We start from the raw sequence: 230,686 nt of genomic DNA, 5'->3' as shown, positions 1-230,686 counted from the left end.
GTTTCTGCTTCTAGGCCAAGCTCATCAAAATTACGCGTCAGCACAGTAGGATCAAAAATCCGCCCGACAAATTTTTCGCCAAACGCAGTTGGTAAGGTCGATAAGCGTAACTCAATTTCTGAACCATCAGGGCTTTTGGTTTTTACGCGGCCATCCAGAGGCTTGCGACGCTCGGCAAGATCCATGCGCCCCAGAATTTTTAGCCGTGAAATTACAGCATGAGTTATCGATATAGGTAGTTCATAAACCTTATGTAGAACACCATCAATACGGAAACGTATTCTACCTACTTCTCGTCTCGGCTCTATATGAATATCGCTGGCCCGCTCCTTAAATGCATACTGCAATAACCAATCAACAATCTGGACAATGTGCTGGTCATTAGCATCAGCCTCTTCAGCCCCTTTTAATTCGATCAACTGCTCAAGGTTAGTTACCGTATTATCCTTCTGCAGCTTTATATCGTTGGCTCCTTTTACGGAAGCTGAAAGTAAATAGAACTCTTTCTGATAGCGCTTAATAAGCGCAGGATTACCCATCACAGGCATAATCTTCATGCGCAAAACCTGCTCAAGGCTTTCACGCCAAGACAAGTCTTCAGGATACATCACTGCGACTTTGACAACCTCGGCATCCTTATCAACATGAATAACCAGAATGTTATGTCGCTGCGCATACGCCAGAGACATCACTCTGGTTACACCATCCACATCGATCTTTAGGGGATCAATTTTTTCATAGGGTAATTTGTAGAGCTTGGCTACAAACTGGGTGAGCAGCTCCTCATCAATGATGCTTCGGTGATCGTCATGACGGGTTAAGGAAAGATCGGCAACTTGCTCGATAGGATGCAGTTTAGGATTCACTTGTCGTAAGTGAATTCTGGACGCCTGAAATTGCTCCTCGGAAATCCAGTTTGCTTTTTTTAGTAAGTCCAATAATTGAAACGAGGATAAAGTTGAGGACATGATGCCATTAGTAATTGCTGTAGAATGACCTCAGATTAAACCAAACCGCCTAATATTCCAATGTTCAACTTCATCAAGACAAAAAAATGGGGCCGAAGCCCCATTCCCTACGGTCTTATTAACTAGACCATTGCGAGCCTAATTAAAATTTCATCTTCACAGATAAATAACTGAAGCTTCCTTCAGGGTCATATACAGATGGATCATAACCATTCAGAGAACAGCTATAACATGCTGGTGGATTAGCATTGAAAGCATTATTAATACCGAATGTTAACTCCATATCTACTCCATCCACTTCTGGGAAGTAGCTTACTTGGATATCACTGTAAGTGGTTGCATCCAACTTATTAGTCGATAATGACTCATCAGCAGTGTTTGGATTCGAACACAAACCTAAAGCCGTTAAGCTATCAGGTGTACCATCAAGGAAGTCACTGCAAGACTCGGTCAAGCTGTCAACGTGGCGAACGGTCCAGTTTACTGCCCAGTCTTCTAGAGCCCAACCTATATTCATGGACGACTTCCACTCTGGGATACCGGTATTATTTTGCTCCTTACCAACTAACTCTCGCCCATCCTCTACATATTCATTTACGAAGGTATTGCTCCAGTTAACTGATAGTCTACCCCAGTCATATTGAGGACTAGCATAACTAAAAGTGATATCGTAACCTGATGTATCAATTGTTCCAATATTAACCAGTCTGTTATCAATCGAACTAATTGTGCCTCCAGCGGTACGAGTAATATCATCACAATAAGATGAAGTCGGATTGGCTACACATTGGTCAATTTTAAATTGAGCATCTTCAGGTTCAATAGCATCTCTGACTTCATGCGAGTAATAGGTGCCCTTGATGTCAAAGCTGTTCATCCAGTCAATATTATTTACCCAAGCTGGGCTGTATACAAAGCCAAACATACTACTATCAGATTTTTCAGCGTCTAAATCAGGATTACCACCCGTAATAACTGAGACCTGTTGATTGATCTGCTGGTAGGTATCTGGAACCCCGAGAGTCTGACAGTTAAATTCATATTGAGTACCTAGATAATTACTACAGCGATCCGTAAGTGGTTCATCAAAACGTGAATCGCTAACAAATAGCTCACCTATACTAGGTGCTCGGAAACCCTCTGATTGAGACGCACGAAGCACTAGCTCATCAGTGACACGCCATAGCAAACCAAATTTAGTTGTAGTCTCGGAACCGAAAGTACTGTAATCAGAGTTTCGTGCAGCCATAGTAAGCGTTAACTCTTCTGCTGCAGCCATATCCTTCAATAATGGAACCTTAAACTCGGCGTAATATTCGTCTACATCATAAGAACCACTCGTAGGTGTCGATGGAACGCCGTTACTATTACCCGCTACAACGATCGCGTCAGGCTGATAAAAACCGCTATACTCACGTGTCTCTACACCTGCCGCAAAAGCAAAGTAACCCGCAGGCATCTCAAATAAGTCACCAGAAATATTCGCAGAAAGAGTATCAATAACGTTTTCGCTCTGATCAGTCATTACCGGCTGAATATAATCCAACATTTCTTGTGTGATCGTGCCAGAACCATCACCTTGTCCGCCAAAGATATTCAGCGGTACACAGCCCTCTAGCGCCTGGCAGTCAGCCAATGGTCCTAATGCATTTTTAATATGTCTGATATTATAGCTACCATAAGTGGTCTGTTTAGCTTCATTCTTACCGTGGGTGTAGTTAATGTCCCAGAAATAACTGTTATTTCCCGCAGCAAAATCACCGTTCAAGCCAAAACCTACATAGACCGTATCTACATTTTGTTTGAAAACACGAGGACCACCTTCCAACGGACGACGACCGATAAAAATCAAATTGTTCTCATCCAGAGTAAAACCAAATGGATTGTATGGATTAGTCTCATGAATACTAACGGTATCCGCCAATCCACCAGTACCCGCATCAGGTCCTAGGAACAATGGCTCTGGCGCAGCTCGATTTACAGATTCCCGATTGTTGAACAATGCCTTAGTATAAAAATTAACATTGTCTGATAATTGGTAATCAGCCTGTCCAAAAATCGATGTGCGCTTACTTGGAGTTACATAGAGGTTGTATGCGGCAAAGTTAAATCGATCATTGTTGGTAAATACGTGAAAATCATCATTAGGCCCACCAGGATTGCTTAAATCATAGGTAGGAATGCCAGTAACACCATTATTAATCGTTAGGTCATTAACTTGGTCATTAGGATCTATAAATACAAAACGACCTTGTGGTGTACCTGAACTACCACGTGTCAATCCAGTATTTGGCACAGGAACAGCAGAAAGCTCTCGCTCTAAAGAGTCAACAGCTTCTTGATCGAAGTGACTTAGACTAAAGAATACCCGATGTTTGTCACCACTTGCGCCAAACGCTAAATCAAATTGAGAAGTCTCTCCATCACCTTCATCAAACATACCGTGGTATGCATTAAACTCCATACCTTCGAAGTCTTTACGTGTGATGATATTTACAACGCCAGCAATTGCGTCAGAACCATAAATCGATGAAGCACCATCTTCCAAAATTTCAATACGATCAATGATGCTGATAGGAATAGTATTCAAGTCCACTGAATTTGAAACACCTGAACCAGAGGAGCCATTGACCCAACGAATACCATCTACCAGAACAAGCGTGCGCTTGGCTTTTAGATGTCTCAGTGAAACTTGTGCTGCGCCAGCTCCAACACCACCGCCGTCTGGTGGAAATCCGAAGTTACCGCTACTATTAAATCTGGTATTTAGTGCTGAACCTGCAGTTGGTAAGCGCGCTAGAATATCGCCTACGGATTTAGCGCCTGTATTTTCTAGGTAATCACGCCCCAGAACCGTTACTGGATTAGCACCTTCAGCTTGTGCCTGACGAATACGAGAACCTGTAACAACAATGCTCTCCGCTTCTTCCTCTTCTGCCGCCAAAACAGCATTATTAAAGCTCACCGCAGAAAGTACTGCAGTGGCTATCATCAGCTTTTTGACAGGCGGGAAAATAGATTTTTTATCCATTTTAAACCCCGTTATTGTTAGTTTATGTTTAGTTATATTTCAGCTATAGGACGGTTAGCCTTCTAAAGGCAAACCGCGAATTGTTATAGCTTAAAACTTAACCAATAACAACAGGGGTTTTAGATAAATGTGAAATAATGAGATTTTATTAGTGGATACCCAATATCTGCTTACTGTTTCGAGTCGTTGCTGTGGCGATTTCATGCGCTGGCTCTTCCCGCAATTCAACTAAGGTATTGAAATTCTGGAATATATTCAGAGGTGTATTATGATCTTTAGTGTAATTATAAGGCTTCATATCTGGCGCGTCGGTTTCCAGAACTATATCAGATAAAGGTAATTCAGCTGCCAATGCACGCAGTTTTACGGCTCTTGGATAGGTCATGGCCCCACCAAAACCGAGTTTAAAGCCAAAGTCGCGATAACGCTTTGCCTGCTCCATGCTGCCATTGTAAGCATGCACAATGCCACCATTTTCAAAGTGTAAAGTCTTTAAATACAGCAGAATATCTTCATGGGATTTGCGGACATGCAAGATTACGGGAAGTCCGGCTGATTTAGCAATTTCTATTTGTGCCTTAAATAATGCTATCTGAGTTTTTCGATCGGCTTCCTTTTCGTAGTAATCAAGACCGATTTCACCGATTGCAGAAAGGTTGTTCACTGTTATCGCTAATTCTAAATCGTGCAGATGTTGCTTTTTATGCTCTTTGAGAAACATAGGATGCAAACCAAGTGCAACATGGACATCAGGTCTCAATGCTGCAAGCTGTCGCAGGTAACGCCATTTATCCTGCGTCACGCCAGGAATCAGGATCCCCTCGATTCCTACTTTATGCATGGTGCTTAGAATGGCATCCCGGTCCTTATCAAAAACCGGGAAGTCTAGATGACAATGGCTGTCGAAAAGTTTAATTTCAGGTTCTTTGTGCTTTGGTTTGAACATCCTATATTCTCTACCCTTTCCATCGCAGCACAGGATTAAATACGACCAGCCTAGTGCTCGCGCGTTTCAAAGAATCGAACATCTGGCCAGCGCTCAATGGCTAAATTCAAATTAACCATAGTAGGTGCTAGATAAGTCCAGTTGTCCCCTCCGTCCAGAGCCAGGTTATCGGCATTCTTACGTTTGAACTCTTCAAACTTCTTCTCATCGTCACACTCTACCCAGCGTGCCGTTGAGACATTTACCTGCTCATAGATACATTCCACTTTATATTCGTTTTTGAGTCGATGCGCAACCACATCAAACTGCAGCACCCCTACTGCACCCAATACCAAGTCATTGGAGGTTTGTGGGCGGAACACCTGAGTTGCACCTTCCTCGGATAGTTGAACCAAGCCTTTAATAAGCGCTTTATTCTTCAAAGGGTCGCGTAGACGAACTCGACGGAACAATTCAGGAGCGAAGTTTGGAATGCCCTTAAACTTGATAACCTCGCCTTCGGTAAAGGTATCACCAATCTGAATGGTGCCATGATTATGCAAACCGATGATATCACCAGCATAGGCTTCTTCGAGATGCTCTCGATCACCCGCCAGGAAGGTCAACGCATTACTGATCGTCATATCACGGTTTAATCGCACATGACGCATTTTCATGCCTTTGGTGTACTTACCGCTACAGATTCTGGCGAAAGCAATACGGTCACGATGCTGCGGGTCCATGTTAGCCTGAATCTTGAAGACAAATGCAGAAAAGGTTGGTTCAGTCGCTTCAACCATACGCTCATCGGCTTCACGGGCCAATGGCGATGGTGCCCACTTAACCAGACCATCCAACATGTGGTTAACACCAAAGTTACCAAGTGCCGTACCGAAAAAGACCGGAGTCAGCTTACCTTCCAGGAACTCCTGCAAATCAAATTCGTGACTGGCACCCTGCACCAGCTCCAGCTCTTCACGTAAATCGTTAGCAAGATAGCCAACCGCTTCATCAAGTTCCGGGTTATCTAACCCCTCAATGATGCGCACTTCTTGAATCTTATGGCCCTGTCCGGATTGATAGAGATATGTTTTATCTTCAAGGATATGGTAAACGCCTTTGAACTGCTTACCCATGCCGATAGGCCAAGTTACTGGCGAACAGTTAATTTTCAGGACATCTTCAACTTCATCCAGCAACTCGATTGGATCGCGAATATCGCGGTCCATCTTGTTCATAAAGGTGATGATAGGAGTGTCACGTAAACGGCAGACTTCCATCAACTTAATGGTTCTGGCTTCCACACCTTTAGCCGCATCAATGACCATCAAAGCGGAATCAACCGCAGTTAGAGTTCGATAGGTATCTTCTGAGAAGTCTTCGTGTCCGGGAGTATCCAACAGGTTGACCGTGCGGCCACCGTAAGGAAACTGCATCACCGAAGTAGTCACTGAGATACCACGCTGTTTTTCCAGCTCCATCCAGTCCGACGTTGCATGCTTACCGCCACGCCCTTTAACCACCCCCGCTTCCTGGATCTGGTTGCCGAACAACAGAACCTTTTCGGTAATGGTAGTTTTACCGGCATCCGGGTGTGAAATAATGGCAAAGGTACGGCGATTCTCAATTTGAGACACTAGCTTTGAATCAGTTTTCGACATGCGACTCTCTTACGTAAAACATGGGCGGAAGCAATAAGGCGGCAATTATAAGCGTTTGCCGCCCATTGTCATAGGCTGTAGGGCAATTAGCAGGATTTATTTTGCTCAGCTTCGGCTCTGATTGCAGGTTGACTATATGCGCCCTCCTCTCGTCCAAAGGCCAGCGACCTGACATCATATCCTGTCGGCGACTGATGCACTCTTAAGCCAAACTCGGGCAGTACAGCAAAAATATGATCAAATATATCTGACTGAATTCCCTCATATTTAGCCCAATCAGTCGTTTTGGTAAAAGCATAAATTTCTAATGGAATACCACTAGCAGCAGCTTCCATCTGTCGAACCATTAAGGTCAATTCTTGGTGGATCTGTGGGTGATTTTTTAAGTAATTCAATAAATAGGCTCTGAAAGTCCCTAAATTGGTCAAGCGACGACCATTAATTCTCAAGGACATATCAAGGCCATTCTCTTCATTATACTTTTTGACTTCATCCAGTTTCTGCTGAAGATAAGGAGCTAGTAACTTTGACTTACTTAATTTCTCAATGGCCTCATCAGTTAAGAACTCAACAGTACTGGAATCAATCAAAACAGAACGCTTGATCCGTCGACCACCCGACTCCATCATTCCGCGCCAGTTCTTGAATGAGTTTGAAATTAAGGCATAAGTTGGAATGGTGGTTATGGTCTTGTCCCAATTCTGAACTTTGACCGTTGTCAGGCCAATTTCAATCACATCACCATCTGCACCATATTGCGGCATTTCCAGCCAGTCACCAACTTCCAGCATATCATTGGCAGATAACTGAATGCCCGCAACCAGACCAAGAATAGGATCCTTGAACACTAACATGACTACTGCAGTCATGGCCCCTAAGCCACTCAGAATCAGTATTGGAGATTTTCCGGCTAAAATTGAAATAGCCAAAATAGCTACTACCAACACCGCCAAAATTTTAATGCTCTGGAATATGCCTTTAAGCGGTAATGCCTTGGCTTCAGTTTTCTTTTGCCCCATTAAATAAAGCGCATCTAAAAACGAGAAGATGGTTAGCAAAGCAAAGAGCTGGATCCACAATAGGGTAATGGTCTGAATCCAGTTCAAGACAATAGATTCTGGCATTAACCAGAGCCCCGCCTGAATATAGATAATGATACCCTGAATCATCAGAGCGAACCGGTTAAACAGTTTATTTTCGAATAGGGAGCGCTTCCAAAGCTTCTTCGATTGGCGAGCCCGATTCTCCACAAAACGCAACACCACACGGTGGAGAATCAAGTGCACCACGACAGATATCAGGACAATAAGACCCAATACTGAAGCAAGCGCTGTCATATCCGAAAACTCAACGCCGTGATTTTGAAGCCATTCTGTAATCTTTTGCTGCATAATTTGGTTTTAAAAGTACCGAGTAGTTGCCACTAGGCTAGTTATTTAGGAGTCTGTGTCAAGTTTATCACCTGCAAGAGATTTATATTTATTAAGTCCTGAGAACGCTTAGGGTGATTACCTACACTGTATCAAATTCAACATTAGTTGAGCATTTCCTAATAAACTGCTATAAACGATGTAGCGTAGAGGCCTATTTAAGCATAACTAGATTCCGCTTCTACTTTGCCCAGGGGGGATGACCCGATAAGTATGCTAACAAAGCTCAGAAGTCTTCAAAGCTCTGACCGTTCCGTGTCAGCCTGGGTTATTACATTAGTCATCTCAATGGGCATTGTTCTGGTTTTACCCGAACCAGAGCTAAGTAGAGGCCTTGCCTCATACCTGCCACTCCACACCACTCTCGAAATAATCGCAATAGCAGTTGCCTGCATGGTGTTCGGAATTGCCTGGGTTACCCAAAAATTTCAACCCAGCTCCAAGGTTATAATATTGGGCACAGGAGCGCTTTCAGTTCTCCTTTTAGATATTACCCACACAATTTCTTATCAGGGCATGCCCTCCTTTATAACACCAAGCGGTCCCGAAAAAGCTATCAACTTCTGGTTGGCTGCCAGATTTATGATGGCTATGACATTACTATTTGTGGCCTGCATCAACTACAGAGTCGAACAAAAACTGACTAAAATTTCACGCTACTTCTGGCTGTCACTGGCGCTGGTTATAGTTGCACTATTTCATATTTGGTTTCTCTATTTCCCCCAGTCAGTGCCGGCCACCTTTAACCAGGGAGAAGGGCTAACTAGTTTTAAGGTGATTGCGGAATATGTACTGATTGGCATTTACTTGCTTTCCGGCTTTTTGCTCATTACACAGCTAAGCCATGTAAGAGAGTTTGGCGTGAATTGGCTGGTGGCTGCCGCAGTAACTATGGCCATGAGTGAATTCTTTTTCACTATGTATGCTAACGTATCGGATATGTACAACCTGATTGGACACGTCTATAAAGTTATTGCTTTTAGCTTTCTATATAGGGCTTTATTTGTGGAAACAGTTCAAAGTCCTTTCCTCAACATGCTCCAACTTCAGGCTAAACTCACTGCTACCATTGATACACTACCCGACATTTTGGTAGAAGTTGATTCCAAAGGAAATCATGTGGAGATTCACTCCAGCGACCCTAAACTCCTCATCGATAAACCTGAAAACCTGGTGGGTAAAAACATCAAACAGGTGATGAGTAAAGAAGCGGCCAGGACTTGCTTTGAAGCTATGGAAGTTGCAGACAAAATCGGTATATCGAGGGGAGCAAGAATTAAATTAAATACCCAAAGTGGTGAGCATACTTTTGAATTGTCAATTGCTCGAAAAGTATCTCAAGCGAGTAAACACCCAACATTTTTAATACTTTCTCGTGATATTAGTAGTACGATTGAATTCGAGCAGCAAATAGCTCATGAAGCAAAGCTTAATAAACATCTTCTCGAGCTTCAAAATCACCTCCATGTGGGGGGTGAAAAACACTTTATGCAACATAGCGTAGATACAGCAGAAAATCTTACCGATAGTTCCATCGCATTTATTCACTTTATTGATGAGACCCAAAAAATAATCAAGATAGTTACTTGGTCGACCAATACTTTGACTCACCACTGCACAGCAAATTTTGAAAGTCACTATCCAATTGATCAGGCAGGGGTATGGGCAGATGCAATACGCACGAAACGTCCAGTGGTCATTAATGATTATCAGGATAGCAGCGCTAAAAAAGATTTACCCGAAGGGCATGCTTATTTAAAACGATTTATTAGCCTACCAGTGATAGAAAATAACAAAGTAACAATGATGGTTGGGGTTGGTAATAAAGAAAGTGACTATAATCATCAGGATGTTGAAACACTACAAATCTTAGCGAATACCATCTGGAACCTGATAAAACAACGTTGGCAGGATACAACCATACGACGCCTGTCCACTGGAATCGATCAAAATCCTTACCCAGTTCTCATTACTGACACAGATGGAAAAATTCAATATGTCAATCGAGCCTTTACGGAAACGACGGGGTTCAGTGAGCAAGATGCAATTGGAAAAAGTCCCATAGACTTCAGTGCCGAGAACGACCCTGACAAAACCTTTAAAGCTATCTGGCGACAACTGGCAAGAGGAGAAGCATGGCGTGGAGAACTTATCAGTCAACGTCAGGATGGTTCTCAGTACACAGAATTTGCCATGATTTACCCTGTGCGTAATGAACAAGGTAAAATCATTAATTATGTTGCTCACAAGGAAGATATAACCCTCAAGAAAATTGCTGAAGAAAAAATACATCAGCTATCAAATTACGACCAGCTAACAGGTTTATTAAAACGAGAAATGCTCGAAGAGCGTCTACAACAACTGCTAGACGATAGCTTCAAACAGAAGCAGGCTATGACGGTGATATGGCTTGATCTGGATAACTTTAAAACCATTAACGACTCTCTTGGCCATCAGGTTGGTGATTTGATTTTAATAGAAATTGCTAACCGATTGCGCTTTGAGCTTGGTAAACAATCAATTATATCTAGAATTGCCGGAGATACATTTGCTGCAGTTCTTCCGGCAACTAACGAACATTCAGCTGCTATTATCGCTAAAAAGCTTCTTGAAAATATTCAGCGTAAAATTAAATTCAGTTCACACGCACTCTCCGTCAGCACCTCAATCGGACTCGCATTATCACCAAATGATGGCAACAGCTCAGCTAAGTTGATGATGAGAGCAGAAGCGGCAATGTACCGGGCAAAGCAGGATGGTCGAAATTCCTTCAGGTTCTTTGCTCAGGAAATGCAGGAACATTCACTTCGGTCATTACAATTATCAGCGGCCCTGAAAGATGCTCTTATTAATGATCAATTTCACTTGGTCTATCAACCACAACTCAACCTGACTGATAACACTATAGTCGGCGCAGAAGCCCTGCTACGCTGGGATCATCCAGAATGGGGAGCCATCTCTCCAGCAGAATTTATTCCACTTGCAGAGCAAAATGGTTTAATCGTAAAAATTGGCGAGTGGGTATTGCAGCAAGTAGCCAGACAGCAGAAACAATGGCTAAGCAAAGACCTTCCAGAAATTATCGTTGCAATCAATATTTCTGCTTTGCAGTTCCATCAACAAAATCTGGTAGAACGTATTTCCAAGATTGTCGAGGAAGCAGGCGTTTCACCAGACAATATTGAGATCGAATTAACTGAAGCGGTAGCCTTAAAAGATCCCGAAGTGGCTGGTAAAACCATTGATGCACTGAGCCAACAAGGTTTCAAAGTTTCAATCGATGACTTCGGAACGGGTTACTCATCCATGAGTTATCTGAAACGCTTTGCTGTACATAAACTAAAAATAGATCAATCTTTCATCAAAGATATTGTGACTGATATAGATGACCAGGCAATTGTTACAGCAATTATTCAAATGGCTCATAGTCTACACAAAACAACTATTGCGGAAGGTGTAGAAACTCAGGAGCAGATAGAATTCTTAAAGTTGAAAGGTTGTGAAGAAATTCAAGGCTACTGGTACAGCAGGCCCTTAGTTACAGAGCAATTCGAAGCTTTTCTATTAGCCAGTAACTCGAAAACCACAAAGATAAATTAATATCCTATAGCACTCGCTCCATCACCAGTGCATCCTCTCTACCATCAGCTGTCTTGTAATAATCTTTACGTAAACCAATCTCTACGAATTCCTGTTTATGATAAAAGTCTATCGCGATCTGATTGGAAGCACGCACTTCTAGAATGACTTTCACCATCCCTGACTCCTTTGCTCTCTCATACATGGCTGAAATTAACAGGCTTGCCACTCCCAGGCCTTGAAAGCCAGGGTCAGTCACAATATTCATGAGGTGGCACTCATCATACAGATAGTTAAATATGGCATACCCAATAATCGCCCCGCCTTGCTCTAGAACCAGACTGGGATAGCCCGACTCTATACACTGTGCGTGAATCTTATCCGACCAAGGTAGTTTGTAGGCTCTGTTTTCAATGGCGCAAACCTGCTCTAAATCAGCACCAGTCAGCGGGCGCACATGATAGTCATTATCAGGATAAAACATCTATTTGTTGGCCGGTATGATAGATTGATTGGGTGGAGGGTTTAAATAACAAATCGACTAGACAAGACTCTGTAACAATTGCCACCAGCCTTTCTTATCACCGGCTGATTGCCAGTTAAGGCTTGGAACATGTTCAGTAGTGAGGTTGGCTAATTCGGCTGGTTGGTCTGTAGAAAGCAATAGGCGCTTATTTTTAAGACTCTGAACTGGTTTAAAATCAGCCTCCGCATCACGCTGTTCTACCAATTGCACTAAACTCAATGGTAGTTCTGTGCCCTGCCACTGTAGCCAGACCTGCTCCAGCACCTTGAAATTTTTCTCTATTAGGTTTAAATCCTGCTCGGCTGTGACAAGTACGCAGGTTTTGGACTGAGAGTTACCCGAAATTGTCACAAAACCAATGCCTGTATCAGACTTAGCTTCCGACTGAGTTGCACTTTTTGAGTCGGCATGACTCTCGTTAACTGATGAGTCAGCCTCTGCAACAGCTGCCTGTCTGGAAACCCAGACAGGCAAGCCAATAGCTTCAAGATATGAACGATTCCAGACGGTCATTACAAATTAATACCGAGCTTAGCGCTTTACTAGAGTTAGCAAATCTTCATCCAAAATGTCGTGCTTCTGATCAGCAAGCTTTTTGAAAGCCACGAAAGCATCATGCAAGTCGTCATTGTTATCGAACTGCACACCTAACTGTGCCAAGTGGCTCTTAAACGCATTACGTCCAGAGTGCTTACCAAGAACCATACGATTATTGGCCCAACCCACATCCTCTGCGCGCATAATTTCGTAGGTCTCACGATGCTTTAATACGCCATCCTGGTGGATACCAGACTCATGAGCGAAAGCATTATCGCCAACAATCGCTTTATTAGGCTGTACGGCAAAGCCAGTGATCTTAGAGACAAGTTGCGAAGTAGGAACAATATGGCGAGTATCAATATCCACTTCCACATCAAAATAATCAGGGCGAGTTTTTATAGCCATAACCACTTCCTCCAAAGAAGCATTACCAGCACGCTCACCCAAACCGTTGATAGTACATTCCACCTGGCGAGCACCTTTTTGCACTGCCGCCAAAGAGTTTGCAACTGCAAGACCTAAATCGTTATGACAGTGAACTGAGAAAATCGCTTTGTCTGAATTAGGAATACGCTGAATCAATTGCTCAATGGTATTTGCATACTGATCTGGCAGGTTATAGCCGACAGTATCAGGGATATTAATGGTACGAGCACCTGCATCAATCACCTGCTCGATGATTTTGCACATGAAATCTAACTCAGAGCGACCGGCATCCTCACAAGAAAACTCAACGTCTTCACAAAGACTGCGTGCAAATTTAACTGACTTCACCGCATGTTCGATAACCTGCTCAGGCTCCATTTGCAGTTTATATTTCATATGTAATGGCGAAGTTGCAATGAAGGTATGAATACGGCCAGAATTAGCACCTTTAAGCGCATCACCGGCAGCCTGAATGTCTTTCTCCATTGCGCGAGATAGCGAACAAATGGTGCTATCTTTAATGTTATCCGCCACCAATTTGACCGCTTCAAAATCACCTGGGCTGGCAATGGCAAAACCGGCTTCAATCACGTCAACCTTCATTAACTCCAATTGTTTAGCGATTTCCAGTTTTTCTTCTTTATCCATAGACGCGCCCGGGCTTTGCTCGCCATCGCGCAAGGTGGTATCGAAAATCACTAATTTATCTTTTTGACTCATATAATATCTACTCCAATAAGGCCTAAATCAGCATCACAGGCTGGCGGGCCAACTTCATTCATCCCTTAAGGATACCAAATATTCAGGACCTAAGATAAGGTTTGATGACAGGTTAGACCAACATTTTCTCTATTTGTTAATAGATTCTTGATAATCATCAAGCATAAAAAAAGCAGGGACAAAGCCCTGCTTCTTTAGGTAAAACCAGCAATTAGCTGGATTTACTCTTTTTCTTCTTCGGCTTATCTTCCACTACGCCTGAGATTTCTTCATGCGAATAGTCATCCACCTGAATCACATCCATACGAGCTTCTTCGGCATCAACCAGAATTTGCTGCTCTTCTGCATTGATAATACCTTTTTCGATAGCCTGTTCAATACGCTCCATATTGGTAGCATGCTTGTCCAGCTCACCAGCCTTCATGGCTTTGCGTAACTTGCGACGCACTTCATCTGCTGCCAACACTTTCAAGAACGCTAGCTCAACTCGGCCCGTAACATCATCAGCAGTTTTACCCACATAAGCATATTCAGTAATACGGTCACGGATTTCACAGTTTTGCATCATCGGCTTAACAATTTCCTGCTCCAGCCTATCGGATGGGTAGGAATAGCTTTTACCGTATGGGAACGCGATGAAACGTAAGACTTTACCTACCGCCTTAATCGGGAAGTTTTCGTAGAAATCATAGAAAGCTTCCTGGATCTTATGCAGACCGTACTCCATATTCCACTTCACATAAGGCAGGTCAGCTAAAGGACGGTCATTATCCTGATAGTATTTTAATACTGCAGAACACATATATAGATGACTCAACACATCTGCCAAACGGGCTGACAAACGTTCTTTACGTTTTAAGTCACCGCCCAGAATACCCATGGCAATGTCAGAGGTTAACGCTAGTGCAGAACTCATACGAGTCAGGTGCTGGTAATATTTACCGGTTTGTCCGCCAACAGGCTTTTTGGCAAATTTTGAAGCACTTAAGCCCAAGGCAAAAGTACGTGCGAAGTTACTGACACCATAACCGATATGACGGAACAGCAGACTATCAAAACGCTTAACACCTTCTTCCGTATCTTCCATCTGTGCTGCCAACATTTCGCGGAAAACATAAGGATGGCAACGGATAGCTCCCTGACCGAAGATCATCAGGTTACGGGTCAGGATATTGGCACCCTCAACCGTAATACCAATTGGCTGACTCATATAGCCATTGGCAAGATAATTACGCTCACCCATGATAATGGCGCGGCCACCATGAATATCCATTGAATGATTCATGATTTCACGACCCATTTCTGTCATGTGATATTTCGCTATCGCTGACACTACTGATGGTTTTATGCCTAGGTCAACCGCGCCAGCAGTCATCACGCGACTCGCTTCGGTTCGATAAGCCAGACCAGCAATACGAGCCATGGCTTCTTCAACACCTTCAAAACGACCAATCGGTGTTTTGAACTGTTCACGAACTAATGAATAGGCACCTGTCATGCGATAAGACAATTTTGCTACCGCAGTACCCATCGCTGGCAATGAAATCGAACGCCCTGCTGCCAAGCTTTCCATCAACATTCTCCAGCCTTGACCGGCGAACTCTTGACCACCAATCAACATGTCCATCGGAATGAAAACGTCTTTACCAGTAGTCGTTCCGTTCATGAACGCCTGATTCATTGGCAAGTGGCGCTGACCAATTTCAACTCCAGGGTGATCTGCAGGAATTAAAGCACAGGTAATACCATAGTCTTCTTTATCACCGATTAGATTGTCAGGGTCATAAAGCTTGAATGCCAGACCGACAATAGTAGCTACAGGAGCCAGAGTGATATAACGCTTGTTCCAGGTCAGCTTGATACCAAGAACTTCTTTACCCTGATATTCGCCTTTACAGACAATACCTTTATCCGGAATCGCACCCGCATCAGAGCCAGCTACCGGAGAGGTCAAAGCAAAACATGGAATCTCTTCGCCTTTAGCAAGACGAGGAAGGTAATGATCTTTTTGTTCCTGCGTGCCGTAATGCAATAACAGCTCACCAGGCCCTAACGAGTTAGGTACCATCACAGTTACCGCAGCGCTACCGCTACGTGTGGCAATCTTGGTGACAACCGTTGAGTGCGCCAGTGCTGAGAAACCTTTACCACCGTACTCTTTAGGAATAATCATTCCCAGGAAGCCTTTATCTTTAATGAACTGCCATACTTCTGCTGGTAAATCCTTACGCTTATGAACAATGTCCCAATCATCAAGCATAGAACATAGCTCTTCAGTTTCATTATCAACAAACGACTGCTCTTCTTCAGTTAAAGCAGGTTTCGCGATAGTCAGCATTTTGTTCCAGTCAGGATTACCGCGGAACAAATCGCCTTCCCACCAGACATCACCAGCTTCTAATGCGGTTTTTTCTGTCTCGTTCATTGGCGGTAATACTTTTTGCATGAACAAGTAAGCCTTTCTAGAAATCCAGTCAATTCGTAAGTCTGGCAGTAAATAGAAAGTTGCAACTACTGCAAAGATTAGTAGTGAAATGAATAATCCCCAGGTAAACCCACCATGAATCCATAAAACAACTAAAGCTACTGCATTAATGATCATTGCTTTTTTCATTGCCATACGCTGATAGGCACAAAAGCCCACCACCAGCAACATCACAACAATCTGTAATAAACCCATCATTTCAAATTACCTCAAAAATTATTCAATGTTACGCTTTCATACCGGCTGCAAGGAATGGCACCATTTCTTTGATCACATCCTCAACACCCAAATCTCGATTAAAGTCAGCTTGTGAAATCTGACGTAATGCTTCACTGCCACCTAATGTAAAAATCATACTGCCCAGCATGTAGTGCAATCGCCAGAAAATCTGATCGATTGTCAGACTGGGATAGCCTTTTTGGAAAAGATGAGTAAAGCGAACCAGTACATGACCATATTTGTCGGTTACATAACGACGAAGGTGGCCTTGTGTTTCTGCATAAGCTCGACCCAATAGACGCATAAAGATAGAAATTGCATTATCGCGACGTGAATTCAGACTCAGCAAAGGCTTAATCAGAGCATTTAGCAGCTTTTCTGCTTCAAGTTGAACTGGCTCAAGTTGCTCCAAAGTCATCAACTCAAGGCTCAGCTCTTTAGTGAAATCCTGCAAAAAACGGTCAAACACAGCCTGAATGAGGGACTTCTTTGAGCCGAAATGATAATTCACGCTAGCCAGATTCACTCTCGCCCGCGTGGTAATCGTTCTAAGGCTGGTCTCCGCAAAGCCCCGCTCTGCAAAGAGTTGCTCCGCAGCATCCAGTATTCGACTCTTGGTCGACTCAGTTTTAGTCATGCTTAAACTATCCTGCTCAATCAATTCCAAACAACTGTTTGAAACATACGTTCAAACCCAACCTTTGTCAAGCATCTGAGTCAAGGAGGGGGAATTAGGATTAGTCAGGATTGGAGCTGGCTAGTAATAACCTAGAAGTAAAAAGTAGTCACAGTAAGAATGAAAATTCCCTAGGGTATGAACAGTGCAACTAGCTTTTCTTCTAATAAGAATTAAGAGGTCTACTCAAGAGAAACGAAATGGTTAATGGAAAGTAAGATTTACATCGGACACTATTTTAAATTCAGCCAAAGACGAAGTTGTTCGTAATCGAATGGCCAGTTTAATTCATCACCTTCTTTCTCTTTTTTTAAAACTGGAATTGAATAACGATATTGTTCGAAAATTTTATCATCATCGATAATGTCGAAAGGAATAATTTGATAGTGAAATTGATCCTTATATTGATGTGATATTTCAGTCAGCATTGCTTCAACTTTTTCACACAAATGACAACCAAAAGTTGTATAAAAAAATATTTTTTGCGTTTTATCATTCATTTTTGTTAAAAAACATTAAAAAAGATTCGTTATTTGCAACTTTAGCATAATTAATTATTAACTTTCTAAAATTCTTTCCGTATAATTTGATTGAATTTTAATCAAAACATCTCGCAACACAGGGGAAATGACCATGGCTAAAAAACCAGTAAAAAAATCTGCTTCTAAAGGTACAACTATGAAGCAACTTGAAGCGGCAGAAAAGAAAGCTGCAGCCGCAGTAAAGAAAGCTCGTGACGCTGCCAAGAAAGCAGGTGACAAAGCGAAAGCTGCTGCTGACAAAGCTAAGGGTAAGTCTACCAAAGCTGCGAAAGCCGCTGCCAAGAAAGCCAAAGAAGCTGTTCGTAAGGCTAAGACTGCCGTTAACCAGGCCGTTAAAGCTCACGACACTACTAAGTCTGCATTAGCTGATGCAAAAGCCGCTGCAACTAAACAAGCTGCTTTAGAAAAAGCAATTGCCAAGTTTGAGAAAGACTGGGCTGCTAAAGAAGCAAAGAAAAAAGCTGCTGCAGATAAGAAAGCTGCTGCTAAAGCTAAAAAGAAAGCTGCTGCTGACAAGAAGAAAGCTGCTGCTAAAGCCAAAGCCGCTGCTGCTAAAGCGAGAAAGAAAGCTGCTGCTGATAAGAAGAAAGCTGCTGCTAAAGCTAGAGCCGCTGCTGCTAAAGCAAAAGCTAAAGCTAAAAAGAAACCAGCCAAGAAAAAAGCTCCTGCAAAGAAAAAAGCACCAGCCAAGAAAAAGGCTCCTGCTAAAAAGAAAGCTCCCGCTAAGAAAAAAGCACCAGCCAAGAAAAAGGCTCCTGCTAAAAAGCGCGTAGCTAAGAAGAAAAAGTAAGTCTTAGGACTTATTAATAAAAAACCCAGCTTAGGCTGGGTTTTTTTGTACCAAGTAGTTGGCAAAGCTTGGATTAATTTCCAGTTAGTTCTAAAAGTTTAACTTTTATGCTGAATTAACCAACACCTGTGATGATTTCGACTCTTTTGAAAGTCAATTGGCAAGGTTCTTGCTGTGATTTCCTGCACTTCGAACATTTCCAATAACTCTTTTTCCATTTCAAACTTTTTGAAGTTGTTTGAAAAGTAGAGTTTTCCCTTGCTGTCCAGCAAATTCATAGTCTTTTCGATTAAATCAACCTGATCCCTTTGCACATCAAAGGTTGTATCCATCCGCTTCGAGTTAGAAAAGGTTGGTGGATCCAAGAATATAAGATCATATGTCCTTTGACCTTGCGCCTCATCTAACCACTGCAAACAATCAGATTGGATAAATTCATGACCATATATTGGAATATTATTTAGCCCAAAATTCTTGATAGCCCAATTCAAATAAGTCTTCGACATATCAACTGTGGTAGTTTTTGCCCCACCTTTTGCTGCATAGACACTGACAGAGCCGGTATAGGCGAATAGGTTGAGGAATCGCTTCTCTTTGGCCTCAGCCATGATCATTTTGCGTGTTTTTCGGTGATCAAGGAACAGGCCTGTATCGAGGTAACGGTTGAGATTTACATAAAACTGTAGTCCTTGCTCGTTTACTACCTGGAACTGCTCTTCTTCACTTTGCTTTTGATACTGCCAATCACCTTTTTGGCGCTGTCTTTGCTTAAGTGCAATTTCAGCCTCAGGAATCTGTAGCAAGCCCGATGTAACACGAACAATTTCATTGAGACGTCGTTGTGCAACTTTAGCAGGAATGTCTTTTGGGGGTGCGTACTCCTGAATATGAACCATGTCATCATAAACATCGATAACGGCTGAATACTCAGGCAGATCGGCATCGTATAGACGATAACAGGTTACATCGTTTTGCTTGAGATAGGATTTGAGACGTTGCTGATTTTTGATAATGCGATTCTTCAGCATTACAGCGCCATCCGATAAATTCTTATCCCAGTCTGGATTAACGACAGTTGGGTCGAAAGGCTTATAAAAGTTCTCGTCCTTAACATCAAACAGGTATAGCTGGCAGTCAATGGCACCATTCTTAAATTTATACTGTTTATGTGAGCGCATACCCATGGCTTTGGCGAATACAGGTTCATTGGTAATGATGGCAGCCTGCCAGCCAATACAATGGCTTTTTATATATTCACCAAAGTCTCGATATAATTGCATGACCTCATCTTCTTCACCAAGGCGTTCCGCGTATGGCGGATTAGAGACCAACAGTCCCGGCTCATTAAACACCTCAAGTTTAGGACGTCTAATATCCTGCTCTTTGAGTTCTATGAGGTCGCCAAAGTCTGCATTACGAATGACTTCTTTAGCTAACTCAAGGCTCTTTCGGTGGCTGTCTGAGCCAATAAATCGATTATTTATTGCCAGTTTATTTTTATTAAATTGCCGACGAGCTGTGGCGACAGTCGTTTGCCATAATTCTGCATCATGCTGCTTCCAGTTCTCGAACGAGAAAGATGGATTGAATAGGCCTGGTGCCATATCGCAGGCAATCATAACCGCTTCAACCAACAATGTTCCCGTACCACACATAGGGTCATGGAAACTGTATCCCTGTTTCGATAACTCGGGCCAGCCAGCTCGAATCAACAGCGCAGCAGCCAGATTTTCTTTAATCGGAGCACGGCCAGATGTGGGTCGATAACCACGTTGATGAAGACTGCGTCCCGCCAGGTCAATACCTACTTTAAGCTGGCGACCATTAACAATTGCATGAATTCGATAATCGGGGTTGTCTTTATCTACAGAAGGACGTTGCTCATAGCGATCTTTATAATAATCAACTAATGCATCTTTTACCTTCTGTGCGGCAAAGCCTGAATGTCGAATATCAGAATTTTTACGCGCGATAGCATCCACGACAAAAGTCTGCTGCATATCAAAATGCCAGCTCCATTCGATACTATTCACCTTCTGGTACATATCTTCGACAGAATTAATTTCTTCATCCAACAGACAAAGATAAATACGATTGGCTAAACGTGAATAAAGACAGGCCTTATAAGCGAGCTCGAGGTCGCCTTCAAAAACGATATGTGAAGGATGTTCTTTAAGATTGGTAGCGCCAAGAGAGGTCAGCTCTTCAATTAATAGAGCTTCTACACCTTTAGGACAACTGGCATAAAATTGCATGATCACGAACAATAAATGAAATAGCCGTCATTATAACGGCTATTAGTTGAGTTTGCTTTGAAAGTTTATGTTATTGGCTTTGTTGGTGCTCTTTGAGTGCCTTCGCCACCTCATAGACCAGTTGCGGACCATGGTAAATAAATCCTGAATAGATTTGAACCAGCTTGGCGCCAGCCTCAATTTTATCGATAGCACTCTGTTCATCAGTTATACCACCGACACCAATAACAGGAATTGAGTCGTCCAGAGCTTCGACCAGACGTTTAATCACCTTGGTTGACTGGCTGGCAAGCGGCTTGCCACTCAAGCCACCCTGTTCTTCGGCGTATTTCAAGCCTTCGACCTTACTGCGATCAAAGGTGGTATTGGTCGCAATAATGCCGTCCAGTTCAAATTGCCTGAAAGTATCAGCCAGCTGATCAATATCAGTTGCAGACAGATCAGGGGCAATTTTAATGGCTAACGGCTTATAAACTTTATGTTCCTGTTGCAGTTCCTGTTGTTTCTTTTTCAGGTTCTCAAGCAGACTCTTCAAGGTTTCGCCAAACTGCAAGTCACGCAACCCTGGTGTATTCGGCGAAGAGATATTGACGACCATATAATCGGCACGACGATATATCTTTTCCATGCCAATCAGATAATCATCAACCGCTTTTTCCACTGGTGTATCAAAGTTTTTACCGATATTAATTCCAAGCACACCAGTGAATTGGGCTTTTTCTACATTATTCAGCAGAGCATCAACACCATCATTATTGAAACCCATGCGATTAATAATAGCTTCGGCATCTTTAATTCGAAACAGACGAGGCTTTGGGTTGCCTGGCTGTGGGCGAGGTGTGACGGTACCTACTTCAATGAAACCAAATCCAAAATGGCTCAAGGCATCAATATATTCACCATTTTTGTCCAGTCCAGCAGCAAGTCCAACACGATTTGGAAACTTGATACCCATCACTTCAACCGGATCATCAATCTGAGTTTGAGACAACAGGCCCGACAGTTTTAGTCGATTGAGCAGATTAAGACTGTTCAGCGACAAGTGATGCGAACGCTCGCCATCCAGCATAAACAAAAGTGATCGTAGTAATGAATACATGCAGTTGCCCCAACTGATTTCAATTAAACGTGGTACAAAAAAGCCTGTCACCAACTTGATGACAGGCCGATTTTAACAAACAACGTGCGAATATACGCTTTATTTTTTGCAGCCGCTATTTTTGCGGTACCCACTTCCCATTTTCATAGAAAGCCGTCCAACCGCTGGCTTTGCCGTCATCTTTAACACCAGCCACGTACTGCTGACCGGTTTTACGACTGAACTTAACAAAAGTACGGTTGCCGTCTGGATCTTTGAGTGGCGCATCAGCCAGGAACTTATACTTTGGATCCAGTTTGTCTTTTACTGTGATCAACTCATCCACCGCCGGTGCACGAGTTTCACGATTACGCGGGAACTTGCTTGCTGCCAGGAAGATACCGGCAGCGCCATCGCGCAAGACATAATGGTCATCAACTTTCTCGCACTGTAGTTCAGGCATAGGTATCGGATCGGCTTTAGGTGGAGCAGGTTGACCATTTTTAAGCAATTTACGCGTGTTTTTGCAGTCTTCGTTGGTGCAATCAAAGTATTTACCGAAACGACCGGTTTTTAACTGCATGTCACTTCCACACTTATCGCACTCTAAAACTGGGCCATCATAACCTTTGATTTTGAATTCGCCTTTTTCAATCTCATAGCCATCACAATCAGGATTATTACCACAGATATACAGTTTAGTATTTTCATCAACCAAATAGTCATCCATGGTCGAATTACATTTCTTACAGCGCTTCTTATCGTGTAAATAACGCGCTTCCTCTTCCTCATCGGCGGCAATAAACTCCTCACCGGGAATCAGGTTAACGGTATTTTTACAGCGTTCTTTAGGCGGTAGTGAGTAGCCCATGCAGCCTAGGAACACGCCTGTACTGGCATTTCGGATCGCCATGTGGTTCGTTTTACATTTTTCACAGAGGATATCGGTTTCAACAGCTTCATTACGACGCATGCCACCGTCGGCTTCTTCTTCATCCGCTTTTTTCAGCTGCTTGGAAAATTCATCATAGAACTCATCCAGAGTAACCTTCCAGTTCTGACGGCCGGAAGCAATATCATCCAGATGTTTTTCCATGGTAGCGGTAAATGAATAATCGAGCAGATCGTTAAAACTTTCTACCAATCGCTCTGTGACAATCTCTCCAATCTTCTGCGCATAGAAACGACGATTTTCAAGACGGACATAACCACGATCCTGGATGGTTGAGATAATCGATGCATAGGTAGAAGGACGACCAATACCACGCTTTTCAAGTTCTTTTACCAAAGCTGCCTCTGAATAACGAGCGGGCGGTTTAGTGAAATGCTGCTTAGGCTCAAGCTTCTTAAGTTCAAGCATTTCGCCTTCCTTAACATTCGGCAACTCTTCGTCTTCAGCATTTTTCTTTTGCATTGGAAGAACTTTAGTCCAACCGTCAAAACGCATGACGCGACCGCGTGCTTTAAGCTCATAATCACCAGCCTGTACTTTCAAACTTGTCACATCAAATTCTGCTGGTAGCATCTGACAGGCGACAAACTGACGCCAGATAAGGTCATACAAACGCTCAGCATCTTTTTCCATGCCATTGAGATGACCTACTTTCTTGGCAACATCGGATGGACGAATCGCTTCGTGAGCTTCCTGTGCGCCTTCTTTGCTACTGTAACTGTTGGCTTCTTTTGGTAGATATTCTCCACCAATATTGGTTTTGATGTAATCACGACAAGACTCTACCGCATCCGCACTTAAGTTAGTGGAATCAGTACGCATGTAGGTGATGTAGCCAGCTTCATAGAGACGCTGAGCCATCATCATGGTTTTCTTAACCCCAAAACCCAATCGGGTACTGGCGGCCTGCTGAAGAGTTGATGTGATAAAGGGTTTAGGAGCTTTACTCTTCTGTGGTTTATCTTCGCGGGTAACCACTTTGTAGTCTGAGGACTTGAGAACTTCGAGCGCCTTGTTAGTCTCTTCTTCACTGTTAGGACGGAAATTTTTGCCCTGGTATTTATTAACCTGCAGTCGTAAATCATCTTTCGACTGGGTTAGAGTATTTGCATGAATATCCCAGTACTCTTCGGGGATAAATGCACGAATTTCACGCTCACGCTCAACCAATAGTCTTACTGCAACTGACTGAACGCGGCCCGCGGAAAGACCACGAGAAATTTTACGCCATAGCAATGGCGATACCATGAAACCCACAACCCGATCCAGAAAACGTCTCGCCTGTTGTGCATTTACATAATTCATATCCAACTCACCAGGCTTGGAGAATGCCTGCTGAATGGCTTTTTTAGTAATCTCGTTAAACACCACACGCTTAAAGCGACTCTCATCGCCATCTAATAATTCACGCAAGTGCCAGGCAATTGCCTCCCCTTCTCTATCCAAATCCGTTGCGAGATAGATAGTGTCGGCATCTTTAGCAAGCTTCTTTAATTCATTGAGAACTTTTTCTTTACCGGGCAAGACTTCATATTGTGCCTCCCAACTCTTTTCAGGGTTAATACCCATACGTGCAAAAAGCGCTGTTTTTTCTTTCAGCGCTTTTTGTTTAGCTTTTTCTTTTGGAGAGAGCTTGCGCGTCGCGGCTGCCTTTCGGGCTCTTTCTTTGGCGTCCACCGGTTTTTTATTCTGAGATCCGGTAGGCAAATCACGAATGTGACCGATACTCGATTTGACGATAAAGTCTTTTCCCAGGTATTTATTAATGGTTTTCGCTTTTGCAGGCGACTCCACTATAACCAAAGATTTTCCCATAAAAGTTCCAAAACTCGTTTGTTATCAATGAGTTGATTATATAAATTGGTCAAAGGGCAGAGATTAACCCTGCCCATTCCTTTTTTATTATTAACAATCTTTAATGGTCACTGTCTAGACTTTTTTTAAAAGCCTTGTCGAAAAGACAGTTTTGTCTCGTTATTTTACAATTGCCTTAGAACCTGATGTGCGGGTTGCTTGAGCAGGCTTTTGAGGCCCCACCAACCTGCCAGACAGATAAATGCAACGGCAATTAATGGCACCCATAACCAGAACCAGGGATGTAGAACTGGCTCTATATCCAGAGCTTCCTGATACAGCACGAAGACTAACACTTCCCCACCAATCACGCCAAGAATTCCGGAAAAGATTCCGAGTAATGCCAGCTCTGAAAGCAAGGTCATGCGAATAAACTTGGTTTGTGCGCCCAATGTTTTAAGCAAGGTGGAAGATAACACTCGCTCTTCTTTACTCGCCTGCAGCACTGCATATAGCACTGCAATACCAGCCAGCAGTACAAACAACATAATAAACTCAACCGCTGCTGTAACCTGATCCAGAATGGTTTGAACCTGCTCCATAATGGCATCGAGTTCGATAATAGTTACCGTTGGCATTTCGCGCAAAATAGTGTTCAAAGTAGGCTTCTTTTCCGCTGGTAAATAAAAACTGGTGATATAAGTCGCCATATTTTCATTCAACGCGCCAGGCTCAAAAATCATAAAGAAGTTCGGCTGAAAAGAGTCCCACTGAATTTCGCGGAAACTGGTGATTTTACCTTCTACATCCACCCCACCGATAGAAAACTCAAACACATCACCGATATCAACACCCAGTCGCCCTGCAAGGTTCTGATCAATCGAAAGTTGATAAACACCATCTTCATCAGGCTGGCCAGCATCATTCCACCATTCACCTTTAACGACGGTGTTGGCATTAGGAACATTTTCCACCCAGGTAAGATTCAGCTCACGACGCAATGATCCATCATTCTGCGCTTCTTCAGATACTGCTTCTTCAATAGGCTTGCCATTAAGGCCAGTAACCCGGCCGCGCACCATCGGATAAATACCTGCCGTCTCAACATTTTGTTCAGCAAGAATAGATTCAAGATTGGGCACTTCGCTGGGCTGAACGTTAATTAAAAAATGATTCGGAGCATCTTCTGGTAACTGACTTTGCCATTCATTCAGCAATTCGCTTCGTATGAGTACGGTTGAAAGCATGATGATAAACGCAAGGCCGAAAGCCGTTACCTGACTGATGGTAAATGCAGGGTAACGCTTAAGTTGACCGAGGCCATAACGAACGGCCGTTGATCCGCGTTTACCAATCCAGAGACCGACTTTGAATATCAGCCAGGCCATTAAGCGAATGATAACAAAGGCCACCAAAGCAACCGCTAATAATATTCCGACCAACTTCAATGAGCCACTTTGCCACCACATCAGAAGTGCCATAGTGAATATGGCTAGAAGATAAATCAGCCAGCTTGAAACGGGTTGCGGCACCATTTCTTTACGCAACACACGCAATGGTGACACCCGAGCAATCTGGAAAAAGGCAGGCAAAGCAAAACCTATCAGAACCACCAGACCACTCAAACCACCAGCAATCACTGGCGCCCAATTAATTGGTACCATGGGCTTCGGCAAGAAGTCTGCAAACTGAACAATAATCACTTGCTGGATCAACAAGCCTAACGCAACGCCAAGTGCCGAGCCAATTAACCCCATGATAATCAATTGAGATAAATACAGGCGATGGACCTGGGCAATCTGCATGCCCAGACAACGGTATATCGCGGCATAATCATAATGACGACGGCTAAAGCGACCGGCTGCCACAGCGATGGCAACACCGGCTAATACTACTGAAATCAAGCTAGCCAGACGCAGAAAAGTTTCAGCACGTTCAATGGAGGCCTGCAACGCAGGAGTGCCTTCTTTACCACCAGTTAATCGCTGAGTTTTATTCATTTGGGGTTTAACCCAGTCGATGAAATTTTCACGCGACTGAATGTCACCAGCAATAAATAAAGTATAGGAGACTCGGCTACCGGGTTGAATAATATTAGCTCGTTCGACATCGGCCTGATTGATGTAAACTTTAGGCGCCACGTTGAACATTTCGCTGGCCTGCCCCGGGCCACCGACAATCACACCGGCAATAGTTAATTGTATCGAACCAAAATCAACTGTATCGCCTTTTTCCGCACCCAAAACAGCCAGCACACGCGGCTCAACCCAGGCGGTTCCTTGTTCAGGTTGCGCCTGCATAGTTTGACCGCGAGTAAAAGGCTTATCTGCAATTTCAAACTCGCCTTTTAAAGGAAATTTACCTCCAAGAGCGGTCACACTGACCAGCTGAAACTCATCGCCTTTTGCCAGCACTGTTGAAAAGCCCGTTGACTCGGTCAACTCTAATCCATCGGAGCGCCCTTTTTCCAACCAATCGTGCTCAATAGGACGTGGCGATCTCAGAGTATAATCAGCTCCCAGAAACTCACTGCTCTGCTCGCCCATGGCACGATGCGTGCGATCCGTGATGGTGCCAATCGCAACCATCGCCATAACCGCTATCATGAGTGCAAAAAATAAAACCTTTACCTCGCCCGACTGCCAGTCTCGCTTAAATAAACGCCAAGCCATACCTCGCATTATGCCGTCTCCGCCGTTTTTGCCTGCTCGAATGACTCATTAACGCTATCTTCAATCACTTTGCCAGCCTCAAGACGCACCAAGCGCTGACAACGTTCAGCCAAACGGTCATCATGAGTCACCAGCACCAATGTCGTACCAAGCTGCTGGTTCAGGTCAAAAATCAGATCAATAATTTTTTCACCATTGGCAGTATCAAGATTACCGGTGGGCTCATCAGCAAATAAAATTTTGGGTTCCGACGCAAACGCCCGCGCAATGGCGACACGCTGCTGCTCACCACCTGACAATTGGTGAGGATAGTGATTCAAACGTTCAGCCAGCCCCACTTTCTCAAGCAATTCTTTAGCCTTAGTTTGAGCATTTTTATCTTCCTTCAACTCAATCGGCAGCATCACATTCTCAAGCGCAGTCAGGCCCGGTAATAAGTGAAAAGATTGGAAGACGAACCCAACATACTGCGCACGAACAGCTGCACGCTCATCTTCTGAAAGCTTGTGAATGGGGTGACCTGCAAGCTCCACCTCGCCTTCAGATGGCGTGTCCAAACCTGCCAGTAACGACAACAAAGTAGACTTACCTGAGCCTGATGCGCCAACAATGGCTACACTATCGTGTTCATTTACGGTTAAACTTACCTCCGATAGAATGGTCAGAGATTGTTCAGGCAGTTTGACGGTTTTCGTTAAATTATTGGTTGTTAACATTTTATTCATTGCTCATTGATACCATTGAGTTATCAAAAAATTAACCTAAGCATATCACTATGAAGATGAAATTGGCGTGGATTTTGTTTCTAGTTGTTGCGGTCTTTAACCTCCCAACAACTGCGAAAGCGCAAGAAAAACCCACTATTTTGGTGCTCGGCGATAGCCTGAGTGCTGGTTACAACATTGACGTTGAACAAGGCTGGGTCGAATTGCTGAATCAAAAACTACAGCAAGAAGGCTACCCGCACACTGTCATCAACGGCAGTATCAGCGGTGATACCACAACACAGGGCTTGTTACGCTTACCCACCCTGCTCGAACAGCATGACCCGGAGATCGTCATCATCGAGCTCGGCGGTAATGATGCATTACGTGGTACGCCGCCTAATGCCATAAAACGCAATCTCAGCAAACTGATTGATACCAGCAAACGCTCAGGTGCAGAGGTCTTGTTGCTCGGAATCCAGATTCCACCAAACTATGGCCAACGCTATGCACAGGCTTTCTTCGATAATTATGCCCAGCTGGCCAATGAAAAAAAGGTGAAGCTGGTTCCATTCTTTTTAGAAAACGTAGGTGGCAATGACGAACTGATGCAAGATGATGGCATTCATCCTAACGTAAAAGCACAACCAATACTTTTAGAAAACATCTGGCCGCAACTGGAGGCGCAAATAAAAAATGCCGGCTAACATCACGTCAAACCGGCATTTCACTCTTAACTAAATTAACTGCCTAGAATCGCCAGGCAAATCCCACCATTGCGACCCAAGGATCAATTTGTACATCCACAGTTGTTGCAGTAGCTCCATTCACTATAACATCTGCTTCAGTATCAATATCGACATACCAGACCGCTGTATTAAAGTAGAAATTGTTGCTGATTTTCCAATCTGCACCCATTTGTGCCGCTAGACCAAATGAATCATCCAATTCAAGCTGAACATCATTGGTGCTTAACGCCGCTTTAAGTTCAGGCGATGCTTTTTCTTCGAAGAATTTGGTGTAGTTAACACCTAGACCAAAATAAGGACTAAAGTCATCTGTGCCAAACTCTGGGTAGTACTGGAACGAAACCGTTGGTGGTAAGTGTTTAGTCTCACCGATGGGTAACCCAGCCAAATCACCAGAACCATTAATGTCATGTGTAAATGGTAATGCCGCCAACACTTCCAAACCCCAGTTATCGCTTAGCATCCAGGTGCCGCTAAAACCAACGCCTGTTGCTGAATCAACGCTAACGCCATCATTAGCCCCTAACACATTCGAGCTGTCATCATTAGGACTGACATGAGCGGCACCGACACGCAAAATAAAGTCGCCTTCTTTATGTGCAAATGCATCAACAGCTGTTAAATATAATACCGCGCCAACCGCTACCGCAGTTGCTGATTTGATAAGTTGTTTCATGGTGAATTTCCTTCTTTGTTTTAGACGCAACAAAGATAATCTACCCAAGATTTGAAAGATTGACCTGGATCAATGGTTATAAACCAGCAACTTAAGAGTTTGCTTTTTATTGATCGGGATCAAGTTATACGAAGGACGCGGATCGTGTTTTTGTTTGGTATTATAGATTAAATCTAAAGCTGACCTGCCATCAAGTTACTGCTAGTATTGTCACTCTATAGTTGATGCCAAACAACTATTAACCGTAATCGAACATGACTGACAAATAATAAATATAGGGACCCAAATGAGAATAGTATTTCTAGTAACCTTGCTATGGGTAATGCCACAAGCATTTTCTTTTAGTCAGCAAGCTTTTATCGAAATGAATGTTGAGCCTATAATCGATAAAGACAACTCAAAAGCAATTTTGAAGTTTTCATTAAAATATACTGGCGACTCCATACTGGTAGTGGATAGTCATAACCTTCCCGGAATGCGTGTGGCACGCTCCATATCTTTTATGGCCGATAGTATTATTGATTATAAAAGAAAACCATTTAAGTCATGTCCTAAGCCCAAAGAAAAGATCTTTTTTGATGAGAGTGCTATTGGAGATTATGAGTTAGCTTCGGGTGAAGTTCTAACTCAGTATATTGATTTATACCAAGTTTATTCTGAGTTTGATGACATTTTAGGTGTCTGTGACTTTGTATTTTACTGGAACCATAAACTAGATATAAAAAATGGTTATGAGGCACCTAGATTGGCAGGAGCTATTGTCATTCCATCAACTTTAAAAGTAACTAAAGATCAATCTCAAAAAGCTAAAGTTATAAGAATAATCGAATAATAAACAAAATCTTGAACACAAAAAAAGCCCCGCACGATGCGGGGCTTTTCTTTAGAGCTTTTAATTAAGCAATCGAGGCGACAGCTTTTTCGAAGCGGCTTAGACCGTCTTCGATTTCTTCCTCGGTAATGTTTAACGCTGGTGCTAAACGAATAACATTCATACCGGCTACTAAAACCATCACGCCATGTTGCCAGCCAGCTTCGATGAATTGACGGGCTTTGCCTTGCCATTTTTCATTAAGCACGGCGCCTAGCAATAAACCACGGCCACGTACGCTTGAGAAAACGTCGTATTTCTTGCCGATTTCTTCAAGACGGGCAACGATTTTGGCTGATTTATCGAGTACTGATTGCAACATTTCAGGTGTATTGATGGTGTCGAATACGGCATTGGATACGGCACAACCTAATGGGTTACCACCGTAAGTGCTACCGTGCGTACCTGGAACAAAGCTTGCTGCAATTTTGTCGGTCGTGAGCATAGCACCAATTGGGAAGCCACCACCCATGGCTTTTGCCGTAGTTAACACATCAGGAGTCACACCCATGCCCATGTAGGCATACAAATGACCAGTACGACCAACACCCGTTTGCACTTCGTCAAACACGAGTAATGCATTGTGCTTGTCACATAAAGCTCGAACACCTTTAACGAACTCTTCGGTCGCTGGAATAATACCGCCCTCACCCTGTACTGGTTCCATTACGACTGCACAGGTTTTGTCTGAGATGATGGCTTCCAGAGATTCCAGGTTGTTATATTCTGCGTGTGAGATACCGCCTGGCAATGGTTCGAAACCTTCGGTGTATTTTGGCTGACCGCCTACACAAACGGTAAACAGAGTACGTCCATGGAAGGATTGTTTAAAAGAAATGATTTCGCTTTTTTCTGGCCCAAAATTATCGTGTGCATATTTACGCACTAACTTAAAAGCTGCTTCGTTGGCTTCACCACCAGAGTTAGCAAAGAAGACTTTATCGGCAAAAGTTGCTTTGGTTAGCTTGTCTGCCAGCTCCAACGCTGGTTTGTTGGTAAAGACGTTACTCAAATGCCAAATCTTATCGGCTTGGTCTTTCAGTGCCTTTACCAGAGCCGGATGATTATGGCCCAGGGCGGTTACTGCAATACCGCCAGCAAAATCAACATAATCGTTGCCATCCTGATCCCAGACACGTGAACCTTCGCCACGCTCAGGAATAATAGACGCTGGATTATAGTTAGGTACCATTACCTCATCGAAAGTCTCGCGAGTATAATTTGAATGTGCAGAATTATCAGACATAAAACACCTTAAGCTTATGACAGGGTATTGCCCTGCGTTTTCCGTTCATTGAAATAGGTCGGTATCATGTCCTTTTTTCTGCTAAAATTCCACCCCTGTACCGACGATTGGCTTAATTTTAAAGGGCTGAGAGGTCGTACAAGTCTCTTATATTACAAACTGGCACTTCCTTTCTGTGGTGAGATTTCCTATTATCATCAACCGCTTAGGCATCAGTGTCGCCAGTTACAGCTACAATTAAAGGAATTCAGGACTTTCAATCATGGTTATCAGACCAGCTCAACATACTGATTTAAAAGATATTTTGGCATTAGCTGCCAGCGCCGGGACCGGCCTGACAACCCTGCCTAACGACCCCGTTCGTATCGAAGATAAGATCAAAAACTCAGTCGACGCCTTTAGTCGAGACATTGTTGAGCCTGGACCTGAATATTACTTTTTTGTGCTAGAAGATGATGCAACTGGCAAGGTCGTCGGTACTTGTGCCCTGGTCGCCGCCGTAGGCATGGACGAAGCATTCTATACCTATAAACTCAGTACCGTAGTCAATACCAGTCATGATCTTGGCATTTATAATAAGCATAAAATTTTGGTGCTTTGTAATGACTACACGGGTACCACTGAAATAGCGACTCTGTATCTATCTCCTGACTATCGTGGTGGTATTAATGGCCGCCTGTTAGCCAAATCACGCTTCCTGTTCATGGCCGACTTCCCGCAACGATTTGCCGATAAGGTCATTGCTGAGATGCGAGGCTTTAGTGATGAGCAGGGGCGCTCGCCTTTCTGGGAGTCGCTGGGACGTCGTTTTTTCAGTATGGACTTTGCCAAGGCAGATGCCATCAGCGGCTTAGGCAGTAACCAGTTTATTGCTGAACTGATGCCGCAACATCCAATTTATGTGGATATGCTTTCCGATGATGCCAGACAGGCTATTGGCCAGGTACATCCTGATACTCGGCCAGCTCTGGCCATGCTTAAACGTGAAGGCTTCCGTTACCAGAATTACGTCGATATCTTTGACGCAGGTCCAACTATCGAAGTCCCAAAAGATCAAATCAAGACCTATCGCGCCAGTCGTCTGCTACCTATTCGTGTTGGCAAGCCTGAAGGCGACACTGAGTCAATCATGATCAGTAATCGTCGTTTACAGGAATTCAAAACAACAGTTTTTGAAACACGAATTGATACTGACGAGCTCATAGTCAGCCCAGAAGTGCTCGACAGACTTCAAGTTAAAGAAGGCGACACGGTTCGTGCAGCCAGTCTGCGCAACAAACGTTAAACGAATTTACAACAGGTGTTTTCTAATATGACTCAAGATGCTCATAAAAACTTAATGATCAACAACCAATGGTTCGCAGGAGAAGGCGATAATTTTAGCTCCATCAATCCTGCCAATGGCGAAGTAATCTGGCAAGGAAATGCAGCGACTGAAGAGCAGGTTGCTCAAGCCATTAAGGCAGCACAGAAAGCTGGCTGGGACTGGAGTCAAAAATCGCTGGAAGAGCGTATTGCGATCATGAAGAACTTTGAGCAGCAGTTAAAAGATAACAAAGAACAGCTTGCTGAACTGATTGCTAAAGAAACGGGCAAGCCTTACTGGGAAACCTTAACCGAAGCCGGAGCCATGGCAGGTAAAATTGATATTTCGATTCGCGCCTATCATGAGCGTACAGGCGTTAAGGAAGCAGAAATGGGCGCTGGCATCGCTGCTACTCGTCACAAACCACACGGCGTGTTGGCCGTCTTTGGTCCTTATAATTTCCCTGGCCATTTGCCTAACGGCCACATTGTGCCAGCACTGATTGCCGGAAACACCATTGTTTTTAAACCAAGTGAATTAACACCAGCGGTGGCAGAATTAACGGTGAAACTCTGGCAGAAAGCAGGTCTCCCTGAAGGTGTTCTTAATTTAGTGCAGGGCGAAGTGAATACCGGCATCGCACTGGCCAGTCACCCTCAGGTAGATGGCCTGTTATTCACCGGCAGCGAAACGGTCGGTAAACTCCTTCATAAGCAAGTCGGCGGTCAGCCGGGTAAAGTGCTTGCCCTTGAGATGGGCGGCAACAACCCGCTTATTCTGGGCGACGTTAAAGATTTGAAAGCTGCCGTTTATCACACTATCCAATCGGCCTACATTTCTGCAGGACAACGCTGCACCTGCGCACGCCGCCTGTTTGTGCCAAAAACCGCACAAGGTGATCAGTTTATTGAGATGTTAACCGATGCTGTCAAAAATATTCGCGTCAGTCATTATAACGATGAAAACAAACCTTTCATGGGCCCTGTAGTTTCTGAAAAAGCCGCCAAAGACTTAGTTCGCGCACAACAGAATCTATTGGATAGAGGTGCTAAAGCTTTAGTTAAAATGGAACACATGAAGGAAGGCACTGGTTTTGTCAGCCCTGCCCTGCTGGATGTGACTGAGGTTGCTCACGACGATGAAGAATTCTTTGGTCCAATCCTTCAGGTTTACCGTTACGACGATTTCGAAAGTGCCATTGCAGAAGCGAACAACACTCGCTTCGGTCTTTCAGCCGGATTATTCAGTGACGACAATGCTCAATATGAAACCTTCTACCGTCGTATTCGTGCCGGTATCGTCAACTGGAATAACCAATTAACGGGCGCCTCAAGTGCAGCGCCATTCGGCGGTATTGGTAACTCAGGTAACCACCGCCCAAGCGCCTACTATGCCGCTGATTACTGTGCCTACCCAGTGGCCTCAATTGAAAATCCAGAGTGTGTTCTACCGGAAGCCCTCACGCCAGGAGTAACGCTATAATGAGCTCGAACAAAAACATGGCTTATGAATTTAATTTTGATGGGTTGGTTGGTCCAACTCACAACTATGCCGGCCTGTCGTTAGGCAACGTTGCCTCAACGTCAAACGCAAACCTGGTCGCTCGTCCTAAAGAAGCCGCCAAGCAGGGTTTGCAAAAAATGAAGGCTCTGCATGACCTTGGTCTTAAGCAAGGCGTTATCGCACCAATGGAGCGCCCTGATGTCGCCACGCTGCGCCGTTTAGGCTTCACGGGTACCGACGCCCAGGTCATCATCAAAGCAGCCAAGCAAGCGCCTAAAGTGCTGGCTGCCTGTAGCTCAGCATCCAGCATGTGGACAGCCAATGCCTGCACCATGGCGCCTTCGAGCGATACTGCGGATGAGAAGGTTCATTTTACGCCTGCCAATCTGGCCAATAAATTCCACCGGTCCATCGAACATGAAACCACAGGCCGCATTTTGCAAGCCATGTTCAAAGATGATAACCACTTTGTACACCACCCTGCTCTACCCATGGGCGATCACTTCGGAGATGAAGGCGCAGCCAACCATACCCGCTTTGTGGATGTAAACAATGAAAAAGGCTATGGCAAGAAAGGGTTACATTTCTTCGTTTATGGCAAGTACGCTTTCGATGCCAGTAAACCAGCGCCACACAAATTCCCTGCACGCCAAACTTTCGAAGCATCGCAAGCGGTTGCTCGCCTGCATATGTTAGACAGTGATAATGTGGTCTTTGCGCAACAAAGTCCGAATGTTATTGATAAGGGCGTATTCCACAATGACGTGATTTCCGTGGGTAATGGCAATGTCTTATTCGCGCACCAAAAAGCCTTCCTTAATCAAATGCAGGTCTATACTGACCTTGAACGCGCGTTCGACGGTGAAGAGTTCCATGTGGTTGAAGTGGGCGCTAACGATGTTTCTGTAGAAGATGCGGTTAAGTCTTACCTCTTTAACAGCCAGCTGGTCACGTTACCAGATGGCAATATGGCAATTATTGCACCAGGTGAGTGTGAGTCAGTTCCTGCTGTCAAAGAATACCTGGACTGGCTGGTTGAACAGGACACACCAATTAAAGAAGTGAAAATCTTCGATGTAAAACAATCCATGCAGAATGGTGGCGGGCCAGCTTGCTTACGTCAGCGTATCGTTTTGAATGAAACTGAAGTCAGTGCAATGAACCAAAATGTCATCATGAACGATGACTTATTTGCCACACTTAATGCCTGGGTTGAAAAGCATTACCGCGAGACATTGACTGAAGATGATTTAGCCGATCCGAGTCTGCTCAATGAATCTCGTATGGCACTGGATGAATTAACCAAAATTTTAAATCTTGGCTCAGTTTATCCTTTCCAACAGATTTAATTAATCGTAATAAAAAAAGCCCGCTGATGCGGGCTTTTTGTTTGCTTGAAAATATCTAAATTATTCAAGCCTAAAATCGATTTTATAGCTTACATCACTTACTTGTTTGTCCTTTGCAAATTCCCATTGCTCAATAGCTTTAGTTGCAGCTTTTTCAAAAACACCTTCCGGCTCTGATTTAGTTACACGAATGTTATACGCTTTACCTTTGCCATCAACATCAAATTTAAAGAGTACGTACCCATCAATTTTATTCTTTGCTGCATAAGCCGGATACTCAGGTGGTGTAGTTGAGGTAGGTGTCACATCTTTAGCTTTCAAAGCACTGGTGGGCTGCTTTGGTTCAACAGGCTGTGGTGGAATTCGAGGCATATCTGGCTTAGGAATCATGCGAACTTTATTTTCGAATAAAGCTTTTTCTTCCTCCGTCATTTCGCGCTTCGTTCCATTTTCAAGAACCATATACTTGCCATTTTCAACCGAATAGACTTTCCCACTATCTTCTTCCCATTTAATCACTCGGGTCTGTTTATTCTCACCATTAATGATTGCTTCATCGTCAACTATGAATACTCTGTGGGGACCACTGGTGCTGTCAGCTGGTTCGCGTCTAATAATAATTTCATGACGCTGTTTCTCAATATCAGCGCGCGCCTTTTCCATATCCGCTCTAGCTCGCTCCATATCTACACGAATACGCTTTTTCATCTTGCCGCTAGACATTTCTTCTTTGGCTTTGAGGATGGCTTCTCTAGCTTGTTCCATTTCTTCTTTAGAAATGTTTCCTTTTTGATAATCTATCTCAATTTCACGCTGAGCTTCTGCAAGTGCTTTGTGAGCATTATCTATATCAATCTCAACTTCCTGTAGCTCATCTTCATGCAACACTAATACTCTATGAGCATTCTCCAGCTCTTCCTCAACAAGCATTAACTCTTGCTCTGTCATATATACGCGCTTTTGAGCTTCTTCATGCTTTTGCTCAAACTCCATACGCTCCTTATCAGTCATTGGTCGTTTATTGTCACCTTCAAGGATGTAGTAATTATCATTTTCCTGTAGATAGGTAATTCCGTCTCCTTCACTAAACTCCAGAACAACTTTCTTGTTTCCTTCATCATCAATGACTATGTTTTCAGTGGTTATAACGCGCTCTTCTTTCGGCTCCTTATTGGCTGCATAAACGGCGCAACAGCTAAGGACAAAGGCAGCGCCTAATGTCATCACTATCTTGCCGGTTTTGTTTAGTGGGTCTGTGATATTCATAATTCTTTCCTCAAGTTGGTTAAAAACCTTCCATGAGCAAAGTAGACTTACAGAGTGAGTGGCAGAAACTGTTGATAATAATGCATGACCATAGTCTTTCGTGCGTGTCTGATTGCCTTTATTAAGCACCAGATAATCACAGAATAACTCCTGGTCATGTCTAAAATTCTTTCGAGCAATATAAATAAGCGGATTAAACCAACCTATGCAGACTAAGACATCCCACAGCAGGTTTAACCATAAATGCTTCTGTTTAATGTGTTGTTCTTCGTGCTCGATAATAAGTTGTATTTGCTGGACCGATAGCTGTTTTGCTACGTGTATTGGGAAATATATTGTAGGCTTGATAAAGCCATAGACCGCTGGTGACATGTCTTTATGGTCAACGGCAATAACCTGATACCGACTTTTTCTTATTAAATTAAAACCAGGTAATTCACTGATTGGTTTTTCTATTTTTCTTAAGTCTTTTCTCAGTTCAATGTGTTGTATGATTAATCTCAATAATAACAAGGTAGTGCCGGTCAGCCAAAGTGCACCCAGCCACCAGTAATTCTGTAAGGTTTCCACTGGCTTAGCTATCATCACAGAAACCGCCTGACCAATATAAGCAGAGTTCGCACTACTAAAATCAATGGAAGCAATAATTTTGGCAACCACAAAGCCAAGTGGAATGGCAAGCCACAGCAGGTATGAGTTATAACTTTTAGTAGTTTTTCTGATAAAGAACCGAACGATAAGCACACTCAGAACAATGACGCTTAAATCGAGATTAAAATGCCAGAAAGCATCCAACCAACCGTTCATTTTAAGATCACTTAACATCCTTGCTCTCCTTGTCGGCCAACAAGCCTTTTAAATAATCCAGTTCATCCTTCGACAACTGCTTATTGTCCACGAAGGTGGCAAGTAATTCTTTAATGTTGCCTTTAAACACTTTATCCAGAAAACTTTCGCTTTCGTCTGCCAGGAACTCATCGCGCTCTATGGCGGGAGAATACAAATAGCGACGACCATCTTTCTGGAAAGTCACCACACCTTTCTTTACCAGACGGTTTAGAAAGGTTTTTACCGTCTTTTCACTCCAGTCCTGAGTTTGGAGGCGTTCCACAACCTCAGTGCTGGTTAATGGAGATTCCTGCCACAGAATATCCATTACATTCTTTTCTGCTTCACTCACTCTGATTGACATACTTTGACTCATATCAGTTTCTGTTATTTATGATTACACATGTAATCTACAGTAAAGATTACACCTGTAATCAATAACCGTCAACCATAAATTTTCAAATGCTTCATATTTGCAGTTTTGTTGCCAATCGCTTAGAGTTCCACTATTCCAAAATGGGGCTAATACTATGAATCTCAGTTTAAAAATTCTGATCTATATGGTCGCAGGCGCTATCGTGGGCGTCCTATTCCTGCAGTTTGGCGACTATCAATGTGCAAAAGGTATCACTAAAGAAGCCTGTTCAGCGATTCAAGAGGATAGCTGGGCCTATACATATTTCGTCAATGGCATCTTCGAAGTTGGTGGAAGCTGGTTCATCAATGCATTGAAAATGCTAATGGTGCCGCTGGTACTGGTATCTCTTGTGTGTGGTGTCAGCTCATTGGCCGATCCTTCTAAACTGGGAAAGCTGAGCTTAAAATCTATAGGTCTTTATCTGCTTACAACCTCAATAGCTCTAATAGGTGCTTTAACACTAGCCTCAATCTTTAAGCCCGGTGTTGGAATGCCCGTTGGTGATGCGACCTTCGATGCTAGCGATAAGCCTCCATTAACCAAAGTCTTAATCGACATTATTCCGACCAATCCTTTTGAAGCGATGGTTGCAGCGAATATGCTACAAATCATTGTTTTTGCCATTCTGATTGGTCTTGCCATCACTATGTCCGGTGAAAAAGGCAAAAGAATTGGCAACTGGTTCAATGACGTTAATAAAGTAGTGATGGAGTTAGTCAATATAATCATGCGCTTCGCGCCTTATGGCGTCTTCTTCCTGATTGCTAAAACCTTTGCAACCTTCCCATTCTCTGATTTGGCTGGTTCCCTTGGTTACTACTTCTTACTAGTTATTGGTGCGCTAATTCTGCATGCCCTGGTAACCTACGGGGCATTAATCGCTTTATTAGCCAGGCTGAATCCAGTTAATTTCTTTAAGGGAATGTGGCCAGCCATGCTCACTGCATTTGGTACTTCCAGCAGTAACGCGACGCTGCCAGTAACTATGCGTTGCGCAGAAAAGAATCTTGGTGTGCATCGCAATACTTACTCATTCACCCTTCCGCTAGGTGCAACCATCAATATGGATGGAACCGCTATCATGCAGGGTATAGCGACACTGTTTATTGCTCAGGCCTACAGTGTTGATTTGAGTATGGCTCAATTGCTTACAGTAGTTCTAACCGCCACTCTTGCTTCAATCGGTACTGCCGGTGTACCAAGCGTCGGTTTAATTCTACTGGCTGGTGTATTAACGCAGGTGAACCTTCCGGTCGAAGCTATTGGTATGATTCTAGGGATTGACCGATTACTGGATATGACACGAACCGCTGTCAATATTACTGGTGATGCAGCAGTAAGTGTGATTGTTGCCAAAAGTGAAAATGAACTGGACAAAGATGTCTATGATCACGAAAAAGTTCATACCGAGTTTGATGATTAATTGGCGGTTCATTGATAATTAATCAACAATATTTATAATTTAGAGGTGGCTTATGCCACCTCTTTTTTTTCAGGATAATTAACCATAAAACTAAAGGGAAAATAATGAAAAAACTAGCTACCACAATTTTCAAATCTCTAATTTTAATAACACTACTTCAGGGCTGCTCTAGCATGCCATTAACAACCATGCTTAAGATGTCCAGTTTTGATGAAACAGACTTTGTCAATCTTAAGCCCGAAGATATTAGAGTTAAGGTACGAAATAGCACCTCTGATAATGTTCTCAGGAACAATGTCTTACGTTATCAATACAAAGGTCCTGAAGGTTCAATTGATGAAAGTTTCTCAATGGAGTTAGTTAAGGAAAATGTAGAAACCATAGAGCATTGGTTTACGGATAACAGTTATCAGCATAGTGGCTGGTATAAATTAGATGCCGAAGGAATTAAACTTTTTAAGGAGTTACAAAAAGATCCCTTGCTAGCAATGAGAAAAAAAGAAGGTGACTTCAAGTTTTCAGTAACATTTAAATTATCTGAGGGTGCACCGAAACGATTTATGATGAGTATCGATCTACTTTTGAACCCTGAAGATGGATACTTTACATTATTCGATCAGCACGAACTTGACCTTACAGAAGCACAAAATGATTAAAGCTCTTGTTGTTACTGTATTTGCTTTTCTTCTACTGCAGGGATGCTCAAACATCCCTGTATCAACAATGATGAAAATGTCTGATTTTGATGAAGAGGATTTCATCAACCTCAATCCCGAAGACATTCGAGTTAAAGTCCGGAGTAATACTCAGGTTAATGTCCTGGCGGCGAACCAATTGAGTTATAGCTATAAAGGTCCCGAGGCATTCATTGATGACTGCCTGTCATTGGAGCTTTTTAAAGAAGAAGTTAGAACTGTTGAGCACTGGTTCAGGGATGACAGTTTTGAACATATTGGCTGGTATCAGCTCGATGCTGAGGGTGTCGATAAGTTTAGAGCCATGCAGCAGCATCCGATATTACAGAACAAGGATCGCGAGGGAACTTTTGAACTCACTATACGAACTGTCTACTCTGATAATTCTCCGACCAAATTTGAACTAAGCGTAGATTTATTGCTTGATCCCAGGGAGGGTTACTTCACCATGTTTGAAGATCTGGAAATTGATCAGAGCCCCACAAGAAGCGCAATTGAAACTTGCGAGGCAGGCAATACAGTTACAGCAAGTGCTTCTGATAAAATTCCAGCTCAGCAGTAAAGGCCTTAATGATGGTTTCCGGTTTCCGGAAGCCATGCCCCTCCCCCTCAAACGTGATGTATTCATAGGGCAGCCCCTTTTCTTTAAGTGCCTTCACCATAGCTTCGGCCTGATTAGGAGGAACCACCTTATCTTCCAAACCTTGCAATATAAGAATTGGGCATGAAAGCAGCTCTGTATGATTCACAGGGGAGCGCTCATGATAAAGATCCGCGCATTCCGGATAAGGGCCCACAACAGAGTCCAGATAACGGATTTCGAACTTGTGGCTATCTTGTGATAGGGAAACTAGCTCAGCAACGCCATAGCGGCTCATACCGGCTTTAAAGGCATCATGGAAGGTTAGCGCACATAAAGTTGTATAACCGCCAGCAGAACCGCCTCTTATGGCCATTCGGCTACCATCTATCAAACCTTGCTCGGCAAGATGCTGACCCATTGCAATACAATCATCCACATCCAGAATACCCCATTGACCTTTCAGACTATCTCGGTAAGCACGGCCATACCCCGTACTGCCACGATAATTCACATCAGCAACCGCAAAGCCACGGCTGGTCCAATATTGGATGGTCAGGTTTAAGCCATTATCGGTCATGCCTGTTGGTCCGCCATGGCTCATGACTATTAATGGTGGTTTTTCATCTGTTGGTGCTTCAAATTCTGGGCTCTTGGGCGGATAAAAGTAGCCATAGGCTTTTTGATTGCCTGAGGTTGGAAATTCAATATGCTGAGGTACAGAAATAAAATCTTCCAGCTGATCTTTATCACCTTCCGTTAACTGATGAGCCTTTTTGTTTTGTAGATTCACCTGGTAAACGGCTTCGCCAGCCTGAGGGTTTGCGGCCATGAAATAAAGCTCATTCACGCCAGTTACCATCTGCCCATTAAATGCTGTCCAGTTATCGCTAAATAGCTCAACTACAGCCGTTTCAAGGCTTATTTGATACAGTGCCTGCTGGCCTTTTCTGGTGCCAATAGCCACTAAAGAGTTGTCATCAAACCATTGAACCGTGCGACAACCAAACACCCACTGCGGCAAACCAAACTCTATTTCAAGCTGCTCATGAACAGGTTTGTCAGGATTATCCAAAGAATAGATATGCCACCACCCTTTTGGATCAGCCACATAAAACAACTGGTTATCCGCTGACCAGAAAGGATGATATACCGAAACATGATCACCACCCGCAACTTTGCGCGAATTGGAAATATCGCCAGTCTCAGAAATATCAGCAAGCCATAGCTCTGTTTCATCCCAAGGCATGTTTGGATGATTCCAACAAATCCAGCAGAGCTGCTTACCATCCGGGCTGATACGCGGATTTGAATAAAAGTCATCTCCTTGCGCAATGACGCGTTTGGTATATGGCGCTGACAATGAGATCACAACTAATTCATTGATCACCTCATCTGTTTCATGCCTTTCATGCACACAAACCGTATAGGCCATATTTGGAGCAACCTCGCCATCGCAATAGCGTAAGCTCCGTTTAACGGGTGGCTCAGGGGTAATGATATCAACATTATTGGTGTTCAGATTTTGCAGACAAAGCTGCTGATTAGTATCATCAGCAAAGAGTAAATACTCACCTCTTCCCCAGAAATCACCGCCAGCATACTCATGAACACGAGTACGCACGTTATAACCCTCAGGAGTCACGTCCTCACGCTGACCATTTCGGGAACGGACAATAACTCCACGCCCCTGCTCATGGGGACGCGATTCTAACCAGTAAATAGCATCATCAATGAATTGCATCTGGCCGTAGCGTGTTGATTTACTGGCCAACATTTCAGGGGAAATTGGCGACTGCCAAAGCCCGTAAGGAGTGGTTTTTTTATGCATAATTAAAACGTAATTTTATATAAAACTTCATCAAGACGACTAAGCTGTAATTCCTTCCATCGTGGATGGCTATCCAACAGACTGCAACGGCATAATTCCTCAGCCTGTCCACCAGGGAATTGCTGCTTGATTTCTTCGAGAGTAATGTGGAATGGAGGGCCTGACATTTCATCAGGGTCGTAATCCATAGTTACTAACAGTATGGTTGCATTATCTTCAAGCAGTGACATCAAATGATTGGCATAATCCTGACGCATCGGTTCAGGAAGGGCTATAAAGGCTGCACGGTCATAGACCTGTTTGAACTTACCAACATGCTTACTGGAGACATCGAAAAAATCTGCTAGCCACACTTGCATTGATTGGTTTTGGTAACAAACGAGTGGCTTACCACTTTCGGACTTCCACTCTTTGTGCTCCAACTCTAGCTTATTCTCATCAATAAATTTGTGAACAGCCTTCGGGTTGAACTCAACCCCTACAGGATAGAAGCCCTGCTCTTCAAGAAAAAGTAAATCGAGTGACTTTCCCGACAAGGGAACAAAGACTTTATGCTCAGCTGAAAATAGTTGCTGAACATATTTCACCAGAAAGGTGTGCGCCTCAGCCAGATGAAATGGCTGAGACTCTCGTTGCCAACAATTATCCCAGAACTCAAAATCCATAAATCTTATAGACTTACTTAAATATATTGGTCTGTGAGGAACGCTGAATCCAACGTAGAACAAACTTGTCCATTGCCTGATACAGGTTGACCGACAAACGCTCAGTCAATGGCTTACGAATTTCGTACTTAATGGAATACACATCCATAGAGTTAAGCGCATCAAGAATAACATCATCACTTGTCTGAATCTTGTCTACCAACCCTAGCTCAAAAGCCTGACGCCCATACCAGTGCTCACCGGTTGCAACCTTATCAAGGTCAAGGTTAGGACGATTCTCATGAATAAACGTTTTAAAGAGCTGATGCGTCTCCTCAAGTTCCTGCTTAAACTTCTCGCGAGCTACCGTTGTGTTCTGACCAAACATAGTCAAAGTTCGCTTATATTGGCCGGCAGTATGTTGCTCATAATCAATATTGGCTTTTTGCAATAAGCGATTAAAGTTTGGAATTTCCGCAACGACACCAATTGAGCCAACAACTGCAAATGGTGCTGCAACTAACTCATCCGCCACACAGGCCATCATGTAACCACCGCTAGCAGCAACCTGGTCAACCGCTATAGTCAATTTTAAACCTGCATCACGTACTCGTTTCAATTGAGAGGCCGCCAGACCATAGCTATGCACTAGGCCACCAGGGCTTTCCAGACGAACCATAACCTCATCACCCTTATTTGCCGTGGCTAATATAGCGGTTACTTCTTCGCGTAATGAGTCCACGCCTGTAGCATGAATATCACCATCAAAGTCAATAACGTACATTCTTCGTGGGCTTTCGGTGCTTTCTTCGGTTGTCGATAGCGCTTCAGTCTCATTATCGTCTTTTTCAGTGATAGAGGGTTCAACGCTAACGCTAGAATCAGCCAGTTGCTTACCTGTTGATTTTTTGGCCTGTTTCAGCTTTTGCTTGGCTTCTTTTTCCTGCTGCTTCTCACGCTCTTTTTCTTCTTTAACCAGCTGCTTGTACTCAGCATTGGTCAGAATTTCATTCTTTATGGACTGACTATTATCTTTAATGGATTCACCAAGGTTTACGACCTTGATGTCGCCTTTGCTGGATGAGCGCTGTCTTTGACCGGCACTGATCAACAAACTGATAATAATGATGATAACGACAGCAATAGTGGCTGTTTTTAGTAAAAATAAACCGTATTCGCTTAAAAATTCCAAGTCATTCTCCGAATGTCAGACTATCAATTTTTGCCATGCCTGAACCTGTCTGGCCTCAAGGCACAAAATAGCTGGCTATTTTAACACCGACGAAGCTAAAGGTATAACAGTAAACGGTTAATGGCTATATGGCATCAACTCCTATTTATCAGACATAAAAAAAGCCCTCTTTCGAGGGCTTCTTAAAAGTCTAAAGACTTACAGTTTATGGTTCAACCAAACTTGGATCATTTACCACAACCTGCGTACCACCTGAAGCAATGAAGTTAGCAATAGCAGTTTGCATAGAAACTGTTACCGCTGCATCGGCTGCAGGACTTAATGGAGAAGCATGGTCACCAGACACATATTTCAAGAAAGCACGATCAGTTGCCGTTGATTCTGTTACGGTTGGTAAGCCAAATAGTGCCGCATGTGGGATGTTACCGGCTAACGGCGCACCTGCCACCTGATTTGGAACAACTTGGTCATTTTGCACTTGCAATGCCAGCGTTGGAATATCCAATGCCTGAGCCAGAGTCGCATAATTTACAGGGTCACCAGAATCTACAACTGTCTGAGCTGCAAACAGGAATGGTGCTAAAACTGCAGATTCAAATGCTGGATCATCAACTGGAACCCCTGAGGCAGCTGCAAGACCAGCACGGATACGTGGGCTAAAGGATGCTGAACCATCTAACATTTGAGCGATACTGCCAGAGGTTGTGGCCTGCACGCTTACTTTAACTTTGTCTGTTAAGCCAATATATTTTGAGCCAGCAATACCACCCAATGAATGCCCCATAAAGCTGATGTTATTAGCATCGAAGTCAGGCTGGGTATCACCATCTACGTCCATTGCTGGGATAGCTTCTTCTAGTACTAAAAGGTCTAGAACTGCCTGACGTAAATTGTCACGCGAAACAAGCAGGTTAGTTAAGTTGATTGTGTGTGCGCCTGAAGCATCTGGAATAGTGTCAGGACCTGGAGCTGATGTATCGTTATCAATATAGTCAACACCAAAAGTACGCTCACGCACATCACCCGGAGTGTAGCCTTCGAAGATACCTATAGCACCACCACTGGCTTGTTGTAAGCCTAAATGCACAGGGTTATCAGCTGCAATACCGTGCAAAGGTAAATCCATCGCAACCACAGCAGTACAGGCACCAGCCATAGTATCAGCAATACCTAACATCGCAGTACGATTACTGGTAATCCCGTGTTGGAAAATCATTACAGGATAAGGTTTGGCACAACCCGGGTCTTTAGGTAAAGACACTAACAAAGGAACCGTTTCATCACCTGTTTTTTGTGCTAATGGGTTTGCATATGTAATTGGAGCACCAGCCAGTGGATTGGCGATTGGGCCACCCGGTGTAGGAATTTGATCAGCACCAACCCATGGGCTATTTAATACAGCTGTTGGGTTCTCCAATGTAGGAGCTGTAAGCAAATAAGGAAGCGTCACTTCACCTTTATACAAGTTTGCTGCGCCAATACCTGTAAATGGTGCTGTATCAGTAAACAAGCTAGAGAAACTAGAGGCTGGCCGTAAACCTTGATCCGCTGCTATCTGAACATAAGCATTATTAGCTGAGACTAATGCATTAGCAACAGATTGAACTGTAAACTGGTAGGTTAAAACAACATCATCACTATCAATTCCGGCACTCGCAGAAGCTGCTAGCATCGCCTGTGTCAACTGACGAACAGGCTCTAGCCCAGCAGTAGCACTTCCTGGATCGATTGGATCTGGTGATTTAACAATTGAGAACTGGGCATCAGAAATAACAGGGTTACCATTAGCATCAGAAATGCCATTGGTCACAACAACCATGTAACTTGCCTGTGGTTCAAATGGCCTTAACGGAACAACTCCGATAGAGGTTTCGCTTGCAGGCACTGCTACGAAATCCACGCCGGCAACCAATTCGGCTTCAACACCTGTTACTGGGCCAGTCGGTGCTGGAATGCCTGTTCCTGCAATCGCTTCAGGCCGATTAACAGATACTTTGAACAAACGAACATTCTGACCTGGGGCAACTGTAGAGCCGTCAATCGCTCCACGGAATTCAATGCTGAATGGCGCATGTGTTGACCAACCATCTAATGCACTAATGGCATTTTGTGGGTTAGACATATCAGTCGGATCAGCTGTTGGTATGTTAAGAGTTAAATCAGCAGTCCCACTAAATAACAAATCATTAGGTACTGGTATTTCGCCATTACCTGGTGCAAATACTGGCGCAACTAGTTTAGTACTACCTTCACCAATACCCGGAATTTTTGGTTCTTCTGGACCGTCAGTACAAGCCGTCAAAATCATGCTGCTTAACAGCGCGACTCCGTATAAAGCTTTTTTCATCTCTTAACTCCCATTCGGTATAAACGGCAAATGAGGCCGTTATTCGTTTTGTTTATATGCAGAATTACCCCAATCCTACTCTTTTACAGTGGTTTTATGCAAGTGGACTTACCAGTATTTTATGCACCTAACTCACTAAAACTTTTTAACTCTGATTTGGCCTTATTCCAGAGCTCACCGCTCTCATGACCATAATCCCAAAGGATTTTGACCACCTGTTCAGCATCACCCTTGCCAATCGCCACTTCAAGGTCTTTATAATATTGATACGCCAGTTTTCTGGTCTGCTCCCAGCCAAAATAAAACCGGCCAAGCTTATAATAAATTGCTTCAAAGCCATTGAGCATCAAGGTGTATATTGGATTCCCTGAAGCTCGGGTAGCGGTATGGTGAAAGTGCCAATCAAAGTCAATGTAGCCATCAGCGTCGTTGTTAACACCATCAAGCTCTTTAAGCACTTCTAATAACTTTTCTGGATTATTCTTTACTGCCTGACGTAAGAAAATGCTGGCAATTGAGGTTCTGGCCTGCAAAAGGTCATCAGCCAACTTCATGGAGCCTTCATCGTCCAAAGTGATTAAGGTGTCAAGCACATTCAATGTGGCCGATTGCCAGATATCATTCACTTTAGTTGGCTTGCCGTGCTGAATGGTTAACCACCCATCCCTCGCCAAGCGTTGTAAAACTTCTCTTAATGTTGTGCGCGTCACCCCAATAATTTCCGCCAACTCGCGCTCAGCGGGCAAAATAGTTCCGGCGGCAAACTTGCCGTTCCATATTGATTCAACGATATATTGTTCTGCGAATGCAGCAGGCGTTAACGCCTTAGCTGTTGAAACCATCAGCTATCCCCGTAATTAATAGTTCTTAGTAACTGGTAAGAGGTCGATTCTCAAAGACTTTTTAGCATATAGAAAGAATCTTTTCCAGCTGTAACGCCAGCAGCCTGATGAAAACCATTAGCACTTGACATCACCTATAGCCCAGCCATTGTAATAATATGCTCTATGCAACGCAGTAAAATACCTTAAAACCCTCTAAAGATAAACCACATAGCCTTGATGACTCCTGCTTAACGGCACCTTCTTACTAGTGCTTAACTTTTCATTAACTAAAGATTAACAACTGCTGCTGGTCAAGCAACCTCCATGGCTTTAAGCTAATTCTCGCCTCACACGAGGCCATAATCCATATAACAATATTAGCTGTAGGAGAAGTTCAATGAAATCAATGTATGTATTACTTATAGTATTTATGTTTGGTTTAGGTTTTGGGGTAGCTCAGGATGAAGCCCGCTTTGCTACGATCAACCCAGTTGAACAAAGGGTGGATGAGCCAGGTACTGGTAATGATGGTGAAGACACATCAGAACGAAGCTTTATGTGTCGCTTATTTAATATTTTTTGTAGCGAAAACTAAGATTGTACTAAGGCCTTGAGTTGTAGGACTCAAGGCTTTAATAAGATCATGGATGATTGTGCTTGCGTATGCCGTTGATAAAGTATTTTGTCCGCATTATGCGAAACAGACAGTAGCCAAGGAGAGCCATAGTAATTCTGAATGAAAAATGCTTTGTTCTGATTCAGGTCATAACGATAAACACTCATCTTGGGGTAGTCATTAGAAAGGTAATAGATATTGTTTTTCCTGAGGTACATACTGTTCCAGCTAAAGACATCAATGTTATCAACTATTCTGATCTCGCCTTTAGTGTCATAAGATTTAAACCATAGCCCCGCTGTATGATACTTCAGGTAAAAAATGCCTAGTCCGTCATCTGATTCAAAAGCAGCGTACCCACCCTTCTCTGTAATTTGCTCAACTTCTAATTGTTTTTCATCAGCAAACAACGAGCGTTTGTATATCTGCCAATCACCGTCCTTATCAGAAGAGAATAAAATTGACTGCCCATCATGACTCCATGACTCTCCCTCGATTGATTCCCCTGGTTGTGCTTTATAAAGGACTTTAAGTTTTAGGCTATCTACGGATAACTGATAGATTAACTGATTATGGATAAATAGAATGTATCGGTCTTCAGGCGACCATCTCAATCGTCTTATATCAAAGTTCGATTCAAAATGAGTAAGTTGCTTCTCACTGCCGTCTATATTTTTTAGCCAGATCTGAGGCTCTCCAGTTCGCCGCGAAACAAATGCAATTCTATCTGAAGTATTGGCATATTCAGCATAATTATCGATAGAGCTTGATGAAATAACCGTTAAGGGTGACTTCCCGCTAGTTAAATTGTCCTCTAATGGTTCTGTTACGATATTCACTACTTTACGACCTGTAACCACGGCTAACTCATTTTTAACTGGAGAGTGTACGGGAAATGAAACGGTCTCAAGACTTTTTGCAATATTTCTTTCCACACCTATGGAAATACTATAAGCATCAATTTCGGTAGAGTTTCGGTTATAGATAAGTGTATTGCTGTCAGTAGACCAGTCAAAATACCGGTTCCAGCCTACTAGGTTTCGAGCCGTTTCAATTTTATTGTTAGCTAAATCTAACAAATCAATTCGACTATTTCGCCAATTGACATCTTTCAACACAGCCAGTTTAGTGTTATCTGGTGATAACCTGATACCCAATGCACCTCTGGTTTTTCCTTGAGTATAATTGGTTAACTGTTCAGTCTTGCCTGTCGATATAGTAAGACGAAACACCTGCAAAGGAGATATTTTTGAAACTGCGCTGGTAAAATAGAGATATCGCCCTGCTTTCCCCCATTCCACGTCGTTATGTTGCAATACTCCTGAACATTGGAGCAATGTGGTTGCTTCATGGTTTTTTGAATTAAAGGTAGTGGATGTCAGCAAAGGTATAGCGACAACATCTATCATGCATCGCTTATTGTCATAACGAAGAATGGCTACCTTACTTCCATCTGGTGCCCACGAAGGTTTTAATTCATCGGTTTCGTCGTCGGTAATCTGATATAACCGACCATCTTTCAATGACTCGACATAAATATCCCAATCATCTTCGATACTTTTGCGGTAGCTGAAGGCTATCAATTGGCCGTCAGGAGAGAAGCTCGGATCCTTAATTGAGCCATCTAATGTAATTAATGGTGTCGAGCTTTTATAGCTATTGATGCTGAGGTAGTAATACAACTTTACTGAAAAAGAACCAAATAAAATGGCAACTAAAAATATGAGCGTCCAATTTATGACTTTGCGCCAAAGCTGTGTTCTTTTCACAGTTTCAGCTTTGCCCACTTTAGCAAAAGCACTACCTTCAACGCTCTGTTCATCATTAATAGTAGAGCCGATTTGTTGCCGAGAAAACTTATCCGCAGATTTATTATCCACAAGGCTCGAAGGTTCACTGTCAAATTCATCAATGGGCCCTACCAGCTCAACATGACATACCAACTGGTAGCCTTTTTTCCTTATGGTTTTGATATATTCCTGCTGAGAGTCTTTAGCCAGTATCTGTCGTAATTTATTAATTATCCGGTAAACAGAGTGGTCACCAACGACCCTACCTTTCCAAACTGACTCAATAAGCTCATTTCGACTCACCACACGCTGTGGGTGTTTAAGGAAATACTCCAACACTTCCATTGCTAAAGGCTCAATGTAGTGCTCTTCATCCTGAAACTTGAGCTTATTGTTATCGGGAAAAACTAACCAACTTCCCATTTGAATGGTTTTTAACATGGCTTTGGGGAGACTCTCTATGCTATATGATAAAATTATAAGTTATTGATTTATTTTAATTATTGCTGTTGTTTTAATTCTATAATCAGGTTGTTATTAAATTATAATCAACTAAATATCACAACAACATCAATCAACTTTTACGTGTTTATGCCAATGTTTTGAAGCCTAATTCACAAACAGAGGAAAGGTAATTTAAACATGAAAAGTTATAAATATCTCACCATGGCGTGCCTGTTGCCCATTTTATGGTCAGCATCAGCCGAACTAGACGCTAAAGAAGCTCAAGTCACAAACCAGAAAGCTTCAGCGCAACTTATCGAACCTTGTCTAGAGCCCGTTAGCGTTCAAAGCCAGGAAATCAACCGTATCGAGCCAATCGATGACTGTGATGGTGGTGGAGGCTCTACCGGACCATATTATCCTCCTGGCACTCCCGGCTCAATCAAGTCACCTGTTTATACCAATGACAGTAACTACCGTGTAAGCTGGACCAGTGGAAATGGCTACGGCTATCCAGTTCGTAATGAGCTCTATCAGCAAACCAACAACGGTAGCTGGTCAAAAGTCTATGATGGCTATGGTACGAGCAAATACTTCACAGCTTCATCTGGGAAGTTCCTCAAGCGCTATCGCGTCCGTTCCTGTAATACTAAAGGCTGCAGTAGCTATCGTTATAGCGACAAAATGATTGTTAATTATCAACCTCGCCCTAACCTTTACTCAGAATACAGTTTTTTATCAAATATTGACCAAAAAGCTGCTTCTTATAAGTCTTCGGTTAATAGTTATGAATCAGCTCTCATAAGAGATGATGCAAACAGTGGCAGTACTTTGAAAATTTCCGGTTCAGGAGAACGCTTTTATCTTGGCGATGGCTATGACCTGATTCGAGGTGGTTTAAAGCAAACCTGTCTTGATGTTGATCACCCTGATTTCCAAATTACTCAAAATACTCCTTACGAGCCAGTAACTTTTGATGTCAGTTATGTATCCAATAATGACCATCTGGCTGAATTGCTCGATGTGTCTGGTTCAGCGAAAGTGGGCTTCACTGGTGATGATCTAAGTCTTGGCCTATCGGGCGAGAAGTCACGCTTTGTACAGTCTATTTCAGATGAAGAGACAGTCAGATTCGTAGTCAAAATTGTTAATCGTGAACAGAACTGGCGCTTAACAACGTCTGCCGATCCTATCGACCCGGACTTCACCAACAATATGCTGTCACCCAATAATGCAGATGCCAAAGCTGACTTTAGAGAGTTCTGTGGTGATGCGTTTATTGATGGCGCCAATGTTGGTTCCGCGTTGTATCTGGTGTTTTCTTTTGACTCAAAAAAATACAGCCATACAGAGCGGGAACAAAAGAAAGGTCAGTTAGGTTTGAAATTAGGTGATGTCTTCAATGCTAACGGTGCAGCTTCTTCTAGTACTGAGCTGGAAATACTGTTGGAGAATTTACAGGTCAGCATAAGCGCTTCTCAAGTTGGTGGCCCTGAGGGATTAGCAGCAAGCGTAACGCCATCCAATGTAATTGATAAATATAACCAGTTCCTGCAAGGTACAAACTCCAATAATTGGGCGGCCGTCGAGTTTTCAACCCGACAATATGTCAGACCTTCTGCGTACAGCAGCTATCCTCACTCAGCTATTTTCGCAGATATCACTGGTAGTCAGGGGCCGTTAGCGCAAATGCGTCGTTGGGCTAACATCAGTGTACAGCATACCGAACGCTGTCTACCTTGGGATGATTATGGCAAAACCGCTCCAGCACAGTGTGGTAGCTCTCAAGCGGAAATTAGTACTGCGATGGACGCTTGTCGAGATACGCGTCAATGGGCTGACTGTAAACATCCATTAGCCTATACAACAGGCAACATCAGCGCCACAATCCCGGGCACAAACCTCTATAACTGGTTGAACGCTAACGTTAAGAAACTTGAGAAAAGTGCTGTTTCTAGCACCTTCGATCATCATGTTCATAAAGGTTCTCTAGCGGTTGATGATTATACCTGCCTGGCTGAATCTGCTTGTTTCGCCAACCCATTCTTAGGTAAAGGCCCCGGAATTGGTAAGGGGTTTGAGGTAATTACTTATGAGTATGACAACCCGAAAGGCAGTGGCCGTAGTTATAGAATTTACCCTCAGAACTGCGTCAACTCGACTGCTTATCTTGAAACTCGGAATTGGTTCCTGGGTGATACAACAGCTGATTGGCATTACAAGATAAAACTTGATGGGATATGTCCAGAAATACAGGACTTTGTTATTGTTCAATAACTCTATCTCACGAAAAAGCCGGCATATGCCGGCTTTTTTTATGGAACCTGGGAAAGGTTACCAGAAACTTAGGATAAGATAGGTTGCCAACAAAATGGTTACCCAGATGACCATACTTCCCGATAACTGAGTTCTGGATAAGACTCCATCCGGTGCATGACGAGAGAGCATCCCAAGTGCACTGTTCAGGCGATCCATGAACCAGCCTCTGAAAGCCGCATCCAGACGCCACATGCCATTAAACAGTGGTTTAAGGGTTGCCGGGAACAGGCGACGATAGAACCAGTCCACATCTAAGTTGACCGATGGCAACTCAGGTGGATACATACCGCGAAGATTTAGCCAGATAAATGCCAATGCGGAGAAGAACAGTAACTGAAGCTGAGTCAGTACATGGGTTGCATCATAAGGGTTATAACCCGTATCGAATGGCAATAATTGATACAGAGCATTCGGATAGACACCAATGGCAATACACAGAACTGCCGAAATAGTCATTGCCATCAGCATATTCTTTGGCGGCTCTGTAGTTCTTATGCCTGAGTCATGGGCGAAGAAGGCAAAGTATGGAATCTTGATACCCGCATGATGGAATACACCAGCCGCTGAGAACAGTAGTAGTAACCATGCCCAGCCATAACCATTTTCAATGGCTGCTGACATCACCATCGACTTACTGACAAAGCCACTAAATAATGGGAAGGCTGAAATCGAGGCAGCACCGACCATACACAGGATTGCGGTCTTGGGCATGCTCTTATAGAGCCCTCCCAGCCTCGAACCGTCGATTTTGCCAGTCATGTGCAAAACAGCACCCATCGACATGAATAACAGGCCTTTAAATAGAATGTCATTAAAGGCGTGGGACACAGCACCATTGACCGCCAACGCCGTACCTATACCAATACCCACAACCATAAAGCCAATCTGGTTGATCATACTGTAGGAAAGTACACGGCGAAGGTCATTCTCGATCACAGCAAAGAAAATGGGGAAACAGGCCATGATGACGCCGATATAAACCAGTAATTCCGTACCGGGATAAGCTCTGGCCAAGGCATAAACGGCAACCTTAGTGGTAAAAGCACTTAAAAATACAGTACCCGTCGGGGTTGCTTCTGGGTAGGCGTCGGTCAGCCAGTTATGTAGCATTGGGAAAGCACACTTAATGCCAAACGCAATAAAGATTAACCAGCCGGCGGTTCCTTCAAGTCCAATCAAGCTGAAACTGATGCTCTGCTGCTGGTAGGCGTAAAAAATAATACCGACCAGTAAAATAACGCCTGAGAGCACCTGAATGATTAAATATCGCATGCCAGCAACATAGGCTCGTTCAGTCCCTCGGGCCCAAATTAAAAAGACTGAGGTAATGGCCAGTAATTCCCAGAAAATAAACAGGGTAATCAGATCACCGGCAAATACTGCACCAATCGCGCTTCCAGCATATAGCAGGCCACTGATTTGCTGCAGAGTGTCTTTAACGTGGATAGAAAATAGGATGGCCAGAAATGCTGCTATATGGAAAATATAACCGAACAACAGGCTCAATTTATCGACCCGATAGACCTCCAGCGAGAAACCAGCAATGTCAAAACCTAAACTGGTGCCAACCGGTACAGTCAATAAGTGAATACCACTGATTACTGGGGTTATCAGTAATATTGCCTGTCTTAATCGACCTTTCGTTAGCAGCGCAATAACCGCACCAATAAAAAACGGTACGAAGGCTGGCACTTCACTAATCCACATGCTTGCCTCCAGCATTGTTATCTAGTTGTTCCTCAGAGGCTTGCTCTGTGGGCTTATGCTGCTTTAACTCCATGCGGTCATAGTAATCTTCATCTCGCATCAGGAAGGTTCGCATCCATTTAGCAATTAACACCAGAACCACACAGCCAATAAAACCATAAATGGCATAGAAGCCAAACAAGGACTCCCACGAATGATAAACGTGACGATGAATCACAAAATCCAATAACACCAAAACAATACAGCACGCATAAACGATGTATAAAAGGCGTTTAATGTTTTTCGGGTTATCAAATAAATACTGCTTTTCAGTATTATTTTGCTTAGCCATTAACACCTCCGGATAAACCTGCTAACGATGCAGCAAGTTCATAAAAAATATCGGGCCAGAAGAAAAGAATCATAGTCATCAGGGCTGTAATTGAAAGTGCAATCAACGAAGGCAACGGAGCCTCTTTAATCGCTGAGCGCTCGACTTTAACCACCTGGCCAGTGCCTGGGAAAAAAGCTCTGAGTGGAATCGGTAGCAGATAGGCAATGTTTAAAAGCGAGCTTAACATCAACACTGACATCACCACCCACTGGTGAGTATCCAAAGTGCCCATCAATAAATACCACTTACTCCAGACACCAGCTGCCGGTGGTAAGCCAATGATACTTAAGCTACCGATAAAGAAAGCAATCATGGTAATCGGCATCGCTTTTCCGAGACCACGCATGTCGCTTATTTCCGTTTTATGGGCAGCAACCATTATCGCGCCAGCGCAGAAGAATAAAGTGATTTTACCGAAAGCATGAGCCACGATATGCAGTGCACCGCCAAGAATACCTGCCTGCGAAGCCAGTAAGGCTCCGATTGTAATGTAACCCAGTTGGCTCACCGTCGAATAAGCCAGTCGCTTCTTGAGGTTATCCTGACGCATGGCAACCAACGAGGCCAACAACACTGATGCTGCAGCCAGATAAAGTAACCACTGTGTAGCAGGAATATCACGCAGCAGGTCGATGCCAAAGATATAGACACAAACCTTTAAGACCGTGAATACACCGGCTTTAACAACCGCTACCGCATGTAACAAAGCACTGACCGGCGTTGGAGCTACCATTGCCGCTGGTAGCCATCGATGGAACGGCATGATGGCCGCTTTACCAATACCGAATATAAACAGCACCAGCAAAACGCTTGCCGCAACAATGGATGTATTCTCATCAAACACACCACCTTCGGTAAAGGTCAGCGTGCCTGCCTGCCACCAGGTTCCGACAACCGCCAGTAACAGGAAGCCAATAGAGGTTGCTAGCAAAATCGACAAATAAGTACGACCGCCCTGCTTTGCCTTATCCGTTCCGGCGTGAGTCACCAGCGGATAAGTGGACAGGGTTAGGACTTCATAAAAAACAAATAAGGTAAATAGATTATCAGCAAATGCCAGCCCCATGACCGCTGAAATGGCCACAGCGAAACAGGCATAAAAACGAGTTTGATTGACTTCACCATGACCACGCATATAACCAATGGCATAAATCGAAGTCACAACCCATAATGAGCCCGCTACGAGTGAGAAAAGCACTCCAAGAGGCTCTGCTCTAAATGAAATATCAAGACCAGGAAGTAGCTCAAGCCATTTCACATACGCAGTCTGACCAGAATCAAAACCCTGATAAAAAATGATAACCGCAACCAGTAACAAACCGCCGGCAATTAAGGTGACTGCTTCGCGCAAGTTAGCCCATTTGCCAAATGCAATAATTCCCGGTATCGCCAGTAGTGGCAAAATGATGATGAGTTGCATTAATACATTCTGATCTATCATTTGGCCACCCCGAATAAGCTAGCGGAAATTTGCTCTGACAGTCCAACCGTGAAGCTGGTATCAATACCAAAGTAAATATTAGCCAACACCAGAATCCAAGTTGGTATCAATATCATTAACGGTGCTTCCTTATAAGGAGCACTGTCCTGCAATGCCGGGCGGAAGTAAGCTGCTTCAACGAGACGCCAAACATAAATCACTGCTAATAAAGAGCCGACAAGAACCAGAATGGCAATTGGCCACCAGTTCGACTCCAAAAGCGCTAGCACCAGATACCACTTACTCACGAAGCCAACCGTCAGCGGTACACCAATCAAACTCAGGCCACCAACTACAATGGCCCCCATAGTCCATGGCATCTGCTTACCAAGGCCAGCAAAAGCTTTAATATTGACGCTACCTACCCGATAAACCACACCGGCCAGAGCAAGGAAAATGGCTCCTTTCATCAAGGCGTGATTAAACAGATGTAGCAATGTTGCAACCAGGCCAGTTTTGGAGCCGATGCCCAGGCCTAAAATCATGTAGCCAATTTGAGCTACGCTGGAGTAGGCAAAAAGTCGTTTAATATTATTCTGATAAATGGCCACGATGGAGGCAGCAAAGATTCCCATCAGTCCCAGTGCAACCAGTATTTCCTTCAGCGGTAAATGCGAGAAAGAAAATTCAAAACCATAGACACTGAATATAAATCTTAGCAATACATATATCGCAACTTTTGTTGCTGTGGCAGCAAGAAAAACTGTAGCGATAGATGGCGCATAGGCATAGGCATTTGGTAACCACAAGTGCAGTGGGAACAACGCCAGCTTTAAACACACACCAACCATGAAGAACGCAAAAGCCGTAAAGACCGTTTTAGTTTGCTGCACTTCTGGCAGGCGTTCGGCCAGATCGTACATATTGAGTGTACCGGTCATCATATACATCATGCCAATACCAATCAGAATAAAGGTCGCGCCAATGGTGCCCATAATCAGATATTGATAGGAAGCCCATAAGGAACGACGATCCCGCCCCATTGCTATTAAGGTATAGGAAGCGAGTGATGAGATCTCCAGGAATACGAAAACGTTAAACGCATCGCCGGTAGTTAGTATACCTAATAGACCTGCCAGGCAGAGTAGGTAGGCAACATAAAAATAGGTTTCCTTCCGCTCAGTTAACTCTTTTTGCAGGCTGGTTCCTGCTGCCAGTAATGCAACCGAACTGATCGAAGTTACCAAAATAAGTAAATAAGCATTAAGTTGATCAATTCGATACTCAATACCAATCGGTGCATCCCAGCCGCCCAATGAATATATCAAGGTGCCGTGAGCCTGGACTTGCTGTAATAAAAGTACGCTGATGACAAAAGCAAATACACTGGCAATTAAAGTAAACCAGCGGACCAGCTGCGCTTCTCTTAAAATCAAACATATTGGAGCTGCAAGTAATGGAACAATCACTTGCAGGATAGGAAGATGATCAATCACTCTTGAGAACCCTCTTGCTGCAAGTCTTTTTCTTGTATGACATCCTCTTCAACTGAGCCGTAAGCTTCTTTAATACGCACCGCCAGCGCCAACCCCAGAGATGTTGTTGCAACACCAACCACGATAGCTGTCAGGATGAGAACATGAGGTAATGGATTACTGTATACCTTGTATGCTTCATTAAGAATTGGTGCTGTCCCGCCAATTACTTTACTCATACTGATATACATAATGAATACAGAAGTCTGGAAAACAGTGAGACCAATTAATTTCTTAATCAGATTGCCATGAGCTATTACGATATAGAAACCACTCATCATAAGGACAATAACAATCCAGTAGTTATATTGTTCTAGAAAATTCATGCGCTTTCTCCGTTGGATTTGCCAACTCGACGAGCAAACGTCAGGAAGATGACCATCATCGCGGTAGCCACAGTTATACCAACCCCGAGCTCAATGACGATAATGCCAACATGTTGACCGGTGATAGCGTTTTCCGCTAACGCGTTATATTCAAGGAAACGGCCACCATTAAGCATTGCCACAATTCCGACGCTTCCGTAAATGAGAACACCGAGCGCAGCCAGCACTTTTACAAAAGGTAATGAAATTGCTTTTGCCGTTGTTTCAACCCCAAACAATATAGCGTGCAAAATAATCGCGGCAGAAAAAATAACACCAGCCTGGAAGCCACCACCAGGTCCATACTCTCCATGGAACTGAACGTAAAGGGCAAACAGCATAATCGGTGGAATCAGGATCTTACCGACAATACGCAAAATCTTATGCTGGTACATTGGTGCCGGAGCCACTGAATTTCGAACCTCTTCAGACTTCATCTCCAATAAAGCTAGCACACCAATCACTGCGGTAAAGACTACCACTACCTCACCAAACGTATCGAACCCACGATAACTGGCAAGCACGGAGGTCACAATATTTGGAATATCAATTTCAGCACCAGATTGCTGTATGTAATGCGGGGCAACGTGTGTTTGAACAGGGGCATTAATATCACCAAAGGCTGGCATATCAAAGGTACCGAATACCAACATAATGCCTGTGCCAATAACTACAAATAATGCAATCCGCGGATGATGCAATGCACGATTTTCAAATCGCCCCGCCATGGCCAAGACAGTCAACATTAGAATGGTTGAAATGCCAGCACCTACTGCTGCTTCTGTAAAGGCAACATCTACAGCATCCATCAGCACAAAGAAGCTTGCTGATAATAGGCTATAAACGCCCATCAGCATGACTGAGGCAAAAAGATCTTTGGTAAAAGCCAAAGATATTGCCGTTAGCGTTAACAGTGCTAACAGGATGACATTAATGGTAATTTCGATGACTGTACTCCTTAATAACTCACGCTTAATTGTTTGTTGATTCAGAAGAAGGCTTACCGAATTTTTCAGGAATGTCATCACTGACTTCCGGCTTGCCAAGTTTTGGTCTTAAACCACCATGTAAGGCCGCCTTTGCCAAAGCATGACTGGCAGTTGGACTGGTTAATAAGATAAACAGGAAAATAAGAAGCAACTTTACTAGCACCGTATCTTGCCATCCTGTTTGCAACATAAGTCCAATCAGTATCAGAGAACTACCCAAAGTATCGGTCACGCCCGCTGCATGCATGCGGCTAAAGAAATCGGGAAATCGGTGGATACCAACAGCACCAGAAAAGCACATAAAGCCACCAAGAACCAATAGCGCCCAGCTTACTGCATCAAGAAAAATAGCCATCAGGCGTCCTCCTCTGGATGACTTACGCCACGCTTGTATTCAAAAAAGCGAAGTACTCCAATCACGGTAATGAAGTTGATCAGAGCGTATACCAGTGCGATATCAAGAAATTCAGGGCGTCCCATCAGATAGCCCAGAACAGCGATGAATAGAACGGTTTTAGTTCCGAACATATTCACTGCCAAGATTCGGTCATAAAGTGTTGGCCCAATAAATGCGCGCACTATAGCGAGCATCATGGCAACCATGAGTGCAATTGCAGCAGCTAAAAACATTAGTCCTCCAGTCGCTTAACTCTTCGATCCATTTCTCCGCCTTGCAGATATTGAATCGAATCATAAGTCAGTGCATAAACCGTCATCACATCATCCTCGATGTCCAGAGTGACGGTGCCCGGGGTTAAGGTAACCGAATTACCGTAAATGGTTTTCCCCATATCTGTCTGCTGGCTCATTTTAAGCTGCATGACAACCGGGCTGATCGACTTTGGACCTGACCAGATCCGCTTAATGACTTGAATATTGGATTGAATAATTTCTTTTAACAGCCACATCCAGTAAGCAAAAATTCTGCGACTGATTTGCAGTGGCTGAGATTCTTCATCAACGATATTCAATCGATGTGCCACAAACACAACGAATAACACAGACACTGCTCCAAACGATAACAGCATGGCATTATAAAAGCCTGAGTTACCTATCCAGATCAGTGACAATACAATGATCAAACTTATGGTGTAGCGAGAACTTTTTATCGTCATTAACAATCCACTTAGTAGAGCTAGAATGAAGTTTCAAACCTAAGCTCTCGCCGATGAAATATCGGCTCAAGTCATAAAATCCAATCGATTGTAGCAACCCCCCAAAACCCGCGCAAGCTAAGCTCATGCGAGGTATTAGGTAAAATTATCGTTCGATAAACTACATAAATAAGTAGTAAGAAAAGTGGATTTTTTTACACTTTTTAACAAATTGGATAAAAAACAATCAGCAGAAAAACAAAAGACGCGTCATTGACGCGCCTTTTGTAATCCAGATTTGAATATCAGGACTTACTCAATACCAAACCCAAAATCACCTTCCATCTGCGCAGCTATGTAAGCCAAAACAACATAGGCAGCAGTATTCTGATCAAGGGATTCTTTCTCAATTTTGTCAAAAGTATCATCAGGTGTATGGTGATAATCGAAGTAGTCAGTGCCATCCTGACGCAATGAGAACACAGAAATTCCATAACCTCGTAATGGGATCAGATCAGGCCCACCACCGGCGCGGTTATTGCCATAAGAGATACCTAAAGGCTCCATGACCTTAACCATTTTCTCAACTACTGGAATGGCTTCTTGCTTAACGCGCGAATCTACACGCCAGATTTTACCGGCACCAAAGTCAGACTCAGCAGCGGTGATAATTCTGCTTAATTCGTCTTTATGAGCTTCTGCATAAGCTTTACCGCCGACAAGGCCCTGCTCCTCATTAGCAAACATGATGACCCGTATTGAACGCTTAGGACGCTCTGGTAAGCGAGCAATCAATTCTGCTGCGGCAACTGTGATGCCAATACCTGCACCATCATCCAGCGCCCCAGTTCCTAAATCCCATGAATCCAGATGCGCCCCAAGAATGATATACTCGTCAGGCTTCTCGGAACCACGAATTTCGCCAATCACATTCTGTGATGTGTAGTCCGGGCCATCTTCAGCCTCAATTTCAAGCTTAACCGTCACAGGCTTACCACGACGTATCATGTTCTCCAACAAATCAGCATCTGGAGCAGATAAAGCCGCCGCAGGGATTCTCTTAACTCCTTCTTCATAGCGCATCATACCGGTATGAGCCATACGGTGACTGTCAGTACCAATCGAGCGGATGATAATTGCTACGGCCCCTTTTTTCGCTGCTTCAACAGCGCCTCTGCCACGAGCCGATACCGCAGGACCATAACCAGAGCCATCACGAGCACGCTTCATACGATTTTTGATGAAAATGATTTTTCCTTCTGCAATGCCTTCAGGGGCATTAACCAAATCTTCAAGTGTGTCAAACTCAATAATTTCTGCAGACAAGCCACCTTCGGGTGTTCCTACGCTGAATCCTAAAGCCGTAATCACCAGCGGTTGTGGATAAGGCGATATAACTTCGGCTTTTTCACTACCACGCTTCCAGGTTGGGAAGGTGACCGGTTCAGTCCAAACTTTGTCAAAACCTAACTCCTGTAGCTTAGCGACACCCCATTTCACGGCAGCTGCATCACCTGGCGTACCTGCCATTCGCGGACCGACCTCAGTGGTCAATGACTCAACCACCTCATAACCAATTGAGCTTTTCAAAGCCTCATCGCGTAATTCAGCCGCAATTTTTAAGTGCTTATCATCAATAGTTGGTACCTGTGCAAAAGCAGAAGCACCCACAAACAAGCAAGCCGATAAACCAATTAATGCCTTCATCTTGTTACCTATGAGTCTTGTTAACGGTTTCGATTGACAGAGCAGACCAGTCATCGCTAGAGTATTTTAAAAGCCAAGTGAGCTATGCCAATCGAGGACAAAAGATGAATACCATATACGAATACTCAGCTGTTTTGAACAATGGCCAGGAGGTTTCTCTGGAACAGTACAAAGGAAAAGTGTTACTGATTGTAAATACCGCTAGCGCCTGTGGCTTTACTCCCCAATACGAAGGACTTCAGAAGCTTTATGACGAGTATAAGGAGCAGGGCTTCGAAATTTTGGCCTTCCCCTGCAATCAGTTTAATAATCAGGAAAAAGGCAGTGATGAAGAGATAAAACAATTCTGCGACCTTAACTTTAATATCAACTTCCCTTTGTTTAAAAAAGTAGACGTCAATGGCGACAACGCCCATCCTCTTTTTACCTTCCTAAAAAATGAGGCCCCTGGCCTGCTTGGCAGTAAGGGGATTAAATGGAATTTTACCAAATTCCTGGTTGGCAAGGACGGAAATGTTATCACACGATTTGCCACGGCCACCAAACCAGAAGCATTAGAAAAACCTATCAAGGAAGCGCTCGATGCCTAGCCTTAAAGACAAAGTTATTATCATTACAGGAGCAAGTCGCGGTATAGGTCGTGCAATGGCTCTTCGCTTTGCCCAGGAAGGCGCCATTATCGTTATTGCGGCAAAATCCGATCAACCTCATCCAAAGCTTCCTGGTACAATCCATACGGTTGCCAAAGAAGTTGAAGCAGCTGGCGGTCAAGCCATTCCAGTACAGTTGGATGTCAGAAAAGAACTTGCGATAAAAAAACTTTGCGATCAAATCGGTGAAAAGTTTGGACGCATTGATGCTGTGATCAACAACGCAGGAGCTATTAGCTTAACTAATGTTGAAAGCACATCCCCAAAACGTTATGACCTGATGCAGCAAATCAATTCGCGCGCCGTTTATTGCTTCGCTCACTATGCGCTACCCTACTTAAAAAAGTCAGACAACCCGCATATTTTGAGCCTGTCGCCACCAGTAAACCTTGATGTTAAGTGGCTCAAAGATTATAGCCCCTATAGCCTCTCAAAATACGGCATGAGCATACTAAGTCGTGGCATTGCAGAGGAGTTTAAACCCTATGGCATTGCGGTGAATACCCTTTGGCCAGAAACCTATATCGCTACAGCGGCCATAGAGTTTGCTGTAGGCAGCAAAGAAACCCTCAACTATGCGCGTAAGCCCGAAATCATGGCTGATGCAGCCTATGTTGTACTCACTCATCCAAGTAAGAATTACACCGGTTTATGGCTGATTGATGAGCAGGTTTTAAAAGCAGCCAAGGTCACTGATTTTAGTCAATATGCCTATAATCCTGAGTATGAAGATAAAATTCAAAAAGATTTGTTTTTAGACTAGTAGAAAATATCAAGAATAAAAAAAGCGAGCGCAATGCTCGCTTTTTAATTGATTCAATCAAAACGAACGAATTAGAACTTAAATTTTATGCCAAGTCCAATTCCGTCGATTTCACCACCATCTTTATCAAGGTAGCGCATATATTCAACACTAAGATCCATATCGTTAGTTAGAGAAAAATCTGCACCAAAACCATATGACATATCAGATTCAGAATCGCTTACAGTTTCTCCAAAGCCAGAAGCTTCAACCTTAGTTTTTGTATAACCTACAATGGCATAAGGATAAAATGCATCAGTAGCAGGTAGACCCGCTCTTAGATATGCACCGTAATAATTTTTGACCTCTAAATCGACACCAAAAAAACTGTCATCGGTGGCAGCAAGGCCTACACGCAATTCACCAGAGAAGTTCTCGTTAAAGTAGGTACCAATTTTGCCATCAATGGTCATAGAGTCGAACTCGAAATCAGGAGCATCCACACTATGCTGGGTAGCACCAAAGCCAAAGTAATTACCTTCTTTTGCAAAAACGCCTGTAGTCATTGTTAAAGCTGCAACTACCGCACCAGCTATCATTGTCTTTTTCATCACAAAAATCCCTCTGTTAATTAGTAAAAAGGTTCTTTCAGGCGCTAGTAAAGCACTTTGAAGCTGAACCCAATCTGAATTGTATGACTAATTAGTAAATAAATGCAATGCTAGGCGGTTAACGCTTTGACTCAGCAATTGCAAAAGCAACCGCATACTTTTTTTCGTCAGAGATTGAAAGATGAATTGTGGTAATACTTTGCTGCTCAGCCCACTCCCTGGCCTTACCCTCGAGGCTAACCTTAGGCTTACCGATTTCGTCATTAATGATAACAAGTTGGACAAAATCGATTCCCTGTCGCATGCCTGTTCCGAGCGCCTTGCTTACCGCTTCTTTAGCAGCAAACCTTTTAGCTAAGTAATTGATTTTATTTTTGGTTTGTTGATAAAACTCCATTTCAACGGACGCTAAAATTCGCTCGGCAAATTTTTCTCCATGACGTTCCATTGAGCGCTCTATGCGTTCAATATCAACAATGTCAGTTCCTACCCCAAAAATCATTAGCTGTCCTTATGAGTTAAAGGGCCACTGTCGCGCTTCGACCATCAGCTTTTTCATGTCGGCGACCGCTTTATCCAAACCGCTAAATACCGCCCGTCCGATAATAGCGTGTCCAATATTCAGCTCCACAACTTCTGGGATGGCGGCTATTGGCTGAACATTATGGTATTGAAGACCATGGCCAGCATTCACCTGCAAGCCCTCCGAAACGGCATGTTCAACGCCATGCTTAACTTTCACTAATTCAATTTCCTGCTGCTCGGGGCTTTTTGCATCAGCATAGGCGCCTGTATGAATTTCAATTAAAGGAGCTCCTGTACGCGCAGCTGCATTAATCTGTTCTTCATCAGCATCGATAAACAACGAAACCTGAATACCGGCCTCAGCCATGCGGTAACACGCCTCTTTCATTTTGCTTTCCTGACCTTTTACATCAAGACCGCCTTCTGTAGTTAACTCTTCGCGCTTTTCTGGTACCAGGCACACATAATGCGGCTTAATACGCTCCGCAATTGACAACATCTCATCAGTTACTGCCATTTCCAGATTCATACGTGTTTGAATAGTACGTGCTAGAACTTCCACATCACGATCGGTTATGTGCCTCCTATCTTCTCGCAGGTGAACAGTAATACCGTCCGCTCCATTCTGCTCTGACACAAATGCCGCCTGCACAGGATCCGGATAATCAGTGCCTCTTGCATTACGAACAGTTGCTATGTGGTCTATGTTGACGCCCAGTAGAATTGGATTTTTCATAAATATGCCGTTGAGTTAATACAATTGGGTAAGCTGTCCCAATTGTAATGCTGGATGAATCTTACAACAATGAATTAAAAGTTATGCTGCCGAACATGCTATGAAACCTCAGTCTGCATAGCAAGGGTTTGCTGCAAAAGCTTGCGACTATTCAGTTCTTTGCCATTGAGTAATTGATCAATGTTCAGGCGACAGACCTTACGTGCCAAAGCCGGCGCACCACTAATATTCCAATGATGGTCGGCCACCGCCAGTATAGTTGCTCCATTTGCTAACCAACTATCCGCTGGCGCCTGCAACTGTGGAATAAATCCCTGTTCAGGCACAAAGGCATAGGTCATGCCATCTTCGATAGCATCGCCATAGATATCATGTTGCCAATCTATGGCATAACCTAATACATCGAGTAACTCTAGTTCAAATTCACGGAGTATCAGGTTGGGCTTATCGCCTGCATGCAAGTGCTGCAAACTGGTTTTATAAAGGTGAAAAATATCGAGGTGCGGATCCCATTGAATGAAAAGCCGGAGTAATAATTCATTTAGGTATAAAGCGGAAAGACTGGCGATTCCCTGTAAGCGATGAGCAAAGCCATCAGGATCAAGCTGTTTAAGTGTTTTTAATTCACCACGCCCCATCCAGCTAACTTTTATCGGTTGAAAAGGCTGCAGCAATGCTCGATTTGAATTCTTTCGATTGCCGCGAACGCCTTTGGCCAATACATTTACACGACCATAATCTTCAGTAAATAACTCAACAATCAGGCTGGTTTCTTTAAAGGGCCTGGCGTGCAGGACAAATGCTGATGTAAGTTCCGAACCGGCCATTAAATATCATCGTAACCCAAAGAGCGCAGTGCTCGTTCATCATCAGCCCAGCCATCTTTAACTTTAACCCAAAGCTGCAGGAATACTTTTGTGCCGAACAGTTCTTCCATGTCTATTCGTGCATCCTGGCCAATCTGTTTTAAACGTTGCCCCTGCTTACCGATAATAATCGCTTTCTGCCCCGAGCGTTCAACTAAAATCAATCCGTTGATATGCAAAGTACCTTTCTCATCAGCTTTAAACTGCTCAATTTCCACCGTCGAAGAATAAGGGATTTCTTCACCCAACGAGCGCATTAATTTTTCGCGTATCAACTCAGCTGCCATAAAGCGCTGACTTCGATCGGTCACATAGTCTTCGGGGAAGAATAGATCACCTTTTGGAAGCCATTCTTTAATCTGGTTAATCAATGGCTCAAGGTTGTCCCCACGTAATGCAGAACCAGGGAAAACTGCATCAAACTCAAAACGTTCGGTGATTTTCGCAAGATGCGGTAACAGTTGCTCTTTATCCTGAATTTTATCGACTTTATTTACAAACAGGATAGTTTTACAGTTGGTTTGCTGTAACTTCTCCAGCACTAATTCGTCATCTTCAGTCCACTGGGTTCCATCAACAACGAAGATAATCACATCCACATCAACCATCGAGCTGCTCGCAGCGCGATTCATATAACGATTGATTGAGCGAGCTTCTTTCTTATGAATACCGGGTGTATCTACAAACAGAATCTGCGCGTCATCATCGGTATAAATACCTAAAATTCGATGGCGGGTGGTTTGTGGTTTTCGTGAAGTGATACTGACCTTTTGCCCAAGAATGTGGTTCATCAAAGTTGATTTACCAACATTGGGGCGGCCAAGTACCGCGACGTAACCACAACGAAAATCTTCATGCATAACTATTTACCATCTAATATTATTGCTAACGCTTTTTCAGCAGCCTGCTGCTCTGCGTTGCGTCGGCTTGAGCCCGAACCATGTGTTTTGACTTTCTTTTCTGCTAATACGCAGGCCACATCGAAAGTCTGTTTATGCGGCTCGCCAGTCACCTTCAGTAATTCGTATTCAGGCAAAGGTAGCTTTCGTGACTGAAGCCACTCTTGAAGCTGTGTTTTTGGATCCTTTTGCACGGACTTGAGGTCTACATTATTCAAACGTGTTTGGTAAAGACCTAAAATGACCTTTTTAGTCGCATCAAATCCGGCATCCTGGTATATGGCACCAATAATAGCTTCCAGTGCATCAGCCAGAATTGATGCGCGACGGAAGCCACCACTTTTAAGTTCGCCCTCACCTAAATAGAGACAGTCACCGAGCTCTAGCTCTTTAGCAATTTCAGCTAAGGTTTTGCCTTTAACCAGACTTGCTCGCAGACGGGTCAGTTGCCCCTCATCTGCTTTCTTTAAATGGGTAAATAAGTACTCGGCAATAACCATTCCTAAAATGGAGTCACCCAGGAATTCAAGACGTTCATTATGTTTATTAGCGCCACTGCGATGGGTTAGCGCCAGCTTAAGTAGAGAGGGGTCGTTGAATTGATAGCCAAGACGATCGCATAATCGTTCAATTAACAGTTTTTTGTGACTCATCTTGGCAATAGAAACCTTACTTTTAAGTGCTATCTAATTAAGAGGAACTTCGTTCTCAAACTCAAGTAGTGCGCTAATATTGCCAAACAAAGGAATACGACGCTCATACTTTATGTAAAGGGCTCGCCCACCAGTTATATCCTTAATCTTTGCATCAGAAGCTTTTACCGATTTAACCTCATTTATATTAAAGCGGCCTTCAAGCAGACGTCGAATTTCGCCAGTTGAGCTATTACCCACATTCTGTTCAGCAACAGAAGCCATAGAGCTCTTAATGCTGAAATATTCCAGATAAGCTGGTGTCAGTTTGATCAACATGAACATAAAAAACAGGACGATGGCCAGTACAATTACCCAACCCGCACCTGTCATACCATCTTGATACTTTTTGTTTAGCATTTCCCCATACTCCTTTGTCCTTTCTGCCAGATACTCATCTCTGGACAGAAAACGCGTTAACGCACTGATTTTGCTTATTCAATAGAACCTACTCTACCAAAAGATACGCCTTTTGGTAACTTTTTACCAAATATAACCGGCTCTTCTGTGAACTCTAAAAACAACCACTTGTAGGCTGCACGACCAATGAGAGCATCCTCATCGACAAATCCCCAAAATCGAGAATCGGCACTGCCATCACGATTATCGCCCATTGCAAAATACTGACCTTCTGGAACAACGGTTGACCATGAGTGATTAAGGCTTTGTGACCTTTGAATGCCCTTATACAAAACCTGATAGTCATTACCACTCAGGTTTTCGCTATACAAATCGAGCACTTCCCCTTGAGGCACTAACTCAGGTACTTCATCAGAAACAAACTGAGGACGGAGCATAATCGGTTGGCAGGTCTCACCAGACTCACATTTAGGAGTAATTGTGAGCACTCCACGGTTCCACTCCAGGCGATCACCGGGTTCACCTATGATACGTTTGATGTAAGCAGTTTGCGGCTCATGAGGTGGGTGAAACACAGCTACATCGCCTCGCTTTGGCGAACCAGTAGGGATAATGACGGTATTAAAGCCCGGCATACGAATACCGTAGGAAAACTTATTGACTAAAATGAAGTCACCGTCATAAAGACCCGGGTTCATGCTGCCAGAAGGGATTCTGTAGGGCTCATACAGGAAAGACCTGAGTAGAAAAACGACGAGAATAATCGGAAAAAACGAGCGGCTGATATCGATGAACATAGGCATTTTTTCATTCCCTTTTTCATCATATTCAATGCCTTTGGCTTCCCTTTCTTTTCGCCATTTCAGCTTATCAATAAGAACAACGGCGCCTGTAACGACAGTTGCCAGCAGCAAATAAAATCCAAAATCGTAATAGATCATCAGGCCCTTCTTTTGTTATTTATTATCTTTTCCAACATGTAATACAGCCAGGAAGGCTTCCTGCGGTATTTCCACTTTACCAACCTGCTTCATACGTTTTTTACCAGCTTTTTGTTTTTCCAGCAGCTTACGCTTCCGTGAAACGTCACCACCATAACACTTTGCCAGTACGTTTTTACGCAAGGCTTTTACGGTTGAGCGTGCAATAATATGATTACCAATTGCCGCCTGGATGGCAACTTCAAACATTTGACGAGGAATAATCTCTTTCATCTTTTCAACCAGTTCACGCCCTTTATATGGCGCCTGATCTTTATGCACAATCAATGCCAGAGCATCAACTGTTTCACCATTAATCAGAATATCAAGACGCACCAGCTTATCAGTCTGGAATCGTTTAAAACTGTAATCCAATGAAGCATAACCACGGCTAACTGACTTTAACCTGTCGAAAAAGTCCAGCACCACTTCATTCATCGGCATTTCATAGGTTAAGGCTACCTGGTTTCCAGCATAATGCATTTTGGTCTGTACACCACGCTTTTCAACACACAAAGTAATTACTGCACCAAGATGCTCCTGTGGCACTAAAATATTAGCCTCACAGATGGGCTCACGAATCTCGTCAATGTTCGATAGTGGCGGCAATTTGGATGGATTATCAACGTAGAGGGTTTCACCATCAGTCGTTGTCACCTCATAAACCACAGTTGGCGCGGTGGTAATAAGATCAAGGTTATATTCGCGCTCTAGTCGTTCTTGAATGATTTCCATGTGCAGCATACCGAGGAAACCACAACGGAAACCAAATCCCAGCGCAGTTGAATTCTCTGGTTCATAAAACAGAGAGGCGTCATTCAGACTTAACTTCGCCAATGCATCACGGAAAGACTCGTAATCATCAGAACTGACTGGGAACAGGCCGGCGTAAACCTGCGGTTTAACCTTTTTAAATCCTGGCAATGGCTTTTCAGCTGGAGACTTTGCCAAGGTAATGGTGTCACCTACTGGTGCACCCTGGATCTCTTTAATGCCCGCAATAATGAAACCTACCTCGCCCGCTCGCAGGATACCGGTATCACTACGCTTTGGAGTAAAAATACCAACATGATCAACAACATGGGCTTTGCCGGTCGACATCACCTGCATCTTTTCACCGCTACGAATGGTGCCCTGCATCACTCGTACCAGAGAGACGACACCAAGGTAGTTATCGAACCATGAGTCAACAATCAATGCCTGTAGAGGCGCATCAGGGTCACCTTTGGCAGGTGGAATATCTCTAACAATACGCTCAAGTAGCTCTTGAATACCAACACCTGTTTTGGCGCTGCACTGCACCGCATCCATCGCCTCAATGCCAACGATATCTTCAATTTCTTGAATCACGCGATCCGGGTCTGCTGCTGGTAAATCAATTTTATTGAGTACTGGCACAACTTCCAGATCCTGCTCAATAGCCGTGTAGCAGTTAGCCAGAGTTTGAGCTTCAACACCTTGCGCAGCATCCACTACCAATAAGGCACCTTCGCATGCAGCCAAAGAACGCGATACTTCATATGAAAAATCAACGTGTCCAGGAGTATCAATAAAGTTCAGTTGATAGGTATGACCGTCTTTTGCCGTGTAGTTCAGAGTCACACTCTGCGCTTTAATGGTAATTCCGCGCTCACGCTCTAAGTCCATGGAATCCAGCACTTGCTCCGCCATTTCCCGGTCGGTAAGGCCCCCGCACGTCTGAATCAGACGATCCGACAAGGTTGATTTACCGTGGTCAATATGGGCAATAATAGAGAAGTTACGAATATAATCGGTGTAGGACATAGATGTTCCGCTGAATTCCTTCGATTGTTGATGAATGTGCCATCAAGAGGGCCATTTGCCGGCTCAACTCAAAATAGCTTGCTACGCATTGGTATACTTGAAATTTAGCGGCCTATTGTAGCTGAAACAACTGAAAAGGCCAGCACTAGAGCGTGTTAAGCCGCTGGCCTCACTGAGTTTTAATCTAATTTAATCACAAAAAAGTCACTACCCCTACCCGGCCTGGCTACAAGTAGTGCAACTTTGCCTTTTTCAGGAAGACTTGCTAACGCCCTTTGATAATCTTCTAGCGTACGAATAGGAGTTTGATGAAGCTTTTGAATAATGTCTCCGTTTTGGATACCAGCCTGCGCCGCAGGGCTTTGTTCGGCTACATCGCTGACTACCACTCCTTGACGGATGCCGTAAGCTTCCTGCAAATCATCACGCAGAGCCTGGACGCGAATACCCAGTTTGTCCTGGCCCCCATTAATGGATGCTGTACGACCTGAACTATCGGTCAATACCGCATCGATCTCAATTTCCTTTCCGTTTCTAATGACATCAAGCTTTACTGTATCACCCGGCATTTTTTGACCCACGTAATAAGGTAGATCCTGTGCTTTGCGGACAGGCTTACCATCAACCGCAATGACAACATCGCCTTCCTGTAAACCTGCCGCTTCTGCAGCAGAACCAGGAAGAATTCGCCGGACCAGAGAGCCGCTAACTTCTTTTAGACCAAAAGCATCAGCCCTGTCTTGATCAATCGAACTGAACATAACTCCAAGGTATCCACGATTAACCACACCACTTTCAAGTAATTGCTCGCGAATATTATTTGCCAAATCGATTGGAATTGAAAAAGATAGACCGGAACTAATCATAGGGTTAAAAACCATTGAATTAATACCAACCACTTCACCCTCAAGGTTGACCAGTGGTCCACCAGAGTTACCACGGTTAATGGCAACATCGGTCTGAATAAATGGTACATACTGGGAGCCCACTTCGCCGCGGCCCTTAGCACTGACGATACCTGCAGTTACGGTTTGTTCCAGATTAAATGGTGCACCAAAAGCTAGTACCCACTCACCAACCTTAAGAACATCGGATGTTCCAAGCTTTAGGGCTTTTAAATCTTGTTTACCCGGCTCAATTTTTAGAAGGGCGACATCGGTGTTTGCATCGCTTCCTATAACCTCTGCTTTGAACTCACGTCCGTTATAGAGTTTTACAGTTACAGTATCTCCATTATCAATAACATGATGATTGGTTAAAATGTAACCTTCGTCGTCAATGATAAAGCCCGAACCTCCAGCACGCCCTGCAACGCGTCCCCAACGGACAACATCAACCTGAATACTGACGATACTGGGCTGCACTTTTTCTACCAGTTCTGTGAAATCAGGATAAGAAGATTTTGCTGGCGGACTAAAAGCACTACCAAGAATGAAGAATAGAACAATAAGGCCTGTTGAATAAAAACGCTTCAGCATCATTTATACTCCCGCAACTTGTTGTAAAACCACAAGCATTTAAATTATTAGCTATTTCAAGGAAAGCCTCATAACCCAGCAGGCTTGCCAAAAAAACAAACAAATTCAAAGGTTGGAAATATATTAGGGAAAACAGTTCCGACGGAGTCGTCAGTGCTTAGTCGACGGTTGTTTCGATTTGTTTCACCGCAATCGGTCTCTTTACAATTCTTAACAATACCGGTTCCGTTTTTCCCTTTTGGGCCGCGGATTTACTGTAGAAATGAGTAAGCACAAAACCAATGGCTAAACCGGCAAAAGCAGCAAGAATCGAGCTCAACTCAGAAGGGTTAGTGAGCCAGAACTGCCAGACCAGCAAAGCCAGGATCATGCTAATCAGCGGCACCAGATACACCATAACAGAAGCTCGAACCACCAGATTGTCCGGAATTCCAACTTCTACTTCATCATCTATGTTGGCATTAACTTTATTTTTCAAGGGGGTAACGAATACTTTATGTGAAAATGCCTTGCTGACAATGCCGCTGCCGCACACCGTATTCACCTGACAGCTGGAGCAGCCAGTTTTACTCTGCGTCTGCACCCAAACAGTGTCATTTTCTTTGGCCACTACACGACCAATTTCAGTCAGCATGTTGCTTTGATTCATAAGATATTCGCCATCAGACTTTGTTAGTCATTTTACTGAAAACCAACCGGAAAAGCAGCGGGCTTTTAGCAATGATTGATTTTAGAAGCAACAAAGCCGAAGTAATACTTCGGCTTTGTTGGAAATAGGCTGGAGACTAAGTTGAAACTTTACTGATTTTCAGCTTGCTCCTGCTCAACTTTAAGAGGGGTTGGTTGCTGTGTTTCAGATTGCTCAGTCATCAAGGGGACACTAACCGGAATTACTTTCTGGTTACTAACCACCTGAACACTTGGCAGCAGGCTCGATTGTGATAATGACTCATGCTTTAAAAACATATCATGGATTGTTTGCAACTCCTGACGCTCTACTCTGCTCAGGCTTGTTGAGCTGCTTGCTGCTGTTGGTGTTGCATCATTGCTGGCAACAGTTGCCATTGGATTGACCTGTGAATCAAGCGTATTCTGATTGCCCACATTGAACAACACAACCAAAGCTACAGAAGCCGCGATTGCATAACCAGCAATCTGCTTAAAAGGATTACTCGGGAAACTGATGACATTAGATTTTGGCTGGTTTACCTCAACTGAATGTTCAGGTTCATTGGCAATTTCTGAATTGACTCGAGCTGCGATATCTAAATCCAGATGCTTAACTTCATCGCGCATAACCTGGCCAATCAAGTGATATCGGCTCCATAACTGCATTTCTTCAGATTCAATAGCGAAACTGTCTTCCGATGCAAAGGCTTCAAGCTCATTACCCGCCTTTTCATTATCCACCCAGGCAGATACATTTTGCTTATCAAAGCGGCCGACTAAGCCTTTGTCCAAATCTTTATTGTCCAACATTAACATCCAACCTCTATTTCCAACCACAAGCCTAAAATACCGCCTCAATTTACCAAGGCCGGCAAAACCCGCGACTTAACTGTCCTTGCGTCAAATTGCCTTACTAACCCGGGTTGGAATGCTTAAACTAAAAAAACAATGCATTTAACCCTATTCTTAAGACATCAAGCACTTACCCTAACCGCTTGATTTTAAATAAACTTTAACCTTAACGACTCATTCAGCAACTATTAAGGGTGCTATTTTGAGTCCAAATCTTATACACATTGACTAGAGCCTGTGTAAAAAGTTCAGCAGAAATGTAAAAAAGTTTGTATTTCTACTGTTAACTTCATCCTGCTAGGAACGCCAACCCTGTTCCAAAAGCGGAGCAATTTTTTGATCAATCGCGTCACGAGCACGAAATATTCGTGAACGGACCGTGCCTACCGGACAATCCATGACTTCTGCGATTTCCTCATAACTCAACCCATCCATTTCCCGTAAAGTAATTGCAGTTTTGAGATCTTCAGGAAGTTCATCAATGGTTTTAAAAATGATATTCCTGATCTCATCACGGAACATGATGCGCTCGGGACTACCAGTATCACGCAAGGCATCACCGCCTTCGTATTGTTCAGCTTCAACTGAGTCGATATCACTACCCGGAGGCCTACGTCCCTGGGATACCAGATAGTTTTTTGCGGTATTTATCGCAATCCGATATAGCCAGGTGTAAAAAGCACTATCACCACGAAAACCCGGCAAAGCCCGGTAAGCTTTAATGAAAGCTTCCTGTGAAATATCCGCTACCTCATGACTATCTCTGACGTAACGGGATATTAAGTTCATGATTTTATGCTGGTACTTTTTGACCAGCATATCGAAAGCACGCTTATCGCCTTCCTGAACACGTTTTACTAACTCTGAGTCTAAATCAGCCCCAGACATATAATCCCCTTTTAATTGTTATCTTCTTTACGAAGTCGCTTGCAGGGCAAACATTAATTGATCCGGGTCATTCAACCCTTCGCTAACCAGCAAAAAAACTAACTGGCCATGGTGCGGTTATGATAAAGTCCGCCAATATTAAACGGTATTCTGCTAGGAAAATACTAAAGTTTCCAGTGACTTTCTAACAGATAGCGACAAACACAGACTCGGTTAACGGTATAAAAGTTCCCAACTTTTATCATGGATATCATGAAAAACACAATTAATCCTTCGCAGCACACCACCGATGTGCTGGTTATTGGTAGTGGTGCAGCTGGTTTGTCAGTAGCTTTGCGACTGGCTCATTTAGGTAAAATTACTGTACTTAGTAAAGCTGAAGTAACTGAAGGTTCAACTTTTTATGCCCAAGGTGGGATTGCTGCGGTGCTTGATGAAAGTGACAGTGTTGACTCTCACGTTGAGGATACCTTAATCGCCGGTGCTGGCCTGTGTGACGAAAAAGCAGTTCGCTACACTGTTGAGCACTCACGAGAAGCTATTGAGTGGCTGATTGAGCGAGGCGTCATGTTCAGCAAGGAAGACGAAAGCTACCATCTAACTCGTGAAGGGGGGCATAGCAAACGTCGTATTATTCACTCTGATGACGCTACAGGTAAAGCGGTTTCCACTACGCTGGTATCAGCCGTTCTCAATGAACCCAACATCAATATTCTCGAGCACTATATTGCGGTAGATTTAATTACTGGCAATAAACTCGGCAATGATGATAATCGCTGTCATGGCGCTTATGTCCTCAATCTGAAAGAGGACCGGGTAGAAACCATCAGCGCACGTTTTGTGGTACTGGCCACAGGCGGCGCCAGCAAGGTATACCTTTATACATCCAATCCCGACGTTGCCAGTGGTGATGGCATTGCCATGGCCTGGCGTGCAGGCTGCAGCGTTGCCAATCTGGAATTTAATCAGTTTCATCCGACCTGTCTCTTTCACCCACAGGCGCGAAGTTTCCTGATCAGCGAAGCACTTCGTGGAGAGGGTGCTGTCCTGTTGCGCCCCAATGGTGAACGTTTCATGCCGGAATATGACGAACGCGCAGAACTGGCACCTCGCGATATTGTCGCGCGCACCATTGACCATGAAATCAAAAAGCATGGTATTGAATGCGTTTATCTGGATATTTCACACAAAGACGAAGACTTTATCAAAAGCCACTTCCCAACTATTTACTCACGGTGCCTGGAGTTCGGCCTGGATATTACTAAAGATGCCATTCCGGTAGTGCCAGCTGCCCACTACACCTGCGGTGGCGTCAAAGTGGATCTTAAAAGCCGAACCGATGTAGAGGGCTTATATGCCGTTGGTGAAGTGGCCTGCACTGGCTTACATGGCGCCAATCGCATGGCCAGCAACTCATTACTTGAATGCCTGGTTTTCGCTCAGGCAGCGGCTAATGACATTGAAGCGCAATGGGATCCGAGCCAGTCACCACCGATGTTACCGCCGTGGGACGAAAGTCAGGTTACCAACTCTGATGAAGAAGTGGTGCTGAGCCACAACTGGCATGAGTTACGACAACTGATGTGGGACTATGTTGGCATAGTTAGAACCGACAAGCGTCTGCAAAGAGCCTTGCGTCGCATAGAATTATTGAAGCAGGAAATCCACGAATACTATAGCAACTTCAAGGTAAGCAACGACCTGATTGAATTGCGTAACCTGGTCGTAGTCGCCGAACTTATTGTCCGCTGCGCTATGCAACGTAAAGAAAGCCGTGGTCTGCATTACACCCTGGATTATCCGGAGTTGGCTAAAGAAGCAATAGACTCCTATTTAGCACCTTTAGATAATCACTCCTGATTAACGGTATCGTCATCCTGACGATAATAGCGTAACACTCGGGACAGGTGCCTGAATTCTGTCTCGCTGACAGCGTCCCGACAAATCAGTAAGCGTTTCTTGTGCTTAACTCGAGAACTTGAGAGCCTGGGCTGTTTGCCATTCAGCACAATTTCCGATTTATAGTTCAACAGAATCCAGCTCGGCCAAAGAACATTATTGTTTTCTATTTCAATCGCAGTTTTTTTCTCTTTCCCAAGGTGTTGCTGAATTAGATACCATTCACCATCGATGAATTGAAGCTGCCTGACTCCTTTATTTAAGTGGTTTAAGGCTTTTATTTGCCATACTACAAGCGGCAATGAAACAATCAGACTTAAAAGAAAAAGTATTAGAGCAGTCTTTAGTTGAAACTGAGAAAAAATAAAAAGAATAAAGCTTGCTAACAGCAGAGTCCAAAATACTATATATATTCGTATTAGACCTTTGGACTTGCCAATATCAATAAATAGATTCATGTCACTCCCTGACAAATTATTATGCTGAATTACTTTATTTTTTTGTTAATAAACTCTTTGATTGCGGTGATGATAGGGGCAAACTCTGGCTTTGGTTTATCATAGCCCATTATCCATGCATACAGGTCGGGGTCATCCTGCTCCAGAAATGTTGCATATTGAGCGGCCTTTTCATCATCAAAATGGCAAGCCTCTTCCTCAAGGTAAGGAATCAATACCACATCTAATTCCAACATGCCGCGGCGACTGGCCCACTGCAATTTTTTCAACTGTTCTTCAGTCATAACTTAAAACTCAAAATTGTTTGCCTGAATTATAACGGTAACGGTGCAAAACCGCTAAGAATCAGAGTAAAATTATCCCCGTTATGAAGCAAAATAAGCATTCAACTATGAATTTTACCAATCAAGACGCAATGCAACACATCATTCAACTTCAGAATATTGCATGTGAGCTGGGCCATTACGGCATTATCAGAGTGCATGGTGAAGACGCCAAGAAGTTTCTTCAGGGACAGCTGACCTGCGACATGGACAAAATCACAGACCAGAAAGCAACACTTGGCGGCTTCTGTAATGTTCAGGGACGCCTGCATGGTATCTTTTTCACCATCAAATATGGTGATGACTACTTAATGCTGGTGCCCAAACAAGTGCTTGAACACCTGCTCAACAAATTGAAAATGTACGCGGTATTTTTCAAGGTTGAGCTAGTTGATGCCAGCCTCGATTTTCAAATCTGGGGACACACGCAAAAAGGTGCTAACAGCAACTTCGCCGAAGATATGAGCCTGGAAGTGACTGAAGCCAATGGTGTCACAGAGGTGCATTTGAACAGTCTGTTCAATGCTTCGTTCATGATTGCAGAAAAAGAGCATGCAAATGCCATCATCAAAGAACTCGAAGGCACGACACTTGCTGACGTAAACGCCTGGGACTATATCGAAATTCAGGCGCATATCCCGCTGATCTACCAGGAAACGATTGAAGAGTTGTTACCGCACTTTGTTGGACTGCCTCAAGTAGGTGGGGTGAGTTTTGACAAAGGTTGTTATACGGGCCAGGAAATTGTTGCTCGTATGCATTATCGCGGCAAACTTAAAACTCACGCTTTACTGGCATATTCAAAGGACACAGCAACTTTAACACCGGGGGACAAGGTCCATAACAAGGATGATAAAGCGGTAGGCGATGTTATTCGTTCAACAGTGTTTGATAATAAAACTTATGCCTTGATCAGTCTTGCTGATAAGGCCATAGAAAGTGAATTGACGATCAATGGCGCCCAGTTTGAAATACTCGACTAAGCTAGAGAAGATTAAAATCACTCCATAAAAAAAGCCCTTACGAATAAGGGCTTTTTTTTCACAGTAGCTTAGAAATTAAGATTGTGACTTTTTCTGTTCTTCAATCCAACGATTGATCTTGTCTTCCAGAATATTCAACGGAATGGCGCCATCTTTAAGTACTTCATGATGGAACTCGCGGATGTCGAACTTATCACCTAACTCATTTTCAGCCAGCGTGCGTAACTCACGTATTTTGAGCTGACCAATCTTGTAGGCAAGGGCCTGACTTGGAATCGCCATAAAACGCTCGGCTTCTGAAACCATGCGTGCTTCAGCAGCTGGTGAATTAGCTTCCATATAAGCTAACACCTTTTCTCTGCTCCAGCCTTTGGCATGTAAACCGGTATCAGTTACCAGACGGATGGCGCGCCACAACTCGGCACTCAATGCGCCAAAGTATTGGTAAGGGTCAGTATAAACACCCATTTCCTTGCCCAGCGATTCAGAGTATAAGCCCCAACCTTCGGTATACGCCGTTGTACCACCAAAGCGTCGGAAGTTTGGCACATCTTTTAACTCAATTTGAGTCGAGCGCTGGAAGTGGTGACCTGGCACGGCTTCATGAAGATATAAAGATTCAACGGTCCATGTAGGCCGTGCTGATAGGTCATAGGTATTAACGTAGAAAATACCTGGGCGAGAACCATCTGGCGATGGGCTCTGGTACGATGCGGCTGAAGAAGACTGCTCGCGATAAGGCTCAACCGCTCGGATTTCAAACTCAGCCTTTGGAATCACCTTGAATAGATCCGGGGCAGTTTTGTCCAGCTTGCCTCTTAAGTTTTCATATGCCTGCAACATGTCTTCTTTTGTATCAAACTGGAACTGAGGATCTGTCTTAGTAAACTCAAAAAACTCTTGTAGCGTTCCCTCAAAGCCTACTTCCTTCATTACACCCTTCATTTCATTTTGCAGACGAGCCACTTCGTCCAATCCAATTTGATGAATTTGTTCTGGTGTTAAATCAGTACTGGTGGTTTCTTTGACCTTAAAAGCGTACCACTCTTTACCGTTTGGAAGCGCCACCATACCCGATGTTTCGCGTGCAGCAGGAATATATTCCTGCTCAATAAAGTCGTGCATCTTTTGGTAGGTTGGAACAACCCAGCCTTTAATGGCTTTAACATACTCCTGAGTTAAACGCTTTCTGTCCTCTTCTGAAAAAGACTCTGGCATATTTTTAATTGGACCGTAAAAAAGGCTGGTCTCAACATCATCAACAATATGTGCTTTGAGCTGTGGCAATACCTTAACCATCAATGCTTTTGGCTGAACAACGTCCTGCTCAATACCTTCACGCATGTTGCCGATGATAACGTCAACGCCACCAGCTGTTTGCTCAAGACGGCTTAGCCAGTTTTCATAATCTTTAACAGTCTTAAACGGTTGTGCACTGTTGCCTGAACCCAACATGGCAATGAAATTGAAAGGGTTATAGAACTGCTGAATTGGTTGTAAGTGATCTGGGAATTTTGCTCCTTCGATTTCTGCTTCACGCTCACCTTTAAAAACCTTGTAACTCAGTAAGTCTTGACCTTGCAGTTTTGAAGAATCAATAGTGTTTATCTTTGCCAAGAACTCTTTGCTAAAAGCTAATTCTTTAGCTCGCCCTTCTTCCGTACCCCAATCGCCAAGTTGATCATTGAAACGGTTATCGCCCATAAAGGTAGCCATTAAAGGATTCATTTCAAGGCTTCTTTCCCAATGCTCGGCATAGATAGCTGCGGCTTTTTCGGCTTCAGTTTGCTGCTGGGCCGCGACAGCATTTTCGCTGCTCAGGAAACTAACTGTGGTCGGGTTGGCAAGGACAGTGGCACTGGAAAAGGCCATTGCAATAGAAAAGGACAAAGCGGTTACTTTGTGGATTTTCGAACTACTCATTGAATACTCCCACTGGTTTTAGTGTTTTTAATGTGTGAATCACTATAACCGTGAGCAAAAAGCAACTCAAAAGTAACTGGTAACAAAGTGTAAATTGTGTGATTTACCCTAGGCTCAAGGCATATCTTTGGTCTTTCTAAGAGCATCGATTTTTTCAATCTTTTCGAAAAAGGCATCTTTATCTATTTGATTTTTATAGTCTAAATCGAATCGGCTGTGAAAATAGATATTGAGGGTTACTTTTTCATCGGTCAATTCTACGTCATAGCCATCAAAGCCAGAGGTAGCATATATCCCCTTAAAATAGTGACGATTACCTCGTTGTTCGCCTTTATCAGCGATAATCTGGAACACTCTTAACGCCTGGCGGATATCTATATCAGTGGACATACATTTATTGTTAAATGAATTTGTTTCATCATAAAGGAATTGATGTGAAATCTAAATAAAAAGGGCGACACAAAAGTCGCCCTATAAGTCGTAATTTTTTGTAGCTTATTCTGGACGCATATGCGGGAAAAGCAACACATCCCTAATTGACGGCGAATCCGTTAACAACATCACCAGACGATCAATACCAATACCCTCACCAGCAGTTGGTGGGAGACCGTACTCAAGTGCGCGGATGTAGTCAGCGTCATAGTGCATGGCTTCGTCGTCACCTGCATCTTTTGCTTCAACCTGCGCTTTGAAACGATCTGCCTGATCTTCTGCGTCATTCAGCTCCGAAAAGCCATTGGCCAACTCACGGCCACCAGCAAAGAATTCAAAGCGGTCTGTGATGAATGGATCTTCATCATTACGACGTGCCAATGGAGAAACCTCTGCAGGATAAGCAGTAATGAAAGTCGGTTGAATCAATTTATGTTCAGCCACTTCTTCGAAGATTTCAATCTGAACACGACCCAAGCCCCAAGAGTCTTCCAGCTTTAGTTTCAAACGCTTAGCAACTTCACGAGCTTTATCCATATCGGTTAGTTGCTCGAGTTTAATTTCTGGCTGATATTTCATGATAGCTTCAAGCACCGTCATACGTGCAAATGGCTTGCCGAAGTCATAAGTTTCACCGCTGCTTTCAAACACGGTTTTACCCAATACCGTTTCAACCGTATAACGCAACATTGCCTCAGTCAGGTCCATCAGGTCGTTATAATCGGCATAAGCCCAGTAGAACTCAAGCATGGTGAACTCTGGGTTATGGCGAGTTGATAAACCTTCGTTACGGAAGTTACGGTTGATCTCAAATACTTTTTCAAGACCACCAACAACCAAGCGCTTCAAATACAGCTCTGGTGCGATGCGCAGGTAAAGTGGCATATCCAATGCATTATGATGCGTCTCAAATGGACGGGCAGAAGCGCCACCTGGAATCACATGCATCATTGGAGTTTCCACTTCAAGGAAATCACGTGACTCCAGGAAGTCACGAATCGCTTTCACTACTTTTGAGCGAACAATGAAAGTTTCGCGAGATTGTTGATTAACAATCAGATCAACATAACGCTGACGATAACGCGTTTCCTGATCCGATAATCCGCTCCATTTATCAGGCAGCGGACGTAATGATTTGGTTAATAGGCGAATGCTGGAAGCTTTAACAGATAACTCGCCTTTGTTGGTTTTAAAAACAGTGCCTTCAATACCAACAATATCGCCTATATCCCAGGTTTTAAAGTCCTCGTAGACTTCGTCACCAACGGCATCTTTACGAACGTAAGACTGAATGCGACCAGACATATCCTGAATGGTAATAAAGCTCGCTTTACCCATGTTACGGAATAACATGATGCGTCCAGCAACCTTTACCTTCTTACCCAATTCCTCAAGCTCAGCTTTTTCCTTATCGCCATACTCGTGGGCAATTTCCTCAGCTAAAGAATCACGACGGAAGTCGTTTGGGAAGGCAATCCCCTGTTTTCGTTTATCTGCCAACTTCTGCTTACGTAAAGTAATCTGCTCGTTGACATCAACTACTGGGGTTTCTTGATTGCTCATTTTCGTTTATTACCTCAATTTACCGTTAAATAACTAGTTACGTTCTTAATATTCAATTTTTCATGTGATAAAAATGTCAAAACATCCTCTCACAATATTGATACATTATCGGCACCTGTGGATACACCCAGGTATCCGTTGTACTTGCAGTACGGGCGATTCATGAATCGCCCCTACAATACCTTATGTGCTTGCTTGCAGACTAATATCTTTCCAAGCCGCATCAGTGTCTTTGTTAAGCTAAGTGCGCTGCAAAGCACAAGCGTGTCTAGACACCTGCCTTTAGAGAAGCCTCGATAAACGAGTCCAAATCGCCGTCCAGCACCGCCTGCGTATTACTCGACTCATGCCCAGTACGTAGATCCTTAATCCGAGACTGATCCAGTACGTAGGAGCGAATCTGGCTACCCCATCCAATATCAGACTTGGTATCTTCGAGTGCCTGCTGCTCTTCTCGCTGCTTTTGCATCTCAAGCTCATACAGCTTGGCTTTCATCATACTCATCGCCTGAGCACGGTTTTTGTGCTGCGAGCGATCATTCTGACATTGCACCACAATTCCGGTCGGTATATGCGTTAAGCGTATCGCAGAATCGGTTTTGTTGACGTGCTGACCACCGGCCCCACTGGCGCGGTATGTATCGACCCGTAAGTCCGCCGGATTGACTTCGATATCAATATCGTCATCAACTTCGGGATAGACGAATACTGATGCAAAGGAGGTATGACGACGGTTTCCCGAGTCAAATGGCGACTTTCGTACGAGACGATGAACGCCAGTTTCTGTTCTGAGCCAGCCGTAGGCGTATTCACCTTCGACTCTAATCGTAGCACTTTTAATGCCTGCCACGTCGCCATCGGATTCTTCTGTAACTTCAGCTTTAAAACCACGGCTTTCACACCAGCGAAGATACATTCTTAACAACATACTGGCCCAATCCTGAGCCTCGGTGCCGCCTGAACCTGCCTGGATATCAAGATAGGCGTTATTTTCATCCATCTCTCCCGAAAACATTCGGCGGAATTCTAGCTTTTCAAGACTGACATTCAGTTGTTTGACTTCATTCTCGATCTCAGTAACGCTGTCTGCATCATCCTCTTCGACGGATAACTCCAGCAACTCCTGATTATCGGCTATGCCTGTCTCAAGTTCTTTTATGGTGTTAACGACGGCTTCCAGTTTGGCTCTTTCCTGGCCAAGAGACTGAGCTCTTTCCTGATCGTTCCAGACATCGGGCTGCTCAAGCTCTCGCTCGACTTCTACCAGCCGTTCTTGCTTTGTATCAAAGTCAAAGATACCCCCTAAGCGTTTCAACACGCTCAGACATATCTTTTAATTGTTCACGGATAGGATTTACTTCCAACATATTCAATGAGTACTTGTAATGAATGAATTTGCGCAGGCGCAAAAGGGCGATATTTTAACCAATCTAATGCTTACTGCATACCCAAAATAGAGTCTCTATGCCCTTTTATTGTATCAATTGGCTAAAACTCCTGCCTTATCAGCGTCTCTTTGGTGTCCAGGCCCAGATCATGGTGCACTCAATGGGTTCCTTATTTTCCTCATCCATAACGCTCACAGCCACATTCACCTCGCCTTTTTCTTCGTTCAAGATCGACTGACGCTGCTGTTCGCTCAGGTGGGCCGTAGCGGTCAGGCTGCCAACTGCCCTTTTCATAAAATCAACTTTCAAAGTCTTTATCACCAGATACTTATCGTCTGGAACATTCATTCCTACTACCATTCCGGTCGCGGTTTCAGCTATGAGCGCCATCGCCGCTGCATGTACTGTTCCGATATGATTCTGGACTTTCTTGCGGTTCTGAATTCGAAAGATTGATTCTTCCTTGGACAGTTTCAGCACTTCAATTTTGGCTGTACCCACAAGTTTTACTGTTTTTCTAATCACAAAGTTGAGCAGAAAGCTGCGAATAAACTTTGGGTAAGACTGGATAGTGTTAACGACTTTAGCCAGACGGTTATCAGCCAGCGCTTTATTGGACGGAAGTGTGTTATTCATTTGAGTACCTTAGTAGCCCTTATGGCCTATTTGTAAACAGATATTACAAATCATATCCTCTTCAATAATTTAGTGCTAATGTTCTTAACTCGAGAGGAAAGATTCAGGAAAATAATATGACCAAAATAACCCTAGTAAGTCTTAGTCTTGCATTAGCGCTTTATGGTTGCAGCAACGAGCAGGAACAGACAACTACAGCAAATACTGTAACGGCTGAAATATCGCAAAGTCAGCCAGAGCAATCAATGACACAAGAAGAAGCATCAAAGAAGCTTAACGAAATTTTTGAACAACAATTTCAGGCAAGCCTTGAACTTAACCCGATTCAGGCAACAGCTATTGGCGTACCCGGATATAACGACAAACTACCCAATTTCTTATCACCAGAATTCCGTAAGAAAAGTCATGACTTCACTGTTGAATGGTTGGACAAAGTTAAGCAGATTGACCGTAACCTGCTAACAGGCCAGGACCGCCTTAGTTACGATATTTATGTGTATCAATCTGAGCATAGTCTTAAGGGTGAGCAATTCCCAGGTCATTTAATTCCGATTAATCAGTCCAGTAATATCGCAAACTTTTTTGCCCAACTGGGTTCTGGCCAAAGCTTCCAACCATTTAAAACCGTTGAAGATTACGAAAATTGGTTGAAACGTGTTGATGGCGGAGTTGCCATAATGGAACAAGCCATTACCAACATGAATCAAGGCATTGAACAAAAAGTGGTTCAGCCCAAAGCTCTCATGCAAAAAGTTATTCCACAACTGGCAGCTCATGTGGTTGACGATCCTACGCAGAGCATTTTCTATACACCCATAACGAATATGCCTAAAGATTTTTCCGAGGAAGACAAGAAGCGTCTGGAAGCAGCTTACAAGCAGGCCATCGTTGAGAAATTAGTTCCTGCCTATAAAAATCTGCATGACTACATTAAAGACGATTACATGCAGCATGCACGGGATAGCTTCGGTTTAAGTGAACAACCTAATGGTGAAGCCTGGTACAACTATCAACTTAAAACCTATACCACGACCGATCTGACAGCCGAAGAAATTCATCAGTTTGGCCTTGACGAAGTTGCTCGTATCCGTGCTGAAATGGAACAGGTAATGGCGCAAGTAGGCTTTGAGGGTACTCTGGAAGACTGGTTCAAGTATGTTCAGACCAACCCCGAGTTTTACTATGACAACGAAGAAGACTTGTTGCAGGGCTATCGTGATTTACAGGACAAAGTTAACAAACTATTACCGAGCATGTTTGATATAGCACCTAAAACAGATTACGAAGTTCGCGCAGTAGAAGCCTTCCGCGCCGAGTCAGCAGCAGGTGCATCTTACATGGCTGGTTCTCCCGATGGTTCGCGCCCAGGTATTTTCTACGTTAATACCTTCAACTTAAAAGGACAACCAAAGTTTGGTATGGAAACACTTTCCATTCATGAAGCAGCACCAGGTCACCACTTCCAAATTTCCCTGCAGCAGGAAATTGAAGGACTTCCAATGTTCCGTCGTTTTGGAGGCTTGAGTGTCTTCAGCGAAGGTTGGGCGCTGTATGCTGAATCCATCGGTAAGGAAATGGGTATGTTCACTGATCCTATGCAATACTATGGTCGTTTGAGTGACGAAATGTTGCGCGCCATGCGCCTGGTAGTTGATACAGGATTACATGCGAAAGGCTGGTCACGCCAGGATGCAATTGATTATATGATGGCTAACTCTTCAATGGCTGATACCGATGTGGTTTCAGAAGTTGAGCGATACATTGCTTGGCCAGGTCAGGCGGTATCCTACAAAGTAGGTCAACGAGTTATCAGCAACTTAAGAGCAGAAGCAGAACGCAAGCTTGGTGATAAGTTTGATATTAAAGCATTCCATCGTGAAGTTTTAGTTGATGGTGCTGTGCCTATGCCGGTATTAGAAACTAAGATTCGTGAGTGGATCGATTCGCAACTCAATGAAGCCTGATAGATTAGGTGCTCAGAAAAAAAGGAGCTTCGGCTCCTTTTTTATTGTTGAATTATTAGAGTTTCAGGTTTCGCTTTAGCACCCCATAAGCCACTTCATTCTGCCAGCGGCCATCAAAATAAAAGTTCTCTCTAAAATAGCCTTCACGCTGCATACCAATTTTTTCCATCAGTTTCCAGGAAGCAATATTCCTCGGTTCACAATAAGCGACGAGTTTATGAAACGGCCAGTCACGAACAATTAACTTCAATAGAGCCTGTAAAGCTTCTGAGCCATAACCATGCCCTTGATAATGACGGTTAAATTTATAGCCAATCTCGATCTGTTGATGCTGTTTACTTTTGTAACGAAATCCAACGTCACCAACCATTTTATTATTATCTTTAAGCACGACCGCAGCGCCCATCCATCGCCCCTCTTCTCCTGTCCAATCACCGGCATGACTCAAAAACATCTCACGCGCAACTTTTGGATCGCCCACCGGACGAATATATTTCATTACTTCCGGGTCCAGCGCATACTCAAGATAATCTTCTACATCGCCTTCTTCAAAAGGACGAATAATTAATCGGTCTGTTTCTTTAGTGTGAGTATCCAATTTATAATTCCTCAAATCGCTTCATCATTGGAAAGTAGAGTGCCAATTTAATCGGTCTATGATCAATCTGAGCCATTAACGTTTTGTATTGTTCTAACTGACCATGATACCGCTCTATTTCGGATTGAATAAACCCAGCAACGTCATCACCAAGATGGCTACCAGTCTTATAATCAACAATCCAACGAGTCCCTTTTTCATCGACAAAAGTTCTATCAATGACAAAAGCTTTGTATTCTCCATCAACAACTCCTGTTAAGGCTAATTCGCAAGCAGACTCCTGATGTTGCGCTGATAAAATCCACTGTGCCTTGGGATCATTTAGCACATTGGTCAATCCTTCTTTAATTCTTTGCTGTGCATAACGTGCATTTTTTCCGGTGTAACCTGTACGCAATAATTGCTCATAAACTGCAGTCGCATAATCAGCAATCGAACCATCATTAAGTTGCCACTGACCTTTACTGATTAACTCTAATTGTCGATGTAACAAGACACCTATCGTTTTAGCAATGTCGGTTGCCCAATCGAACTCAATGGTTGCCTGTTCTGAAATCACTGAATTCTTCTCGAGCAGTCCCTTAATACCTTCGAATGAGTTCTTTAATGCTGGGTAACTCCAGTCGATTTTAAGCCGCTGCCAACTTTGATCCAAAACTTGCTCTAAGTTGTTGGCCTTATTCTGATTTGAATCGAGACGTAATACTTCTGAATCGATAAAAGTTTCGTAAAGTGGCTTAAGTAGGTTCATCAAACTGTCATTTCCAAATGAAGACAGCTTCAATCGCTCTTCCTTTTGATTATAGGAAACCGCTCCACAACAGCTTAAATAGAGTCGATGTTTTGCTCGCGTCGAAGCCACATATAGTAAGCGACCACTTTCCAGACGATCTTTTTGTCGTGAAAAATTATTAACAAACTTATACAGAGAGTTGCTTTCACCAACCTGATCAACAGGAGCCATTAAATACTGACTGGAATCGTCCTGGGCTGGGAACTCCTCCCACACCATCAGTTGTTTATCATTATTGCTACTGCCTTTATTGAGCTGGGGTAAAAAAACGGTGTCAAACTCCAGACCTTTTGATTTATGCATGGTCATGATTGATACTCGACAATCGTCTTCTCGACTCGGTGGCGCATGCAGTTTACTCATAGCCAATAGCAAGGGTTTATAGTCAGTAATAACTTGGTTTTGTTCGTAACTGCTAACAAAGTCGAGGAAAGTATAAACCTGCTCAACCTCATTCGGTTGGCATAGCAAGGCGCCACCCAAGTGCAGCCACAAAGCTTCCAGCTGAATGGCTAAAGGCTGCTGGTATAATTGTCCTCTGTGCGTTTCAAGTATGGCACCCTGTTTTGCCAACGTTGAAATAGCTTGCTGGGACAAACCTTCAACAGAACTGTACTCGGTTAGAATACGATAAATGTCATCACCGAATATAGACTCAATTAAAGTTATGTCGGTTAGGGTCAAACCGAACCAGGGTGATTTCAATAATGCTATCCAGGCTACTTTATCCTGCGGATGAATCAGAACCCGTAGCAGGGTCAATATATCAAGTACACTTTGTTTTTCGGCCAGTTCCTCAAACTCTTCTGCGACATAGGAGATTGAACGTTGCTGTAACGCTTCGATGATGGCTACACCGTGATTGCGCGCCCTGACCAAAACCGCAATGTCCTGTTCAGGGTATTCTGTTAATAAGACTGCAATCTGCTCAGCAATAGCTTTTGCTTCCTGAGTCGCTGCATCATTGATGATTTCTTCAGAGTCATAATCCGAACCGGAATCGTTATCGTCGTCACCAAAGAAAATCTTAAAATCAACCTTATCGTGGTCAGTACTGTTTTTTGTGGCGGTTGCTTCTGCCAGACTTACCGCACCCAACACAGCATCATCATAACCGGGGAAAATAGTGGCAAAACTTTTGTTGACCCAGTCCACTACAGTTTCACTGGAACGGAAGTTACTGGTCAACTGCAGAAACTCAAGTCTGATATCACCAATCCCATGATCACGCGCCTGAATAAATAATCCGACATTTGCTTCACGGAAGCGATAAATCGATTGCATAGGATCACCAACCACAAAGAGAGTGCGCCCATCATCGGCTTGCCATCCTGCGGTAAGTTTCTCGATCAACTGATACTGTCCATACGAAGTATCCTGAAACTCATCCACCAGGATATGGGAAATTCCGTAATCCAATTTAAGCGCCAATTCAGACGGGGCATCAATATTGCCTAAGGCGCGGTCGGCCGCCATTGAAATCTCGGTAAAATCGACAAGGCCCTGTCGTTTAAACTCTATCGTGAGATGAGCGGTCGCTATACGCATGAGTTCAGTCAAAGATTCAATCACTTCCCATTCATCATCCTGGTAATGAATATTTGGGAAGTTGCGAATGATGGCCATGTGTTCAATAAAAGAAGAATATTCAGACAGCTCTGCCATCACCTCTGTAGCCTCATCTTTTTTCAATTTGATGACAGCTTTTTCATCTTTAGTTTCGCCAAGCTTTTGTGGCGGCATGGGCCCTGTTTTTAAAAGCTCAGCTTTGTTTTTGCTCATGCAGAAATTGGCAATACCCTGCCAATAAATTAAGTGGCCTGCTTTCGCTTGTGGCCATTCAACCAAAGTTTTGAGCGCAATCAGTGGATGGCTATCCTCAAAATAATCTGCAGCAAATATAATGCAGGATAGCAATCGTTGTTTTAACTCTGTGGGAATTGATGAATCAAGCTGCTTCAGTTCTGCTTCAAGCACATCAATAAAGCCCTGCTCCAAAATATCGCGTTCTGCAGTACCTTCCTGTTGCAATCGCAACCACTGATCACGCTTCGCTAACTGTTGCGCTAGCAGCTCCTGTAATTGCTCAACCTTATTGTCAGTATGCGCGAGAACGCGATGAACATGCCCTGCCCAGGATTCCTGTGTTTTAACGCCATCCACCACAGCTTTGGCCGCCTCATAATACAACTCGTATGGATTTTCAGTGGGACTTAATTGGCCACCGAACTTTGCTAATACAGGCATCTGGTTGGCGATGGTGGCACACAGAGAGTCAAAAGTTTTAATCCGTAATCGATGCGGACTGTGCATCAACCCCCAGTCAAGTTCCTGGTCTCTTTGCAATACACTTTTAGCCAGTTCCCAGGTTAATACTTTGTGTGGTTCATGAGGCTTTGAACCTTGCGCTGAGTACAGCGATTGCATAATCCGATTCTGCATTTCACGAGCAGCTTTATTTGTAAAGGTGATCGCCACTACTTCTTCTGGGTTCTGTACCACCGCTAACAGTTTTAGTACCCGCTGGGTCAATAGCTCTGTTTTCCCAGATCCTGCCGGTGCCTGCACAATAAAGGAGCGGGTATGATCAATTGCTTCCTGGCGAGCATTCAGATCCGAAATCATAAAGCGCCTCCATTCTTGATACTATTATCATCAGCCTGTTGGACTATGCTTTTACGCTGATTAATTCTGCACGCAGAAGCAAAATCACAATAGTCACAGCTTCTGGGATCAACAATTGCCGTACCTGATTTGATATCACACGCAACTTCTGACATCTGTAATTGCCAGCGCTCAATAATGTCGGACATGGGTTCTTTAATGGCACTTCGCTTATCCAGCGCTAAGTGTTCAATAGTATCTGCAATCCCCTGATAGCGAACTTCCTTGGCATTAATATTAAAGAAACTTACTCCGGCAATTGGCTTGTCACCCTGATTGATTGCATACAGTGCCAGCTGCGGCTCCTCAGGGGCTAAGTCCTTATCTTTTGGGTAGAGCTTTGCGCGGGTCGGTGTTCCAGTTTTATAGTCAATGATCAGCAGGCCATCTTCCACTTCATCAATTCGATCGACTTTAAGGTTAAAAGTTAAACCCTCAATCGTAATTGATTGACTCTGCTCCGGTGGTAATGACGTAAATGGCAAACGTTTAGCATCAACTTGTAGCGCCTGAACTAACTGCTTTAATAGTCGGTGGAACTCATTATCAGCAAAGTCAGCAAGCTGCAGGTAGTAAAACTGTTCTCTGTATTCTTCAAGAACAGTAGCCAGATAAGGCTCTATTAATGATGACAGTTGTGACTCACTTTTATCCATCAATATCTCGTTGCTGTCGTGCTCTTTCCAGAAGGCTTCAAGAACACTGTGCACCAAGCTTCCGCGTTCCATCGCATTCAATCCCTGCTCCACTTCCTCAAACTCTTTCACCTTCAGTCGATAGCTCATATAGGCTTTGAATGGGCAGTTAATCTGATCTCTAAAGAAGCCGGTTCCTCCTTTCACAACACCTTCAGCTAAAGGCAGACCATGAGTGTCCTGATAATTCTCAACGAATTTCTCTTGCTTTGAATATTCTATGATTTCATTAATAAAGCCAGGTGCCAAACGAGCATTAGCAGCAATAGTCTGCTCAGGAAACTCTGTGATAAAGGGGCTGGGAAGCAATTCACTGCTACCATCAAAACGCGGATATGACACAGTGACATTTTGACTGCTGGCAAGCAGGCTTGTAAATAACTGCTGTGCGTACTCATACTCGCGTTGCGCCGAACTACCCGGCATCTGATGCTGTTTGAGAGTTTGCTTATCGATAAACGGATTGGGATTAGGTTGAGCTGGCAGCACCTGATAAGTTGCGCCCGTTAACCAGATCTGGTCAAACTCAAGACCCAAAGTTTCCAACAATCCCATAATTTGAATCGGCGCTTTGGGTAGTTCCTGATGAAATTGTTTTTCAGTTACCACTTGTGACAGCAGCTCTAATAAGTTTGAGAAACTGATCGCCTCAGGATAAAACACCTGATACTGCTTCAGCTGATTAAAGCAATCATATAATGTTTGCTGCACCTGATATTCGCGACTTTGCAGGGTACGCATGCCAGTCCATCCAGCAGTATCTAAAATCAAAGTGAGTCGTTTTACCCAGTCTGCCAAAGTTAACTTTGATTTAACCAGTTGCTGCGCATCACTTAAACTCTCTATCAATGATGTAAATGATGGGCTTATGATTTTGGCCTGTTGCGCCAAGTCACTAAGCTCATTAATGGCGAATCTTTGCTTGTGACTTGTACGTAAAAATTTCTCTAGCCTTGCTCTATCACTGCTCAATTGCTCGTACTCTGCATCTTTTGCTTGTTGCTTGCCAAAGTAGGGACTGAGTAATAACTGTTGCAGTATTTGAGTTTCAACACTGCCATTAAGAAACTTTAAAAGATTCAATGCAGTAACCACTATCGGTTGCTGATTCAAAGACTCCCCTAGAGAAATATCAAAAATACCAGAAGTTGGCTCTTGTTCAGGGCTCAAGCTTGGTGTTAATTCCTGCCACAACAATCGTTCAATTAAGGCTTTATGTTTTTCAAGTTCCGGTACGACAATGGCGCAGCGAATGGGTTTCTCCGGATGGGTATTTAGCGCTTCGATAACTGTATTTTTTGCCTGATGGATTGCAGCTTTAAATTCTTCTCGCGTGGAGTTAAAGCTTAAAACCTTCGGGGTTGTTGGCTGATTAAATGTTGCAAAAACCTGAAGTTCTGAAATCTGACCGAGTTGGTCAAAAAGTTTTTGTTGCTGTGGTGTAACCTGTTCGAAACCTGCGGTGAAGATATTGGCTGCAACAGATAGCTGATAAGTTTGCATTAATTCTAATAAATGATTAATGCTTGATGCGCTGTCTATCCAGTGCTCCGCTTCCATTCGACGGGCAAACTCATGCGCCCAGTCTTTAAATGCCTGAGTATCTTTATCCCAAGCCAAACTTTGAGTGATATCCAATTGCCATTGTTGATATTGCTGCCAGGCCTGCCAGGCTTTGCTGCTGGTAGCGTTAATATTCAACAGAAAGTCATTCCATTCGGATCGCTCAATGATATCCTGCCAGATAAACTGACTCTGCTGATCGGATAACAGGTGTGGGAGTTTATTCGAATTATCAGTTTTCAGCTGTTCTCCAAGCAACTCCCACAGGGTCGAAGTAAAGGCTCCCCATGGCATGACCTGTAACGTTGGCCATACCGTTTTCCCCTGTGAAGCTTGCCAACGATTATATTCATCCCGAAGATGGCGAGCTAAACGCTGACTTGCGGTAACGATAATGGTCTGTTCCGGATCGATGGCTTCGAAGCGATATCCTGTTTGCATAATCTTTCTGTTCAATTTTTGTTATTGGCAATCGACGATAAGTCGCCCATGGTGTTTTTTATCGATCAGCTCATCAAAATAAGGAGAGACATCTTTTAGTGCAATTTCTTTGCTGACAATTGTTTCAAAGTCCGGCAACGGCAACTCTTTACCAAACTGATGCCATAGCTTGGTGCGTAGTGGCATAGGGCAGTTGGTTGAACTGATGCCCAAAAGACTGACGCCTCTCAGAATGAATGGAAACACTTTTGCTTCTAAATCAGGACTCTGTGCCAAGCCTATTGACGCCACATTACCCCATAACTGCGTGTGAGCAATAATTTTACTTAAAGTTTTGCCACCGATATTATCAATGGCACCACCGAACAAGGCTTTGCCCAATGGCTTATCGCTCATGCCAAGCTCATCTTCGCTGACCACTTTCTGTGCGTCCAACTCATATAGATAGTCATGCATACTTTTTCGGCTGGTCAACGCAATTACTTCATAGCCTAATTTGCTCAGCAGGTTAACCGCGATACTTCCGACACCACCGCTTGCCCCTGTAACCACGATCGGCCCCATTTCTGGCTTCTGATCATTAACCTGCATCCGATGAATTGCTAGGGCTGCAGTAAAACCAGCAGTACCAATAATCATGGCCTGGCGTGCATCATAAGTTTCAGGAATTTTGATGACCCAATCAGACTGAACCCGTGCATACTGAGCCAGTCCGCCGTCAAACTGCTCGCCAATACCGCAACCATTTACTAACACTCGGTCGCCTTTTGAAAAGTGCGAGGAGTCGGAGTGCTCTACCACTCCAGCCAGATCAATCCCAGCATTAAGCGGAAATTGCTTCATGATTTTGCCACGGCCTGAAGCTGCCAATGCATCTTTATAATTAATGCTTGAGTACTCAACACGTATTAACACATCACCAGCGGTCAGCTCATCAAGCTCCATCTGCACCAGCTGATGATTGATTTTCAGTTCTTTTTCTTTATTTTCAAAGACGCGACAGGCAAGAAATGACACGATGACTCCTTATTGATTTGAGTTAGTAACAATATTCCGAAAGGTGATATTTATTCTAGGCTCAGTCACCGCAGGTTCTTTCGGAACCTGATGCGACCAGCACTGTTGCATATCGCCACGCATTACCAATAGACTACCAGAAGTCAACGTCAGTTTGTGACGTAAATGAGAGTCCTTTTTGTGTTTTAGCTGGAAGCTTCGCGGTGCTCCCAAACTTAAGGAAGCAATAACAGGTTGCCGGCCAAGTTCGGGCTCGTCATCACTGTGCCAGGCGACGCTATCCTTGCCATTTCTATACAGATTCAATAGTGCGCTGTTGAAGCTTTCTCCACAACACTGCTCTATTTGCCTTTTTAGAGCCAATAACTCCTTATTCCAGGCTGTCGGATGATGCAAAACTCCTGAATAACTGTAGCTAGCTCCTGGATCCCCAAACCAGGCGGTCAACCTCGGAACCAGCCGCTCGACTCCCGCTATGCGTATGGTTTCTGTCTGCCAATTCGTAATTTTCAGCAGCTTACCAAGATATTCTCCTGCATCTTTACCACTAAGGAACTCAGGCCAATACTCAAGTTCAGCATCCTTTAGTCGGATGACTTCATAGGAACTTTCGTTGAATAGACTGGATTGACGCATGCTTTACCACCAAAAACTGTATACTTTTTAACCAAAAATAGGTTAAAAAGCCCATTTTCCTTGCTTTCAAATAACTGCTAGCTAAACTAACGTGATCGTTTTATCACTGATACTCGTGATAAACACTATAAAACTATAAATAGTTCAGTCGACAATTTTAAGTTCAAATCCATTTTTATAGGAGTCCGCCGACAATGACGGCCGAAACAAATACTATTCCAAAAGATGAAAAAACGATATTAGGTCACCCGCGTGGCTTAATCATTCTGTTTTTCACAGAAATGTGGGAACGCTTCTCGTATTACGGGATGCGAGGCCTGCTTATTATTTATCTTACCCAGCATTTTCTTTTCTCCGACGAGAAATCAACCATATTGTATGGAGCCTACACAGCGCTGGTTTATGTAATGACCATCATTGGTGGCTCGCTGGCCGATAGATACCTCGGTACCAGAAAGGCAGTTACCTTCGGTGCCATATTGTTGGTGTTGGGTCACATTGGTATGGCCTTTGAGGGTAGTGGTTCAAAAGAGCTAATGAGCCATTCGGGCAAAGAATATCAAATAACACTTGATGGTCGTGGGGGTGATGCCAGACAGATCCTCAAAACCGAGCAAGGTCAGACCTACATTAACTTTGGTAACCAGACACTCCAGATTAATAACGCTACCGCACTAGGATTACCTTCTGAGCTAGGTGGTTTTGAATATGAAGTTAAAAATGGAGATGAAGAGCTACAACAGGAAAATAAAACTGTTAAAACTCTTACCTACAATGGTCAGGACTACCAGTTAGTCGAAGAGGGTGAAGGCGACAAGAAAGTAGTTACACTAGAAAAAGATGGTATCTCAGGTACTGTTAACTTTAGTGAAAACCGTGCCATGACCTTTGGTGTGAACCCTACATTATACCTAAGCACCTCTTTCAAATTAGGACCAAGCTTCCCGAATAAAATCGATGGCTTTGACTACACGGTTGTTAGCCAACAAGTTGAGGGCGGCACTGAAACTCGCCAAATCCAATATCAGAACAAAAACTATACACTGATAAAAACTGGTACTGGTGAAGATGCAACCTACGTTCTTAAAGGTCAGGAAGGTGAATCAGAAGTTAGTATAGAAGCACCTGCAGACATAAAAATTTCATCTCATGAGAGCCTGAACTTACCAGCTGTCATCGAAGGTGACGAGTATCAAACGAAAATCGTTAAGCAAGACCTTTACGTTAATATTCTTTATCTATCTCTAGCACTCATTATTGCGGGGGTAGGCTTCCTAAAAGCAAATATCTCAACCATCGTTGGTTCCTTGTATGGCTTTGGGGATACACGTCGTGACTCTGGTTTTACTCTGTTCTATATGGGTATTAACCTCGGTTCGCTGCTGTCTTCACTAACCTGCGGCATCATTGGTATTGTTTGGGGCTGGGCATACGGCTTCGGTCTGGCTGGTATCGGCATGATACTTGGCCTTGTAACATTTATCTGGAAGCAAGACTGGCTTGAAGGTAAGGCTGAGCCACCAAACCCAGCGAAACTGAAAGAAAAAGCCTTTGCCTTTATTAACTACGAGTGGATGTGTTACCTGATAGGTGTTGGCATTATCGCCATCTCAATGTTCTTCGTAATGAACGCAGAGATCATGGGCGACATATTTGGCGTACTGGGCATCGTAATGTTGGCCATTCTTATTTCATACGCAGTAATTAAGCTTAAAGGTGACGAGCGCCATCGTATGTTTGCAGCAATTTACTTTATCCTGGCTCAAATTCCTTTCTGGGCACTGTTCGAACAGGCTGGATCATCGTTGAACCTGTTTACAGACAGATTAGTAGATCGCAGTATGATGGGTTGGGTTGTACCGGCGCCTGTATTCCAGTCGCTCAATGCCGCCTATATCATCATTTTTGCTCCAATTCTGGCATGGTTATGGAGTTTCCTGGCCAAGAGAAAACTCAACCCTCCTACCCCTGTAAAGTTTGCCTTAGGTGTTTTCCTATGTGGTTTCGGCTTCCTTGCACTTGTTGGAGGAATTGAGGCATCAACAGAAGTAGGCTTGACTGCTGTTTACTTCATCTTCCTGATTTACCTCCTTCACACACTTGGTGAATTAATGGTGTCTCCGGTTGGTCTTTCAGCTGTTACCAAACTTGCGCCAGCACAAGCAGTGGGAATGACAATGGGTGCCTGGTTCTTATACAGCGGCCTTTCAAACTTCCTGGCTGGTGTTATCGCAAAGACCACAGGTGCAGAGACCATTGGTGGCCAACTAACAGACGTAGCTGCAGCAAAAGCTACCTACGTTGATGTTTATACCAACGTAAGCTATTGGGCAATGGGCATTGCAGTATTTATGTTGTTGATTTCACCATTGATTAAAAAGCTAATGGAAGGGGCGGACTAAACACCCGACTTTCTAATAAAAAAACCCGACTGATTGGTCGGGTTTTTTTATACCTTGAAGTTTACAAAATAAACTTCAGCTCGCTTTCTTTAAATTCTGAGTTGTACTAATTTGAAGATTGTCTTTATTAGATCCAAGTAAATGACTATCACAAAACCAACCAAGCCTATCAGCCAATACTGTGACTTCGCCAATAACAATTAAGGCAGGTGAAACCACTTTATAACCTTCAACAAGCTCGGTCAGTTGCTTCAATTTACCTCTAACAACCCGCTGTTGAGGCAGTGTTCCATTTTCAATAATTGCTATGGGTGTATCACCATCTCGACCATGCTTTATTAAATTATCGACCAGCGTTTTATTACGTAACAGCCCCATATAAATCGCCACTGTTTGCTTTTCTCTGGCCAAACTCTGCCAATTAAGTTTATCGATAGAATTTGCACAATGAGCCGTAACAAACATCACCGTTTGAGCATAGTCACGATGAGTCAAAGGAATACCGGCATAACTCGCACAGCCAGAAGCAGCGGTGATACCCGGTATCACTTCATACTCAATGCCAGCATCAACCAACACTTCAAGTTCCTCCCCACCTCGCCCAAAGATAAAAGGGTCGCCTCCTTTAAGTCGGACAACGGTTAATCCTTTTTCGGCATAATCTACCAGCAACTGATTGGTTTCTTTCTGAGGTACGCAATCCTTACCAGCTCTTTTGCCAACATGAATCAAACTCGCATCACGCCTAACTTGCTCCAGGATCTGCTCAGAAACTAAAGCATCATGTAAGACTACGTCTGCTTTTTGCAAAACTTTTAGCGCCTTGACTGTCAGCAACTCAGCGTCACCTGGCCCAGCACCAACCAAAAAGACCCTACCCTTCTTTTCTGCCTGATTTGTTAAGTTGTATCCGCTGAGGCTCTGTTCAAATCCATAACGGATAAAAGAAGGGTCCCCGATTGCCTGTTCGATATACCACTCAGAAAAGCTTCGTTTAGTCTTCAGATCTGGAAACTTTTTTTTTATCAAACCGCGAAAAGTTTTAAGTCTCGTAAGAAGCTGGCCGAGGTTGCGTGGAAGTAACCACTCAATTTTTTCACGAATTTTCCTCGCCAGTACTGGCGAAACACCACCCGTTGAAACAGCAACCAGTAAAGGTGATCGGTCGATAATTGCAGGCATGATAAAAGTACTTAAATCCAAGTCATCAACAACGTTAACCCATACCTTGCGTTTCTGTGCAGCAAGGCTGACTTGCTGATTCAATTGATGATTATCAGTAGCTGCAATGATCAGATAAGCATCATCCAACAGATCCTCATCGAATGTTCGTTGATGAACAGGTAGCTGATGCTTATGAGCAAGCTCCAATACCTGAGAAGAAAACTCTAATGCGTTGAGGCTAACTTTAGCACCAGCTTTGAGTAGGCTTTTAAGCTTACGATACGCAACTTCGCCACCGCCAACGATAATGCATCGCTGCTCCTTGAGTCTTACTGTTATCGGAAAATATTCCATTGTAATGAACTTAATTAAACGTATAGATGGCCATATCTAATCATTCATCTTAAACAATCAAAAATAATCTTTAGCCAAGGTCGTATAATCAGAAAGAATAAGTTACTAAATCAGACAGTTATAACTACAAACCTGAAAGCGTATCAACATGTAAGCCACACTCTCTTACCAGACCACCAAAGCGAGTATCTTCCTCGTCCATGTCTGAGCCAAGAGGCTTGGTACTATGAGTATCACCAATTGAAACATAACCCTTATTCCAAAGTGGATGATAGGGAAGATCGTATTCCTTAAGATATTCGTGCACATCCTTATTGGACCAATCTATGATTGGATGTACTTTGATTCGGCCCTTGAAAGCCTGAACTATTGGTAGCTTCTGGCGACTTTTGGCCTGCTGGCGACGTAAACCTGAAAACCATGTTCCTACATCAAGATCACGTAACGCACGCTCCATTGGTTCAACTTTATTGAGTTGATTATAGGCCTCGATACCTGATATCCCTTGCTGCCACCGCTTACCATAGCGAGCCTCCTGCCAGGCAGGACTAAGCTCACTTCGGTATACCTTTAAATTAAGCTTAAGCCGGTCGTGAAGCTTATCAATAAACTGATAGGTCTCGGTAAACAAGTACCCGGTATCAATTAATATTACCGGTATACTCGGCATGATTCGCGTTAGCAGGTGTAAGCTCACAGCCGACTGAGCACCAAAGCTTGAAGCCACTACAGCCTTTCCAGGACAGTGCTCCAACGTATACTCTATTCGCTCAGAGGCGGTTCTGGTTTTCAGGGCTTGATTAACCTGCATGAGCCAATCTGCATTTGGTAACCTCATAGCCTTCACCGTCCATTTATACCAGTAGGCTTAAGCATGAAAATCGTTCCCATTATAAACAGCCCCAACCAGGCCCTGACGAATAACAAAGTCGCCAAAACTTTCATCCGCTAATCGTTCTCTGGCAAAACGGGTAAAAATTGGCTCTAGCTCCGCAAGAATTTGAGTCTCATTAATATTCTCACGATACAACTTGTTAACCCGGTCACCGATATGACTAGCTCCGAGATAGAGGTTATATTTACCCGGAGCTTTGCCGACAAAGCCAATCTCTCCAAGATAAGGTCTGGCACAGCCATTAGGACAGCCAGTCATACGAATATTTATTGGTATCTGCTGAATTTCATAACGTTTTAGTAGTACTTCTATTTTATCGATTAAAGTCGGCAGATATCGTTCCGCCTCAGCCATTGCTAAGCCACAGGTGGGAAAAGCAACACAGGCTAAGCTGTTTAACCGGGTAGGAGTTTCACTCTGTCCAGTGCTGATATTGTGTTGCTCAAGAATCTGTTCAATCTTTGCTTTATTGCTCTGACTTACATTACTGATAATCAGGTTTTGATTGGGGGAACAACGAAACTCTCCAGTATGAATGTCTGCAATCTTAAGCAGTCCTGTAAACACTTGTGATCGTTCCGTGTCTTTAATTCTTCCGCTATGGATATAAAGTGTGAGATGCCACTTATCATCATCCGTTTGTATCCAGCCATAACGGTCACCATTGTGTTCAAAAGCGAATGGCTTTACTTCCGATAAACTCCAGCCAAGATAGTCTTTCAGTACTTCCTTAAAAGTTGCAACACCAAGTCGATCAATGGTGTACTTTAAACGGGCAAGTTTACGCACTTCACGGTTGCCATAGTCGCGCTGTACTTTAAGAATGGATTCAACGACTTCTAAAGTTTCATAAGGCTTACAAAAACCAATGGGTGTTGCTACTCGAGGATAGGTTTCTTTATCGTTATGACTAGCCCCCATCCCACCTCCAACTAGAATATTAAAACCTATTAATTTTTTATTATCCGCTATGGCGACTAATCCAATATCATTGGCAAATAAATCCACATCATTGTTGGGTGGAATAGCAATCGCCATTTTGAATTTTCTCGGCAGGTATGATTTACCGTAGATGGGCTCTTCGGTGCTTTCAACTTTCTCACCGTCTAACCAAATTTCATGATAGGCATTAGTGTTAGGCAACAGATGTTCGCTGATCTTTTTTGACCATCCATAAACTTCTCGATGTAACTTCGATTGCTCAAACAATGGATTGGCCATCACATTGCGATTAACGTCACCACAGGCTGCAATCGAATCCACAAGAGCGTTATTAATACCGGCAATGGTTTTCTTTAAATCACGTTTAAATACACCATGCCATTGGAAGGTCTGGCGCGTTGTTAAACGCAGACTGCTATGCCCATAGTCTCGCGCAACTTTTGCCAATACTTTGTATTGCTCTGCCGATGCAATTCCTCCAGGCAATCGCGCACGGATCATAAATGAATACAACGGCTCTAATTTTTGTTTACGCCTTTCAGCTCGTAGGTCACGGTCATCCTGCTGGTAAGAGCCGTGAAACTTAATGATCATCTGATCATCATCGGCAACGGACCCGGTCAATTCTGTTTGCAAACTTTGCTGCAATGTCCCACGCAAATAATCGCTTTTTACTTTAATAGTCTCTACTGCAGTATGTTTGTTGGGGTCATAAATAGTTGGCTTTACTTTGCTCATTAGTATACATCCCGCTGATATCTTTGCTGGACCTTAAGGTCTTTGAAATATTGTTTAGCTTCATCCAGACTGTACTTTCCTTGCTGTTGAATAATGCTCAACAAAACCTTCTCTACATCCTTAGCCATTTTGTGCATATCTCCACAGACATAAAAGTAGGCGCCCTGCTCTAACCATTGCCAAACCTCCGCTGAATTTTCGAGTAACTTATGTTGCACATAAACTTTTTGATCACTGTCACGCGAAAAGGCTAAATGCAGTTTGTTCAACACTCCTGAATTGACATACTTTTGAATTTCAACCTGATACAAAAAGTCTGTATTGAAGTGGGGATTGCCAAACAGCAACCAGTTTTTTCCTGCACTATTTTTTGCGGCACGCTCTTGCAGAAATGCACGAAACGGCGCAATGCCAGTACCGGGACCCACCATAATTATCGGGGAGTCTGTTGATGGCAGCTTAAATTTAGGGTTTCTTTCAACAAATATATTTACGCTTTGCCCTTCCTCAAATTGCTGGGTCAAGTAATGACTGGCCAGGCCATATCGAATTCCATTTTGATTTTTTATAAGAATATGATTCAGGGTGAGGTGTATTTCATCAGGGTTCTCTCGCTGACTTGATGCAATTGAATAAAGTCTAGGTTTCTTAGGTTTTAATATATCGACCAGATGCTGCGCACTTATTTTTGGCTTTGCAATAAGCAATACATCAATCAGCTGATGGTCTTTGACATAGCTTTTGAAATTGTTTTTAACTCTCTTTTTTAACGCGTCACTTTGGGTAAGCTCAATTAGTGCCTGAACCGTACCCTTGTTTATTAAAGTCAGTTCAGCAACTTCTGTAAGAAACTGAATTAATGTTAACTGTTGATTACGGTATTTGACTTGAGTATCACCACTAAGATGTAGTAACTCTATAATGTCACTCACCAATTCAGAACGATTATGAGCAATGATGCCTAGAGCATCGCCTGGCTCGTAAAGAATTCCGGAACCAGTTATATCAATTTCTAGATGATAGGTTTCTTTTGATGAGCCTCTACCCGTTATTCGCTGAATAGTCGCAATGGATGCTGTAAAGGGATTCTCTTTGTCGTAATTAATTTTCTCATTGCGGACAATACTATCAATGGAATCTATCGCTATTTTTGATGCATCTTTCCCGGTCTTTAGCTCCTTACCTTTAGCTATTACCGCTGCAGCGACCTGATCAATCCACTGCTTAGCAGCGGGCTCAAAATCAACATCACAGAGTACAATTTCGGTTAACTCTTGTGCCCCGAGCTTTTTAAAACTATCCAGCATATCTTTTGCTGTCTGACAAAAGAACTCATAACTTGAGTCGCCCAGACCCAGCACCGCAATGTCGATACCTGCTAACAGTTGTTTTTTTGATAATAGCTTTTTGCTGGTCAGTTCATCGTAGAAATCAACGGCATCATCCGGTGGTTCACCTTCTCCATGGGTTGAGGTTACCAATAAGATTGTTGAGTAGTCGACAAGCTCTTTTGCCGAAACAGCCAAAGTAGACTTTAATTCGGCTGTTACAGAACTGGAATGAAGGCGGTCAATAAGTTGTTCGGCGACAGATTGGGCATTACCTGTCTGAGATGCATAAAGAACCAGCACTGGTTTTGCCGCCTGCGAAGCATGGCTGGAAACCGTTAGGTTAGCCACTTCGGTCTCAGCCTGGTTTTCCGATTGATAAGCAAGCAGTCCGGCACAGTAGCCACTGAGCCAATTTAACTGTTGTGGATTAAGGTTTCGAATGGAATCCAGTAACTCGGTATTAATAAGTGCGCCGGATAAACCATTTAGCAGTTGTTCTTTTACAGTCACGTCAGTACATCAATAATGATAAGGCCTGACATTATTGACGTATAGACGTCTATTCTCTACGAATTATCAACCATAACTGTATGACCTAAAGTTATATCAACTGAAACCAGCTTTACTTATTGCCTAGCGTGGCGTTGATTAGGGCAGAGTTTGCTTTTGACGTTTGATCGCCACGGATTGATATCAAGACCACCCCGACGGGTATAACGCGCGTATACGGTCAGCTCCGAAGGCTCGCAATATCTCATGATATCTGTGAATACCCGTTCGACACATTGCTCGTGGAATTCATTGTGGTTTCGAAAGGAGATAAGATACTTCAGTAATGCCTCGTGATTGATTTTCGGCCCCTTGTATTCGATTAGAATACTGGCCCAGTCTGGCTGAGAAGTAATTAGGCAATTGCTTTTGAGCAGGTGGCTGTAGAGACTTTCTGAAACCTCTTCCTCAGACTCAACTTTTAACAGATCAGGATCATATTGATAATCGCATACCTCAATATCCTGCTCATCAAGTAAAATTCCCCGCCACTCATTGACCGGAACACTTTCGTTATAAGCTTCAACCTCATACAGTTTTACGGAAACTGTTGTCTCTGAGGCTTTTGATAAATCTTCAGTTAAAGTTTTTTCGACAATTGACCAATCAGTAAAACGGGTTTGGTTAAGAGAGTTTAGATAAAGCTTGAAAGATTTCGACTCGATGATGTTGGTACTCGCACAATCAAATTCGAACACGGCAATGGCAACTTGGGGTTTACCTTTACTGTTGAGCCACGACAACTCGTAAGCATTCCAGATGTCTTTTCCATGAAAAGGTAGCTGCCCCTGAATATCAATCTCATCGCGTTTCAATTGGCGCGCAACAGGAAATAACAATTCAGGCTGGTAACTGGATGGGTACTCAACCTGTTTACCTAATGGGATGTCATGTGATGTGTCGTGATTCTGCATACTGTTAATGTGACTGATTTTTAATCTTACGTCGGAAATAAACCGTAATTTCTTCACGGTCATGATAGAGATGCTTGGCCTGCCAGAAATAATCAATATCGGCTTCTTCAAGCTCATCACAAATCATACCGATACAATCGTTAACTTCTTGAAAACGTTTTTTCATCGGTAATTTCAAGTTAAATATAGCATGTTCGGTTTTTCCTGCGACCAGCCATTTGGCCATCAGCTTGGCGACTAATGACGGTTTTTCCACCATATCGCACACCAGCATATTTACTGGCTTTTCAGGCATCCATGCTAAAGCATTTTCTTTGAGGTGAATAACATGTTCGGTCTGCATCAATTTTTTATCCATGGAGCCATTATCAATTGCTGTCACCTGCAAGCCATGTTGCACCAGCTGATAGGTCCAGCCTCCGGGCGCAGCACCTAGGTCCACAGCAGTATGGCCTAAACGCAAAACCGCTTTTCGCTGTTTTCCAGACATCAACGTTTGAATCGCTTCTTCCAGCTTTAAGGTAGAACGACTGGGCGCATCCTTTGGGAACTTCAGGCGCAAAATTCCGCCTTTTAATTCAGATGCTCGGCCAACTGGCGAAAAGCCAACCAGGCAATGGTCAGTAGCTAAAAACAACAAATGCAGTTGGAATTCGCTGTCTTCGTGTATCAAACCCTGCTTTTCAAGAGTGATGGTTACAGGCGTCGAAAATTTCTTACAAAACTTGGAAAGCTCTCGACCCTCATCGCTGTCCAGGTGCTCTACCAGAACCTGCTTAGCCATGGCTACTTCACTACACACCTCAAGAATTGGGGTGATACGATCGTCCAGTGGCAATTCCACCAGTTCTGCTTTTGCCCAGAACCACTGGCGGGCAAAAATCAGCTCATGAATATCCAGCTCTTCAAAAAAAACCTGCTCACTGGCCTCATCAAACAGGAAAAAGCGTACATAGCCCGAGTTAGGAGCTGTGTTGGCATAGCCCGCCAAATCACAGGCATTAGCAAAAGACTGCACTTCAGCGGCACAGTCTGACTCAAAACCTGGGCGACAATAAAAGACAAAAGGTGTTTGATTCATGAAACCTGACTATTCGGTAAGGCGAAAATATGGAGCGCATTCTATCACAGCCTCTGATCCACAAGCGACATCAATCCCTTGTCAGTATTAGGGATTCTGACAACATAGTGATAAAATCGCGCCATCTTTAACGGTTACCCTTATCTCATGGCTCATTACACTAAATCTGATATCGCAGAATTGAAAAAAGACCTTAGCTTCAAAGAGACGCTTTGTGACTTCCCGCTACAATTCAAAACCACCTGGGGGCTATTCTCTCCGCGTAATATCGATGACGGTACTGTCATGCTGCTGAAATACATGGACATTGAGCCAACCGACAATTGTCTCGATCTGGGCTGTGGTTATGGTGCATTGGGCATCACCATGGCAAAACAGGCCCCACAAGGACAAACTTTAATGGTCGATAAGGATTTTGTTGCAGTGGATTATGCCAACAAGAACTGTCAGCTCAATGGCGTTTCAAACGCAACTGCACGCCTTAGCAATGGCTTTAGCGCAGTTACCGAAAAGAACTTCAATGTAATTTGTTCAAATATTCCCGCTAAAGTCGGCAATGAGCTTCTTTACATTTTTCTGCAGGATGCCTGGGATCGACTTGAGCCAGGCGGCACCTTCTACGTAGTGACCATCACCGGTCTACGAGATTTCATGAAGAAAGCTTTTAAGGAAATCTTCGGTAACTACAAAAAGCACAAGCAAGGGCCAGCTTATACGGTCGCTAGCGGCACTAAAGAATAAAGCCAAAGCCCTCCTTAATCCCCTGTTTATATGAGATGTGACACTTTGAGATAAAAGAAGTGTCACATTGTCACAACAGCGTCAAAATTCTGTAAACATTTTTTCACAAAATCTGTGGATAACTTTGGGGAAAAGTTGCAAGAAACTTTGCCTAAGCCCGAAAACACTGGCCCCCTATACAAATCGTTCATTTTTTGTACAACAAAGATGTTTTTCTTTATAAATCAATAAGATAACCTGTTTGCACTAGGCTATTTTGATTCTGAATATTTTCTATACAGGCGCAAACCCTTATCAAATCTAGCTTTTCGCCAGCTTGTGGATTTCTCTAAACTGGACTGTCACATTTTCGGGACTTTTTTTCATCAATATTCTGAAAAAAATATAAGATACATGAAATAAGTTGTATAAATTTTCGGCAGTTAGTAACCACTTTACAGCTACCCCCCAACAGCTCCTATGCGAAGAACCAATAGGTCAGTAAGATGGCTGCCAGGATACCGGCAAAATCAGCAATTAGACCACAGGATAATGCATGCCTGATCCGCTTGATTCCAACCGCCCCAAAGTAAACAGTCAAAACATAGAAAGTGGTTTCAGTGCTTCCCTGAATAGTCGCCACCATGTAACCGACGAATGAATCAACGCCCTGACTTTGCATGGTCTCCAACATCATGGCCCGTGCACCACTGCCACTAAACGGCTTCATCAGTGCAGTAGGCAAGGCTTCAACAAAGCGGGTGTCAAAACCAAAACTTTCAAACAGCCAGGCCAGTCCATCAGCAAAAGCATCCAGCGCGCCTGACGCCCTTAGAGCACCAATCGCAGTTAACATGGCTACCAGATAAGGAATAATGGTAACCGCGACTTTGAAGCCCTCTTTTGCTCCTTCAACGAAGTCCTCATACACAGCAACCTTCTTGCGCCACCCATAGATGAGAATGGTGACTATGGCAGCCATCAGTAAAAAATTACCTATAGCAGAACTGGCTTCAGCCATCTGTTCAGCTGGAAGACTAAACAGAGTCCAGACTAAGCTAGCGATTAAAGCTGCAAACACCAGTAAATAAGCACCGATAACTCGATTGAAGAGATCGATCTTCTGCACAATGGATACAGCCAACAGACCAAAGAAAGTGGACGCACAGGTCGCTAATAATATCGGCAGGAATACCGCGGCCGGATCAGCCGCCCCCATTTGTGCACGGTAGAGCAGGATTGTTATTGGAATGATAGTCACTGCTGAAGTATTAAGTACCAGAAACAGAATCTGTGCATTGCTGGCTTCTTCTTTTCGCGGATTAAGCTCCTGTAACTGCTCCATCGCTCGGATGCCCATTGGAGTTGCTGCGTTATCGAGGCCCAGCATATTAGCCGCCATATTCATGCTAATACTGCCTAATGCAGGATGCCCACTCGGTACTTCAGGCATCAACTTACGAAACAGTGGAGCCAGTGCCTTGGCTAATAGATTTACCAGCCCACTTTTTTCGGCAATTTTTAAAAGTCCCAGCCAGAAAGCCAAAATACCAATCAGACCTATGGCAATGGTCACGCTCAGCTTGGCCATTTCAAATATGGACTTCACCAGTTCCGGAAAGGCAGTAGCATCACCCTGTATTAACCACTGAAAACAGGCCAACACAAAAGCAACCACAAAAAAGAACAGCCAAAGAATATTTAGCATTTACAATTTTCCCAATATCAATTGAATAAGCCTGTCTGTGCTGAATAACTATTACGTTAGGTATCAAATTTCATCAGCAATACGCCACAGATACCAACTGGCAACGCTTCGATAAGGACGCCAAGGTTCAGTCAATTCAAGCATTAAAGGTTTTGCCGGCTTTTCCTCAAGCTCATACAGATGCTGCAAACCACGTTGCAAGCCTATATCAGCAGGCGCAAACACATCAAGATGCCCTAGAGCGAAGATGCAAAACATTTGCGCCGTCCACTCTCCCACCCCTTTTAATTGAACCAGACTTTCGATGACCTCTTCGCTCGGCATGTCAGCCAGGGCATTAAAATCCAGTGATACTTCCAAACAGGCTTGAGCAATCCCCTGACTGTATTGGACCTTGGCATTGGAAAGGCCACAAGCACGAAGCTGCTCATAAGTAACACCTAGAATGGCTCGAGCAGAAAACCCTTGTTCCCCCAGTAAGTTCTCAACTCTGGAAACGATAGTTGAAGCGGCTTTAGTGGATAATTGCTGGGAAATGATGCTGCGAATCAGGTATTCAAAAGGTGGTCGTGAGCTGGGTTGTATCTGGCAGGGTCCGTGACGTTGAATTAACGAAGCCATTTTCGAGTCAGCCTTCGCCAAAAGGTCTTCAGCTTCTCGTAGTCGCTGATTGAGTGCTAACTGATTGTTTGCTTTCACGATCACAACCTTGAATTTGAGGTTTTCACTATCAACAACAAGGCTCAATCACTTATTGCTGCCTACTGTTGCGATAATACACAAAAGTTGGCACAAAAGGCTAAAATATTGGATGTCCTTTCATGTATAATGGCCGCCATTTCGAAGCTGAACCATTGTGATCAGCGGCAATACAACTGGTTTTTAAGATGACCACTGCAAACACAAATTCCGACTTGCTCGATAAAAAAGCTAAGACCAACTTTAACAAGTTGCAAAAGCGCCTTCGCCGTCAGGTAGGTGAAGCGATTGCTGACTTCAACATGATTGAAGAAGGCGACAAGATTATGGTCTGCTTATCGGGCGGCAAAGACTCCTATACCCTGCTCGAGATATTAATGGGCCTGCAAAAAAGTGCGCCGGTTAACTTTGAACTGATCGCGGTAAACCTTGATCAGAAGCAGCCTGGATTTCCAGAAGAAGTTCTGCCCAACTACCTCAAGTCAGTGGGTGTACCCTACGAAATTATCGAAGAAGATACCTACAGCGTGGTCAAAAGCATTATCCCAGAAGGCAAAACCACCTGCAGCCTGTGTTCGCGCCTGCGCCGTGGCATTATTTACAGCTGGGCAGAACAAAATGGCATTACTAAGATTGCCCTGGGCCATCATCGTGATGACATCATTGAAACATTATTCCTGAATATGTTCTTTGGTGGCAAGATGAAGTCTATGCCACCCAAACTGAAAAGTGATGACGGCAAACACATCGTGATCCGGCCTTTGGCTTACTGCAAAGAGAAAGATATTGCCAAATTCGCCAAATTAAAAGAATTCCCAATCATTCCGTGCAACTTGTGTGGTTCACAGGAAAACCTGCAACGCAAAAATATTAAAATGATGCTACAGGACTGGGATCGCAAATATCCTGGGCGTATTGAAACTATATTCAAAGCTCTCGGTAACGTCGCTCCATCGCATCTTACGGATACCAACTTATTTGATTTCGTCAGCTTAAGTCAGGAAACGGCTGAGCAGGACACATTGTTCGATGCTCCCGATATCCAATCCCCGGATATTGAGCGAGACGATGATGATGACAACCAAAGTATAAACATTATTAAGGTAGGCTAATGTCTGAAACACAAGCGTTAACTGAATTTAAACAACAGTTCCCCGTGATACTTCCGATTACCGTGGCCTGGGGCGAAATGGATGCATTCCAGCACGTCAACAACGTCAGCTATATCCGCTATTTCGAGAGTGGTCGTATCGCTTATCTGGAAGCTTTAGGGCAGGAAGCTAAAATCACCAATAACACAGTAGGCCCTATTCTTGCTGACATCTATACGCGTTACCGTCGTCCTGTAGTTTATCCGGATACATTAATCGTCGGTACTCGTATCACCGAACTCGAAGAATTTGGTTTTACCATGGAGTATCAGGCATTCAGTGAACAGCAACAGACAGTCACCACCTTGGGCAAAAGCCGCATCGTCATGATTGACTACAGCAGCAATCAGAAAGTGGCTCTTAAAGACTGTGTATTAGACGATATTTTAAAATTACAGCCAGAACTAGCTTAAGAACGTGCGCAGAGGGTACTTCCACTCTCTGCTACCTTCAACGTCAAGCTCTCATCATGTAACAATCTGTTACTTTTCCGAAAGCCCAGTACTTTCCTTTATTCCCCGATCTGGGTAGTATGTTGTGCGAAATTCTCTAAATAGCGCTCAAAGCGCATAAAAAAAGATTTATTTAAAGTCTTTGAATATTAGTCTCAAACAAAGGTGTCCCAATGAAAAAATTACTCATTAGCTCCGTATGTTTGGCTGTGTTAGCTGCTTGTAATTCCGGCACGGATGAACAAAAAGCTAATCAAGAAGCAGCTAAACAAGAAGTTGCCGAACAAACTTCTAATACCGCAACCCAAGCAGAACAAAAACTTGTATCAGGAATTGATAAAGCTCATTTCGATACCTCGGTACGTCCTCAGGATGATTTGTTCCGCCATGTAAATGGCAAGTGGTTGAATGAATTTGAAATCCCGGCTGATAAATCAAACTATGGTGCCTTCACCATGTTGGCAGAGCAGGCTCGTGAAGATGTTAATGCCATTATTGAAGAAGCAGCTAACAGCAATGCTGAGCAAGGCTCTGATGCACAGAAAGTCGGTGACCTTTATCAAAGCTACATGAATGAAGAGTTATTGGAAGAGCTTGGCACCAAGCCACTGCAACCAGAACTCGAAAAGATCGCAGCTATTGAAAACCTTTCAGACCTGTCTGAGTACATTGCATACGCACAAATGATCAGCGAAGCACCGTTCAGTACATACGTTTATGTTGACGCAAAAGAACCTGATACCTATATCACGCAAATGAGCCAGAACGGCTTAGGCCTTCCAAGCCGTGACTTCTACTTAAAAGAAGACGAAAAAAGCGAAGAGATTCGCCAAAAATACGTTGAACATATGGAAAATATGTTCGAACTTGCTGGCGTAAAAAATGGTGCAGAAAAAGCTAAAACTGTGATGGAAATTGAAATGCAAATCGCAGAAAAGCACTGGCCTAAAGAAAAGCTTCGTAATCCTGTAGCTCGCTATAACAAAATGAGCTTCGAAGAATTGCAAAACACAATCCCTAATCTTGACTGGGAGCGCTGGAGCAAAACAGCAATGCTAGAAGGCATTGATAATGTCATCGTTGGTCAGCCTGACTACTTTGCAGCGGTAAACGACATGCTTAAAGAAGTCTCTATCGATGACTGGAAAACGTATTACCAATGGCACTTAATCAGCGATTCAGCTCGCTTCCTGAATAAAGCCATTGCTGAAGAAAGCTTCCGTTTTAATCAAGGCGTATTGAGTGGTGTTGAAGAGCAAGAGCCTCGTTGGAAACGTGCAGTTAACGTTATTAACGGCACCTTAGGTGAAGTCGTTGGTAAGATCTATGTCGAAAAACACTTCAAGCCAGAAGCTAAAGAGCGCATGAAAGAATTGGTTGAAAATCTACGCACAGCCTATGCTCAAGGTATTAAAGAGCTGGACTGGATGGGCGAAGAAACCAAAAAACAGGCGCTTGATAAATTGGCTAAGTTCACACCAAAAATCGGATATCCTGATAAGTGGAAAGATTACTCTGCGCTAGAAATCAAAGCAGACGACTTATTCGGTAACATGAAGCGTGCAACCATGGTTGAAGTTAAGCGTAACCGTGAAAAGCTAGGTCAGCCAATTGATCGTACTGAGTGGTTCATGACCCCTCAAACGGTGAACGCTTACTACAACCCTGTGATGAACGAAATCGTTTTCCCTGCGGCAATTCTTCAACCTCCGTTCTTTAACATGGAAGCTGACGATGCAGTGAACTATGGTGGTATCGGTGCTGTAATCGGTCACGAAATGGGCCATGGTTTCGATGATTCAGGTTCACAATACGACGGCGACGGCAAACTCCGTAACTGGTGGACAGAGGAAGATCTTGAAGAGTTCACCAAGCGTACTGACAAACTGGTTGCTCAATACAGCGACTTCACTGTACTTGACGGTGTCCACGTTAACGGTGAATTCACTCAAGGTGAAAACATCGGTGACCTAGGCGGTTTAACTATCGCTTACAAGGCCTACCAGATTTCTAAAAATGGTGAGCCAGCGCCAGTAATTGACGGTATGACTGGTGATCAACGTGTATTCTACGGATGGGCACAGGTATGGCGTCGTAAATATCGTGACGAAGAACTACGCAAGCGTATCGATACCGACCCACACTCACCTAGTGAGTTCCGTGCAAACGGTACCGTTATGAATATGCCTGAGTTCCACGAGGCATTTGACGTTAAACCTGGTGACAAAATGTACTTGAAACCAGAAGAACGCGTCAAAATCTGGTAATTCTTATTACCACTTCTCTTATCACGAGAACAAAAAGCCGACTTGATAGTCGGCTTTTTTGTGCTTATTAACTTATTTTGATGTGCACTTTTTATTATATGATCAATAGCTAATGGCTAGCACCAATATCCCCTTATATTGAGCTGAGAATCAAACAAAATATAGCAATCAAAATCGTGGATGATTTTGATAAGAATTTTCAGCACAAGGATGTGATGTAAATTCTGATGCGTTAAATATTTTGGGAGTGACGAAGGTAGTTACGCAAAGCGTGACCTCAATATCGGGGTGTCGTTTCTTTTGGTACCTTTTCTTTGGACAAGCAAAGAAAAGGTACTCGCTGATAAGCGAAAATACGCCGACCATGTACATCTATAACTGGAACAAAACCTCACGCCAAAAAAGAATATTAAAAATTACTCACCTTTCTGATACGACACTCGGTAGACCTTGCTAAAGCCATCATCAGAAACCAAAATCGAGCCATCCGGTAACATGATGATGTCATTAGGACGGCCTAAAACTTCATCGCCTTTTAACCAGCCAGTCACAAAGTCATCTTCCGATAAAACCTTATTACCCTCTAATGGCATATGAACGACTTTGTAACCTACTTTTGTACTACGGTTCCAGGAACCATGAAGCGTTACTAGAGGCGTGTTTTTATATTCTTCGGGAAACATATCACCGGTATAGAAAAGCATTCCCAATGGCGCTACGTGAGCCTGATATTCCCACTCCGGCTTACGGTACTCACGCTCACCCAATTGTTCTCCGAACTCGGGGTCCATGACATCATTGCCGTGCACATAAGGAAAACCAAAAAACTGGCCATCCTTGGTTACCCGGTTCAGCTCACAAGGTGGCAAGTCATCGCCCATCCAGTCGCGGCCATTGTCGGTGAACCACAATTCCTTGGTTTCAGGGTGCCAATCAAAACCAACACTATTGCGCACACCGGTAGCTATTAACTCAAACTCCTTGGTTTGAATATTTAGACGACCAATGGTACCGAATCGCTCATCATCCTCGTTACAGATATTACAGGGCACCCCAATTGGAATATAAAGATGTCCATCAGGACCAAACTTAATGTATTTCCAACCATGATGACTTTCGCTCGGAAGTTTATCGAATACCACTTCCGGCTCTGGCTTTTTGTCGTAATTATTATCGATATCTTTAAAGCGTAAGATTTTATCCACTTCTGCAACATAGAGATCGCCATCTTTATAGGCGACGCCGCTGGGCAAATATAAACCATCGGCGATTAATACAACCTCATCCACTTTAAAGTCGTTATCCTTATCAATCATGGCATGAACTTTGCCGGGCTTGCGAGAGCCGGTATAAACGATACCTGTATCAGATAAAGCCATCTGGCGCGCACCATCCACATTGTCGGCGTATAGCTCAATTTTGAACCCTTCTGGAACGTCAGCGGCTTGTGTGCTTAATGAGAATAGAACAACAGATGATAGAACTGAAATGAACTTGATCATTGTAGTTTCCTTTAGGTTAGTATTTTTTAAGCCTAATATTGATATGCCAAGCTTACAAGAGCCTGCTCTGCAAAATAGAAAACATCTATCAATAAAAAAGCGGCATCCTTTCGGATAACCGCTTCATTTTGCTCATTGAACCAAGTGATTATTTGAGGTTTTCCTCAAAATACTTAGTAATAGTATTAAACACATGAGTTCGTGTTTTCTGCCCCCAGATTGAATGCTTACTGCCAGGATAGTTCATCATATCAAAAGGCTTGTTGGCATCCTGCAGTGCTTTGAATAGCTTGGTGCTATTGGTGAACAACACATTATCATCAGCCATCCCATGCATGATCATCAAGTCGCCTTTCAAGCCATTCAGGTATGGAAATACATTGCTCGCTTCATAACCTTTTGCATTCGATTCAGGATGGCCTAAGTAACGCTCGGTGTAATGAGTGTCATACAGATACCAGTCGGTTACCGGTGCTACCGATACCCCTACTTTGAAAATATCAGGCTCCTTGAACATACTCATAATGGTCATATAACCGCCATAGCTCCAGCCAAACATTCCAATCTTATCTTCATCAACGTAAGGCAGGCTTTTCAGAAACTCCACTCCAGCAACCTGATCTTTAACTTCAACATCACCTAACTTTTTATAGATAGGATCTTCGAACTTTTTACCACGATTCCAGGAGCCACGATTATCGAGTGAGAAAATGATAAATCCCTTGCTCGCCATCAGGTGATGCCAATAAGTATTCCGAGCGCCCCACTGATTGCGCACACGCTGGGCATGCGGCCCGCCATACACATCGACAATCACTGGATATTGCTTACTGCTATCGAAAGGAACGGGCTTGTATAACCGGTAATACATCTCTTGACCATCTTCAGCTTTAATGGTGCCGAACTCGGGTTTAGATGCTTTTTGATAATATCGATAATAAGGATGATTCTTGTTGAGTGTATTTTCCTCAAGCCAGGTAATCAGGCTACCGTCAGCATTGCGCAAGCTGACCTGTTTAGGCTGTGAAACCGAAGAAAAGTAATCCACAAAGATCTGCATATTTTTAGCAAAGCTCACTTCATGCACACCGTCTTTTTCTGTGATCTTTTTAGGTTCATCAACTTTATTCAATGAAACAGCATAGAGATCCTGCTGTAGTGGGCTTTCTTTATTGGCATCGAAATAAACGACACCTGACTCTTCATCCACACCATATACTTTATCAATGACCCAGTCGCCATTGGTTAGCTGACGAATGAGATTACCTTTTAAATCATACAAATATAAATGCCTGAAACCGCTCCGCTCTGATGTCCAGATAAAAGCATCCTGATTTTTCATGAAGTGTAAGTCTTTAGTCAGGTTAATCCATGTATCAGAGGATTCAGTGAGAATGGTTTCAGCCTTACCGCTTTTGATATCTGCAAAACGAAGCTCTAACTTTTGTTGATCTCGACTCTGCCATTGATAGGAAACTTTAGAGGAATCAGCTAACCATTTCACTCGTGGAATATAGATATCGGTTTCATTACCAGTATCCATCCACTGTGTTTTGCCCGTTTCCAAATTGAGGACACCCAGCTTGATTAATACATTATCAGTACCGGTGCTGGGGTAGCGTTGTTCAAATACAGTGAAATCTTCGGCATTAATTTCATAACGCTTTTCGATATTGACCGGTGACTCATCAACTTGTAGATAGGCAATTTTTTTGCTGTCTGGTGACCACCAGTAACCCGTCAGGCGGCCCATTTCCTCCTGCGCCACGAACTCAGCCATACCATTTTTAATCGCTCCCTCTCCATCAAAAGTCAGCTGTGTTTCTTTGCCGGTTGCTATTTCAACCTTAAAAATATCCTGATCACGAATAAATGATACAAATCGACCGTCAGGAGACAGCTTAATATCAGTCTCATAGGCTTCCGTATTGGTCAGTTGTTTGGTGGCCTTTTTTGGGTCTTTGGATAAGTCATAAACAAAGATATCGCCCGCTAGAGGGAACAATAAGGTCTGGCTATCATCACCCCAATAATAATCGATGATGCCTTTGGCGAATAAACGCATACGCTCACGACGCGCTTTTTCTTCATCGGATAACTGCTCTTCACCTGGACTCAGGTCATTGGAATCCACCAACAGTCTGGATTCACCATCTGCAAGGTTGTATTCCCATAAATCAAGGCGCTCCTGCTCCTCAACTTTACCCTTCAGAAAAGTTACACGTTTACCGTCTGGCGATAATTTAACTTTACGTAATTCTGGGCCATCAAGAGAAGGATCCGCATAGATGCGCTCAACCGTTAACCCTAATTCATTGTCGTTTGCCTGCGCTGTTGTCATCGTTAAGAAGCTACCTGTCAGCAGTGGAATAATTGATAAAAAATGGATGAATTGTTTACTTTTCATAAGCGTCACTTATTTTTTACGAATCAGCATCATAATTACTCCAAACCAAACATTCAATCCACACCCCAAACCGATGATGAATGTGTATATAAACGATGTATAAAAGCTACTGGTCAGCACCCGCTTAATACTGCATAATCCGAGCTTTGTCGTACATTTCGGGTAAACCATGCATACAGTATCCGGTCGTTGGCAACTCGGTTTATTGCTCTCTCTGACAACCGCCCTGCTCTGGGGTCTGTTGCCTATCGCATTAAAAACATTACTCGACCAGATGGATGCGGTCACCGTGACTTGGTATCGCTTTTTCAGCGCTGCCGCGATACTTTTTATCTTCCTGATATATAAAAGAAAATCCCCCAACATCAAATTGCTTAAAGGCAATATTCTGTGGTTGATGATTATCTCGGTGGTTGGATTGAGCCTGAATTATGTGTTCTACCTGTTTGGCGTAAACCTGATTACTCCCAGTAGCGCTCAGGTCATGATCCAGACTGCGCCCATGTTTATGCTGCTGGGCGGATTATTGATTTTCAAAGAGTCCTTCAACAAGCAGCAATGGTTTGGTTTTGCCTGTTTTGTTATCGGTCTTATTCTATTTTTTAATTTACGCTTCGAAGAAATTTTTGAGCAGATCACCGGCGATTATGCCGTCGGTTTAGGCTGGATGTTTTTAGCAGCCATTGTCTGGGCGGCTTATGCCCTGGCGCAAAAGCAACTACTTAATAATTATCGCTCAGACCAGGTCATGTTCATGATCTATCTTGCCTGCGTTCCCTTACTCAGTCCCTGGTCATCACCAGGTCAGGCGCTAGAGTTAGACACCTTAGGCTGGTGGCTACTGATTTTCTGTTGTTTGAACACTCTGATTGCCTATGGTGCCTTCGCTGAAGCACTTGCACATTGGGAAGCTTCGCGTGTTAGTGCCATCTTAGCGATTACCCCACTGGTAACCATAGGTAGCATGAAAATTCTGGAATACTTCTATCCTGAAACGTTACTCTCCGAACCGATTAATATTTTCAGCATTGCAGGGGCATTACTGGTAGTAACCGGCTCCATGATAACTGCACTTTCTGGAAGGAAAGTCGTGCCAGTAGCAGAGTAAACCTGATCTATTACACTTGTTGGTAGGGGCGGGCCAATGTGCCCGCCCGTACACAAATCATCTCATAAACACAAGTCATGACTTGTCCCTACATACAAAGGTTACTTAAAAATGGCCATCCGCTGTCACTCCCAGCCTAACAATGCCGGAAAACATCTTTGCCTATTCCTATCTACATTATTTATCGGATAGCAATTAGTCGGCCCAAGGGCACAATGCCAAGCACCATATCGTTTAATTAATGTAGGGGCGATTCATGAATCGCCCTTACAGAAGTTCCTCTGCTTCATTTATTCGCAAAAAAAAGCTTCCCGAGGGAAGCTTTTTTGATCAACTTAAGAAAGATGAATTTTTTGTTCTGAGTAAGGCATAAACCTTTTCGAAGAGGGAGTTTACATAGAGTGAATGACCGATATAAAAAGTCCTCCTGACGGAAGCCTTTAATAAACAATAAATTAGGATTTTTTGCTTAGAGCGAGGAAGCACCATATAGCCCGAAACAAAAAAGCTTCCCGGAGGAAGCTTTTCTAATCAACTTAAGAAAGATGAATTTTTTGTTCTGAGTGAGGCATAAACCTTTTCAAAGAGGGAGTTCACATAGAGTGAATGACCGATGATGAAAAGGTTTATAACAATACTCAGGGCAAAAAATGCGCTTTCTTATTTTTTCTTACGCTGAGGAGGAAGATCAGTACAAACCCCCTCATAAACTTCTGCAGCGAAAGTCACAGACTCTGAAAGTGTTGGGTGCGCATGAATCGTTAAACCGATATCTTCTGCATCACAACCCATTTCAATAGCTAGGCCTACTTCTGCAATAAGCTCACCAGCATTAACACCGACAATAGCACCACCGATGATTCGATTGTTCTTCTTATCGAATAACAACTTAGTGAAGCCTTCTTTGCGGTTTACACCAATCGCACGGCCAGATGCTGCCCATGGAAACTTACCCACGCCATAATCAATACCCTGCTCTTTGGCTTCTTTTTCAGTTAAACCTACCCATGCCAACTCTGGATCTGTGTAAGCCACTGAAGGGATAGTTAATGGATCGAAGTAGTGCTTCTTGCCAGCAATAACTTCGGCTGCAACGTGTGACTCGGCAGTTGCTTTGTGCGCTAGCATAGGCTGACCAACGATGTCGCCGATAGCATAGATGTGCGGTACGTTAGTACGCATTTGCTTGTCGACTTCGATAAAACCACGATCAGTAACTTTAACGCCGGCTTTGTCTGCATCAATCAGATCACCATTGGGACGACGACCTACTGCTGACAGAATCATGTCGAATTTTTGCGGTTTCTCTGGAGCGTTTTTACCTTCGAAAGTAACGTATAAGCCATCTTTCTTAGCTTCTACTTTGGTCACGCTGGTTTCTAACATGATGTTGTCGTATTTGTTAGAAACGTATTTCTCCAGAACTTTTACCACGTCTTTGTCTGCTGCTGGAACCAATTGATCGGCCATTTCAACAACAGAAATTTTAGCGCCTAATGCACGGTAAACAGTTGCCATTTCAAGACCGATGATACCGCCACCGATAACCAACATATGCTTTGGAACCTGACGAAGCTCTAGAGCACCAGTTGAATCCACGATACGGTCATCTTCTGGTAGGAATGGTAATTGAACGACGCGAGAACCAGCTGCAATGATAGCGTTATCAAAAGTAACCTTTTGCTTTTCACCTTCGTGCTCAACTTCAATTTCATTGGCACCAGTGAACTTGCCGTAACCCTGAACCACTTTAACTTTACGGCCTTTAGCCATACCAGCCAAACCACCAGTCAATTGCTTGATAACACCGTCTTTGTAACCACGGATTTTGTCGATATCAAACTTTGGTTTACCGAAGCTCACGCCATGGGCTGACATTTCTTCTGCTTCATCAATGACTTTCGCTGTGTGAAGCAATGCTTTGGAAGGAATACAGCCAACGTTTAAGCAAACACCGCCCAATGTGGCGTATTTTTCAATCAAGATTACGTCCATGCCTAAATCTGCAGCACGGAATGCAGCGTTGTAGCCCCCAGGGCCACTACCTAAAACTACGACTTGAGCGTGTAAATTACTCATGGGATCCTCTTTTTTGTATCTGAATTCGGAGCTTAAGGCTCACAAATTGACTAAATTGTATTGGCCACTCCAAAAGAGTGGCGTATTTTACCTGAACTGACTGAAAAATCATCAATCAATTCGCTGTTTTCAGGCAGTTATAGTATTACTCGTCTGATATCGCCCAACATCTTCGATAGATGCACAATAAAACGAGCTGCTACAGCACCATCAATCACACGATGGTCGTAAGATAAGGACATCGGCAACATCATGCGTGGCTCAAATTCCTTACCATTCCAGACTGGCTTCATCTGATTACGCGATAGACCAAGAATGGCAACATCAGGCCAATTCACAATTGGCGTAAAGGAGGTACCACCAATGCCCCCAAGTGAGGAGATGGTAAAGCAACTACCTTGCATATCTGCCGCGCCAAGCTTCTTGTCTCGTGCCTTTTCAGAGACTTCACCTAGCTCTTTTGCCAGCTCATAGACTGATTTCTTATCCACATCGCGAATTACTGGCACAACTAAACCATCTGGCGTATCAACCGCTACACCGATATTGTAGTACTTCTTCAGGATAAGATTTTCACCATCATTAGCCAGGGAAGCGTTAAAGGTTGGGAACGCTTTCAAACTCGCAACCAATGCCTTCATGATGAACGCCAGTGGTGTTAAACGTACACCCTCTTTGGCCGCTTCCTCTTTCATACTTTTACGGAAAGCATCCAAATCCGTAATGTCAGCATCTTCATGCTGAGTCACATGAGGAATCATGGTCCAGTTGCGATGCAAGTTCACGCTACTGATTTTCTGGATTCGGCTTAATGGCTTTTGCTCAACCTCACCAAATTTAGAGAAATCGATTTCTGGTAAATCAGGAGTTCCAACAGCGCCAGAACTGGCGGTAGCTTTAGGACGAGACAGTTCAAACTTGATATAGGATTGAACGTCTTCTTTCATGATACGAGACTTGGGACCAGTCCCTTTAACTTTAGTCAGATCGGCACCAAACTCACGTGCCAAACGGCGAACTGCAGGGCTAGCGTGTACTAACTTACCTTCGGTTGGAGCCTGTACCGGATAATCAGAAACAGGGGCCGGCTTAGGTGTATCGGCCTGTTTTGGAGCTTCCTGAGTAGGCTTTGGTTCATCAGCAGGCTGCTGTTGCTTTTTAGGCTTAGTCGATTTGGTGGCGGCCGTCTTAATGACTCCAATTTGGTCACCTTGACTAACTTTATCGCCAACTTTAACGCTCATGGAAACAATGGTCCCGGCGGATGGTGAAGGCACTTCCATGGTCGCCTTTTCCGTTTCCAGCACAAACAGACTATCGTCTTTTTCAACGGAGTCGCCCGCTTTAACGGTAACCTCAATCACGTCCACATCACTGGCATCACCAATGTCGGGAACGATTAAGGGTTCTTCTTTCTCTTCAGCACCATCACTATCATCTTCATCTTGCTCGGAAGCATCTGCAGATTGTTGTTCTTGCTGAGTGTCAGCCTCTGTTACTTCTTCAGCTGCTTCTTCGTTTGACTCTTCTGAGTTATCAGCTGCCGAGGTATTTTCAGTCGCTTCGATAGATAAAATCACATCGCCTTCAGAAACCTTATCGCCAACCTTAACGTCTATAGACTTGACCACTCCGGCATGGCTGGAAGGGACTTCCATGGTTGCTTTATCAGTCTCAAGAACGATCAAGCTGTCTTCAACATCGATGGTGTCACCGACATTGACCAAAACTTCAATAACATCAACCCCACTGGCATCACCAATATCGGGGACTTTTACTTGTGTAATATCTGCCACGATTATTCCTCCAGTTACAGGGTTGCCGGATCGGCTTTATCAGTATCGATGTTGTAACGCTTGATAGCCTTGGTGACTTCTTTCACATCGATCTCACCCTCATCAGCCAAGGTTTTAAGCGCAGCCAACACGATATAGTAACGATCCACTTCAAAGAAACGGCGCAAGTTTTCACGACTGTCTGAACGACCAAAACCATCCGTACCCAGTACCGTATAACGCTGTGGTACAAAGTTACGAATTTGATCGGCGTATGACTTCATGTAATCAGTTGCCGCAATAACAGGGCCTTTCTGCTTAGCCAAGCACTGCTCGACATAAGTCTGCTTAGGTTTCTTGGTCGGATTAAGCATATTTTCACGCTCAACCGCCAATCCTTCGCGACGCAACTCAGTGAAACTGGTTACTGACCAGATATCCGAAAGTACACCAAAGTCCTTTTCCAATAACTCAGCGGCATATTCAACTTCACGCAATATCGCACCTGAGCCCATTAACTGAACACGCGGAGCTTTCTTGCGAGATTTATTGTCATGCAACAAATACATACCCTTGATAATGCCCTCTTCGGAACCTTCAGGCATATCAGGATGCGGATAGTTTTCGTTAAGGGTCGTAATATAGTAGAAAACATTTTCCTGATCGCGGTACATACGACGCAAACCTTCACGAATAATAACCGCCACTTCGTGTGCATAGGTTGGGTCATAGCTGATACAGTTTGGAATGGTCGCTGAGATCATATGGCTATGGCCATCCTGATGCTGCAAACCTTCGCCATTCAAGGTTGTACGGCCAGAAGTCGCACCAATCAGGAATCCACGCGCCTGCATATCACCTGCAGCCCAGGCTAAATCACCAATACGCTGGAAGCCGAACATAGAGTAATAGACGTAGAAAGGAATCATCGGCAAGTTATTACTTGAATAACTGGTTGCTGCGGCCATCCAGGATGACATGGCGCCCGCTTCGTTAATGCCCTCTTCCAGAATCTGACCTTTCTTATCTTCGCGATAATACATGATCTGATCAGAATCGACTGGTTCATATAACTGGCCTGAGGAAGAGTAAATACCGATTTGTCGGAACAAACCTTCCATACCGAAGGTTCGAGCTTCATCAGGGATGATTGGCACTATTCGCTCTTTTAGCCCTTTATCTTTCAATAAGATATTCAGGGCACGTACAAATGCCATGGTAGTGGAAATCTCACGATCTCCAGTTGCTTTCAGTAATGGTTCAAAAGCAGAGAGCGCCGGGATATCCAGAGTGTCAGATTGTGGACGACGCGCGGGTAGGTACCCTCCCAGTTTTTCACGACGCTCACGCAAATATTTAATCTCATCACTGTCTTCACCAGGATGATATAAAGGCACTTCTTCTAGCTTGTCGTCTGGAATTGGTACATTGAAACGATCGCGGAAGTGTTTCAGCGCTTCCAGATTCATCTTCTTAACTTGGTGAGAAATGTTTTTCCCTTCACCTGAAGAGCCCATGCCATAACCTTTAACGGTCTTGGCAAGGATTACTGTTGGCTGGCCTTCAGTATTCACCGCACGATGATATGCAGCGTAGACCTTATGCGGATCATGACCGCCTCGGTTCAAGCGCCAGATATCTTCATCAGACATATTGGCAACCATTTCCAGTAGCTTAGGGTCTTTACCGAAGAAATGCTCACGCGTATAAGCGCCGCCTTTGGCTTTGCAATTTTGATATTCGCCATCAACGGTTTCGTTCATGACTTTTAACAGGCGACCCTCAGTATCACGTGCAATTAATGGATCCCAGTAACGTCCCCAAATCACTTTCAGTACGTTCCAACCTGCGCCACGGAATTCACCTTCCAGTTCCTGAATGATTTTGCCATTACCGCGAACCGGGCCGTCTAAACGCTGAAGGTTACAGTTAACGACGAAAATCAGGTTATCGAGTTTTTCTCGACCTGCTAAGCCAATGGCACCCATTGATTCAGGCTCATCCATTTCACCGTCGCCTAAGAAGGCCCATACCTTACGGCCTTTGGTTTTAGCAAGACCACGATCTTCAAGGTACTTCAAGAAACGAGCCTGATAAATAGCCTGAATAGGACCGAGGCCCATAGAAACGGTTGGGAACTGCCAGAACTCAGGCATTAACCATGGGTGTGGATACGATGATAGCCCTTTACCATCAACTTCCTGGCGGAAATTGGCCAGTTGGTCTTCGCTCAAGCGCCCTTCTAGAAACGCTCGGGCGTAAATACCGGGAGAACAATGCCCCTGGTAATAAATCAAATCACCACCGTGCTCATCGGTAGCGCCATGGAAAAAGTGGTTAAAACCAACATCATATAATGTTGCACTCGAAGCAAAGCTTGATAAGTGTCCGCCCAACTCAAGATCTTTCTTGGAAGCCTGCAACACAATCGCAATCGCATTCCAACGAATAATGGCTCGTAATCGACGCTCCATTTCCTGATCACCAGGCATATGTGCTTCTTGTGATGGAGGAATAGTATTCAGGTAAGCAGTTGTTAGATCGAATGGTAGGTTTGCACCAGCGCGACGAGCTTTCGCGACCAACTTTTCTAACAGATAGTGAGCTCGTTCAACACCTTCTTCCGCCATGACAGCGTCAAGGGCATCAAGCCACTCTTGAGTTTCAATAGGATCAACGTCTTGTTGTACCGCTTCATTGTTTTGATCTTGTGTCATATTCTTGCCTTTCTATTGGCCCTGCGCTGATTGCCTGAATGGCGCTTCAGTAGCAGTGGTCTATTACAAGATAGCTTCAACATTATTTAACAAATGTTAAGCAACTTTACTAAAATTCGTAAAGTGCCCATCATAGACAAAATCTAGTGAAAAAGATACTTTTGACAACCGCTTTTAACGGCTCAATGAGTTAGGTCAAACCAGTGCCAATAATTAACACCCGTTAACCATCTAGAAGAAGGTCCATCCTAATAAAGACATAACTGCGACAAAGGCAAATAGAATGACACCTGTTCGCTCTGTTAGCTTAAGGGCGCAAAGGTTTTCTGCAACCTTTTGTTTTTGCTGAGTTTCGCAGTCTAGAATAGGCCCAATTGCTGCAACTCCTGTTGCTTCTATCAACTCCATACCACCGACATTAAGGTTAAAAAATTGCTTCTTAATTCTAGAAACACCCGACGCCATGTCGCCCGCAAGAAGGTAAGCCAAAGCAGAAACCCTGCCTGCTACCCAGTCCATCACGGTCTTTAGCGGTGCTGATAAGGATCCTTCAGGGTTGTTGGCCAGATACCAATCTAAAAGACGATATAACAGTGCTCCAGCAGGGCCCAGTAATACAAACCAGATAACCACCGCAGCATAGCGACGCTGAGTTTCTGTGAAAATAGCTTCGCTAACCATACGCTGGGTCTGCTCCCAGTCATCAGCTTCTTTTCCTGCAAATTTTGCGGCATGCTCATAAGCACCCTGCTCATCATCGTTTGCAATGTCAGAAAAGTAGCCGCGTAATGACTTTCTAGGGGACTCGGGACCAAGGCAATGAACCAGAATAACTACGGCTAAGGCTACACTAAATAATGAGGAAAGAAATCCGTCTTCCAGTGATTCGAACAATAGAAAAATTAGTAGTACAGGGAGTAGGATTAGTATGGCTTCAGCCAGCCAGCCTTTAAACCAGGACTGCTCGCCAAATGAGCTAGCCAATCGTTTCTGATATGACACAAACCAGCCAGCATTACTGAACTTCTCACGCTCTTCGCTAGAGCCAGTATGAAAATAACGTTCAAACAACAATGCAATGATGAGAGATAAGAGAGCCATATCGTAACCTTATTAAATCCGTTATGATTTATAGTATCAAAAGAAAAAACAGAATGCGTTATTTATATCATCTTGCTTGGACTGACAAAGACAGGCCGACCACTGCTAACAAATAGCCACTTGAAAACTGGTGTCATCTGATAACACCCTTTGCTCACCCTCTCCAGGCTGAATGAACCGAACCGTGAAGCAGTATTTAGAACCACTGATTTCAGGGTAGACACTAGTTGCAATTGGTAGTTTGACCCGAATTAAATGCGGATTCTGTTTTTTATCAAAGTTATGCTGATAGGAGCCATTCACCGTCTTAGCATCGATAAACTGTCCATTCTCACGATATAACCTCAGTAAGACTTTGAGGCACTTGTTTAATCCATCAAAATGCTCAAACCACTCACTGAATTTCTGTTGGCGATAGTTAACTGGCTGCTGTAAAAACTGATGTAACTCAGGTAGGTCAAAACTGCAGGATGCACCTGGAATCCGTATTCTGTGTTTAATTAAATCGATAAAGCGATCCTGACGTAGTGTTGCCCCAAACTTTCCCTGATAATTTGCCACCCATAAATAAAGTTGTTGCAGCTGCTCTAAAAAACGCTTCAACTTAACATCATCAATGTATGGACTGGCTTCTAGTTGTTTGAAATGATTCTTCTGCTGTTCCAGCTCTTTAAGCAGTTCAGCTTTTAAATCGCCGCGGTCAAGACAGTCCAAAATTTCCCACAGATTATGCAAGGCAGCAATATGCGAAGCTACTGAATCTATGGATTGTAATTCTTGTTGAATATTAAATAGATTTTCAAGGCGCAGATAAGTGCGTATCTGCTCATTGAGCGGATGCTCATACAAGATATAACTGGCAGCTTCGGGCATCAATGCCTATTTCCTTGCTAATTGCCTGTATTGGTTATCAAGCGTTATAACGCTTTGTCTGAGGGAATGCAAATCTGAGTCATTAACAATCACATCATCCGCAATAGATAAGCGTTGCTTACGGTCGGCCTGCTTATCCAAAATGGCCTGAGCTTGCTCTCTTGAAGAGAGGTCACGTGCCATTAAACGCTCAAGCTGGACATCTTCAGCACAGTCTACAACCAAGACTCTATCATAATCCTTACATTGCCCACTCTCATAAAGTAATGGGATAACACTGATTGAATATACTGAATCAGCAAGCTCTTGGCGTCGCTTCATTTCTTGTCGGATAAGTGGGTGAAGAAGGTTATTAAGCCACATCCTATCCTGCTCGTTAGAAAAGACTTTGTTGCGTAACTTTTTCCGATCCAGCTCTCCCTGAGCTGTCAGGACGTCACGGCCAAAGTGTTCGGTAAGCGCTTGCAAGGCTTGAGAACCTTTAGCTACCACTTCTCGTGCTATAACATCTGCATCTATGACAGTAACTCCCTGTTCAGCAAACATATCGCTGACAGCAGTTTTACCGCTTGCTATGCCACCTGTTAATGCAACTTTATAAGTCATAGTAATCTAGATGATTTCCTGTTGGAGCAAGCTTCAGCTCCCCAGCCCTTGTGTACGGACAAAGGGTCTGCCCCACTGGGTACTCATTTTGCCACTATCCACTTCGGGGGTTGCTATGGCTGTAGCATCTGAATATAGGTATTGGTTATCGTTTCACCCCAGATTAACGCAATCCAGCCTGCAATTGCTAAAAATGGCCCAAACGGTATTTTATAATCACGCCCTTTTTTGCTGATAACCATGGTAATAATGCCTAAAACTGCGCCTGTAACCGTTGATAATAGAATCACAAGAGGGAGCATTTGCCAACCAAGAAAAGCGCCAATTGCTGCCAATAATTTAAAATCACCGTGACCCATGCCTTCTTTACCAGTTAGAAGTTTAAATAACCAGTAAATCGACCATAACGACAAGTAACCTGCTAAGGCTCCTATCACCGATGATGGAAGATCCTTCGCAAACCCTGGTAACGAATCTGCTGGTGCTAGCCAAAGCGCCGCAGTCACACCAATCCAAACTAAAGGCAGAGTCAATTGATCAGGTAAAATCTTGTGGTCGTAGTCAATAAAACTACCAGCAATCAAAAAACAGGTAAAAATTAAAGCAAACGCTAAAGACCAAGACCAACCAAAGGTAATTGCACAGACAAGAAATGTGAGAGCTGTCAATAGCTCCACAAAAGGGTAACGGCCACTGATCTTTGTTTTGCAGTTGGAGCACTTACCGCCAAGAAACAACCAGCTAAAAACCGGAATATTTTCTAAGGCAGTGATTTTATGATGGCATTTAGGGCATGCAGAAGCAGGTGTCATCAAGTTGTACTTTTTAGGTAGCTCATCTTTTGGGCATGAAACGCTGCAATTTGCTTCGGTCAAAATTTCTGTAGCAGTTGCTCGCCACTCTCTACCTAAAATCAATGGTAGCCTATGAATCACCACATTCAAAAAGCTCCCCGTTAATAGCCCCAGTATAAAAACTAAACCTGCCAACACGGGCAGGTTTGAAGAAAGTATTTCGATCATTATTTTGACTTTACTGTAGTATTAGGACGATTAGAATGCACTTCCCATTTGGAATACAGGTAAGTACATGGCAACTACTAAACCACCTACGACTGTACCAAGGAATACAATTACAAAAGGCTCAATAAGTGAACTGATACCATCCACAGCATCATCTACTTCTTGTTCATATATATCCGCAACTTTTGCTAACATAGTATCAACAGCACCCGACTCTTCGCCAATGGCTACCATTTGAGTAACCATATTAGGAAATACTCCTGTTGAAGCCATTGCCATATTTATTTGCAAACCGGTGGTAACATCTTCTTTAATTTTTTTAATCGCATCTCTATACACCGCATTCCCTGACGCTCCTGCCGCAGAGTCCAGTGCGTCAACTAAAGGTACGCCCGCTGCAAAAGTGGTAGCCAATGTACGAGCGTATCTTGCTACAGCTGCCTTTTGGATCAATGGGCCAAAAATAGGAAACTTTAAAAGCAATTTATCTTTGCCATCTCTAAATGACTGAGAGCTTTTATTCAACTGGGAGTAAGCCACAACTATGCCAATCATTACAAATAAATATAAATACCAATACTGCTGTACGTTTTCGGACATGTCTACAACCATTTGTGTGAATGCAGGTAGATCCGCTCCCGCACCTTCAAATAATTGTGAAAACATTGGTACCACATAAATAAGCAAGATCGCTGTCACAGCAATTGAAACAACTACAACAGCAGCTGGATACATCAATGCGGATTTAATTTTAGACTTCAAGGCTTCTGACTTTTCTTTATAAGTTGCAATCCGATCTAACATTTGCTCTAAGGTACCTGACTGTTCACCCGCATGAATCAAGTCACAAACCAAATCATCAAAGTATTTAGGATGCTTTCTTAAAGACTCCGCAAATGGATTACCAGACTCAACGTCCTGTTTGACATCCATCACCAAGTCCTGAACGCTGGGGTTTTCATGCCCCTTACCAATAATGTCAAAAGACTGAACTAATGGCACACCTGCTTTCATCATAATTGCTAACTGACGTAAGAAAACTGCAATATCTACAGGCTTAATCGACTTTTTTGAGCCGCCAAAAGAAAATAGCTCTGCGTTAATTGCTTTAGGCGTTATCCCTTGCTTTAGGAGTTGTTGTTTTACTATATCTTGATTTTCAGCAGGCATTTTCCCCTTAATTTTTTGCCCCTGTTTATTTACACCAGTCCACTGGAAGTTTTTGAGCTTAACCTTACTCTTACTTGCTTTAGCTGATTTCCGTTTAACTGCAGTTGCCATTTTCAATTACCTTTCTAATGTACCGTTATGGCTAAAGTGTCCACTTTAGTTCAGGACACCCTCCCCAAAAACTTAATAGATTTCTATACCTAATCCTGAGTCACACGATTGACTTCAGCAAGACTAGTTAATCCTGCCTTAACTTTATTAAGCCCTGCTCTTCGTAGGTCTGGAATCCCCTCTTTTTTGGCCTGATCAGCGATATCTATCGCATTACCACCTTCCATAATAATACGACCATTTTCCTCTGAAACAGGCATAACCTGGAATAAACCTACACGACCTTTATAGCCCATTGTGCATTTATCGCAACCTACTGGCTCATAAATTGTGAGTTCGTTCAGCTCTTCCTCACTAAAACCTTCTTCAAGCAATGCTTCTTTTGGTAAATCCGAAGGCTTCTTACAATGTTCACAAAGGCGCCTAGCCAGTCGTTGAGCCACAACCAGATTGACTGTTGTAGCAATATTAAAAGGCGCAACCCCCATGTTTACGAGACGAGTCAAGGTTTCCGGCGCTGAGTTAGTATGCAGAGTAGATAATACTAAGTGACCCGTTTGAGCTGCTTTAATGGCTATTTCGGCTGTTTCCAGATCTCGAATCTCACCAACCAGCACAATATCCGGATCCTGACGCAGGAAAGCTCTCAATGCCGATGCGAAAGTTAAACCTGCTTTGACATTAACATTGACCTGGTTAATACCATGTAAGTTAATCTCAACCGGATCTTCTGCGGTCGAAATATTTTTATATTCATCATTTAAAATATTAACGCCGGTATAGAGGGTGACCGTTTTACCAGAACCTGTTGGACCTGTTACCAGCACCATACCCTGTGGCTTTTCTATAGCTCTCATGAAGTCCTTTTTCTGCTTAGGATCAAAACCTAATGCATCAATACCCAACATTGCTTGTGAGGGATCCAGAATCCGCATTACGATTTTTTCACCAAATAAGGTAGGCAGGGTATTAACACGGAAATCGATAGCTTTAGTTTTAGAGATTTTAAGCTTGACACGACCATCCTGTGGAACCCGACGCTCAGAAATATCAAGGCCAGACAGAACTTTCAAACGAGCTGAAATACGCCCTGCTAATTGTACGGGAGGTGATGCAACTTCATGCAACATGCCATCGATACGAAAACGTACGCGGTATTTCTTCTCATATGGCTCAAAGTGTAAATCCGATGCACCTTTACGTATCGCGGATACCAACATCTGCTTAACAAACTTGACCACGGGAGCATCTTCACCACCAGCCCCTTCATCCATATCCTGCTCAGCATCAGGATCGACCGCGTCTAAGTCAATATTATCTAAGTCAGCATCATCAAAATCAGAAAGTGTCTCATTTTCTTTCTCTTCGATAAGTTTACTAACAACTGCTTCCAGCTTGTTTGGCTCTACCAGTACAGCTTCAACAGAGCAGCCTGTTTGGAAGCGGATCTCTTCCAAGCTTTTAATATTAGTTGCATCAGAAACGGCAACAAATAGACGAGTACCGCGCTTGTAGAGAGGAACGGCTCTGTGAGCCTGCATGAGTTTAAGATCTATAACATCCTTGGGAATATTTTCAAAAGCAATGCTAGAAAGATCAAAGTATGGGTAACCAAAATTTAAAGCTTGTGCTTTAGCAGCTTGTTTGCCTTCAAGCCAACCTGCAGTTACTAGCCAGTCTATAAGTCCAAGCTTTTCTTCTTTAGCATTTTTTACTGCTTGTTGGACCTTTTCTTTACTCAATAGGCCCTCAGCAACTAATAAGTGTGCCAATCCTGATAGACCAGTATCTGCTAGAGTCATAATATTTAGTAAACAGTTTAAAAGACCAGTTTATATCCTTGAATAAAAAGCCTATATTGTCAATATAGATTTACGCGCAAAAAAAAACGGGCCGAAGCCCGTTTTTATCGTAACTATAAATGATTAGTTACAGCCTGTTGGCATAAATGATGATTTCCACGCACCCGCAGCAGCAGTATCTACAACACATGTCCATGCACCAGTAGCACTTCTGTTAAGATTAATGATAGCACCAGCAACTGCAGGCGTACCACCTACTGTACAAGCAATACCAGGATTAGCAGAGCCATCGGCGATCGGAGCATTAACTGCAACAGTAGTACAACGAGTGCCAGCATCAGATGCATCTAATCCCATGTGTGTAACACTATAGGTACCCAATGCACCATTTGAATTCAATTCAGCTTCGTATTGAGTTTTAGCCGGGCTTATTTCAGCCAATGCAGATGTCATTTGTGAACGAGCAATATAATCTTGGTAAGCAGGGATAGCGATTGCTGCCAAGATACCGATGATCGCGATTACGATCATTAATTCGATAAGGGTGAAACCCGCTTGTTTTTTAGTTTGCATAAGACTCTCTCCTATTCTTTATAAAGAATTTGCAAATTGTTTAAAGTTAAATCTGTTCACAGAGAATTCCGTATAATCTGATCAAAACTACACGGGCTAATACTGTTAGTGTGTAGCGCTTCCCTGTGTGAACAAATCTGTAAACAAATATATCCTTTGCGTGTCATGAATAGCAACAGATTATAGTTAAATTTCCTGACACTGAGCAAAAACAATGATTTACGTCACAGTTATATGCGAATTTGCTTTTCAAAAAGCGTACAAAGTGTTGTTTTTTTGACCACACGAAGGAAAAAGTGACAATTTTTGTCAGCTTTGTAACCGATTGTAGGGCCTATTTATTGCTAATTGTAAATACGCGGAGGTATTTTTATGCCAGTTTTATACTTAATTAGTTGGAATTAAGGCTAGATTAAGTATAACTGAGTACTTAAATTGTGTTTTCGACACTTTGTTCTAGCTATTCTAATTCCTCTAAATACAATCTTTAACGTTTTTTGACTGCCAGTAATTCCCCTGAAAGGTCTTTCCATTCAGGATTGAATCGCTGAATTAAGGTTTCTTTACCGATTCTACATTCTGACTTTATTTCTTCTTCGCGTTCACGTGCTTTTTCCAAGGATTCAGTAATTTCGTAATACACAAGTTCATTACAGCCATAACTTCGGGTTAATCGCTCCGAAATCCTGTTCTTTTGCTCGAATAGCTGCTTACCTAAATTATTAGTGGTTCCTGTGTATAACACAGTTTTTCTAGGATTGGTCAGTATATAGACGTAGCCTTTTCTCATGGTCGATTTGCTATATGGTTGTTTGGTTTGCTGGGGTTCGCTTCGCTGGGTCTGCCTTCTTGTGTATATAACCTGCCTGCGTGGAATATATTTTTTACATTACAAAGCGAGCGTTAGCCTACCATATTAGCTTTTTTCAATGTAATAACTGTCGGTTATAACTCGAGTCTTAACGACAGATCCACGGCCTGAATATGTTTAGTCAGGGCGCCTACCGAGATGAAGTCAACTCCGGTATCTGCAATATCACGCAGAGTTTCCAGGCTAACATTTCCAGAGGCTTCGATTTGGGCAGTATGAGAGTGAACCTGATTAATAGCTACTCCCGTGCGCATGTCGTCGATAGAGAAGTTGTCTAGCATGATGACGTCTGCACCAGCATCCAATGCCTGGTCGAGCTGGGCGAAGGTTTCAACTTCCACTTCGACAAGAATATCGGGGTGTAGCTGGCGAGCTTTTTGCACAGCTTTTTTAATCGAGCCAGCAGAGATGATGTGATTTTCTTTAATCAAAAAGGCATCAAAAAGTCCAATTCGATGATTTCGCCCACCACCGCAATAAACTGCATATTTTTGTGCCAACCTTAACATCGGAATTGTTTTACGCGTATCCAGCAGTTTGCATGATGTGCCTTTGAGTTCTGCAGCATAACGCGCTGTGGTTGTTGCGGTTCCTGAAAGTGTCTGCAGGAAGTTCATGGCTGTTCGTTCACCGGTCAGAATTTTACGGGCATTGCCGCGCAACTCGCACAGCTTGTCATGAGCGCGAACCTTGTCGCCATCTTGGCAGAACCATTCAATCTCAATATTAGGATCAAGCTTATGAAAAACTGCGTTAAACCAATCAATACCACATACAACCGCATCTTCACGCGTAATCAACTTGCCGGTTGCCGTTTTGTCTTCACTGATAAGTTCTGCTGTTACATCCTTACCGCTAGTGCCGCCAAGATCTTCCTGCAATGCAAGATTTACCTGATTGGGAATTTCGGTTACTAGCTGTTCCTGGTATGGGGTTTCGATCATGTGAAGTCCTGTACGGCTATCGCAGTCAGATGTAAGGCATTGAAAGATGCTTTACAATTTTTAATAAAGTGACAGTATTTTACGGATTAAGCGCAATGACTCAAAGTGTTTTTACTTATTATCCGTTAGCAGTCAGTTGCCGATAATAGCTCCAGTCAAAAGCAGGCCCCGGATCCGTTTTACGGCCCGGTGCTATATCCGAATGACCAGCAATTCGCTCTGGATTAATCTGTGGGTAGGCTTTCAGAATGACCTCAGTTACTTTAGCAAGAGTTAGGTATTGAATACCTTCATAGGGAATGTCGTCCGCACCTTCCAGCTCAATTCCTATCGAAAAATCATTACACTTTTGCCTTCCCTCAAAGCTAGATACACCTGCGTGCCAGGCTCGTTTATGAAAAGGCACATACTGCACCAGCTCGCCATTTCGTCTAATTAATAGATGACTGGAAACACGTAATGCAGCAATATCTTCAAAATAGGGGTGTTCAGAGGGATTAAGTGTGCCAGTGAAAAGCTGATCGATATAAGGGCCCCCAAACTGCCTGGGCGGCAAACTGATATTATGAATAATCAGCAGACTGATATCTTTTGGGTCTTCACGCTCGTCACAGTGTTCCGTGGGCACGAAGCGTGCGGGTTGAATCAGGCCGGTTGCCAAGTTGATATAAAATGGTTCTGTCACAGTGTTCTCTGATGTTGTTGAACTGTAGCCGGGCCCCCTTCGGGAATATCCAACCTTCAACTGTAATTTTCCGTTATAATAGCGTCAATTGAGTCCAATGAATATGTACTAGTTTTATGAGTAAAGCATTAATTGTAAAGTGCCCAACCTGCGAAAAAGCAGTGGCGTGGAAAGATAACAATGAGTTCAAGCCGTTTTGTAGTCAACGCTGCAAGCTGATTGATCTGGGCGAATGGGCAAGTGAGGGTCATCGAATTGCTGGTAAGCCACTGGATCCTGAAACTGTTGAACAGCTGAGTCGAAATCAGGATTAGTTTATCGCCTGATAGCCTCAACGATGGCTAAATTAGCTTCAGGGAATTGATACTCATCTAATTGTTTGACGGGGCACCAGACCAATGGTTGTCCCTCTACTCCTCTTGGCACCCCCATATAATCAGTCACAGTCCAAACATCCAGAAACACAGATTTTTCTGGGTAAGTATGTTCTATTTGAATGAGCGGAGAAAATTTTACGGGGATTATTGCGAGTTCTTCGAAACACTCTCGAATTAGAGCCTGACTTATTGGTTCGTCATTTTCTTGCTTACCGCCAGGAAATTCCCAGAATCCTCCTTTGTGCAAATGTTGCGGGCGTTTGGCAATCAGAATTCGGTCGCGACGCTGTATAACAGCAACCGCGACCCGAATGGTATTACTCATAAGTGTTCTTTAGGATTCTATTTTGCCATGACACTGCTTGAACTTCTTGCCAGAACCACATGGGCACGGCTCATTACGACCAACTTTAGGTTGTTCACGAACAAAGGTTTCTGCCTGACGAGCGGTGTCGCTTTGCGGTAATGCGGACGCTGACTCATGCTGCGCCTGCATACCGGCCTGGTTAACCTCAGTTCGCTTCATCGCCTCAACCTCTTCCGGCATCTGGAAACGGACTTTGGCAAGTAAGGTAATAACGTCTTCTTTTAAGTTATCGAGCATACTAGCGAACAGATCAAAAGCTTCGCGCTTATATTCCTGCTTTGGATTCTTCTGAGCATGGCTTCGCATCCAGATACCTTGACGAAGATGATCCATATTAGCAAGGTGTTCCTTCCAGTGACGGTCCAGCTCCTGCAACATAACTTGCTTCTCAAGCTGACGCATCATTCTAGGATCCGGTAATAAAGCTTCTTTTTCCTGATAAGCTTTTTCAACAGCCTCATGAATGCGTTGACGCAAACCTTCTTCGGCTAATTTGTCATCTTCATCCAACCATTGTTGAAGCGGCAACTCAATCACGAAGTCCTGTTCAAGGCGCTGCTCCAAACCTTTAACATCCCACATTTCTTCAATAGATTGTGGAGGAATATATTCGCTAATAATGCTGTATACCACGTCATCACGTAAATCAGCGATAGTGTCAGAAATGTCATCTGAGTCCATCAACTCATTACGCTGCTCATAAATAACTCGGCGTTGGTCATTAGCAACATCATCATATTCAAGCAGGTTTTTGCGAGTATCAAAGTTACGCTGCTCTACTTTGCGTTGCGCATTTTCAATTGCGCGTGAAACCATCTTATGTTCCAGTGCTTCACCTTCATCCCAGCCCAAACGCTGCATCATCATACCAAGACGCTCTGAAGCAAAGATACGCATTAGGTCATCTTCAAGTGATAAGTAAAAACGACTCAAACCAGGGTCACCCTGACGACCTGAGCGACCACGAAGCTGGTTATCAATACGGCGTGACTCATGACGCTCAGTACCGATAATTGCCAGACCACCGGCATCAAGTACCGCCTGATGACGTTTTTCCCACTCTTCTTTGGCTTTAGCTATTTGTTCAGCAGTTGGATTCTCGCCTAAGGCATCTATATCAGCCTGTAAATTACCACCAAGCACAATATCTGTACCACGACCAGCCATATTAGTAGCGATAGTCACGGTACCCGGACGACCAGCCTGTGCAATAATATCTGCTTCTTTGGCATGGAACTTAGCATTCAATACCTGATGTTTGATCTTAGCTTTTTTGAGTTCTTTCGAAATCAACTCTGATGACTCGATAGAAACTGTACCAACCAATACCGGCTGGCCTTTTGCCTGCAGCTCTTTAATTTCTTCGATAATGGCCGCGTACTTTTCCTGTTTGGTCAAGAAGATCAGATCGCCCTTGTCATCACGCTGCATTGGCTTGTTTGTTGGAATTACTACAACATCCAGCCCATAAATCATGTGTAACTCGGTAGCTTCAGTATCTGCAGTACCGGTCATACCCGAAAGTTTGTTATAAAGGCGGAAGTAATTCTGGAAAGTAATAGAGGCAAGTGTTTGATTCTCATTCTGTATTTGTACTTGCTCTTTGGCTTCGATTGCCTGATGTAAACCATCTGACCAACGACGTCCTGGCATAGTACGACCGGTATGTTCATCAACAATAACTACCTGACCGTCTTTTACTACATAATCCACATCTTTTTTGAACAGCTTATGTGCGCGAAGCGCGGCATTGACATGATGTAACAAGGCTATGCTGGCTGGGCTATAGAGACTTTGTTCAGCGGGTAATAGGCCATTTTGACGTAGCAGCTCTTCAATGTACTCTTGACCTTTTTCAGTCAAATGAGCCTGCTTGGATTTTTCATCCACAGTATAGTGACCAGTGTCCTCTTCACCCTCTTCTGACTCATGCTCCTGCTGCTCAAGTTTTGGAATCAATTTATCAATGGCGCGGTACATTTCAGAGCTGTCTTCTGTAGGCCCTGAAATAATCAAAGGCGTACGCGCTTCATCGATCAGAATCGAGTCAACTTCATCAATTACGGCAAAATTCAAATCACGTTGAACACGGTGTTCCTTCTGAAACGCCATATTGTCACGCAGGTAATCGAAGCCGTATTCATTATTGGTTCCATAAGTGATATCAGCTGAATAAGCCTTTTGTTTCTCTTCGTGAGTTTGACCTGAAAGGATCACACCAACATCCATACCCAAGAAGTTATAGACAGGCTTCATCCAGTTGGCGTCACGTTGCGCCAGATAGTCATTCACGGTAATAACATGGACACCTTTGCCAGATAAGGCATTCAGGTATACAGGCAAGGTTGCCACCAAGGTTTTACCCTCACCGGTACGCATTTCTGCAACTCTGCCGCCGTGCAGTACCATGCCACCAATCAGCTGTACATCGAAATGTCTCAAACCTAGAGTTCGCTTACTGGCTTCGCGCACAGTAGCAAAAGCTTCCGGAAGTAACTGATCCAAAGTTTCGCCCTTCTCAATGCGCTCTTTGTATTCAGTGGTTTTTGCTTTCAGCTCCTCATCAGATAAAGCCTCCATTTCAGGCTCTAGTTGATTGATTAGCTCAACCGTCTTGCGTAATTTTTTAAGGGTTCGCTCGTTACGACTTCCGAAAATTTTGCTTAAGAAACTCATATTGTTCTTTCTTGTGTCTGTGTTGTATTAACTATGGGGTGCAGGTATGGATTGAGGCTTGAAAGCCCTATTATTACTCGCCCATAGCAGATAATTAATCTGTGAAGCACTCGATTGTACCCATATTCTGGTCGCTGTAAACGCCTGAGCGGAGTTTTCGAGCAGTATTTTCAACTTATGGGGGCTTGAGGCAAGCATTTCAATGTTGATATGAAGTTTTGAGAGATTTAAAAACAAAAGCCCCAAATAGGGGCTTCTATATAGAAATTTTACAGTATTAGTTTTTCAGGTATTTATAAGGGTTGAGCTTTTTACCATTCTTAGTTATTTCATAGTGAACATGTGGACCAGTAGAACGACCAGTGCTACCCACTGTTGCTATAACCTGTCCTTTCTTAACAATATCACCTTTCTTAACAAGTACGGACTTGTTATGGCCATAACGGGTGGTATAGCCGCCACCATGGCTGACTTCAACGAAAACGCCATAGCCAGGTTTACGATCAACTGTAGTAACTACGCCGGCAGCTGTCACAATCACATCAGAACCTTCCAATGAAGAAAAGTCGACTCCTGAGTGCCATGCCCTCTTCCCGGTAAATGGATCGGCACGGTAACCGTAAGGTGAAGATAACCAACCTGAAGTAATGGGGCGACCTGAAATTTGTTGTTCGGTATTAATTTCTTTATCAAGAATTAATGATTCAAGCGCAGAAAGTTCTTGTTCTTTAGCATTAATATCACTTTCCAGCTGGTCTAGGAACACAACCACATCATTGTAGCTTGATGTTGTTGCTGACACATCTTCGCTTGGACCACCAATTGCAGGGTCTTCTCCGAACCCAAACTCATCTTCGATACCAGCAGAAGCCACCAATCTTGCACCCGCAGCATCAAGACGAAGCAAATAAGCTTGCATGGTTGCTAATCGAGTCGATAGAGCCTGGATTTGACTTTCTGAAATGCGTTTAGCTTCTTCTAACTGCTCTTTCTGTGAAATGAGTTCTTGTTGCCATTTTTTAATAGCAGCTTCGCTGACAAGATCTTGCTGCAAAGACCAACGGGTTGCGAAATGGGTTAAGGCTACTACCGCTGTTAATGCCACAGCACCTAGCAGGCTAAACACCACTAATTTAGAACGTCCAAATTCCAAAGCTTTAATTCCTTTTTGATCACTTTTGATAATGGTTATTCGCATACTCACCCACGTTCGTTAGCGTCAATTACAAGCAAGCTTGTAAGATGACAATTCTACCCAGCCAGCATACAATAGATGCTAACTTTAAATTTAGCCCAGAAATATTGAGCTTATGAAGCGTCCTTTCCGAGCCAAATCCGTGGCTGATGTGCTCAACTCACCTGACAGTGTGTTGAAAGGGCTGCTTGATAAAGCAGACTCCCTGAAATCCATTACCGATAGTATTCACCAGCACTTACCCGAAGACTTGCAGAAACACTGCACAGTATCCGAATACAATAAAACCAGTCTGGTTATTACTGCCGACAGCCCTGTTTGGGCTACACGACTTCGGTATCAATCTTCCGAGTTACTCACTCAACTCAGAAAAGCCGGTTTTCTTGGCCTGGCTAATATTCAAATCAAAATTGACCCCAATAAAAGTATGCCATGAAAACCCTACAATTTATAAGTCTTTTAAAACCAGCAAACGCCAGCGACTAGTCTGGCGTTTTTGAATTTATGACGATTAAGTCACAAAGCTGGCTAAAAATACTATAAAAACGACTAAAAATTCAATCCTTAATCTCTACTTCATTAATAACCGAACACTATACAGATAGCGCTGGATTCATGATGTAAGAGATAGGAGCTGCATTAGCATCTTCATAAGTTGCTAATTCCCATGCAGTTTCGTCCGCCATTAAGGTACGGATCAATTTATTATTCAGTGCATGGCCTGATTTATAGCCTGAGAAGGCACCGATCAAACTATGGCCTAACAGGAATAAATCACCAATTGCATCCAATATTTTGTGTTTTACAAACTCATCGTCATAACGAAGACCGTCTTCATTAAGAACACGGAAATCATCCATCACAATCGCGTTATCTTGACTACCACCAAGTGCCAGGTTGTGAGAGCGCAAGTACTCGATATCTTTCATGAACCCAAAAGTTCGAGCGCGACTCACTTCTTTCACAAAGGAGGTACTTGAGAAGTCAATAACTGCAGTCTGACGACTTTTCTTAAAAACCGGGTGGTCGAAGTCAATCGTGAAAGCTACTTTAAAGCCATCAAAAGGCTCAAATACAGCAGTCTTTCCTTCATCTTCAACTTCAACACGTTTCTTAATTTTGATGAATTTCTTTGGAGCATTCTGCTCGGTGATACCAGCAGATTGCAAAAGGAATACGAAAGGACTGGCACTGCCATCCATAATAGGTACTTCTGGCGCCGATACGTCAATATACGCATTATCAAGGCCCAAGCCCGCCATCGCAGATAGCAAATGCTCAACCGTAGAAATACGAACGTCATCTTTAACCAAGCAGGTTGAAAGCGTGGTATCACCCACATTTTCTGGCTTAGCTTCAATCTCAACAATCGGGTCCAGATCAACGCGACGGAACACAATCCCTGTATCCACTGGTGCTGGACGTAGGGTCAGATACACTTTTTCTCCTGTGTGTAGCCCCACGCCAGTAGCGCGAATGGTTGTCTTCAACGTACGTTGTCTTATCATTCAGTTTCTCCAACGCCTTGAAAATCAAGACTTTAGGTGTAATTTACTCAAATTCTAGCGCATAGTATCACAATATGTCAGTTCTTTGAACAATTTTTGAACATTTTTTAGACAGTTGTTTGAAATATTTGTTTAACTCTTGATTTATATAGCTACAAATCGTTACAAATATTCCCAATCCTTGCACTAGCTCACACTTTCAGCCGTGGCTGACTTCCTTATTAGCCTAATCGAACAGCGTTGAATAGAAGCTGAACAATTAATCAGGCATGGCAGTACGAAGACGCTCGAAGGGAGTGCCTCTTCGTACTGTTCAAAGTATGAAAGCAACTTTTTCAATAAGTTTCACCTTGTCACCGATGATATCGTCTGAGCAACAAAATCAGTGTCAATATTGACCGCTTATTAGTCGGCTTGCTTTCTTAGGAAAGCAGGAATATCCAGGAAGTTATCAACATCACTGCCAACCGCCATTTTCGAGCTTTGCTCTGGAACAGAGCTTGCGCCCGCCTGTTTGCGAATTGAAGGCGGTAAATCTAACTGTCCATAATCCAGATCGCCATTCGCCTTGCGAACTTCTTTCTGCTCGTTGCGGCTATTACTGACTAAGCGCATATTTGCTTCCTGACCAAGTCCCGTTGCGACCACGGTAACTCGAATTTCATCACCCATTTGAGCATCGATTGCCGTTCCAACGACTACAGTCGCATCTTCATGAGCGATATCTTCAATCACTTCACAAACTTCTGAGAACTCATCAATAGTGAAGTCTTCATTAGCAGTAATATTAACCAGAATGCCGCGTGCACCTGAAAGGTCAACATCTTCAAGTAATGGGCTGGCAACGGCCATATCAGCAGCAATTTGCGCTCGGCCTTCACCGGCTGCAATTCCTGTACCCATCATGGCCTGACCTTGCTCAGCCATAACAGTGCGTACGTCAGCAAAGTCGACGTTGATTAAACCTGGGCAGGTAATCAACTCTGCAATACCCTGAACAGCACCATGCAGTACCGAGTTAGCTGATGCAAACGCTTCTGTTAAACGTAAACCTGCAAACTGAGCCACCAACTTATCGTTTGGAATGATGATTAATGAATCAACTGATTGACGCAGTTCATCAATACCTGCTTCAGCCAGCGCCATGCGTTTTTTACGCTCAAACTTAAACGGCTTGGTCACAACAGCAACTGTCAAAATGCCCATTTCTTTAGCAATTTCGGCAATAACCGGTGCAGCACCTGTACCAGTACCACCACCCATGCCGGCAGTAATGAAAACCATATCGGAACCTTGTAGCACTTCCATGATACGTTCACGATCTTCATGAGCCGCCTGACGACCTACTTCTGGATTTGCTCCAGCACCAAGTCCGCGTGTGATGTTCTGACCAATCTGGATAGTGGTTTTGGCAGTTGAAGATTCCAACGCCTGAGCATCTGTATTGGCACAGATAAACTCAACACCATCAATATTGGCTTTCACCATATGTTCGACGGCGTTGCCACCGCCACCACCAACGCCGATCACCTTAATGATCGCGCTGTTCTGACAGCTATCTACTAATTCAAACATGTTAGCCATAATAATTTCCCCTTCGATTTACTTTAAATTGCTTACACTTAATGTGCTCTAACAACATTTACTTCCACTTTTTTTCAATAAAGCGTTCCGCGCTTTACTAAAAACCACTAAACCACTTTTTCATGCGCTCAAAGAGCCCAGTAAAACCGGTTACATTTCTTTCACGATGATGTCCCAGATCCTGTTTTCCATAGATCAATAAGCCAACACCGGTTGCATAAATTGGATTCTTCACGACATCCACAAGACCTTTAATGTGTTGTGGCATGCCTTGACGTACTGGCATATGGAACACTTCTTCTGCTAATTCCATAAGGCCTTCCATTTTCGAACCGCCACCGGTAATTACAATTCCAGCGGCAATCAAATTTTCAAAACCACTGCGGCGAATTTCTGCCTGTACTAATTCAAATAATTCGCTATAACGCGGCTCTACAACGTCTGCTAATATTTGACGAGATAGTCGGCGTGGCTGCCTGTCGCCTACGCTGGGTACTTCGATGGTTTCATCTAAATTCGTTAGTTGACGTAAGGCACAGGCATATTTAATTTTGATGTCTTCCGCAAACTGAGTTGGCGTACGCAAGGCAACTGCAATGTCGTTAGTCACCTGGTCGCCAGCAATCGGAATTACCGCAGTGTGTCGAATAGCTCCGCCAGTAAAAATAGCGATATCAGTTGTGCCACCACCAATATCAATCAAGCAGACACCAAGCTCTCTTTCATCTTCAGTGAGCACAGCATAACTTGAAGCCAACTGCTCAAGAATGACGTCTTCGGTTTCCAGGCCACAACGAGCGACACACTTAGTAATATTCTGTGCTGCGCTCACTGCGCCGGTAACCATATGAACTTTTGCTTCTAATCGGACACCAGACATGCCTACTGGCTCGCGGATGCCTTCCTGATTATCGATAACAAATTCCTGAGGTAGGACATGTAATATTTTCTGATCTGCTGGAATAGCCACTGCTTTTGCCGCATCTATCACACGGTCAACATCACTTTGCGCTACTTCATGGTCTTTAATCGCGACAATGCCGTGCGAGTTAAGACTTTTGATATGACTGCCAGCTATGCCGGTGTAGACCGAATGAATCTGACAACCAGCCATCAACTCTGCTTCTTCAATAGCTCGCTGTATTGAGGCAACCGTCGACTCAATATTTACCACTACGCCTTTTTTCATACCGCGCGAAGGGTGTGAGCCGATGCCGATAATATCTACGGTATTATCGCTACCTACTTCCCCAACAATGGCTACGACTTTTGACGTGCCAATATCCAATCCCACAATTAATCGTTTTTCTGATGATTTCGACATTGCTTTACCTATTGCCCCCACCGTTTTCTAGCGGTGTTGTATTGCTAAACCATTTAGCTGCAAAACCGTTTTGATATCTCAAGTCCACATAGGCCAATGCATCTGACTTATGTGTTTTCAACACATCTATGTGATTCAAAAGGCGCTCTATTCTCTCTTCCACATGCACCTTGCCAAGCTGAACAACTAACCCGTCATTCAGCGTCAAACTGATGGCACCTCGTTCGCTCAACTGCATACCTTCTATGAACAGCGACTTTTTCAAAAGCTGTTCCTGATAAGTTTGCAGCAGTACCGTTAAATCCTTTGCCATTTCATCTGGCCCCTGTAGTTTTACCCAGTTCATATCGGGTAACTGTTCAGGGTAGAAAACTTTACCTTCTAATGAGACCACACCATTCAGTCCCCAATACGCTAATGGCTCATATTCTTCCACGGTAACTTGTAAGGTATCGGGCCATACTTTGCGCAAACGCACCGACTTTACCCAAGGTAGTGCGACAAACTTTTCTTCAGCAGTTGTCATATCCATAGTGAAGAAGCCACGATCATCAATAGATTTAATTGCAGCTCTGACTTCATCAGCCGATGTATACTGTTGCTCAAAAACTTCAAGTCGATTGATTGGGAACACATTGTCAGTATTAATGCTAAACACCCAAATCCCGGCAAAGACTAAAGCCACAACAAGCGCGCTTGCAGAAGCAATACCAAGCACCCACTTCAAAGGCTTAATCCAGCCTTTCAAGCTTTTCGCCTGTTTGCGTTCTTCGCGTGTTGCCATCTTTGCCATATCAATCAATATCCTTTAATGTCTTTCCACAAAACTGGTTTCGAGCACCGCGACTACCAGCTCTTCAAAACTCATGCCTGACTGCTTTGCAGCTTTAGGCACCAATGACGTTTCAGTCATTCCTGGCACTGTATTCACTTCAAGCAAATACCAGTTGCCGCTTGAGCGCTCTCGCATCAAATCGACTCGGCCCCAACCTTCACAACCCAGCGCATAAAATGCCGCCTGAGATAGTTCGGCCAGTTCCGCTTCATCTTCTGCATTTAAGCCGCTTGGGCATAAATATTCAGTCGTATTACTTTGGTACTTCGCCTGAAAGTCATAAAAAGTATTCGGCGTTTTGACACGAATACTGGATAATGCTTTGCCATTCAAAATACTGACGGTGTATTCATCGCCATCAATCCATTGTTCAAGCATCACTTCACGATCATATTGCTTAGCGCTATTCACTGCTTTTACCAGAGTTTCTGCATCATCAGCTTTCGCCATTCCAACACTTGAACCTTCACGAATCGGCTTTACCATCACGCAGCCACTCATATCGGCTAATACGTCTGCTGTTTGATCTAAACTTAAAACACCCGTATTCAACATGCGGTGTTTGGCAACTGGATAACCCATTGCCTGCCAAATCAGTTTCGTGCGCAATTTATCCATGGCGATTGCAGAGGCCATGACACCGCTACCGGTATAAGGCAGACCTAATAATTGTAAGTGCGCCTGAATAACTCCGTCTTCGCCGCCACGACCGTGTAATGCATTCCACACGCGATCGCACTGGCTATTTTGAATAGCTTCCAGGCCATCTGTTTTTGGATCAATCAGCACGGCATCTATCCCAACAGTTTGCAATGCGTTGTGAACCGCTTTACCACTGCGTAACGACACATCCCTTTCTGCAGAATGTCCGCCATAAAGCACCGCAACCTTGCCGAATTTATCAATACTCATTATTCGGCCTCCGTGTTTAATTGACGTAAATCCATTTTGACTTCAGCCCATGCCGGAGCGAGTGCTCCTACATTGCCGGCGCCTTGAGTCACAACCACGTCACCATCTTGCAAAATGTTGCTCAACAGTTCTGGTAGTTGTGAAATTTTTTCTACGTGAATCGGCTCGATTTTTCCACGCTGACGAATGCTTCGACACAAGGAGCGGCTATCCGCACCAGGGATGGGTTCTTCACCTGCCGGATAGACTTCAAGCAGTAACAATGCATCAACTTCTGAAAGAACTTTACTGAAATCTTCATACAAATCACGGGTACGGCTATAACGATGAGGCTGATAGACCATAACCAGGCGACGTTCTGGCCAACTACGACGCATCGCCTCAATAGTCGCCATTACCTCACTCGGATGGTGTCCGTAATCATCAAGCAAAGTGATTGTTTTGCCATCTACTTCAAAGTCACCATACATCTGGAATCGACGACCAATACCACCAAACTCTGCCAACGCTTTTTGAATTGATGCATCAGAAACACCATCTTCACTGGCTACAGCTATCGCGGCCAAAGCATTTTGTACATTGTGCCGGCCTGGTAAGTTCAAGGTAATTTCAAGCTCACCTTCATGGTCTCGACGAATGACTTTAAAGTGACTTTTGGTACCAGACTGTGTGAATTCAATCGCCCGAACATCTGCATTTTCGCTGAATCCATATGTAACGGTTGGGCGAGTAATTCTTGGCATGATTTCCTGCACCGTTTTGTCATCAATGCACAATACGGCTAGACCATAAAACGGTAAGTTATGCAGAAAATCGATAAAGTTATTTTCGAGATTCTTAAAATCCCCGCCATAGGTGTCCATATGGTCAGCTTCGATGTTAGTAACTACCGAAACCATTGGCTGAAGATGAAGGAAGGAAGCATCGCTTTCATCAGCTTCAGCAATAAAGAATCGACTGGTGCCAAGACGCGCATTTGAACCTGCACTGTTAAGCAAGCCACCAATAACAAAAGTCGGATCAAGTCCACCTTCCGCAAAAATACTGGCAATTAAACTGGTCGTAGTCGTCTTACCGTGGGTACCAGCCACCGCAACACCATGTCTGAAGCGCATCAACTCGGCCAACATTTCTGCACGAGGGACCACTGGAATCCGGTGCTCACGGGCGGCTTCTAATTCAGGATTAGTTTTGGGTATTGCTGTTGAAGCAACCACCACATTCACATCTCTAATGTTGTCGCTTCTATGCCCAATGAAGATATCAGCACCTAAAGTTTTCAGGCGTTCCGTGACTTTACTTTCACGCAAATCGGACCCAGACACCTGGTAACCCAAATTCAACAATACTTCTGCAATACCACTCATCCCGGCACCACCGATACCGATAAAGTGGACGCGACGAATACGACGCATCTCTGGAATCTGTTGCATTAATGTACTGTTAGAATTCATGTTTTATTTCTCACTTTCGTTTCTGCTTTTTCTGCTGCCGCTTGCTTACAATATTCTGCAACGGCCTTGGTAGCATCTGTCCTTGCTAATGCTTGAGATTTTCTTGCCATCTCAATTAAATGTTCTTTGTCATTAGCCAGAGCAGTAATTTCCTGAGCTAACCTTTCTTTACCCAAATCGTGTTGCTGAATGATTAATGCTGCACCCTGATCAGCAAGATACCGTGCGTTATAGGTTTGATGGTCATCCACCGCATGCGGATAAGGCACAAATATTGCTACGCATCCTGCCATTGCTATTTCAGCTACGGTCAATGCACCTGCACGGCACACTACAAGATCTGCCCATTGGTAGGCATGCGCCATATCATCAATAAACTCACACACTTCAAATTTAACTTTGTCAGTTGCCGTTGCTTCGTATCTCTCAGTAACAGATTCATAATTACCTTTCCCGCATTGATGCTTGACATGAACCTCTAAACCACTATTAACCAAGCTAAAAGTTTCCGGTAACTCTTCATTAAAAACAGCTGCACCTCGGCTACCACCAACAACCAGTATGTGAACGCTTCGGTTATCCATTTCGATCCGCTCTGATGGATCCTTATCGCTACCGATGTCCTGTCTGACTGGGTTACCAACGGTTTTTACTTTGTCACTTTCCGGGAATGCGCCTGGGTAGGCCTGTAATGTCCAGCGACTGAATCTGCTCAATTGTGTATTAGTCATCCCAGCAATAGCATTTTGCTCATGAATCACTAATGGGACTCCACACAATTTTGCAGCAATGCCTCCTGGCCCACTGGCAAAACCACCCATTCCCAGTACTACATCTGGTTTAAATTGTTTGATCGCTTTGCGGGCAAGCCAAACACTTTTCATAAGTTGAAATGGTGCTTTTATTAAAGACACCAGACCTTTATTACGAATGCCTTTAACTGGCAGTACACTCATTGGAATATCATGCTTAGGAACAAGCTCTTCCTCCATTCCACCTTGCGATCCCAACCAATGAAGCCTCCAACCTTCCTGCTGCAGTTCTTTTCCAACCGCCAATGCCGGGAAGATGTGTCCGCCTGTTCCGCCTGCCATCAATAAGATACGCTTAGTCATCCTGACCTCCTCTCGCAGAGCGATACTCGCGTTTCACTTTTGCAAATTCATGCTCACGACGACGGACTTCAAAATCCACCCGTAAAATAATCGCAATGGCCATACAGGTGACAATGAGCGAGTTACCGCCATAGCTGATAAACGGCAGGGTCAAGCCTTTGGTAGGAAGACTGCCGCTGGATACTCCGATATTAATCAGTGCCTGCAAACTCAACCAGAAACCAAATCCGTAGCTGATATAGGCGGCAAAATACTGCTCCATCTTCAGAGCACGACGCCCAATACTTAGGCTGCGCAACAATATGATAGAAAACAGGATGATGACGAACAGAACACCAACAAACCCGAACTCTTCGGCAAATACTGCAAACACAAAGTCTGTATGTGCTTCGGGTAAGTAGGAAAGTTTTTGTACGCTGTTACCCAACCCTACTCCAAACCAGTCGCCACGACCGAAAGCAATCAATGACTGAACCAATTGATAGCCGCTACCAAATTGATCAGCCCAAGGGTCAAGGAAGCTGGTTAAGCGCTTCATTCTGTATGGTTCTTTCCAGGCAACCAATGCCATGACAACACCAACAAATGCAGTCAATGAAATGAACTGCCATAACTTTGCGCCAGCCAGAAACAGCATAGCCAGAGCGGTTGCTACGATAACTGCAGATGAGCCAAAATCAGGCTGCAGTAGTAAGAAAGCAACCACCAGACCAATCACTAATAATGGCTTGGTGAAACCTTTAATCTGTGTCTGCAATTCATCACTGCGACGAACCAGGTAACCCGCAAGATAAGTTACGATGAAGAACTTCATTAATTCTGCTGGCTGTACTGTTAATGGACCAACACCAATCCAGCGTTTACTGCCATTCACTTCTTTGCCAATCACTAAAACCAGCATCAGCAAAATGATTCCTAATAGCAGCATATAAATTCCGTTAACCTGCCAGAATCTCGTATCAAGCTGCAGAACTAAAACTGACGCCACAACCGCAATGGATAAATAAATAATGTGCCTAATCAGGAAGTGGAACTCATTGCCATTCATGTGATCTTCAGCGAATGGCATTGAGCTTGATGCAACCATCATTAAACCAATCGCTAATAGAATCATGACAGGTCCCAGCAACCAGGGATCCAGGCGTGTACGCGGATCAGACAGCTTCAGCTGTTCCATGAAATCCGTGATTCTCAATGTGTTTAAGATGCTGGTCATAGCGCCTCCACACATTGAGCAAATTGTTCGCCACGATGCATATAGTTGGCGAACATATCTAAGCTTGCGCAAGCAGGAGAAAGAAGTACCAAATCCCCTTCTTGTGCATATTGATTAGCAGTGGTCACGGCTTCTTTTAAATTGCCGACCAGCTGGGATTTTTGTGGACATAATTTTGCAATTGCTGGTGCATCTTTTCCAAAACAAACCACAGCTTTTACTGTCTCATTGACAATCTGTCGCAGGCTGGACAGGTCTGCTCCTTTTGCATCTCCACCAGCGATTAGAACAATGTTATTGCCAAACTGGGGTTGGAAACTTAGTATTGCAGCAACTGTTGCGCCAACATTGGTAGCCTTTGAATCGTTAATGAATGTCACACCATTTTTTACTGCGACCAATTGGCAACGATGCGGCAAGCCCTTATAGGATTTCGCTGCATCTAACACAGGCTTGGTTAATTTAATGCCTGCAATTTCCACCAATGCTAATGCTACAGCTACATTAAGAGCGTTATGTATGCCCTGTAATGTCAGCTCGTTCAAAGCAAGAACCTTGTTGCCATTGTGAGTAATTGAGTTTTGCTCAATATTTACAGCCCACTCTGGCTGAGTATGTTCATTTGCAATACCAAACTTAACAACCTGAGCCTTGCCACTAGCGTCTTTAAGCCATGTGTTCTTATCGTCGGCATTGATAAGACAGGTGCCAGCCTGCTGATAAATTCTTAATTTGGCATCAGCATAGTCCTGGAAACTGTTGTAACGATCTAAATGATCATCACTGACATTTAAGACAGTCGCCACCACTGGCTTCAAGCTGTCAGTGGTTTCTAGTTGGAAGCTGGAAAGCTCGAGCGCTACCAAATCACCGTCTTGCTCCAATAGGTCCAACACTGGAACACCGATATTGCCACCAACTAATGCTCTTTTGCCGCTGGCATTGATTAGCTCACCAACCAAATCCGTAACCGTACTTTTGCCGTTGGAACCTGTTATAGCGATCACAGGCAAACTATTTATCTGTGCGAATAACTCGATATCGCCCACAATGCTGACACCGGCGTTTCGCGCAGCTTGTATATCATCGCGTGCGATAGAGATGCCAGGACTGACAACTAACTCATCATAATTTACAAATAACTCGCCATTCCATTTAAGCAAAGCGCCAGGAGCCAATTTTTCAAGTTCTTCGTGGCCTGGAGCAATGTCGCGCGTATCCATTACATGGAACGGCTGACGCAATGCAGACAAATAACGCGCAACCGCAAGCCCGGTCTGTCCCAGACCGAGAATTAAGCGGTTTTTGTAAGCGATATCTTTATGTTGCATTGCCATCATTCTCTAGTGTCCTGTTTAGCGTATTTTCAACGTCGCCAAACCAATCAATACTAAAATTAATGAAATAATCCAGAAGCGCACAATCACGCGAGGCTCTGGCCAACCTTTTAATTCATAGTGGTGATGTAATGGAGCCATCCTGAATATTCGCTTCCCTGTTAACTTGTATGAGCCGACCTGCAATATCACTGATAAAGTCTCAATGACGAACACACCACCCATGATGAACAGCACCAACTCCTGACGTACCATGACTGCTACGGCACCGAGTGCAGCACCGAGTCCCAGTGCACCCACATCACCCATGAAAACCTGTGCTGGATAGGTATTGAACCAAAGGAAGCCTAAACCTGCGCCAATTATTGCTGCGCAGAAAATAACAAGTTCACCCACTCCTTTAACATAAGGAATGGCCAAATATTCTGAGAAAACCTGATTACCGGTAACGTATGCAAAGATGCCAAGACCACCCGCTACCAGAACTGTTGGCAGTATCGCCAAGCCATCAAGACCATCTGTTAAGTTCACTGCATTACTGGTTCCAACAATCACAAAATAAGCCATGAAGATGAAGAGAATACCTAGTTGTGGCATGACGTCTTTCAAGAACGGCACTAATAGTTGAGTTTCAGCAGGTGAAGCCGTGTAGAACAGGTAAAGTGCAATGCCAGCACCTAATAGCGACTGCCAGAAATACTTCCAGCGCGCGATCAGACCTTTAGGATCTTTGCGCACCAGTTTGATGTAATCGTCCGCCAGGCCAATTAAGCCAAACCCCACCAATGCGATCAAAGCCACCCATAAATAACGGTTGCTCAGTTCGCCCCACATCAATGAGCTGAAAACAATCGCGAATATAATTAAGGCACCGCCCATGGTCGGAGTACCAGCTTTTGCAAGGTGTGTTTGTGGACCATCATCACGCACGGTTTGTCCAATTTGATACTTGCTCAAACGACGAATCATTGATGGACCTACCAGCAATGAAATGCCTAAGGCCGTAATTACGCTAACAATCGAGCGAAATGTTAAGTATTGGAACAGGTTAAACCCTGAGTAATACTGCGATAAATAGTCTGCTAACCAGGTCAGCATTATTGATTCCCCCCAAATTTCGAATTCTGCTCATCCGCGGCGGGTGCTACCAATGCATCGACCACCTGTTCCATTCGGGCGCTACGTGAGCCTTTTACTAATATTTTATAATCTGACTGCATAATGCTTTTCAGGTAAGAAACAAGTAGGTCTTTTGTCTCAAACCAATGTGCCTTTTCGCCAAATGCTTCGGCACTGTGTTTTACCCATTCCCCGCAAACCAGTAAGCGATCAATTTTTCTATCTTTTGCATACTCGCCCACTTCACGGTGATACCGCTCACTGTCATCACCCAGCTCAGCCATATCCCCAAGAACCAGCAATTTGGTTCCGCTTAGAGTTGCTAAGTAATCAATTGCTGCTTTTACTGCTGGAACACTGGCGTTATAAGTATCGTCAATAATCAGTGCGCCATTTGCTGCTTTCAATTGATTTAGGCGGCCCTTAACTGAAACCATGGTTTCAAGACCGTTTTTAATCATTTCCATATCAGCACCAGCAACCGATGCCAGTGCTGCAGCAACTAACGCATTGGATACATTGTGCATACCCGGTACCGGAAGCTGCACGCTTATTGTCTGGCTACTGCCGTCTTGGGTATGTTGCATTTCAAAAAGTACATTGCCGTTTGCTTGTAATTGACAATTATCAGCCACAAAGTTGGCATCTTTATGGCGTGATACTGTAACTTTGTGTAGCGAATTAAAACGCTCAGCCCAATCATCAGCGAATGCACTATCCAAATTAATTACTGCAGTTCCTTCTTCAGATAGACCCTCATAAATTTCAGACTTGGCTTTTGACACACCCTCAATCGACCCAAAACCTTCAATGTGTGCGGCTTCTACATTATTGATGACGCTGACATCTGGCTTAGCGATTGAAGCACAGTAGGCAATCTCCCCAACATGATTGGCACCCATTTCTATCACTGCGAATTGGTCAGTAGCCTTTAATCTCAACAGCGTTAAAGGCACACCAATATGGTTATTAAAATTACCCTGTGTTGCCAACAGATTGCCTTTTTGGCGCAAGATACTGGCAACCATTTCTTTAACGGTCGTCTTACCCGCGCTGCCAGTAATACCAATTACAAAAGGATTCACCTGATCACGCACATAACCCGCAATGGCACCAAGTGCTTTAGAAGTATCGGCAACAATGACTTGTGGTAAATCACTATCGACAGCGTGCTCAACCAACAAGGCAATGGCACCTTCTGCTTTGGCTTTTCCTACAAACTTATGGCCATCAAAGTTTTCACCTATTAATGCCACGAACAGTGCATCGCGACAGTCCACTCGACTATCGGTTACCACTTTTTCTATAGTTTTTTCCGGCCCCTGAAGTTGGCCGTCAGTTACTTGTGCGATTGTTTTCAAACTTAATGGGATCATGCGATTTCCTCCATTAAGTCTGCTACTGTTTCCAAATCTGAATAGTGAATTTTCTTGGTTCCAATTTGCTGATAATCCTCATGGCCCTTTCCAGCGACAAGAATCATGTCATTGGCAGCACTGTGAGTTAATGCAAACTTGATTGCTTCTTTTCTTTTTTGAATATATTCAGCGTTCTTGTTACTCATGCCCTGACGAATCATGTCGACAATATTGTCAGCATTTTCCGTTCTTGGATTGTCATCAGTAATAATCACATGATTAGCTTTCTGTTCGGCAACACCGCCCATTAATGGTCGTTTTGTATTATCGCGGTCACCGCCACAGCCAAACACACACCACAAGTCACCATCACAATGCTCACGCAAACTACCGAGTGTTTTATCGAGAGCATCTGGGGTATGAGCATAATCAACTACAACCGTTGCCTTACCAGCTTTAGTAAAACTTTGCATACGGCCTGGAACAGCCTTGGCTGCATTAAGTGCAACGATCCACTTATTAATATCGCCAAACAAGAATCCTAAAGCAGACGCTACCGCCAATAAGTTTGATAAGTTGAAATGCCCTAATAAGCCAGAGCGTAATTTGCTTGTACCCCATGGTGTATGCAACTCAGCTTGAATGCCTTTCATATTGAACATTTGATTTTGAGCGACAACCCAGTCACTGATATTCAAACTGTCATTCTTTTCTTTACAGCTATAAGCAATTTTTCTGCAACTAATCTGTTCATCTGCTAATAGTCGACGTCCATATTCATCGTCAGCATTAATCACAGCGACCTGAAGATTTTCGCTGATAAATAACTCTCTTTTAGCTTGGAAATACGACTCCATATCACCGTGATAATCCAAATGGTCCTGCGATAAATTGGTGAATATCGCGACCTTGTATGCTACTGCTGCTACGCGCGATTGCACCAAACCATGCGATGAAACTTCCATCGTCATGTGGTAGTTTTTCTGCTGTAGATATTCTGCCGCTAATCGCTGAATAGCTATCGCATCAGGCGTTGTATTTTCTGTAGCTTTCAGTTCATTTGGATTGCCGTTACCCACCGTGCTAAGCATTAATGTTGGATATTGTAAAAACTCAAGCGCCTGAGCCAGTAGGTAAGCGCAACTGGTTTTCCCATTGGTTCCAGTTACACCAATTACTGACATTTTTTTAGTCGGGTTGCCATAAAAGCGGGCGGCAATCAGACTGACATTTTGACTTAAGTTTTTAACAGGAATTAAAACAGCCTCCTTATAGTTATAAACCCCGGAGAGAGTCTTGGCGGAGGCTGCCACTTGCTGGTTGTCATTGAGCAAGGTTTTGAAAATCGTTTCACTACCATCCTGTTCGAAAAGAACCACCGAAGCTCCTGAATCAACGGCTTGTTGGATATATTCACGGCCATCAGTAGCATGTCCAGGATAAGCTACGAACATTTCACCAGCTTTTATTTGACGACTGTCTAGCTGCAATCCGTTCACTTCAATGCTTGCTAGTTGCGGAAAGTCTTTCCACAACTGCTCACTCACTACTGGTTTAATGATCTTCTTCAATGCAGCGGTCTGTTGTAATGGTTTAGTCATGTTGACCTCCCACCACATTAGTCGCTGTAGCGATTGCGTGTTTTTGCGACTTATTATCTGGCGCAATATTTAGCAAATGCAGCGCCTTATCCGCCACTTTTGAAAAAACTGGGGCAGATACTGTTCCGCCGTAGTAACTATCACCGGCAGGCTCATCAACCATGACAACAATGGCAAATTTGGGATCGCTGGCTGGTACAAGTCCGGCGAACACGGTTACATACTCATCACCATAACCACCACGCACGGCCTTTCTAGAAGTACCCGTTTTACCTGCGACACGATAACCATCGACTTTGGCCTGAGTACCGGTACCACCTTCCGAAACCACCTCTTCCATCATTTTCACAACTGCTCGTGCCACTTCCGGCTCGATGACCTGTTCTTGTGGATATTCTTGACCATCAGTTCGCTTGATAAGCGTCAATTGATTACGTACACCACCTGCACCAAGAATGGCATAAGCCTGAGCCAGTTGAATGGGGCTGACCATAAAGCCATAACCATAAGACATGGAAGCCTTCTCATGTTCTGACCAATTAGCTCTCGGTGCTAGAATTCCATCCGCTTCACCTTGAATGCCTAATCCAGTCTCCATACCAAAACCGACTTTATAGTAAGTACTTAAGAATTCTTGATCTGAAAGTTCGAGAGCTATCTTGGAAACACCCATGTTGCTGGATTTTTTAATAATTCCATCCAGGTCCAGAACTCCATAATTTCGAGGGTCACGAACCCAGGCATAACCTAGCTTCATACGTCCAGGTGAAGTATCCACTGTTGAGTTTGTCGAAAACTTACCACTTGAAAGGCCACTGACTACCGTTAATGGTTTCACGGTTGAACCAGGCTCAAATAAGTCGGTTATGGAGCGGTTACGTGTGAACTCAGGAAGTCTACTGTCCGATCTATTGGGGTTGAATGATGGCTGGCTTGCCATAGCCAGAACTTCGCCGGTATCCACATCAACCACCACTACAGAACCACCTTTGGCGCCGTTCTGTAAAACAGCCTTCTTCAATTCTTTATAGGCAGTTGCCTGAATTCTTGTGTCAATACTAAGCTGTAGATCGTTGCCCTGCTCAGCCTGCGCCAGAATTCCTCGCTCTTCAACTACCCGACGGTACAAGTCCACTACTACCTGCTTACTTCCAGGCTGGCCAGTCAGAAAGCTGTCAAAAGCTCTTTCAACCCCTTCCAGGCCCTTGTCATCAATACCAGTAAAGCCCACAAGATGGGCAGTCACTTCAGCGCTAGGATAATACCGACGATACTCGGTTTTAAATTCAACCCCGGGAATATCCAGCCGTTTAATATACAGCCCGACATTCGGATCAACATGCCGTTCGAGCCAAACAAATCGTTTATCAGCTCTATCTTTAACCCATTGATTCAATTGATTTTCATTACGTTTCAATGCCGCAGCAAATGCTTTCCACTCTTTACTTTGTAGCACATCCTCATTAGCTAAAAGCGTTTTAGGATCAAGCCAGACTGACTCGGTGGGAACTGAGCGAGCCAGCTCAACACCATTACGATCCAGGATCAGGCCACGATGACTAGATATACCTTTTACACGTACCGAGCGTGACTCTCCTGCCTCTGTCAGTTCCTCAGCGTTAACCACCTGAAGATACGCAGCACGTGTCACTAAAGCACCAAAACCGCACAACAATACCGCAATCATGACGTAATAACGCCATGTACAAAGCGGTACTGTTTTTAACTTACGGTTCTGTACTTTCTTCATTATTTACCTCTAACCGAGGGCGTAATTAACACTTCATTTCTTGAATCTAACGGCTTCATTTGCAAGCGTTTTTCAGCAAGAGACTCTACTCTGCTGTGTTCTGATAATGCACTCTGTTCAAGGCTTAACTTCTGCCATTGAAGATCCAGTGCTGTCTGTTCATCTTCCAGTTGCTTCAATGCAATCGTTGCCTGACGCATCTGGTGAGTCTGGTGGGCAATCACAATACCTGAAACCACCACCAGTACTCCCAACAGAATGACTCCAAAGCGACGGAGCACGGTTGCCAGCAAACTGTAAAAAGGCCACAAACTAGTAGTTTCTTTTACCTTCTCTTTTAGTTTGGCCGGGCTCATGCCAACTTCTCCGCAACTCGCATTACTGCGCTTCGAGCTCGTATATTCCGTTCCAACTCGCTTTCACCAGCTTTGGTAAACTTGCCAACCTTCTTCATGCGACGATTAATCATGTCTTCCGTAATCGGCAAGCCAGGCGGAAAATCCTGCCCTTTTTCCTGCTTCTGAATAAATTGTTTAACGATACGGTCTTCCAGCGAATGGAAGCTAATCGCTACCAGGCGTCCACCTACCTTTAGTACGTTCAGTGCTTGTTCTAATGTATCTTTCAGATCATCCAGCTCACGGTTAACCGCTATACGAATGGCCTGAAAGCAGCGCGTCGCTGGATGTTTATGCTTTTCCCAACGGGGATGCGCTTGTGAAATAATGTCCGCCAATTCTTTGGTCCGAGTAATTGCCGTTTTCGCTCTTTTTTCTACGATGGCGCGAGCGATTCGTTTCGAATAGCGCTCTTCGCCGTATGTTTTAAAAGTCCAAACCATGTCCTCTTCATCAGTATTGGCAACCCACTGCGCTGCTGTCTGCCCACGAGTGGTATCCATGCGCATATCTAATGGCCCATCCTGCATAAAACTAAATCCGCGCTCTGCCTGATCAAGCTGTGGCGATGAAACGCCTAAATCCATTAACACACCGGTTACTTCACCAACCCAGCCACGCTTGCTAACCTCTTGTTCTAAAAGAGAAAAACTCTCATGAACGATGCTGAATCGTTGGTCTTCCTGCTGCAGTTGTTCGCCTACTGCAATGGCTTGTAAATCTTTATCAAATCCTATCAATCGCCCCTCATCCGATAGATGCGACAAAATGGCGCGACTATGTCCGCCGCGACCAAATGTGCAATCGATGTAAATGCCGTCAGGGTCGATCACTAAAGCCTCCACTGCTTCGTTTAGCAGGACTGAATCGTGTTCTTGTTCGGTGCTCATAACTAGAACGCCAGTTCAGGTAAACTTTCTGGATCCAATGGCCCCTCAGCCAACGCTTCAACATCCTGCTCAATCTTCTTGTGCCAATTCTCTTCATTCCAAATCTGGAAGGTTTTGCCTTGGCCGGCTAGTAGTAATTGTTTTTCCAATTGCGCATATTCACGCAGGACAGGAGGCAGTAGAATACGTCCATTACCATCGATTTCATGCTCTGATGCATGACCGAGTAACATACGTTTAATACGGCGTTGGTTAGGGTCTGTGTTAGAAAAAGTGTCGAGTTTTGCTTCGAGTTGTTCCCAGTGGGGGAGCGGGAAAAGTAATAAACACGGGTCAAACAGGTCAATAGTCACCACAATTTGATTGGAGCAAACATCTTCAAAACGCGAGCGGTACTTCGCCGGAATGGCGATACGACCTTTCGCGTCCATATTGATTGCAGTTGCTCCACGGAACATGGCTCTATGTAAACCCCACTTTTGACTCGTTATGCCAGAACCGAAAGTGCTACCCGGTTCTCAGCTGTTTTATGCAAATTGGTCGTTGATCTTCACTGATCCCTTACGATCCACTTTGCGACACTTTTCTCCACTTCTCTACACTATATGAACTTTGCATTGATTTTGCAAGGCAAATTTGCATGGAAAATGTGAAAAATGTCCTTATTTGACAAACACTTAGCGAAGTTAGTCAGCACTAACAAACATGCAAAAATAAACTGCTTATTTTTCAGAAAATTAGATAGGGAAGTTAGAATTTACTTTAAGTTAGAGTATGGGATTTAACATTTTGAGCTGTTTTTGGGTCAGAACAGTGGATTCGTTTGTTTAAACAGCCTTTTTAAAAGGTCTCGGCCTAACCCACAGCCAACTGACCAATACCAAAGCACCGAATAGAGTATAGGCCACAACAAATACCCAATGTGGAAAACGATAATAGAGAATCGTTTCCAGCCAGTATGAAATGAAAGAATCCTGATAGCCCGCCTCTCCAGCCATTTGTCGTAAGCTATTTTCCCAGACAGTCAATGGGCAAATAGCACCAAACCAGGACTGAATGACCACTACACCAATCGCTAATAAGTGTGCCAACCGAATCCAGGGGTTTCGAACCCAAGACCAGCCACATATGCCACCTATAATGATGAACAGCAATCCAAGCACCACAAATACAACAAATAGTGTATGAGTAATCAGAATTAAATCAGCCAACAAAATGTAGAATTCAGAAGAGTTCATGGTGTAAGTATACACGCTAACTGAACAGTTAATGACGAAGAAAAATAAGCTTGCTGGAATGCAGGGGCTCTTATGAAGAGTGCGTCTAGGACAATCATCGACAAATGACCGAAACTTCAGAACATAACTATCAATATGGAAAAAAATAAGCTGGCCGGTAAGCCGAATCTCTTATTAAGAGTGCGTCTAGGACAGTCATCGACGAATGACTGAAACTTCAGGACAAAACTATCAATAAGGATAAAATAAGCTGGCCGGTAAGCCGGATTCTGTCAAGGACAGTCATTCGTCTAGGCCATGAATCACTCCATGGCTCAAGCAACCTACCCGGTTCCAACGCGAGCCACGCCATACGGAACCCTATTTGGTCTTGCTTCGGGTGGGGTTTACCTCGCCACATACTGTTACCAGCAGTGCGGTGCGCTCTTACCGCACCATTTCAACCTTACCTGTGAATCTTGCGATTCCATCGGCGGTATGCTTTCTGTTGCACTTGCCGTCGGCTTGCGCCGCCCAGGCGTTACCTGGCACCCTGCTCTGTGAAGTCCGGACTTTCCTCTCCCCACCATATGGTGGGCAGCGACTGTCTGGCCAGCTTGTGGGCAAGTTTAGTCTTCAATGATGAAAAAGCAAGCAAAATTAAAAAGGCAGGCTCATTGGCCTGCCTTTTTATGTATATAATTTCAGAGTTTATTTAAACTGTGACTCTATGGTTTCTTCGAACCACTCCTCAAACATACGCTTTTCGTAATAAAAACTCTCTCTTCTGTATTGACCAGGAGACCTGATTCGATCCAAAAAATTCATGTCCTTTAATGTCTCAGTACCTTGTTTTAGAATCGTACCGTCTTTATTAATCAACTGATAATCAAACTTCATTATTGGGTAATACAAACGTTCTACCAGCCGATAATCATTGAGTCCACCATACCGGACATCTCCAGCCAGATCGAGATCGGTAATACGAAACTCAAACACAGCTCCCTCTGGTAATTTCTCACTAAGTTTTGTAAATGACTTCTCCAGACTTGTTTTCACACGCTTATAGAAACCTGATTTAGTCTCGTTTGCAGGACGTACATCAATAAAGTCATCAAAATCACCCCAGCTGACTTTAACCTCACCAGCTAGCGCCATCATCGGAAGCGTTAGTAAAATAGCAACTGCTGATTTAAGTGATTTCATAAACATCTCCAGTTCAGTTAATAGTCATTAAGTTCCAACTTGTAGAACTTTTCATTACCTACTAAGACTCTAGTTAACAGAGAAAAGTGACACTAATTTTATTTTTCTTTTTGTTCCAAAGCCCATTGATATAAGACCTTTTTCTTCAGCCCTGACACCTGAGCAGCAATTTTAGCAGCCTTATTCGGGGGTAACTCTTCGAGTAACGCAGCCATTAGCATCTGAGTATCAGAATCCATTTCTGTCGGTTTATCGTCAGCTCCAGTCACCATCAGAACAAACTCTCCCTTTTGTTGATCCAGATCTTGCTCCAGAATATTGATCAAAATAGCAGCCGTTCCGGATAGGATGGTTTCAAAGGTTTTTGTCAGTTCGCGAGCAATTACTAACTCCCTACCCCCCATAATTTCGCTTAAATCTTTTAGGCAGTCTAAGATTCGATGAGATGACTCATAAAATACCAGTGTTTCCCTATTTTGAGACAAATCACTGAAAACTTGTTTTCGTCCGGATGATTTCGCTGGTAGAAATCCCCAGAAACTAAAACTGTCAGTCGCCAGCCCGGCAACGCTCAGGGCTGTAATAATGGCACTGGGACCCGGGATTGGACTGATGCGAAAGCCTTGCTTCCTAATTTCTCGTACAAGCTTAAAGCCGGGATCGGATATCAGGGGAGTGCCCGCATCAGAAATCAAGGCTATATGCTTTCCCTGCTGTAACAGTCCTGCAATTTGTTCAATTCGAGCCACCTCATTGTGTTCATGGAGCGACATCATCTGAGTATCTATGGCGTAATGATGCATGAGCCGTTGACTGTGTCGTGTATCTTCAGCAAAAATCAGATCCACCTCTTTAAGTAGACGAATAGCACGTGTAGATATGTCTTCAATATTGCCAATCGGCGTAGCCACCACATATAAAATGCCTAATTGTGCCGATGCTGTATCACTTTGTGCGAATTCTGCCATAGCTTTTTTGCCTTGCTGCGCCTAAGCGCCTAAAATACCGATAATTATTTGATGAGTATGGAATTATGACAAAAAAGCGTATGCATAAGAACCTCATATTAGTATTCACGGCTTTTTTCAGCGTATTGATGGTAACGTCCTGTACAACCACCTCTTCTCGTAAGTCTGATTCACGGGCCGTTGCGGACTACGACATGCAGCCTGCAGAGTTTTATTTGCAGCAGGCAGAAGCAGCAGAAGAAGCCGATAGAGCCCCTTTCCTACTACAGGCGGCTAAAGCCTACGTTCAGAGAAAGCAATATACTCAAGCATACGATATATTAAATAGCTTTTATCCAACTCAATTACCGCTCGAATTACGCAAGGACTGGTACTTATTGGTCGGTGAAGTGGCTCTTACTCAGGACCAACCATTTGATTCAATCCGCGCTCTTCAAACAGTGCGTAACCCTGAGCAGTTCAGTCCTGAGTGGCAATCACATTATTACAGATTGCTTGCGGATAGCCTGGCTGCCAATCAGCGCCATGCCGATGCGGCAATGACACGCATCGAAGCCATGCCTTTGTTTACAGACCCAGACCTTCGCGAAGAACAGGAACGTAAAATCTGGATTGAGTTGATGACTTCTCCAACCGGAGCTCTTGAAATCACTCGCAACCGTGCGGATCAGCATGATGAGCTTGGCTGGTTAGACATGGCGATCATTCAGCAGCAATTTGCCAATAATCCAGCTGCCCTTTCAGAAGCTATGCAGGAATGGAATATCCTCTATCCTAACCATCCGGCCCTTTACTATATTGATATTAAAGTACAACGAGAGAGTGTTGTCGTTGATATTGGTGCTCCAACAAAAATTGGACTGTTTCTTCCAACTAGCGGGCGCCTGTCTACAGTTGGTAACGTGATTCTTGATGGATTTATGACTTCGTTTTATGACACCCAGATGATGGGTAGCGAGAAGCCCGAAGTGGTTGTTTATGACACAGCCAGTGAACCCGTTGAGTTACTCTATCAACAGGCTTTAGCTGACGGTGTTGAATTTGTCATTGGTCCTTTATTGAAAAATAAAGCCAACGATATAGCACAATATCAAAAGCTGCCAATTCCAACTTTAGTTTTAAATCGACTGGATAATACCTACGCACCAACGGGCATGTTCCAGTTTGGACTGCCAATCGAAGATGAGGCAGAACAGATCGCCCGTTCCGCTATTGATAAGGGACAAACCCGTGCTTTCGTTATCAATGCTGATAAAACTGTCGGCAATCGAGCAGTCGAAACATTTAATGACGTTTTTCAACGCCATGGCGGTACCGTGGTTAGAAGTGCCGACTTATCTCGCACTCCGGATCCAAAAGTTGCCGTGATGCAGATGCTTGGCGCTGATCAGGCTGAAAAACGAAAGCGAGAGCTGCAAAACCTTTTAAATCTTCCGATTGAGTCTTCAGCACAAATATCTACCACTGCAGATTTTATCTTTATGATTGCAGAGCCGGAAAAAGCTCGTATTATCAAGCCATACTTGAACTATTACTATGCTTACAATCTGCCTGTTTACGCCACTTCAAACCTTTATAATGGTAGTAATAGACGCGAAAATGACCTCAACGGCATTTATTTTGTCGATGCCCCCTGGATGATACCGCAAACCGAGGAACAGGCTTCGAACAAGCAAAAGATTACGAAAATGTTCCCAACCGCAGGTGGTAGTCTTGGACGCTTTTTTGCACTAGGCTATGACTCATTCCTGCTAATACCTGAAATTGGCCAGTTATCTGCATTATCCGATTACTCTGTTGAAGGGCTTTCGGGTGAGCTTACATTAGATTTTTATGGCAGAATTGTTCGCAAACTTGCCTGGGCTAAATATCAGAATGGACACTGGATACCAGTTAACCCTTAGCAATACTAACTTTAATAAATTGGTCATCAAGGAATAGTACGATAAATGAGTACTCGACAGCGTGGTGATAAGGTTGAACTCTTCGCCGAAAATCATCTCAAAAAACGAGGACTCAAGTTAATTGAGAGGAACTATAGTTCCCGTTACGGTGAGATTGACCTGGTCATGCTGGATGGTTTGACTTTAGTATTTGTTGAAGTTCGCTTTCGCGCCAATACCAGCTTCGGTAGCGGTGCTGAAACCGTTGATTTGCGCAAGCAACAAAAAATCATCAAAACGGCTCAGTTGTATTTACAGTCCAATAAAAAAATGCAGCAACGTGATTGTCGTTTTGATGTTGTTTCCGTAACATTGGCATCAAATGAGCCGATTATAGAATGGCATCAGAATGCTTTTCAGGCCTCCGCCTGGTAAGTATTGTATCAGTTACTCGACCAGGTAGATTATGATAGAACGAATTCGTGATATTTTTACAGAAAGTATTCAAACTAAAATTGCTGCAGCTGATGCTCTACCCGAGTCAATCGAAAAAGCTGGGCAAATCATGGTTAACAGCTTGCTTAATGGCCATAAAATTCTTAGTTGCGGTAATGGTGGATCTGCTGGCGATGCACAGCATTTCTCTTCAGAAATGCTCAACCGCTTTGAGCGCGAGCGCCCAAGTTTACCGGCAATTGCCTTAACAACTGATACGGGTACGCTGACATCCATTTCTAACGATTACAGTTATAATGACGTGTTTGCGAAACAATTGAGAGCATTAGGCCAACCTGGCGACGTATTGCTGGCTATTTCAACCAGTGGCAACTCGCGAAATGTGATTAATGCCATGGAAACTGCTCTCAGTAAAGATATGCTGATTGTTGCTTTAACCGGTAAAGATGGCGGTGAAATGGCAGGTCTGATGGGGCCTAACGATATTGAAATTCGTGTTCCATCAAATTCCACGGCACGAATTCAGGAAGTCCATCTTGTGGTGATTCATGCACTTTGCGATTTTATTGATAACAGTTTATTTGGTACCGAGGTTTAATAATGCTAACTAAAAACTCACTCCGCTTTTTAATTCTTCTTCCAGTCTTACTGCTTGGCTTATCAGCATGTACAACTTTTGGCACCGTTGCTGAAGACTCTAGTATTCAAGTCCGGATCAAAGACAGAATTTATCCGATACTGGAAAAAAACCAACCTAATGCTGTGGATGTGGTTAGCCATAATCTTTATGTGCTCATTTATGGGCAAGTGCCTAATGAAGATGTAGTTAACCAAATTTCTATGGCGGTTAAAGGTGTGCCTGAAATGAAGAAGGCATTTAATGAGTTACGTATTGGTAACCCTGAAAACGTCAGTACTGCTACAGATGTCTGGATCACAACCAAAGTCAAATCCAGTCTTGCTGCAGAAAAGGGGTTGGATTCTAAGCGTATAAAAGTCATTACCGAAGATAAGGAAGTGTTCCTGATGGGAATGGTTACTCGCGAAGAGGGGGACAAGGCTGCCCTCGTTGCACGCAATATTTCCGGCGTTAAAAAAGTAGTAAAAATCTTTGAGTATATCGACTAAGTAAAATTCCCACTCGATAGGAACGCAAAGGCGAGCATAGTGCTCGCCGTTTTTTATTATTTAAACCTGAATCACTTAAGTAAGCTACTACTTAACGACTTTTAGGTTAGGCTTTCCTTTTGGAGGCTTTGGTGGCTCATCGTCTGGTCCATCATCACCGGGTCCTGAACCATTTTCATCATCAATTGGCGCTAACTCTGGCTCATTTGTCTCATCAGAATACATATTAGCGGAAAACATAATACCCTGATCATTTTCCCTGGCATAAATTGCGATAATTGAGCTGGTAGGAATATATAGGCCTAATGATTGCCCAGAAAAACGGGCATTAAAGCTTACAAAGTTATGATTCAGTTCAAAGTTAGCAACAGCAGTTGGAGCAATGTTGAGAACAATTTTTCCGTCATTGGCGAACTGCATTGGAACATCAACTTGGGGATGCGAAGTATCAACGAGGATCTGGGGAGTCCACTCATTATCGAGTATCCACTCGTAATAAGCGATTAATAAATAAGGTTGTAATGGCGAGTTACCCGCCATTACATTAGACCCATTTTGATTTCACGTTCTTCTTCAGTCAAACTGACCTTGAAAGATTCGCGATCAAAAATACGCTCCATATAATCGTGGATTGCCTTGCTACCACGACCTGAGATCTCAATTCCTAATTGATCAGCGCGCCATAACAAAGGAGCAATGACACAATCAACCAGCGAGAACTCTTCACTCATAAAGTAAGGGTTGCTGGCAAACACAGGCGCTAGAGCCATAATGCTTTCCTGTAATTCCTTACGAGCTTTTTTTGCCTTTGCTTCAGTACCGTTAACGATAATTTCGTATTGGCTGTACCACTCCTTCTGGATGCGATGCATCATCAGGCGGCTACGGCCTCGAGTCACTGGGTATACCGGCATTAATGGAGGATGAGGAAAACGCTCATCCAGGTACTCCATGACAATACTGGCTTCGTATAAAACCAAGTCACGGTCAATTAAGGTCGGAACTGAACCATATGGATTCAAGTCCAACAAATCTTCCGGAACATTGTCAGGGGTAACTTCTACCACTTCATAATTTACACCTTTTTCTGCTAAAACAATGCGTGCCTGATGGCTGTACACATCATTGCCAGAAAAAAGTGTCATAACTGAACGTTTGGCAACTACTGCCATACTGTTTTCTCCTGCGAATAACAAGAAAGCCCCGGTAAGGATTCACCGAGGCTTAGGATGCTGATTAATGAATGTCTTTCCAGAACTCTTTCTTCAGGAAATAAGCAAATATTAATAGCACAAATAAGAACAATAGAACCCAAACACCCATACGCTTACTTTCCAGTTTTACTGGATTGGCGGTGTAGGCCATAAACGCAGTTAGGTCACGAATATTTTCGTCATATTCTTCCGGGGTCATCTGTCCTTCTTTAATCTGAACAAACATCTTGCCTTCAGCTGCTAATTTAGCCATAGCAGCTTCTGCCTCATGTTGTTTTTCTTCTGCTTCAGCTTTTGCTTCTTCGCTTGCTTCAGAATCATTCAACACAGCTTTGGCTTCAGCAATTTGCTCTTCAACAGAAAGTAGTTCATCACTCTTTGCCTGTAAGCCTTGCAGATCAGCAAGAATATGAGGCATACCCACTTCAGGGAATACTGTATTATTCACCCCAAATGGACGTGATGGGTCGACGTAGAAAGAACGCAAATAGTTATACACCCAGTCTTCACCACGAACACGAGCAGCCAAAGACAGATCCAGCGGATCAACACCGAACCACTTCTTGGCTAAATCACCATTCATGCTTTTATCCATGGTGTCACCGAACTTTTGGTCACCAAGAATGAGGTTGTTTACTGTTTGTTCTTCAGTTAACTCCAAGTCTTGAGCAATACGCGAATAGCGTACGTATTCCATCGAGTGACAACCCAAGCAATAGTTAACGTATAACTTGGCACCATTTTGCAGTGAAGTTTTATCCGACAAATCAATATTTGCCGGATCATTTGGATATGTTGTACCACCACCCGCAGCGAATGCAGATACAGGTAGCAGGAATAAAATAGCTGTAATTAACTTTTTCATTTGTCTGTTACCCTCTCTGGTACTGGTTTAGTTTTCTCGAACTTGGGCAAGAACCACAAGGCGATAAAGAAGAAGAAGTAATAGACGGTACAAATACGTCCTAGCCACTTAGTAAAGTCTGTTACAGGAACAACACCTAGAACACCTAGAATGATGAAAGAGATAACAAACAGGGCTAATAGAATTTTGTACGAAGCACCGCGGTAGCGGATCGACTTCACTTTTTGACGGTCAAGCCAAGGCAATAGGAACAAAATAACAATTGCCAATGCCATTACGATGAAGCCACCAAACGGATCCGGAACTGCACGCAACATGGTATAGAATGGTGTGAAATACCAAACCGGGGCAATATGCGGAGGTGTTTTCAGCGGATTAGCTGGCTCAAAGTTTGGACGCTCAAGGAAGTAGCCACCAAAATCAGGAGCAAAGAAAACCACGCCGAGGAAGATCATCATGAAGACTACTACACCGACGATGTCTTTAACCGTGTAATAAGGATGGAAAGGAATACCATCTAATGGAATACCGTTCTCATCTTTCTTCTCTTTGATTTCAACGCCGTCTGGGTTGTTTGAGCCAACCTTATGTAGCGCTACAATGTGCAAGAACACCATCGCAACCAATGCCAATGGAACTGCTACAACGTGTAAAGCAAAGAAGCGGTTTAGAGTCGCTAATGACAAAGTAAAGTCACCACGAATCCATTCAACCAGGTCTGGACCGACAACTGGAATGGTACCAAACAGGTTAACAATCACCTGAGCTCCCCAGAATGACATCTGTCCCCATGGCAATAGGTAGCCCATAAAGGCTTCCGCCATTAACAGTACAAAGATGATCATACCGAAGATCCAGATCAACTCGCGTGGCTTTTTATATGAACCGTACATAATGCCACGGAACATATGCAAATAAACCACAACGAAGAATGCTGAAGCACCTGTTGAGTGGAGGTAACGAATAAGCCAACCATATTCAACATCACGCATGATGTATTCTACAGAAGCAAATGGCTCGCTTGGGCTGTAGAACATGGTTAACCAGATACCGGTAAGCAATTGGTTAACTAAAACCAACATTGCTAGTGAGCCAAAGAAATACCAGAAGTTGAAGTTCTTTGGTGCATAATACTCAGCTAAATGCTCGTTCCAGACTTTAGTAGCTGGGAAACGGGCATCAAGCCATGTCATAAAATTCTTAAACATTAGGCACCTCCCTCTTCACCAATCACAATCATTTTAGCTGCTGTGTCGATAGTGTAAGGAGGAACTTCCAAGTTAGCGTTAGCTGGAACACCGCTATAAACACGACCAGCCAAATCAAACTTAGAACCATGACATGGGCAGTAATATCCACCTAGCCAGCCACCTTCTAAAGAACCCGCATCTGCAAAAAGCTGCGGTGAACAACCCAGGTGTGTACAAATACCAACCGCGACAAAGATGTCAGGCTCAATTGAACGGTATTCGTTTTTACAATATTCAGGTTGTTGTGGTTTTTCTGACGCTGGATCGGCTACAAGCCCTTCACTCTTTGTGATGCTTTGTAACATCTTATCGTCACGACGCATAACCCATACAGGTTTACCACGCCACTCCACAGTTATTTGCTGTCCTACCTCAAGTTTTGTGTAGTCATACGCAACTGGAGCACCTGCAGACTGCGCTTTGGCGCTTGGTGCCCAGGAACGAACAAAAGGTACTGCCGCACCAATCACACCAACCGCTCCTACTACTGAAGTAGCACCGATTAGCAGATTTCTGCGTCCTTTGTTGACGCCCTGATTACTCATTCGGTTAGTCTCCCCACGAAGAAATAGCACCACCCACCAATGGATGGCGTTGGAAAATCATGATTTAAATTGATTCTGCTATGAAGCAAGCCAAAAAATTGCCTTCAAACACTTATTATTACTTCTACGGCAGAATACTGCGCAGGGATCATATAGGAAAATACCCACAAAAACAATGAGGTCAGACCAGTGCGAGGTATGTAACTTATTGATAGTTGGAAAAATTCAGAAAGGTATAGATAAAAAAACACCCGCAGTGCGCGGGTGTAAATAATGCCGGAGTTCCTCTCCGGCAATTCTGTCCGAAACTTAACGTTTCGAGAATTGAGGGCGCTTACGTGCTTTGTGAAGACCCACTTTCTTACGCTCAACTGCACGAGCGTCACGGGTAACAAAGCCAGCTTTACGCAATGGAGCACGTAATTCTTCGTCATACTCCATTAATGCACGAGTGATACCGTGACGAATCGCACCGGCTTGACCAGTACCGCCGCCACCAGCAACAGTTACGTACACATCAAATTTTTCAAGAGTTTCAGTTAGCTCAAGCGGTTGACGAACCACCATGCGTGATGTTTCACGACCAAAATACTCGTCAAGACTACGCTGGTTAACGGTAATCGCACCATTCCCAGGACGCAGGAAAACACGAGCTGTAGAGCTTTTACGACGACCTGTTCCGTAATATTGTTCAGCCATTGTTCTCACCTTAGATTTCTAATGGGATTGGTTGCTGAGCAGTATGGTTGTGCTCAGTGCCAGCGTAAACTTTCAACTTGCGGAACATCGCACGGCCTAAAGGATTCTTAGGAAGCATGCCTTTTACCGCTTTCTCGATGATCATTTCAGGTTTTGTCGCCTGCAATTTCTCGAAGTTGGTTTCTTTAATGCCACCTGGATAACCAGAGTGACGATAATACATTTTGTCCTGCGCCTTGTTACCAGTCACAGTCACTTTCTCAGCGTTGATGATGATAATGTAGTCACCAGTATCAACGTGAGGCGTATATTCTGCTTTGTGTTTGCCTTTCAAACGGCGAGCTACTTCAGTCGCCAGGCGGCCTAAAGTTTTGCCGCTAGCGTCGACTACGAACCAGTCACGCTTAACAGTTTCAGGCTTTGCACTGTATGTTTTCATATTCTTTAAGCTCCAAAAAGCCATTTGCACCCGCAATAGAGAACCGATCACGGCCCTAAAAAAGAGAGCGCGAATTCTACAGAAATCACCCCTATAAAACAAGAGGCGACACCAGGATTTTCAAAAATTATTAAATGTCTCGGCCAAATTTATGAATTTTAAGTAAAATCCTGCTAAAAAGACTTTATTTACGGGGCTTTTAGCGCTATAAAAAGCGCTGATGGGGAGTCAATTTTGCAATACTCGCCAAGACGACCGATATTTTAACAGTCAACTAACATAAGAGGCAAAGGAAAAATGGCAGATAATAAAGCCCGCAAAGTTACAGCGGTTCAAGAAAAATTCACAAAAACTCAAATCCTTAACGAAATCTCAGCACAAACAGGCCTAACCAAGAAAGACGTTTCAGCGGTTTTAGACGAGCTAGGCGTAGTTATTGAGCGCCACGTTAAAAAGCGTGCGGTAGGTGAATTCACACTACCTGGTCTATTAAAAATCAGCACAGTTAAAAAGCCAGCTGTTAAAGCTCGTAAGGGTATCAACCCTTTCACTGGCGAAGAAACCATGTTCAAAGCTAAGCCTGCCAGCGTTGCAGTTAAAGTACGCCCACTGAAAAAATTAAAGGATATGGTTAAGTAATTCTTCACTATTCCTTAGATCTCAAAAGCCGACTGCAGAGTCGGCTTTTTATATAGCAAAACAAATAATTATGACTAAGCTCAATCGTCCGTCAGAAGCTAATATATCCTCCAACCGAATTGTCAAATTAGCCCTTTTCCTATTATTACTCCAAGTTTCCTGCTTTGGTGCGGTATGGAGCTTATATGACTTTGATCGTTCAGTGTTTTTCCTTGGTTTAGAAACCATGAAGAAAGCTACTGGAATCTTCTGTGCCATTCTCTTTTTTTGGTCTTGTTATTGTATTTTTATTCTGTTCAATCCACATACCACTAAGCGCACTCACCAGAAACCCTCAGAGCATCATCTAGTACAGCATCAATTTGCCAGCAAATATGGTCCTTTAGGAAAAACCATCTTTGCCGCTTTAGGTTTATTCTTCGCAGTATTTTTCCCATATGCAATATATTCAATCCTTACAGGACAAACCGTAGATGAGTTCCAGCCTCATGAAGCAATTCTTTTTTCTATAATCATACTTATATTGATGGTGTGGATTGTTGGGTCGACTCTAAAGGCAGCTTTCTACCAGTACACGGTTATGATCGATAAAGACGCAGAGTTAATAATCCATGAAAGGTCTTTCTTGCTCTGGTCTAAAACTAATGTCTATCGTTTTAGGGACATCCAGTTCGTAGTTAGTTCAGACAGAAAATATATTAATAAATACTTGGCAATCAATGTAACTTACGGTAGCAATAACAATAAGACGCCTATCTACTTTCTTTACCTTAAACCTCATGGTAGAAAGCCCATTCTTTTCCAGGAAAGTAAGGTCTGGCCTAAAATAAAGCAAAAAGGGAAAGACTTAGCGAAGCTAATGGGGTGTAGAACGTATACATCTCCGCCTGGCAGTTTCCTCAGAGGTTATTGGTAATCATTATGGGATACCGACTATAGGCGATGTTTAAGCCAAGTGTTCTTTAGCCAGATACTCTTTGCTTTGCATCTCTTGCAGTCGACTAACAGTCCTTTTAAACTCAAAAGCCAGCCCCTTTCCTACATAAAGCTCTTCTAAGGCCACTTCAGCCGACAATATTAACTTCACATGACGTTCGTAGAATTCGTCCACTAATGCGATAAAGCGGCGGGTTGCATCATTAACGCTATCATCCAACTTCGGAATCTTGCTGACAAAGACTGTATGATAATTACGGGATAGCTCTATATAGTCGTTGGCTGAACGTTCTGTTTTGCAAATAGCGTCAAAGGTAAACCAGACAACGTTATCGGACAGTCGCACTGCATCAATTAACCGCCCTTCTACTTTGAGTTTACAGTGCTGTTGCCCTTCTTCGCCGGATAATTGAAGAAAATACTGCTTCATATTGCTATCAGCAGCGGCATCTAAAGGATAATGGTAGATTTCAGCCTTTTCCAAAGTTCGAAGACGGTAGTCGGTACCACCATCCACATTTAATACCTGACAATGTTTCTGAATCAGTTCAATAGCCGGCAAGAATCGCTCACGTTGAAGGCCATTCCAATATAGGCGCTCTGGCGGAATATTCGAAGTTGCGACTAATACAATATTGCGCTCAAACAACTCTTTGAACAGACCACCGAGGATCATCGCATCAGTAATGTCGGTGACAAAAAACTCGTCAAAACAGATAACCCGCGCTCGTTGCGACAACTGGTCTGCAATTTTAATTAGAGGATTTTTTTCGCCAGCAAGTGCTTTAAGCTCGTGATGCACTTCGTGCATAAATCGATGGAAATGCAGGCGAATTTTACCTTTTATCGGCAAGCAATTAAAAAAGGTGTCCATCAGCCAGGTCTTACCACGGCCTACCCCTCCCCACATATATAATCCTTTAACCGGATCAAGATCTGAAGATAGTAAACGCTTGACTAGATCCATAAAGCCACCACTCGGGCGACTGTCTAGAAGATCGTCATAAACCCGCTGCAGAGCAGCAACCGCCTCAGCCTGTGCAGGGTCTTTTGCAAAACCGCTGGCCAGATCCTGTTCATACTTCTGCTTTGGGGTTAAATCGATTGTGCGCATAGTCAAGGTGCTTGTAACTCTTCAGGTAAATGAGCCTGTAACTTACCTTCCATCAGTTCACGCAGATCAACTAATCGGCTATGAAAAAAATGTCCCGCCCCTTCCATGCGGATGACTTCAGGCTTTTTGGGCAAATCATCCAGCCATTGGAATACAGCCTCCGGATCAACCACTTCGTCAGCATCCCCCTGCACCACTAACCAGGGGCAGTCAGGAATTTGAAATTCATCGAAACTAAACCGATTTACTGGCGGTGCAATACTGATCAGCTGTTGCGCACCTAATTTTTTAGCTTGTAATGCAGCTATCCAGGAACCAAAGCTAAAACCAGCAAGCCACAGCGGGCGGCCTGGATATTTTTTTTGCATCCATTCAACAACCTTCATCAAATCCTGTTGCTCACCCTTGCCTTCATCATATTCACCTTGGGAATTACCAACACCACGAAAGTTGAATCGCACGGAAGGAATACCCATTCCGGAGAGCGTTCTGGAAACCGTGTAGATGACTTTATTGGTCATGGCTCCGCCATGAAGTGGATGAGGATGGCAACACACAGCAATAGCGTTGCGTTCAGGTGAGTCAGGTTGATCAAGAGTTGCTTCAAGGTGACCGCTATCACCTGCTATCAAGAAATGATTTTTATTCACTTGATTGTAGTCATTGATGGACAATGCGGGCTATTTTCGCACGTTTTAATGAGCTTGGAAACCAACAGCCCTATGACGAAAAAAGAGGCCGAAGCCTCTTTTTCAATAGATGAGGAGAATGGCGAGACTAGTACTTATTAAAATCCTTACTTTCATCCTTATCTTCTTCGGACTGTTTTTTGCGGAAATCTTTATTCAACTCTCGCTCTGACTCGGCTCGAGACTTTTCCTGCTCACGAAGCATTTCCTCGTAAGCTTTTCGGTCTGCGCGCTCAAGTTCGAGCAATTTTTTTTCACGCTCTTTTTCCAGTTGTTCTCGCTGTTTAAGTAACTCTGCACGCTCTTTAATTAATTCTTTTTGTTTCTTATCATCATCGAAAGCGACAGCCGGATTGACTAAACTAACAGCGGCCAACAGGCCAATCATGATTATGGACTTCATAAGTCTTATCCTGAGTATTTATAGATAATGACAACTATTATTTTGCATCACCCTCAGCAAGAAAAGCACTTGCTAAGGGTTTAATGTAAAAGTGCCAAGCGGTTTACGTTTGCGGGCACGACAGGCTCACAAGGTTTCGGGGTTTGAAGTCTGAGGTGTCAGACTTTCGTTCCACTCGCGGGCAAAGTCTCGCTGCCAGCGCCAGTTAATAAATGCCACCGTTACCATGGCGATTAAAGCTCCCAGGCCGGCTAAAGCCATATCCTTATGGGCATCCCAGACATCACCCTGAGTCCCAAGGTAAGCCGCTCCAACATCACCACCGAATACAATTGCTGCAGCCCACTCAATAAGCTCATAGATAGCTGAGGTAGACAAGGTTAAATCTAATGGCAAAAAGTAGCCCCAGAATCCTTTAACCTTAACGATACGTATAAATATTTCACGAATTGGGTAAGCAAATAATAAACCATAGGCCAAATGCAGGAATCGGTCATAATGATTACGTTCCCAACCAAACCAATCATTTAATGGTGATCCGAAAACTGATTCAGTCCATTGGTTATAAGGCACCAGCGAATAGGTATAGTGAGAACCTATTTCATGAAAACACAGAAATAGAAATATACAAAAGTAGGATATTCTCGAAAGGCGAAATCTTTTATAACTGGCAATCAGGCCTGCAACTAGCAGGAACATCAGTACATTTTCTAAGAGCCACGTAGAACGGTCGACAGGATTAATGGCACATAGAATGAAGACTACAAGAAAGATGCCGCTCAAAGTCAGTAAGAATTTTGTGTTATAGGTCATGAATCCTCTCGAACTAACGGCTAATAATTGTGTATCATAAGATCAAATCAGGGATTCAGGCAATTTTCGTTTAGACGACTTTGACAGATTGAGGAATATTAATTCATGTCCAGTCCATTTATTATCTTCTTGCTCCTTATAATTGCAGTTGCAGCTTTCTTCTTTGGTCGCTGGCATGGTATGTCACAACGAAGTAAAGCACTATCGGAAGAGCTAAAAGCTAAAGATGAAGAACTTAATTCATTAAAAGAAGATGTTAACAAACACTTCGATGAAACAGCACGCCTATTCAGTAACGTCACAGAAGAATATAAGTTGCTTTATCAGCACCTCGCCAGTAGCGCCAATAAATTGGGCAACCGCAAGTTTGACCTTAAACTCAGTAGCAACACCAGTGGCCTGCCAGGGCTAGGCAATGCTGGTAGCAAACCTTTTGCAGAAGACGTCATTGATAGCGAAGCAAAAGAGATCACTGAACATGGTTTCGGCCCTCAGCAACCAAGAGACTATGCTGATGACGATATGGATGATGACTACCACCCAAGTCATACAGTTGAAAAGCCTGCGGATGCACCCCATCCGGATGATATTCCTCATGCGGAAAAAGCTGGGAACTCTAAGCCTAAAAAAGAATCAGAGCAAGCTGATGAAAAACAGGACAACAGCTCTACAACATTATCAGATAAGGAACCGACATCCGATTCCAATGATAAACAACGATCCATGGGCTAATGACTTACGTCTCAATTAAGGATTTCTATGCAATTTCTTACCTATATTGGTTACATTATTAAATATCTTTTGGTCGGCCTTGGCATTGCCGCCCTCTTTATCGTGTTTATGCCGGGACGCTTTTCAATCAATAGCCCTTCAGAACAAACTACTGACTCTACTGTGCAGGTACCACAACAAGTTGTCCCCTTCTCTGGATATGCAGATATGCTGGATAAAGCTCGTCCAGCGGTTGTATCTATTCAGGCTCGTTCCAAGCTATACCCCTTGAATGATCCTGAATGCCAGAATAGTTTACGGGCTATTCCCTCAGGTACCAACGCCTGCGCTTTTCTTAATAATGGTTCGGGAGTCTTTATTGATGAGCAAGGCCATATCGTAACCAATGCTCATGTGCTGGATAAGGCTGAGTCGATTATCGTGGAGCTGCTCAACGGACAAAAGTTAGCAGCGACGGTCATTGGACTTGATAAGGATTCTGACCTGGCCTTATTAAAAGTGGACTATCAGCCGCAACATATTTTATCTCTGGGCCAAGAGGATAAAAGCCGGGTTGGTGACATCGTATTTGCCATTGGCACACCTTACATGGCCTTTGAACAAACAGTGACCCAGGGAATCATCAGTGCCAAGTTTTTCTCTCGAGTCTCTCACTATATTCAAACCGATGCCGCTCTTCGCTCAGGAAATTCAGGCGGTGCGCTGGTTAATAGTCAGGGAGAACTGGTTGGTATCACAGCTCTGAGTTCGCGGGACGAGTCTGGAGAAAAAACGTATCAGAATTTCGCCATTGCAGCAGCTGACGTACAGCATGTGGTGAATGAGCTTTTAGAAAATGGGGTGGTCCAAAGAGGCTGGCTTGGTCTGAATGGAGACATGACCATCAACTTCCGCTCCATTGTTCAGGAAATGAATTTACCTCTCCCACAACAGCAATTACTGGCATCTCAAATTGAACAATTACCATTTGGGCAGGGTATTGTGATCACAGCTGTTAATGGCAATGGCCCAGCGGATAAAGCCGGTTTGCAGGCGCTGGACATTATTACCGAGGTAAATGGTAAGCCCATCAACAGCACTGCTGATTTGATGGCAGCAATCTGGAATGTAGCTCCTGAAACCGAGATACAACTTGAGTATTATCGAGATGGTCAGAAAAATCAGGCAGAAGTCATATTAGGCTATCGAGACTAAAAATTACTTCAAATAGATAGAACATAAAAAAAAGGGCCTGTTGGCCCTTTTTTTCAAACAATGGATACTGTATCGATTAACCAATTCGCTTAATCGAGGCACCCAGATTCTGAAGCTTCTCTTCAATGGTCTCGTATCCACGATCAATGTGATAAATCCTGTCCACTAAAGTTTCACCATCAGCACACAACCCTGCAAGAACCAGACTGGCTGATGCGCGCAAATCAGTAGCCATGACCTGAGCACCTGAAAGGTGCTCAACACCACGACAGATGGCGGTATTACCCTCAATCGCAATATCAGCACCCATACGCTGCATTTCAAGAACATGCATAAAGCGATTCTCAAAAATGGTTTCGGTGATAGTGCCAGTCCCTTCTGCCACTGCATTCATGGCACAGAACTGAGCCTGCATGTCTGTTGGAAAGCCAGGGTATGGAGCGGTCTTGATGTTTACGGCTTTAGGTCGCTTGCCATGCATATCAAGTTCAATCCAGTCATCACCTGTAGTGACTTCTGCGCCCGCTTCTTTGAGCTTAACTAAGACTGCGTCCAGAATATTTGGATCGGTATTTCGGCAACGAATACGACCACGCGTCATTGCAGCAGCAACCAGATAAGTTCCGGTTTCAATACGGTCGGGCAACACGTCGTGGTGTCCGCCGTGTAAACGCTCAACACCCTCAATGGTAATGACCGAAGTACCGGCTCCACTGATTTTAGCGCCCATACTGTTTAAGAAGTTAGCTAAATCGACCACTTCTGGTTCACGTGCAGCGTTCTCAATCACAGATGTGCCATCGGCCAAAGCAGCGGCCATGATTAGGTTCTCAGTCGCACCGACACTCACCATTTCCATGACAATTTTAGCGCCTTTTAAGCGGCCATCAGATTTAGCTTTTACGTAACCTGCTTCTACATCAATGTCAGCACCCATCTCGCGCATTCCATCAATGTGCAAGTTAACTGGACGCGAACCTATGGCACAACCACCTGGCAAAGACACCACTGCTTCACCAAAACGGGCCAGTAGCGGCCCCAGGACCAGAATCGAAGCACGCATGGTTTTAACCAGTTCATAAGGTGCTTCATGGCTATGAATAGAGCGGCTGTCGATTTCGACATTGAACTTATCGTCAATGGTTAATTTAGCGCCTAGACGTCCCATCAACTCAAGTGTAGTTGTGACATCATTCAAATGCGGCAGATTACCGATGGTGGTCACGCCATCAACTAACAAAGCTCCCATTAATATAGGCAATGCAGCGTTCTTAGCACCAGAAATTTTAATCGAGCCATCAAGTGCGCCGGCATCTTTAATCAGTAATTTATCCATGATTGATTACTCTGACTTATGCAAAATGCTTAGCTTTTGACCATTCTTCAGGCGTATAGGCCTTGATAGTCAATGCATGAATATCACCGCTGGCAATATGCTCATTTACCGCAGCGTAAACCATCTGCTGTTTTTTAACGCTACGCAGGCCCTCAAAGGCTTTGCTGACAACAATGACCTGAAAATGGCTACCATCACCATCTACTCGCAGCTCTTCACATTCAATTTCTTTTTCAATCAGGGACTTAATCTGTTCAATCATTTGTTTAGTTACTTACGTTAATCGAAGTTATGGCCAAGCATGATAACGCCAAAAACTGCGTCAATATAGACACAAAAGTATGAATCATTAGCAAAGTTGGCACTAAAGTGGCGTGATTTTACCTGAATTCCCCTTGATAAACACCTTTGAATGACATCAAACCCCATTCGCTGTACAATGGCGCGCTTATTTGTCGTCATTTCACATCACCTGGGGCAATGCTTTGAAACAATTTCAATTTGTCAGTCAAAGTCATGCTTATCCTATAATAAGCTAAGCCCGATTACTGAAAACTCAAGCTCTCTAAGGTTTCCATGATAGAACACATTGCCTATATTCTGGTTGGAATTACATTGCTGGTCTGGAGCGCGGATCGATTCACCGATGGCGCTGCAGCGGTTGCACAGAACTTTGGTGTTTCACGCCTGATTGTGGGGTTAACCATTGTCGCGATTGGCTCCTCTGCCCCTGAAATCTTTGTGTCGATTCTGGACTCTTTTAAAACCTGTGCGCCGGATGTTGAAAACTGCGGCCCTGAGGTCGCTATCGGTAATGCCATTGGTTCCAACATTACTAATGTTGCGTTAGTCCTTGGTATCACCGCTTTGGTAAAACCGTTGCTCATTAATTCAGGTATGATTAAGCGCGAGATACCGATACTATTCGTGGTGTCATTTGCGGTTCTCTATTTCTTTTGGGATCTTCGTCTTTCACATATCGAAGGCATGATTTTGCTAAGTTCATTGGTGGCCTACTTTATCTGGCTGGTTCATATGGGTATCAAGTCGCGTGCCAGCAATGACCGTATGCTTGAAGAAATTGTTGACGAATTGCCTGAGCAGATGTCGAGTCCTAAAGCGATTTTCTGGTTATTTTTAGGACTCGTTTTATTGGTTGTCAGCTCTAAAATCTTAATTGTTGGCGCCAGTGGCTTTGCCCTGCAAATGGGTGTTTCCGAAACCTTAATCGGTTTAACCATTGTGGCACTGGGCACCAGCCTGCCGGAACTGGCAGCTTCAATTTCAGCCGTTTTGAAAAATGAACATGAAATTGCGATAGGTAACGTTGTCGGCTCCAATATCTTTAACTTATTAGGTGTTCTTGGGATTCCGGCAGTCATCGCTGCGCCAATGGTAGAGAAAGAAATTCTGACCATTGATTACCCGGTAATGTTCGGGTTATGTATCCTTTTAGCTGTTTTAGCCTATGGTATTCGTGGGCCTGGTAAAATTAACCGTCTCGCCGGTGCTATTTTACTTGCGGCCTTCATTGGGTATTATATAGTTCGCGTTTTCTAACTAATTGAATATTAAAGCCACCAACGGTATCGTCAATGACTGACTCAAATCTGGAACAGCAAATTTTACACAGTGCTGAACGCGTTATTTCTATTGAAAGTAATGCAGTGGCAAACCTCAAACAGCAACTGGATCAAACCTTTGTTGCCGCCTGTACTAAATTGTTGGGCTGCCAGGGCAAAGTCGTAGTCATTGGTATGGGTAAATCAGGTCACATTGGCAGTAAAATGGCTGCAACTCTGGCCAGCACCGGCACCCCTGCATTTTTCGTTCACCCCGCTGAAGCCAGCCATGGCGACCTCGGAATGATCGGTGAGCAGGATGTTGTTATAGCCTTGTCCAATTCTGGCGAAACCCATGAAGTCACTGCCCTGCTTCCGGTTATCAAACGCCGAGGCATCGAACTAATCTCAATCACCAGTAATGACAACTCCAGCTTAGCCAAAGCCAGCGATATCCATATCAAGGTTCAGGTCGAGCAGGAAGCCTGCCCTCACAATCTTGCACCAACGGCTTCAACAACTGCCGTACTGGCGCTCGGTGATGCCATCGCTGTCAGCTTGCTAGAAGCTCGGGGCTTCACACCCGATGATTTTGCTCTATCCCATCCTGGCGGCAGTTTAGGCAAACGTCTTATTCTTCAGGTTAATGATTTAATGCACAGCGGTGATGCCTTCCCTTCGGTCAAGCCCACTATCTCAATTCGCAATGCGCTATTTGAAATGACGGATAAGCGAATGGGGATGACCACTGTTACTGACCATCAAGGAAATTTATTAGGCATCTTCACCGATGGCGATTTACGTCGTGCTTTTGAGCGGGATGTCGATATTGATGCCCCGATCAGTGACGTAATGACCAAAGGATGCAAAACGGTAAAGACACAAACACTTGCTGTGGATGCGGTAAACCTGATGGAAGAAAGCAGCATCACATCATTAATCGTGGTTGATGAAAACAACAAGCCGCAGGGTGTCATTCATATGCACGATTTACTGAAAGCAGGAGTCGTGTAATGAGTAACCCAATGAGCAGACCCAGCTACCCAGATTCTGTTATAGCAAAGGCACAGAAAATTAAGCTCGTTATTTGTGATGTTGACGGTGTACTGAGTAATGGTCAGGTCATTATTGGTAACGATGGTGAAGAATTAAAAACCTTTAACATCAAAGATGGCTTCGGTATCAAGTGTCTACAAAAATCAGGAATCGCTGTTGCCATAATCACCGGGCGTAATTCAAAAATTGTTGAAAAGCGTTGCCAGGAACTTGGTATTGAGCACTATCACCAGGGTCAATCAAATAAGCAAAAGGCATTCGAATCCTTATGTGAAAAACTATCGGTTACTCCAGAACAAGTTTGCCATATTGGTGATGACCTGCCGGATTTGCCGTTATTAATTCAAGTTGGGTTAGGGGTTACGGTTGCTGATGGTCACTGGTTAATGCAACAGCATGCTGACTGGGTCACCCAACATAACGGTGGCTTTGGAGCAGTGCGCGAAGTGTGTGACTTGATTCTTGAGAGTCAGAACAAGCTGGAAGCCATTCATCAGGAATATCTGGCTGCAGGAAAATTATCCGAGGTTAAAGAATGACCTTCCTCAAAGGTCGTTCAATGTTGTGGCTGCTGGTTCCAGCCACATTTGCTATCGCCTATTGGTGGGATCGTTCTACCGAATCCAAACCTGATTTCGTAGAAGTATCCACAAACCCAGATTATTACCTCTCCAACACTCAAACCATAGAGTTTGATACGAATGGTCAACCACAACGCTCATTCACTACAGAAAAGACTCTACATTATAAAGAGATCATGCAGACTCATCTATTAAAGCCTGTCATGCGCTTTAATGACGATCAGAATCCCAGCTGGACAGTAAGCTCGGAAAAGGCAGTAAGCAATGAACTGAGTGAGCAATTAACACTCGAAGGCAATGTCACTATCGAACTTGAGCGCCGTCCGTCTGAATCCAATGCAGTGCTGACCATGCCAGTTTTAAAAATTGACTTTGCATCAGAAACTGCTTTTACTGATGAGCAGATTGAACTTATTGATGGTCGGTTTAGAATGACCGCCAAAGGTATGCAGGCTGACCTGCGTACCAATAATATCGAATTTATGTCTGAGGTCTTTACAGAAGAATTATGAAGTTTCGCCTCCTTATAGCTGCATTAATATTAAGTTCGCTGTCTAGCGGGTCATTGGTTCAGGCAGCGACCTTAGAAAAGTCTCGTTTACGTTCTGATAGGTCTAATCTTGATGTGCAAAACAACATCATCATTTATAGAGATAATGTGATTTACGAGCATGGCAACATGACAATTTATGCCGACTCACTTACCAAACAGGGTGAAAATGCGGGAACCATTACTGCTTTAGGAAGCCCGGTAAAAATTCACTACGTGGATGAAACTGGTGAGACTACAGACATTGATGCCCCTAAAATCATTTACCGTCAACAAAGCGGAGAGCTTTCAGCCAGTGGCGATATTAAAATCGTACAATCTTCTGGCATAGATAAGTTAACCTTGCTTGGTAATCAGCTAACCGCAAATCAGGGTGTAACCGAAGGTTTTGGATTTGTGCTTAACGGTGCTCCAACTGAATTCCGCATTGAGCAACCTTCCCAGCCAGCGATCTATGCCACCGCGGATCAGCTTCGTTCTAATGGCAAAGATAAGCAAACTGAACTCGTCGGTAATGTTAAATTACAGCAGGGCGACTCCAATATGACCGCCGCTTTCCTGACTTATGACGGTACCAGCAAAGTTATCTCAGCCGGCAAAAGTGACTCAGGCGAGCAGCGCGTGGAAACAGAGTTCTTCTGGGAGCAGGAACAAGGCGACAACGCCACGTCGAGTCAGTCGGCCACTGAACAGCAGACCGAAAAAGAGCAACAGCAATGATTTCACTTCAAGCCAGGCGTTTGGCCAAAAGTTATAAAGATCGCAAAGTGGTTGAAAATGTCTCACTGGAGGTTAACCAGGGACAGATTGTTGGTCTGCTTGGCCCAAATGGCGCAGGCAAAACCACCTCCTTCTACATGATAGTTGGTCTGGTTCCTTCCGATGGTGGACAAATCTTTCTTGGGGAAGACAATATCACAACCGACCCGATGCACACTCGCGCCAAAAAAGGGATTGGATATTTACCTCAGGAAGCTTCGATTTTTCGTAAACTGTCAGTTGAAGATAACATCATGGCAATCCTGCAGTTACGCAAAGATTTAACAGCCAATCAACGCGAAGAAAAGCTGGACCAGTTACTGTCCGAGTTCCATATTGAGCATATCAGACTGAGCCACGGCATGAGCCTGTCTGGTGGCGAGCGCCGACGGGTTGAGATTGCCAGAGCACTAGCTAACGACCCTAAGTTTATTTTGCTTGATGAACCATTTGCTGGTGTCGATCCTATTTCAGTGCTGGATATTAAAACCATTATCATACAGTTAAAAGAACGTGGTATAGGTGTTCTGATTACTGACCACAATGTCCGCGAAACATTGGATGTCTGTGAACAGGCTTATATCGTTGATTCGGGTAATATTATCGCCTCAGGAACACCTGCAGAAGTCCTGTCTAATGAACTGGTGAAGAAGCGTTACCTGGGCGAGCACTTCAAAATGTAAACTACGCAGTTATTTGATTTAAAAGATCACTAGCTATTCAATACTAATGAGCCAATGGTATCCCCATTGGCTTTTCATTACCTAAGCTCTTGAAATTCGGTCAACCAATCCTCAGTTATTTAATAAGCCCTTGCAACCCTGGTTTACTAGGAGTAATTTGTAGTTAAGGGACACATTAAAAGGCAAAGATTGGTATATAAATTTCAATGAATCCAACTCTCCAGTTAAACCTTAGCCAACAACTGAAACTGAGCCCTCAGTTACAACAGTCCATAAAACTGTTACAACTATCTCATCTGGCTTTGCAACAGGAAATACAATATCAACTGGAAACCAATCCTCTTCTTAATCTAGTTGATGGTAGCTACTTTGAAGTTAGCGACCAGGATGACTCACAAGCCGATAATCACCAAAAATCATCACCCGACTCAGCATCTGATAATCGGGATAGCAACCTGTCATCTCAAATGCTTAGTCAAGCATACTTTGACTTGGATCAATCCTCATATAGCCACGGTTCAACTACTATAAGCGATAATTACTTTGAAAACCTGATGCAAGACTCTGTCGGATTACGCGAGCACCTGGAATGGCAAATTCAGATGTCATCACTAAGCAGAGGAGATATGGAAATCGCTTATTACGTTATCGAAAACATTGATGATGCAGGATTCCTGACGGTCACTCCTGAAGAAATTGCCAAACAGATACAAGAAGATTTCATGCATGACGTTGAAGCAGATGAAATTGTTGCAGTCATTCATCAGGTACAACAATTGGAACCATTGGGATGTGCCAGTAAAGATTTGCAGGAGTTTCTAATTGTTCAGTTAAATTCCATGAATCGTGAAGCTGCATCTCAACAGAAGAAAAGCATTTCCCTAGCTATTAAATTAGTGACTCATCATTTTAATGCACTACAAAAACACCAGTATCAGGATCTGAGACACCGATTATCATTAACAGAACTGGAATTGAATGACTCGCTAAGTTTGATAAAACACCTACGCACTCAGCCAAACTATCAATTTATTGGTGAGTCCACAGAATATATCAAACCCGATGTACTGGTTTATAAACTGGGTAATGAGTGGCAGGCACAGCTTGCAGGACATAGCACTCCACATCTGGATATTAATCACCAATATGCTGATTTTTTGCGTAAATCGCGTAACCCTAATGATCACCAGTATTTAAGGGACAGGCTACAAAAGGCGCGCTGGTTTATGCAAAGCATTGAAGCACGAAACGACACACTCAAGCGGGTGGCAGACTGGATTGTTCGTTATCAACAGAACTTTTTTGACAATGGAGAGTCATCAATAAGACCGATGCGATTAAAAGATCTGGCGCAAGATCTGGATCTGCATGAATCAACCATTTCACGTGCCTGCAGCGATAAATATTTGCAGTCACCCAGAGGCATTTACGAGCTTAAATATTTTTTCTCAAATGCAATTCCATCAACCCAAGGAGGTGAATGGTCATCTAAAGCAATAAAAAACAAAATTAAACAGTATGTAAACGCGGAACCTTCCCGCAAACCTTTGAGTGATATTAAACTTGCTGAGTTACTAAATCAGGAAGGCGTATCAATTGCTCGTCGCACCGTTGCAAAATATCGCGAAGCATTGAATATCCCACCTGCATGTCAGCGTAAGTTATTCACAAATTCTTAAACTATTCGATAGAAGGAATAAGCATTATGCAAATCAATCTAACTGGTCGTCACCTTGATATCACTGATGCCTTAAGAGATTTCGTTAACGAGAAATTTGCCAAACTAGAGCGCCACTTTGACCATATTAATAATGTATACGTTACGCTCACTGTTGAAAAAGTACGTCAGATTGCTGAAGCGACCTTACATGTCAATGGTGGAGAGATATTTGCTAACAGTGAATCAGAAGATATGTATGCCGCGATTGATTTATTGATTGATAAACTGGATAGACAAGTGATAAAACATAAGGAAAAGATGACACGCCATTAACCTTATGCACATTGAAGATGTTATTGCCCCCGAGCTGTGTGTGCTCGGGGCGCAAGCTACAAGCCGAAAAAAAGCGTTACAATTCATAGCTACCCTTTTCGCTGAACACAATTCACAATATGAACCTTTCCTGTTGTTAAAAGCTTTGGTTGCCCGTGAACAGATGGGAACCACCGCTATTGGTAATGGTGTGGCACTCCCGCATGGTAGAGTGGAAAGCTGTGAGGAGCCCTTGGCGGTTTTTGTTACTCTTGCCGAGCCAATCGATTTCGACGCTCCTGACCAGGAACCTGTAGATATTGTTTTCGCACTGATAGTTCCTAAGCAGTTCGACTTTCAGCAGCTCAATGGACTTGATGGATTGATCGAAATCCTTAAAGATAAAAAGGTCTGTGCTCAAATACGTCACGCTCACAACAATCAAGCGCTCTATGAAATTATCGAAAGCGCCATTGCGCAGCATGAAAAAGCCCAAGGCCTAGAAAGAGTTAGCATTGAAAGAGCCAACAAAGAGAAATCCAAAGAGAAAAAAGAGATAGAAGACAACACATGAAGTTATTAATAGTAAGTGGTCGCTCAGGTTCAGGTAAGTCAGTTGCTCTTAAAGCGCTTGAAGATATGGGCTATTACTGTATTGATAATCTTCCGTTAAGTCTTACGCTCAATGTCATCGATGACCATATTCTTCGCAATGAAGATATTGCAATAGGTGTGGATGCCCGCAATCGGCATGATCTAGAGCACTTCTCCGAAGAAATTACCCGCATTAAGAAAGAAGCGCCTCAGGCTAAGACTTTATTTCTCGATGCAGACGAAACAACGTTGCTAAAACGTTTCAGCGAAACCCGTCGTCGCCACCCCCTGACAAATAGAGGGCTTTCACTACGCGATGCCATCAAAGAAGAAAAGAAACTTCTTGAGCCAGTGCGAGCCTCAGCTGATCTAGTGGTTAACACCTCAGAGTTATCACCACATGAATTGCGAGAGCGATTGCGTGAACGGGTTAGTGGTGACAAAAGTCAGTCCATGGACATTCGGCTGGTGTCATTTGGCTTTAAGCATGGCGCACCCAAAGACGCAGACTTCGTGTTTGATGTACGCTGCCTGCCCAACCCTTACTGGGATCCTGAGCTAAGAGATTTCACGGGAAAAGATCCACAGATTCAACATTTCCTTGAGCAAAGCTCGATGGTCATGGAGTACACCTGGCAGCTTAAGGTTTTCTTCTCGACCTGGATTCCTGAGTTTAGCAAACAGGATCGCAGCTATTTTACCTGCGCTATTGGCTGCACCGGAGGTCGACATCGCTCAGTCTTCATGGTTGAAACTCTGGCTAAAGCTCTTAAGCCACTTTATCCAAATATCTCGATAGAACACCGACAACTGGATAAAAAACAGTAAATTCCTACAGTGTCATAGCCAGCAATGGCAAATCTGCGTTAGAATACCAACAAAATCAACCAGTAAGATGCATCTATGGCGGAAACACAAGCAACACAAACACGTCAGGAACAGCTTCAGCTCCTTAATAATGCGCTGGACAGTGGTCATCTTATTCCGGTTAGAAATCTGCTGGAAGAGTTACGCTCGGCAGATATCGCTCACCTTTTAGAATCCACACCACCCCGCGTTCGTAATGTTATCTGGCAGCTGCTGGATAAAGAACGGGAAGGTGATGTTCTCCAGCACCTTAATGACGAAATTCGTCAATCATTCATCGAGCAGATGCAGCCGCAAGAGCTGGCAAATGCGCTTGCGGACTTGGATACCGATGATGTCGTAGACATTCTGGGTGATCTGTCACAGAACATCAGTAATCAGGTGCTCCGCTTGCTGGATGAGCAGAATCGAGCACAAATTGAGCATGCCCTATCCTACCCTGAGGATTCTGCTGGTGGCTTGATGAATATCGATACCATCATGATCCGCCCTCGGGTTTCAGTGGAAGTGGTGCTTCGTTATCTGAGGATTCGTGGCAATATGCCACCCAATACTGACCATCTGTACGTGGTCGATTCTCGCGATGTGTTAATTGGTTCGGTACCCATCAGCTCGATTTTGACCTGCGATCCGGACACACCAATTACTCAGATAGTCGATAAGGAAACCTTCACCATCCCGGTGGATATGCCTGAAACTGAAGTCGCGCAGATTTTCGAACGTCACGACCTGGTTTCTGCGCCAGTACTTGACGAGAATGGGCGCCTTCTAGGCCGTATCACCATTGATGACGTGGTTGACGTTATCCGCGAAGAAGCCGATCACTCTCTGATGTCGATGGCTGGTCTGGATGAGCTCGAAGATACATTCGGTAAAGTAGCTGCGACCGCAAAAAAACGTGCAATCTGGTTAGGTATTAATTTACTGACTGTAATTCTGGCTGCGCTGGTGATTGGGCTTTTTGAAAACACCATCGCCCAGGTAACCCTTCTGGCAGTTCTATTGCCAATCGTACCGAGCATGGGTGGTATTGCCGGAACCCAGACTCTGACGCTGGTGATTCGCGGTATGTCGCTGGGCCATATTGGTGAAGGTAACAAAGGCTACCTGCTCAAGAAAGAGTTAGCCGTCAGTATTATCAATGGCGTACTTTGGGCATTGGTTATCGCAGCTCTGGTTTATGGCTATTCATACTACAAAGATTCAGGCATCAACCATTTACATCTGGCTATCACAATTGGTGGAGCCATGCTTTTCAATCTGGTTACAGGTGTCGTCAGCGGTGCCGTATTACCACTTTTCCTAAAAAAGATTAATATCGACCCTGCTATCGCTGGTGGTGTGGTACTTACCACTGTTACCGACGTAGCTGGCTTCTTTGCGTTATTGGGCTTAGCCACACTCTTTTTTGCCTAGCTGCTTTCTTGCCTGAGCTGCCGGTTAGCTAGCAACCATCATTCCTTCAATAGCCACAGAGCCCGTGAGAATACTTGAGCGCAGATCCACATCATTAGAGATGGCAACAATATTTTTAAGCATCTGCTCAAGGTTACCTGCAATGGTTAACTCCTGCGCAAAATGTTTAATCTCACCATTTTCGAACCAGTAGCCACTCGCGCCACGCGAATAGTTGCCAGTAACCGTATTAACGCCCTGCCCCATCACTTCGGTTAATAGCAGTCCAGAACCTAACTGTTTCATCATCTCCTGCAACGAAAGATCCATCGGTTTTACTAAAACATTATGGATACCACCAGCATTACCTGTGGTTTGCAATCCAAGTCTTCTGGCTGAGTAGCTACTCAGGAAGTAATCCTTTAGCACACCATCGACTACAATATCGCGCTTTCTAGTGGCAACGCCATCACTGTCATAATTACCGCTACCAAAGCCTTTGACTATAAAAGGATCTTCCTCAATCTGCACAAACTCTGGCAAAATCAGCTGCTCTTTCTTGTCCAATAAGAAGGAAGCTCTTTGATACAGAGCCGCTCCTTTTAATGCAGACAACATATGCGACCAAAGCCCACGCGCCAGTTCTGCGCTAAAAATTACGGGGTGATTACCAGAAGGCACTTTACCCTGAACCAGCTTATTCAGAACGCGACTTGCGGCCTGCTCACCAACGGTTTCAGGAGGCAACAAATCCGCCACATCACGGCCAATGGTGTAATAACCATCACGAATCATGCCATTGTCAGTTTCTGCAATGACCGAATTAGATAAGCTGAAGCGGGTGGTATGGTTTGTTCCTATAAAGCCATGGCTATTGGCATACAGGGACACCGAGCGGTGACTATAGCTGCTGGCTCCCTCTGATTGTTTAATACGGGAATCTGTTAAGGCCTTAGCTTCGCACTGCCTGGCTGACTCGACCATATGCGGGATGGTAAGGTCATTGGGGTGATCAAGCTGTAAGTCTTTAAACTCGGTAGCCATCAGCATTTTATCCGCCAGTCCAGAATAAGGGTCTGGCTCGGTAAAGCTCGCTATTTCGCAAGCGGCCTGTACACCTTTATGCACCGCCGCTTCAGTTAGGTCATTAATAGAAACCGTGCCCTTGCGCTGACCAAAATAGACATTGATGCCAAAGTGACTATCCTGATTAAACTCCAAAGTTTCCAGCTCACCCTGACGCACCTCTATGCTGTTGCCAACCGTGTTGTAACACCAGATTTCAGACTGCTCAGCACCAGCCTCCGCTGCCTGCTGTAAGGCAACCTGCACCATCAGCCGCAGCTGCTGTTCGGTAGCAGCCTGTTGCTCAGCAATTTGAGTTAAAGTTAAGTGTTTGTCAGAAGCCACTCGGCACTCCAAGAATGAGTCAAAAGATGTGCCATTATAAGTGTTTGTTGGGTAAGGACAAAACTTGACTTAACTTATTAATTTGTAAAGAATGAGTACTGGTTTTCTTTATGAAAAAATCATGGCCCAAAAGAAGTTGCTAGTTACCCTCTTGGCATTGCTATTGGCTCCCAATGGCTATGCTGCGGAAGATACCGAGACTACCGATCTGTTCGGAGAAGAGCTGCCTACGGTATTATCAGCAACTCGCCTAAAACAATCTCAGGCCGAAACACCTGCCTCAGTTACCATAATTGACCGTGAACTGATTGAAGCATCAGGCGCCCGCAATATTGTTGAGGCTCTACGGCTAGTGCCAGGTATGAATATTGGCTATATCAGCGGTAATACTCCTGAGGTAAGTATCCACGGCCTGCACACCGATTTTTCTCGTCGTTTACAAGTCCTGGTTGATGGGCGCTCAGTGTTCAAACCAGCATTGTCTCGCGTTCTTTGGGGCAACTTGACTCTTTCAATTGATGATGTTGAGCGTATAGAAGTAGTACGCGGCCCTAATACCGTGACCTATGGGGCGAATTCATTTTTAGGCGTCATCAATATCATCAGCCGTCACCCGTCAGATGTTGCTAACGATCAGGCAACAGTTACTCTTGGTAATAAGGGAATAGCGGATGGCTCATTGCGTATTGCAAAACAATCTGAAGACTTCAGTTATCGAATGACTGTTGGTCGTCACAGTGATGATGGTTTTGATTTACAGCGTAATGGTAGCGAGCGTTACGATGATCATGACACCAACTATTTCCGTGGTGACATGGTTTTCAATCCAGCGCATGACCAGCAATGGCGTCTCATTTTTGGATACAGTCAGGCCGATGAGCAGCAGGACTTGTTAGACGTTTATCAAACAGAGCCGTACCATATCAAAACAACTGATGATAGCTTTGTTCAACTAATATGGGATCGTCAGCTTTCAGCTGATCATGACATCAAATTAAATGCCCATTACAGCCAGGACTCCATCGAGGAAGAATGGCAAACCTGCCCACCCGCTTTATTTTTTACTAATGAACTGGGTGCGCTTTATGACTATGACCCCATCTACACTGACCAATTGATAAGCGCCATTTCTTCAGGCTCTGCGATTCCAACTCCTGGCACACCTGAAGCTGCCTTGCTAACGCAACAGGTCTACGACCGATTTCTGGAGCTTGGAGCCAGTACCGTTTGCGGAATAGCCAATCAGAATATTGATGAGGATAAGTGGGAAATAGAATTACAAGATACATATACCTTCAACAACAATTTAAGACTGGTTTCAGGCCTGAGTTCAAGACGCGATACTATTCGTGGCGAATCATTCTTCGAGAAAAAGCTCCACAACGATATTTATCGAGTATTTGGCAATTTAGAGTGGCGGCTAGCAGAAGATACTCTGCTAAACTTTGGTAGCATGTACGAACATGATAAGTTTGTGGGAGGAGAATTTTCACCTCGCCTGGCGCTTAACTATCTTGCAACGCCTAGCTCATCCTGGCGTTTTATTCTTGCTAAAGGAACAAGAAACCCTGATTTTTATGAAGAAAGCGGGCATCGTCGATACATCGTTCGTAACTTAACAATGCCTGTCAATGGCAGTGACACCTTTGCAACTTTTTATCAAACTCCACAAGCTATGGGCAATCTGGAGCCAGAAACAATACTTTCTCGAGAGATTGGCTGGTTCTATCGTCTGGGTAGCGATCTTAATTTTGATATTAAGTTCTATTATGACGATCTCAATGACACCATTGATGGACTGTTTGGGCTTGAAGACTATAACCCACGAAATGCCAATAGCTTCAAATCTAAGGGTGTTGATATGCAACTTGATTACCACCTTAGTTCTGATAGTCGTTTATGGCTAAGCTACAGTTATCAGGATATAGAGGTAGAAACTGGTCGTAGTCTTCGCCATCAGGCACCTGAACAAACTGCCTCAATATTATTCAGCCATCAACTAACTGAGCAATTGTCTTTCAGTAGTGCATACTATTTACAAGATATGGAAAGAGGGGCTGATTTTAAAAGGTTTGATGCTCGGTTGAGTCAAACCTTACCTATTGATGATAAAGAGCTTTCCTTATCGTTGGTAATCCAGCACAATATCAATGACCGCGCTTACTTTGATAGCAGTACCGTCTGGGACTCGAAAAACATCGTTTACCTCAAAGCAAGTTTGCAATTCTAATTTCATACCTTACTTAACCTTGTAAATCGCTTTTACCGATTAGATACTATGACACAGCAAGACGAGCACGACCTTACCGAAAAATCAAAATCCCAAGTCAAAAGAGAGCTGCTCGAAATTACAGAGCTGGGTGAACGTTTGCTGGAAATTCCTGAGGGACTTCTGGCAAAGTTACCTATTTCTGAAACCTGTCTCAAGGCCATCAAAGAAGGTAGAAAAATCAATCATCACACAGGTAAAAAACGTCAAATTAAATATATCGGCAAACTGTTAAGAGATGAGGATTTAGAGGGTATTAGAGCAGAGCTAGCAATTTCCGACCAGTACCATCAACTGGAAGTTCGCAAACAACATTTGCTAGAACAGTGGCGAGACCGCCTGATGAAAGAAGGTGATAAAGCAACCTTTGAACTATTGCAACTGGAGCCAACTCTCGACCGCCAGCAGCTCAGACAAATGGTCCGTAATGCCCAAAAAGAAAAGGAACTCAATAAGGCCCCTAAAGCCCAACGTGAACTGTTTCGTTACTTACGTGAGAATATGCAGTTTAGTGATCAGGAGTGATATTCAAAACTAAACTTTGGTACCACCCACTGTCATTTGATCAACTTTTAAAGTTGGCTGACCTACACATACAGCAACACTCTGACCATCCTTACCACAAACTCCAATTCCAGGATCAAGCTTGCTGTCATTGCCAACCATACTGACCCGCTTCAATACTTCAGGGCCATTGCCGGTCAAGGTTGCACCTTTAATCGGTGCAGTAATTTTACCATCTTCAATTAGATAAGCTTCACTGGCACTAAAGACAAAATTTCCTGATGTGATATCAACCTGCCCTCCGGCAAAGTTTGGCGCATAAATACCCTTTTTTACACTTTTAATGATGTCTTCGGGATCTGAATCACCGGACTTCATAAAGGTGTTAGTCATGCGCGGCATAGGCAAATGTGCGTAAGACTCGCGACGGCCATTACCTGTGGGAGCCTGTCCCATTAATCGCGCATTATGTTTATCCTGCATATACCCCTTGAGGACACCATTTTCTATTAATACTGTAGACTGAGTTGCTGTACCTTCATCGTCCACACTCAAGGAACCTCTCTGGTTAGGCAAAGTACCGTCATCTACTACTGTGCATAAACTGGACGCTACCTGCTGACCTATTTTGTTGGCGTATGCTGATGATCCCTTTCGGTTAAAATCACCTTCCAGGCCGTGTCCAACAGCCTCATGTAGCAATACTCCTGGCCAGCCATTGCCTAAAACTACAGGCATCATACCTGCCGGTGCATCGATCGCTTCCAGATTAATTAGAGCCTGGGTCACCGCAGTTTTAGCCAAGCCATTTAGATCAGCCTGCATCAATTCCTGCCAGTCATAACGACCGCCCAGGCCTGCGCTTCCGCGTTCACGTCGCCCCTGATGCTCGACAATGACAGACACATTAAGCCGAATCATTGGACGGATATCGGCAGCAACTACACCATCACTGGCCAAAACCAGCATCTGCTCATCTACTGCTGATAAACTGACGATAACCTGCTGAACCTTCTCATCAAGATGGCGTGCCTTAGCATCCAGCTCTCTCAACAAATTAATTTTCTGCTGCTGCTCAACGTTAAATAGCACTGGCTTGCTTGTATAGAGTGATTGAGGAGTGATGGCATTGAAGGAAATTACTTTTTCCTGACCAGAGCGACTCATGCTAGAAGCCGCAGTAATAGCATTTTCAAGAGCTTGAAGCTGCAGCTGGTTTGCATAAGCAAAGCTGGTTTTCTCGCCTTCTATAGCCCGAACACCAAGTCCTTTATTCAAGTTGAAGCTCGCATCCTTAACGATGCCATCTTCCAGTTGCCAGTATTGATGTTGAACTTCCTGAATGAAAATATCTGAATAATCTATATCAAAAGCATGCAGTTTAAGAATTGCAGTCTGCAAGTTTTCCAGGTGGAGATCACTCTCCTGGAATAAATTCGTTTCGACCTGTTCTAATAATGATTTCATTCAGTATTAACTCATTAGTTTTCGGTGTTGATGGACCGGGAATTTTTCTTTGATGGATTCTATTTTTGATAAATCCAAAGTGCACAGAAGACCGTCTTGCTGCTCAGCCAACTCACCGACAATAGCACCCCATGGGTCGACTGTCATGCTGTGTCCGTAAGTTTTGCGCTGGTTATCATGAGTCCCTGTTTGATTAGGCGCTACGACAAAAGCCAGGTTTTCAACAGCCCTTGCCTGAAGTAATAATTGCCAATGAACCCTGCCGGTAGCTAATGTGAAAGCAGAAGGAGCTAGTATAACTTCTACGTTGTGGGCTTGATAATATCGATATAACTCAGGGAATCGAAGGTCGTAACATACGGAACATCCAAACTTAATGTTATGCCACTCAAATGCTACAGGTCGTTCACCGGCTAAGGTGTTTGCAGATTCTGAATAACTTTCACCCTCTTTAACCGACACATCAAACATATGAATCTTGTCGTAATGTGTCAGCTCAATACCGTCCTCAGAATAGATATAACACCTGGCATAAGGCCGGTTTTCCAAATTCGATTGAATGGCAATCGTGCCGCCAACTAATAAAACATGATGTTTTTTGGCAGTCTCAGACATCCAGGCTTGTACTGGTCCATTACCATGCTTCTCGAGATACTCCAGCTTTTGACCATTATATTTTTCCATCAATGCAAAACTTTCTGGTAACACTATAGCCTCAGCTCCCTGCTCAACTAACTGCTGGATAATCGCTTCAGCCCTTTTGAGGTTATCATCAATACGACTGGATGAAGTCATTTGTACTAAGCCAATCGACAACTGCTTATTCATTTCCATCATCCTCTTTCTGCTGGTCCGAAGAAGTATCTAACGCTTCATTGTTAGAGTTAGTGTCGTCATTTTGTTGTTCTGTTGACTGGGCTTCTTGCGCTTCTTCGTTCAATATTAACTCGCTTTCAACAATAGGTTCACCCTCTGCTTCATCCAGAATTTCTTCGTCAGGAACGACAATCTCTTTTGATTTCTTATCAACTTCAATGACTTCTGGATTTGATAAATCACCCTTGATGTTATATTCGATTCGAACCACAACATCTAAGACAGGCTCGAATATTTTGTTGATTAACAACATAATTAAACCTGTGGTAGGCTCAATTGCCCACCCAGCTAAAACCGGCAGGCTCGAGCCCAGTTTAGGAATGACCACAACATTTTGATTAACGGTATTATTAACCAGATCAGTTGAGCCAGTAATCGTGACTTCTGCCGTTGCACCATTAATGGACACTCGATCGCTATGGACTACGCCCTGCTTAATGGTGAAATTACCATTGATTGAATCATAGAAAAAACCGTCTTCAAACAGATCTCTAAAATCCAGCGATAATCGACGGCGTAAACTTTGTAATGATAACAAACTGAAAACACGAGCCTGGCGATCACTCAACTCTCGTACCACACCCTGTCCAGTATTAACTGTGAAGCTGCCATTACTTTTGTTTAACTCAAATTGATGCCAACCACCCTGCCAACTCAGTTCAAGTTTCCCTTCAGTGCTGGTATCTCGGATACCATCACCATAGCCCCAACGTTGCAACAACTGTCCTGCGTTGGGCGAGGTAAAAGTAATGTTAACTTTGCTTAAATCTCCTTTCCAACTTCCCTCTAGGTAAGCTGACAATAAGCCTTCGATTTGGCTATCGCCTTGAATAGAAACACCTTGCTCTGTCTTCTGTGTAACTAAAGTTAAAACACCGGTATCAATGCCATTGATACGACAGGATGCACATTCAAGCTGCCAGTTATACAAAGCCGACTTTTCCAAATTGATATCACTGTCCGACAGCTTGCTAAATGGCTCCAGTACAATATCCAGCTCATCAACCACTACATGCTTACGACCATCATCATAGAAAGTTAAGCTACCCTTCCCTTCTTTTGCCGTCATTCTAAATCGCAAATACTGACCAGCCAGCTGCTCATCGGTCAGATGTACTTCATGCAGTTTCTGGCCGGCGACATCAAGTGCTGGAGTTTTGATATCAATATCATTGATCCACTTCGGCCAACTGAATGTACCGCCATTTTTGAATTGCAGGCTGTTAAACCAGTCATAACTTTTAATCTCATTAAACTCTCCACGTATGGCGACTCCATTCTGTGGTGCTGGAATTTTCGCTGTCGCAAGATTGCCTAATGCAATCACCCCATTAACATCATTGATATCATCACTGCTAAATACCAGCTGAGAGGAAATAGAGTTTCGATAAATGGCCCGTGACTGGACCTTGCCATTTGACTCAAAAAGAGTAATTAGCACATCGGCCGCTTCTTCTTTCTCTTTACTTAACCAGTCAGGACCAATTATTTCAGTGCCTTTTAAATCAGTTCTTACAATTAGAGACTGGTTAGCGTTTTCAGCTACCCGATAGCGCACTACTAACTCACTGCTGCCAGTAATACTTAGCGGTGATTGAATATTGTAAGAATCAAACACTTTTCCAGCTACAAAGTTTGACCTGGCATCAAGTTTTACTACATCAGCATCACCAGTATACTCATCAACCTTGACATCAATTGCGAACGGATTACCCCACAGGTTCCCACGCAAGTTTTCTGAGTAAGCACCATTTTCTGTGAAATGAACAATCCCTTTTACGCCATCAAGTTTTAACGGATAGTCTTTTAATGAAATCTGATGCCCATCAAGTGGTATCACACCTTTCAATGAAGCCGGTACATCGTTGCCTAACGGGATTGTAATTTGGAGAGTTGGATTTATCGGTTTATTGATAACAAAGTCAGTAACGACATCCCCAATATCCTCTTTCAAAGGGGAGTTCTGATGTAAAGCCTGGTAGCTACTGTCAGTGGCCTGCGCATCAACTGTAATCACCAGCATCGAAATATCATTACTGAAGGAATCAATAGTTGCAGTGGCTTGATTGACCTGACTTCCAATAAGCTGACCTGAATTCGTAACAATACTCATGGTATCGTTATCAAAAATTGCCTTAGCATTAATTTGCTCAGCCTGTGGCCAATCAGGATCAAACTTAAATGTCACATCTTGTGTATCAGCTTCAATATAAAATTGTCCACTACCATCTTTATATGGAAAGTTTTCGAGATTACCGCGCAACAAAAACTTTGCTTTACTGACAGTGCCGCCAAGTAAACTTTGATTCAGGTATTCAACTGTCTTCTGTTTCATACCTTGTGTTGGCCAGTAGCGATGTAACTCTGCAATATTGATACCTCTGGCTTCGGCGTAAATTGCTAACTCCGCATCAGGCTGGCCCTTGCTATCCTCAGTTAAACTTACTTGCCCCTCCGCCTTTATGGATAGATCAGGGTTTCTAACTTCCAGATCATCAATTTCAATACTGGTTTGACGACCACTGGTTATTAAACCATTAAAGGATAAAGAACCAATGGTGATAGGGTTTTTGAGCCAGTTACTGCTGATAAACAGACTATCTTCAGTATTCAGTTTAACCCGCCATTTTCCGTCCTCATCATTTATAGTCACCCGGTCTAATTTAATACCCGGAATATTTTGGTATTCATTGACTTCAAGATCACTTAAATGAATATCTGCACGAACAGGCTTAAAAGCTTTATCTGTTTGCTCTGCTATAAGATGAAATTTATGAATATGTCCATAAGGCTCTAATCCGGTAGCTAATTCAAAATGTTCAGCAGGTAAGAAAGGTTTAATTGACGTCACCAGGTAGCTTATTGGAAAGTTGTCGGCGGACATGTCCCAGCTGGCACCAGAATCATTACGTTGAACAACGACATTAAACTGACTATCAAACTCGACCAATTTTTCTTCTTGCTCTGTTTGCTGTTCCTTATCATTATCCTCTACACGTTCTATTAAATGAAAGCGGTCACTGGCTAGACGTAAACCAGCGTCATCAGAACTGAATCTAATAGCTCCATCCAGCTGAGCAATTCTTGATTGATCTCCAGAAGCAAGAATTTGGCTATAACCTGCAACGGGGCGATCACCTTCATAAGTCAACCATATTTTTGCATTGATGAGATCAACCGGATAATCCTGCTTGAGATTTAAAAACTTTGCTAATGATTTGATATCGGTATCTTCAAGTGAAGCAAACAGATCAAGCTGACTATTTTCAGACAGCGGTTGCCCAATACTTTCAATAACAAATCGACCACTGGAAAATAGTTCACTACGAGCATCTATAATGAGTTGTCGTTCGTTACCAAGCTTTGTGTACAGAATCAGAGGAGCTACCAGTGTTCGACTGTTACCCTGGTGCCTCGCTGTTAAAGTTACATCACGGAGTGAAATTTTACGTTGTTGCAAAATTTCCGGATGCATTTGTAAGGCAAGTTTTAATCGGTTAATTGAAAGTTCGGATACTTGATTCGTGTCTGTTTCTGCGGTTAATTCATTTAACGTATAACTCAGCTTTACACCATTTACTTCCACAGACTCGGTCTGTAAATAGCCGTCAATAAGACTCTGCCATAAATTGAGCTCAATGGTATTTCGCTCGCTTGAGACCTGAAGCCTGTGATCGTCACTTTTCCAGCTAACTTCCTGCAAGTAAACCGTAGGTCTGAATCGAGTCCAGTCTACAACCAGCTCCTGATAATCAAACTCTCCACCGATCTGCTGCTCAACCAGCTCAATAACAGTTTCTTTATCATCTAGCCAGTAAGGAAGAATGAGCTTAACAACGGAAACCAATAACACAAAAAGAATCACAACAATGGAAACCAACCAAAGTAATTTGGTTAGCCATCTTCGAATTGTAATGATGATGCCTTTTAACATTCGACTTCCGTATTACATTAATACAACGTCAAACTGATCGGGAGAGTAAAGACTCTCAACCTGTAATCGAATAGGTTTATCAATATCGACTTCGAGCTCAGCGAGACTGCTCGCCTCTTCATCCAATAAGCAGTCTATGACTTCCTGATTGGCCAGTACTAAAAACTTTTGTACATCATAGGCACGTGATGCTCGACTTATTTCTCTGAATATTTCGTAACAAATCGTAACCGGCGTTTTAACAAAACCTCGTCCGTTACACTGCTGACAAGGTTCACACATTAAACGCTCAAGGCTTTCTCGAGAGCGTTTGCGGGTCATCTCAACCAAACCTAATGTTGACACTTCTGATATTGAAGTTTTAACGTGATCACGCTCCACAGCTTTTTCCAATGTGCGTAATACCTGACGCTTATGTTCTTCATCCTGCATATCGATAAAATCGACAATGATAATGCCGCCAAGGTTACGCAATCGAAGCTGACGAGCCAATGCCGTTGCTGCTTCCAGGTTGGTTCTGAAAATTGTTTCTTCCAGATTTTTATGACCAATGAATGCTCCCGTATTAACATCTACGGTTGTCATGGCTTCTGTCTGATCAATAATTAAATAACCACCAGACTTAAGCGGCACTTTTCGTTCCAACGCTCTTTTGATTTCTTCTTCAATGTTATAAAGATCAAAAATCGGACGCTCGCCTTCATACAACTCAATTCTATTTTTTATTTCAGGCATGAATTCCATGACAAAGTTCAGAATCCGCTTAAAGCTTTTCTGGTTGTCAACTCTGACCCTCTCGATATCATCTTCAATAATATCGCGCATAATTCTCAGTTCTAACGCAAGGTCTTCATGAATCAGTTGTGGTGCTTTAGCAGTTTTTCCTTTTTCGCTGATACCGCTCCACAACTTCGATAAAAATTTTACGTCACGATCCAATTCAATATCACTTGCCCCTTCTGCAGCGGTACGAATGATATATCCGGTATCGCTACCAAAGTCGGTATCTGCCAGTAAGTCTTTCAAGCGAGTGCGCTCATCAAGATCTTCAATTCTTTGAGAAACCCCCACATGAGGATTATCTGGCATGAGAACCAGAAAGCGCGAAGGGATAGTGATATGGGTTGTCAGGCGTGCACCTTTACTACCGATAGGATCTTTTATGACCTGAACAATAATTTTCTGCCCTTCATGCAGTAAAGTTGTTATATCTGCTTCATGCGATTCCTGTTTATCCAGAAGCTCAGAACCTTCAACAGCCTGCTTATTCTCATCGCTTTTGATGGCGACAATATCAGCGACATGCAAGAAGGCAGCCCGGTCATGTCCAATATCAACAAATGCCGCCTGCATCCCGGGCATTACCCGTCGCACAATACCTTTATAAATATTGCCGACGATGCCGCGATTGCTGGTTCTTTCCAGGTGTACTTCCTGTAATACACCATTTTCCACCAAGGCAACTCGCGTTTCCTGTGGAGTGACATTGATTAAGATTTCATCACGCATAATTTTAACGCCCTCCTTCTTGAGGTAAGAGCTCAGGTGACAATCGAGATGAAAGCAAATGCTTAACCTGCATCTGCTCTAACAGAATTCTGGTTTCAAACAATGGTAACCCAACAATACCGCTGTAACTACCATTGATACTAGAAACAAAACTACCAGCAACTCCCTGAATTGCGTATGAACCAGCTTTACCCAGCGGTTCCTCAGTGTCGCAATAGGCTTCTATCGTCTGTTCGGATAATTGGCTAAAAGTGACATCACTTTTAGAAACCTGGCAAATAGATTTATCTCCATAGCAGAGGCTGACACCACTGTAGACCTGATGGGTATGACCAGATAATTGACGCAGCATGAACTTGGCTTCGTTCAGATCTTTCGGTTTTCCCAAAAAAATCCCATCCAATACAACAATAGTGTCAGCACCTAGTATGGGTAGGGAATATTCAGGCTCACAAAAAGGTAGTGCCGAACGCGCCTTGCCAATAGCCAGTCGTTTGACATAGTCTTCAGCAGATTCGTTAGCCAGTGGTGTTTCATCAAAATCGTTAGCCACTTGAACGAAGGACACACCCAGTTGATTCAAAAGTTCTTTTCGGCGAGGAGAAGCGGAAGCCAAATAGATTTGGTCGAACATCAAGCCCCCTTAAATAAAATACTGATATAAATTACTTGTCCCATATGGGCTCATGACCAGCCTAGACCACATGAAAATAACGACGAATATCACGTAACAAAACAAATAACCATGGCCATAAAATACCGTTAGTTATGGTTGCTAGCCAATACCAGATATTACTCTCAGGCTTTCCGGTAAGGCGCGCCAGCCACAACACAACGGCAAAATAAATGATACTCAGAAACACCATGGTAAAAGCTTGTTTCCATAACGGGAATAAACGCAGTCTTTGATGATTCAGCTGCAAAATAAAAGTCAGAATTGCTAATGCAAAACTATGCAGACCAAGCGTCGTGCCGAGAAGTGCATCCAGTGCCAGTCCAGTAATAAATGCCCACAGCAATCCAATACGATGAGGTAATGCAATTATCCAATAGGCTAGAACCAGGAAAGTAAAACTTGGCCGGAAAGACTGCCAGCTTTCTGGAAGCGGAAAAATATCCAGCACCATACCGATAATCAGGCTCAGGATTATGATCCAGGTTCCATGTTTGGTTTCATTAGTCATGGTCTTCATTGCCTATTTCTCCGTCGCTTCCGGCTGCTCTTCAGCCACAGAGTTTGTTGTTGGCTCATAAGGCCAAAGCAACAGCACATGATTGGCTGTATTAATGTTGGCGGTTGGTTCGGCAATAATTTGTGCGTAAGGCTGGGCTGTTTGTTTGGTCACAGAAATCACTTTGGCAACAGGATAACCATCGGGAAACTTTTCCCCCAGCCCGGAACTTAATAACAAGTCGCCTTCGCGAATATCCGTAGTGTTTGGAAGATGACGCAAGAACAACAACTGACCATCGCCCTGTGCAATTGCTCTTAGTCCATTGCGATCATTCCGAACTGGAATGGCATGTTTTTGGTCATTAAGCAGTATCATTCGGCTGGTTGATAGCGACACTTCAACGACCTGCCCCATAACTCCCTCTGAGTCGACTACTGGCTGTCCAACAAATACCCCATCTGCGCTCCCCTTATTAAGCAGCAGTTCGTTTGAAAAACGTTGGCTATCAATATTCAATACTTCTGCAATCAGGCGCTTGCCGCGGAATGAACGGGATGAGCCGAGCAACGAACGCAAACGTGCATTTTCTGACTCAAGACCAATCAGACGCTGGTTCTGAGCTTTCAGAATCAGGACTTCATCTTTAAGTTGGCGATTTTCATCAATCAGATCATTACGGCTGACAATATTATTATCAGCCCAGGCCGCAAGCTCATTGGGTAAATTAGCGAGAAAGTATAGAGGAGAAAGGAACGTGGCCGTTGCCTTGCGCGCACTGGTCAAATAGCCATAACGGTAGTCCAGAACCATCAGAACACAGGCCAGCACCAGCGTTATGATCAGCTGTAATACTAGCGACGGTCCCCTCGTAAATAGGTTTTTAATAACTGGACTCCTGAAGCAGATACAAAAATCGGGCTTAATTGCCCGATTTTCGTCAATATTTCTTTAAAAATCAATCGTATGAGAATAAATCGCCGCCATGTTCATCGATTGTTTCAAGAACTTTACCACCACCGCGTGCCACACAGGTTAATGGATCTTCTGCAACAATCACTGGCAGACCAGTCTCTTCCATCAATAAGCGGTCAATGTCGCGAATTAAAGCGCCACCGCCTGTTAATACCATACCACGCTCAGAAATATCAGCAGCCAATTCCGGAGGAGATTGCTCAAGCACTGTTTTCACGGCACGAACAATACCATGTAATGGATTCTGCAATGCTTCAAGCACTTCGTTACTGTTAATAGTGAAGCTTCTTGGAATACCTTCTGCCAAGTTACGGCCACGAACATCTAATTCACGAACTTCGGTGCCAGGATAAGCGGTTCCGATTTCGTGCTTGATGCGTTCAGCGGTCGCTTCACCAATGATAGTACCGTAGTTGCGGCGAATATATTCGATGATGGCTTCATCAAAGCGGTCACCACCAATACGCACCGAATCCGAATAAACCACGCCATTCAGAGACAGGATTGCGATCTCAGTTGTACCACCACCGATATCGACTACCATGGAACCGCGCGCTTCACCAACCGGCAAACCAGCACCTACTGCTGCAGCTACTGGCTCTTCAATGAGGAATACGTCACGAGCACCAGCACCAAGAGCTGATTCTTTAATCGCACGACGTTCAACTTGAGTAGAACCGCAAGGTACACAGATAAGAACTCGAGGACTTGGACGGAAGAAGGTGTTGTCATGAACTTTACGGATAAAGTGTTGAAGCATTTTCTCGGTGACTTCAAAGTCCGCAATCACACCATCTTTCAAAGGACGGATAGCAACGATGTTGCCTGGAGTACGACCCAGCATGCGCTTTGCAGCTTCACCCACCGCAGCTATTGATTTTGCGCCGCCAGCACGTTCCTGGCGAATAGCGACAACCGATGGCTCATTCAATACGATGCCCTGGTCACGCACATAAATCAAAGTGTTGGCAGTCCCCAAATCAATCGACAGGTCGGTTGAAAATAAACCACGTAATTTATTAAACATCTAAGGAAATTTCTCGCTAATTTCAAAAATAAGGATGATTATAGGATTCAGGCTTCGGTTTAACCAAGAAGCCAGCCTTACTGGTATAAAAGTGGCTAACGCCAGTAATAGCAAGGCTTTTATGCTTATTACCCAATCGGGCTACTCTAACAATACTGACCTGAGTGAGCAAGCTAAAAACCTATTGCTTCACATATTTTTGTGAAGCGGTAATGGCTTTTAACTCTAATGTCAGCAATACAGGCAAAATCCCTACATAAACAGACACTTTCGTCAGCGCTTCGTTCATACCACACGGAATAAAACGTATTTATCTTTTTCCCAAAGTCACGCGATCCTGACCGGCATAATCTTTAACGGTTTCGACCTGATCAAAGCCCGCTGACTGCAATATCTCACGAACTGCGCTTCCCTGGTCATAACCATGCTCAAACAGCAGAAAGCCATTAGGTTTTAAATGCTGAATTGCCTGTTGTGTGATGGTGTAGATATCGGACAAGCCATTGTCCTCAGCAACTAGCGCAGTGACTGGCTCGTAAACCAAATCTGCCAGATGAGGATCATTGGGCGCAACGTAAGGTGGATTACTGACAATCATATCCAGCTGGCCATGTTGCCAGTTGCTTAACCAACTGCCTTGCTCTAATGCCACGTTTTTAATCTTGTTGTGCTCAGCATTTTCCTGCGCAACGGTCAGTGCGCCCTCACTCATATCCAGAGCCCAAACCCTTGCCTGTGGTCTTTCCTTTGCAATGGCTAGTGCTATGGCCCCGCTACCAGTTCCCAGATCAGCAACTTTAAAATCGCTAGTTTCAGGAATTCGTTGCAGCGCCAGTTCCACCAGCAGCTCGGTCTCCGGGCGCGGGATCAGAGTGTCACGAGTGACTTTGAGAGTTAATGACCAGAAATCTTTCTCGCCAATAATGTAAGCGGTTGGTTCGCCCTTTTTTCGGCGCTCAATAGATTCTTGATAGTGAGAAAACTGCTGCTTTGAAAGGATGTGCTCAGGCCAGGTTTTAAGCCATGTCCGGGACTTATCCATTACATGGCTCAATAAAATATCTGCGTCAATGGCAGCCTCATCCATGCTCTCGAGTTGCTGCCTGGCCCAAGTCAAAGCCTGGGCAACGCTTTTAGCTTCCATCGTCGTTAAGAGTTTTGTCCCGAAAGTGCAGCCAACTGATCAGCCTGATGCTCTTGAATCAAAGGCTCGACGATTTGATCAATATCGCCTTCCATAATTTCATCAAGTTTATACAAGGTCAGATTGATTCGATGATCGGTCATGCGGCCCTGTGGGAAGTTGTAGGTACGAATACGATCAGAACGATCACCGGTTCCGACCAGGTTACGACGCATTTCGGTTTGCTCAGATTGAGCCTTTGCCTGCTCCGCAGCCATCAACCTTGCCTGCAGAACGGACATCGCTTTTGCACGGTTTTTATGCTGCGAACGTTCATCCTGACACTCAACCACGACACCGGTCGGTAAGTGAGTAATACGAATTGCAGAGTCAGTTTTGTTAACGTGCTGACCACCAGCGCCTGATGCGCGGAAGGTATCAACTTTCAAATCAGCAGGATTGATTTCGATTGCATCAAGCTCATCGGCTTCTGGCATAACCGCCACGGTACATGCAGAAGTGTGGATGCGACCCTGAGATTCGGTTTCCGGAACACGTTGAACTCGGTGCGCACCCGATTCAAATTTCAGGTGTGAATAAACGCTATCACCGATGATACGCACAATGATTTCTTTATAACCACCATGCTCGCCTTCATTTTCGCTGATAACTTCCACCTGCCAGCGTTTTTTCTCGGCGTACTTACTGTACATGCGGAACAAATCGCCTGCGAAAATAGCCGCTTCATCACCGCCAGTTCCTGCTCGAATTTCAAGGAAAGTATTCTTGTCGTCATTGGGATCGCGAGGCAGTAGCAACTTTTGCATCTCAACTTCAAGTTTCTCAATCTGTGCTTTGGAGTCTTTTAGCTCCTCCTGAGCCATTTCTCGCATATCCGGATCGTCATCCTTCAGCATTTCTTCAGCAGTTTGCAGACTTTCTTCTGCTTCCTGGTACCGCTGAAAGGTATTTACTACCTGTTCCAGCTGAGAATATTCTTTGGACAGATCACGAAATTTATTCTGGTCACTGATAACATCAGGATCGCCCAACAAAGCACTAATCTCTTCGTGGCGATCAACCAGACCTTGTAATTTTTCGATAATTGAATCTTGTAACATAGTAACCTTGTTATCGTATGCTGCTGCTTAATACACCAGGGTATGAGGCTGACAGACTATCGGAAATAAACTATTCATCCAGATCGAATAACTTGCGGATCACCTCATGGGCATCCACTTCGTCATCATCCTTACGTAACCAGACCAGAGGCTGATGCAAAAACTTTTTCGTCAGGCGGTGAGTTAATTGCTCCATCACCTGTTCAGGATCGCCTTCATTGGCTAACTGAGCTTTGGCGCGTTGCAGTTCATTATTGGCTATATCCGAATACTTTTGCTGCAACTCACGAACCGTGTCATGCTTTTGTCGGCCCTGTTGCCATTGACGGAACTCCTCACTGAAATCACGAAGAATATGCTCGGCTTCTTCAGCAGCTTGCTGACGTGCCTGCATGTTTTCCTGAATCACACCTTCCAGATCATCAACGGTATAGAGGTAAACATCATCCAGCTTGCCAACCGAACTTTCAATATCACGTGGCACCGCCAGATCAACCATAAACATGCTTCTTCTGCGACGTTCTTTAATCGCCTGCTCAACCATGCCCTTACCAATAATCGGTAACATACTGCCGGTTGAGGAAATCACTATATCAGCCTGCGATAGATAATGCGGAATAGCCTCAAGACCAATCGCCTTACCCTCAAATTCTTTAGCCAGCTTTTGCGCATTGGCTAAGGTTCGATTGGCCATGATCATTTTGCCAACGCCCTGCTGTTGCAAATGACGCGCCGCCAACTCGATGGTTTCACCTGCCCCAACATACATTACCGTCAGCTTAGAAAAATCTGCAAAAACGTGCTTGGCCAGACTTACCGCAGCATAGGCTACCGATACAGGGTTGGTTCCGATATCGGTTTCATGACGAACGCGCTTAGCGGCCGAGAAGGTTTTCTGGAACAGGCGCTCCATAACCTGATTGATGGTTCCTGCACGGCGAGCTTTCTGGTAACTAGCTTTAAGCTGCCCCAAAATCTGCGGCTCGCCCAACACCATCGAATCCAGCCCACTGGCCACTCGCATCAAATGCAATACAGCTTTGTCTTCATCATGGCAATAAATGGCCGAGTGTAAATCTTCCTGCAGCTGCTTTTTGACCTGTAGCCAATGCAGCAGTTGCTCTCTTAGCTGCTCGGGTGTCTGCTGATCACTGGATACATAAAACTCAACACGATTGCAGGTGGATAAAACCGCCACTTCACTCTGATGCAGAGCTTCTGCCAGTTCTGCCATAATTTCGCCCAGCTCATGATCAGCGAACGCAACTTTTTCGCGCACGGCTAAGGAGGCAGTTTTGTGGTTAATTCCTAATGCAATCAATGACATAGATAAGAAAATGTTGAGTTGTTGCAGCCCAGCTTAAAAATAACGAGAAATCAAAGGCTTATAATTGGCGCGAATTATAACACTGAGCCGTCATGTCCGCTAATCGAAAAAGTCAGTTATGTTGATAAGAATTTACTTAATATGACAAATTATTCCTACCTCTTGTCATAAAGAGATTGTAGGATTGCAGGGATGAACAAGCGTTTTTATATCCTCCTTACACAATGGCTCGCCGCCCTACTCCTGCTATCTGCCTGCGCCACCAAGCAGCCCACGACAGTCCAGGTAGAGCAGCAACCAGCCCCTGATCCAGCGGTCTATCCTGACATTTCGCACATGTCAGCGGATCAGCGCAGCCAATTGTATTTCAGTATTCTACTGGCCAATATTGCCAGTCAGCAGAACCTGGAGGAAATTGCCCAAAGTAATTTTTTAGATTCGGCCGAGCGTACTGGTAGCATCGCGCTTGCTCGTCGAGCTGCTGTAGCGGCACTCGAAAAGCATGACTATGACCAGGTCAGACACGCTCTGTCCATCTGGTTAAAACACGCTCCAGAAGATCCCAATGCACATAAAGTAAAACTGCTGACCTCGGTAGCCACTCAGGATTATGTGGCCGCCAATGACGAATTATTTCTGCTACTGAAACTATTGCCGCCTTCAATGGATGAACAGCTATATCAACTGGTTCAAGTCACCAGTTATCAGGACAACGCTGACTTTGTGCATTATTTTAATCAGGAGTCTACTCGACTGAACCATCCGGTATTAGAAGCATTGGAAGCTCATCTACTTCTTAACAGTCATAATCCACAGTTTTATCAGAGCAGAATTCATCGCCTGCTGGATAAGGTGTTATCAGAACACAAAACCTTCCTGTCAGCGATTGAGCTCAAGGGTGAAGCTCTTGCCCTCGAATCAAGCGATAAACGCGCAGACTACCTTAATCAGATTGTCGACAGTCGCATTTTAGATACTGAACAAACATTTGAGCTCGGCGAACTTCTCTATACCCATAAAAATTATCGTGGCGCAGTGAATGCCTTTGAGCAGGTTTTGGGGAAACAGCCTAAGAATTATCAGGCTCAATTTCTGATGGCTGGGAGCCTATACGCGATGGAAGACTATGCTGAAAGTTCGGATAACTTCTGGCAACTAGCGCGTAAAAACTTCAAAAAAGACATAACCAGCTATTATTGCGCGGATTCAGCTCTACGCAATGAAGACCCGGTTCGTGCCATCAGCTGCTACGAAATGGTGCCTCCCGGTAACTACTTCTATACCGCGCGAACTCGTCTTGCTCACCTACTGCATGAACAGGGCAACTGGCGATACGCCATGCAAAGCCTGCAACAGGCACAGCAGATGGTCAGCCTGCAGGAAAAACAACGACTGCTACAGTTCGAAATCAGTTTCCTGACCCAGATTCAGCAATATGATCTGGCCGCCGAGCGCATAGAAAGTGCCCTGCTCATCGAGCCCAATAAAACCTCACTCTATTACCAGAAACTGCAACTTCTCAACCAGACTCAGTCCGTTGAAGATCTGCTGGAATCGATCAGGCAGCTACAGGCCAGTGTTGACGATGAACAGCTACATAAAGAGATAACCATTATTGGTGCTCGGATGTTGCAAAGCCGCCACAGCTATCTATCAGCTTATATGTTGCTGGAGAAAGAGGTTAAGCAAATGCCTGATGATATGGATCTCCTCTATGTCAAAGCTCTCGCTGCCGAACCATTAGGTTACTTCCAGCAGATGGAACAGGATCTGCGGACAGTCCTTAAGATTAAGCCCGATCATCATGACGCCATGAATGCATTGGGTTATACGCTAGCGGACATGAACCGCTCTCTGGAAGAAGCTCAACGTCTTATTGAAGCTGCTTATCAGCATGATCCTGAAAACAGTGCCGTACTCGACTCTATGGGCTGGGTCCAGTACCGTCTGGGAAATCTCCAAAAAGCACTGGAGTTCCTGCAGCTAGCTTATCAAAAGCAACCATTGCCGGAAGTAGCTGCCCACCTTGGCGAAGTGCTCTGGGTCATGAGTGAAAAAGAAAAAGCCACTGAAATCTGGCAAAGAGCTTTGCGCCAGGATCCCAACAACCGCTACTTGATGGAAGTTCTGCAACGTTTCCCTGAAGCCCAAGGCGCAGGGTAGTAAGAATATCAAGCAATTTTATGGGGGCTTAGGGTTGCCCAGTGGGTATCGTCAACCAGCCAAATGCTTCTTATCTGTAAGGGCGATTCATGAATCGCCCCTACGAAAACACTTTTATTCCATAAACTACCACTCCTATACCCCAAAGATGCAAGCCATCCTAAAAACAGGCATAATCCAGCCCATTGGAACTGAACGGCATTACCCCAGTCCTAACTAATTCATGAATACAAAAAATGAGAAACGTTGAATGAATGTATTATCGCGCGCCTTATTAATCAGTGTTGCATTATTCCTGACCGCATGTGAAACCTTACCCAAAAAGCAGGACACCACGGTATGGGACGACCCTAAGTGGCAACAGCAGTATAAAAGCCTTAAAACCATAAAAGGCTTTATTGCACAGGGGCGTATCGGCATTACTCAACCTGACGACAGCTTCTCAAGCAGCATCATGTGGAAGCAAGCCGCCCGCGACACCTTAAATGTTCGTATGTATGGCACTTTCGGTACCACTTATGTGCTGCTCGATATCACACCGCAACTAACCACCCTTAAAACCGGGGATGACCAACACTTCGAAGGTTACAACGCCGAACAGCTTTTATATGACGTTCTGGGCTGGGATTTACCGGTGCACTATTTGCAGGACTGGGTACTTGGTCTACCGACCGGCATCAATCGCGACAATTTGAAAATTAATGCCGATGGTACTTTGCAGGAACTCAACTATCAGGATTACCGAGTTCTGTACCAGCGTTATGAGAATTATGACTGGCAGCAGGACCAGACCATCGCCTTACCTGAGAAAATCAGAATTACCCAAGGCGACAATAAAATCATCTTGTCATTGCGCAGCTGGGATCTGACTTTATGAGTTTCACCATCTCCACTGGCAGCCTCAATGAACAGGGTTACAGCTATTGGCCCTCGCCGGCCAAGCTCAATCTGGAACTGAGAGTTCTGGGTCAACGCCCCGATGGTTATCATGAACTGCAGACCTTATTCCAGCTGTTGGACTTCGGTGATGATATCTGGATTAAACCAAACAACACTGGCGAACTGACTTTAGACAGCGAGTACAACGAAGTTCCCAGCGAGCAAAACCTCATCATCAAGGCCGCCAGAATATTGCAGCCCTTTTGCACTCATTCTCAGGGCGCTGATATCAAACTAACCAAACGGCTACCATCTGGTGCTGGCTTGGGCGGTGGTAGTTCCAATGCCGCAACCACATTAGTGGCTCTGAATCAGCTTTGGAATTTACACCTCGATCAGCAGCAATTGATCGATCTGGGTCGTCAGTTAGGTGCCGATGTCCCGGTTTTCGTAAATGGCCATAGTGCCTGGGCAGAAGGCATTGGCGAACTTTTAACCAACACTGATATCCCTGAAAAGTGGTATCTTATTGTCTATCCAAACGTTCATGTGAACACTGGCAAAATTTTTTCACATTCAGCGTTGACAAGAAACGACAAACCCATTAAATTACGCGCCACTCGCGAAGGGAGTTTGCCTGAAGTTGGTTACAACGCCATGCAAACACTGGTTCTCGAACTTTATCCAGAGATAAAAGAAGCCTTTGAGCATCTTTCTCAATACGGAAAAGTGATGTTAACCGGAACCGGAAGTTGTCTCTTCTTAACCTTTGACAACGAGCGAGAAGTCCGTAAAATAGCGGCTCTGTGCAAGCAGCGCTGGCTAACTTTAGAAGCTAGAGGTATCAATACTTCGCCGCTGATAAAGTAAACAATGCAGGGGTATCGCCAAGCGGTAAGGCAGCGGCTTTTGATGCCGCCATTCGTTGGTTCAAATCCAGCTACCCCTGCCATCTTCTCTTCTTCCAGCTTTTATTCTGCTTGCTGTAACTTTTGGGGCTAATGTTACAGGGCTTTTCGATGTCTGATTTAATGCTTTTCAGTGGTAATGCCACACCTGATCTCGCCAAACGAATTTCTGATTACTTAAACGTACCACTGGGTAAAGCGCATACTGAACGCTTTAGTGATGGTGAGTGCAGCGTCGAAATTCTTGAAAATGTTCGTGGTAAAGACGTTTTCATCATTCAATCTACTTGCGCACCAACCAACGACAACTTGATGGAATTGATCATCATGGCCGACGCACTAAAACGTGCATCAGCCAAGCGTATCACCGCAGTAATTCCTTACTATGGTTACGCTCGTCAGGATCGTCGCGTTCGTTCAGCACGTGTACCAATCAGTGCAAAAGTAGTCGCCGATATGATCAGCGGCGTAGGTTTTGACCGCGTTCTTACGGTTGACCTACACGCAGACCAGATTCAGGGCTTCTTCAATATTCCAGTAGACAACGTCTACGCCACACCAGTACTTCTTGAACACATCCAATCCAATATCGCCGGTAAAAACCTAATGGTTGTTTCGCCTGATGTTGGCGGTGTTGTTCGTGCTCGTGCCATTGCAAAGCGCCTAAACGACGCAGACTTATCGATTATCGATAAACGTCGCCCGCGCGCAAACGAAGTCAGCGTCATGAACATCATTGGTGATGTTTCAGGTCGTGACTGCGTTATTGTTGATGACATGGTTGATACAGCCGGAACGCTTTGCCAGGCAGCTCAGGCACTTAAAGATCACGGTGCCAGCAATGTATACGCTTATGCAACTCACGCCGTTCTCTCAGGTAAAGCCATCAGCAACATTACTGGCTCAAGCTTGGATAAGTTAGTTGTGACTAACACCATCCCGCTTTCAGAAGAAGCGCAAGCGTGTGACCGTATTGAAATTCTCGATCTTGCACCATTACTGGGTGAATCGATTCGTCGTGTTAATACCGAAGAATCAATCTCAACCATGTTTCTAGACTAAGATTTAGAACAAGTGCTACAAAAAGCAGGCCTCGAGCCTGCTTTTTTATTGCCTGAGATTCCAAATATAGCTATAGCTTGCAATCTGCTCTTTATTTTATAGATTACTGACTCACACAATCACAGCTGCGGGATAACAGGAATATTTGAACCTCTGTAGGGGCGATTCATGAATCGCCCCTACGAAACACAGCCGCCCGACAGAAACAAAAGGAAAGCACCACCCTAGAGTTTTGTCATTCCAAACTAGATTTGGATTAAATCGCAGGGAGCGATTTAAAACAGCGAAGCTGGCCTTTGGTGAAATACAGGACGTATTTCATAATCTGCTCTTGTACCACAATCTCTAACTTCTAGTTGAGCATTCACAAGACTACAGACGCTGCTTAATTTCCTTGATTGCTTCCTGCAATACCGGATCAGAATCACTCTCAACCAACGGTGTTTCTATGACAATATCCGGCGTTACCCCGTCATTACTTTTATCGCCACTGGGTCTAATAATATGTGCTTTCGGAAAACCCACATTAATGCCAGTATGAGTCAGCTTAAAATTCTCCATGGCGCCGTAAGTGGTTGCCAGATCTGAGGTTTTCTCACCCATAATCGTCGCAAACCCATAATCCTGTACCTGCGCAGCCACAGTCACCGCATTCGAGTAGGAATGTCGATTAATCAATACAAACACTGGCTTGTCGAATGGTTTGTTGATCGGTTCAACCAAAGGAAGATCCAGTTTAAATATATCGCCCGGTTTGAGATCTTTATATGCTTGCTTAAACTGCTCAGAAACCGAGATTACTCCATCGGAGTTTTGTCTATTACTCAAGCGTTCTTCGTTGGCAGCAATAAACTCATCGCTCAACTTCACGTTAAACTCTGAAGTAAATTTAAACGGCTTATCAGCAAACTGCTTTACCATCAGATCGCTAAATGAATTATCGCCACCGGGATTGTTGCGTATATCAATCAGCAGAGCATCCACATCATTTTCTCTAAAGTGAGTAAATGCCTGCTCAATAAACCTGGCAAATTCGTTGTTGTCCCAGACATTGTCAGCATCCGCTGAAAAGTTGAAAAACGGTCCAGGTCTCAAGTAACCAATACCATCGATAATCTCATAACTTCGTTCCCAATCCAGCTGCAACAAACCTTGCTGCGCCTCGAGCCTGCTCAGTAATTCCTGATGAGTAACCGCCTTAATTTCCGCATCAAAAACGTTATCTTCTTGCTTTAAGGTCACCGCAAAGTCTTCTTGCGGCCCAAATTCGAACCAGAGAAAGAGTGGTAGCTCAAGCTCAAGAAAGCCATTAAAAATATAATCATTATCCGCAGACTTATAACGTCTTAAGCGTTTAAAAAGCGGCTCGACCTTAACGCCATTAATGGCCAGCAACTCCATACCAACGGCTACGTCAGGGTGATCGCTGTAATTCTCAGCAATATACACTTTGCCATCCATCACCTTGATATAAAGAGGGAATGACTTGCCGCCCTGCTTTCGGTATTCGCGATATTTGTCAGCAGGCAAATCTATTCTGGCGTGGGCAATATTGCCAAAGGCCACAAACTCCTGAAAGAGCAACCTGATTTCCGATTCAGTCATAGTACCCTTGACCTCTTTCCTGAGCTTTTTGAATAACTGGTCGTACTCTGCTTCGGTTCTATTGACGTATAAATTATAATGCGCCGACTCAAGACGCTGATATAACTCGGCGAAATCCTCACGAACTTCATCTGCGCTATAGGTCTTTTCAGAAAGTGTTTTTTCAGTCTGACTTTCTTCTGCCACTGCCAAATCGCTCACCCCGGCCGCAATCACCAAAGACAGTCCAAGAAAAAAAGACGTTATGATTTGTTTTGCTAACATGTAAACTTGCTCCTGATAAATGTAATGTGTCATAACAAGCTACTATCCTGAATACGAGTGGCTATAATATCCTGACATTTGCATCCTATTTCTCTGACTTTTTTATCTTTGATGGTTTGAGACTTTTAAAATCAATGAGTTAATAATTACTAAAATGGACAACCAAGATACTCTACAAATTCTGGAATGGCGCTGCAATCTCTCAACTGGCGAGATCAGCAACGGCCATGAAACACAAACCCTGGAGCCAAAATCCATCGAACTGCTATTTTTTATGGCTCAAAATCACTCCCGGGTATTATCAAAAGATCAGATCATTGAAGCCGTCTGGAACAATGCCATCGTCAGCGACGATGTTCTGGCCAAAACCATATCGAAACTTCGAAAAGCATTGAATGATAATCCTAAAGAACCCAGATTTATTGAAACGCTGCCCAAGCGCGGATACCGCTTCAAGGTTGTGCCGACGACTTCAGATTCAGCACAACCAACTCCAATAACCGAAAAGAAACCCCATCGTCGGAAGTTCTTTCTGCCGATTTGGCTATTCATTATGGTTGTCTCTTTGGTTACCGTGTTCACCCAGCGACGAAATAATGAACAAAAGACCGATCAGTCAGACCAGGAGCTTAATCAAGAAGAACAGCAAAAACTCAGCCCCGAACTACAAAACCTAAAAGAACAGGCTGATAATTATTACTTTCAATACACCCGCACAGATAACGAAAACGCGATTAAGCTTTACGAAAGAATTATTGCCGCTGAACCCGAATTTGGCCCGGCCCAGTCAGGACTGGCCACAGCCCTGGTGCAGAAAGTTCTGCGCTGGCCCAACGAACTGGGCACACCCGACATCAACCACTCCTCGCTAACCCAAGCGCATCAGGAACAACGACTGGCAAGTCCCGAAGCTCAGCTCTACCTGTCCAGAGCTGAAGCATTAGCGGAAAGAGCCGTTCGCCTCAGCCCCAATGACTACATGGTTCACCGCTCGCTTGGCTTGGTCTACGCCGCCCAGCAGCAATATGCCGAGGCGGAAAAGCATTACGATAAAGCCATCGAGCTTAACCACAATGCCTGGGGCGCCATGATCAATAAGGCAGAAATCGCCCAGCTGAATGGTGATGATGAACGCTACCTGCAATTAATGGAACAGGCCTACCAGGCCATGACAAACGTATATGATCAACAAGTTGCCAAAGTTCGCCCCTGGTATCCGAAAATAGGCGTCGCCATTGCTGACAAATACGTGCAGCTAAATGAGCCGCAGGAAGCCGAAATCTGGTATCGCACGGTTCTCAACTATTCACCGCTCGACAAAGATGCCAATGTTGGGCTCATGAACCTGATGCAGGCTAACGGACAACAGGAGTCCTATCAGGAAATCTGCCAACGCATTAGACTTTCCATTGACCCTGAGAGTAATTGCAACCAGTAAAAATATGTCACTCTGAACTATGGCCAGAGGAAATACCCTAGAGTAATTAAGACGACCGAAGGAAGTACCATTAGTTGATCTAATCTTCTTCTATAAATCACTGGATCCCGCGGTCAAGCCGCGGGATCCAGTGCCTTTTCATGGGCAAGCACACAGGCATTGCCGCTACCTCCCAATGACTCAACAAATCATTAGGACTGTCATTCCCGCGAAGGCGGGCGACCGAAGGAAGTCCCCCAGGGGGGAGGCCAAGCCCGTGGTGAATCCATTCTAATAAGTGCTCTTGCTCTTAAAGGCCACTGGATTCCGGATTAAATCCGGAATGACAGATCTTAATATGCCCCCCAATTGACCAATAAATCCACATTTTCCCTAGCTTCTGCAACCCTTGCTGTTGTATAATTTCGCACCATTTTTGGGCCAATCCGGTCAAATTGACCAAAAACCCAAGAATTCATGCCTGTCTTTGGTCGCGAAGCCAGGTTTATACTAACCCTCAACTTGTGGAGTAACACAATGAGCGAATTTACTTTTAACGCTGAATTGCGTAGCGATATGGGGAAAGGTGCGAGCCGCCGCCTACGTCGTGAAGCAGACATGATTCCTGCTATCGTTTACGGTGGTAAGGAAGAACCTAAATCTATTTCTTTAAATCACAACCAGATCATCAATATGCTTGATGAAGAAGCAGTTTATTCTTCAATCATCAATTTGGATATCGACGGTACTGTTGAAGAAGTAGTTATCAAAGACATTCAGCGTCACCCTTTCAAACCTAAAGTATTGCACATGGACCTTAAGCGTATCGTTCGTGGTGAAATCATGAATGCTACTGTTCCATTGCACTTCCTTAACGAGAAATCTGCTCCTGGCGTTAAAGCTGGCGGCGTTATGTCTCACCAGATCACCAGCGTTGAAGTTGCGTGTCGTCCACGTAACCTTCCTGAGTACATCGAAGTTGACTTGGGCGGCCTGGATCTAGGTGACACTATTCACTTGTCAGACCTTAAATTGCCAGAAGGTGTTGAATTAACAGCACTTCAAGGCGAAGAGCACGACTTGTCAGTAGCTAACGTTGTTCGTCCTAGCGGTCCTTCTGAAGACGAAACAGAAGAAGCTGATGAAGCAGCAGAAGCTGAAGTACCAGCTACTGAACAGAAAGGCGACGAAGAAGCAGGCGAAGACAAAGAGTAATCTTTGTAGCTTAGCTAAGTCGGCCATTTCTGGCTATGATAAGACCTCGAAATCCTGCAAAGGGCAACCATTTCGGGGTCTTTTCTTTAAAAGCACAAACATAATCTAATCTTGGGGATAACGCTGTGTCGAGCATCAAGCTGATTGTCGGTCTGGCCAATCCAGGCACACAATACGAAGGAACCCGCCACAATGCCGGAGCCTGGTATGTGGAAGAACTCGCGCGCGCCTATTCAATCCCCCTGAAAGTTGAAAGCAAGTTCCACGGTTTATTCGGCAAGGGATTCATCAATGGCCACGAGGTCATGCTGCTAATCCCAACTACCTTTATGAACCTCAGCGGCAAAGCCATACAGACGGTCGCCAACTTCTATAAAGTTGAACCGGAACAGATTTTAGTCGCCCACGATGAGCTGGATATCGATCCCGGCACATTAAAACTGAAAAAAGGCGGTGGCCACGGCGGCCACAATGGTTTGCGCGACACCATCAGCAGCCTTGGCAACAATAAAGAATTCATGCGCTTACGAGTCGGCATTGGTCATCCGGGCCATAAAAGCCAGGTCACAGGCTATGTACTCGGTAAGCCCAGTCCGGACGAGCGCAACGCCATCATCCTCGCGATTGATGAAGCGGTTCGCGAAACCGGCACCCTTTTGAATGGCGACTGGGATAAAGCCGTGCATCGACTGCACAGCATCACCCCACCCGCCAGTTAACAAGCAACACAACTCAAAGAGATTTAGTCATGGCATTAAATTGCGGTATTGTAGGACTTCCTAACGTTGGTAAATCAACTCTGTTCAACGCATTGACCGATGCGGGCATTGATGCAGCTAACTACCCATTCTGCACCATCGAACCGAATACAGGCGTGGTGCCAATTCCTGATCCGCGCCTTTATGCCCTGGCCAAAATCGTTAATCCGCAGCGCGTCCTGCCTGCGACTATGGAATTCGTCGATATCGCCGGTCTGGTTGCTGGCGCATCGAAAGGTGAAGGTCTGGGTAACAAGTTCCTGGCTAACATCCGCGAAACGCACGCCATCGCGCACGTGGTTCGCTGCTTTGCCAATGACGACGTCGTTCACGTTGCCGGTAAAGTCGACCCAATCGCCGATATCGAAACCATCAATACCGAGTTAGCGCTTGCTGACCTTGAAGCGGTTGAAAAACGTATTCTGAAAACAGCGAAAATCGCCAAAAGCGGCGACAAAGACGCCAAAGCTGAATTAGCCATTCTGGAAAAAGCCAAAGCTTGCCTCGATGAAGGCAACGCCCTACGCTCTCTAGATCTGGATAAAGATGAGCAAAAAATTATGCGTAAATTCCAGCTCATCACCAACAAACCAACCATGTATATCGCCAACGTCAGCGAAGATGGATTTGAAAACAACCCATTGCTCGACAAGGTACGCGAATTCGCCGCCAGCGAAAACTCAGAAGTAGTGCCAATCTGCGCCGCAATCGAATCTGAAATCGCTGCACTGGACGACGAAGACAAAGCAGACTTCTTAGCTGACTTAGGACAGGACGAGCCAGGCCTAAACCGCGTTATACGCGCTGGTTACAGCCTCCTTAACCTACAGACCTACTTTACGGCAGGCGTAAAAGAAGTTCGCGCATGGCAGGTAAAAATCGGTGCCACAGCCCCACAGGCCGCCGCCGTCATCCACACCGACTTCGAAAAAGGCTTCATCCGCGCCGAAGTCATCGCTTACGACGACTACATCGCAGGCAACGGCGAAGCAGGCGCAAAAGAAGCCGGTAAATGGCGCTTGGAAGGCAAGGAATACATCGTCCAGGACGGCGACGTCATGCACTTCCGATTCAACGTCTAAGACCGAATAAATTCAGGCAAGGATTTTCACGATACTTTTTATATACAGGGGCTTGACAACAAGCCCCCAAATCACGAAAATACGCGCCACTGAATTATGGCTATGTAGCTCAGCTGGTTAGAGCACAGCATTCATAATGCTGGGGTCGGTGGTTCAAGTCCACCCATAGCTACCATATAAAAGAAAGGCTTACAGAGAAATCTGTAAGCCTTTTTTGTTGGCTGGGATTTTGTAAATCAACCACAAGTCCAAGATGTAGGTTTAATTTACTCTGACACCATTAATTTCATTCTTGGTGAAGTTAATCGAACTTTCTTGATATATCCCCAACTAAATCTGATAGTTGACCATTCCCAACCTTAACAGCATGTCGATAAATTGCTTTTTTGAACACCTTGGTATCCACTCCTGCATAATTTGAAAAATGCCCAGACGCTTTACCAAAAACCTGTTTGCCATCACAACGGTCTAGTAGAACTTGCTCATTACCATCTTCATATAATTCAAACACAGATGATATAGCCAATTTCAGATCTTCGGCTAGGCACTGAATGCTATTATCATCTAGTACCTTAATATTAATTTGATTCAATATTCTCTCTTTACTATTCCAGTTGAATGATTTATTACCCCACAGTCTATTGGAAAAAAAACTTTCGATTTTATGGTTCAAAACTAAAGACATTTCTTTTTTATATACCTGCGGCAATGAACTTTCTGCAAAATCTACAAACTTAGCCTTAATTTCGTCGCCACTAATTTTTTTATGTTCTTCTCCAGATAGCTCTAGATACTTATTTACAACTGCCTCAAAGATACTCTCATCTAGAAGGTAATTTTCAAACTCATGTTTTGATAACGTTATAAACGAATTATCATAAAAATCTGCATCTAAACTTCTAATTTTTTCGAAGTACTCATTCGGTTTATTGTCTGAATCGACAAGAAAAACAAACTTCATTTCTCTGATATGCTCTCTCAGAGTTACTAATTTCTTAAAAGTCTCAATTACTTCCCTGCTCCCTCCTAATGGCTTAATCTTTATATTTTTGCCTTTTAATATATACTCTAAAGACTCATGGTCACCAGAACCTTCAACTAATAGAACTTTACTATGCACAGAGCTAAGCCCCAGCTCTCGGAGTTCATTTTCTGCATCATCATAATTTATCTCTTTAACACCTTCAGAAACAATAAAGTTTTTCCCCATCGTGAAAATTTTATAGATAAGGGTTTTAGAATGTGTTGATAATACCACTTGATTCAGCCTGTGACCTCTATACTCCTTTTCCAACCATTCTTCTTTGAGATTTAGAGAGTTTCCTGATTTGGTTTCCTTTGCTGTCCAACCTAAAAGACCTCCATTCTGACATAACGCATATAGCAAACTTACAAACTCAAGAAGTAGGTTTTCATGAAAGTGGTTTTCAGGCTCATCTATAAACAACGCACAAACTGACTTTGATATGCATAAAAATGATAACGTGCTTAGTAATGCTTTCTCCCCAGAACTAAACTCTCGAACGTCATATAAAGGCTTCCTCTTATCAGAGTTTGCTTTCCCTAGAAGAACAAACTCTCCAGATTTATGTTTTCCGCTGAAATTTTTTAACTCTACATTAGGGATCAATGATGTAAACATATTCGAAGCAACGCGAAAATATAGCAGCCTGTCAGGTTTGCTTGGTATTAGTCTGCCATGTACATGGTCTTTAACTAATTGACGATAGATTCCAGAAAATAAGTACTCAGGCCTAAGGACAGCTTCCAATGCAAGGTCAATCTTATTATTATCTGCGATATTGAGCTCATTAAACTGAAGCGTTTCCTCTGAAAAACCTTTGCTTGCATCTATATAGAGGATTAAATTTTCAGGAGATCTTAAATTCCAGTATTTCTTTATAAATTCATCATTGTCACAGGCAAGCACTATCTGTTTTTTTTCAATCGATAAGGTTAGCGTAACCTCCTCTTCATCTTCTATCATGCTTAACTTAATATACGAGAAATCAGTATTAAGAAAACGTCTAGCTTCAATATCAAACTGTTCCTTGTATTTCTGACCAAGTAGATTTGAAAAATAAGCTTTTTGAATTAAATATGCTGACTTTAAGATTGTCGATTTACCAGCACCATTCCTACCAGATATACTAAAAATTGAAGTGTTTTTGTCAAAGTCACACTCAATAATTCCGTCAAATGATTTCACATGGTTTAGTTGAATTTGTTTTATTTTCACTTTACTTACTCTTGATGTATCTTATTATGAAAGGTATTAGAGAATTCATGATGGCGGTAAACATTTATAGCAAAGAGTACTCACATCACATATATCATATTAATTGCCTTTACCTTTTACTTCATCAACCTTTGCAATAAATCTCTTCATTGCATGATAGCTCCAGCCCGATTCTTCACCGTCAACAATCCTATTCTCAAAATACTCACCATTTGCAGATGAAATCCTCGCGTAAGCTTTTTTTGCGGTGCTCAAATCTCTAATTACTGATAAGTCGGTGATAAATTTATTTTTAGAACTAGAACCATATTGACTAGTATTTATATCTGTTAAATGGCTTGCCTTTAAAACTGTCTCCTCTCCATCAATCATAAAAGAGATTCCGCTAACTGATGAAATGCCCTGTACTTGAACTATTATGAAAGCCTTATCTGGCTGCTCTTCTCTCCACTGTGCGCCTAAGCTTGCACATTGAGTATTAAATAATGGATTACAGTCATTTGCATGTAGATGGATATCAACAACAGATTTGCCACTATAGTCACTTTTTGAAACTTTAGCGTCGTAGCCAGTGGTTGAAGCACATGATATTAGAAACGTAGAGAACAGCAGAATGTATATTAACTTATTCATTTCCTTCCCCCTTATTAGTCTTAATTTAACTTCCTATTTAACTAAAATTGATTCTTGTGATGTGTGTTTTCCCAAGATCAATTCTTTTAATCATTCCTATCTCCCTTTTTTATAATTCGCAACAATGTATACCATGTCACATTTTTTTACAACTGTACATTTAATGCACAAATGCATTGTAGGTGTTGTTGGAGTGTTGTGCTTTGGGCATCACTTGTTGCTAAAAGGGCAACAATAAAGAGTGAAGAGGAAGAGAACATTGCTAAGAGCAGATCCTGACTTTCGTCAGGATGACATGGCGTTTGGGATTTGCACTATCAGTAAGTGTTGTCATTCCAAACTTGATTTGGAATCTGCTTTTAGTCTAAACCCTTCTTCTATTGGCTCTACTTGACTCCAGCCTTTTATTTTCACAACGTCAAAGTCTGTTCTGAGTTGCGGCTGCATTAGGTCTGTAAAAGCTTCGGTGTTGTTAAAGTCTGGATCGAGCCACATTGCTAAATCCTTTTCGGGGATCATCATTGGCATGGCTTTGTTGTGGATATCGGCGAGTTTGGGGTGTGGCGGTATCGTGATCATTGAGGCTGAATAAACGGGGTTGTCCTGGTCGCCCCAGTTCTTGAAGAGTCCACCGAAATAGATGGGGCTGTCGTCCGTAGGTTTTAGCAGGTGGTAGACTTTATTCATGCCTTCGACAAAGGCGCTGGCGGGTATGATACAGCGACTTTCGCGAAAGGCTTTGGTGAATGATTTTTTAAAACCCTGCCCCTCATACCAACGGCTGTTAAAAGAGGTGTATTTACTCGGTTTCCATTGGCCATCTTTTTGTTCGAGCAGGAATTGCCACAGCGCTTTGGTGACCTGATTATCGTTACCATCGTTATGGATGATCTGTATCGGGTGGTAGCAACGAAAGGTTCCCAGTTCCAGGGGGACCTGTAGGTCTAGTGTTTTTTCAATCTTCTTCGCGGGCTTTTTATAAAGCTCGACCAATCCGCACATGATTCGTTCTCGCTGGTGTTTTTTTCATCATAGCGAAAACTGGTTTAAAACTCATTATGAGTGGAGCGAAGTGTTTATCCGAATACATTAACGTACGGACAAGTCATGACTTGTCCGTACTGAATTAGATTTAAAAATATAAGGGAATGGATTCCCGCCTTCGCGGGAATGACAGCTTAGTTTAAACAATTTTGGTTATAAAGAACTAAATCTTTCTTGCTCTAAATTTCTTACCTTTCATTTTACCGTTGTTGAGCAATTGCACCGCGGTTTCGAGTACGTCGGTTTTTACAGCAACATAGGCCCAACTGTTGGCGACCTGGATTTTGCCGACATCGCTGCCTTCGATTCGATAATCCGCGGTTAGCGCACCGAGGATGTCGCCGGGGCGCAGCTTTTGCTTTTTGCCTCCATCAATCTGGATGGTGGACATAGGCGGTCTGAAGGTCGGTTCTTTGAGTAGTTTTGTATCGGGCAGTGGTTGTGGCGTTATTTCCTGTTCCAGATACTCAGCCAGGCGCGCGAGCTTGTGGCTTTCTTTATTGATCACGATTGAGCAGGCGTGGCCTTTATTCCCGGCACGGCCTGTTCTGCCGACTCGGTGGACATGCACTTCAGGATCGCTTGCGATGTGGTAGTTGATAACCAGATCAAGCGAATCGATATCTAGACCACGAGCGGCAACATCGGTGGCGACCATGATAGAAACGCTGTTATTGGCAAAACGGACTAGTGCCTGGTCGCGTTCTTTCTGTTCCAGATCGCCATGCAATGCAAGCACGCTGAAGCCATGTCGCTTGAGTTCCTGGGTAAGGTCTTTAACGTGACGTTTGGTGTTACAGAAAATTACGGTTGAGTCAGGACGATGTTTTAACAGCAATAAACGGACAGCGACATCGCGTTCGCCTTCATCGCTGATTTTATAGAAGTCCTGTTCAATGCTGGAGTTATCATGTTTCGAAAGCGCTTTTACTAACACCGGTTGTGTCATGACGCGCTCAGCAATGGATTGAATCTGTTTTGGATAGGTCGCGCTGAATAGTAGCGTTTGGCGCTTTGGTGGCAATGACTCGATGATGGTATCCAGCGCAGGCTGAAAGCCCATGTCTAACATGCGATCCGCTTCATCCAGCACAAAGGTTGTCATGCTTGATAAGTCGATGGTTTCTTTTTCAAGATGATCCACTATCCTGCCCGGCGTGCCGACCACAATGTGCGCGCCATGTTTTAATGAGTCAGCCTGTGGGCGCAAGGGTGTACCACCGCAGGCGGTTATGACTTTCACGTTAGCAATCGGTCGTGCCAGTCGACGAATTTCTTCAGCAACCTGTTCCGCCAGTTCACGCGTTGGGCAGAGCACCAGCGATTGCACTGAGAAATTTTTAGTGTCTAGTTTTTCCAGAATACCTAAACCAAAAACCGCGGTTTTACCTGAGCCAGTTTTAGCCTGCGCAATGACGTCCTTACCTTCAAGAACCAGAGGCAAAGCATCCGCCTGAATCGGCGTCATCTGTTCAAAGTTCAGATCAGCAAGGTTGGCAATTAATTCAGGCTGTAAAGCGAGAGTCGAAAAAGCAGCGTGGCTCATGGTTGTTTCCTGGTTTTCTTGAATCGTTGAGGTTACGGCAAAGCGGTAACGGATAGAGCTGTGTGAATCTGTCGGAACTGAATTGGGATGAAGCAGTTTGGGAGAGAAGCAAGGCTCTTAAGCTGTGCGAATTATATACAGTTGCAGGTGGATGATAAAGGGATATCTTGGGGGATTAGGTTTTAGTTTTGTTATATATTGGTAGGGACAGTACCAATGTGCCTGCCCCTACCTATGGTATATCACCTACTGCGTTAACGACTTCATATCAATCACAAAACGATACTTCACGTCTGATTTAATGACACGCTCATAGGCATCGTTGATGTTTTGAATGTCGATCATTTCAATATCAGAAACGATGTTGTGCTCGGCACAGAAGTCGAGCATTTCCTGAGTTTCTTTAATACCACCAATTAATGAACCAGCGATACGTTTACGCTTCATGATCAGGCCACCACCATGAATATCCGGCAGTGGTGCAATGGCGCCAACAATAACCATAGTCTTATCGCGTTTTAGCAAGTTCACGTAAGGATTGACGTCATGCGGTACTGGTACGGTATTCAACAGAAAATCAAAACTGTTGGCATGTTGCTTCATGGCTTCCTCATCTTTTGAGATCAGGACTTCATCCGCACCAAGGCGCTTAGCGTCTTTGCCCTTATCTGGCGAGGTCGTAATCATGACCACTTCGGCGCCCATCGCTTTGGCCAGTTTAACGCCCATATGGCCAAGGCCACCTAATCCGATAACGCCGACTTTATCGCCTTTCTTTACGTTCCATTGGCGAAGCGGTGAGTATGTTGTGATACCGGCACACAACAATGGTGCGACCGCTTTAGTGTCCAACTTTTCAGAAACGCTTAATACGAAGTCTTTATCGACGACGATTTTGTCAGAATAACCACCCTGAGTGATACCACCGGAAATGGGGTCTTCGCTGTTATAGGTTGCGACCAGGCCTTCTTCACAATATTGCTCCAAGCCTTCTTCGCAGGAGTGACAATGACGGCAGGAATCAACCATACATCCGACGCCCACTAACTGTCCTTCCTTGAACTCAGAAACGCCTTTACCGACTTCTAGAACGCGACCAATAATTTCGTGGCCAGGTACGATTGGGTATTGTGTTCCGTGCCAATCATTACGTGCGGTGTGGATGTCGCTGTGGCAAACACCACAGTATTCAATATCGATGAGGACATCGTTTTCGCCAACGTCACGGCGATCAATGTCATAGGGAGCGAGATCTTCGGTTGCTGAGGGAGCGGCATACGCTGCTACTTTCATGTCTTTCTCCTTTGAATAATGAGTTAACCGCTAGAGGATAACACTTTGCAATGAAAGGTGTGTGAAATTAGTTGGAAGAATGGGACGTTAGAGGAATACAAACTAGAGAATTAGGACAAGTCGTGACTTGCCCATGAAAAACGATGAATTTCTACTATCCCATGAAATCTTCAAAGAACCAGGCAGCGAAGGCATGGCGTCCAGGCAGGTTGGCTTTTTGATATATTTGCGAGGCTTGTTGGCGAACGGATTTTTCTTTAATGCCTCGTACTTCGGCAATTTCGTTAAAGCTTAATCCTTTAAGCAACAGATAGGCGGTATCGATTTCACTTGCGGTCAGGTTCCATTCGTCAAACTGTTTGCGGATAACTTCGCTGTATTCTTTACGCGCTTCCTGCATTTGCGATTTTTGTTCCTGCAAAAGCTGCTTACTTTCCTGCAATTCTTTTTCGAGGCCGGTCATTGCACTGCGCTGGCTGACAACCTGCATGATGAGATAGATAATGACCAATGCAGTCACTAGAATCATGAATGCTTCTACATACAAATGATCGATTTGAGCATGCAATGTCACATCAGTGTAGAGGTCAGAAATGTCAAACGCGATGATGACCGTCAAGAATGCAATTAAGAACCAGATCTTGCTACTTTTCAATGGGATACCTAAATCTGTTAATTTTGAATAAGACGCACTATAGACAAATGTACCCTATTTAAGTTCCTATCTCCAATGCTCGTTTCAATACCCTAGTCTTTTGTCCATTGTTGGAATTTACGCAAGCCCCATGATTGACCTATATCAATTTGGGTAATGCAGTATGACTCCATTTGTTAAAAGAAATCTTGGCTTTTTAGGGCAATTCTTCCTGATTGCACTAACCATCCTTACAACCTCCAGATTGGCTATTGTTTTATGGCAATGGGCACGTATTGAGAGTGTCAGTGATTTTCAAGCCATCTTCATGGGTGGCTTTCGAGTCGATATCGCAACTTTGTCACAACTGATGTTCCTGCCTTTAGTGGCACTTGCGTTACACGCACTGACCCCATTCAAAGGCAACTGGCTGGCTCGTGCTATAAAAATATACTGTTGGCTGGTGTTGATAGTGTTGGTTTTGATGGAGATAGCGACGCCGACCTTTATCAGCGAATACGATACTCGCCCTAATCGCTTGTTTTTCGAATACCTGAGCAGTCCCAATGAAGTGTTTGGGATGCTATTGAATGGCTACTTGTTGGAAATGGCCATGGGTACACTGCTGTTAGTCGTTACTGGCTGGCTCACTCGTCATTGGCTGAAACGCCATAGCGGTGATGTTGCTGTTTTCAGCCCAGCCAGCTCTTTATTAATGCTGCCCTTGCTGGCATTGCTGTTACTGGGTGCACGCTCAGGCATTCAGCATCGCCCTATTAACCCGGCAATGGTGGCTTTTTCTAATGACCGTATGCTCAATACTTTGCCGCTCAACTCAACTTACAGCGTAATGTACGCTCTTTATCAAATGGGCAATGAAGAATCAGCGGCCAATCTTTACGGTGAAATTCCAGAAGAAGCCATGCTACAGGTTATTCAACATGACGTGTCGGAGCTTGGACAACCTGTTTCTCAAGATATGCCGAGTTTGCATACCATGAAGCCCAGCCAGCCTTTTCAGAAGCGCAACCTGATCATTGTGGTTGAAGAAAGTTTGGGGGCACAGTTTGTTGGTTCTCTTGGTGGTAAGCCGCTGACGCAAAATATCGATTCATGGCGCGATAAAAGCTGGTTTTTTGAGAATCTCTACGCCACTGGAACACGCTCTGCAAGAGGTCTGGAAGCTATTACCACTGGCTACCTTCCTTCTCCTGCACGGCCCGTTCTAAAACTACCAAAAGCCCAAAGTAACTTTTTCAATCTGGCCGGTTTGCTGTCCGAGTATGGTTACGAAACCAGCTTCATCTATGGCGGGGAAAGTCATTTCGATAACATGAAAGGATTTTTCCTCAATAATGGTTTCGACCTGGCTATTGATCAAAACAATTACAAGAACCCATCGTTTGTTGGCAACTGGGGAGTCAGTGATGAGGATTTATTTGAGCAAGCACTAAGTTACTTACAGCAAATACCTGAGCAACCCAAGTTCAGCTTAATCTTTACTTCAACCAATCATACACCTTTCGAATTTCCGGATAATAAGATTGAGCTTTATGAGCAACCGAAACAGACAGTAAACAATGCCGTTAAGTATGCAGATTTCGCGTTGGGAAAGTTCCTCGATCAGCTTGAGTCGAAAGGTATTATGGATAACTCTGTGGTCTTAGTTGTTGCGGATCATGATGCAAGAGTGTGGGGTGACTCGCTGGTTCCGATAGAGCACTTTCATATTCCCGGCTTTATCATTAGCCCGGATATTGAACCCAAAACTGATAAAACGCTCGTGAGTCAGATTGATCTGGCTCCGACACTTTTATCATTGATGGGAATCGACCATCAGGTTCCAACATTAGGTCGAGACTTAACGCAGCTTTCAGCAAATTATACAGGCCGCGCTATCATGCAATATGGTGAAAATCAGGCCTACTGGGATGGCAAAGAGGTTGTTATTTTACGACCCAATCAGGAACCCGTTACTTACCTTTATTCAGCCGGGAAATTTAGTGACAAGCCAACACATGACGAACAGCAGGAATTGATTGCGCTGGCTTATGCGCAATTTGCCAGCTGGGCTTACGATAAACAGAAATACCGATTGAATTGATCAGGGAGTCATGGGAGTGAAAAAGGCAGGGGTTAAGCTTTAGTCCCTGCCTTCACTTTGTTGTGAGCATTACCTTTGCGACATCCCCATTTCGCTTTTGATTTTCTCGATAAAGGATTCCACATCGCTACGCATCAATAAATTTTTAGCCAGTACGACTTTGCTACCGTCTTTTAGCATTGCGGTTATGTGAAACACCTGTTTGTTGCCCACACTCATATTACTTTGACTAGTGATGCTCTGGATATCATCACGATGAATGATTCTGGGCGATGACATGCTTAGATGCCCCGAAGAATGAATCATCTGACCGGCACTTACTGTTAGCTCACTTCGATACGTCAGCTGTCTTAAGCCTATCATCAAAAACAGCAATCCAAAGCCCCCAAACGCAATAAAGAATATGATGGGAGCATCACCGAATAGACTGATTCCGACTCCAATAGAACCAAAAATCAGACCAAACACAATTAATGAAATGGCAAAACTCAGATGCCTGAAGGCTGAAAAATAATAGCGATTACCCTGCGAAGTTACCGACTCCTCAATACCTAGCTTTTTCCAGCCATCTGGGCTTGCCTGACCACCTGAAGCAGCATCATAGGAACTGTCACTGAAACCTGAAGCAAAAAGATCAGTTTCAGATTTTTCCAGCGCAACTCGGTGAGCAACCACAAAACCAGGCAAGGTAAAATCAAGTTTCAGGTCAATGCCGGGTTGTTTACGCTCGATTTGTAACACCCACTCAACCTTGTTGTTTGGATTGGAATCATCGGACTGTGGTAAACCTTCCGGCACCTTAAATTCAAACGCGTAACTTGAAGTATTATGGCCTCTGATCGAAGACACTACTCGACGATCATCCTGCCAGATAATTTTAGTTTTTGTAGTTCTGCTTTTGCCACTACCGGTTGTTATTTTTCTTTGGCAGGTAAGAGTGATATTTGCTTCCAGAGGTTTGCCAAATGACTGATGATTGGCTTCATCATTGGGAACCTCTATGCTGCCACGGTTAATGCCGCCAATGGCAATGGGCGTCTGTTGCAATATCAGCTCGCTCTGTCCGTATTTCCTATGTCGTATAAAAGCAATATAGGCTGCTATGAAGATTCCGATGCCCACCAATGGGAACAGCAATACAATGAGAATCTGGTGCTCAAAGGTTTTGAAATATTCAATCATTGCCATCACTGAGGCTGGTATGGCGATCAGATTCCAAAAAATCGCAAAACCGAGTAACACCTTAAATCCCGTACCAGTCGTTGCCTTGAATCGATTGGTCTGCCACTCCTCTTTCCAATTCCATGGCTCATCGGGGTAAAGTTGCTGTAATTCGTTTTGCTTAACCGCTTTCTTTTTAGCAAAGCGCCCTGCCAGCATAATCCCCAGGCCAACCCCACCGAACACAAACAAGAAGATTGAGTGAAAACCTAGCATGCCCCAGCGAATCTCTTTATCAATAACTGCTTCAATTGGATTATCGGGATTAACGAAGGCAGTGACGGTTCTATTATTATCTTTCGCAAGCTTTAAGCGGTAATAAAAATCCTGCTGATAGCTGCCAATATTATCTGTGCCGGTGTAAAAATTAAGCTGACTGGAGGTATAGGTTTTACCTGCGTACTGATACTGGAAAGCTCCATTGACACCATAGGTGGTACTGTCGTCTCCACGAGAAATGACCTGCTCAACTCTGGTGATAGTGGCTTCAACGGGCTGCCAACTACGAGCCTGGTAAGCATCATAAATCGATACCAGGCCCCATAAAAAGATACCCACTCCCACAACAAAAAAGATACCTCCAAAGACAGTTAAGCAACCTGCTCCCGCCTTGTTACCTCGTTTCTTATTATTAATTGATAATTCCATTATTTTTTAACCCCAGAACTGCTTAATGTTTTTTAATCATGAATTCAATGAGTTATCGAAGAATACCACAGATTTGAACTTTGTCTCACATTACACAGGGCCAGTTCACTTTGGTAGTACCTCTTTGTCTGCAAAAAACGGTACAATACGGCCATATTTTTGTCCGGAGATTAGTTTTTATGGTTATTAAGCCTAAAGTTCGTGGTTTCGTATGTACCACAGCACACCCACATGGCTGCGTTGCCCATGTTAATGAACAGATTGAATACGTTAAAAATAATATGCCTGCTGATGCAGAAGCTGGCCCTAAGAATGTTTTAGTTATTGGCTCATCAACAGGCTATGGACTGGCGTCGCGTATCGTTTCTGCTTTTGGTTATGGTGCCAAAACATTGGGTTTGTTCTTTGAAAAAGAGCCAACTGAGTCTAAGCCAGGAACCGCTGGCTGGTATAACAATCGTGGTTTTGAAATGGCGGCTGATAAAGCAGGCCTTTGGAACAAAAGCATCAATGGCGATGCCTTCTCGAATCAGGCCAAAGAAGACGCCATTAAAATCATTAAAGAAGAAATGGGTAAAATTGATACCGTTATTTACTCATTAGCATCACCTCGTCGTCAGGATCCAGAAACAGGCGAAGTCTACAAATCAGTATTAAAACCTATCGGCGAAGCAGTGACCGAAAAAACCTTGAATACTGATAAAGGCATTGTCCACGATGTCAGCATCGAGCCTGCTACCGACGATGATATTCAAAATACTATCAAAGTTATGGGCGGCGAAGACTGGGAGCTTTGGATGAAAGCTCTGGATGAAGCTGGTGTTCTGGCTGATGGCGTAAAAACTGTTGCCTATACCTATATCGGTAAAAAATTGACCTGGCCTATCTATGGTCATGCAACGATTGGTAAAGCTAAAGAAGATTTGGACCGCGCTTCACATGCTATCCACGACATGTTGCAAAACAAATACAACGGCACCGCCAACGTGGCAGTTCTTAAAGCCGTTGTGACTCAGGCAAGTTCTGCGATTCCGGTAATGCCTTTATACATTTCATTGCTGTATAAAGTCATGAAAGAAAACGATGTGCATGAAGATCCGATTCATCAGATTAAAGGCTTAATCATGGATCAGATGTATGGCGATGATGCTATTTATGATGATACTCGCCGTTACCGTCTGGATCTGAAAGAACTTGATGATGCCATTCAGAACAAAGTTGAAGAGCTGTGGCAGATTGCGACAACTGAAAACATCAATGAGATTTCAGACTATAAAGGTTATCAGCACGAATTCTTCAAGCTGTTTGGTTTTGAAGTGGATGGTGTTGATTATGATGCAGACGTTGACCCTCGCATCTAATGCCTGAATTAATCAGCTGTTCAAAAAACCGGCATTATTGCCGGTTTTTTTATAGTCATTTCTAGCTCATCAAAAACCGCTATATAGCCCGCCAGTCCTAACGCTCAAGAAAATTATAGGCACCCATTTATAAATTTTCTCCTCAAATTAGACAATTAATTTGAACTCTCAGTCTTAAACCTGTCGGACTGCTTAAGGTCTTAATATGCATTAATTGTGATTAACTTTATGAGGAGATTTATGACTCTTAAAATAAAACTATTGATTCTTCCATTGGCGACATTATTTGCTGTAGCGACAGTAAATGCCAACCAAACTCCAGCAGCACAACAGCCTGCTCAAGTTTCGGTTCAGCAAAAAGCAATGCAGCTCCAGGCTAAACTGGCTAATGTTCAAAAACAAGTTATCAAAGAGAAACCTGAACTGAAGAAAGAGCAGGAGAACCTTCAGGCAAGTTTTAATGAAGTTGTAACCCAGGCGGGTTTCCCAAAGGAGAAGGAAGAAAAGCTGGTTGCGATTCAACAGAAGTTACAACAAGCAGATCCTGCATCAGAAGAAGCCAAAGCCATGCAAGCAGAAATGCAAAAGTACCAAAAGGACTTTATGAAGGCACGCGCCGCTGTAATGAATAATAAGGAACTACAAAAAAAGCAAGAGGACTATCAGACAAGCCTCCTGACGGCGATGGTTGAAAAAGAACCCAAGGTAAAAGTCTGGATTCAGGAATTAAACAGCCTACGAGCCAGCGCTCAATAAAACCTCTGGGGTTTTTTGTTAACACAAAAAAAGAGCCCACCTTTCGGTGGGCTAATGGCTTGCGCATTGATAAGCTGCTTTCTATTCAGCTTCTAGCAGAAAGCTAGGCCCAATAGAATTTAGCTGGGGATAAAACACAATTGCTGTGTTCATCTATGTAATAAGCATAAACCGTGCCAAAGTTTTTATCTATTTGATTTAGTTCAGAAATGTTAACTAGTCGATCAGTTTTTCAATGCAGACTTGCAATCTTTGTAAAAGATTTTGACAGCTTTTCTAGTTCAAATGATTTTCTACAGTCAAAAACAAAACTGCCTGCTATACAGCAGGCATTTTTAATACAATGACAAAGCTTAGTTATGTATTTTGAAGTATGTATCGATATCTTCAATTACTTCATTCAACACACGATTATCCGCCCCGAAACCTGACCATGCACTTGCATCAGCATAGAACTCTGGGTTACCGATTGAGCGATTAACGTTTGCGTCGATCATGGAAACTTCCATCAATACAGCAGAACCGCCAGCCATAGCTCCTGCAAATATACGAGCAGCCGTATTCACATATTTAATTTCTTTGATGTGTGGCTTAATGATTAATGTTCTTTCATCAGAAACAGCAATCTCAGATTCATCACTTACGATCTGTAAGTTTTTACCTTTAAAGGTGATTTGCATTAGCTTCTGCAAGTAATCGTTCATTTTTACGCGCGCATCCTGGTTTGAATCATGCTCTGCAAACTCAGGAGAAATCGTAATTGGCGTTAAAATAATTCGCTCATAAGTTTGGATGGACGTAGTTGGAGGTAATGCAGGACCTTGAGGTTTTGTAAGCCTGGTCGCACAAGCGCTAAGCGCCAAAACAGATAATAGTA

Annotated in this window: 197 protein-coding genes, 2 tRNA genes, 1 other RNA gene and 1 pseudogene (2 of these 201 only partly in view); 59 read left to right on the top strand and 142 right to left on the bottom strand. The window is 43.8% G+C overall.

The window, feature by feature from the left end; translation table 11 throughout:
* The 5 genes from B158_RS0111230 to B158_RS0111210 form a co-directional block, all read right to left on the bottom strand.
* Positions 1 to 968 carry the 5' portion of a GspE/PulE family protein gene (locus tag B158_RS0111230; RefSeq protein WP_018625477.1) on the bottom strand. Its footprint begins 796 nt before the window's first position, so the window shows 968 of its 1,764 coding nt (coding positions 1-968); its start codon is at positions 966 to 968; its stop codon lies beyond the left edge, outside the window.
* A 142-nt stretch (positions 969 to 1,110) separates the two neighbouring features.
* On the bottom strand, positions 1,111 to 3,999 hold the full coding sequence (locus B158_RS0111225; RefSeq protein WP_018625476.1) for a TonB-dependent receptor domain-containing protein: 2,889 nt from the start codon (positions 3,997 to 3,999) through the stop codon (positions 1,111 to 1,113).
* A gap of 148 nt (positions 4,000 to 4,147) precedes the next feature.
* Positions 4,148 to 4,945 (bottom strand): TatD family hydrolase, encoded by a 798-nt coding sequence (locus B158_RS0111220; protein ID WP_018625475.1) that lies wholly within the window; start codon positions 4,943 to 4,945, stop codon positions 4,148 to 4,150.
* A 50-nt stretch (positions 4,946 to 4,995) separates the two neighbouring features.
* Complete coding sequence (gene prfC, locus B158_RS0111215; protein ID WP_018625474.1) at positions 4,996 to 6,585, bottom strand: peptide chain release factor 3; 1,590 nt, start codon at positions 6,583 to 6,585, stop codon at positions 4,996 to 4,998.
* Between the two features lie 86 nt (positions 6,586 to 6,671).
* On the bottom strand, positions 6,672 to 7,976 hold the full coding sequence (locus tag B158_RS0111210) for a mechanosensitive ion channel family protein (RefSeq protein ID WP_018625473.1): 1,305 nt from the start codon (positions 7,974 to 7,976) through the stop codon (positions 6,672 to 6,674).
* 252 nt (positions 7,977 to 8,228) lie between these two features.
* Between B158_RS0111210 and B158_RS0111205 the strand changes: the two genes are divergently transcribed.
* Entirely contained in the window at positions 8,229 to 11,615 is a 3,387-nt protein-coding gene (locus B158_RS0111205) for an EAL domain-containing protein (protein ID WP_018625472.1), read from the top strand.
* A 4-nt stretch (positions 11,616 to 11,619) separates the two neighbouring features.
* Here the strand turns inward: B158_RS0111205 and rimI are convergent, their stop codons facing one another.
* The 6 genes and pseudogenes from rimI to B158_RS0111175 form a co-directional block, all read right to left on the bottom strand.
* Positions 11,620 to 12,078, bottom strand: coding sequence for a ribosomal protein S18-alanine N-acetyltransferase (gene rimI, locus B158_RS0111200; protein WP_018625471.1), 459 nt, complete (start codon positions 12,076 to 12,078; stop codon positions 11,620 to 11,622).
* A 57-nt stretch (positions 12,079 to 12,135) separates the two neighbouring features.
* Positions 12,136 to 12,633, bottom strand: coding sequence for a hypothetical protein (locus B158_RS0111195; RefSeq protein ID WP_018625470.1), 498 nt, complete (start codon positions 12,631 to 12,633; stop codon positions 12,136 to 12,138).
* A gap of 27 nt (positions 12,634 to 12,660) precedes the next feature.
* A pseudogene (locus B158_RS13105) lies at positions 12,661 to 13,806 on the bottom strand (2-isopropylmalate synthase); the annotation flags it as partial.
* Between the two features lie 211 nt (positions 13,807 to 14,017).
* Positions 14,018 to 16,486: an acyl-CoA dehydrogenase gene (locus B158_RS0111185; protein WP_407635768.1), complete on the bottom strand. Its 2,469-nt coding sequence runs from the start codon at positions 16,484 to 16,486 to the stop codon at positions 14,018 to 14,020.
* Between the two features lie 31 nt (positions 16,487 to 16,517).
* The gene (locus B158_RS0111180) at positions 16,518 to 17,147 is read right to left on the bottom strand and encodes a TetR/AcrR family transcriptional regulator (RefSeq protein WP_018625466.1); all 630 of its coding nucleotides are present in this window, start codon (positions 17,145 to 17,147) and stop codon (positions 16,518 to 16,520) included.
* Between the two features lie 272 nt (positions 17,148 to 17,419).
* Positions 17,420 to 17,686 (bottom strand): glutaredoxin family protein, encoded by a 267-nt coding sequence (locus B158_RS0111175; protein ID WP_018625465.1) that lies wholly within the window; start codon positions 17,684 to 17,686, stop codon positions 17,420 to 17,422.
* A gap of 133 nt (positions 17,687 to 17,819) precedes the next feature.
* Here B158_RS0111175 and B158_RS0111170 point away from each other — a divergent pair, with 133 nt between their 5' ends.
* Positions 17,820 to 18,518 (top strand): hypothetical protein, encoded by a 699-nt coding sequence (locus B158_RS0111170; RefSeq protein ID WP_018625464.1) that lies wholly within the window; start codon positions 17,820 to 17,822, stop codon positions 18,516 to 18,518.
* Between the two features lie 98 nt (positions 18,519 to 18,616).
* Here B158_RS0111170 and rlmKL read toward each other — a convergent pair whose 3' ends face one another.
* The 5 genes from rlmKL to B158_RS13100 form a co-directional block, all read right to left on the bottom strand.
* Complete coding sequence (rlmKL, locus tag B158_RS0111165; RefSeq protein WP_018625463.1) at positions 18,617 to 20,773, bottom strand: bifunctional 23S rRNA (guanine(2069)-N(7))-methyltransferase RlmK/23S rRNA (guanine(2445)-N(2))-methyltransferase RlmL; 2,157 nt, start codon at positions 20,771 to 20,773, stop codon at positions 18,617 to 18,619.
* Between the two features lie 70 nt (positions 20,774 to 20,843).
* Positions 20,844 to 21,872, bottom strand: coding sequence for a quinone-dependent dihydroorotate dehydrogenase (locus B158_RS0111160; RefSeq protein ID WP_018625462.1), 1,029 nt, complete (start codon positions 21,870 to 21,872; stop codon positions 20,844 to 20,846).
* A 115-nt stretch (positions 21,873 to 21,987) separates the two neighbouring features.
* Positions 21,988 to 24,618 carry a type I DNA topoisomerase gene (gene topA / locus B158_RS0111155; RefSeq protein WP_018625461.1) on the bottom strand — a complete coding sequence of 877 codons (2,631 nt, stop codon included), beginning with the start codon at positions 24,616 to 24,618 and terminating at the stop codon, positions 21,988 to 21,990.
* 164 nt (positions 24,619 to 24,782) lie between these two features.
* Positions 24,783 to 27,269, bottom strand: a complete 2,487-nt coding sequence (locus B158_RS0111150) for an ABC transporter permease (RefSeq protein ID WP_228127097.1) — start codon at positions 27,267 to 27,269, stop codon at positions 24,783 to 24,785.
* An 8-nt stretch (positions 27,270 to 27,277) separates the two neighbouring features.
* Complete coding sequence (locus B158_RS13100; RefSeq protein ID WP_051082516.1) at positions 27,278 to 27,994, bottom strand: ABC transporter ATP-binding protein; 717 nt, start codon at positions 27,992 to 27,994, stop codon at positions 27,278 to 27,280.
* A 50-nt stretch (positions 27,995 to 28,044) separates the two neighbouring features.
* Here B158_RS13100 and B158_RS0111140 point away from each other — a divergent pair, with 50 nt between their 5' ends.
* A complete protein-coding gene (locus B158_RS0111140) occupies positions 28,045 to 28,680 on the top strand; it encodes an arylesterase (protein ID WP_018625458.1) in 636 nt (211 codons plus the stop codon).
* A gap of 43 nt (positions 28,681 to 28,723) precedes the next feature.
* Here B158_RS0111140 and B158_RS0111135 read toward each other — a convergent pair whose 3' ends face one another.
* Positions 28,724 to 29,398 (bottom strand): OmpW/AlkL family protein, encoded by a 675-nt coding sequence (locus B158_RS0111135; protein WP_018625457.1) that lies wholly within the window; start codon positions 29,396 to 29,398, stop codon positions 28,724 to 28,726.
* Between the two features lie 286 nt (positions 29,399 to 29,684).
* Between B158_RS0111135 and B158_RS0111130 the strand changes: the two genes are divergently transcribed.
* The gene (locus B158_RS0111130; RefSeq protein ID WP_156823104.1) at positions 29,685 to 30,230 is read left to right on the top strand and encodes a hypothetical protein; all 546 of its coding nucleotides are present in this window, start codon (positions 29,685 to 29,687) and stop codon (positions 30,228 to 30,230) included.
* Positions 30,231 to 30,294: 64 nt separating this feature from the next.
* Here the strand turns inward: B158_RS0111130 and B158_RS0111125 are convergent, their stop codons facing one another.
* Complete coding sequence (locus B158_RS0111125; protein ID WP_018625455.1) at positions 30,295 to 31,515, bottom strand: aspartate aminotransferase family protein; 1,221 nt, start codon at positions 31,513 to 31,515, stop codon at positions 30,295 to 30,297.
* 262 nt (positions 31,516 to 31,777) lie between these two features.
* On the opposite strand from B158_RS0111125, the gene astA reads away from it, so the two are divergent.
* The 3 genes from astA to astB are packed head-to-tail and all read left to right on the top strand — an operon-like array spanning position 31,778 to position 35,673.
* Positions 31,778 to 32,800 (top strand): arginine N-succinyltransferase, encoded by a 1,023-nt coding sequence (astA, locus tag B158_RS0111120; RefSeq protein WP_018625454.1) that lies wholly within the window; start codon positions 31,778 to 31,780, stop codon positions 32,798 to 32,800.
* Positions 32,801 to 32,827: 27 nt separating this feature from the next.
* Positions 32,828 to 34,303: a succinylglutamate-semialdehyde dehydrogenase gene (gene astD / locus B158_RS0111115; RefSeq protein ID WP_018625453.1), complete on the top strand. Its 1,476-nt coding sequence runs from the start codon at positions 32,828 to 32,830 to the stop codon at positions 34,301 to 34,303.
* Positions 34,303 to 35,673: an N-succinylarginine dihydrolase gene (gene astB, locus B158_RS0111110; protein WP_018625452.1), complete on the top strand. Its 1,371-nt coding sequence runs from the start codon at positions 34,303 to 34,305 to the stop codon at positions 35,671 to 35,673. Before astD ends, astB begins: the two co-directional genes overlap by 1 nt.
* Before the next feature lie 60 nt (positions 35,674 to 35,733).
* On the opposite strand, the gene B158_RS0111105 is transcribed toward astB, so the two are convergent.
* Both B158_RS0111105 and B158_RS0111100 read right to left on the bottom strand, forming a co-directional pair.
* On the bottom strand, positions 35,734 to 37,764 hold the full coding sequence (locus B158_RS0111105; RefSeq protein WP_018625451.1) for a TonB family protein: 2,031 nt from the start codon (positions 37,762 to 37,764) through the stop codon (positions 35,734 to 35,736).
* On the bottom strand, positions 37,754 to 38,143 hold the full coding sequence (locus tag B158_RS0111100; protein WP_018625450.1) for a BlaI/MecI/CopY family transcriptional regulator: 390 nt from the start codon (positions 38,141 to 38,143) through the stop codon (positions 37,754 to 37,756). The genes B158_RS0111105 and B158_RS0111100 overlap by 11 nt, the downstream gene beginning before the upstream one ends.
* 154 nt (positions 38,144 to 38,297) lie before the next feature.
* Between B158_RS0111100 and B158_RS0111095 the strand changes: the two genes are divergently transcribed.
* The 3 genes from B158_RS0111095 to B158_RS0111085 all read left to right on the top strand — a co-directional run bounded on the left by B158_RS0111095 (position 38,298) and on the right by B158_RS0111085 (position 40,865).
* Positions 38,298 to 39,608 (top strand): dicarboxylate/amino acid:cation symporter, encoded by a 1,311-nt coding sequence (locus B158_RS0111095; RefSeq protein ID WP_018625449.1) that lies wholly within the window; start codon positions 38,298 to 38,300, stop codon positions 39,606 to 39,608.
* 104 nt (positions 39,609 to 39,712) lie between these two features.
* Entirely contained in the window at positions 39,713 to 40,264 is a 552-nt protein-coding gene (locus B158_RS0111090) for a hypothetical protein (RefSeq protein WP_018625448.1), read from the top strand.
* Entirely contained in the window at positions 40,257 to 40,865 is a 609-nt protein-coding gene (locus tag B158_RS0111085) for a hypothetical protein (protein ID WP_018625447.1), read from the top strand. Before B158_RS0111090 ends, B158_RS0111085 begins: the two co-directional genes overlap by 8 nt.
* On the opposite strand, the gene B158_RS0111080 is transcribed toward B158_RS0111085, so the two are convergent.
* From B158_RS0111080 to fadR, 5 genes are all read right to left on the bottom strand, one after another.
* On the bottom strand, positions 40,825 to 42,714 hold the full coding sequence (locus B158_RS0111080; RefSeq protein ID WP_018625446.1) for a S9 family peptidase: 1,890 nt from the start codon (positions 42,712 to 42,714) through the stop codon (positions 40,825 to 40,827). The genes B158_RS0111085 and B158_RS0111080 overlap by 41 nt on opposite strands.
* A gap of 2 nt (positions 42,715 to 42,716) precedes the next feature.
* A complete protein-coding gene (gene tmpT, locus B158_RS0111075; protein WP_018625445.1) occupies positions 42,717 to 43,379 on the bottom strand; it encodes a thiopurine S-methyltransferase in 663 nt (220 codons plus the stop codon).
* Positions 43,380 to 43,392: 13 nt separating this feature from the next.
* Entirely contained in the window at positions 43,393 to 44,550 is a 1,158-nt protein-coding gene (sohB, locus tag B158_RS0111070; protein WP_018625444.1) for a protease SohB, read from the bottom strand.
* Between the two features lie 205 nt (positions 44,551 to 44,755).
* Positions 44,756 to 46,897, bottom strand: coding sequence for a hypothetical protein (locus B158_RS0111065; RefSeq protein ID WP_018625443.1), 2,142 nt, complete (start codon positions 46,895 to 46,897; stop codon positions 44,756 to 44,758).
* Positions 46,898 to 47,016: 119 nt separating this feature from the next.
* Positions 47,017 to 47,739: a fatty acid metabolism transcriptional regulator FadR gene (gene fadR / locus B158_RS0111060; RefSeq protein ID WP_018625442.1), complete on the bottom strand. Its 723-nt coding sequence runs from the start codon at positions 47,737 to 47,739 to the stop codon at positions 47,017 to 47,019.
* Between the two features lie 379 nt (positions 47,740 to 48,118).
* Between fadR and B158_RS0111055 the strand changes: the two genes are divergently transcribed.
* Positions 48,119 to 48,316: a hypothetical protein gene (locus tag B158_RS0111055; protein ID WP_018625441.1), complete on the top strand. Its 198-nt coding sequence runs from the start codon at positions 48,119 to 48,121 to the stop codon at positions 48,314 to 48,316.
* 29 nt (positions 48,317 to 48,345) lie between these two features.
* On the opposite strand, the gene B158_RS0111050 is transcribed toward B158_RS0111055, so the two are convergent.
* A complete protein-coding gene (locus B158_RS0111050; protein WP_018625440.1) occupies positions 48,346 to 50,568 on the bottom strand; it encodes a winged helix-turn-helix domain-containing protein in 2,223 nt (740 codons plus the stop codon).
* 201 nt (positions 50,569 to 50,769) lie between these two features.
* Between B158_RS0111050 and B158_RS0111045 the strand changes: the two genes are divergently transcribed.
* Entirely contained in the window at positions 50,770 to 52,848 is a 2,079-nt protein-coding gene (locus B158_RS0111045; protein ID WP_018625439.1) for a hypothetical protein, read from the top strand.
* Between the two features lie 57 nt (positions 52,849 to 52,905).
* On the opposite strand, the gene B158_RS0111040 is transcribed toward B158_RS0111045, so the two are convergent.
* From B158_RS0111040 to B158_RS0110995, 10 genes are all read right to left on the bottom strand, one after another.
* A complete protein-coding gene (locus B158_RS0111040) occupies positions 52,906 to 54,597 on the bottom strand; it encodes a Na(+)/H(+) antiporter subunit D (RefSeq protein WP_018625438.1) in 1,692 nt (563 codons plus the stop codon).
* Positions 54,587 to 54,928 carry a hypothetical protein gene (locus B158_RS0111035; RefSeq protein ID WP_018625437.1) on the bottom strand — a complete coding sequence of 114 codons (342 nt, stop codon included), beginning with the start codon at positions 54,926 to 54,928 and terminating at the stop codon, positions 54,587 to 54,589. Before B158_RS0111035 ends, B158_RS0111040 begins: the two co-directional genes overlap by 11 nt.
* Complete coding sequence (locus B158_RS0111030) at positions 54,921 to 56,411, bottom strand: monovalent cation/H+ antiporter subunit D family protein (protein WP_018625436.1); 1,491 nt, start codon at positions 56,409 to 56,411, stop codon at positions 54,921 to 54,923. Before B158_RS0111030 ends, B158_RS0111035 begins: the two co-directional genes overlap by 8 nt.
* The gene (locus B158_RS0111025; protein ID WP_018625435.1) at positions 56,408 to 57,886 is read right to left on the bottom strand and encodes a monovalent cation/H+ antiporter subunit D family protein; all 1,479 of its coding nucleotides are present in this window, start codon (positions 57,884 to 57,886) and stop codon (positions 56,408 to 56,410) included. Before B158_RS0111025 ends, B158_RS0111030 begins: the two co-directional genes overlap by 4 nt.
* Positions 57,883 to 58,251, bottom strand: a complete 369-nt coding sequence (locus B158_RS0111020) for a cation:proton antiporter subunit C (RefSeq protein ID WP_018625434.1) — start codon at positions 58,249 to 58,251, stop codon at positions 57,883 to 57,885. The genes B158_RS0111025 and B158_RS0111020 overlap by 4 nt, the downstream gene beginning before the upstream one ends.
* Entirely contained in the window at positions 58,248 to 59,315 is a 1,068-nt protein-coding gene (locus tag B158_RS0111015) for a DUF4040 domain-containing protein (protein WP_018625433.1), read from the bottom strand. The genes B158_RS0111020 and B158_RS0111015 overlap by 4 nt, the downstream gene beginning before the upstream one ends.
* A complete protein-coding gene (gene mnhG / locus B158_RS0111010; RefSeq protein WP_018625432.1) occupies positions 59,263 to 59,634 on the bottom strand; it encodes a monovalent cation/H(+) antiporter subunit G in 372 nt (123 codons plus the stop codon). The genes B158_RS0111015 and mnhG overlap by 53 nt, the downstream gene beginning before the upstream one ends.
* Positions 59,634 to 59,909, bottom strand: a complete 276-nt coding sequence (locus B158_RS13095; RefSeq protein WP_018625431.1) for a monovalent cation/H+ antiporter complex subunit F — start codon at positions 59,907 to 59,909, stop codon at positions 59,634 to 59,636. The genes mnhG and B158_RS13095 overlap by 1 nt, the downstream gene beginning before the upstream one ends.
* Complete coding sequence (locus B158_RS0111000; RefSeq protein ID WP_018625430.1) at positions 59,909 to 60,394, bottom strand: Na+/H+ antiporter subunit E; 486 nt, start codon at positions 60,392 to 60,394, stop codon at positions 59,909 to 59,911. Before B158_RS0111000 ends, B158_RS13095 begins: the two co-directional genes overlap by 1 nt.
* A gap of 291 nt (positions 60,395 to 60,685) precedes the next feature.
* A complete protein-coding gene (locus B158_RS0110995) occupies positions 60,686 to 62,080 on the bottom strand; it encodes a M28 family peptidase (protein ID WP_018625429.1) in 1,395 nt (464 codons plus the stop codon).
* Between the two features lie 104 nt (positions 62,081 to 62,184).
* On the opposite strand from B158_RS0110995, the gene B158_RS0110990 reads away from it, so the two are divergent.
* Complete coding sequence (locus B158_RS0110990) at positions 62,185 to 62,670, top strand: glutathione peroxidase (protein WP_018625428.1); 486 nt, start codon at positions 62,185 to 62,187, stop codon at positions 62,668 to 62,670.
* On the top strand, positions 62,663 to 63,493 hold the full coding sequence (locus B158_RS0110985) for an SDR family oxidoreductase (protein ID WP_018625427.1): 831 nt from the start codon (positions 62,663 to 62,665) through the stop codon (positions 63,491 to 63,493). Before B158_RS0110990 ends, B158_RS0110985 begins: the two co-directional genes overlap by 8 nt.
* A gap of 71 nt (positions 63,494 to 63,564) precedes the next feature.
* Here the strand turns inward: B158_RS0110985 and B158_RS0110980 are convergent, their stop codons facing one another.
* The 13 genes from B158_RS0110980 to rpoE all read right to left on the bottom strand — a co-directional run bounded on the left by B158_RS0110980 (position 63,565) and on the right by rpoE (position 74,813).
* The gene (locus B158_RS0110980) at positions 63,565 to 64,083 is read right to left on the bottom strand and encodes a porin family protein (protein ID WP_018625426.1); all 519 of its coding nucleotides are present in this window, start codon (positions 64,081 to 64,083) and stop codon (positions 63,565 to 63,567) included.
* Between the two features lie 118 nt (positions 64,084 to 64,201).
* Positions 64,202 to 64,585, bottom strand: coding sequence for a holo-ACP synthase (gene acpS, locus B158_RS0110975; protein WP_018625425.1), 384 nt, complete (start codon positions 64,583 to 64,585; stop codon positions 64,202 to 64,204).
* A 9-nt stretch (positions 64,586 to 64,594) separates the two neighbouring features.
* The gene (pdxJ, locus tag B158_RS0110970; protein WP_018625424.1) at positions 64,595 to 65,344 is read right to left on the bottom strand and encodes a pyridoxine 5'-phosphate synthase; all 750 of its coding nucleotides are present in this window, start codon (positions 65,342 to 65,344) and stop codon (positions 64,595 to 64,597) included.
* A gap of 98 nt (positions 65,345 to 65,442) precedes the next feature.
* On the bottom strand, positions 65,443 to 66,171 hold the full coding sequence (recO, locus tag B158_RS0110965) for a DNA repair protein RecO (protein ID WP_018625423.1): 729 nt from the start codon (positions 66,169 to 66,171) through the stop codon (positions 65,443 to 65,445).
* Positions 66,171 to 67,070: a GTPase Era gene (gene era / locus B158_RS0110960; protein ID WP_018625422.1), complete on the bottom strand. Its 900-nt coding sequence runs from the start codon at positions 67,068 to 67,070 to the stop codon at positions 66,171 to 66,173. Before era ends, recO begins: the two co-directional genes overlap by 1 nt.
* Before the next feature lie 2 nt (positions 67,071 to 67,072).
* Complete coding sequence (gene rnc, locus B158_RS0110955) at positions 67,073 to 67,762, bottom strand: ribonuclease III (RefSeq protein ID WP_018625421.1); 690 nt, start codon at positions 67,760 to 67,762, stop codon at positions 67,073 to 67,075.
* Between the two features lie 33 nt (positions 67,763 to 67,795).
* Positions 67,796 to 68,161, bottom strand: coding sequence for a DUF4845 domain-containing protein (locus B158_RS0110950; protein WP_018625420.1), 366 nt, complete (start codon positions 68,159 to 68,161; stop codon positions 67,796 to 67,798).
* Between the two features lie 74 nt (positions 68,162 to 68,235).
* Positions 68,236 to 69,102 (bottom strand): signal peptidase I, encoded by an 867-nt coding sequence (gene lepB, locus B158_RS0110945; protein ID WP_018625419.1) that lies wholly within the window; start codon positions 69,100 to 69,102, stop codon positions 68,236 to 68,238.
* Between the two features lie 15 nt (positions 69,103 to 69,117).
* Positions 69,118 to 70,926, bottom strand: coding sequence for a translation elongation factor 4 (lepA, locus tag B158_RS0110940; protein ID WP_018625418.1), 1,809 nt, complete (start codon positions 70,924 to 70,926; stop codon positions 69,118 to 69,120).
* A 179-nt stretch (positions 70,927 to 71,105) separates the two neighbouring features.
* Entirely contained in the window at positions 71,106 to 72,407 is a 1,302-nt protein-coding gene (locus B158_RS0110935) for a Do family serine endopeptidase (RefSeq protein ID WP_018625417.1), read from the bottom strand.
* A gap of 154 nt (positions 72,408 to 72,561) precedes the next feature.
* On the bottom strand, positions 72,562 to 73,053 hold the full coding sequence (locus B158_RS0110930; protein WP_018625416.1) for a SoxR reducing system RseC family protein: 492 nt from the start codon (positions 73,051 to 73,053) through the stop codon (positions 72,562 to 72,564).
* A 149-nt stretch (positions 73,054 to 73,202) separates the two neighbouring features.
* Positions 73,203 to 73,883, bottom strand: coding sequence for a sigma-E factor negative regulatory protein (locus B158_RS0110925; protein WP_156823103.1), 681 nt, complete (start codon positions 73,881 to 73,883; stop codon positions 73,203 to 73,205).
* A gap of 339 nt (positions 73,884 to 74,222) precedes the next feature.
* Positions 74,223 to 74,813: an RNA polymerase sigma factor RpoE gene (gene rpoE / locus B158_RS0110920; RefSeq protein WP_018625414.1), complete on the bottom strand. Its 591-nt coding sequence runs from the start codon at positions 74,811 to 74,813 to the stop codon at positions 74,223 to 74,225.
* 252 nt (positions 74,814 to 75,065) lie between these two features.
* Between rpoE and nadB the strand changes: the two genes are divergently transcribed.
* The gene (gene nadB, locus B158_RS0110915) at positions 75,066 to 76,673 is read left to right on the top strand and encodes an L-aspartate oxidase (RefSeq protein ID WP_018625413.1); all 1,608 of its coding nucleotides are present in this window, start codon (positions 75,066 to 75,068) and stop codon (positions 76,671 to 76,673) included.
* On the opposite strand, the gene B158_RS0110910 is transcribed toward nadB, so the two are convergent.
* Together B158_RS0110910 and B158_RS0110905 are read right to left on the bottom strand one after the other, a co-directional pair.
* Positions 76,664 to 77,170 (bottom strand): protein YgfX, encoded by a 507-nt coding sequence (locus B158_RS0110910; protein ID WP_018625412.1) that lies wholly within the window; start codon positions 77,168 to 77,170, stop codon positions 76,664 to 76,666. The genes nadB and B158_RS0110910 overlap by 10 nt on opposite strands.
* A gap of 29 nt (positions 77,171 to 77,199) precedes the next feature.
* The gene (locus B158_RS0110905) at positions 77,200 to 77,454 is read right to left on the bottom strand and encodes an FAD assembly factor SdhE (protein WP_018625411.1); all 255 of its coding nucleotides are present in this window, start codon (positions 77,452 to 77,454) and stop codon (positions 77,200 to 77,202) included.
* Positions 77,455 to 77,561: 107 nt separating this feature from the next.
* On the opposite strand from B158_RS0110905, the gene ygfZ reads away from it, so the two are divergent.
* Positions 77,562 to 78,476: a CAF17-like 4Fe-4S cluster assembly/insertion protein YgfZ gene (ygfZ, locus tag B158_RS0110900; protein WP_228127096.1), complete on the top strand. Its 915-nt coding sequence runs from the start codon at positions 77,562 to 77,564 to the stop codon at positions 78,474 to 78,476.
* Positions 78,477 to 78,551: 75 nt separating this feature from the next.
* On the opposite strand, the gene B158_RS0110895 is transcribed toward ygfZ, so the two are convergent.
* The 5 genes from B158_RS0110895 to B158_RS0110875 all read right to left on the bottom strand — a co-directional run bounded on the left by B158_RS0110895 (position 78,552) and on the right by B158_RS0110875 (position 84,418).
* Entirely contained in the window at positions 78,552 to 80,399 is a 1,848-nt protein-coding gene (locus B158_RS0110895; RefSeq protein ID WP_018625409.1) for a DUF885 domain-containing protein, read from the bottom strand.
* A 114-nt stretch (positions 80,400 to 80,513) separates the two neighbouring features.
* Positions 80,514 to 80,789 carry a DUF3081 family protein gene (locus B158_RS0110890; protein ID WP_018625408.1) on the bottom strand — a complete coding sequence of 92 codons (276 nt, stop codon included), beginning with the start codon at positions 80,787 to 80,789 and terminating at the stop codon, positions 80,514 to 80,516.
* Positions 80,790 to 80,894: 105 nt separating this feature from the next.
* Positions 80,895 to 82,394 (bottom strand): lysine--tRNA ligase, encoded by a 1,500-nt coding sequence (gene lysS, locus B158_RS0110885; protein WP_018625407.1) that lies wholly within the window; start codon positions 82,392 to 82,394, stop codon positions 80,895 to 80,897.
* Between the two features lie 268 nt (positions 82,395 to 82,662).
* A protein-coding gene (gene prfB / locus B158_RS0110880; protein ID WP_156823101.1) for a peptide chain release factor 2 occupies positions 82,663 to 83,761 on the bottom strand; the annotation gives its coding sequence in 2 pieces (ribosomal slippage) (positions 82,663 to 83,685 and positions 83,687 to 83,761; 1,098 coding nt in all).
* Positions 83,762 to 83,899: 138 nt separating this feature from the next.
* The gene (locus B158_RS0110875; RefSeq protein WP_018625405.1) at positions 83,900 to 84,418 is read right to left on the bottom strand and encodes a DUF4442 domain-containing protein; all 519 of its coding nucleotides are present in this window, start codon (positions 84,416 to 84,418) and stop codon (positions 83,900 to 83,902) included.
* Positions 84,419 to 84,534: 116 nt separating this feature from the next.
* Between B158_RS0110875 and B158_RS0110870 the strand changes: the two genes are divergently transcribed.
* Positions 84,535 to 86,382: a DUF885 domain-containing protein gene (locus tag B158_RS0110870; protein WP_018625404.1), complete on the top strand. Its 1,848-nt coding sequence runs from the start codon at positions 84,535 to 84,537 to the stop codon at positions 86,380 to 86,382.
* Positions 86,383 to 86,437: 55 nt separating this feature from the next.
* Here B158_RS0110870 and B158_RS0110865 read toward each other — a convergent pair whose 3' ends face one another.
* From B158_RS0110865 to B158_RS0110845, 5 genes are read right to left on the bottom strand one after another with little or no spacing between them, the layout of a single operon-like run.
* Complete coding sequence (locus tag B158_RS0110865; RefSeq protein WP_018625403.1) at positions 86,438 to 86,980, bottom strand: GNAT family N-acetyltransferase; 543 nt, start codon at positions 86,978 to 86,980, stop codon at positions 86,438 to 86,440.
* Position 86,981: 1 nt separating this feature from the next.
* The gene (locus tag B158_RS0110860; protein WP_018625402.1) at positions 86,982 to 90,398 is read right to left on the bottom strand and encodes a UvrD-helicase domain-containing protein; all 3,417 of its coding nucleotides are present in this window, start codon (positions 90,396 to 90,398) and stop codon (positions 86,982 to 86,984) included.
* Positions 90,395 to 93,136, bottom strand: a complete 2,742-nt coding sequence (locus tag B158_RS0110855) for a PD-(D/E)XK nuclease family protein (RefSeq protein WP_018625401.1) — start codon at positions 93,134 to 93,136, stop codon at positions 90,395 to 90,397. The genes B158_RS0110860 and B158_RS0110855 overlap by 4 nt, the downstream gene beginning before the upstream one ends.
* 21 nt (positions 93,137 to 93,157) lie before the next feature.
* On the bottom strand, positions 93,158 to 94,153 hold the full coding sequence (locus B158_RS0110850) for a YhdH/YhfP family quinone oxidoreductase (protein WP_018625400.1): 996 nt from the start codon (positions 94,151 to 94,153) through the stop codon (positions 93,158 to 93,160).
* 9 nt (positions 94,154 to 94,162) lie between these two features.
* Positions 94,163 to 94,789, bottom strand: coding sequence for an alpha-ketoglutarate-dependent dioxygenase AlkB family protein (locus B158_RS0110845; RefSeq protein WP_018625399.1), 627 nt, complete (start codon positions 94,787 to 94,789; stop codon positions 94,163 to 94,165).
* Positions 94,790 to 94,983: 194 nt separating this feature from the next.
* Here B158_RS0110845 and B158_RS0110840 point away from each other — a divergent pair, with 194 nt between their 5' ends.
* On the top strand, positions 94,984 to 97,191 hold the full coding sequence (locus B158_RS0110840) for a peptide MFS transporter (protein WP_018625398.1): 2,208 nt from the start codon (positions 94,984 to 94,986) through the stop codon (positions 97,189 to 97,191).
* Between the two features lie 75 nt (positions 97,192 to 97,266).
* Here B158_RS0110840 and cysG read toward each other — a convergent pair whose 3' ends face one another.
* The 6 genes from cysG to rlmM form a co-directional block, all read right to left on the bottom strand.
* Positions 97,267 to 98,709 carry a siroheme synthase CysG gene (gene cysG, locus B158_RS0110835; protein WP_018625397.1) on the bottom strand — a complete coding sequence of 481 codons (1,443 nt, stop codon included), beginning with the start codon at positions 98,707 to 98,709 and terminating at the stop codon, positions 97,267 to 97,269.
* A 124-nt stretch (positions 98,710 to 98,833) separates the two neighbouring features.
* A complete protein-coding gene (locus B158_RS0110830) occupies positions 98,834 to 99,547 on the bottom strand; it encodes a phosphoadenylyl-sulfate reductase (protein WP_026309368.1) in 714 nt (237 codons plus the stop codon).
* A gap of 30 nt (positions 99,548 to 99,577) precedes the next feature.
* Positions 99,578 to 101,284 (bottom strand): assimilatory sulfite reductase (NADPH) hemoprotein subunit, encoded by a 1,707-nt coding sequence (cysI, locus tag B158_RS0110825; protein WP_018625395.1) that lies wholly within the window; start codon positions 101,282 to 101,284, stop codon positions 99,578 to 99,580.
* On the bottom strand, positions 101,284 to 103,125 hold the full coding sequence (locus B158_RS0110820) for an assimilatory sulfite reductase (NADPH) flavoprotein subunit (protein WP_018625394.1): 1,842 nt from the start codon (positions 103,123 to 103,125) through the stop codon (positions 101,284 to 101,286). Before B158_RS0110820 ends, cysI begins: the two co-directional genes overlap by 1 nt.
* Before the next feature lie 116 nt (positions 103,126 to 103,241).
* Positions 103,242 to 104,078: an NADPH-dependent 7-cyano-7-deazaguanine reductase QueF gene (gene queF / locus B158_RS0110815; RefSeq protein WP_018625393.1), complete on the bottom strand. Its 837-nt coding sequence runs from the start codon at positions 104,076 to 104,078 to the stop codon at positions 103,242 to 103,244.
* A 4-nt stretch (positions 104,079 to 104,082) separates the two neighbouring features.
* On the bottom strand, positions 104,083 to 105,159 hold the full coding sequence (gene rlmM, locus B158_RS0110810) for a 23S rRNA (cytidine(2498)-2'-O)-methyltransferase RlmM (protein ID WP_018625392.1): 1,077 nt from the start codon (positions 105,157 to 105,159) through the stop codon (positions 104,083 to 104,085).
* Between the two features lie 147 nt (positions 105,160 to 105,306).
* On the opposite strand from rlmM, the gene B158_RS0110805 reads away from it, so the two are divergent.
* Positions 105,307 to 105,900: a class I SAM-dependent methyltransferase gene (locus B158_RS0110805; RefSeq protein WP_018625391.1), complete on the top strand. Its 594-nt coding sequence runs from the start codon at positions 105,307 to 105,309 to the stop codon at positions 105,898 to 105,900.
* A 457-nt stretch (positions 105,901 to 106,357) separates the two neighbouring features.
* Here the strand turns inward: B158_RS0110805 and B158_RS0110800 are convergent, their stop codons facing one another.
* Both B158_RS0110800 and B158_RS0110795 read right to left on the bottom strand, forming a co-directional pair.
* Positions 106,358 to 107,587, bottom strand: a complete 1,230-nt coding sequence (locus tag B158_RS0110800; protein WP_018625390.1) for a nucleoside recognition domain-containing protein — start codon at positions 107,585 to 107,587, stop codon at positions 106,358 to 106,360.
* A 63-nt stretch (positions 107,588 to 107,650) separates the two neighbouring features.
* Positions 107,651 to 108,286 carry a DNA-3-methyladenine glycosylase family protein gene (locus B158_RS0110795; protein ID WP_156823100.1) on the bottom strand — a complete coding sequence of 212 codons (636 nt, stop codon included), beginning with the start codon at positions 108,284 to 108,286 and terminating at the stop codon, positions 107,651 to 107,653.
* 188 nt (positions 108,287 to 108,474) lie between these two features.
* On the opposite strand from B158_RS0110795, the gene ttcA reads away from it, so the two are divergent.
* The 3 genes from ttcA (at position 108,475) to B158_RS0110780 (ending at position 112,156) form a co-directional block, all read left to right on the top strand.
* Positions 108,475 to 109,398, top strand: coding sequence for a tRNA 2-thiocytidine(32) synthetase TtcA (ttcA, locus tag B158_RS0110790; protein WP_018625388.1), 924 nt, complete (start codon positions 108,475 to 108,477; stop codon positions 109,396 to 109,398).
* Positions 109,398 to 109,850 (top strand): acyl-CoA thioesterase, encoded by a 453-nt coding sequence (locus B158_RS0110785; RefSeq protein ID WP_018625387.1) that lies wholly within the window; start codon positions 109,398 to 109,400, stop codon positions 109,848 to 109,850. Before ttcA ends, B158_RS0110785 begins: the two co-directional genes overlap by 1 nt.
* Before the next feature lie 212 nt (positions 109,851 to 110,062).
* Positions 110,063 to 112,156, top strand: a complete 2,094-nt coding sequence (locus tag B158_RS0110780) for a M13 family metallopeptidase (protein ID WP_018625386.1) — start codon at positions 110,063 to 110,065, stop codon at positions 112,154 to 112,156.
* A 416-nt stretch (positions 112,157 to 112,572) separates the two neighbouring features.
* Here B158_RS0110780 and B158_RS0110775 read toward each other — a convergent pair whose 3' ends face one another.
* Together B158_RS0110775 and B158_RS0110770 are read right to left on the bottom strand one after the other, a co-directional pair.
* Positions 112,573 to 113,658, bottom strand: a complete 1,086-nt coding sequence (locus B158_RS0110775) for a PQQ-dependent sugar dehydrogenase (RefSeq protein WP_018625385.1) — start codon at positions 113,656 to 113,658, stop codon at positions 112,573 to 112,575.
* Positions 113,659 to 113,806: 148 nt separating this feature from the next.
* Positions 113,807 to 116,065, bottom strand: coding sequence for a S9 family peptidase (locus tag B158_RS0110770; RefSeq protein WP_018625384.1), 2,259 nt, complete (start codon positions 116,063 to 116,065; stop codon positions 113,807 to 113,809).
* Between the two features lie 169 nt (positions 116,066 to 116,234).
* Between B158_RS0110770 and B158_RS0110765 the strand changes: the two genes are divergently transcribed.
* Complete coding sequence (locus B158_RS0110765; protein WP_018625383.1) at positions 116,235 to 117,173, top strand: DMT family transporter; 939 nt, start codon at positions 116,235 to 116,237, stop codon at positions 117,171 to 117,173.
* Positions 117,174 to 117,833: 660 nt separating this feature from the next.
* Here the strand turns inward: B158_RS0110765 and lpdA are convergent.
* From lpdA to ampD, 13 genes are all read right to left on the bottom strand, one after another.
* Positions 117,834 to 119,252, bottom strand: a complete 1,419-nt coding sequence (lpdA, locus tag B158_RS0110755; RefSeq protein WP_018625381.1) for a dihydrolipoyl dehydrogenase — start codon at positions 119,250 to 119,252, stop codon at positions 117,834 to 117,836.
* A 137-nt stretch (positions 119,253 to 119,389) separates the two neighbouring features.
* Positions 119,390 to 121,048: a dihydrolipoyllysine-residue acetyltransferase gene (gene aceF, locus B158_RS0110750; RefSeq protein WP_018625380.1), complete on the bottom strand. Its 1,659-nt coding sequence runs from the start codon at positions 121,046 to 121,048 to the stop codon at positions 119,390 to 119,392.
* Positions 121,049 to 121,062: 14 nt separating this feature from the next.
* A complete protein-coding gene (gene aceE / locus B158_RS0110745) occupies positions 121,063 to 123,744 on the bottom strand; it encodes a pyruvate dehydrogenase (acetyl-transferring), homodimeric type (protein WP_018625379.1) in 2,682 nt (893 codons plus the stop codon).
* A gap of 231 nt (positions 123,745 to 123,975) precedes the next feature.
* A complete protein-coding gene (ampE, locus tag B158_RS0110740; RefSeq protein ID WP_018625378.1) occupies positions 123,976 to 124,845 on the bottom strand; it encodes a regulatory signaling modulator protein AmpE in 870 nt (289 codons plus the stop codon).
* 105 nt (positions 124,846 to 124,950) lie between these two features.
* Positions 124,951 to 125,718, bottom strand: a complete 768-nt coding sequence (gene zapD / locus B158_RS0110735; RefSeq protein WP_018625377.1) for a cell division protein ZapD — start codon at positions 125,716 to 125,718, stop codon at positions 124,951 to 124,953.
* Between the two features lie 6 nt (positions 125,719 to 125,724).
* A complete protein-coding gene (gene coaE / locus B158_RS0110730; protein WP_018625376.1) occupies positions 125,725 to 126,324 on the bottom strand; it encodes a dephospho-CoA kinase in 600 nt (199 codons plus the stop codon).
* A 113-nt stretch (positions 126,325 to 126,437) separates the two neighbouring features.
* Positions 126,438 to 127,346, bottom strand: a complete 909-nt coding sequence (locus B158_RS0110725; RefSeq protein WP_018625375.1) for a prepilin peptidase — start codon at positions 127,344 to 127,346, stop codon at positions 126,438 to 126,440.
* A gap of 30 nt (positions 127,347 to 127,376) precedes the next feature.
* The gene (locus B158_RS0110720; RefSeq protein ID WP_018625374.1) at positions 127,377 to 128,627 is read right to left on the bottom strand and encodes a type II secretion system F family protein; all 1,251 of its coding nucleotides are present in this window, start codon (positions 128,625 to 128,627) and stop codon (positions 127,377 to 127,379) included.
* Between the two features lie 89 nt (positions 128,628 to 128,716).
* Positions 128,717 to 130,429 carry a type IV-A pilus assembly ATPase PilB gene (pilB, locus tag B158_RS0110715; protein WP_018625373.1) on the bottom strand — a complete coding sequence of 571 codons (1,713 nt, stop codon included), beginning with the start codon at positions 130,427 to 130,429 and terminating at the stop codon, positions 128,717 to 128,719.
* A gap of 123 nt (positions 130,430 to 130,552) precedes the next feature.
* Positions 130,553 to 131,002, bottom strand: coding sequence for a pilin (locus B158_RS0110710; protein WP_018625372.1), 450 nt, complete (start codon positions 131,000 to 131,002; stop codon positions 130,553 to 130,555).
* Between the two features lie 487 nt (positions 131,003 to 131,489).
* Positions 131,490 to 131,792, bottom strand: coding sequence for a GIY-YIG nuclease family protein (locus tag B158_RS0110705; RefSeq protein ID WP_018625371.1), 303 nt, complete (start codon positions 131,790 to 131,792; stop codon positions 131,490 to 131,492).
* Between the two features lie 155 nt (positions 131,793 to 131,947).
* A complete protein-coding gene (nadC, locus tag B158_RS0110700) occupies positions 131,948 to 132,817 on the bottom strand; it encodes a carboxylating nicotinate-nucleotide diphosphorylase (RefSeq protein ID WP_018625370.1) in 870 nt (289 codons plus the stop codon).
* 118 nt (positions 132,818 to 132,935) lie between these two features.
* Positions 132,936 to 133,484 carry a 1,6-anhydro-N-acetylmuramyl-L-alanine amidase AmpD gene (ampD, locus tag B158_RS0110695; RefSeq protein WP_026309364.1) on the bottom strand — a complete coding sequence of 183 codons (549 nt, stop codon included), beginning with the start codon at positions 133,482 to 133,484 and terminating at the stop codon, positions 132,936 to 132,938.
* A gap of 134 nt (positions 133,485 to 133,618) precedes the next feature.
* Here ampD and yacG point away from each other — a divergent pair, with 134 nt between their 5' ends.
* Positions 133,619 to 133,816, top strand: coding sequence for a DNA gyrase inhibitor YacG (gene yacG, locus B158_RS0110690; RefSeq protein WP_018625368.1), 198 nt, complete (start codon positions 133,619 to 133,621; stop codon positions 133,814 to 133,816).
* A 1-nt stretch (position 133,817) separates the two neighbouring features.
* Here yacG and mutT read toward each other — a convergent pair whose 3' ends face one another.
* The 3 genes from mutT to B158_RS0110675 all read right to left on the bottom strand — a co-directional run bounded on the left by mutT (position 133,818) and on the right by B158_RS0110675 (position 138,120).
* Positions 133,818 to 134,204: an 8-oxo-dGTP diphosphatase MutT gene (gene mutT / locus B158_RS0110685; RefSeq protein ID WP_018625367.1), complete on the bottom strand. Its 387-nt coding sequence runs from the start codon at positions 134,202 to 134,204 to the stop codon at positions 133,818 to 133,820.
* Between the two features lie 9 nt (positions 134,205 to 134,213).
* Positions 134,214 to 136,922, bottom strand: coding sequence for a preprotein translocase subunit SecA (secA, locus tag B158_RS0110680; RefSeq protein WP_018625366.1), 2,709 nt, complete (start codon positions 136,920 to 136,922; stop codon positions 134,214 to 134,216).
* A 277-nt stretch (positions 136,923 to 137,199) separates the two neighbouring features.
* Complete coding sequence (locus B158_RS0110675) at positions 137,200 to 138,120, bottom strand: M23 family metallopeptidase (protein ID WP_018625365.1); 921 nt, start codon at positions 138,118 to 138,120, stop codon at positions 137,200 to 137,202.
* A gap of 112 nt (positions 138,121 to 138,232) precedes the next feature.
* Between B158_RS0110675 and B158_RS0110670 the strand changes: the two genes are divergently transcribed.
* On the top strand, positions 138,233 to 138,553 hold the full coding sequence (locus tag B158_RS0110670) for a DUF721 domain-containing protein (protein WP_018625364.1): 321 nt from the start codon (positions 138,233 to 138,235) through the stop codon (positions 138,551 to 138,553).
* A gap of 157 nt (positions 138,554 to 138,710) precedes the next feature.
* Here the strand turns inward: B158_RS0110670 and lpxC are convergent, their stop codons facing one another.
* The 20 genes from lpxC to rsmI form a co-directional block, all read right to left on the bottom strand.
* The gene (gene lpxC / locus B158_RS0110665; RefSeq protein ID WP_026309363.1) at positions 138,711 to 139,625 is read right to left on the bottom strand and encodes a UDP-3-O-acyl-N-acetylglucosamine deacetylase; all 915 of its coding nucleotides are present in this window, start codon (positions 139,623 to 139,625) and stop codon (positions 138,711 to 138,713) included.
* A 405-nt stretch (positions 139,626 to 140,030) separates the two neighbouring features.
* Positions 140,031 to 141,209 (bottom strand): cell division protein FtsZ, encoded by a 1,179-nt coding sequence (ftsZ, locus tag B158_RS0110660; RefSeq protein WP_018625362.1) that lies wholly within the window; start codon positions 141,207 to 141,209, stop codon positions 140,031 to 140,033.
* Positions 141,210 to 141,306: 97 nt separating this feature from the next.
* On the bottom strand, positions 141,307 to 142,533 hold the full coding sequence (gene ftsA / locus B158_RS0110655; protein ID WP_018625361.1) for a cell division protein FtsA: 1,227 nt from the start codon (positions 142,531 to 142,533) through the stop codon (positions 141,307 to 141,309).
* Between the two features lie 4 nt (positions 142,534 to 142,537).
* Positions 142,538 to 143,326: a cell division protein FtsQ/DivIB gene (locus tag B158_RS0110650; protein WP_018625360.1), complete on the bottom strand. Its 789-nt coding sequence runs from the start codon at positions 143,324 to 143,326 to the stop codon at positions 142,538 to 142,540.
* A gap of 15 nt (positions 143,327 to 143,341) precedes the next feature.
* Positions 143,342 to 144,280 carry a D-alanine--D-alanine ligase gene (locus B158_RS0110645; protein ID WP_018625359.1) on the bottom strand — a complete coding sequence of 313 codons (939 nt, stop codon included), beginning with the start codon at positions 144,278 to 144,280 and terminating at the stop codon, positions 143,342 to 143,344.
* Positions 144,280 to 145,734 (bottom strand): UDP-N-acetylmuramate--L-alanine ligase, encoded by a 1,455-nt coding sequence (murC, locus tag B158_RS0110640; RefSeq protein ID WP_018625358.1) that lies wholly within the window; start codon positions 145,732 to 145,734, stop codon positions 144,280 to 144,282. Before murC ends, B158_RS0110645 begins: the two co-directional genes overlap by 1 nt.
* Entirely contained in the window at positions 145,731 to 146,849 is a 1,119-nt protein-coding gene (gene murG, locus B158_RS0110635) for an undecaprenyldiphospho-muramoylpentapeptide beta-N-acetylglucosaminyltransferase (protein WP_018625357.1), read from the bottom strand. Before murG ends, murC begins: the two co-directional genes overlap by 4 nt.
* Positions 146,842 to 148,065, bottom strand: coding sequence for a putative lipid II flippase FtsW (gene ftsW, locus B158_RS13090; RefSeq protein WP_018625356.1), 1,224 nt, complete (start codon positions 148,063 to 148,065; stop codon positions 146,842 to 146,844). The genes murG and ftsW overlap by 8 nt, the downstream gene beginning before the upstream one ends.
* The gene (murD, locus tag B158_RS0110625) at positions 148,062 to 149,405 is read right to left on the bottom strand and encodes a UDP-N-acetylmuramoyl-L-alanine--D-glutamate ligase (protein WP_018625355.1); all 1,344 of its coding nucleotides are present in this window, start codon (positions 149,403 to 149,405) and stop codon (positions 148,062 to 148,064) included. The genes ftsW and murD overlap by 4 nt, the downstream gene beginning before the upstream one ends.
* Before the next feature lie 15 nt (positions 149,406 to 149,420).
* Complete coding sequence (gene mraY / locus B158_RS0110620; RefSeq protein ID WP_018625354.1) at positions 149,421 to 150,500, bottom strand: phospho-N-acetylmuramoyl-pentapeptide-transferase; 1,080 nt, start codon at positions 150,498 to 150,500, stop codon at positions 149,421 to 149,423.
* Complete coding sequence (locus B158_RS0110615) at positions 150,500 to 151,897, bottom strand: UDP-N-acetylmuramoyl-tripeptide--D-alanyl-D-alanine ligase (RefSeq protein WP_018625353.1); 1,398 nt, start codon at positions 151,895 to 151,897, stop codon at positions 150,500 to 150,502. Before B158_RS0110615 ends, mraY begins: the two co-directional genes overlap by 1 nt.
* Entirely contained in the window at positions 151,894 to 153,480 is a 1,587-nt protein-coding gene (locus B158_RS0110610) for a UDP-N-acetylmuramoyl-L-alanyl-D-glutamate--2,6-diaminopimelate ligase (protein ID WP_018625352.1), read from the bottom strand. Before B158_RS0110610 ends, B158_RS0110615 begins: the two co-directional genes overlap by 4 nt.
* Positions 153,473 to 155,230 carry a peptidoglycan glycosyltransferase FtsI gene (locus B158_RS0110605; protein ID WP_018625351.1) on the bottom strand — a complete coding sequence of 586 codons (1,758 nt, stop codon included), beginning with the start codon at positions 155,228 to 155,230 and terminating at the stop codon, positions 153,473 to 153,475. Before B158_RS0110605 ends, B158_RS0110610 begins: the two co-directional genes overlap by 8 nt.
* Positions 155,230 to 155,586: a cell division protein FtsL gene (gene ftsL, locus B158_RS0110600; RefSeq protein WP_018625350.1), complete on the bottom strand. Its 357-nt coding sequence runs from the start codon at positions 155,584 to 155,586 to the stop codon at positions 155,230 to 155,232. The genes B158_RS0110605 and ftsL overlap by 1 nt, the downstream gene beginning before the upstream one ends.
* Complete coding sequence (rsmH, locus tag B158_RS0110595) at positions 155,583 to 156,518, bottom strand: 16S rRNA (cytosine(1402)-N(4))-methyltransferase RsmH (RefSeq protein ID WP_018625349.1); 936 nt, start codon at positions 156,516 to 156,518, stop codon at positions 155,583 to 155,585. The genes ftsL and rsmH overlap by 4 nt, the downstream gene beginning before the upstream one ends.
* 2 nt (positions 156,519 to 156,520) lie before the next feature.
* A complete protein-coding gene (mraZ, locus tag B158_RS0110590) occupies positions 156,521 to 156,976 on the bottom strand; it encodes a division/cell wall cluster transcriptional repressor MraZ (RefSeq protein ID WP_018625348.1) in 456 nt (151 codons plus the stop codon).
* Between the two features lie 369 nt (positions 156,977 to 157,345).
* Entirely contained in the window at positions 157,346 to 157,756 is a 411-nt protein-coding gene (locus tag B158_RS0110585; protein ID WP_018625347.1) for a DUF2784 domain-containing protein, read from the bottom strand.
* 242 nt (positions 157,757 to 157,998) lie between these two features.
* An RNA gene (gene rnpB / locus B158_RS13270) (RNase P RNA component class A) lies at positions 157,999 to 158,355 on the bottom strand.
* A 91-nt stretch (positions 158,356 to 158,446) separates the two neighbouring features.
* Positions 158,447 to 158,941, bottom strand: a complete 495-nt coding sequence (locus B158_RS0110570) for a DUF3016 domain-containing protein (protein ID WP_018625345.1) — start codon at positions 158,939 to 158,941, stop codon at positions 158,447 to 158,449.
* Between the two features lie 98 nt (positions 158,942 to 159,039).
* Entirely contained in the window at positions 159,040 to 159,909 is an 870-nt protein-coding gene (gene rsmI, locus B158_RS0110565; protein WP_018625344.1) for a 16S rRNA (cytidine(1402)-2'-O)-methyltransferase, read from the bottom strand.
* A gap of 65 nt (positions 159,910 to 159,974) precedes the next feature.
* On the opposite strand from rsmI, the gene B158_RS0110560 reads away from it, so the two are divergent.
* The 4 genes from B158_RS0110560 to B158_RS0110545 are packed head-to-tail and all read left to right on the top strand — an operon-like array spanning position 159,975 to position 163,376.
* The gene (locus tag B158_RS0110560; protein WP_033414111.1) at positions 159,975 to 161,813 is read left to right on the top strand and encodes a penicillin-binding protein activator; all 1,839 of its coding nucleotides are present in this window, start codon (positions 159,975 to 159,977) and stop codon (positions 161,811 to 161,813) included.
* A 45-nt stretch (positions 161,814 to 161,858) separates the two neighbouring features.
* Positions 161,859 to 162,227, top strand: a complete 369-nt coding sequence (locus B158_RS0110555; RefSeq protein WP_018625342.1) for a YraN family protein — start codon at positions 161,859 to 161,861, stop codon at positions 162,225 to 162,227.
* A 31-nt stretch (positions 162,228 to 162,258) separates the two neighbouring features.
* Complete coding sequence (locus tag B158_RS0110550; RefSeq protein WP_018625341.1) at positions 162,259 to 162,846, top strand: phosphoheptose isomerase; 588 nt, start codon at positions 162,259 to 162,261, stop codon at positions 162,844 to 162,846.
* Between the two features lie 2 nt (positions 162,847 to 162,848).
* Entirely contained in the window at positions 162,849 to 163,376 is a 528-nt protein-coding gene (locus tag B158_RS0110545; RefSeq protein WP_018625340.1) for a BON domain-containing protein, read from the top strand.
* Between the two features lie 87 nt (positions 163,377 to 163,463).
* Here B158_RS0110545 and B158_RS0110540 read toward each other — a convergent pair whose 3' ends face one another.
* The 7 genes from B158_RS0110540 to rplM all read right to left on the bottom strand — a co-directional run bounded on the left by B158_RS0110540 (position 163,464) and on the right by rplM (position 168,388).
* Positions 163,464 to 163,916, bottom strand: coding sequence for a ClpXP protease specificity-enhancing factor (locus B158_RS0110540; RefSeq protein ID WP_018625339.1), 453 nt, complete (start codon positions 163,914 to 163,916; stop codon positions 163,464 to 163,466).
* Complete coding sequence (gene sspA, locus B158_RS0110535) at positions 163,916 to 164,548, bottom strand: stringent starvation protein SspA (RefSeq protein WP_018625338.1); 633 nt, start codon at positions 164,546 to 164,548, stop codon at positions 163,916 to 163,918. The genes B158_RS0110540 and sspA overlap by 1 nt, the downstream gene beginning before the upstream one ends.
* A gap of 64 nt (positions 164,549 to 164,612) precedes the next feature.
* Complete coding sequence (locus B158_RS0110530) at positions 164,613 to 165,455, bottom strand: cytochrome c1 (protein ID WP_018625337.1); 843 nt, start codon at positions 165,453 to 165,455, stop codon at positions 164,613 to 164,615.
* Entirely contained in the window at positions 165,452 to 166,663 is a 1,212-nt protein-coding gene (locus tag B158_RS0110525) for a cytochrome b (protein ID WP_018625336.1), read from the bottom strand. The genes B158_RS0110530 and B158_RS0110525 overlap by 4 nt, the downstream gene beginning before the upstream one ends.
* A complete protein-coding gene (petA, locus tag B158_RS0110520; RefSeq protein ID WP_018625335.1) occupies positions 166,663 to 167,250 on the bottom strand; it encodes a ubiquinol-cytochrome c reductase iron-sulfur subunit in 588 nt (195 codons plus the stop codon). Before petA ends, B158_RS0110525 begins: the two co-directional genes overlap by 1 nt.
* 309 nt (positions 167,251 to 167,559) lie before the next feature.
* The gene (gene rpsI / locus B158_RS0110515) at positions 167,560 to 167,949 is read right to left on the bottom strand and encodes a 30S ribosomal protein S9 (protein ID WP_018625334.1); all 390 of its coding nucleotides are present in this window, start codon (positions 167,947 to 167,949) and stop codon (positions 167,560 to 167,562) included.
* Positions 167,950 to 167,959: 10 nt separating this feature from the next.
* The gene (rplM, locus tag B158_RS0110510; protein ID WP_026309359.1) at positions 167,960 to 168,388 is read right to left on the bottom strand and encodes a 50S ribosomal protein L13; all 429 of its coding nucleotides are present in this window, start codon (positions 168,386 to 168,388) and stop codon (positions 167,960 to 167,962) included.
* 297 nt (positions 168,389 to 168,685) lie between these two features.
* On the opposite strand from rplM, the gene B158_RS0110505 reads away from it, so the two are divergent.
* Together B158_RS0110505 and B158_RS0110500 are read left to right on the top strand one after the other, a co-directional pair.
* Positions 168,686 to 169,027 (top strand): HU family DNA-binding protein, encoded by a 342-nt coding sequence (locus tag B158_RS0110505; RefSeq protein ID WP_018625332.1) that lies wholly within the window; start codon positions 168,686 to 168,688, stop codon positions 169,025 to 169,027.
* Between the two features lie 70 nt (positions 169,028 to 169,097).
* Positions 169,098 to 169,943: a hypothetical protein gene (locus B158_RS0110500; protein WP_018625331.1), complete on the top strand. Its 846-nt coding sequence runs from the start codon at positions 169,098 to 169,100 to the stop codon at positions 169,941 to 169,943.
* 30 nt (positions 169,944 to 169,973) lie between these two features.
* On the opposite strand, the gene zapE is transcribed toward B158_RS0110500, so the two are convergent.
* The 4 genes from zapE to B158_RS0110480 all read right to left on the bottom strand — a co-directional run bounded on the left by zapE (position 169,974) and on the right by B158_RS0110480 (position 172,982).
* Complete coding sequence (zapE, locus tag B158_RS0110495) at positions 169,974 to 171,077, bottom strand: cell division protein ZapE (protein ID WP_018625330.1); 1,104 nt, start codon at positions 171,075 to 171,077, stop codon at positions 169,974 to 169,976.
* Between the two features lie 2 nt (positions 171,078 to 171,079).
* Positions 171,080 to 171,727, bottom strand: a complete 648-nt coding sequence (locus B158_RS0110490; RefSeq protein WP_156823099.1) for an alpha/beta hydrolase — start codon at positions 171,725 to 171,727, stop codon at positions 171,080 to 171,082.
* Between the two features lie 127 nt (positions 171,728 to 171,854).
* A complete protein-coding gene (locus B158_RS0110485) occupies positions 171,855 to 172,169 on the bottom strand; it encodes a V-type ATP synthase subunit I (RefSeq protein ID WP_018625328.1) in 315 nt (104 codons plus the stop codon).
* 126 nt (positions 172,170 to 172,295) lie between these two features.
* The gene (locus B158_RS0110480) at positions 172,296 to 172,982 is read right to left on the bottom strand and encodes a DUF2238 domain-containing protein (RefSeq protein WP_018625327.1); all 687 of its coding nucleotides are present in this window, start codon (positions 172,980 to 172,982) and stop codon (positions 172,296 to 172,298) included.
* A gap of 105 nt (positions 172,983 to 173,087) precedes the next feature.
* Here B158_RS0110480 and B158_RS0110475 point away from each other — a divergent pair, with 105 nt between their 5' ends.
* Positions 173,088 to 173,714: a ZapG family protein gene (locus B158_RS0110475; RefSeq protein ID WP_018625326.1), complete on the top strand. Its 627-nt coding sequence runs from the start codon at positions 173,088 to 173,090 to the stop codon at positions 173,712 to 173,714.
* Between the two features lie 27 nt (positions 173,715 to 173,741).
* Positions 173,742 to 174,908: a S1C family serine protease gene (locus B158_RS0110470; RefSeq protein WP_018625325.1), complete on the top strand. Its 1,167-nt coding sequence runs from the start codon at positions 173,742 to 173,744 to the stop codon at positions 174,906 to 174,908.
* A 76-nt stretch (positions 174,909 to 174,984) separates the two neighbouring features.
* On the opposite strand, the gene murA is transcribed toward B158_RS0110470, so the two are convergent.
* The 3 genes from murA to B158_RS13420 are packed head-to-tail and all read right to left on the bottom strand — an operon-like array spanning position 174,985 to position 176,706.
* Positions 174,985 to 176,244, bottom strand: coding sequence for a UDP-N-acetylglucosamine 1-carboxyvinyltransferase (gene murA / locus B158_RS0110465; protein WP_018625324.1), 1,260 nt, complete (start codon positions 176,242 to 176,244; stop codon positions 174,985 to 174,987).
* A 16-nt stretch (positions 176,245 to 176,260) separates the two neighbouring features.
* Positions 176,261 to 176,506 (bottom strand): BolA family protein, encoded by a 246-nt coding sequence (locus tag B158_RS0110460; RefSeq protein ID WP_018625323.1) that lies wholly within the window; start codon positions 176,504 to 176,506, stop codon positions 176,261 to 176,263.
* A gap of 17 nt (positions 176,507 to 176,523) precedes the next feature.
* Positions 176,524 to 176,706, bottom strand: coding sequence for a hypothetical protein (locus tag B158_RS13420; protein WP_026309358.1), 183 nt, complete (start codon positions 176,704 to 176,706; stop codon positions 176,524 to 176,526).
* A gap of 114 nt (positions 176,707 to 176,820) precedes the next feature.
* On the opposite strand from B158_RS13420, the gene B158_RS0110450 reads away from it, so the two are divergent.
* The 11 genes from B158_RS0110450 (at position 176,821) to mgtE (ending at position 186,284) form a co-directional block, all read left to right on the top strand.
* On the top strand, positions 176,821 to 177,804 hold the full coding sequence (locus B158_RS0110450) for a calcium/sodium antiporter (RefSeq protein ID WP_018625322.1): 984 nt from the start codon (positions 176,821 to 176,823) through the stop codon (positions 177,802 to 177,804).
* Positions 177,805 to 177,839: 35 nt separating this feature from the next.
* Positions 177,840 to 178,820 carry a KpsF/GutQ family sugar-phosphate isomerase gene (locus B158_RS0110445; protein ID WP_018625321.1) on the top strand — a complete coding sequence of 327 codons (981 nt, stop codon included), beginning with the start codon at positions 177,840 to 177,842 and terminating at the stop codon, positions 178,818 to 178,820.
* A complete protein-coding gene (gene kdsC, locus B158_RS0110440) occupies positions 178,820 to 179,401 on the top strand; it encodes a 3-deoxy-manno-octulosonate-8-phosphatase KdsC (protein WP_018625320.1) in 582 nt (193 codons plus the stop codon). The genes B158_RS0110445 and kdsC overlap by 1 nt, the downstream gene beginning before the upstream one ends.
* Complete coding sequence (lptC, locus tag B158_RS0110435) at positions 179,398 to 179,955, top strand: LPS export ABC transporter periplasmic protein LptC (RefSeq protein WP_018625319.1); 558 nt, start codon at positions 179,398 to 179,400, stop codon at positions 179,953 to 179,955. Before kdsC ends, lptC begins: the two co-directional genes overlap by 4 nt.
* On the top strand, positions 179,952 to 180,713 hold the full coding sequence (locus B158_RS0110430; RefSeq protein WP_018625318.1) for an LptA/OstA family protein: 762 nt from the start codon (positions 179,952 to 179,954) through the stop codon (positions 180,711 to 180,713). The genes lptC and B158_RS0110430 overlap by 4 nt, the downstream gene beginning before the upstream one ends.
* Complete coding sequence (gene lptB / locus B158_RS0110425; RefSeq protein WP_018625317.1) at positions 180,710 to 181,435, top strand: LPS export ABC transporter ATP-binding protein; 726 nt, start codon at positions 180,710 to 180,712, stop codon at positions 181,433 to 181,435. The genes B158_RS0110430 and lptB overlap by 4 nt, the downstream gene beginning before the upstream one ends.
* A gap of 206 nt (positions 181,436 to 181,641) precedes the next feature.
* Positions 181,642 to 183,114: an RNA polymerase factor sigma-54 gene (gene rpoN / locus B158_RS0110420; RefSeq protein WP_018625316.1), complete on the top strand. Its 1,473-nt coding sequence runs from the start codon at positions 181,642 to 181,644 to the stop codon at positions 183,112 to 183,114.
* Between the two features lie 26 nt (positions 183,115 to 183,140).
* Positions 183,141 to 183,428 carry a ribosome hibernation promoting factor gene (hpf, locus tag B158_RS0110415; RefSeq protein ID WP_018625315.1) on the top strand — a complete coding sequence of 96 codons (288 nt, stop codon included), beginning with the start codon at positions 183,141 to 183,143 and terminating at the stop codon, positions 183,426 to 183,428.
* A gap of 4 nt (positions 183,429 to 183,432) precedes the next feature.
* On the top strand, positions 183,433 to 183,981 hold the full coding sequence (locus B158_RS0110410) for a PTS sugar transporter subunit IIA (RefSeq protein ID WP_018625314.1): 549 nt from the start codon (positions 183,433 to 183,435) through the stop codon (positions 183,979 to 183,981).
* On the top strand, positions 183,978 to 184,829 hold the full coding sequence (gene rapZ, locus B158_RS0110405; protein ID WP_018625313.1) for an RNase adapter RapZ: 852 nt from the start codon (positions 183,978 to 183,980) through the stop codon (positions 184,827 to 184,829). The genes B158_RS0110410 and rapZ overlap by 4 nt, the downstream gene beginning before the upstream one ends.
* A 75-nt stretch (positions 184,830 to 184,904) precedes the next feature.
* Positions 184,905 to 186,284 (top strand): magnesium transporter, encoded by a 1,380-nt coding sequence (mgtE, locus tag B158_RS0110400; RefSeq protein WP_018625312.1) that lies wholly within the window; start codon positions 184,905 to 184,907, stop codon positions 186,282 to 186,284.
* 24 nt (positions 186,285 to 186,308) lie between these two features.
* Here the strand turns inward: mgtE and pmbA are convergent, their stop codons facing one another.
* A complete protein-coding gene (pmbA, locus tag B158_RS0110395) occupies positions 186,309 to 187,673 on the bottom strand; it encodes a metalloprotease PmbA (RefSeq protein WP_018625311.1) in 1,365 nt (454 codons plus the stop codon).
* Between the two features lie 121 nt (positions 187,674 to 187,794).
* Here pmbA and B158_RS0110390 point away from each other — a divergent pair, with 121 nt between their 5' ends.
* Positions 187,795 to 189,903, top strand: coding sequence for a TonB-dependent receptor plug domain-containing protein (locus tag B158_RS0110390; RefSeq protein ID WP_156823098.1), 2,109 nt, complete (start codon positions 187,795 to 187,797; stop codon positions 189,901 to 189,903).
* Between the two features lie 48 nt (positions 189,904 to 189,951).
* Positions 189,952 to 190,467 carry a ribosome biogenesis factor YjgA gene (gene yjgA / locus B158_RS0110385; RefSeq protein ID WP_018625309.1) on the top strand — a complete coding sequence of 172 codons (516 nt, stop codon included), beginning with the start codon at positions 189,952 to 189,954 and terminating at the stop codon, positions 190,465 to 190,467.
* Between the two features lie 9 nt (positions 190,468 to 190,476).
* Here yjgA and tldD read toward each other — a convergent pair whose 3' ends face one another.
* The 11 genes from tldD to hemA all read right to left on the bottom strand — a co-directional run bounded on the left by tldD (position 190,477) and on the right by hemA (position 204,977).
* Positions 190,477 to 191,913, bottom strand: coding sequence for a metalloprotease TldD (gene tldD / locus B158_RS0110380; protein ID WP_018625308.1), 1,437 nt, complete (start codon positions 191,911 to 191,913; stop codon positions 190,477 to 190,479).
* Positions 191,914 to 191,919: 6 nt separating this feature from the next.
* Positions 191,920 to 192,741 (bottom strand): carbon-nitrogen hydrolase family protein, encoded by an 822-nt coding sequence (locus tag B158_RS0110375; RefSeq protein ID WP_026309357.1) that lies wholly within the window; start codon positions 192,739 to 192,741, stop codon positions 191,920 to 191,922.
* On the bottom strand, positions 192,734 to 196,723 hold the full coding sequence (locus B158_RS0110370) for a YhdP family protein (RefSeq protein WP_018625306.1): 3,990 nt from the start codon (positions 196,721 to 196,723) through the stop codon (positions 192,734 to 192,736). Before B158_RS0110370 ends, B158_RS0110375 begins: the two co-directional genes overlap by 8 nt.
* A 12-nt stretch (positions 196,724 to 196,735) precedes the next feature.
* Positions 196,736 to 198,232 (bottom strand): ribonuclease G, encoded by a 1,497-nt coding sequence (gene rng / locus B158_RS0110365; protein ID WP_018625305.1) that lies wholly within the window; start codon positions 198,230 to 198,232, stop codon positions 196,736 to 196,738.
* Between the two features lie 4 nt (positions 198,233 to 198,236).
* A complete protein-coding gene (locus B158_RS0110360) occupies positions 198,237 to 198,866 on the bottom strand; it encodes a Maf family protein (protein ID WP_018625304.1) in 630 nt (209 codons plus the stop codon).
* Positions 198,867 to 198,927: 61 nt separating this feature from the next.
* Complete coding sequence (gene mreD, locus B158_RS0110355; RefSeq protein ID WP_156823097.1) at positions 198,928 to 199,425, bottom strand: rod shape-determining protein MreD; 498 nt, start codon at positions 199,423 to 199,425, stop codon at positions 198,928 to 198,930.
* Between the two features lie 3 nt (positions 199,426 to 199,428).
* Positions 199,429 to 200,292, bottom strand: coding sequence for a rod shape-determining protein MreC (gene mreC, locus B158_RS13080; RefSeq protein ID WP_033414109.1), 864 nt, complete (start codon positions 200,290 to 200,292; stop codon positions 199,429 to 199,431).
* A gap of 70 nt (positions 200,293 to 200,362) precedes the next feature.
* Entirely contained in the window at positions 200,363 to 201,406 is a 1,044-nt protein-coding gene (locus B158_RS0110345) for a rod shape-determining protein (protein ID WP_018625301.1), read from the bottom strand.
* A 310-nt stretch (positions 201,407 to 201,716) separates the two neighbouring features.
* Positions 201,717 to 202,550 carry a peptide chain release factor N(5)-glutamine methyltransferase gene (prmC, locus tag B158_RS0110335; RefSeq protein ID WP_018625299.1) on the bottom strand — a complete coding sequence of 278 codons (834 nt, stop codon included), beginning with the start codon at positions 202,548 to 202,550 and terminating at the stop codon, positions 201,717 to 201,719.
* Positions 202,551 to 202,555: 5 nt separating this feature from the next.
* Positions 202,556 to 203,650: a peptide chain release factor 1 gene (gene prfA, locus B158_RS0110330; protein WP_018625298.1), complete on the bottom strand. Its 1,095-nt coding sequence runs from the start codon at positions 203,648 to 203,650 to the stop codon at positions 202,556 to 202,558.
* Between the two features lie 70 nt (positions 203,651 to 203,720).
* Positions 203,721 to 204,977 (bottom strand): glutamyl-tRNA reductase, encoded by a 1,257-nt coding sequence (hemA, locus tag B158_RS0110325; protein WP_018625297.1) that lies wholly within the window; start codon positions 204,975 to 204,977, stop codon positions 203,721 to 203,723.
* Between the two features lie 192 nt (positions 204,978 to 205,169).
* Here hemA and B158_RS0110320 point away from each other — a divergent pair, with 192 nt between their 5' ends.
* The 5 genes from B158_RS0110320 to B158_RS0110300 all read left to right on the top strand — a co-directional run bounded on the left by B158_RS0110320 (position 205,170) and on the right by B158_RS0110300 (position 209,989).
* A complete protein-coding gene (locus B158_RS0110320) occupies positions 205,170 to 207,140 on the top strand; it encodes a tetratricopeptide repeat protein (protein WP_018625296.1) in 1,971 nt (656 codons plus the stop codon).
* 250 nt (positions 207,141 to 207,390) lie between these two features.
* Positions 207,391 to 208,017 (top strand): lipoprotein insertase outer membrane protein LolB, encoded by a 627-nt coding sequence (gene lolB, locus B158_RS0110315; protein ID WP_018625295.1) that lies wholly within the window; start codon positions 207,391 to 207,393, stop codon positions 208,015 to 208,017.
* On the top strand, positions 208,014 to 208,889 hold the full coding sequence (gene ispE / locus B158_RS0110310; RefSeq protein WP_018625294.1) for a 4-(cytidine 5'-diphospho)-2-C-methyl-D-erythritol kinase: 876 nt from the start codon (positions 208,014 to 208,016) through the stop codon (positions 208,887 to 208,889). The genes lolB and ispE overlap by 4 nt, the downstream gene beginning before the upstream one ends.
* A gap of 7 nt (positions 208,890 to 208,896) precedes the next feature.
* Positions 208,897 to 208,971 (top strand) — tRNA-Gln (locus B158_RS0110305).
* Between the two features lie 67 nt (positions 208,972 to 209,038).
* The gene (locus B158_RS0110300) at positions 209,039 to 209,989 is read left to right on the top strand and encodes a ribose-phosphate pyrophosphokinase (RefSeq protein ID WP_018625293.1); all 951 of its coding nucleotides are present in this window, start codon (positions 209,039 to 209,041) and stop codon (positions 209,987 to 209,989) included.
* 372 nt (positions 209,990 to 210,361) lie between these two features.
* Here B158_RS0110300 and B158_RS0110295 read toward each other — a convergent pair whose 3' ends face one another.
* Positions 210,362 to 211,858 (bottom strand): S41 family peptidase, encoded by a 1,497-nt coding sequence (locus B158_RS0110295; protein ID WP_169334657.1) that lies wholly within the window; start codon positions 211,856 to 211,858, stop codon positions 210,362 to 210,364.
* A gap of 154 nt (positions 211,859 to 212,012) precedes the next feature.
* On the opposite strand from B158_RS0110295, the gene B158_RS0110290 reads away from it, so the two are divergent.
* The 5 genes from B158_RS0110290 to B158_RS0110270 all read left to right on the top strand — a co-directional run bounded on the left by B158_RS0110290 (position 212,013) and on the right by B158_RS0110270 (position 216,505).
* Complete coding sequence (locus B158_RS0110290; RefSeq protein WP_018625291.1) at positions 212,013 to 213,296, top strand: winged helix-turn-helix domain-containing protein; 1,284 nt, start codon at positions 212,013 to 212,015, stop codon at positions 213,294 to 213,296.
* Between the two features lie 516 nt (positions 213,297 to 213,812).
* Positions 213,813 to 214,490, top strand: a complete 678-nt coding sequence (locus B158_RS0110285) for a 50S ribosomal protein L25/general stress protein Ctc (RefSeq protein ID WP_018625290.1) — start codon at positions 213,813 to 213,815, stop codon at positions 214,488 to 214,490.
* A 125-nt stretch (positions 214,491 to 214,615) separates the two neighbouring features.
* A complete protein-coding gene (pth, locus tag B158_RS0110280; protein ID WP_018625289.1) occupies positions 214,616 to 215,209 on the top strand; it encodes an aminoacyl-tRNA hydrolase in 594 nt (197 codons plus the stop codon).
* Between the two features lie 29 nt (positions 215,210 to 215,238).
* On the top strand, positions 215,239 to 216,330 hold the full coding sequence (gene ychF / locus B158_RS0110275; protein ID WP_018625288.1) for a redox-regulated ATPase YchF: 1,092 nt from the start codon (positions 215,239 to 215,241) through the stop codon (positions 216,328 to 216,330).
* A gap of 98 nt (positions 216,331 to 216,428) precedes the next feature.
* Positions 216,429 to 216,505 (top strand) — tRNA-Met (locus B158_RS0110270).
* Between the two features lie 126 nt (positions 216,506 to 216,631).
* On the opposite strand, the gene B158_RS13075 is transcribed toward B158_RS0110270, so the two are convergent.
* The 6 genes from B158_RS13075 to B158_RS0110240 form a co-directional block, all read right to left on the bottom strand.
* On the bottom strand, positions 216,632 to 218,569 hold the full coding sequence (locus B158_RS13075; RefSeq protein WP_018625287.1) for an AAA family ATPase: 1,938 nt from the start codon (positions 218,567 to 218,569) through the stop codon (positions 216,632 to 216,634).
* A gap of 99 nt (positions 218,570 to 218,668) precedes the next feature.
* The gene (locus tag B158_RS0110260) at positions 218,669 to 219,202 is read right to left on the bottom strand and encodes a hypothetical protein (protein ID WP_018625286.1); all 534 of its coding nucleotides are present in this window, start codon (positions 219,200 to 219,202) and stop codon (positions 218,669 to 218,671) included.
* A gap of 330 nt (positions 219,203 to 219,532) precedes the next feature.
* Positions 219,533 to 220,204, bottom strand: coding sequence for an SOS response-associated peptidase family protein (locus B158_RS13070; RefSeq protein WP_018625285.1), 672 nt, complete (start codon positions 220,202 to 220,204; stop codon positions 219,533 to 219,535).
* A gap of 205 nt (positions 220,205 to 220,409) precedes the next feature.
* Entirely contained in the window at positions 220,410 to 221,792 is a 1,383-nt protein-coding gene (gene dbpA, locus B158_RS0110250; RefSeq protein ID WP_018625284.1) for an ATP-dependent RNA helicase DbpA, read from the bottom strand.
* 246 nt (positions 221,793 to 222,038) lie between these two features.
* On the bottom strand, positions 222,039 to 223,085 hold the full coding sequence (locus B158_RS0110245; RefSeq protein ID WP_018625283.1) for an NAD(P)-dependent alcohol dehydrogenase: 1,047 nt from the start codon (positions 223,083 to 223,085) through the stop codon (positions 222,039 to 222,041).
* A gap of 154 nt (positions 223,086 to 223,239) precedes the next feature.
* Entirely contained in the window at positions 223,240 to 223,740 is a 501-nt protein-coding gene (locus B158_RS0110240; RefSeq protein WP_018625282.1) for a helix-turn-helix transcriptional regulator, read from the bottom strand.
* 163 nt (positions 223,741 to 223,903) lie between these two features.
* Between B158_RS0110240 and B158_RS0110235 the strand changes: the two genes are divergently transcribed.
* Entirely contained in the window at positions 223,904 to 225,823 is a 1,920-nt protein-coding gene (locus B158_RS0110235; RefSeq protein WP_018625281.1) for an LTA synthase family protein, read from the top strand.
* 69 nt (positions 225,824 to 225,892) lie between these two features.
* Here B158_RS0110235 and B158_RS0110230 read toward each other — a convergent pair whose 3' ends face one another.
* On the bottom strand, positions 225,893 to 227,692 hold the full coding sequence (locus B158_RS0110230; RefSeq protein ID WP_018625280.1) for a DUF3592 domain-containing protein: 1,800 nt from the start codon (positions 227,690 to 227,692) through the stop codon (positions 225,893 to 225,895).
* Between the two features lie 179 nt (positions 227,693 to 227,871).
* Here B158_RS0110230 and fabV point away from each other — a divergent pair, with 179 nt between their 5' ends.
* Both fabV and B158_RS0110220 read left to right on the top strand, forming a co-directional pair.
* Positions 227,872 to 229,053: an enoyl-ACP reductase FabV gene (fabV, locus tag B158_RS0110225; protein ID WP_018625279.1), complete on the top strand. Its 1,182-nt coding sequence runs from the start codon at positions 227,872 to 227,874 to the stop codon at positions 229,051 to 229,053.
* Between the two features lie 240 nt (positions 229,054 to 229,293).
* On the top strand, positions 229,294 to 229,809 hold the full coding sequence (locus B158_RS0110220; protein ID WP_018625278.1) for a hypothetical protein: 516 nt from the start codon (positions 229,294 to 229,296) through the stop codon (positions 229,807 to 229,809).
* Positions 229,810 to 230,162: 353 nt separating this feature from the next.
* On the opposite strand, the gene B158_RS0110215 is transcribed toward B158_RS0110220, so the two are convergent.
* A protein-coding gene (locus B158_RS0110215) for a hypothetical protein (RefSeq protein ID WP_018625276.1) crosses the window boundary here: on the bottom strand, positions 230,163 to 230,686 show its 3' portion. It continues 25 nt past the right edge of the window; 524 of the gene's 549 nt are visible here — the last part of the coding sequence; its start codon lies beyond the right edge, outside the window; the stop codon is at positions 230,163 to 230,165.

The organism is Kangiella aquimarina DSM 16071, from assembly GCF_000374105.1.
Taxonomy (GTDB): Bacteria; Pseudomonadota; Gammaproteobacteria; order Enterobacterales; family Kangiellaceae; genus Kangiella; species Kangiella aquimarina.
Note: the sequence above shows the minus strand (reverse complement) of the source record. Positions and strands in the feature narration are given on the sequence as shown.

Coding starts and splice junctions, on each gene's coding strand:
- B158_RS0111225 (WP_018625476.1), bottom strand. CDS start 3,999: ATGGATAAAAAATCTATTTTCCCGCCTGTCAAAAAGCTGATGATAGCC.
- B158_RS0111220 (WP_018625475.1), bottom strand. CDS start 4,945: ATGTTCAAACCAAAGCACAAAGAACCTGAAATTAAACTTTTCGACAGC.
- prfC (WP_018625474.1), bottom strand. CDS start 6,585: ATGTCGAAAACTGATTCAAAGCTAGTGTCTCAAATTGAGAATCGCCGT.
- B158_RS0111210 (WP_018625473.1), bottom strand. CDS start 7,976: ATGCAGCAAAAGATTACAGAATGGCTTCAAAATCACGGCGTTGAGTTT.
- B158_RS0111205 (WP_018625472.1), top strand. CDS start 8,229: ATGCTAACAAAGCTCAGAAGTCTTCAAAGCTCTGACCGTTCCGTGTCA.
- rimI (WP_018625471.1), bottom strand. CDS start 12,078: ATGTTTTATCCTGATAATGACTATCATGTGCGCCCGCTGACTGGTGCT.
- B158_RS0111195 (WP_018625470.1), bottom strand. CDS start 12,633: ATGACCGTCTGGAATCGTTCATATCTTGAAGCTATTGGCTTGCCTGTC.
- B158_RS0111185 (WP_407635768.1), bottom strand. CDS start 16,486: ATGGGTTTATTACAGATTGTTGTGATGTTGCTGGTGGTGGGCTTTTGT.
- B158_RS0111180 (WP_018625466.1), bottom strand. CDS start 17,147: ATGACTAAAACTGAGTCGACCAAGAGTCGAATACTGGATGCTGCGGAG.
- B158_RS0111175 (WP_018625465.1), bottom strand. CDS start 17,686: ATGAATGATAAAACGCAAAAAATATTTTTTTATACAACTTTTGGTTGT.
- B158_RS0111170 (WP_018625464.1), top strand. CDS start 17,820: ATGGCTAAAAAACCAGTAAAAAAATCTGCTTCTAAAGGTACAACTATG.
- rlmKL (WP_018625463.1), bottom strand. CDS start 20,773: ATGCAATTTTATGCCAGTTGTCCTAAAGGTGTAGAAGCTCTATTAATT.
- B158_RS0111160 (WP_018625462.1), bottom strand. CDS start 21,872: ATGTATTCATTACTACGATCACTTTTGTTTATGCTGGATGGCGAGCGT.
- topA (WP_018625461.1), bottom strand. CDS start 24,618: ATGGGAAAATCTTTGGTTATAGTGGAGTCGCCTGCAAAAGCGAAAACC.
- B158_RS0111150 (WP_228127097.1), bottom strand. CDS start 27,269: ATGGCTTGGCGTTTATTTAAGCGAGACTGGCAGTCGGGCGAGGTAAAG.
- B158_RS13100 (WP_051082516.1), bottom strand. CDS start 27,994: ATGAATAAAATGTTAACAACCAATAATTTAACGAAAACCGTCAAACTG.
- B158_RS0111140 (WP_018625458.1), top strand. CDS start 28,045: ATGAAGATGAAATTGGCGTGGATTTTGTTTCTAGTTGTTGCGGTCTTT.
- B158_RS0111135 (WP_018625457.1), bottom strand. CDS start 29,398: ATGAAACAACTTATCAAATCAGCAACTGCGGTAGCGGTTGGCGCGGTA.
- B158_RS0111130 (WP_156823104.1), top strand. CDS start 29,685: ATGAGAATAGTATTTCTAGTAACCTTGCTATGGGTAATGCCACAAGCA.
- B158_RS0111125 (WP_018625455.1), bottom strand. CDS start 31,515: ATGTCTGATAATTCTGCACATTCAAATTATACTCGCGAGACTTTCGAT.
- astA (WP_018625454.1), top strand. CDS start 31,778: ATGGTTATCAGACCAGCTCAACATACTGATTTAAAAGATATTTTGGCA.
- astD (WP_018625453.1), top strand. CDS start 32,828: ATGACTCAAGATGCTCATAAAAACTTAATGATCAACAACCAATGGTTC.
- astB (WP_018625452.1), top strand. CDS start 34,303: ATGAGCTCGAACAAAAACATGGCTTATGAATTTAATTTTGATGGGTTG.
- B158_RS0111105 (WP_018625451.1), bottom strand. CDS start 37,764: ATGTTAAGTGATCTTAAAATGAACGGTTGGTTGGATGCTTTCTGGCAT.
- B158_RS0111100 (WP_018625450.1), bottom strand. CDS start 38,143: ATGAGTCAAAGTATGTCAATCAGAGTGAGTGAAGCAGAAAAGAATGTA.
- B158_RS0111095 (WP_018625449.1), top strand. CDS start 38,298: ATGAATCTCAGTTTAAAAATTCTGATCTATATGGTCGCAGGCGCTATC.
- B158_RS0111090 (WP_018625448.1), top strand. CDS start 39,713: ATGAAAAAACTAGCTACCACAATTTTCAAATCTCTAATTTTAATAACA.
- B158_RS0111085 (WP_018625447.1), top strand. CDS start 40,257: ATGATTAAAGCTCTTGTTGTTACTGTATTTGCTTTTCTTCTACTGCAG.
- B158_RS0111080 (WP_018625446.1), bottom strand. CDS start 42,714: ATGCATAAAAAAACCACTCCTTACGGGCTTTGGCAGTCGCCAATTTCC.
- tmpT (WP_018625445.1), bottom strand. CDS start 43,379: ATGGATTTTGAGTTCTGGGATAATTGTTGGCAACGAGAGTCTCAGCCA.
- B158_RS0111065 (WP_018625443.1), bottom strand. CDS start 46,897: ATGAAAAAAGCTTTATACGGAGTCGCGCTGTTAAGCAGCATGATTTTG.
- fadR (WP_018625442.1), bottom strand. CDS start 47,739: ATGGTTTCAACAGCTAAGGCGTTAACGCCTGCTGCATTCGCAGAACAA.
- B158_RS0111055 (WP_018625441.1), top strand. CDS start 48,119: ATGAAATCAATGTATGTATTACTTATAGTATTTATGTTTGGTTTAGGT.
- B158_RS0111050 (WP_018625440.1), bottom strand. CDS start 50,568: ATGTTAAAAACCATTCAAATGGGAAGTTGGTTAGTTTTTCCCGATAAC.
- B158_RS0111045 (WP_018625439.1), top strand. CDS start 50,770: ATGAAAAGTTATAAATATCTCACCATGGCGTGCCTGTTGCCCATTTTA.
- B158_RS0111040 (WP_018625438.1), bottom strand. CDS start 54,597: ATGTGGATTAGTGAAGTGCCAGCCTTCGTACCGTTTTTTATTGGTGCG.
- B158_RS0111035 (WP_018625437.1), bottom strand. CDS start 54,928: ATGGCTAAGCAAAATAATACTGAAAAGCAGTATTTATTTGATAACCCG.
- B158_RS0111030 (WP_018625436.1), bottom strand. CDS start 56,411: ATGATAGATCAGAATGTATTAATGCAACTCATCATCATTTTGCCACTA.
- B158_RS0111020 (WP_018625434.1), bottom strand. CDS start 58,251: ATGAATTTTCTAGAACAATATAACTACTGGATTGTTATTGTCCTTATG.
- B158_RS0111015 (WP_018625433.1), bottom strand. CDS start 59,315: ATGACATTCCTGAAAAATTCGGTAAGCCTTCTTCTGAATCAACAAACA.
- mnhG (WP_018625432.1), bottom strand. CDS start 59,634: ATGGCTATTTTTCTTGATGCAGTAAGCTGGGCGCTATTGGTTCTTGGT.
- B158_RS13095 (WP_018625431.1), bottom strand. CDS start 59,909: ATGTTTTTAGCTGCTGCAATTGCACTCATGGTTGCCATGATGCTCGCT.
- B158_RS0111000 (WP_018625430.1), bottom strand. CDS start 60,394: ATGACGATAAAAAGTTCTCGCTACACCATAAGTTTGATCATTGTATTG.
- B158_RS0110995 (WP_018625429.1), bottom strand. CDS start 62,080: ATGAAGGCATTAATTGGTTTATCGGCTTGCTTGTTTGTGGGTGCTTCT.
- B158_RS0110990 (WP_018625428.1), top strand. CDS start 62,185: ATGAATACCATATACGAATACTCAGCTGTTTTGAACAATGGCCAGGAG.
- B158_RS0110985 (WP_018625427.1), top strand. CDS start 62,663: ATGCCTAGCCTTAAAGACAAAGTTATTATCATTACAGGAGCAAGTCGC.
- B158_RS0110980 (WP_018625426.1), bottom strand. CDS start 64,083: ATGAAAAAGACAATGATAGCTGGTGCGGTAGTTGCAGCTTTAACAATG.
- acpS (WP_018625425.1), bottom strand. CDS start 64,585: ATGATTTTTGGGGTAGGAACTGACATTGTTGATATTGAACGCATAGAG.
- pdxJ (WP_018625424.1), bottom strand. CDS start 65,344: ATGAAAAATCCAATTCTACTGGGCGTCAACATAGACCACATAGCAACT.
- recO (WP_018625423.1), bottom strand. CDS start 66,171: ATGGCCGGTTCGGAACTTACATCAGCATTTGTCCTGCACGCCAGGCCC.
- era (WP_018625422.1), bottom strand. CDS start 67,070: ATGCATGAAGATTTTCGTTGTGGTTACGTCGCGGTACTTGGCCGCCCC.
- rnc (WP_018625421.1), bottom strand. CDS start 67,762: ATGAGTCACAAAAAACTGTTAATTGAACGATTATGCGATCGTCTTGGC.
- B158_RS0110950 (WP_018625420.1), bottom strand. CDS start 68,161: ATGCTAAACAAAAAGTATCAAGATGGTATGACAGGTGCGGGTTGGGTA.
- lepB (WP_018625419.1), bottom strand. CDS start 69,102: ATGATCTATTACGATTTTGGATTTTATTTGCTGCTGGCAACTGTCGTT.
- lepA (WP_018625418.1), bottom strand. CDS start 70,926: ATGTCCTACACCGATTATATTCGTAACTTCTCTATTATTGCCCATATT.
- B158_RS0110935 (WP_018625417.1), bottom strand. CDS start 72,407: ATGATGCTGAAGCGTTTTTATTCAACAGGCCTTATTGTTCTATTCTTC.
- B158_RS0110930 (WP_018625416.1), bottom strand. CDS start 73,053: ATGAATCAAAGCAACATGCTGACTGAAATTGGTCGTGTAGTGGCCAAA.
- B158_RS0110925 (WP_156823103.1), bottom strand. CDS start 73,883: ATGTTGGACAATAAAGATTTGGACAAAGGCTTAGTCGGCCGCTTTGAT.
- rpoE (WP_018625414.1), bottom strand. CDS start 74,813: ATGTCTGGGGCTGATTTAGACTCAGAGTTAGTAAAACGTGTTCAGGAA.
- nadB (WP_018625413.1), top strand. CDS start 75,066: ATGAAAAACACAATTAATCCTTCGCAGCACACCACCGATGTGCTGGTT.
- B158_RS0110910 (WP_018625412.1), bottom strand. CDS start 77,170: ATGAATCTATTTATTGATATTGGCAAGTCCAAAGGTCTAATACGAATA.
- B158_RS0110905 (WP_018625411.1), bottom strand. CDS start 77,454: ATGACTGAAGAACAGTTGAAAAAATTGCAGTGGGCCAGTCGCCGCGGC.
- ygfZ (WP_228127096.1), top strand. CDS start 77,562: ATGAATTTTACCAATCAAGACGCAATGCAACACATCATTCAACTTCAG.
- B158_RS0110895 (WP_018625409.1), bottom strand. CDS start 80,399: ATGAGTAGTTCGAAAATCCACAAAGTAACCGCTTTGTCCTTTTCTATT.
- B158_RS0110890 (WP_018625408.1), bottom strand. CDS start 80,789: ATGTCCACTGATATAGATATCCGCCAGGCGTTAAGAGTGTTCCAGATT.
- lysS (WP_018625407.1), bottom strand. CDS start 82,394: ATGAGCAATCAAGAAACCCCAGTAGTTGATGTCAACGAGCAGATTACT.
- B158_RS0110875 (WP_018625405.1), bottom strand. CDS start 84,418: ATGAATAACACACTTCCGTCCAATAAAGCGCTGGCTGATAACCGTCTG.
- B158_RS0110870 (WP_018625404.1), top strand. CDS start 84,535: ATGACCAAAATAACCCTAGTAAGTCTTAGTCTTGCATTAGCGCTTTAT.
- B158_RS0110860 (WP_018625402.1), bottom strand. CDS start 90,398: ATGATTTCGGATCTGAATGCTCGCCAGGAAGCAATTGATCATACCCGC.
- B158_RS0110855 (WP_018625401.1), bottom strand. CDS start 93,136: ATGCAAACAGGATATCGCTTCGAAGCCATCGATCCGGAACAGACCATT.
- B158_RS0110845 (WP_018625399.1), bottom strand. CDS start 94,789: ATGCGTCAATCCAGTCTATTCAACGAAAGTTCCTATGAAGTCATCCGA.
- B158_RS0110840 (WP_018625398.1), top strand. CDS start 94,984: ATGACGGCCGAAACAAATACTATTCCAAAAGATGAAAAAACGATATTA.
- cysG (WP_018625397.1), bottom strand. CDS start 98,709: ATGGAATATTTTCCGATAACAGTAAGACTCAAGGAGCAGCGATGCATT.
- B158_RS0110830 (WP_026309368.1), bottom strand. CDS start 99,547: ATGAGGTTACCAAATGCAGATTGGCTCATGCAGGTTAATCAAGCCCTG.
- cysI (WP_018625395.1), bottom strand. CDS start 101,284: ATGAGCAAAGTAAAGCCAACTATTTATGACCCCAACAAACATACTGCA.
- queF (WP_018625393.1), bottom strand. CDS start 104,078: ATGCAGAATCACGACACATCACATGACATCCCATTAGGTAAACAGGTT.
- rlmM (WP_018625392.1), bottom strand. CDS start 105,159: ATGAATCAAACACCTTTTGTCTTTTATTGTCGCCCAGGTTTTGAGTCA.
- B158_RS0110805 (WP_018625391.1), top strand. CDS start 105,307: ATGGCTCATTACACTAAATCTGATATCGCAGAATTGAAAAAAGACCTT.
- B158_RS0110800 (WP_018625390.1), bottom strand. CDS start 107,587: ATGCTAAATATTCTTTGGCTGTTCTTTTTTGTGGTTGCTTTTGTGTTG.
- ttcA (WP_018625388.1), top strand. CDS start 108,475: ATGACCACTGCAAACACAAATTCCGACTTGCTCGATAAAAAAGCTAAG.
- B158_RS0110785 (WP_018625387.1), top strand. CDS start 109,398: ATGTCTGAAACACAAGCGTTAACTGAATTTAAACAACAGTTCCCCGTG.
- B158_RS0110780 (WP_018625386.1), top strand. CDS start 110,063: ATGAAAAAATTACTCATTAGCTCCGTATGTTTGGCTGTGTTAGCTGCT.
- B158_RS0110775 (WP_018625385.1), bottom strand. CDS start 113,658: ATGATCAAGTTCATTTCAGTTCTATCATCTGTTGTTCTATTCTCATTA.
- B158_RS0110770 (WP_018625384.1), bottom strand. CDS start 116,065: ATGAAAAGTAAACAATTCATCCATTTTTTATCAATTATTCCACTGCTG.
- B158_RS0110765 (WP_018625383.1), top strand. CDS start 116,235: ATGCATACAGTATCCGGTCGTTGGCAACTCGGTTTATTGCTCTCTCTG.
- lpdA (WP_018625381.1), bottom strand. CDS start 119,252: ATGAGTAATTTACACGCTCAAGTCGTAGTTTTAGGTAGTGGCCCTGGG.
- aceE (WP_018625379.1), bottom strand. CDS start 123,744: ATGACACAAGATCAAAACAATGAAGCGGTACAACAAGACGTTGATCCT.
- ampE (WP_018625378.1), bottom strand. CDS start 124,845: ATGGCTCTCTTATCTCTCATCATTGCATTGTTGTTTGAACGTTATTTT.
- zapD (WP_018625377.1), bottom strand. CDS start 125,718: ATGCCCGAAGCTGCCAGTTATATCTTGTATGAGCATCCGCTCAATGAG.
- coaE (WP_018625376.1), bottom strand. CDS start 126,324: ATGACTTATAAAGTTGCATTAACAGGTGGCATAGCAAGCGGTAAAACT.
- B158_RS0110725 (WP_018625375.1), bottom strand. CDS start 127,346: ATGATCGAAATACTTTCTTCAAACCTGCCCGTGTTGGCAGGTTTAGTT.
- B158_RS0110720 (WP_018625374.1), bottom strand. CDS start 128,627: ATGGCAACTGCAGTTAAACGGAAATCAGCTAAAGCAAGTAAGAGTAAG.
- pilB (WP_018625373.1), bottom strand. CDS start 130,429: ATGACTCTAGCAGATACTGGTCTATCAGGATTGGCACACTTATTAGTT.
- B158_RS0110710 (WP_018625372.1), bottom strand. CDS start 131,002: ATGCAAACTAAAAAACAAGCGGGTTTCACCCTTATCGAATTAATGATC.
- B158_RS0110705 (WP_018625371.1), bottom strand. CDS start 131,792: ATGAGAAAAGGCTACGTCTATATACTGACCAATCCTAGAAAAACTGTG.
- nadC (WP_018625370.1), bottom strand. CDS start 132,817: ATGATCGAAACCCCATACCAGGAACAGCTAGTAACCGAAATTCCCAAT.
- yacG (WP_018625368.1), top strand. CDS start 133,619: ATGAGTAAAGCATTAATTGTAAAGTGCCCAACCTGCGAAAAAGCAGTG.
- mutT (WP_018625367.1), bottom strand. CDS start 134,204: ATGAGTAATACCATTCGGGTCGCGGTTGCTGTTATACAGCGTCGCGAC.
- secA (WP_018625366.1), bottom strand. CDS start 136,922: ATGAGTTTCTTAAGCAAAATTTTCGGAAGTCGTAACGAGCGAACCCTT.
- B158_RS0110675 (WP_018625365.1), bottom strand. CDS start 138,120: ATGCGAATAACCATTATCAAAAGTGATCAAAAAGGAATTAAAGCTTTG.
- B158_RS0110670 (WP_018625364.1), top strand. CDS start 138,233: ATGAAGCGTCCTTTCCGAGCCAAATCCGTGGCTGATGTGCTCAACTCA.
- lpxC (WP_026309363.1), bottom strand. CDS start 139,625: ATGATAAGACAACGTACGTTGAAGACAACCATTCGCGCTACTGGCGTG.
- ftsZ (WP_018625362.1), bottom strand. CDS start 141,209: ATGGCTAACATGTTTGAATTAGTAGATAGCTGTCAGAACAGCGCGATC.
- ftsA (WP_018625361.1), bottom strand. CDS start 142,533: ATGTCGAAATCATCAGAAAAACGATTAATTGTGGGATTGGATATTGGC.
- B158_RS0110650 (WP_018625360.1), bottom strand. CDS start 143,326: ATGGCAAAGATGGCAACACGCGAAGAACGCAAACAGGCGAAAAGCTTG.
- B158_RS0110645 (WP_018625359.1), bottom strand. CDS start 144,280: ATGAGTATTGATAAATTCGGCAAGGTTGCGGTGCTTTATGGCGGACAT.
- murC (WP_018625358.1), bottom strand. CDS start 145,734: ATGAATTCTAACAGTACATTAATGCAACAGATTCCAGAGATGCGTCGT.
- murG (WP_018625357.1), bottom strand. CDS start 146,849: ATGACTAAGCGTATCTTATTGATGGCAGGCGGAACAGGCGGACACATC.
- ftsW (WP_018625356.1), bottom strand. CDS start 148,065: ATGACCAGCATCTTAAACACATTGAGAATCACGGATTTCATGGAACAG.
- murD (WP_018625355.1), bottom strand. CDS start 149,405: ATGATGGCAATGCAACATAAAGATATCGCTTACAAAAACCGCTTAATT.
- mraY (WP_018625354.1), bottom strand. CDS start 150,500: ATGCTGACCTGGTTAGCAGACTATTTATCGCAGTATTACTCAGGGTTT.
- B158_RS0110615 (WP_018625353.1), bottom strand. CDS start 151,897: ATGATCCCATTAAGTTTGAAAACAATCGCACAAGTAACTGACGGCCAA.
- B158_RS0110610 (WP_018625352.1), bottom strand. CDS start 153,480: ATGACTAAACCATTACAACAGACCGCTGCATTGAAGAAGATCATTAAA.
- B158_RS0110605 (WP_018625351.1), bottom strand. CDS start 155,230: ATGAAGAAAGTACAGAACCGTAAGTTAAAAACAGTACCGCTTTGTACA.
- ftsL (WP_018625350.1), bottom strand. CDS start 155,586: ATGAGCCCGGCCAAACTAAAAGAGAAGGTAAAAGAAACTACTAGTTTG.
- rsmH (WP_018625349.1), bottom strand. CDS start 156,518: ATGAGCACCGAACAAGAACACGATTCAGTCCTGCTAAACGAAGCAGTG.
- mraZ (WP_018625348.1), bottom strand. CDS start 156,976: ATGTTCCGTGGAGCAACTGCAATCAATATGGACGCGAAAGGTCGTATC.
- B158_RS0110585 (WP_018625347.1), bottom strand. CDS start 157,756: ATGAACTCTTCTGAATTCTACATTTTGTTGGCTGATTTAATTCTGATT.
- B158_RS0110570 (WP_018625345.1), bottom strand. CDS start 158,941: ATGAAATCACTTAAATCAGCAGTTGCTATTTTACTAACGCTTCCGATG.
- rsmI (WP_018625344.1), bottom strand. CDS start 159,909: ATGGCAGAATTCGCACAAAGTGATACAGCATCGGCACAATTAGGCATT.
- B158_RS0110560 (WP_033414111.1), top strand. CDS start 159,975: ATGACAAAAAAGCGTATGCATAAGAACCTCATATTAGTATTCACGGCT.
- B158_RS0110555 (WP_018625342.1), top strand. CDS start 161,859: ATGAGTACTCGACAGCGTGGTGATAAGGTTGAACTCTTCGCCGAAAAT.
- B158_RS0110550 (WP_018625341.1), top strand. CDS start 162,259: ATGATAGAACGAATTCGTGATATTTTTACAGAAAGTATTCAAACTAAA.
- B158_RS0110545 (WP_018625340.1), top strand. CDS start 162,849: ATGCTAACTAAAAACTCACTCCGCTTTTTAATTCTTCTTCCAGTCTTA.
- B158_RS0110540 (WP_018625339.1), bottom strand. CDS start 163,916: ATGGCGGGTAACTCGCCATTACAACCTTATTTATTAATCGCTTATTAC.
- sspA (WP_018625338.1), bottom strand. CDS start 164,548: ATGGCAGTAGTTGCCAAACGTTCAGTTATGACACTTTTTTCTGGCAAT.
- B158_RS0110530 (WP_018625337.1), bottom strand. CDS start 165,455: ATGAAAAAGTTAATTACAGCTATTTTATTCCTGCTACCTGTATCTGCA.
- B158_RS0110525 (WP_018625336.1), bottom strand. CDS start 166,663: ATGTTTAAGAATTTTATGACATGGCTTGATGCCCGTTTCCCAGCTACT.
- petA (WP_018625335.1), bottom strand. CDS start 167,250: ATGAGTAATCAGGGCGTCAACAAAGGACGCAGAAATCTGCTAATCGGT.
- rpsI (WP_018625334.1), bottom strand. CDS start 167,949: ATGGCTGAACAATATTACGGAACAGGTCGTCGTAAAAGCTCTACAGCT.
- rplM (WP_026309359.1), bottom strand. CDS start 168,388: ATGAAAACATACAGTGCAAAGCCTGAAACTGTTAAGCGTGACTGGTTC.
- B158_RS0110505 (WP_018625332.1), top strand. CDS start 168,686: ATGGCAGATAATAAAGCCCGCAAAGTTACAGCGGTTCAAGAAAAATTC.
- B158_RS0110500 (WP_018625331.1), top strand. CDS start 169,098: ATGACTAAGCTCAATCGTCCGTCAGAAGCTAATATATCCTCCAACCGA.
- zapE (WP_018625330.1), bottom strand. CDS start 171,077: ATGCGCACAATCGATTTAACCCCAAAGCAGAAGTATGAACAGGATCTG.
- B158_RS0110485 (WP_018625328.1), bottom strand. CDS start 172,169: ATGAAGTCCATAATCATGATTGGCCTGTTGGCCGCTGTTAGTTTAGTC.
- B158_RS0110480 (WP_018625327.1), bottom strand. CDS start 172,982: ATGACCTATAACACAAAATTCTTACTGACTTTGAGCGGCATCTTTCTT.
- B158_RS0110475 (WP_018625326.1), top strand. CDS start 173,088: ATGTCCAGTCCATTTATTATCTTCTTGCTCCTTATAATTGCAGTTGCA.
- B158_RS0110470 (WP_018625325.1), top strand. CDS start 173,742: ATGCAATTTCTTACCTATATTGGTTACATTATTAAATATCTTTTGGTC.
- murA (WP_018625324.1), bottom strand. CDS start 176,244: ATGGATAAATTACTGATTAAAGATGCCGGCGCACTTGATGGCTCGATT.
- B158_RS0110460 (WP_018625323.1), bottom strand. CDS start 176,506: ATGATTGAACAGATTAAGTCCCTGATTGAAAAAGAAATTGAATGTGAA.
- B158_RS13420 (WP_026309358.1), bottom strand. CDS start 176,706: ATGACGACAAATAAGCGCGCCATTGTACAGCGAATGGGGTTTGATGTC.
- B158_RS0110450 (WP_018625322.1), top strand. CDS start 176,821: ATGATAGAACACATTGCCTATATTCTGGTTGGAATTACATTGCTGGTC.
- B158_RS0110445 (WP_018625321.1), top strand. CDS start 177,840: ATGACTGACTCAAATCTGGAACAGCAAATTTTACACAGTGCTGAACGC.
- kdsC (WP_018625320.1), top strand. CDS start 178,820: ATGAGTAACCCAATGAGCAGACCCAGCTACCCAGATTCTGTTATAGCA.
- lptC (WP_018625319.1), top strand. CDS start 179,398: ATGACCTTCCTCAAAGGTCGTTCAATGTTGTGGCTGCTGGTTCCAGCC.
- B158_RS0110430 (WP_018625318.1), top strand. CDS start 179,952: ATGAAGTTTCGCCTCCTTATAGCTGCATTAATATTAAGTTCGCTGTCT.
- lptB (WP_018625317.1), top strand. CDS start 180,710: ATGATTTCACTTCAAGCCAGGCGTTTGGCCAAAAGTTATAAAGATCGC.
- rpoN (WP_018625316.1), top strand. CDS start 181,642: ATGAATCCAACTCTCCAGTTAAACCTTAGCCAACAACTGAAACTGAGC.
- hpf (WP_018625315.1), top strand. CDS start 183,141: ATGCAAATCAATCTAACTGGTCGTCACCTTGATATCACTGATGCCTTA.
- B158_RS0110410 (WP_018625314.1), top strand. CDS start 183,433: ATGCACATTGAAGATGTTATTGCCCCCGAGCTGTGTGTGCTCGGGGCG.
- rapZ (WP_018625313.1), top strand. CDS start 183,978: ATGAAGTTATTAATAGTAAGTGGTCGCTCAGGTTCAGGTAAGTCAGTT.
- mgtE (WP_018625312.1), top strand. CDS start 184,905: ATGGCGGAAACACAAGCAACACAAACACGTCAGGAACAGCTTCAGCTC.
- B158_RS0110390 (WP_156823098.1), top strand. CDS start 187,795: ATGGCCCAAAAGAAGTTGCTAGTTACCCTCTTGGCATTGCTATTGGCT.
- yjgA (WP_018625309.1), top strand. CDS start 189,952: ATGACACAGCAAGACGAGCACGACCTTACCGAAAAATCAAAATCCCAA.
- tldD (WP_018625308.1), bottom strand. CDS start 191,913: ATGAAATCATTATTAGAACAGGTCGAAACGAATTTATTCCAGGAGAGT.
- B158_RS0110375 (WP_026309357.1), bottom strand. CDS start 192,741: ATGAATAAGCAGTTGTCGATTGGCTTAGTACAAATGACTTCATCCAGT.
- B158_RS0110370 (WP_018625306.1), bottom strand. CDS start 196,723: ATGTTAAAAGGCATCATCATTACAATTCGAAGATGGCTAACCAAATTA.
- rng (WP_018625305.1), bottom strand. CDS start 198,232: ATGCGTGATGAAATCTTAATCAATGTCACTCCACAGGAAACGCGAGTT.
- B158_RS0110360 (WP_018625304.1), bottom strand. CDS start 198,866: ATGTTCGACCAAATCTATTTGGCTTCCGCTTCTCCTCGCCGAAAAGAA.
- mreD (WP_156823097.1), bottom strand. CDS start 199,425: ATGAAGACCATGACTAATGAAACCAAACATGGAACCTGGATCATAATC.
- B158_RS0110345 (WP_018625301.1), bottom strand. CDS start 201,406: ATGTTTAATAAATTACGTGGTTTATTTTCAACCGACCTGTCGATTGAT.
- prmC (WP_018625299.1), bottom strand. CDS start 202,550: ATGGAAGCTAAAAGCGTTGCCCAGGCTTTGACTTGGGCCAGGCAGCAA.
- prfA (WP_018625298.1), bottom strand. CDS start 203,650: ATGTTACAAGATTCAATTATCGAAAAATTACAAGGTCTGGTTGATCGC.
- hemA (WP_018625297.1), bottom strand. CDS start 204,977: ATGTCATTGATTGCATTAGGAATTAACCACAAAACTGCCTCCTTAGCC.
- B158_RS0110320 (WP_018625296.1), top strand. CDS start 205,170: ATGAACAAGCGTTTTTATATCCTCCTTACACAATGGCTCGCCGCCCTA.
- lolB (WP_018625295.1), top strand. CDS start 207,391: ATGAATGTATTATCGCGCGCCTTATTAATCAGTGTTGCATTATTCCTG.
- ispE (WP_018625294.1), top strand. CDS start 208,014: ATGAGTTTCACCATCTCCACTGGCAGCCTCAATGAACAGGGTTACAGC.
- B158_RS0110300 (WP_018625293.1), top strand. CDS start 209,039: ATGTCTGATTTAATGCTTTTCAGTGGTAATGCCACACCTGATCTCGCC.
- B158_RS0110295 (WP_169334657.1), bottom strand. CDS start 211,858: ATGTTAGCAAAACAAATCATAACGTCTTTTTTTCTTGGACTGTCTTTG.
- B158_RS0110290 (WP_018625291.1), top strand. CDS start 212,013: ATGGACAACCAAGATACTCTACAAATTCTGGAATGGCGCTGCAATCTC.
- B158_RS0110285 (WP_018625290.1), top strand. CDS start 213,813: ATGAGCGAATTTACTTTTAACGCTGAATTGCGTAGCGATATGGGGAAA.
- ychF (WP_018625288.1), top strand. CDS start 215,239: ATGGCATTAAATTGCGGTATTGTAGGACTTCCTAACGTTGGTAAATCA.
- B158_RS0110260 (WP_018625286.1), bottom strand. CDS start 219,202: ATGAATAAGTTAATATACATTCTGCTGTTCTCTACGTTTCTAATATCA.
- B158_RS13070 (WP_018625285.1), bottom strand. CDS start 220,204: ATGTGCGGATTGGTCGAGCTTTATAAAAAGCCCGCGAAGAAGATTGAA.
- dbpA (WP_018625284.1), bottom strand. CDS start 221,792: ATGAGCCACGCTGCTTTTTCGACTCTCGCTTTACAGCCTGAATTAATT.
- B158_RS0110245 (WP_018625283.1), bottom strand. CDS start 223,085: ATGAAAGTAGCAGCGTATGCCGCTCCCTCAGCAACCGAAGATCTCGCT.
- B158_RS0110235 (WP_018625281.1), top strand. CDS start 223,904: ATGACTCCATTTGTTAAAAGAAATCTTGGCTTTTTAGGGCAATTCTTC.
- B158_RS0110230 (WP_018625280.1), bottom strand. CDS start 227,692: ATGGAATTATCAATTAATAATAAGAAACGAGGTAACAAGGCGGGAGCA.
- fabV (WP_018625279.1), top strand. CDS start 227,872: ATGGTTATTAAGCCTAAAGTTCGTGGTTTCGTATGTACCACAGCACAC.
- B158_RS0110220 (WP_018625278.1), top strand. CDS start 229,294: ATGACTCTTAAAATAAAACTATTGATTCTTCCATTGGCGACATTATTT.